Below are 163,286 nucleotides of genomic sequence, written 5' to 3'. Positions count from 1 at the left end.
CGCGGTGGCGCGGGCTCCGGCCACCGTCGCGGGCGAGCCCGGACCCGATGCCGCAGCCGCACCCGCCGCGCAGCCGAGCGTCGCGGCGGCCGAGCCGGCGCAACCCGGCCCGCCCGCGGCAGAGCCCGAGGGGGCGGGGGCGCCGGGCGTGATCCTCGCAGGCCGCGAGGGGCTACGCGTGCTTCAGCGCCCCGGCCGGCCCGGCGCGCCGCCCGACGCGCTCGCGGAACTTGCCGTCGACGCGATCGGCTACGACGCGGAGGGCGCGGTGCAGCTCGCCGGCCAGGGCGGGCCCGGCACAGATTTCGTGCGCGTCTATCTGGACAATCGCCCGGTCACGAGCGTTCCCGTCGCGCCGGACGGCAACTGGCAGACGGAATTGCCCGAGATCGACACCGGCGTCTACACCATGCGGATCGATGCGCTGGACGCCGAAGGCGAGGTCACGGCCCGGATCGAGACGCCCTTCGAGCGGATCGCGCCCGACGCGCTCGCCGCGGCGGCGGCGGAGGCGGAGTCCGAGGGGCGCGCGCTCGTCACCGTCCAGCGCGGCAACACGCTCTGGGGCATTTCGCGGCGCAACTACGGACGGGGCATCCTCTATGTGCGCATCTTCGAGGCCAACCGGGACCGCATCCGCGATCCCGATCTGATCTATCCGGGGCAGGTCTTCACCATTCCGCAGTGAGCGCGGCACTGGCCCTTAGCGGGCATCCGGTCTAGGTGTGCCCGACCGGAGACAGCGCATGCCAGCCGACAGCACCGCAGACCGCGACACGCCCGCCGTCGAGACGCCCGCCGAAGAGGCGCGGCGCGAGCGGCGCACCGGCTGGAAAGTGATCCGCCGCGTCGCGCCCTATCTCTGGCCCGAGGGCGAGAGCTGGGCGAAGCGGCGCGTGGTAGGCGCCCTCGTCGCGCTGCTCGCGGCGAAGCTGGTCGCGGTGGGCACGCCCATGATCTACAAGCGGGCGGTCGATGCGCTGTCGGGCGAGGGGGTGCCGGACCTCGCGCTCGGGGCGGTGGGCCTGACGGTCGCCTACGGCATGGCGCGGCTGATGTCGAACGGCTTCCAGCAGTTGCGCGACGCGGTCTTCGCGGGGGTGGGCCAGCGCGCGCTCCGGCGCATCGCGCTCGAGACCTTCACCCATATCCACCGCCTGTCGCTGCGCTACCACGTCACGCGCCGCACCGGCGGGCTCTCGCGGATCATCGAGCGGGGGGTGAAGGGCGTCGATTTCCTGCTGCGGTTCCTGCTCTTCTCGGTGGGGCCGCTGATCCTGGAACTGGCGCTGATCGCGGGCGTGCTCTTCGTGATGTTCGACGCCTGGTATCTGGTCGTCGTCGCCGCCACGATCGCGCTCTACGTCTGGTTCACCTTCAAGGTGACCGAATGGCGGGTGCGCCTGCGGCGCGAGATGAACGACCAGGACACCGACGCCAACCAGAAGGCGATCGATTCGCTTCTGAACTACGAGACGGTGAAATACTTCGGCGCCGAGGGGCGGGAGGCCGCGCGCTACGACCGCGCGATGGCGGGCTACGAGACCGCGGCGCTCAAGACCGCCTATTCGCTCGCCTTCCTCAACTTCGGACAGACCTTCCTGATCACCGGGGGGCTGGTCATCGTCATGGTCATGGCCGCGGTGGGCGTCCAGAACGGCGCGCTGACCGTGGGCGATTTCGTGATGGTCAACGCCTACATGATCCAGATCACCATGCCGCTGGGTTTTCTGGGCACCGTCTACCGCGAGATCCGGCAGAGCCTCGTGGACATGGGCGAGATGTTCGAGCTTCTCGACCAGCCGCGCGAGGTGGCCGACCGGCCCGGCGCGCCCGCGCTCAAGGTGTCGGGCGGCGCGGTGGCCTTCGACCGGGTCGTCTTCGGTTACGATCCGGCGCGGCCGATCCTGCACGGTATCTCGCTCGCGGTCGGCGCGGGCGAGAAGGTCGCGCTGGTCGGGCCCTCGGGCTCGGGCAAGTCCACCATCGGGCGGCTGCTCTTCCGCTTCTACGACGTGAGCGAGGGCGCGATCCGCATCGACGGGCAGGACATCCGCGATGTCGCGCAGGACACGCTGCACGCCGCGATCGGGGTCGTGCCGCAGGACACGGTCCTCTTCAATGACACGATCCGCTACAATATTGCCTACGGACGCGAGGAAGCGACGGAGGACGAGATCGTGGCGGCGGCGAAGGCGGCGCAGATCCACGACTTCATCGCGGCGCTGCCGGAGGGCTACGACACCACCGTTGGCGAGCGGGGCCTGAAGCTCTCGGGCGGGGAAAAGCAGCGCGTGGGCATCGCCCGCACGCTGCTCAAGGATCCGCCAATCCTGCTGCTGGACGAGGCGACCTCGGCGCTCGACACCGAGACCGAGGCGGAGATCCAGGGCGCGCTGCGGCGCGCGGGGCAGGGGCGCACGGTGCTCACCATCGCGCACCGGCTCTCGACCGTGGCGGATGCGGATCGTATCGTGGTGCTTGAGGCGGGCCGCGTCGTCGAGGAGGGCACCCATGCCGCCCTTCTGGCGCGGCAGGGGCGCTACGCGCAACTCTGGGCACGGCAGCAGGCCGAGCATGCCGCGTGACGGGCTGACGATGGGTGCGCCCGGCGGCGCGGTGCCCTTGCGGCTCATGGTGCTGGGCGCGCTCTTCGTGGCCGAACTCGTCGCGCTGGTGCTCATCTTCCAGATTGATGCGCCGCTCGAATGCCGCCAGACCGAGGCGGAGGCGGCCTGTCGCGCGCTGCGCGGCTCCGTGCTGCGCGCGCTGTGTCTTGCCGTGGCGATCGGGCTCTATCTGTCGGCGCGCCGTGCAGCGCGGGTGCGCTTCGTGGCGATGACGGCGGCGCGCACGACGCGCCTGCCGTGGGCGCTGCTGCATGCGGCGGGGCTTGCCGCTGCCTTCCTGCCGATGCTGCTGACGCCGGCAGAGGCGCTCAACGCGCGCTTTGCCGATCTGTTGCCGCTGCTGGCGGGCGGCGCGCTGGCGATAACGCTTGGTGCGCTGGGCCTTCTGGCGGCGCCGCGGGACTGGACGGCGTGGGTCCGCGCAGAGCCCAGGGGTCTGCTGGCCCTGGTCTTCGCGGCCTTGCTGCTGCCCGATCTTGCGCGTTGGCTCGAGCCGATCTGGTACTGGAACACGCTCGCGCAGATCACCTTCGTCGGGGTCTTTCTGACGCTGTCGGCCGTCTCGGAGGCGGTCGAGGTCTATCCCGAGGCGGCCATCATCCGGACAGACGGCTTCAACGTGAACATCGCGCCGCAATGCTCCGGCGTGGAGGGGTTCGTGCTGATGGCCGCGTTCCTGGCGCTTTATGCGGCGCTCTTCCGGGGCACGCTGCGCATGGGCCGCTTCTGGCTTGCCGTGCTGCCGGCGGCATTGCTGGCGAGCTGGCTCTTCAACGTCCTGCGCATCGCGGGGCTGATCCTGATCGGCGCGCATGTCTCGCCCGAGCTTGCGCTCAACGGGTTTCACAGCTTCGCGGGCTGGCTGTCGTTCACCGTGCTGGCGATCCTCGTGCTGGTCGCTGTCAACCGCATCCCCTGGCTACAGCGCGAGCGCGCGGAGGCGGCGCAGGCCGGTCCGTCGCTCAGCCACGATCCCACGGCGGCGCTCATCCTGCCCTTCGTCGCCTTCATGCTGTCCTCGCTCGCGGTGCAGGCGTTCTTCGTCGCACCTGCCTTGGGCTTTCCGCTTCAGGCGGCGGCGATGCTGGGGGCGCTGCTGTGGCTCTGGCGTCCGCTGCCCGCGCTCCTGCAAGGCCGGCCCGACGCGCTGAGCTGGTCCGCCGGTCTGCTGGTCGGGGTGGGCTGGGTGGCAAGCGCGCCTGCCCCGGCGGCGCCCGAACCTGCACTTCTCGCGCTGGCCCCTGCGGCGGCCGCGCTCTGGGTTGCGGTGCGGCTGGTGGGCACCGTGATCCTGGTACCGGTGGTCGAAGAGCTCTTTTTCCGTGGCTATGTGCTGTCGCGGCTGGATCGCGGCGGCCTGGCCTGGCGTGCGCTGGCGGTCGTGGTCTCGACCGCAGGCTTCGCCGCGCTGCACGATCGCTGGCTGGTTGCCGCCCTGGCGGGACTTGTGTTTGCCGTCGTCTACCTGCGGCGGGGGCGGTTGAGCGATGCCGTCGCGGCCCATGTGGCGGCGAATGCCCTCGTGGCGGCGGCCGCGGCCTGGCGCGGCGACTGGAGCCTGATATGAGCTGCGTGCCTGCCACCGGGCAGGTGCAAAAAGGCCGCCCGAAGGCGGCCCTGGATACGCGGGAAGACCCGTGATCTTACCCGCGCCGACGGCGATGCAGTTCCCAGCTCAGCGCCATCAGAGCCAGCACGGCGGCAATGGCGAGCGCGCCGCTCGAGGCGTCGATTTCAGGCACCGCAGCCGCTGTCCGCGTGCCACCACCCGACCCGCTCTGATAGCTGTTGAAAAGGTTGGCCCAGAAGGAGGACCACCAGCCGCCACCGTGGTAGGATTGCGCCATGGCCGGCAGCGTGCCGGCCAGATAGGCGGCAAAGGCGCCCGTCGTGATGTTGCGAAGCCTCGACATGCCAATACCCCCGAACTCGACACGCGCACTCTACGCCCCGGAGCAGGATCGGGCAACGGTTGCGACGGCATCGGGACGAAAAAGCGGCCGCTTGTTCGGCCGTAGCGGCTATTCGACAAGCCGTTGGGGCTTTGTTGCCCTTGCTGCGACAATCCGGGGGCCGGCCTGGTGCCTTTGGCCTATCCGGTGCGAATCAGGCGTATCAGAACCAGGACGACCACGGCCCCCAGGGTCGCCTGCAGCACCGTCAGGATCACCCCGCCGCCGGCGCCGAACCCCAGCACCGGCAGCATGACGCCGGCGAGGAAGGCGCCCGCGACGCCCACGGCCATGTTGCCGATCAGGCCCAACCCGCCGCCCCGCACAAGTTTCGCGGCGAGCCAGCCGGCCACGAGGCCGGTGAGCAGCATCGCGAGCACGCTTTCGAAGGCCATGGCGTCTCCCTGTTATTCGGCCGCGCGGAGCGGCTTGGCCGGCGGCGCGAGGTCGGGCGCGGCGGGCGCGCCGTCCACGACCGGGCCGTCGCCCTCGTCCCACAGGATCGTGGGCGCCTTCACCCGGCGCGCGGCGCGGCGCAGCGCCCAGTCGCGGGCCACCCGGCTCGACCGGCCGGCGCCGGCCCAGGCCAGCAGCCGCGCGATCCAGCGCGCGTATTCCGTCACCCAGACGCGCGCAGCCAGCATCGCCGGCGTGAAGAGAAGCGTGAGCACCGTGGCCACGCCCAGGCCGAAGACGACCGCCGTCGCCAGCTGCTTCCACCAGAGCGCCGTGGGGCTGTCGATCGAGTAGCCCCCGCCGATGAAGTCGAGGCTGAGGCCCAGCATCATCGGCGTCAGGCCGGCCATGGTGGTGATCGTCGTCAGCAGCACCGGGCGGATGCGGTCCTCGGCCGTGCGCACGATGGCCTCGATCCGGGGCATGTAGCGGGCGTATTCCTGATAGGTGTCGATCAGCACGATGTTGTTGTTCACGACGATGCCCGCCAGGGCCACGATGCCGGTCCCTGTCATGATGATCGAGAAGGGCTGGTCCATGACCAGCATGCCGATCAGCACGCCCGTGGTCGAGAGCACCACGGCCAGCAGCACGAGCACCGCGTTGTAGACGCTGTTGAACTGCGCCAGCAGGATGATGAACATCAGCCCCAGCGCACCGGCGAAGGCCTTCATGAGGAACTGGCCCGATTCCTCCTGTTCCTCCTGATCGCCGGTCCATTCCCAGTCGATGCCGGCGGGCAGGGGGCTTTCGGCCTCGAGCCACTGCGTCAGCGTCTCGATGCGCTCGTTCGCGGTGACGGGCGCGGTCGAGGCGCCCTCCCAGGCGGTGCCCGGCGCGGCCGAGGCGATCCGCTCTTCGGCCTGCGCGGCGGGCATCACGCCCAGTTCGGCGCCGTCGGGCGCGGTGACCGCCACCAGGCCCGAGGCGACGTCGGCCTTGACGTCGAGATGGCGGGTCTGATCCACGCGGCTGATCTCGGCCAGCTTCTCGACCGGCTCGCGCGTTATGAAGTTGGCCAGCGGCACGAGCCCGTCCTCGGTGCGCACACGCAGCGTGTCGAGCGTCGAGAGCAGGCGGTCCTCCTCTGGCAGCCGCACGCGGATCTCGATCTCCTCGTCTGAGCTGGGCACGCGCATCGTGTCGAGCAGGATGCCGCGGGTGACGAGCTGGACCATCGCGCCCACGGTGGCCACGTCGGCGCCGAAGCGACCGGCCTTTTCCACATCCACGTCGATCTGCCAGTCGATGCCGGGCAGGGGGCGGGTGTCCTCGATCAGCCGCAGCCCCGGCAGCGAGTCGTATTTCGCGCGCACGATGCCGGTGGCCTCGACCAGTGTGTCGAGATCGTCGCCCTTGAGGCGCAGATGCACGGGCTTGGCGTCCGCGGGGCCCTGGCTCGCCTCGAGGATCTCGGTTTCCATCCCCGGCAGTTCCGCCAGCTGCTCGGCGAGATCCGCCAGCACCGCGTTGCCGTCGAGCGAGGGGTCGAAGCGGCGCTCTTCCCAGGGGATGGTCTCGAACTGGATCTGGCCGACGGTGTCCTTGGGCGCTTCGGCGCCGCCGGTGTTGGAGTTGAGCCCGCCCTCTCCGGCGAAGGAGAAGGCCGACTGCACGCCCGGATGCGCGAGCACGATCGCCTCGGCGCGGCGCACCAGCGCGTCCTTCTCCGCCAGGCTCAGGTTGCCCCGCGCCTTCACGTAGACGATCGCCTGCTCCGGCTCGGTCTCGACGAAGAAGTCCACGCCGTTGTTGTTCTCGCCGTAGAACATGAAGACGCTGGCGACCACGAAGCCGACGCCGGCGATGGTGGCGAGCGGCATCACCGGGTTGCCGGCGACGAGCCCGATGATCCGGCCGAAGAGCGTGCGCCGGCGGCCGGCGCGGATTCGCTGCGGGCGCATCTCGATCCGTGCAGCGGAGAGCGTGATGGAAGAGGCCGCCGCCGCGGCGAGGAACAGCGCGACCCCGGGCAGCGATCCGGCGAGACCCGGCAGCGGCGGCGTGCCGCCGAAGAGATAGCCCGGGTTGAGCACCTGCATCGCGCCGAGGAAGAGGCCATAGAGCGCCACCGGCACCAGCATCGCGCGCACGATCCACGGCAGGCCCGCCCGCAGCGCGTCCGAGGCGTTGGCGAAGAGACGGCTCACCCGCCCCGTGACCCCGCCCATCACCGGCAGGTAGATCAGCGCCACGACCAGCGAGGCCGAGAGCACGAAGATCAGCGTGACGGGCAGCATCCCCATGAACTCGCCCGGCACGCCCGGCCAGAAGAGCATCGGCAGGAAGGCGCAAAGCGTCGTCGCCGTCGAGCTCACGATGGGCCAGAACATGCGCTTGGCCGCCTCGACATAGGCGCGCATCGGGCCCGAGCCCTCGCGGATGCGCTTGTCGGCGTATTCGACGACCACGATCGCGCCATCGACCAGCATCCCCACCGCAAGGATCAGGCCGAACATCACGATGTTCGAGATCGTCACCCCCATCACGGCGAGGAAGGCGAAGCACAGAAGGAAGGAGGTCGGGATCGCGAAGCCCACCAGCAGCGCGGCGCGGGTGCCGAGGCTCGCCAGAACGACGATCATCACCAGCGCCACCGCGGTCAGCACCGAGCCTTCGAGCTGGCTGACCATCGAGGCCACGATCCGGCTCTGGTCGTTGGACGTGCCCATCTGCACGGCCGCGCGCAGCTCCGGCGGCCAGTCCGCGCGGGCGGCGGCGACGACCTGCTTCACCTCGTCGGCGGTGTCGATCAGGTTGAATCCCTTGCGCTTGACGACCTGCAGCGCAACCGTCGGCTCGCCGTTGAAGCGTGCCGTGCCCTCGCGGTCCTGGAAGGTGAGGTTGATCGTGGCCAGATCGCCCAGCGTCACAACCCGGTCGCCGTTGGTCTTGACCGGCAGGTCGTAGACGTCGCGCGGCTCGTCGAAGGAGGAGGGGATCTTCACCGAGAAGGCGCCCTGCTCGGTCTCGACCTCGCCGGCCGCGATGAGCTGGTTGTTGTTCTGCACGACGCTGATCAACTCGTCGGCGGTGACGTTGTAGGCCTCGAGACGGAGGGGGTCGATCACGACCTCGAGCATCTCGTCCCGCTCGCCGGCGAGCCCCGCCTCGAGCACCGAATCGAGCCCCTCGATCTCGTCCTGCAGATCGCGCGCCACCCGGAACATCGTGCGCTCCGGCACGGGGCCGGTCAGGTTCACGATGACGATGGGGAACTCCGAGAAGTTGATCTCGTTGATCGAGTACTTCTCGTAGCCTTCGGGAAACTGCGCCTCGGCGGTGTTCATCGCGTCGCGCACGTCGGCGATGGTCTGCGACTTGTCCCAGCCGAACTCGAACTCGAGCGCGACGCCCGCGTAGCCCTCGGCCGCCGTGCCGCTCATCGTCTTGAGGCCGTCGAGATCGGAGAGCTCCGTCTCCATCGGCTTGACCAGCAGCTTCTCGGAGTCCTCTGCCGAAATGCCGGGGAACTGCACGGAGACGAAAAGCGCCGGGATCTCGATGTCGGGCTCGCCCTCCTTGGGCAGGGCGACATAGGCGAAGCCCCCCGCGAGCAGCGAGAGTGCGATGAAGGCCAGCACCATGCGGGCGCGGCTGGCGGCCCAGTCCACCATGCCGGTCATTGCGTGGCCTCCCGCCAGGTGACCTCGACCGGCACGCCGTCGGTGACGTATTCCTGCCCCAGAACGATCACCGCCGCCTCGTCGGGCAGCCCCTCCACCCAGACGCCGTTGATCGTGTCCCTGAGCAGCGTGACGGGCACGAAGCGCGCGGCGTTCTCCTGCGTCACCGTGCGGACGCCGAGCGTGCCGTCGTCGTCGAGCGTGAGCGCAGATTGCGGCAGAAGATGCGCCATGGCGCCGTCGGCCTCGACCAGGATCTCGGCGGTCTGCCCGTCGCGCACGGAAAGATCGGGGTTGGGCACGGTGATCTCGACCCGGAAGGTGCGCGTCGTGGGATCGGCCGAGCGTGACAGGAAAGTGACCTCGCCGGTCAGCTCGCGCCCCGTGACCAGCCGTGCGCCGGCGCGGGCGCCCACCTCGATGCGGTCCACCTCGGTTTCGGGGACGAAGCCCACGATCCTGATCGGATCGAGCCCGATCAGCGTGGCGCAGAGCCCGCCCGGCTGCAGCAGGCTGCCAAGCTCGGCGGTGTCGGATTCCAGCAGGCCCGCGAACGGGGCCGCGATCTCGAGCCGCGCCATCTCGGTCTCGGCCGAGTCGACGGCGGCTTCGGCGCTCTGAATGTTGGCCTTGACGGTTTCGAGCTGGCTACGCGCAGATTCGACGCCCGCCTCGGCCGAGCGCACCGCGGCGCGCGTGGCGGCGACCCGCGTCTCGGAGGCGAAACCGTCCTCCGAGAGCCGCGCGGCGGCGTTGGCGTTGAGCCGCGCTTCCTCGAGCCGGGCCTCGGCCTCGGCCAGGCGCGCGCGCGCCTCGGGCACGCGCGCCCGCGCCTCGGCCAGCCGCGCCTGCGCCTCGCTGAGGGTGGCCTCGCGCGCGCCGGGATCGAGCCGGCAGAGCACCTCGCCGGCCTCGACCAGCGCGCCCTTGCGTCGCGGCTCCGAGATCACGAGGCCCGAGGTCTCGGCCCGCAGATCGACCTCGCGCGCGGCTTCGGTCTCGCCCCGCAGCTGAATGGCGCTGTCGATCTCGCGCGCCACCGACTGCATCGCGACGACGCCCACGGGCTCGGCGCCCTGCACCTGCGCGGTCGGAGCGGTCTCGGCGGACAGGGGCGCGGCCTGCGTTGTCGCTGCGGAATCTTCCGGCGCCCCTGCGTCCGCGCCATCCGGTTCTGGCGCGAGCGGGTTCAGCTCCGCGAGCGTGACCGTCTCGCCCTGCGCGAAGCGCAGCAGCGCGTCGCGCTCGAGCACGACGAGATAGAGCGTCGCCATCACCAGAAGCGCGGTCAGGACGGGGATCAAACGCATCTCGGGCCTTTCGTGCGTCGCCCGGGGCCTGTGGCGTCGGGCGGCTCGCCGTGACATAGCGAGACGGGAACTCTTGACAAACTGCCGACCTTCTACGCTGAACCGACCGGTTCAGATTAGTTGTATCGACGCAACGCCGCAAGCTTCGCCCGGCGCCTGCGGGCGTGACAGGCGCGCATTGCCCGGATGCGCGCCGCCGCGCCCTTGGCACCGCCCGGCCCAGCGTATATGACATGCCAAACCGCAGGCAGGGGGCGGCGTGACCGAGCGCGACAGTTTTCTCGAAGAAGTGGCCGAGGAAGTCCGGCGCGACCGCATGTTCGCGCTCATGCGGCGCTATGGCTGGATCGCGGTGCTGGTCGTGCTTCTGATCGTGGGCGGCGCGGCCTGGAACGAGTGGCGCAAGGCGCAGGCGACCGAGCGGGCGCGCGCCACGGGCGACGCCATCCTCGGCGCGCTGCAGCAGTCGCCTGATGCCCGGGCCGAGGCGCTCGCCGCCATCGCGCCCGACGCGCCGGGCGCGTCGGCCGCCGTGACGATGCTGCGCGCCGGCGCGCTGGCCGAGGGTGGCGAGAGCGCCGCCGCGGCGGAGGCGCTGGAAGGCATCGGCGGCCCGGACAGCGATCTCGCCCCCGTCTACGGGCAGATCGCGGCCTTCAAGGCGCTGTTGCAGCAGGGCGACGCGGTGCCGGCCGAAGAACGGCGGCAGGGGTTCTCGGCGCTGGCCGGGACGGGCGGCGCGATGCGCCTGCTGGCGGAGGAGCAGATCGCCTTGATCGACATCGAGACGGGCGACAAGGAGGCGGCGCTGGAGCGGCTGGAGACGATCCGCGCCGATTCCGCCGCCACACCGGGCTTGCGCCGCCGCGCCGCGCAGTTGATTGTTGCGCTCGGAGGCGAGCCGCGGCCCATGGCCGACGGCTGAGGCACGGCGACGGAGTGGCGCAGGGCATGATGGCAGGCGCGGGCATGACACGGCTGGCCAGGCGCGGCGCCGCGGCGCTGGGGCTTCCCCTGATCCTTCTGCTGCTCGCAGCCTGCGCCGAGCGCGAGGTGATCCTTCCGGGCGAGCGGCTGCACCTGCGCGAGGTGCTCCGCGGGCCCACCGCCGAGCCCGACCCCTGGGAGGCCGAGCGCCCGAACCGCGCCGCGCCCATCGCGCTGCCGGCGGCGCAGGTCAACGCCGGCTGGACGCACGGCATCGGCACGCCCCGCTACCGGCCCGCGCATCCTGCGCTTTCCCATCCGCTCGAGCCGGTCTGGAGCGCCGACATCGGCGAGGGCGACAGCCGTCGCCAGCGCCTGACCACCGATCCCATCGTCGCCGACGGGCGCATCTTCACCATCGACGCGGCGTCGCGGCTGACGGCGACCTCTCTCGCGGGCGAGACGCTCTGGACGCTGAACCTCGTGCCGGCCCGCGACCGCGCGGGCGAGGCGATCGGCGGCGGTCTGGCCGCAGGCGGCGGGCTGCTCTTCGCCACCACCGGTTACGGTCGGCTCCTGGCGATCGACCCCGAGACCGGCGCGGTGCGCTGGGATCAGAAGCTCGACGCCACCGGGACCGGCGACCCGACCTACCGCGACGGGCTGGTGTATCTCGTCGCCGGCGACACGACCGCCTGGGCGATCGAGGCCGAGACCGGGCGCATCCGCTGGCGCAACGACGGGGTGGCGGACGTGCGCAATGTGGCGGGCGGGCCGGCGCCCGCCTTCGCCGCCGGGTTGGTCGTTTTCGCCTTCGGCTCCGGGGAGTTGCAGGGCGTGTTCCCCGACGGCGGCCTCGCGCGCTGGAGCGCGCTGGTCGCGGGGCGGCGCGAGGGCACCGCGCTGTCGCTCGTCGACGACATCACCGGCGGCCCCGTGATCGCGGACGGGCGCGTCTTCGCCGCGAACAACGCGGGCCGGCTCGCCGCGCTGGACCTGCAGAGCGGCGAGCGGATCTGGACGGCCGAGCAGGGCGCGTTCGACCTGATCTGGCCGGCCGGCGATTCGCTCTTTCTGGTGAACGATCGCAACGAACTGCTGCGCCTCGACGCCTCCGACGGCAGCCGCATCTGGGGCGTCGAGCTGCCCCGCTACACACGCGACCGGCCCCGCCGCCGGGCGGAAATCTTCCCGCAGTTCGGGCCCGTGCTCGCCGGCGGACGGCTGATCGTCGCGGGCGGCGACGAGGTGCTGCGCGTCTTCGACCCCGAAAGCGGCGCGCTGGTGCAGAGCCTCGCCCTGCCCGGGGGCGCGACGGCGACTCCTGTCGTGGCGGGCGGCACGCTCTACGTCGTGACAAAGCGCGGGCAACTGCACGCTTTTCGCTGACGCGCGGATGCGTTAAGCGGGCGGTCTGCGCCAGAGGAGCCTCGCGGCCATGAGTTTCCGCCTCGCCATCGTGGGGCGCCCCAACGTGGGCAAATCCACCCTTTTCAACCGGCTGGTGGGCCGGCGGCTCGCCCTCGTGGACGACCGGCCGGGCGTCACGCGCGACCTGCGCGAGGGCGAGGCGCGGCTGGGGCCGCTGCGCTTCACCGTCATCGACACCGCCGGCCTCGAGGAGGCCACGGACGAGAGCCTGCCGGGCCGGATGCGCCGGCTCACCGAACGTGCCGTGGCCGAGGCGGACGCCTGCCTTTTCCTGATCGACGCGCGCGCGGGCGTCACGGCCACCGACGAGGTCTTCGCCGATATCCTGCGGCGCCGGGGCGGTCACGTCATCCTGGGCGCGAACAAGGCCGAGGGGCAGGCCGGCGCGGCGGGGCTCGCCGAGGCCTGGGGCCTCGGTCTGGGCGAACCGATCCCGCTCTCGGCCGAGCATGGCGAGGGGATGGCCGACCTGGCCGCGGTGCTGGCGCCGCTCGTCGAGGGCAAGGCGGGGGAAGAGGCCGAAGAGGCGCCGCAGACCGACGTGGATGTGGACGAAGAGGGCGAGACCGCCGAAGGCCCGCGCGTGCCCACGCGCGCCAGGCCGCTGCAGCTCGCCGTGGTGGGCCGGCCCAACGCGGGCAAGTCCACGCTCGTCAACCGCATCCTCGGCGAGGAGCGGCTGCTCACCGGGCCGGAGGCCGGGATCACCCGCGACGCCATCTCTGTGAAGACCGACTGGGACGGGCTGCCGGTGCGGATCTTCGACACCGCGGGGATGCGCAAGAAGGCGCGGGTGACCGACAAGCTCGAGAAGCTCTCGGTGGCCGACGCCCTGCGCGCGGTGCGCTTCGCCGAGGTGGTCGTCGTGCTGCTCGATGCGGCGACCCCCTTCGAGACGCAGGATCTGCGCATCGCCGATCTGGCCGAGCGCGAGGGGCGTGCGGTCGTGGTCGCGGTCAACAAGTGGGACATGGATCCCGAGAAACAGGCGAAGCTGCGCGCGCTGCGCGAGAGTTTCGAGACGCTTCTGCCGCAGCTGCGCGGCGCGCCGCTGGTCGCGGTCTCGGCGCGCACGGGCAAGGGGCTCGACCGCCTGCGCGAGGCGGTGGTGCAGGCGCATGACGTCTGGAACCGGCGCATTCCCACCGCGCGGCTCAACCGCTGGCTCGCCGAGATGGTCGCCGCGCATCCGCCGCCCGCGCCGGGCGGGCACCGCATCCGACTGCGCTACATGACGCAGGCGAAGACGCGGCCGCCGGGTTTCGTGGTGATGTGCTCGCATCCCGACAAGCTGCCGGAGGCCTACAGGCGCTATCTCGTCAACGGGCTGCGCGCGGATTTCGACATGCCCGGCACGCCGATCCGGCTCTGGCTGCGTTCGCAGTCGGAACAGAACCCCTACAAGGGCCGGAAGAAGGCCCAGCCCTCGCGCCTGCGCAAGCATCTGGGCTGACCGGCGCCCTGCGGGTCGCGCCCGGGGCCGACCCCGGGTGCGGAAGGCTGGCGCCTCAGCGGTCCATGACCAGCACGCGGCCGAAGGGCGGCGGCGCGAGCGGGGCATGCGGGGTGGCCCAGACGACGGGCGTTCCGGGGCGCGGCGGGAAGACCCCGTCGAGATCGGTCAGCACGACCGTGATTGCGGGACGCAGCGCCTCGGCCTGCGTGAGCACCTCGACGAAACTCGTGCCGCCGCCGCGCCGGAGCGGGCGGGCGCGGAGCGCGGCCGCGATGCCCGTCGGGGGCAGCAGCCTGGTTTCCTGAACCGTCTCGTCGAAGGCGAGCAGATGCGTCTCCGCGCCGGTGCGTCCGGCCAGGCCCGCGAGTTCGGCGGCGAAGAGCGTGAGCATGTCGTCCTCCACTGACCCCGAGGTGTCGAGGCCCACCGCGATGCGTGGTCGCGCGCCGTCGCGCGCGAGCGCGGGCTCGAAGCCGGGCGTCGGGCTGCCGGCCGCGCGGGCCTGCGCCTCGCGCGCGATCCAGCGGCGGGCGGGGCGTGCCGGCGCGTGCTGCGGGCGGTGGCCGAGCGCGCGCGCGACGAGCCCGCGAAGCTGCCGCTCCCAGGGCACGTGCGGTGCCGGAAGGTCGCCCAGCGCCCCGGCGAGCCGGCCGATGCCGCGGCCCGCCTGCCGCCCGGCCTCCAGCGCGCGCGACAGATGCCCCTGCCAGTCGGCCGCCTCGGGATCCTCGCCGCCGCGGTCGGCGTCGGGCGCGAGGTCGGGCGCGAAGGCCTTCGCGCGGGCGTAGCTCTCGGTCTCGCCGCCGCCCTGCGCCTCGCGCGCGCCGAGCGCGAGATAGAGCCGCTCCACGTCCCAGTCGGCCAGCGCGGTCGCCGCGGCTTCGGCCGGCTCGCCCAGCAGGGCCAGCAGATCGCTCAGACGGACGGCCGGCCGCGGCAAGGCGTGCTCGGCGGCGAGCAGCGCCTCGTTGACGATCACGTCGGCCGCGAGGTTGAAGCGCCGCGCGTCGAAGCGCGCGCCTTCGCGCTCCTGCATCGCGGCCATCCGGGGCGTGTGGCGGAAGGCCACATGCAGGATGTGATGCCCCGCGAGCCCCACCTGTTCGGGCAGGGGCCGCAGGGCGAAGCCCGCGTCGTAGTAGATCGTCGCGCCGTCCGAGCGCATGGGCGCCCCGTCGCGATGCGCGATCCAGAGCGCCAGCGCGGCGAGCGCCGGGTCTGCCTCGCCGAGATGCGCGAGAGCCTGCCCGGCGCGCTCGGAATGCACCGTCATTCGAGACCCGCCGCCTTGCGTTCCTCGGCGTAGGCGGCATAGGCGCGCGAGCGCAGGAAGGCGTCCTGCGTGCCCTCTTCGAGCGCCTTGCGGATCAGCATCTCGAAGCCGAAAGTGGTGAGTTCGGCCAAGGGCAGCCCGGCGAAGCGCGGGTCGCGGCCGAGCTCGCGGATGCCCGCCATGACCTCGATCGCCGCCTCCATGGTCTCGCCGTCCGCGGCGCCGACGAGCCCGTAGATCAGCGCGTTCAGCCCGTGCAGCGTCTCGGGGTAGAGGTCGCGGCGCGCACGCGGGGAGGCGGCGAGGATTTCGGCCACCTGGACCTGCGCGGCGACGTCGTCGGCGACGAGCGCGAATTCCGCGGCCGCCGCCTCGCCCACGGTGCCGGCGATCATCGCCTGCCGGATCCGCCGGTCGGGAACCGCGCGCATGATGTCGCTCACCCGCTCCCAGCTCCGCGGGGTGCAGGCGATCAGCGTGCCGTCGCGCAGGCTGCGCTCGGTGGTGTCGAGCAGATCGGGCCGCCCGCGCAGGAAGGCCGTCACGGCCGGGTCGATCCCGCGCCGCGGCGCGTAGTTGGCCAGCCAGTCCTCGGCGCTCGCGCGCACGGCCAGATGCACGAGCCGGTCCGAGAGCGCGGTGCCCATGTCGTAGGCCACCGCCCCGTCCTCCACCGTGTTGCCCGCGGCCACGATGAAGACCGAGCGCGGCAGCCGGTGCCGGCCCACCCTGCGTTCCTGCAGCAGCCCGTAGACCGTCGGCTGCAGATGCGGCGGCGCTGCGGTAAGTTCGTCCAGGAAGAGCACCGATGGCGTCTCGGGATCCTCGGGCAGATCCTCGGGACGATACCAGACGGTCCGCTGCGCGGCGTGATCGTAGTAGGGCAGGCCGCGCAGATCCTGCGGCTCGATCGTGGTCAGCCGCAGATCGAAGAGCCGCGCGCCGATCCGCTCGGCGAGCTCCTGCACGACCTGCGTCTTGCCGACGCCGGGGCGGCCGTGAAGCATCCAGCTCGTCGTGAGGCCGCGCTCGGTCTGTGCGCGCCAGCCGGCGAAGAGCACCTCGGCCGCCTCGCCCGCCGAGAGCTGGCGCGCGTTGACGCTCATTGCGCGTGCTCCGCCGCGGGCGCCCGCTCCATCAGCGCCGCGAGGCGCGCATGCGCCGAGACGCCCCGCGCCTCGAGCGCCACGTCGCGCAGGAAGACATCCTCGCGCAGGTTGATCCGCAGCAGCTCGCGCTCGGTCAGCGCGCCGCCGAAGAGCTCGTCGCGGATCAGGCGTTGCTCATCGGCGTCGAGCGGCAGCAGCTGCGGATCGGGCCCGTCGAGCTGGACCGACACGAGGGTGAGCGGCGGCACGCGGGCGAGCTCCGACTGTTCGATCACAAGGTGCAGCCGGTGCTCGGACAGCTCCTTGCGGGCGGCAAGACGCGTGAGGATCGACCGCGCGCGGAAGCGCAGCGTATCGAGCCCGCGGGCGGCCGCATCCTCGTCGATCAGGTCCGCGCGGCCGTCTTTCGAGACGCGCAGCATCTTCATCTCCACGAGCCCCACGAGCAGCACCATCAGGATCGGCGCCTGGGCGATGGGGAAGGCGAGGCGCGGCCAGATCAGCATGGCGACGACGAAGGGCGCGAGCGCCACGAGATAGCGCAGGATCTGCACGTCGAACACGATGCGCGCCCAGGTGGCGAAGCCCGCGCGCCGCGGCAGCACCGCGACGCGCCGGAACATCTTCTTGGGCACCTGCCGCGTCTCGAGCGCGGCGGGGTTCAGCACGGTGTTGGGCGCGACGACGATCATGCCGGGCAAGCTAGGGCGGTTCCGCGCGGGGGTCGAGTGGGTGCGCTCATCGGCCCTTGCGGGCCTCTTCGCCGGGCTCCCCGTGGCGAGGAGCGCCCGGTTCGGGCGCGGCCGGGCGGCGGTCTGCGCATTTCCATCCGGGCCTCGCGGCGCTATGCAGGGGCGGGCGAGCGAAGGAGGGACGGATGACCCAGAGGGCGGATATCGCGGTGATCGGCGGCGGCATCGCGGGCGCGTCGGTCGCGGCGGAACTGGCGGGCGAGGCGCGCGTCCTGCTGATCGAGCGCGAGACGCGGCCGGGCTATCACACCACGGGCCGCTCCGCCGCGCTCTACACCTGCACCTACGGCCCGCCGGGCGTGCGGGCGCTGTCGCGCGCCTCGGGGCCCGCCTTCCGCGACTGGACGGGGCCGGCCGGCGCGCCGCTTCTGCGGCGGCGCGGCGTGCTCTTCATCGCCCGCGAGGATCAGCGCGCGGCCCTTGCCGCGCTGCAGGCCGAGATGGGCGGTGCGCTGGCAAGCGCCCGGATCCCCGAGGCACGCGCGAAGATGCCGCTCCTGCGCGCGGACTATGCCGCCGCCGCGCTCTGGGACGCGGAAGCGAGCGACATCGACGTGGACGCGCTGCATCAGCGTTACCTGCGCGCGCTGAAGGCGGCGGGCGGCGAGCTGCTGACCGACGCCGAGGTGCGGGAGGTCACGCGCGCCGGCGGCGTCTGGCGTGTCGGGACCAAGCAGGGCACCATCGAGGCGCCTGTGCTCGTCAACGCCGCGGGCGCCTGGGCCGACGCGCTGGCGCAGATGGCCGGCATCGCGCCGGTCGGTCTCACGCCCAAGCGGCGCACCGCAGCGCTCATCGATGCGCCTGACGGACCGGCCGGCGAGGACTGGCCGATGGTCGTGGACGCCGAGGAACAGTTCTACGTGAAGCCCGACGCCGGCAAGCTGCTGATCTCGCCGGCCGATGCGACGCCCACCGTGCCCTGCGACGCCCAGCCGGAGGAGCTCGACGTCGCCATCGCGGTGGACCGGATCGAGCGCGCCTTCGAGATTTCCGTCCGCCGGATCGACCACAAGTGGGCCGGACTCCGGAGCTTCGTGGCCGATGGCGAGCCCGTGGCGGGTTTCGCACCCGACGCCGAGGGCTTCTTCTGGCTTGCGGGGCAGGGCGGCTACGGCATCCAGACCGCGCCGGCCCTGGGGCAGCTGGCCGCGGCGCGCGCGCTGGGGCGCGAGGTGCCGGCGCCGCTGGTCGCCGCGGGGGTGGATCCGGCGGTCTTCGCGCCGGACCGCCCGGCGCTCGCGGCCTGAGCAGGAGGGGTCGATGCGCGTGCTGAACGCCCGGGACGTGGCGGCGCTCCTGCCGATGGCCGAGGCGATCGACGTCGTGGAGGCGGCGATGCGGCGCGTGTCCAGCGGCGGCGCCGAGATGCCCCTGCGCCAGGTCGTGCCGGTGGGCGAGGGCAGGATCATGGGCGTCATGCCGGGTGCGCTCGATGTGCCAGCCGCCTACGGGGTCAAGATCGTCTCGATCTTTGCCGACAACCCGGCGCGGGGGCTCTCCTCGCACCGGGGCGCGGTCGCGCTCTTCGAGGCGGAGACCGGCGGCTGCGTCGCGATGATCGAGGCCGGGCTCCTGACCGCGATCCGGACCGCGGCAGCGAGCGCCGTGGCCAGCCGCGCGCTTGCGCGTCCGGGGGCGGAACGGCTCGTGCTGATCGGCCACGGCGAGCAGGCCGAGCACCACCTCGCCGCGATGCGCGCCGTCCGGCCGGTGACCCGCGTCACGGTGATCGGCCGCGACGCCGCCCGCGCGGCGGCCTTCGCGGAGCGGATGCGCGTGCATCACCCCGCTCTCGTCATCGAAAGCGGCACGGACGCCGAGGCCGCGCTGCGCGCGGCGGATCTCGTGTGCACGGTGACGAATTCCTCGACGCCGGTGCTGCATGGCGACTGGCTGCAGCCCGGACAGCATGTGAACGCCGTGGGGGCCTCGGTTCCGACCAAGCGCGAGCTGGACGATACGGCGGTGCTGCGCAGCGCGGTCTTCTGCGACTTCCGCGCCTCCTTTTTCGCGCAGGCGGGCGAAATCGTGGACATGACGGCGGCGGGCCGCATCGGGCCGGAGCATCTGCACGCCGAGATCGGCGAGGTGCTGTCGGGCGCGGCCGAGGGGCGTCGCGGCGACGCGGACATCACGCTATATCGCTCGCTGGGGGTGGCGGCGCAGGACCTCGCTGTCGCGCATCACGTCTGGCGGCGGGCCGTCGCAGACGGCCGCGGGATCGAGGCGCCCTTCTGACTCTCAGCCCATCCCGCGGGAGAAATGGCGCCAGTCGCCCCGCGTCGCCTCCTCGGTGAAGCCGGCCCGGGCCAGCACGCGCGCCGAGGCGGCATTGTCGCGATGGACGCGGGCCGTCAGACGGTCAAGGCGGGCGTGGCGCGCGCGGGTCTCCGCGACGAAGCGGGGCACCACGTGCCCCGCATGCCCCTTGCCCCAATGCGCGCGCCCGAACCAGTAGCTGAGCTCCGCTTCGCGGCCGTCGGCGGAAAACTCCAGCCGGACCTGGCCGATGACCTCACCATCGTGTTCGACCGCCAGGACCTCGTGGTGCGCGCCGCCGTTGGCGAGCGCGATCAGCGCCGCCGCGTCCTCTTCCGTCAGCGCGCCGCTGAAGGACTCCGGCAGATGGCGCCAGACCTCGGCATCTCCGAGCAGCTCCGCGAGCCGCGCCGCCTCCGTCGCGCGCCAGGGCCGCAGGCGGTGATCGCCGAGCGGGAGCCCGGCCATGCCGCCGAACCCCCGCACCGGCTGCGCCGAACGACCGTGAGTGATGGTGCCGGCCTGTGGCATGGCGGGCGGCAGATAAAGATCGTCCTCGGCATCCGCGGGCACCCAGCCGCCCTGTGCGGGATCGAAGGCCACCGCCGCGCCCGATCGCCGAAGCCGCTGCAGCTCCGCCGCGCCGAGCGGCCCCTGCGATCGCGGATGTGCCGGATCCGGCGATGCGCCATGCGCCGCGTCGAGCGCGTTCTCTGTGGAAAAATCGAAGGTCATGGTTACCCACCCAGCTCAATATTCAAAAATTTGCAGCCACTCGACCTGAAATCAATCCTATCAGGGCTGCAATCATGATAGGAATTACCTATCAGATTCTCGCCAGGCCGCCGATCCGCATGACCCGCCAGCCGACGCTCCAGCAATTGCGTTATTTCGTGGCACTCGCCGATACCGGCCACTTCCGCAAGGCTGCCGAGCGCATGGAGGTCACGCAGCCCTCGCTGAGTCAGCAGATCGGCAACCTCGAGACGTGCCTGCAACAGCACCTCGTCGAGCGAGGGCGGCGCGTCGTGCTGACCCCGGCGGGGCGAGAGGTTCTGCGCCGGGCACGCAGCATCATCGCCGAGACCGAGGCGATGGTCGCGGCCTGCCATCGCGCCGAGGCGGGCATTTCCGGCACCGTGCGGCTGGGCGTTTCGCCGACGCTCGGTCCCTATTTCATGCCGCGGCTGGTGCGCCGCCTGCGCGAGCACTTCCCCGATCTGCGGCTGGTGATCCGCGAGGCGCCGCCGCGGGCGCTCATCGGCGAGCTGCTCGAGGGCATGCACGACGTGACGCTGACCCAGACGCCGGTGCCCACGACCGATGCGGTGGTGACGCAACTCTTTCGCGAGCCGCTTTTCGCGGTGATGGCGCATGATCATCCGCTCGGCGGCGGCGGGCCGATCGAGATCGCGGCGCTTGCGGGGCAGGATGTCCTGACCCTGGGGCCGGACTATGCGCTGCATGCCCAGATCGCCGAGCTCTGCGCCCGCGCCGGCGCGCGGTTGCGTCAGGACTACGAAGGCACCAGCCTCGACGCGCTGCGCCAGATGGCGGCCATGCGCATGGGCATGACGATCCTGCCCGCGCTCTACGTCGCCTCCGAGGTCGATTCGCCGGATGCGGACGTGGCGGTGCGCCCTTTCCGGGGCGGACGGCTGACGCGCATGGTCGGCATGGTCTGGCGGCGCTCGGCAGGGCGGAGCACCGGCTTCGAGCGGTTCGCCGAGATCGCGCGCGACGTGGCGCGCACCGACCACCGCGGGCTGCTGCAGGTGATCGGCTGAGGGGGCCTCACGGATTGCACGCCGGGCATTGCCCCGGATCGGCGATCGCGCGCGCCTCGTCCTGCGCCGCCTCTTCGCCGCAGGCGGCGCAGCCCCAGACCATCCCCCCGCGCGCCAGCGTCTCCCCGCCGCACCAGGCGCAGGGCAGGGGCGGCCCGGGCCGCGCGACGCCCCAGCCCGGCGCGCCGCAGCTTGGACAGGCGCGGGCGAGCCGCGTCGCGAAGCGTTCCGCAAGCTGCGCGATGGCGGCCATGCGCGTGGGGTTCATGTGCGCGCGCATGTCGGTCTCGACGACGGCGAGGCCGTCCGGCGAGGCCGCGGCGGCCGCCTCGACGGCGCGCGCCAGCGGCGCGCGGGCGCGCAGGCCCTTGCGCTGGCTGCCGCCGCCGCGGTTCGGACGCACGACAACGCCCTGTTGGGGAAACCCGATCCGCGCAAGGAAGGGCTCGAGCGCGGCGAGGCCCGCCGCCTCGACCTGGTCGTAGACCGGGCGCCGCGCCTCCATCGTCTCGCGCAGCACGAGGCCGCGCGCCTCGTCCACCAGCACGAGCGTCTCCACGCCGCTGGCGAGAAAGGGGATCTGCGGGTGTGGGCCGTAGGCGCCTTCGCTGGCGAGCCCGAGGTCGCTGCCTGCGGCGCGCATCGCGAGCCGCGCCTTCGCTTCGGCGGCCTCGTGCAGCGTGCCCGCGCGGGGCACCTCCCCGGTGAAGGTGCCGAGCGCGTCGGTATCGACGCCGGTCGCGCGGCGCACCTCGAGGCCGGCGAGCCGTGCGAGCGGCGGCGCGATCGCGGCCTCCTTGCCGTGCATGGTGGCGAGACGCGCGACGCGCCCGGCCCAGAGACCGGGCGCTCCCTCGCTCATCCGACCGCCTTGAGGCGTGGCTTCGCCTCGGTCGCGGCGACCGGCTCCCACTCCAGATCGCCCGCGTAGCGCCAGGCGAGCTGGCCCGCCTCGTCCAGCGCGAAGAGGTGCAGCCAGCGGTTGTCGAAGAGCGCGCGCACGCCCTCGTGCTTTTCCAGGATCGCCGACATCGCCTCGCGCGGGGCCTCGATGCAGACCGACAGGCGCAGCGGCTCGTGCTGGAAATCCTCGCCGTCGTGCACCGACTGCCACGGCAGCCCCGCGCGCAGCAGCCCGCCATTGCCCTCGACCACGCCGATGCCGCCGGTGACGTTGTGCAGAAGCTTGTTGCCCCCGCCCCAGAGGTCGGGCGTCACGGTCGAGCCGTAATATTGCAGGCTGATCCAGCTCGCCACCACGACGGGCGCGGTCATGATGAGCTCGAGCACCGGGAAGCCCTCGTCCTGCTTCCAGTCGTAGTCGTGCAGGAAGGCGCGGCCCGAGAGATCCTTGCCGAGCGTCCGGGCCCGCGGCGCCGCGATGAAGGCACGGCAACCCGCGAGCGCCCATTCGGGGCGCACCTCCGCCCAGTCGCGCGAGCGCGGCTCGACCTCCGCCGCGCTGCCCGCCCGCGGCAGACGCAGCGCCCGCTCGCCGCGGGTGAGCTTGCCCGCCTGCGCGAGCCAGTCCTTCGCCTGCCTCAGATCCTCGCCGTGCGCCGAGGCGTCCACATCCGCGGTGTAGAGCTTCACCGCGTCTGTGGTGGTGTCGTGCAGCGCGCCGAGGAAGAGCGTGTCGGCGGGAATCTCGATGCCCCGCGCGGCGACGCCCGCGCGCACCTCGGGGTCGTTCAGGAGGCCGGCCAGCAGGCGCGCGTTCACCTCGCCGGAGTAGCCGCCGCAGGCGCCGCAGTGGTAGGCGGAAGCGTGCGGGTTGTTGGTCACGTTGGCGCCGTGGCCCGCGAGGATCACCAGCCGCGCGAAGTTTTCGGTGAGCGACATGGCGCGCAGCACCGTCTCGGCCGCGCCGATCCGGGCCTCCAGGTCCAGCGCCGGGTCGAGCCGCGGCGCGGGGCCGTCGGGCAGCTCGGCCGGCTCCAGCCCCAGCGCGTCGCGCACCAGCTTGCCGGCATAGACCGGCCCCATCGCCTCGACGAAGGCGAAGGAGGAGACGGCCGCGAGCTTGAACCGGCCCCAGGCGCGGCTGGCCCGCGCGGCGAAGCGCGCCTGCCTGTCCTCTTCCGCCATATCCGGCGTGCCCGACACCGAGCCCACGCCGGGATTGAGCAGAACCGGCAGCCGCAGTTCCTCAACGTCGGAGGCGAAGCCGCGATGCTTCGTCGCCACGCCGAAGAAGCCGGCGAAGCCCAGCGTCTCGATTCCCCGGTCGAGCGACTCGAGCGCGCGGCGGAACACCTCGGAGCGCACGTCGATGCAGAACGCCGCCTGAAGCGCCGGCCGCTCCGCGCCCCGCTCGGGGGCCTCGGCGGCGAACATGGCCGCGATCTCGCGCTGAGCGCCGCGCTCGGCGGCTTCCTGCAGGATCTCGTCCACGACGAGGTCGGCGGTGGGCTCGACCGGGGCCGCGTGCGACCGGCGCACCCGCTCCCAGCGGTCGATGATATCCTCCTCGTACTGGGCGAGCAGCGCCTCCTCCCAGATCAGGCGGATGGCCAGCATCTCGGCCATGATCGGATCCGTGCCGCCGCCGAGCTCCACCTGCCAGAGCCGGTAGCGCGCGTATTGCGCCCAGCCGCCCATGCTGATCAGAAGCCGGTGGAAGTAGGTCTCGAGCATCGCGGGCGCCAGACCCAGCCGCTCCGCCGCCCGCGCGATCACGCCCTCGGCCGTCTCGGGCGCGTCGAAGACATGCGCGGCGAACCCCCTGAGCCCGTGGATTTCCGGGATCAGGTCGTGCGTCGCCATCGCCCGCCATTCCGCGTAGGGCCCGCGGCGCTTCGGCGCCTTCCAGAGCGCCTGACCCTCGTCGAAATAGGCGGCCGCCCAGTGGCTGATCCGGTCGGCGATCAGGCCTTCCCAGTCGATGCCCGAGTGATCCGCCGCCATCTCGGCGATGGTGGGCAGCGCATGCGGGCGCCGCTCGGGCTGGGCGGCGGCCTCCCTGAGCGCCGCGAGGCTCTTGGGCCGCGCGGCATGCGGGCAGGCCTCGAGCGCGGCGGCGAGGTCGTCGTCGGTGATCCGCCCGTCGGCGAGGCGGGCCTGATACCAGCTCCGCGGCATGGTCACGCCCACGCCCGCGACCCGCGCCAGCCGCGCCCCGGTGGTGGCGAGCCGCTCGCCGGTCTGGCCGAGATAGGGGTTCACCGCAACCGAGGAGGCCAGCGGCCAGACCGGCGGGATCGCGCGGCCGGCGGCGTCGGCGGCCTGCATCAGCGTGTCGTTCTCGACGAGAAGCCTGGTTTCGGTCATGTCCTGCATCGTTTCGCTCCCTGTTCCTGCCTCAGTTCGACCGCCGCAGCGCCCAGCCGCCGAGGATGCGGTCCATCACCGCGTTCGCGTAAAGCCCGTTCGACAGATGCACCCGCAGGCCCGCCGCCGCCGGGTGATAGGCCCAGAGCGGGAACATCGCCTGCGCGACGGCGACCGCGCCGAAGGAGATCACCGCCAGCACGATGAGCGCCCATTCCAGCGGCCCGGGCGCGGGCGTGGCGGGCAAGGTGCCGGCCATGGCTGCTTCTGCGCCGCGCTGCAGCGCGAAATAGGCGATCGAGGCCGCGACCGAGTAGAGCGCGGTCCGCTGGGTGAGCACCTTGGGCGCCTGGTCCGCCAGGCCCTGGGCCAGCAGGTAGGCCACGCCGAAGATCAGGATGGCGCCCAGCGCGATCGCCTGCGGGGACTTCGACTCGAAGCCGAAGCCTGCGCCCACGACCCCGTAGATCGCCAGCGCCGCGACGAAGGCCTTGAGCACCGCCGCGCCGTTCGGGATCGCCACCGGGCCGGGCCGCCGGATCGCGGCCACGCCGTCGACGGCCTGCCCCGAGGCAAGGAACGCATGTGCCTTGTAGAGCGAATGCGCCACGATGTGCAGCAGCGCCAGCGGGAAGAGCGCGAGCCCGCATTGCAGGATCATGAAGCCCATCTGCGCGACCGTGGACCAGGCGAGCGAGGTCTTGACCGCCGGCTGCGTCAGCATGACGAGCCCGCCGAAGACCGCCGTGAAGCCGCCGATCATGACCAGCACCGCCAGCACACCGGGCGCCAGAAGCAGCACGTCGGCGAAGCGGATCAGCAGGAAGCCGCCCGCGTTGATGACGCCCGCGTGCAGCAGCGCCGAGACCGGCGTGGGCGTCTCCATAACCTCGGTGAGCCAGCCGTGCGTCGGGAACTGCGCCGACTTCAGCAGCGCGGCAAGCGCCAGGAAGCCCGCGGCCCAGAGCGCCGCCTCCGGCGTCACGCCGATGCGTGCCGCGGCCAGGATCTCGCCGATCTCGGCCGTGCCATAGCCGTTGTAGAGCAGCACGGCGGCGGTGATCAGCGCCGCCTCGCCCAGCCGCGAGGTGACGAACTTCTTCTTCGCCGCGCGCTGCGCCTGCACCCGCTCGGGGTAGAAGAGGAGCAGCCGCTGCAGAAAGACCGAGGTGGCGATGAAGGCCACCACGAAAAGCGCCAGATGCCCCGCCTGCACGAACACGAGGACCGACGCCAGCGTCAGCGCCATCCATCCGGTGAAGGCGCCCTGCCGGTCCTCGCCGTCGAGGTAGGTGCGCGTGTAGCGCAGGACCACCCAGCCCACGAAGCTGACCAGCAGCAGCATGATGACGCTGAGCAGGTCGAGCCGGACCATGAGGCCGATGACCTCGCCCGTGCCGGGGCCGTTGGCGGCCAGCACGAGGCCCGAGACCACGGCGACCGCGACAGCGACCAGCGCCGCGCCCTCGGCGATCTGCGGCACCCATTCCGGACGGCGGCCGGAATTCAGAAAGCCGGCGGCCGCGGCCGCGATCAGCGCCAGCGGCGCCAGAAGGGACAGGGTGTAGATATCCATCTGCGCGTTTCCCTCGCTCTCGTCACAATGGTGCAGAGCGAGGTAATGCGGTGGCACAGGAAAGAAAAATTCATTGTATGCGTGTAACCGTTCTCTGTTATGGAACGGTCATGGCGCAGCTCAACTACAACCACCTCCGCTATTTCTGGGCCGTGGCGCATGACGGCAATCTGACCCGCACGGCCGAGCGGCTGAACCTGTCGCAATCCGCGCTGTCGACGCAGATCCGCAAGCTCGAGCAGCAGCTTGGCCACCCGCTCTTCGAGCGCCGCGGCCGGCAGCTCGTGCTGACCGAGGCGGGCCGGATCGCGCTCGACCATGCCGATACGATCTTCTCTGCGGGCGAAGAGCTGCTCGACACGCTCAAGGCGCAGGGGCGGACCCGCCGTGCGCTGCGGGTGGGCGCGCTGGCGACGCTGTCGCGCAACTTCACGCTGGCCTTCCTGCGCCCGCTGCTCGGGCGCGCGGATGTCGAGATCATCCTGCACTCGGGCGGGCCGGCGGAGCTGATGCAGGCGCTGGAACAGCTCAACCTGGACGTGGTGCTGTTGAACCGGGCCGCGGCGCGCGACGCGGTCACGCCCTTCGTCTCGCACAAGCTCGACGAACAGGGCGTCAGCCTCGTCGGCACGCCGGCGCGGCTGGGGCAGGGCGGGGCGCTCGAGGATCTGCTGGTGCAGCAGCCGGTGATCCTGCCCACCAGCGACAGCGGCGTGCGCACGGGCTTCGATGCGCTCTGCGACCGGCTCGGCCTGCGCCCGCAGATCGCGGCGGAGGTGGACGACATGGCGATGATGCGCCTGCTGGCGCGCGCGGACGCGGGACTCGCCGTGCTGCCCCCGATCGTCGTGACCGACGAGCTCGCGCAGGGCGTACTCGTCGAGGCGCAGCGCCTGCCCGGCATCGTCGAGAGCTTCTATGCCGTGACGCTGGAGCGGCGCTTTCCCAATCCGCTGCTGCGCGCGCTCGTGCATGGTGCGGCGTTGCCGGCCTAGGCCTCGCCGTCGCTCACCCAGCCGGGGGGGCGGCGGCCGAAGAAGCTTTCCAGCCCGTCCCGGCCCTCGGCGCTGTCGAGTTGATCGGCGAAGACCTGCGCGGCCATGTCGAGCTGCTCGTCCGGGAAGAGCCCCGGCAGATCCATCAGCAGCCGCTTGGTGGCCGACACGGCGCCCGGCGCACAGAGCCGCGCCTGCGCCCTGAGCCCGGCGAGTTCGCCGTCCAGGGCGTCCGGGCCATCCACGACCACATCCGCGAGGCCGGCGGCCTGCGCCTCTTCGGAGGTCAGGCTGTCGCCCAGCAGAAGCAGCCGCCGCGCCACGCGGCAGCCGAGCCGCGTCATGACCACGGGCGCGATCTGTGCCGGCACCAGCCCCATCCTCGTCTCGGAGAAGCAGAACCTCGCGCCGCGCTCGGCGACGACGACATCGCCCGCGGCGACAAGGCCGCAGCCCCCGGCGACCGCCTCGCCCTCGACCGCCATCACCGTGAGCTGGGGCAGCGTCGCCACCCGCCGCAAGAGCGCGCCGGTCGCGCGGCTCGCGCGGATGAGCGACTCGCGTTCGACCTCGCCGTTGGCGGCGGCGCGCAGCATGGAAAGATCGCCACCGGCGGAGAAGATGCCGCCGCGCCCGCGGAAGACGACGCCGCGGATGTCCGGCCGCAGCGCGAGCGTCTCGCAGACACGCGCGAGATCGGCGACGCGCTGCGAGGAAAGCGGATTTCGAAGCGACGGCTCGTTGAGCCAGACGAACAGCCAGCCGTCCTCCAGTTCGAGGTCGAGCGTCGAGGTGGCCGGCAGGGTGCGGCTCGCGCGTGTCGCGTCGCGTGAAGCGTAGACCATCGCGTTCTTCCTGTCCCTCGCCGCGCGGGGGAAACCCCGGCCGTGACGCGGACTCCTCGACCGCGGTGCGCGCCGGGCAGCCGCGCGACCTCTCCAATTCGAAGCAGTTAGTTCGCCCGTGCCGCCCGACCAGTGTGCGATTGCACGCCGTGCGTCAGGCGCCGCGGCCTCCGCCGGCGCGGCGGGCCAGATCCCAGGCGAGTTCCGACAGCGGGACCGCCAGCGCGCCGGTCTCGGCGGCGCGCGGATCGGCCGCCGTGCCCGCCTCGGCGCGTTTGGCGATTCCCTGCAGGATCGCGGCGATGCGAAAGAGGCTGAAGGCGAGGTAGAACTCCCAGGCCTCGGGCCAGTCCTGCCCGGTGCGTTCCAGGTAGCGCGCGACGTAGGCGCGCTCGTCCGGAATGCCGAGCGCCGCGAAATCGACCCCCGCGAGGCCGCGGAAGAGATCGGGCGAGACCCGCCAGGACAGCGCGTGATAGGCGAAATCCGCCATCGGATCGCCCAGCGTCGAAAGCTCCCAGTCGAGCACCGCGACGATGCGCGGCTCGGTCGGGTGGATCATCAGGTTGTCGAGCCGGAAATCGCCGTGAATGATGCCCACCTTGCGCTCGTCGGGCAGATGCTCGGGCAGCCAGGCGATCAGGTTCTCCATCGCCGGATTGGGGGCCGTCTCGGAGGCGCGGTACTGCTTCGTCCAGCGCGCGACCTGCCGGGCCATGTAGGCGCCGTGCTTGCCGAAGTCGTCGAGCCCGACGTCCGCAGGCCGCAGGCTGTGCAGCCGCGCGATCACCCGGTTCATGTCGTCGAAGATCGCCGCGCGCTCCTCGCGCGACATGTCCGGCAGCCGCTGGTCGAAGAAGATCCGTCCGGGGACATGCTCCATGACGAAGAAAGTCCGGCCCATCACCTCGGGATCCTCGCAGAGCGCGCGCATCTCCGGCACCGGCACGCCCGAACCTGCGAGCGCGCCCATCACGCGAAACTCGCGATCCACCGCATGCGCCGAGGGCAGCAGCGCGCCGCGCGGCTTGGCGCGCAGGACATAGGCGCGTTCGGGCGTGTCCACGCGCCAGGTCGGATTCGATTGCCCGCCCGAAAAGCGCGTCAGCGTCATCGGCCCGGCGAAGCCCGGCACATGCGCGGCGAGCCAGCGCTCCAGCCGCGCCGGATCCGGCGGGTCTGTCGCGGCGTTCTGCGCCGGTCGGCTGTCTTCGGTCATTGCGCCGTCCTCCCCGCAGGGACAGGAGCCGCGGCGCGGCGCGCTGTCAAGCCGGGTCGGGCGGTGACGCGCGGTAGCGCGTGCCCGGGGCAGGCGGGCGCTCGCGCGGACCGGCGAAGCACTGCGCATGCGCCATCCATTGCGTGGCCACGGGCCCCGTGACGCGCAGCGCGGTATCCGCGACGTTGCGGGTCTGCGTCACCACCCGGCAGAAATCGACCGCGCTCCCTTCGATCCTGTCGGGACAGTCGGGCGCACCATGGGTCCACAGGGTGCCAGAAGGCGCGACCAGCTCCAGCCGCGGCAGATGCGGCGGCGTGCCCAGCCCCTGCACCTCGAAGCACCATCCCAAGGTCGCCACGCCCAGATGCACGATGTTGGCAAGGCGATCGCTTTCCTCGCGCTCGCGCCCCAGCATGTCCCAGATCGCCTGACCGTGGGCCCAGGTCTCCATCTGGCGCGCGGTCATCGCCGAGCGCGCCGACATCTCCGGCCCGATCCAGGGCAGGCGGCGGCGGGGATCGACCTCGGCCCAACGGCGGGCCATCTCGGCGGCGTAGGCGGCCCAGGCCGCGCGCAGCACCGGACCCCGCTCGCGCACCTCCTGCGCTTCGTGGAGGCGTCCGCGCCCGGACTCGAGCGCGCGGCGCAGCGGTTCGGTCTCGGAGGCGAATCGCTCGGGATCGGTGAGCGCGAGATCCTGCGCGCGGTTCCAGAAATGCAGGTGAACGAGAATGTCCTCGGGCGTCCAGCCCTTGAACTGCGTGGGCCGCTGCCAGTCGCCGGGCGCCATCGCGTCGAGAAGCGCGTCGAGTGCAGCGGACTCGGCGCCGAAATCCTCGGCCTGCTGCATGGACTGTCCTCTTCTCTGCCGGGAGCGTCAGACTGACAGGCTTCGCGCCCGCCCTCAAGCCGGCCGTCTTGCGCCTGCCGACGTTCCCGCGCAGGCTCTGCGACGGGAGGGACACCGCATGCTCGAGGGCATCCGCATCGTCGAGGTCGAGGCGCTGGGGCCGGCGCCCTTCGCGGGCATGATGCTCGCCGATCTGGGCGCGGAGGTGATCGTCGTTCACCGCCGCGTGCCGGCCGGCACGCCGGGCATGGGCGAGCGCAGCCTTCTGGACCGGGGCAAGCGCTCGATCGCGCTCGACCTCAAGGATCCGCAGGACTTGGCCGTGCTCGAGGCGCTGGTCGCGCGCGCCGACGGTCTGATCGAGGGCTTCCGGCCCGGCGTGATGGAGCGGCTGGGCATGGGGCCGGAGGCGGCGCATGCGCTCAACCCGGCGCTTGTCTACGGCCGCATGACCGGCTGGGGGCAGGAGGGGCCGCGCGCGACGCAGGCCGGCCACGACCTGAACTACATCGGGCTCTCGGGCGCGCTGTGGTATGCGTCTCCGCCGGGCACCCCGCCGCTCACGCCGCCCACGCTGGTGGGGGACATCGGCGGTGGCGCGCTCTACCTCGTCGCCGGCATGCTGGCGGGACTGCTGAAGGCGCGCGCGAGCGGAGGCGGCAGCGTGGTGGACGCGGCCATCGTGGACGGCTCGGCGCACATGATGGCCCTGCTGATGTCGATGGCGCCGCAGGGGGCGGTGTCGATGACGCGCGGGCGCAGCCTGCTCGACGGGCCGCACTGGTGCCGCACCTATGTCTGCGCCTGCGGCGGCTTCGTCACCGTCCAGTGCCTCGAGCGCAAGTTCTACGACGCGTTTCTCGACCGCATGGGGCTTGCCGACGATGCGGATTTCGCCGATCAGTTCGACGCGGACCGCTGGCCGCGCCTGGTCGCGCGCCTCGCCGGCCTCTTCGCGCAGAAGAGCCGCGATGACTGGGCGGCGCATTTCGAGGGCTCCGAGGCCTGCGTGGCCCCCGTGCTCGACCCCGAAGAGGCCGCGCGCGACCCGCATCTGACAGCGCGCGGCACCTGGGTCCGCGCGGAGAGCGGGTTGCAGCCCGCGCCCGCGCCGCGCTTCGATGGGCATGCGGCCCCGCTCCGCCCGGCCCCCGCCCGCGGCGAGCACGGCGCGGAGATCCGCGCCTGGCTGCGCGAGACTGCATGAGCTCCCCTCGGCCGCAACCCGAGGCCGGAAAGGCGCAGCCTGACGCTCTCGTCACGCTTGACCGGCTCTTCGCCGCGCGCTGGTCCTGCCGCGCCTTCCGCGACGCGCCGATTCCGGAGGAGACGGTCGCCCGCATCGTCGCGACGGCGCAGCGGGTGGCTTCGTGGAACAACACCCAGCCCTGGCAGCTGATCGTCACCCGCAAGCCGGAGACCGACCGCCTGCGCGCCGCGCTGCATGCCCACGCGCAGCAAGCCGCCCCGGAGCCGGACATCGCCTTTCCCACCGCCTACGAAGGGATCTACAGAGAGCGCCGCTCGGTCTGCGGCTGGCAGCTCTACGGCGCGCTGGGGATCGAGCGGGGCGACCGCGCGGCCTCGGCCCGCCAGATGCTGGAGAACTTCCGCTTCTTCGGCGCGCCGCACGTGGCGATCGTGACGAGTCCGCGCGCGCTCGGTACCTACGGCGTGCTGGACTGCGGCGCCTTCGTCACCGGCTTCATGACCGCGGCGCAGGCGGCGGGCGTGGCCAGCATCGCGCAGGCCGCGCTGGCCACGCAGGCGCCCTTCCTGCGCGACTGGTTCGCCATCCCCGAGGACCGGCTGGTGGTCTGCGGCATCGCCTTCGGGCTGGCCGATGCCGACCACCCCGCCAATGCCTACCGCACCGAGCGCGCCGCGCCGGAGGAGGTCATCGACTGGCGCGGGTGAGGGCGGGAGCTTTGACGGAAAGAGACGCGGCGGGCCGGGCGGGCGAGGGGACAGGCGCATCACGCCCGTCCCGCCGCGAAGCGCCCGCCGCCAGGGATCTGGGGATGCTGGGGCGGCGGGCGAAACTGCGTCAGGTCTCGCGCGCGGGCGGCGCCACGAGCGACTGGACCGTGTAGACGAGGATCGCGGCCCCGACGGCGCCTGCGGCGGCCACGCCCAGCAACACGATCACGTCGATCGGCCCGCCCATGTCGCCGAGACCCGAATCGGTCACCGCGAAGACGAAGATCACCGCCGCCACCGCGCCCACCGGCATGGCGAGCTGCGCGAGCAGGAACTTGCGCCAGCTCACCGAATGGTCGCGGATCAGGACGTAGACGTAGAGAAGGGTGACCGCCACCGCGGCGACCACCATGCCCCAGAACAGCCAGCGTCCGAACATCTCTTCGAACACGGCGATCAGTGTGGTGAAGGTCAGCTCTTCCATGGTCTCCTCCTCAGGCCATGCCGCGCAGCATGGCGTTGTAGGTGGCCTTGAGCGCCACTTCCTTCATCAGCCAGCTGATCCAGAGCTCCTGGAGTGGCGCGATGACGCCGGGAAAGCTCGGCACGAGATCGTTGTTGTAGTCGAACTCGATCAGCATCGCCCGGCCCACGCGGGTGATGAGCGGGCAGGAGGTGTAGCCGTTGTAGGAGGCGTCGGTGGTGTCGCCCGCGATCTGCGCGACAAGATGTTCCTCGACCACCGGCACCTGCCACTTGACGCTGGCCGCGGTCTTGCCCTTGGGCACGCCGGCCACGTCGCCGGCGGCGAAGACCTCGGGGTAGCGACGGTGGCGCAGGGTGTGCTGGTCCACCTCGACCCAGCCCTGGTCCACCCACCTGTCCGCCCAGGACAGGCCCGACTGGCGCACCACCTCCGGCGCCCGCATCGGCGGGATCACGTTGGTGAAGTCGAAGGGGATCTCGGTCGCGCCCTCGGGCGTGTCGAAGGTCAGCACCTTGCGGCCCGGATCCAGGGATTTGAGCACGTGGTCGTAGTGCACGTCGAAGCCGCGCTCGTCGTAGAGCATCCGCACCTTCTCGTTGACGATCGGCACGGCGAAGAGGCTGCCCGAATGCGCGGCGTAGGTGATCTTCGTCGCCCCGCGCGTGCCCTTGCGGCGGGCGTAGTCGTCGGTGAGGAAGGTGTACTTGAGCGGCGCGCCCGCGCATTTCATCTCGGTCGCCGGGCGGAAGAAGACGGCCTCGCCGCCTTCGTCGGTGAAGCGGTCCATCGCCGCCCAGGTCTTCGCCGCATAGTCGGGTCCGGCATAAACCGCGCCGATGCCGTTCTCGCCCACCATGTCGAGCGAGAATCCCTCGACCGCGTCCCAGTCGAGCACGAGGCCCGGCGCCACGACGAGATAGTCGTAGCTCAGCGTCTCGCCCCCGGCGAGACCCACGGTCTTCGCCTCCGGATCGATCTCGGCGGCGTATTCTGGCTTCAGCTCCACGCCGTCGGGCAGCCACTCGGTGGTGGTGCTCACCGAGTAGTCGGCGGGCTTCAGCCCGGCAGCGATCAGGGTGAAGCCGGGCTGATACCAGTGCTGGGCGCGTCCGTCCACGATGGTGATCCGCGCGCCTTCGAGCCGCGCGGCCAGCCGGTTGGCCAGCGCCGTGCCGGCGGCGCCGGCGCCCAGGATCACGATATGGGCGTTCGTGCGCAGCTGCGCGCGCGCCGGGCCGCCCTGGCCGGCCAGCGCCAGCGCGCCCGCCCCGGCCGCCAGGCCCAGAAAGGCGCGGCGGCTGGCGGTGAAATCTCGGGAATCGGTCATGCGTGTCCTCCGCGTCATATGGCGGATATGGAATACGTCAGCATGCCGTGGCGTTGATGCAGATCAAAAAGAGATCTCGACGGGGTATCATTTTCGGGGACGGCCGCTCATCGGCCCGTCGCCGGGCCTCTTCGCGAGACGCGCCCGCAAGGCCGCACCGAGCGGGCGGGCCGGTCAGGCCGGCGCGCGCATCCGTCCCGCCGCCTCGACCACCAGCGGGTCGAGATCGGCGTGGCCTGCCTGCACGAGGTCCAGCAGTTGCCGTCGCATCCGCGGCTCCCAGAAGTCGTTCAGATGCTTGGCCACCAGCGCGGCACGGTCCTCTGCAGGCTGCGCGCGGAAGAAGGTGGCGATCTGGTTGGCCATGCGGGCGAGCTTCTCAGGCGACATGCGGGGGCCTTTCCACGATGCGGTGCGGGTGGGCGGCGATCTCGAAGGCGCCGTCGCGCGCGCGGGCGACGAGGGTCATCCCCGCCGCCTCGGCGAGGCGCACGGCCGCGGCGGTGGGCGCGGAGACGGCGACCACCGCGGGCGCGCCCATGGCGGCGGCCTTCTGCACCATCTCGACCGAGATCCGCGAGGTCAGGACCACCGCGCCGCGCCGCGCGTCCGCCCCGCCGCGCGCGAGCGCGCCGGCGAGCTTGTCGAGCGCGTTGTGGCGGCCCACGTCCTCGCGCGCCGCGACGAGACCTTCGCCCGGCACCCAGAGCCCGGCGCCGTGCACCGCGCGCGTGGCGTCGTGCAGCGGCTGCGCGGCGCGCAGCGCCTCCGTCGCCGCCGGAATCTCGGACCGGGGCAGGGCGAGCGGCGCGGTCACCTGCGCGGCCGGGCGCGCCGCTTGCTCCAGGCTGTCGATCCCGCAGAGCCCGCAGCCCACCGGCCCCGCCATCGCGCGGCGCCGCGCGGCGAGCGCCTCGGCGCGGTCCTCGGCGAGCCACATGCGGCACTCGATCCCCTGCGGGTGCTCGACCACCTCCAGCTCGGCGATGTCGGAAAGGGCGCGCGCGATCCCCTCGGTCAGGGTGAAGCCCGCCGCGAAATCCTCCAGATCGGCGGGCGTGGCCATCATCACCGCCTGGGTCGTGCCGTTGTAGACGAGCGCGACCGCCGCCTCCTCGGCCAGCGGCCGGGGCGCGGGCGCCCCCGCACGCGCCACGGGGGAGAGCCGCGGCGCCCCCATCACTCCGCCGCCGGCAGGATGCGCCGCGCGCGCCCGGCCTGCTCGGCGTAGTCGCGCTGCCACTCGGTCGGCCCGTTCGAGGGCGCGACCTGCACCGCCGTCACCTTGTATTCCGGGCAGTTCGTGGCCCAGTCGGAATAGTCGGTCGTCACCACGTTAGCCTGCGTGTCCGGGTGGTGGAAGGTGGTGTAGACCACCCCCGGCGCGACGCGGTCCGTGAGATGCGCGCGGAGCGACGTCTCCCCCTTGCGGGAGGCGATCTTGACCCAGTCGCCCTCGCGCACGCCGCGCACCTCGGCGTCGTGCGGGTGGATCTCCAGCACGTCCTCCTGGTGCCAGACGGTGTTGGCGGTGCGCCGGGTCTGCGCGCCCACGTTGTACTGCGACAGGATCCGCCCCGTCGTCAGCAGGAGGGGGAAGCGCGGGCCGGTCCGCTCCTCGGTGGCCACGTATTCGGTGACCATGAAGCGCCCCTTGCCGTTGGCGAAGCTCTCTGCATGCATCACGGGCGAGCCCTCGGGCCGCGCCGCGTTGCAGGGCCACTGGACCGAGCCCTTCTCCTCCAGAAGCGCATAGGTCACGCCCGCGAAGCTCGGCGTCGTCGCGGCGATCTCCTCCATGATCTCGGACGGGTGGGTGTAGTCCCAGTCCGCGCCCATGGCGTTCGCCAGCAGCAGCGTCACCTCCCAGTCGGCATAGCCGTTCTTCGGCGCCATGACCCGGCGCACGCGGTTGATGCGCCGCTCGGCGTTGGTGAAGGTGCCGTCCTTCTCGAGGAAGGTGGAGCCGGGCAGGAAGACATGCGCGTAATTCGCCGTCTCGTTCAGGAAGAGGTCGTGCACGATCACGCAGTCCATCGCGGCGAGACCGGCGGCCACGTGCCGCGTGTCCGGGTCGGACTGCAGGATATCCTCGCCCTGGATGTAGATGCCCTTGAACTCGCCCGAAACGGCCGCATCCAGCATGTTGGGGATCCTGAGCCCCGGCTCCGCGTCGATCTTCGCCCCCCAGATCTTCTCGAAGACCTCGCGCGCGGCGTCGTCCGAGACGTGGCGATACCCCGGGAGCTCATGCGGGAAGCTGCCCATGTCGCAGCTGCCTTGCACGTTGTTCTGACCCCTGAGCGGGTTCACCCCCACGCCGGGCCGGCCGATGTTGCCGGTGGCCATGGCGAGGTTGGCGATCGCCATGACGGTGGTCGAGCCCTGGCTGTGCTCCGTCACGCCGAGCCCGTAGTAGATCGCCCCGTTGCCGCCGGTGGCGTAGAGCCGGGCCGCCGCGCGCAGCTCCGCCGCGGGCACGCCGGTGAGCGCCTCGGTCGCCTCGGGCGAGTTCCTCTCCTCCGCGACGAAGGCGGCCCAGTCCTCGAAAGCCTCCGTGTCGCAACGGCTTGCGACGAACTCCTCGTCCACAAGCCCCTCGGTCACGATGACATGCGCCATCGCGGTCAGGACCGCGACATTGGTGCCGGGGCGCAGCGGCAGGTGATGCGCCGCCTCCACATGCGGCGTGCGCACGAGGTCGATCCGCCGCGGGTCGATCACGATCAGCTTCGCGCCCTGGCGCAGCCGCTTCTTCAGCCGCGAACCGAAGACCGGGTGCCCGTCCGTCGGGTTCGCGCCGATCACCACCACGACGTCCGAGGCCTCGACCGAATCGAAATCCTGCGTGCCGGCGGAGGTGCCGAAGGTGGTCTTGAGCCCGTAGCCCGTGGGCGAATGGCAGACCCGCGCGCAGGTGTCGGTGTTGTTGTTGCCGAAGACCGCGCGGATCATCTTCTGGACGAGGTAGGTCTCCTCGTTGGTGCAGCGCGACGAGGTGATGCCGCCGATGGCCTGCCGCCCGTGCGTCTCCTGAATGGACCGCAGCCGCCCGGCGGCGAAACCGACCGCCTCCTCCCAGCTGACCTCGCGCCAGGGCTGGTCGATGCTCTCGCGGATCATCGGGTTCAGGATGCGGTCCGGGTGCTCCGCGTAGCCGTAGGCGAAGCGCCCCTTGACGCAGCTATGCCCCCGGTTCGCCTTGCCGTGCTTCCAGGGCACCATCCGCACCAGCCGGTCGCCATTGAGCTGCGCCTCGAAGGAGCAGCCGACGCCGCAATAGGCGCAGGTCGTCACCACCTTGCGATCCGGCGTGCCGAGCTCAACAGTGCTCTTCTCCTGCAGCGTGGCGGTGGGGCAGGCCTGCACGCAGGCGCCGCAGCTCACGCATTCGGAGGTCAGGAAGTCGTCGCCCGCCATGCCGGCCGAGACGCGGCTGTCGAAGCCGCGGCCCTCGATCGTCAGCGCGAAGGTGCCCTGCACCTCCTCGCAGGCGCGCACGCAGCGCGAACAGACGATGCACTTCGAGGGATCGTAGGTGAAATAGGGGTTCGACTCGTCCTTCGGCAGGTAGCGCGCGTTCGCCTCGCCGCCCGCCCGCGCGAAGACGTGGTTCTCGCCCTCGTAGCCGTAGCGCACGTCCCGCAGGCCCACCATGCCGGCCATGTCCTGCAGCTCGCAGTCGCCGTTCGCCGCGCAGGTCAGGCAGTCGAGCGGATGGTCGGAGATGTAGAGCTCCATCACCCCGCGGCGCAGCTTCGCGACCTTGTCGGTCTGCGTGTGCACCACCATGCCGTCGGCCACCGGCGTCGTGCAGGAGGCGGGCGTGCCGCGCCGCCCCTCGATCTCCACCACGCAGAGCCGGCAGGAGCCGAAGGCCTCCAGGCTGTCGGTCGCGCAGAGCTTCGGCACCTGGATGCCCGCCTCCGCCGCCGCGCGCATGACGGAGGTGCCCTCCGGCACCGTCACCGCAATGCCGTCCACGGTGAGCGTCACCGGCGCGCCCGTCTTCGCCGGCGTGCCCTTGTCCGCATCGTCCCAGGGAATGACGAAATCCTTCATCTCAAGGCTCCCGGTCAGTCGCGTGTGCAAGGCGCTTGCAAGCGCCTTGCCCACGCGATTTGAAAATCGCGTCGCCACGCCGCGCTCGCGCGGCGTGGCCAAGGACCTTCCAAGGTCCTTGCACGGCACCGCGCCTCATTCCGCCGCCTCCCGCGCCATCCCGAACTCCTCGGGGAAGTGGCGCAGCGCGCTCATCACGGGATAGGGCGTGAAGCCGCCCAGCGCGCAGAGCGAGCCCGCGCTCATCGTCTCGCAGAGATCCTCCAGAAGCCCCAAGGCTGCCGCGTCGCCCTGACGGACGCGGTCCAGAGTCTCGACGCCGCGCACCGCGCCGATCCGGCAGGGGGTGCATTTCCCGCAGCTCTCCACTGCGCAGAATTCCATGGCGAAGCGCGCCATTTCCAGCATGTCGGCGCTGTCGTCGAAAACCACGAGGCCCGCGTGACCGATGAGCCCGCCTTGCCCGTCGAATTCCTCGTAGCCGAAGGGCGTGTCGAACTGCGCCGGATGCATGTAGGCGCCCAGCGGCCCGCCCACCTGCACGGCCTTCACCGGGCGGCCCGAGGCGGTGCCGCCCGCGATCTCCTCGACGATCCGGCCCAGCGGCATCCCGAAGGCGGTCTCGAAGAGCCCGCCGCGCGCGACGTTGCCCGCGATCTGCAGCGGGATGGTCCCTTTCGAGCGGCCCAGACCGAAATCGGCGTAGAAGCGCGCGCCTTTCTCGAAGATCACAGGCACGGTGGCCAGGCTGATGACGTTGTTGACCACCGTTGGCCGCCCGAAGAGCCCCTCGATCGCCGGCAGCGGCGGCTTGGCGCGCACGATCCCGCGCCTGCCCTCGAGACTGTTGAGCAGCGAGGTCTCCTCGCCGCAGACATAGGCGCCCGCGCCCACGCGGATCTCCATGTCGAAGGCCCGGCCCGAGCCCAGCACGTCCGCGCCCAGCACGCCGGCGTCACGGGCGAGGCGCACCGCCGCCTCCATCACCTCGATGGCGTCGGGGTATTCGGAGCGAAGGTAGACGTAGCCCTTCGTCGCGCCCACGCCGAGCCCCGCGATCGTCATGCCCTCGATCAGGGTGAAGGGGTCGCCCTCCATCAGCATCCGGTCGGCGAAGGTGCCCGAGTCGCCCTCGTCGGCGTTGCAGACGATGTATTTCTGCGGCGCCTCGGCCTTCAGCACGGTGGTCCACTTGATGCCGGTGGGAAAGCCCGCGCCGCCGCGGCCGCGCAGCCCGCTCTCGGTCACTTCCTCCACGATCTGCGCAGGCGTCATGCCGAGCGCGCGGCGCAGCCCGGCAAGCCCGCCATGCGCCTCGTAGTCGGCAAGGCTCAGAGGGTCGATCAAACCGCAGCGCGCGAAGGTCAGCCGCGTCTGCCGCTTCATCCAGTCGAGCGCCTCGACAGGCCCCAGCGCCTTCGGGTGCGCGGCGGCCCCCTCGAAGAGCGCGGGCACATCGCCGGGCGTCATCGGGCCGACCCCGTGGCGCACGCCGTCGATCTCGACCTCCGCCAGCGGCTCCAGCCAGATCATGCCGCGCGTGCCCGTGCGGATCAGCTCCAGCGCCACGCCGCGGCGCGCGGCTTCCGCCAGAAGCGCCTCTGCCACGGCTTCGGCGCCCAGCGCCTTCGCGGCGGCGTCGCGGGGAAGATAGACCCTCACAGCCCACGCTCCTTCAGCATCGCGTCGAGCCGGTCGGCGTCGAGCCGGCCGACGAGCGTATCGCCCACCATCGCCGCCGGCCCGCAGGCGCAAAGGCCCAGGCAATAGACCGGCTCCAGCGTCACCGCGCCGTCGGCGGCGGTCTCGCCCATTGCCACGCCGCAGCGCGCTTCCGCGGCAGCGGCCAGCGCATCCGCGCCCGTGGCCTTGCATGCCTCGGAGCGGCAGAGCTTGACCACGACACGGCCGGCCGGTTCGTCGCGGAAGTCGTGATAGAAGCTGACGACGCCGTGCACTTCGGCGCGGGTCAGGTTCAGCCGGTCGGCGATGCGCGGGATGACCTCGGCGGGCACGCAGCCGAAGGCGGCCTGCACGTCGTGCAGAATTGGCAGCAGCGGCCCCTCGCGCCCCTCGTGCGCGTCGAGGATCGCCTCCAGCCGGGCGAGCCGTGGGTTCGCGGCAGTGTCGAGGGCCATCTGGCTGCTCCGCTTGAACTTTCGCCCCCGCGATGCCGCTTGACGGCCTGCGGTTCAATGCCGCAGCTTCGTGACTTGATAGAAGTTCTCTATCAATGGTCGCAAATTCGGTCAGGCGTGCCGCAAATGCACGCTGCGCCGTGCAGGCCCGGAGGCCGGATGATCGACAAGCTCGAGATGTTCATCGCGCTCGCCCATACCCGGCACTTCGGCCGCGCGGCCGAGGAGTGCGGGGTGACGCAGCCCACGCTCTCGGCGGGAATCAAGCAGCTCGAGGAGCAGCTGGGCGTGATGCTCGTCTGGCGCGGCACCCGCTATCAGGGGCTGACGCCCGAAGGGCAGCGGGTGCTGGACTGGGCGCGCCGGATCGTGGCCGACACCCGCGCCATGCGCGAGGAGATGCGCACGGCGCGACAGGGGCTGTCCGGGGTTCTGCGGCTCGCGGTCATCCCCACCGCGCTCAGCACCGTGACGGCGTTGACCACGCCATTCCGAGCCCGTCATCCCGATATCCGCTTCCGCATCTTCTCGCGCAGCTCGGCCGAGATCCTCGCCATGCTGGAGGATCTCGAGGCGGATGCCGGCGTCACCTATCTCGACAGCGAGCCGCTGGGGCGCGTGCGCGCGGCGCCGCTCTACCGGGAACGCTACATGGCGCTCGCCCCGGCGGGCGGCGCGCTGGCCGGGCGGGAAAGCCTGGGCTGGGCGGAGCTTTCGGCGCTGCCGCTCGCGCTGCTGACGCCGGACATGCAGAATCGTCGCCTGGTCAGCCAGCACATGGCCGAGGCCGGGGCGGAGGCGGATCCGGTGCTCGAGGCCAATTCGGTCATCACGCTCGTCACGCATGTGACCGAGGGCGGTCTGGCCACGGTGCTGCCCAGCAGGCTCGCCGAGCTTTTCGGCCGGATGGGCGGGCTCGATGCGGTGCCTCTGGTCGCGCCGGAGGCGGAGCATCTGATCGGGCTGGTGGCGCCCGAGCGCGACCCTGCGACCCCCGCGGTGGCGGCGCTCATGCGCGAGGCGCAGCGCCTCGCGGAGGCCGAGGTCTGACCCCCTCGTGCAGAAATGCCGGCGCAGGCTCCGCCCGCGCCGGCGCCGGCCGTCAGCGCGTCTTGCAGGTGTTGATGCCGAAGAGCGAATAGACACCGCAGGTGCCGAGCAGACCGGTGACGAGCGGGATGATCCCGATCAGGTAGAGCCAGCGCCAGGCGGATGCGTCGTTCAGGAAGAAGCCTGCGAGCAGGGCGAGGCCCACGACGACCCGCAGGACGCGGTCGATGGTGCCGACGTTTTTCGTGAACATGTCTCTCTCCGTGTCAGGTTCGGGCCTTGTGCCCTCGGCGAATACATGCGCGAGGCGGTATGCGAGGGCCTTGACCTCGCGCAAATGCGGCCCTCACGTCCGCGTGATGGATCACCCCCGCCGGCGCCGCTCGAAGCGCGGCAGCATGGCCGAGAAATCCCGCCCCGCGCCGTCCTCGCGTTCCACGAACTGCTCGTAGAGGCGCATCGCCGCCGCGCCGATCGGCGTATCGGCATCCGCCGCCTCGGCCGCCTGCATCGCGAGCCGCAGATCCTTGAGCATGAGGTCGGCGGCGAAGCCGGGCGCGTAGTCGTTGTCCGCGGGCGAGGTCGGCCCCACGCCGGGCGCGGGACAATAGGTGTTCATCGACCAGCTCGACCCGGAGGAGGTGGAGACCACGTCGAACATCGCCTGGCGGTCGAGCCCCAGCTTGTCGGCGAGCGCGAAGGCCTCGCAGGTGACGATCATCGTCGCGCCGAGGATCATGTTGTTGCAGATCTTGGCCGCCTGCCCGTTGCCCGAGGGGCCGCAGTGCACGGCCTTCTTCCCCATCACGTCGAAAAGCGGTTTCGCCGTCTCGAAGCCCGCTTCGTCGCCGCCCACCATGAAGGTGAGCGTGCCGGCCTCGGCGCCGCCCACGCCGCCCGACACCGGCGCGTCGAGCGCCGAGAGGCCGGCCGCCTGCGCCTGTTCCGCCACCGCGCGGGCGCTCGCCACGTCCACCGTCGAGCAGTCGAGAAAGACGGCGCCGCGCGCCATCGCGGGCACGATCTCGTCGGCCACCTGACGGAGGATCTCGCCGTTGGGCAGCATGGTGATGACGACCTCGGCGCCGCGGGCGGCCTCGGCCGCGCTGGCGGCCGGCGCGACGCCCTCGACCGTGACCCCGGCCGTGTCGAAGCCCGTGACGTCATGACCGGCCGCCACCAGGTTCGCCGCCATCGGCGCGCCCATGTTGCCCAGGCCGATGAAACCGATCTTCATGTCGCTGCCTCCTCCCCGAATGTCAGCGCCTGCGCGTCGAGCGGCGCGAGCATTGCCGCTACGTCCTCTTCCGCGAGGTTGTCCAGTTCATGCGACCAGCGCGGGGCCCGATCCTTGTCGATGATCGCCGCGCGAATGCCTTCCAGGAAATCGCCCCGCTCCATCGCGCGATAGGTGAAGCGGTATTCCTGCGCCAGCGCGTCGCGGATCGTGGCCTCGGGGCGAAGGCGATGAAGCATCTCGACCGTGCAGCCCATCGAAAGCGGCGCGTTGCGGGACATGATCTCCAGCGTCTCGCGCGCGAAATCGGATTCCGCGGCGCGCAGGCTGCGCAGGATGTCGCCCAGCGTCTCGCCGCCGAAATGCGTGTCGATCTCGGCCTGCTGGTCCGCCAGCGGGCTCTCGGGTGCAGCTTCGCAGGCGCGGTCCACCGCCTCGCAGTCGCCGGACAGGCAAAGCTCGGCCTTCAGCGCGTCCCAGTCCGCCTCGGGCAGATAGTGATCGGCGAAGCCCGCGCGGATCGCGTCGCCCGGTCCCATCCGGGCGCCCGTGGTGCCCAGATATTCGCCCAGCCGCCCCGGCGCCCGCGACAGGAGCAGCGAGCCGCCAACGTCCGGCACCAGCCCGATGCCGCATTCGGGCATCGCGATCTTCGAGCTTTCGCCCACGATCCGGTGCGAGCCGTGGCAGCCCACGCCCACGCCGCCACCCATCGTGAAGCCCTGCAGGAAACTGACGACCGGCTTGGGAAACTCGTAGAGCCGCGCGTTCATGCGGTATTCGTCGGCCCAGAAGCGGCGGCCGTAGTCGTAATCGCCCTCGGTTCCGGTGCGATACATCTCGGCGATGTCGCCGCCGGCGCAGAAGGCGCGCTCGCCCGCGCCGTCGATCAGCACCAGCGCCACCTCGGCGTCGCCCGCCCAGTCCTTCAGCGCCGCGTCGATCTTCAGGCACATCTCCCAGGTCAGCGCGTTGAGCGCCTTGGGCCGGTTCAGGGTGATGCGGCCTGCGCGCCCCTCCGTGCGGATCAGGATCTCGTCACTCACCCGCGGGCCTCCAGCAACTGGCGTGACACGATCAGGCGCATGATCTCGTTGGTGCCTTCGAGGATCTGGTGCACGCGCAGGTCGCGCACGATCTTCTCGATGCCGTAGTCGGCGAGGTAGCCGTAGCCGCCGTGCAGCTGCAGGCAGTCGTTCGCCACCTCGAAGGCCGCGTCGGTGACGTAGAGCTTGGCCATCGCGCAGAACTTCGTGGCGTCCGGCGCCTTGCGGTCGAGCTTCCACGCCGCCTGCCGCAGGAAGGTGCGGGCGGACTGCAGCTTCACCTCCATCTCGGCCAGCTTGAACTGCAGCGCCTGGAACTGATCGAGCGTCTTGCCGAAGGCGGTGCGCTCACCCGTATAGGCGAGCGCCGCGTCGAGCGCCGCCTGCGCGCCGCCGAGCGCGCTTGCCGCGATGTTGAGCCGCCCGCCGTCGAGCCCCGCCATCGCGTAGGCGAAGCCGCGTCCCTCCTCGCCCATCAGGTTGTCGTGCGGGATGCGGCAGTCGTCGAACTGCACCTGTGCCGTGGGCTGCGAGCGCCAGCCCATCTTGTCCTCGAGCCCGCCGAAGCTGAGCCCCGGCGTGCCGTCCTCCACGATCACGGTCGAGATGCCGCCGGGCCCGGCGCCGCCCGTGCGGCACATCACGACGTAGACGTCCGAGTAGGAGCCGCCGGAGATGAAGGCCTTGGTGCCGTTGAGCACGTAGCCCTCGTTGGTGCGCTCCGCGCGGGTCTTGAGCGCGGCGGCGTCGGAGCCCGAGCCGGGCTCTGTCAGGCAGTAGGAGAAGACCTTTTCCATCGAACAGAGCGGCGGCAGCCAGCGCGCCCTCGTCTCCTCCGAGCCGAAGGTGTCGATCATGCCGCCGCACATGTTATGGATCGACAGGAACGAGCCCACCGAGGGGCAGGCCATCGCCAGCGCCTCGAAAACGAGCGTGGCGTCGAGCCGGGTGAGGCCCGAACCGCCATGCTCTTCGCTCACGTAGATGCCGGCGAGCCCGAGCTCGGCCACCTTCGGCCAGAGATCCTTGGGGATCGTGCCCTGCGCCTCCCAGTCGCGCGCGTGGGGCGCGATATGTTCCTGCCCGAAGGCATGCGCCATGTCGAAGATGGCCTGCTGCTCCTCGCTCAAGCCGAAATCCATCGCGATCGCCTCCTCCTCCTGGGCCGGGGGTCTAGTTGCCCTTTCTTGCAGGACTTTTGCAAGGCTCAGAGATCGGCGTGAAATTCCTCGATCAGATGGGCCACGACGGCGCGCATCTGCGCGTCCCCGTCGGCGCCCGCCGCGCGCGCGGCCTCGGCCGCGGCGCGCTGCCGGCTCGCGGAGGTGCCGTGAGCCAGAATGTCGCGCAGGTTCTCCAGCTCCGCGAGGCAGCCCAGGGCGGCCGCGTCCTCCTCGACCAGATCGATCAGTTCCTCCAGAAGCTGCGAAAACGGCTTGATCGCGCCCGCGCCGAAGTCGATCAGCCCCGCCTCGATGCCGTAGCGCTGCGCGCGCCATCGGTTCTCCTCGATCAGGAAAGGCTCGTAGATGCGCCAGCGCTGGTTGAGCCGCCGCAGCCGCCAGAGCATCCGGGTGACAGCCTGCACCACGGCGGCGAGCGAGAGCGTGTGCTCGAGCCGCGGCTGCACGTCCATGATGCGCGCCTCGAGCGTCGGGAAGCGGACCGAGGGGCGCAGGTCCCACCAGATCTTGCTCGCGTCCTCGATGATCCCGAGCTCGGTGAGCACGCCGACCGAGCGGGCGTAGTCCTCCCATGCGGCGAACTGCGGCGGCAGGCCCGTGCGCGGCAGATTGTCGAAGACCGTCAGGCGATAGGACGCCAGGCCGGTGTCCTCGCCCTGCCAGAAGGGCGAGGAGGTCGACAGCGCCAGGACATGCGGCAGGAAATAGGACAGCTGCCGCATCAGGTCGATGCGCAGCGCATCGTCCTCGCCCAGGCCCACATGGACATGCATGCCGCAGATCAGCATGCGCCGCGCGACCCCCGCGAGGTCGCGGTCGAGGGCATTGTAGCGGTCCTTGTCGGTGTGGTGCTGCGCCTTCCAGTCGGCGAAGGGATGGCACGAGACGGCGATCACCGAAAGTCCGTGCCGCCCCGCGATCTCGGCCACCGTCGCGCGCAGCCGCCGCAGATCGTCCCGCGCCGCGCGGACATCGGGGCAGACCCGCGTGCCCACCTCGATCTGGCACTGAAGGAACTCGGGGCTGACCTGCTCGCCGAGCACTTCGGCGCATTCGTCCACCAGCCCCTCCGGCGCCTCGGCGAGCGCCATGCTGTCGGACCGCACGAGCAGGTATTCCTCCTCGATGCCGAGGCTGAAGGGCGGGTCGGACATGGGCGTTCCTCCGTCTTGCCGGCCGCAGTTGAGCGCGAACGGGACGGTCGGGCAAGCGGATGCGTCACGCGGTCTGGAGGATCTCCGCGAAGCGCCGTTCGCGCAGGCCCAGCACCTCGAGCGCCTCGACCTCGCTTTCGACGACCACGGGCACCACCGAGGGGATTTCCGACCAGCTTCGCCTGACCATCTCGGCCATGCGCCGGCTCACGGCGCCGGGTGCGTGATAGACGATCATGGTCTGCACGCCCCCGGGCAGGAAGGCCTCGGCCTTGCGCGCCTGCAGGCCGAGAAGCTTCGGGAAATCGGCCTCGATTCCGGTCACGCCCGCCAGATCGACGAGCTGCTTCTGGCCGGGCGCGAAGTCGGGGTGGGCCATGTAGCGGGCGAAGAGCTCGGCGCTCTCGGCGATGCGGGCGAAGCCCTCGTAGCGGACATAGACGAGGCCGCGCACGGGCAGGATCTGGAAGGACACCGGCATGGGGCAGGTCGCGGGCGCCCGGGACCGCGCGGCGGCGGCGCCCGGGCGAACCGCTCAGTCCATCGCCTTGAAGTGGAACTCGCCGCCTTCCTTCAGGCCCGAGGGCCAGCGCGCCGTGACCGTCTTGGTGCGCGTGTAGAAGCGGAAGGCGTCGGGCCCGTGCTGGTTGAGGTCGCCGAAGGCGGATTTCTTCCAGCCGCCGAAGGTGTGGTAGGCAAGCGGCACGGGGATCGGCACGTTGATGCCCACCATGCCGATATTGACGCGAGAGGCGAAATCGCGCGCGGCATCGCCGTCGCGGGTGAAGATCGCTGTGCCGTTGCCGTATTCGTGGTCCATGGCGAGGCCAAGCGCCTCTTCGTAGCTGCCCGCGCGCACGGTGGAGAGCACGGGGCCGAAGATCTCCTCGCGGTAGATGTCCATGTCGGGCGTCACGCGGTCGAAGAGGTGCGGGCCCACAAAGAAGCCGCTCTCGTAGCCCTGAAGCTGAAAGTCGCGGCCGTCGACGACCAACTCGGCGCCCTGATCGACGCCGGACTGGACGAGCCCGAGGATCTTCTCCTTGGCTGCGGCCGTCACGACGGGGCCGTAGTCCACGTCGTCGCCGGCGGTGTAGGGGCCGACCTTCAGCTTCTCGATCCGCGGCACCAGCTTCTCGATCAGCCGGTCGGCGGTCTCGTCGCCCACGGGGACGGCCACCGACACGGCCATGCAGCGTTCGCCGGCGGCCCCGTAGCCCGCGCCCACAAGCGCGTCGGCGGCCTGATCCATGTCGGCGTCGGGCATCACGATCATGTGGTTCTTCGCCCCGCCGAAGCACTGCACGCGCTTGCCGTTCGCGCAGCCGCGCGAATAGATGTATTCCGCGATCGGCGTGGAGCCGACGAAGCCGATGGCCATGATCTCGGGGTGGTCGAGGATGGCGTCCACCGCTTCCTTGTCGCCGTTGACGACCTGGAGGATGCCCGCAGGGAGGCCCGCCTCTTCCATCAGTTCGGCGAGCATCAGCGGCACCGACGGGTCGCGCTCGGACGGCTTGAGGATGAAGGCGTTGCCGCAGGCGATGGCGGGCGCGAACTTCCACATCGGGATCATCGCGGGGAAGTTGAAGGGCGTGATGCCCGCCACCACGCCCAGCGGCTGGCGCATCGAGTACATGTCGATGCCGGGGCCGGCGCTGTCGGTGAACTCGCCCTTCAGGAGATGCGGCGCGCCGATGCAGAACTCGACCACCTCGAGCCCGCGCTGGATGTCGCCCTTGGCGTCGGGGATCGTCTTGCCGTGCTCGCGGGAGAGCGCCTCGGCCAGCTTGTCCATGTCGCGGTTGAGCAGCCGCACGAACTCCATCAGCACGCGGGCGCGGCGCTGCGGGTTGGTGGCGGCCCAGCCGCGCTGCGCCTCGGCCGCGATCTTCACCGCCTCGTCGAGCTCGTCGGCAGAGGCCAGCGGCGCGCGCGCCTGCACCTCGCCGGTCGCGGGGTTGTAGACATCGGCGAAGCGGCCCGAGCGTCCCGCCACACGCTTGCCGCCGATCCAGTGGGCGAGTTCTTCTGTCATGGTCGTCCCTCCATCCTCCGGTCCGGCGCGACCATAACCGCCCCGCAGACGAGGCGACAGGGGGCTCGGCGCGAAATCGCGCGCCGGCGCAACTTCCTTGACAGGGCGGGGGCGAAGGGAGGACGGTTGACGCAAAGGCAGATCCGAAAACCGCCACGGGAGCCCGCCATGCAGGTCCAGCAGATCCTCAAGCTCAAGGGCGACACTGGCGTCGTGACGGTCTCGCCCGGGAACACGGTGGCCGAGGCGGCGACGCTGCTCGCGGAGCGGCGCATCGGGTCGGTGGTCGTGTCCTCCGACGCGCGATACCCCGAAGGCATCCTGTCGGAACGCGACATCGTCGGCGCGCTCGCGCAGCAGGGCGAGGACTGCCTCCTGCGCCGTGTCGAGGAGCTGATGACCCGCGCGGTGCAGACCTGCGCGCTGCAGGACACCGCGGATCATGTCCTCGCCCGGATGACCGAGGGCCGCTTCCGGCACATGCCGGTGCTGCAGGACGGCGAGATGGTCGGGATCGTGACCATCGGCGACGTGGTCAAGGCGCGGCTCACGGAGCTCTCGATGGAGAAGGACGCGCTCGAGGGCATGATCATGGGCTACTGACGGCGCGCGTCGCCGGGACGTGGCTCCGTCGCCGAGGCGATCGCGACGCCTCGCGGAGCTTTCCCGCGATCCTACATCCCGGACCGCCTGACGCGCGGACAGCTGCCCCGCGCGCCTTCGGCTTGCATTCCGCGCCGCGCTGCGTTTGGGTCCGCGCGACCTTGAACCGGGGGCAGGGAGGCGAGGCAGATGCGTATCGGGCTGTATCCGGGAACCTTCGACCCGATCACCTATGGCCATGTGGACATCATCCGGCGCGCGGCGCAGCTCGTCGACCGGCTGGTGATCGGCGTCGCGATCAACCGCGACAAGGGACCGCTCTTCTCGCTGGAGGAGCGCGTGGCGATGATCGAGGCGGAATGCGTGGCGCTCTCGGACGAGACCGGCACCGAGATCGTCGCCCATCCCTTCGAGAACCTGCTGATCGATTGCGCGCACGAGGTCGGCGCGACCCTCATCATCCGCGGCCTGCGCGCCGTGAGTGACTTCGAATACGAGTTCCAGATGGTCGGCATGAACCGCGCGCTTGACGACACGGTGGAGACCGTCTTCCTGATGGCCGAGGCGCGGCACCAGGCGATCGCCTCGAAGCTCGTCAAGGAGATCGCGCGGCTGAAGGGCGACACCTCGAAATTCGTGCCGCCCGCCGTCGACCGCGCGCTCCGCGCCCGTTTCGGCGGCTGAGCGAAATGGGTGTCCGATCCCGCGGTCGGCGCTGACGGCGGGTGCACCGGAGGGGGGCTGTCTGCCCCCCTCGCGCGTGCCGCGCTCACCCCCCGAGGATATTTCGATCCAAGAAGAAGGACCGATGGGGGCGGTCGGGGCAGTCGCGCGGACCACTCAGCGCCAGAAGGCCAGCCACTCGACGAGCGCGTAGAACCGGCGCATCAGGAAGATGAAACCTTCGCCGTTCCACCAGACCTGATCGGCGACAATCGCGGCCAGGATCGCGAGCGCCAGCCAGAGCGCGATGCGGTTGGTCATGGGCGCGCCTCCGCGCGAGGGCTAGTGCGCGAGCTGTCCCATCACCGCGGCGACATCCGCCATGCGCGCCGAGAAGCCCCACTCGTTGTCGTACCAGGCGAGCACGCGCACCGTGCGGCCGCCGACGACCTTGGTCTGTTCGGGGGCGAAGATCGAGGAGGCGGTGGTGTGGTTGAAGTCGATCGAGACCTTGGGCTCGGGATCGTAGCTGAGCACCGCGCCCATGTGGCCCGCGGCCGCCTCGCGCACGATCTCGTTGATCTCGTCCTCGGTCACGTCCCGGCCGGCCTCGAATGTCAGGTCCACGGCCGAGACATTGGGCGTGGGCACGCGCATCGCCGAGCCGTCGAGCCGGCCCTTGAGGTCCGGCAGCACCTCGCCGATCGCCCGGGCCGCGCCGGTGGAGGTGGGGATCATCGCCATCGCCGCGGCGCGCGCGCGGTAGAGATCGTTGTGCCGCCGGTCGAGCGTCGGCTGGTCGCCGGTGTAGCTATGGATCGTGGTCATGATGCCGCGCTCGATGCCGACGCCCTCGTGCAGCACCTTGGCGAGCGGCGCGAGGCAGTTCGTGGTGCAGGAGCCGTTCGAGATCATGCGCTCGCTCTCAAGCAGGTCGCGGTGGTTCACGCCGAAGACCACGGTGCGGTCCACGTTCTTCGCCGGCGCCGAGATCAGCACCTTCCTGGCGCCGCGGTCGAGATGCACGCCGGCCTTCGCGCCGTCGTTGAACTTGCCGGTGCATTCGAGCACCACGTCCACGCCCTCCCAGTCGAGCTCGGCGGGATCGTAGGTGGAGAAGACCTTCATCGGGCCGCGGCCGATGTCCATGGTGTCGCCCGCGACCTTCACTTCGCCGCCGAAGCGGCCGTGCACGCTGTCGTAGCGCAGCAGATGCGCGTTGGTCTCGATCGGCCCGGTGGCGTTGATCTTGACGACCTGGACGTCGTTGCGCGCGGCCTCGGCGATATGGGCCAGGGTGCAGCGGCCGATGCGGCCGAATCCGTTGATTCCGAGCGTGACGGTCATGGGGGCGGTCTCCTGCGCTGCGCTTGGGCGTCCGTATAGTCGTGCGGGGCGGCCGGGGCAAAGGGATTGGGCCTTCACCGGCAGGATGTTAGCGATAAAAGGCGCAAGGCGGAGCTGGTTGCGCTAACGCGGCGGGCCGGGCTGGCCCGATGCCGGCCCTCGCGCTAGCGTGACGGCGCAGGCGGAGCGGGAGGAAGATTGCATGGCAGGCGGGCTTCTGGCGCTGCTCGACGACGTCGCGGCGCTGACCAAGGTGGCGGCGACCTCGCTCGACGACGTGATGGGGCAGGCGGCCAAGGCGGGTTCGAAGGCCGCCGGCGCCGTGATCGACGACGCCGCGGTGACGCCGAAATACATGCAGGGTTTCCATCCCTCGCGCGAGCTGCCGATCGTCTGGCGGATCACCAAGGGATCGCTCCGCAACAAGCTGCTGATCCTGCTGCCGCTGGCGCTCGCGCTTTCGGCCTTCGCACCCTGGGCGATCGCGCCGCTGCTGATGCTGGGCGGCGCCTATCTCTGCTTCGAGGGGGCCGAGAAGATCGCGCATCTGGTGGCACCCGAGAAGGCCGAGCATGCCGCGAAGACGCATGAGACGATGGACCCGGCGCATCTGGAGGAGCAGAAGGCGAAGGGCGCGATCAAGACCGACTTCATCCTCTCGGCCGAGATCATGACCATCGCGCTCGCCGCGATCCCGGAGAGCAACTTCTGGATGGAGGCCGCCACGCTCGCGGTGATCGCCGTGGCGATCACGGTTCTGGTTTACGGCGCCGTCGCGCTGATCGTGAAGGCCGACGACGCCGGGCTCGCCATGGCGACGCACGGGCGGCTGGGGCTCACGCGGGCGGTGGGCCGGGCGGTGGTGAAGGGGATGCCGGGCTTTCTGAAAGGGCTCACGCTGGTGGGCACGGCGGCCATGCTCTGGGTCGGCGGATCGATCATCCTGCACGGGCTCGAGGTGATGGGGCTGGGCTGGCCCGCCAATGCGATCCATGCCGTGGCGGCGGCGGTGGCGCATGTCTTCCCTGCGGGGGTGCACGGCGCCGCGGAATGGGGGATCACGGCGCTGATCGACGGCGCGCTGGGGCTCGGCCTGGGGCTGCTGCTGATCCCGGTCGTGGCGCGGGTGATCGAGCCTGCAGCGGGGCTCTTCCGGCGCGGCGACGCAGGCTGAACGGGGCTGTGCGGACGAGGCCAAGGGCCTTGCAAGGCCCTTGGCCGCCCGCGCGCGCGGGCGGGAAGGCGCTTCCAAGCGCCTTCCCCGGCGCTCAGAGCAGCGCCTTGACCCGCTCGGCCACAGCCGCCCCGGTGAAGCCGAACGTCTCGAAGAGCACCTCGGCCGGGGCCGATGCGCCGAAGCGGTCCATGCCGACGAAATCCGCCTTGGCCTCGCGGCCGCGCTCGCCCAGCAGCCAGCGGTCCCAGCCCTGCCGCACGCCCGCCTCGACGCCGACGCGCACCGCGCCGCCGGGCAGCACGCGGCGGCGGTAGCTTTCGTCCTGTTCGGCGAAGAGCTCCATGCAGGGCATCGAGACGACGCGCGTGCCGACCCCCTCGGCCTCGAGCCGTTCCTTCGCGGCGAGCGCCACATGCACCTCGGAGCCGCTGGCGATCACGATCGCCTGCCGCTTGGCCTCTGCCTCTGCCAGCACATAGGCGCCGCGTGCGACGAGGTTCTGCGCGGAATGCTTCAGCCGCACTGCCGGCACGCCCTGCCGCGTCAGCGCGAGCACCGAGGGACGGTCGCCCTGGGTGAGCGCCAGTTCCCAGGCTTCGGCCGTCTCGATCAGGTCGGCGGGGCGGAAGAGCAGGGTGTTGGGCGTGGCGCGGTGGATCGCCAGATGCTCGACCGGCTGGTGCGTGGGGCCGTCCTCGCCCAGCCCGATCGAGTCGTGCGTCATCACGAAGACCACGGGCTGCTGCATCAGGGCGGCGAGCCGGATGGCGGGCCGGGCGTAGTCGGTGAAGGCCATGAAGGTGCCGCCGTAGGGGCGCATCCCGCCGTGCAGCGCCATGCCGTTCATCGCCGCGGCCATCGCGTGCTCGCGGATGCCGTAGTGCAGGTAGCGGCCGCTCCGGTCGTCGGCGGTGAAGACGCCCAGATCGCCGGTGCGCGTATTGTTCGACCCCGTGAGGTCCGCCGAGCCCCCGAAGGTCTCCGGCAGAATCGGGTTCACCGCCGCGAGCACCGTCTCGGAGGCCTTGCGGGTGGCCATCTTCTCGGGCGCTTCGGCGGCGGCTTTCTTCAGCTTGCGGATCGCGCCGCCGAGCTTCTTCGGCGCCTCGCCGGCGATGCGGCGGTCGAATTCCTCGCGCTTGCCCTTGCCGAGCGCGGCGAGGCGGCTCTCCCACGCGGCACGGGCCTCCGCGCCGCGGCGGCCGACCTGCTCCCACCAGTCCTTGACGTCGGCAGGCACCTCGAAGGGGCCGTGCTCCCAGCCGTAGGCGGCCTTGGTGTCGGCGACGAGTTGCGGGTCCGTCAGCGCGCCGTGGCCCTTCGCGGTGTCCTGCGCGGCCGATCCCAGCGCGATGTGGGTCTTGCAGGCGATCATCGAGGGCAGGGGGCTTTCCTTCGCCGCGCGGATCGCGGCGTCGATCGCCTCGGGGTCGTGGCCGTCCACGGTCTGCACGTGCCAACCCGAGGCGGCGAAGCGCGCCATCTGATCGGTCCGGTCGGCGAGCGACACGGGGCCGTCGATCGTGATGCCGTTGTCATCGAAGAAGACGACGAGCTTGGACAGTTTCAGATGCCCCGCCAGCGTCAGCGCCTCCTGGCTCACGCCCTCCATCAGGCAGCCGTCGCCGGCGATGACCCAGGTGTGGTGATCCACGATCTTCGGCCCGAAGCGCGCGCGCAGCGATTCCTCGGCGATGGCGAAGCCCACGGCGTTGGCGAAGCCCTGGCCCAGCGGGCCGGTCGTGGTCTCGATCCCCTGGGCAAGGAAGTTCTCCGGGTGCCCGGCCGTCTTCGAGCCCAGCTGGCGGAAGTTGCGGATCTCGTCCAGCGTGATCTCGGCCGAGCCGGTCAGATAGAGCAGCGCATAGAGCAGCATCGAGCCGTGCCCCGCCGACAGGATGAAGCGGTCGCGGTCGGGCCAGTCGGGCGCCGCGGCGTCGAACTTCATGTGCCGCGAGGCCAGCACCGTGGCCACGTCGGCCATGCCCATCGGCATGCCGGAATGGCCGGAGTTGGCGGCGGCGACGGCGTCGAGCGTCAGCGCGCGGATGGCGGCGGCGCGGCGCCAATGGTCGGGATGGGCGGAGCGAAGGGCGGCGATGTCCACGTGCGTGGTCCTCGATCTGGGGCGGCTGGCGCTTCTCTATCAGCGCGGTGAGCAAGATCAAGCGCGCCGGGTAAGCCCTTGAGCGGCAAGGGGGCGCATTTTCCCGGCGCCTCGGCTACACTGACGTGTGCCGGAGGCGTGCGCGATTCGGCACGCGCCGGTTGGGGAACACGAGGGCCTGCGCGGGGACGCAAGGAGGGCGCAGAGATGTCCGAGATCGAGCAGTTCGAGCAACGGATCGCCGCGGCGATGGAGCGGATCGGCCATGCGGTGGATCGCCTGTCGGAGCAGGCGACCGCCCCGCCGCCCGAGCCCGAGGCCGATCCCGAGGAGCTGGCTGCGCTGCGCACCCAGCTCGAGGAGGAGCGCGTCGCCAATGCCCAGCTCGAGGCGCGCGTGCAGGCGATCCGCGAGCGCCAGGAAACGCGCGTCGCCGCGCTTCAGGCGCAGGCCGAGGATCAGAGCGCCGCGCTGGCCCGGCTCGACGCCGAACTTCAGCGCCTGCGCCGCGTGAACCAGCAGCTGCGCGAGAACAATGTCGCGCTCCGCCGCGCCAACGAGCAGGGCGTTGGCGAGCCGGAGCTGATCGACGCCTCGATGCAGGCCGAACTCGAGGCGCTGCGCGCTGCGCGCGACGCCGAAGCGGCCGAGGTCGGCGCGATCCTGGCCGTGCTGGGCCCGCTGGCCGAGCAGGCGCTCGCCGAGCCGCCGGCCGCCTCTGACGAGACCACGGAACAGGAGGCCGGCTGATGCCCAATGTCGAGATCGAGATCGGAGGCCGCGTCTTCGAGGTCGCCTGCCAGGAGGGCGAGGAGCATTACCTGCACAGCGCCGCGCAGATGCTCGACACCGAGGCGCGCACCCTGGTCGATCAGATCGGCCGGCTTCCCGAGGCGCGGATGCTGCTCATGGCCGGCCTGATGCTCGCGGACAAGACCGCCGGGGTCGAGGACCGCCTGCGCGAGGCCGAGGAGAAGCTCGCGGCGCAGGAGGCGCGGATCGCCGAGCTCGAGGCGCAGCCTGCCGCGGCGCCCGAACGGATCGAGGTGCCGGTGATCCCCGAGACCGTGACAGAGGCGCTGTCCGAACTGGCTGCGCGCGCCGAGGCACTCGCCCAGTCGGCCGAAGAGCGCGCCGAGGCCGCAGCAGAGCCGTCTTCCGCGTCCTAGCCCGCCGCGGTGGCCGGGAGGGCGCTCCCGGACAGGCAGCCGCGGAGAGTCACCAGTTCAGGGAACAGACGCAGCAACTCCTGGCGCCGCGGGTTGGCGGGGTCGGCCATCGCAGTGTCGCGCATCACCGCCCCGTCGATCCGGCAGCCATTGAGGCGCATTGCGCCCGGGCGGTCGAGGATCGCATGCACGTAGAGCACGTCGCAGGGCGCGATCTGCTCGACGCCGGGGAGGAAGGTGAGCTGCACGGCCGCGACCGGCAGCTCCGCTGCGCCGAACCAGGCGCGGGCGCGGCGGTCGGAGTAGACAACGCGGTGCTCCGGCGACAGCAGCAGGTCACGCTCCGGCCCGGCCGCGCCGAGCGCGCCCCGCCGGATCAGCACGGGCGCAAGCTCAGGCACGGCCGCGAGCCGGGACGCCGTCATCCGGCGACGGCCGAGCCAGAGCACTCGCGCCGCCTCGCCGTGCGTCATGGCCAGCGTCGCGCCCGGGCGCAGGCTCTGGAGCGTGACCGGGCCGGCCGCGCCGTCGAGCAGGGCGTGGATCGGCGGCAGGCCGGCGCCGGACTCGGCCGGATCGCTTGGAAGGGGCAGGGCGACGGGCATCGATTCTTTCCCTTTTCTCGTCCTTGGTGCGCGGCGCGGCGCGCCGGCTTGAGTGGCGTGCCGCAGGCCGGCCGGATCGCGTGGCCGGCCTGCGGCGATATCGGCTCGGGCGCTAGCCCCCGCGGACGCCAAGCCTGGGCGGCGGGCGCCTGACGCGCCGCCCTTCGTGTGCCCGCGCCTGGCGCGGGCCTCGCTGCATCTGATGACGCGCGGGCCGGAATGTCGGAAACCGGCTCGCGCCCCGGCGCTCACTCGGAGAGCAGTCGCGCTTCGTGCTTCTTGAGCGTGCGCCGCGCGGCCTGGAAGCCGCCCGCGACGGTTCCCTCGCTCTTGAGCTCGGGGAAGAGGTCCAGGATCTCGGCGCGCTGCGCGTTGCCGATGCCCTTCAGGCTGTGGTCCCCCGGCTGGAAGCTCTCGGTCCAGGCACCGTTCGAAAGCACCACCTCGTGCCGCTCGAACATGAAGTGCAGGTAGGTCACGCCGAGGCTGGCCACCTCGTCCACACCGGCGAGCCCGGTGAGATGCTTCGCGGCGACCAGAACCTCGCTCTCGTCGAAATAGAGCGCGGTCTTGTCGTTGGCCACGAGCACACGGTGGTTCGGGCTGACGAGCAGATCCTGCTCGGGCAGGCCGTTGCCGAGCGCGCCGGCCTGTATCAGGATCGGGCGCATGTGCGGCTTCCGCGCGAGTTGATGCCCGGTCAGCGACGTCGCGCCGGTCCAGGCGATCTCCTGAATGCCGTTGTCGCGGGTGATGACCCGGTCGCCGGGCTCCAGGTCTTCCACGAGCCGCTCCCCGCGCGGGGTGGCGATGACCGTCCCGGGCGTGAAGCAGATGATCCCCTCGATGTTGGTGAAGGTCGCCGTGCCGGTCACGTTGTCGTCGGCGTCGAGAAACTCGATCGTGCCGTCGCGGCCGTCGCCTTCGGCGTCGGGCACGAGATCGGTCAGGCGGAACGGGCCCACCTCGCGCAGGTCGAGCGTGTCGAAGTCGTCGCCCCCGCCGCCGCCGGCGATCACGTCGCCCGCGTCGGCGCCGATGAAGACATCGCGGTCGTCGCCGCCCGACAGCATGTCGGCGCCGTCGCCGCCGGTGAGGGTGTCGTCGCCGGCGCCGCCCTCGATCGTGTCGGCACCAGCGCCGCCCTCGGCCGAATCGTCGTCGATGCCGAGATCGATCACGTCGTCGCCGGCGCCGCCGAACACCGTGTCGTCGTCGTCGCCGGTGGTCACCGTGTCGTTGCCGGCGCCGCCCTCGACGTAGTCGCGGTCGTTCTCTGGCACCGGGTCGGTCGCGTCAGGCTCATTCGGGAAGAGCGCGCCGGAGACCTCGCCGCGGGTGTCGATGAAATCGTCGCCATCGCCGCCGAGCGCAGTGTCGGAGCCGTGCGCCCCGATGATCGAGTCGTGGCCCGCGCCGCCGAGGATCGAGTCGTCGTCGATGCCGCCGTCGAGCGTGTCGTTGCCCGTGCCGCCGAGGATCGTGTCGGCGTCGTCGCCCGTCTCGACGTAATCGTTGCAGTTGCCGGCGTCGACCAGGTCGCGGCCGTCCTCGGTGTTGGGGTCGCTCAGGATGCCCGGAAAGCCGGTCAGCGGCAGGTTCGGGTCGTCACCCACATAGTCCGAGAAGGTGTCGGTGCCGGCGATGATCGTGTCGTTGCCGCCTCCGCCGCCGATCGTGTCGGCGCCCTGCAGATCGGTGATCGAGTCGTTGCCCGCGCCGCCCTCGACGCTGTCGTCGTCGATGCCACCCTCGATCGTGTCATTGCCGGCTCCGCCGTAGATCGTGTCGCGGTCGTCGCCGGTCGAGATGACGTCGTCGCCATCCTCGCCCTCGACCAGGTCGCGGTCGTCTTCGGGGTCGGGATCCGTGGGCGTGCCGGGAAAGATCTCCCGGTCGATGAGGCCAAGGCCGCCGCCCTCGGCGTTGCCCGTGGAGATGTCGTCGCCGCCGTCGCCGCCGTGGACGGTGTCGGATCCTTCGCCGGCCATCACGGTATCGTCTCCGCCGCCGGCCTTGACGATGTCGTCGTCGGGACCGTTGCCGGGGAAGATGTTGTCGCCCGCGTCGATCCGGTCGCCCTCGGGATCGCCGTCGTAGCCCAGGTCGATAAGGTCGTCGCTGCCGGTCCCCTCGACGATGCCGTCGAGCCCGTCGGCGGGGATCGTCTCGAAATGGATGTCGCTGACGAAGACGCGCTGCGGGGCGGCGTCGCCGTTGTTGTAGTCGATCTTGAAGCCGGCGACCGGGCCTTCGATCTCGACCAGGGCCGAGGCCGCGGCATCCGACGGCGAGAGGTCGTCGCCTGTGCCTTCGAGCGTGCCGTAGCTTTCGTCAACCGCAGAGCCCGGCGTGATCGTGACCGGCAACTGTTTGCCCTCGGCGTCGAAGGCCACCACGCGGATGTGGTCGAGGTGGTTCCCCGCCGTGCCGCCGGGGATGTCGGCACCGGCTCCGGTGTCGATATCGGTAAGGCGGAACGAGACGTTCTGCACGACATCCGCGTAGGCGGAATCGGTCGAGGAGAAGGTGATCCACGTCCGTGACGTGTCCTCGATCGAGGTCGCGCCGCCGATGCCGAAGAGTTTGAGCCCGAGGTCGTCGCTGAACTCTTCGCCTGGCGCGACGTAAAGATCCTCGGTTGCGGAGATGGCGCGCGCGCCTTCGTCTTCCGCGATGAAATCGACGTTAACGTCTATGCCGCTGACGTTGAATGTCTGGCTGGAGCCAAGTTCCGTCCCAACGGGGCCCAGCTGGCTCCAGTTCAAACTGAGTTTCGGCATTTTCACACCCCTTCCACGAAGCCGGGTTCCGGATGCGTCCGGAGACCCAGCGAGCCGGGTGATCCCGACCCGCTACCCTTCCACTGCCAGATCCGCGATAGACAGAGCGGGGCCGTGCCACGACTGCCGCCGTGACATGCCGGAACGCGATGGCGCGTGGCACCTGTTCCTGTCGTGCTCTGCATCCTCGGATGCGTGGCGCTTATTTGGTGGCCGCCCCCGTGGCCAGCAGATCGCCCCCCAGTCGGGCACCCAATGTGTAGACCGAAGGCCGCGCCGCGAAAAAGCAAAAAAATGGCGAAATCTGGTCGCGCTATGGTTGAACGGGCGCTGAGCGTGGCGGCGCTGCGCCGCCATTGTTTCCCAGATTTGGAGGTGAAGCCCGGCGAAGCCCACAAAAGAGCGGTGCATTCCGGGACAGGCTCACCGAACCTGCTCCGCCAGGCAGGCGGATTGTTGGGCAACGGGAAACGAGCCGCGCTGCCGCAATTCGGGCGGAATTGCGGCACAAATCGAGCGCTGCACGGCAAAGGGCTGTGCCAGCGGTTCGCGATCCGCGATCAATCCCTGCGTATGGAGAGGATTGGCGCCAAGCCGTGGAAGGTGCGACTCGAATCGGACGGGCGACGCCGGCGCCGCGGACCCGGCCGGGCGGCGCCGGATGATCAGGCGCTCGCGCGCGAGCGCAGCCCGTGCTCGGAGGCCCCGGTCGGCACGAGGGCGCGCATCACGTCGTTCATGTCGAGCACGCCCAGCTTGCGGCCGTCCTGCTGGACGAGGAAGCTGCAGCTCGTGTCCCCGCCGGACTTCGAGATCACCTCTTCCAGCGTCTCCTCCGGGCCGATCTCTCCGGTCACGCCGCCGCGCGCCTCGCCTTCGGCGCGCATCACGGAACGCACCCGCAGAACGCGTGCGCGATTGATGTCCGAGATGAAGTCCACGATGTAGTCGTCGGCCGGCTCGAGCAGGATCCTCTGCGGCTCGTCCTGCTGCACGACGTAGCCGTCCTTGAGGATCACGAGGTGATCGGCGAGCTTCAGCGCCTCGTCGAGGTCGTGGCTGATGAAGACGACGGTCTTCGACAGCTCTTCCTGCAGCTCGAGCAGAAGATCCTGCATGTCGGTCCGGATCAGCGGATCGAGCGCCGAGAAGGCCTCGTCCATCAGCATGATCGGCGCGTTCGAGGCCAGCGCCCGGGCGAGCCCCACGCGCTGCTGCATGCCGCCCGAGAGCTGATGCGGATACTGCTCCTCGCTGCCGCCCAGGCCCACGCGGTCGAGCCAGCGCGCCGCCTCCTGCTCGTAGTCGGCACGAGACTCGCCGCGGACGGTGAGCGCGAGCGCGGTGTTCTCGCGCACGGTGCGGTGCGGCAGCAGCGCGAAGTTCTGGAAGACCATCGACATCCGGTTGCGGCGCAGGTGGCGCAGCTGCCGCTCGTCGTAGTCGAGGATGTTCTCGCCATCCACGCGCACCTCGCCCGCGGTCGGGTCGATCAGCCGGTTGAGATGGCGGATCAGCGTCGACTTGCCGGATCCGGAGAGCCCCATCATCACCGTGATGTCGCCCTCCTTAACGTCCACGTTGATGTCGCTGAGGCCCAGGACGTGCTGATGCGTCTCCATCAGCTCCGACTTGCCCATGCCCGCGTGGACATGCTCGAGCATCGCCTCCGGGTGCGGCCCGAAGATCTTGTAGAGGTGGCGAATCTCGATCTTGGTGGTCTTGCTGTCACGATCGTTGCGCATCGGGGCCTCCTCACGCCTTGTGCGTGGCGTTGATCCGGGCGAGCGACGCCTTCGTCACCCGGTCGAGAATGACGGCCAGCAGCACGATGCCGAGGCCCGCGACAAGACCCACGCCCAGCTCGAGATTGCGGATGCCGCGCAGCACCAGGACGCCCAGGCCGGGGGCCGAGACGAGGCTGGCGATCACCACCATGGCGAGGCTCATCATGATCGTCTGGTTCACGCCGGCCATGATGTTGGGCAGCGCGAGCGGGATCTGCACGCCGAAGAGCTTCTGCCGGTCGGTCATGCCGAAGGCGTCGGCCGCCTCGATCACGTTCTTGTCCACCATCCGGATGCCGAGGTTGGTCAGCCGGATCACCGGCACGATGGCATAGAGGATGATCGCGATGCCGTAGAGCTTGGGCTCGGTCACCGAGAACAGGAAGATCAGCGGGATCAGATAGACGAAGGGCGGCAGCGTCTGCAGCATGTCCAGAATGGGGATCGTCGCGTTCTGCATGGTGTCCGAGCGCGACATCCCGATGCCGATTGGCACGCCGAAGAGCACGCAGATGAAAGCGCAGACGAAGATGATCGCCAGGGTCTGCATCGCGTAGTCATAGTGGTCGATGAAGGCGAGCCCCAGGATGCAGGCCGCCACGAAGGCCAGCAGCCCCCAGGACCGCGACACCGCCCAGGTGATCGCCAGCAAAAGCGGGATCACGATCCACCACGGCGTGTTCAGGATACCGTAAAGCGCCGCGTCGAGCGCCCATGACAGCGGCTGCGTGATCGGGTCGAGCACGACCGACAGCGTGTCCTTGATGTCGAGGAAGCCTTCCTCGAGCCCGAGCGTCAGCTCGCGCGACTGCGGAAAGGCCGGGCAGGCGTCGTTGAGCGCGTCCATCGACGGGAAGGGCAGTTCCCAGATGTCCACCGCCTGCTCGCCCGTCTCGCCGCGCGACTGCGCGGCCAGATCCGAAAGCGACGTCGGCGCGGAGCCGCCGGACGCGCCGCACCACTGCTCGAGGCCGAGCGTGCTGAAGAGCCAGTCATATGTCGCCATGATCGTCCTCTCCCGGCCACGCGCGGCGGCCGTCCTCGCCTAGGTGTTGAACGGAAAGTCATGAAATGGCGGGGCCCGTGCCCCAGGCCCCGCCGGATGCGCGCTGCGCGCAGGTCAGCCCTGGTCGAGCAGGTTGGCGAGGTTGGCGCGCGCCTCCTCGTTCAGCCAGCCGGACCAGACGTCCTGATAGTTCTGCAGGAAGTAGGCCGCGACCTCGTCGGCCGAGGCGTTGTTCTCGTCCTGCCAGGCGAGCAGGCTGCTCATCGTGCTCGTCTCGAAGCTCATGTTCGAGAAGAACTCGGTCACCTCGGGGTTGTTCTCCGCGAAGTCGGTCGTCACCGAGGTCAGGATCGGCGCCGAGGGGAAGTCCGACACGCCCGGGTTCTCGGTGTCCGGGTTCTGGTTGCGGCCGTGGATCTCTTCATCGACCTCGCCCAGATCGACCCGCGTCATGTCGTATTTGCCCATCGGCACGGTCGGCCCCCAGTAGTAGCCGAACCAGGGCTCTTCATCCTCGAAGGCCGAGCCCATCGAGCTGGCGAGGGTCTCGCCCGAGCCGTGGTCGAACACCTCGATGCCGGCCTCCTCGAGGTCCAGCGCCTCGACGAGGTTGTCGGAGACGACGCGGCAGCCCCAGCCGTCGGGGCAGTTGTTGAAGCGCCCGCCCACGAGCTCGGGGTTCTCCATGATGCCCTCGATCGTCGTGAGCTCTGGATGCTCCTCGGCGAGATAGGTGGGAATCCACCAGCCCTCGACGCCGCCGGGCTCCAGCACGTTGTTCACACGCTTCATCGTGCCGCCCTCTTCGAGCTTGCGATAGGCGTCGCCGGCCGAGTTGAGCCACAGGTTGGTGACGACATCCGGCTCGCCGTTCTCCGAAACGGAGGTGACGGCCGGGATCGTGTCGGACGGCACCAGCGCCACGTCGCAGCCGTAACCCTGCTCGAGCAGGAACTGCGCGATCTCGGTGGTGACGTTGGCGGCCGCCCAGTTCATCTGGGCGATGGAGACTTCGCCGCAGTCCTGCTGCGCCTGCGCGGCGGCCGGCATCGCCAGGCCCGCGACCGCGGCCAGCTTGCAAAGACGTTTCATCGAGTGACCTCGCTTTCATTCACTTGCGTGAGTTTCCGGGGCCTCATCGCGACGCGCCGTCGGGCGCGTTCAGCACATCCTGGCGCGAGCCCTTTCGCGGGCTTCGGCGCACACACCCCGGCCAGCCGGAGATGTCGGTTTCCGGCCAGCAGCGTCGCGAACGTGCTATCAATTCGCTCGGAAATCAACCGCCGAACCGAAGAATCTCGACCTGCGCGCCAATGTCGCGGCCCCTTGCGGAGGGCGCGCGACGCCGCGCAGAGCCGGCAGGCGGCCTCGATTCGCCCGCACCGGAGCAGCAGACCGGCGGCACTGCACATGGTAATTCGCACACGCGCGGGGCCGGCCGCGTCCGGTCCGTGTCCGTCTCGCTCGCCGCCGGAAAAGCATGCACCGCGTCTGCCCGACCTCCGGGCGCGTGGCAGGCCCGGGGGACGTCGATAAGCGCAGGGACGACCCGAGCCGATGCATGCCTGGTGCCCAAGGCGAGACTCGAACTCGCACGGCCAAAGGCCGGGGGATTTTGAATCCCCTGCGTCTACCATTCCGCCACTTGGGCACGCGTTCAGCACTACCTGCCTGCGTCTGTGGCGTCCAGTGGGTGGGTGGTTGACCGGAGCGCGGCCGCGTGGTCTTTCGCCGGCGGCGGCTGCGGGCGGGTGAGGATGATACGGGCGCTGTACGACTGGACGCTCAGCATGGCGGAGCATCCGCGAGCGCTTTGGGTGCTCGCGGTCGTGTCCTTCGCGGAAAGCTCGGTCTTTCCGATTCCGCCGGACGTGCTGATGATCCCGATGATCCTGGCGGCGCCGCAGCGCGCCTGGGCGATCGCGGGGGTGGCGCTGATCTCGTCGGTGCTTGGCGGGCTCGCGGGTTATGCCATCGGCGCCTTCGCCTACGAGTCGGTGGGCCGGCCCGTGCTCGAGGCGCTCGGCAAGGACGAGGCGATGGCCGCCTTCAACGAGACCTTCAACGGCGTGGGGTTCTGGGCGGTGCTGGCCGCGGGCGTCACGCCCTTTCCCTACAAGGTCATCACCATCATGTCCGGATGGACGGGGCTGAACCTCGCCACCTTCCTCGTCACCTCGGTGCTGGCGCGGGGCCTGCGCTTTTTCGTCGTGGCGGCGCTGTTGCGCGCCTATGGCGCACCGATCCGTGATTTCATCGAGCGCCGTCTGGGCCTTATGTTCGCGCTGTTCGTGGGTCTCCTGCTCGGGGGCTTCGCCGTTCTGAGGGTTCTGTGACGCGCAATCGGCTCATCCTGATCGCCGCCGGCGGCTCCGCGCTGCTGCTCGCGGCCGCCTTCGCCTTCCAGCATCTGGGCGGGCTCGCGCCCTGTGCGCTGTGCCTGTGGCAGCGCTGGCCGCATGCCGCGGCGGTGGCGCTCGGCGGGCTGGGGCTCATGCTGCCCGGTGCGGTGCTGCCGCTCTTCGGGGCGGTCGCGGCCGGTGCCTCGGGGGGCTTGGGCGTCTATCACGTGGGCGTCGAGCAGGGCTGGTGGCAGGGGCCCGCGACCTGTTCGGGCAGCGGAGACATCGGCGCGCTCTCGGTCGAGGAACTGGCCGCACGGATCATGGCCGCGCCGGTCGTGCGCTGCGACGAGATCGCCTGGAGCTTCGGGGGGCTGAGCATGGCGGGCTGGAATGCCGTGCTTTCCTTCGCGCTGGCCGCCGTCTGGATCGCCGCCGCCGCGCGCGCCTACCGTGCCTGAGCGGGCGGCGGCCGCTCCCTTGCGCGCCGCGCGGGGCGAGATTAAGTCTCGACCGACACGGACGATGGAGAGCCTTGCCCATGCCGATGCAGGCGCAGGAGATCGAGGAGCTGATCCGCGCGGCCTTTCCCGAGGCGCGGATCACCATCACCGATCTCGCCGGAGACGGTAACCACTACGCCGCCGAGGTGATCGACGAGAGTTTTCGCGGCAAGAACCGGGTGCAGCAACAACGCGCCGTCTATGCCGCGCTCAAGGAAAAGATGGCCGGCTCGCACGGCGATCTTCATGCATTGGCGCTGACCACCAAGGCGCCCGATTGAGGTTTCATGCTGGAATGGCTGCCATGGATCATACTCGCAGCGTTCGGTTCGGTCTTCGTCTTCGCGGGTGTGCACGAGTATCGGCGTCGCCGCGACCTGGACGAGCCGGAGGATCCGCGCGCGGCCTTCGAGTTCAACGAGGACGCGCCGAGCTACGAGGAACCGCCGGCGTCTGAGCCGGACGAGAGCGAGACGGCGCCGGACCAGGCCGCCGACGAGGACACGGATGACACGGGCGAGGGGCCCCACGACAGCGAGAGGCGAGAACCGGAGATGAGCGACACCAAGACCCGGATCGACGAACTGGTGAAGTCCAACGACGTGGTGCTCTACATGAAGGGCACGAAATCCATGCCGCAGTGCGGCTTCTCCAGCCGCGTGGCCGGCGTGCTGAACTACATGGGCGTGGAGTTCACCGACGTGAACGTGCTCGCCGACGAGGACATCCGGCAGGGCATCAAGGACTACTCCGACTGGCCGACCATCCCGCAGCTCTACGTGAAGGGCGAGTTCGTGGGCGGCTGCGACATCATCACCGAGATGACGCTCTCGGGCGAGCTCGACCAGCTCTTCGACGAGAAGGGCGTGACCTACGACAAGCAGGCCGCCGAGAAGATCCGCGAGGCGAACGCCTGAGCCTCAGGCCGACGCTCTGCGCCAGCGCGCCCAATCCTCGGGCGTGTCGAGGTCGATCAGCGCGCGACGGCCGGGCAGGGCGAGCCGCCTGATCCGGTCGGGATGGGCGGCCAGGACGTCTCGGGCGCCCCGGTCCCCCTTCACCTTCGCGACTTCGTCAAGAAGGTCCGCGGGAAAGATCACCGGATGGCCCGGCGTGCCATCCTCAGCCGTCGCCTGCCAGATCGCGGGCTCGGCGCGGAAGGCGTCGATCAGGGCGCGCATGTCGGGTGCGTCGATCTCGGGCATGTCGGCGGGCAGGATCATCACGCCGTCGAGCTGCGTCGGCATGGCGGCAAGCCCGGCGCGCAGCGAGGCGGCCATGCCCTCTGCGGCGTCCGGCACATCGACCCAATCGACGTCCAGGCCCGCGATCGTCCGGTGACGCGGGCCGTCCTTCCCCGGCAGCGCGACGCAGACCACCGGGGTGGCCTCGCGCGCCCGGGCCGCGATCAAGGACAGCAGCGGAAAGCCCAGCACCGGCTCGAGCAGCTTGTCGCGCCCGCCCATGCGGGAGGATGCGCCCGCGGCGGGAATCAGGATCCCCACGTCCGGCATTGTCTCGCTCCCCGGTTCGCGCTCGGCCGGCGCTGCGTCGTGCGCAGCGCCTTCCCGGCGGGAGAATGTCGCAACCCGATGGTTCCGGCAAGGCTGCGGGGCTTCAGCCCCGCAGGCGGGCGCCGTCAGGGTCGAAGAGCGGTGTCTCGAGCATGCGTGCGGGCCGCATCTCGCCCAGGATCTCGATCTCGACCTCGAGACCCGGCTGCGCCGCCTCCGCAGGGATCAGTCCCAGAGCGACCGCCGTGTCGGCATGGTGCGAATAGCCGCCCGAGGTGCAGAACCCCTTGACCTCGCCCCCGATCCAGATCGGCTCGTAGGCGTGCACATCGGCATCCAGCGCATCCACCTCGAAGGGCCGGAGCGTGCGTGCGGCGCCGTTCCTGCGTTCCCGCTCGGCAGCTTCGCGCCCGACGAAATCGACGTTCTTCTTCCACGAGATGAAACGGTCGAGGCCCGTCTCCGCCGCGGTGTAGTCGGGCGAGTATTCCGCCCCCCAGGAGCCGAAGAAACGATCGAGCCGCAGCGACATCATCGCGCGCATGCCGAAGGGCTTCATGCCGTGCGGGCGTCCCGCCTCCCACAGCGTCGTCCAGAGCGCGCGCTGCACCATCGGGTCGCAGAAGATCTCGTAGCCCAGATCGCCGGTGTAGCTGACCCGCTGCACGAGACAGTCCGCCATGCCCAGAGTCAGATGCCGCACATCCAGAAACCGCATGTCGGAAATGTCGCTGCGCGTGACCGACTGCAGAACCTCGCGCGCCTTGGGCCCCGCGATCTGGAAGCCGGTGACGCGGTCAGAGACGTTCTCGACCGTCACGCCCTCTTCCATGTTTTGCAGGAACCAGCGCATGTGGAAGGCCTGCGCGCCGTAGCTCGCCGTCAGCTGGAAGGTCTCTTCGTCTATGCAGGAGACGGTGAAATCGCCCCAGAGCCGGCCCTTGGGCGAGAGCATCGGCGTGAGCGCGAGCCGCCCCGGCGCGGGGATGCGACCGGCCATGATCCGGTCGAGCCAGGCGCGCGCCTTCGGCCCCGCCACGCGGTACTTGCCGAAGTTGTGCGTTTCGTTGATGCCGACGGCGCCGCGCACCGCCTGCACCTCGCGCCGCGTCGCCTCCCAGGCGTTCGAGCGGCGGAAGCTCGGCGTCTCGAACCGCGGCTCGTCGCCTGTCGCGAAGTAGTTGACGACCTCCAGCCCGTACTGGTGCCCCCAGACGGCGCCCATCGCGTCGAAGACGTCGTACATCGGCGTCTGCCGGAAGGGCCGCGCGGCGGGCAGCTCCTCGTTCGGGTAGGCGACGGAGAAGCGCTTCTGATAGTTCTCGACGACCTTGGGCCGCGTGTAGCCCGGCGTGATCCAGTCGCCGTAGCGCGCGACGTCCATGGCGAAGGTGTCGCGCTCGCATTCGCCCTCGACCATCCACTGCGCGAGCATGAGCCCCACGCCGCCGCCCTGCGAAAACCCCGCCATGACGCCCACGGCGGCCCAGTAGTTGCGCACGCCGGGCACCGGCCCGACGAGCGGGTTGCCGTCGGGGGCGAAGGTGAAGGGGCCGTGGATCACGCTCTTGACCCCGGCGCGCTCCAGCACCGGGAAGCGGCGGTAGGCGAATTCGATGCTGTCGGAGATCTTGTCGAGATCGTCGGGCAGAAGCTCGTGCCCGAAGTCCCACGGCGTGCCGTCCACCGCCCAGGGCTTCGCGCGCTGCTCGTAGAAGCCGATGCAGAGCCCGCGGCCCTCCTGGCGCAGATAGCTCTCGCCCGCCGGGTCCATGACATGCGGATGCTCGCGGTCGCGCTCGTAGATCTCGGGCACCTCGTCGGTGACGACGTACTGGTGCTCCATCGGGTGGAGCGGGAAGTAGATCCCCGCCATCTCCCCCACCTCGCGCGCCCAGAGCCCGGCGGCGTTGACCACGTGCTCGGCGTGGATCGTGCCCTTGTCGGTCACCACGTCCCAGGTGCCGTCGGCGCGCTGGTTGGTCTCGCGCACCATGCAGTGGGTGACCACCTCCGCCCCCGCCATCCGGGCGGCCTTGGCGTAGGCGTGGGTGGTGCCCGAGGGGTCGAGATGCCCGTCAAGCGGGTCGTAGAGCCCGCCCACGATCCCCTCGGTGTTGGTGATGGGCGCGATCTGCCGGATCTCCTCCGGCCCGACGATGTGGGTGTCGAGCCCCATGTAGCGGTGCTTCGCCCGCTCGGCGAGCAGCATGTCGAAGCGGTCCCGGTCCTCGGCGAGCGTCACGCCGCCCACGTGATGCAGCCCGCAGGAGAGGCCCGTGAGCTCCTCGAGCTCCTTGTAGAGCCGGATCGTGTAGCCCTGCAGCGCCGCCATGTTGGTGTCGCCGTTGAGCGTGTGAAAGCCCCCCGCCGCGTGCCAGGTCGAGCCGGAGGTGAGCTCGGAGCGCTCGATCAGCATCACGTCGCTCCAGCCGAGCCTGGTCAGGTGATAGAGCACGCTCGCGCCGACGACGCCGCCGCCGATCACCGCGACACGGGTGGTGGTCCTCATGAGATCCCTCCGACAGGTTTCCGTGGCACACTCGGGTGCGGGGCAGCGTCTGACAAGTCCCCAGGCGACACTCCATGTCGCTCCCGGATCCGGCCGGGGCCGGTGCGCTGGCCCCGTCGCGCGCCGGCGCGCGCGACTCCCCCGGGATACTTGCGCCAAGAAGAAGGAGCCGGCACCGCCTCCCCTTGCTTCTCCTTGTGTCAAATATCCCGGGGAGCGCGAGGGGCAGCGCCCCTCGCCCGCACGAAGTGCCAGAGGACGTGCGGCCGCAAGGCCGCGCCGCAGGATCGCTCAGAGCGGCCGGATCTTCAGACGGGTGATCCGGTTGTCCTTGCGTCCCGCGACCTCGAAGCGGAAGCCGTGGAAGGAAAAGACCTGGCCCACCGTGGGGATGGTCTGCGCCTCGTGGATCACAAGGCCGGCCACGGTGTTGGCCTCCTCGTCGGGCAGGTTCCAGTCGGTGGCGCGGTTGAGGTCGCGGATCGTCATGGCGCCGTCGACCAGGAACTGCCCGTCCTCGGCCTTGCGGATCGGATGATCGGCATCGGGGTCGAACTCGTCGGTGATTTCGCCCACGATCTCCTCGAGGATGTCCTCGAGCGTGATCAGCCCCTCGAGCGAGCCGTATTCGTCCACCACCAGCGCGAAATGCGTGCGGCGGCGCAGGAACTGGCGCATCTGCTCGTCGAGCGTCGTGGTGTCGGGGATGAAGTAGGGTTCCATCGCCACTTCGGAGAGATCGAACTCGGCCAGCACTTGCGCGAGCGTCACCTCGCGCTCGGTGGCCTCCATCCGGCGATAGAGCGCGCGCAGCAGATCCTTGGCGTGGATCACGCCGACGATGTTCTCGGGGTCGCCCTGAAAGACCGGCAGGCGGGTGTGGCTGCTTTCCAGGCACTGGCGCAGGATCTCGGCCGGTTCCGCGTCCGCGTCGATCATCTCGATGCGCGAGCGGTGCAGCATGATCTCTTCCACCGTGCGTTCGGAAAGATCGAGCGCGCCGAGGATGCGGTCGCGGTCCTCCTTCTCGACCGCGCCTTCGGCGTGGCCCAGCTGCAGCGCGCCCACGATCTCCTCGCGCACGGCGAGGATGTGGCTGTCGGGGTCCGTGCGCACGCCGAAGAGTCGCAGCACGCCGCGCACGAAGAGCCGCACGGCGGAGACGATGGGCGAGAACACCTGCACCACCACGCGGATGACCGGCGCGACGAGCGAGGCCGCGGTCTCGGCGTTGGTGATCGCGTAGGTCTTGGGCAGCACCTCGGCGAAGATCAGCACCAGCAGCGTCATCACCAGCGTGGCGAGCGCAACGCCCGACTCGCCGAAGAGCTGGGTGAAGAGCGCCGTGGCGAGCGACGCGGCGAGGATGTTGACCAGGTTGTTGCCCAGCAGCACGGAGCCGATCAGCCGCTCGTTGTCCTCGGTGATCTTCAGCGCCAGCGCCGCGCCCTTCGAGCCCTTGTCGGCCTGCGAGCGCAGCTTGCCGCGCGAGGCGGCGGTGAGCGCCGTCTCCGAGCCCGAGAAGAAGCCGGAGAGCACCAGCAACAAAAGGATCGATCCGGCGATCAGCCAGGGGGCGCCGTCGACTGCGGTTTGCGAGGGGTCCATGAAGGGGTCCGTGTTTGTCCGAAACGAAAGGGTTATGGGAAGCGCAGGCGCGCCGATCAAGTCTCGCGGGCGAGCGGGTGGTGCGCGTGCACCAGCGCGCGCAGCCGCTCTTCGAGCACATGCGTGTAGATTTCCGTGGTCGAGAGGTCGGCATGGCCGAGCAGGGTCTGGATCGCGCGCAGATCCGCGCCGCCCTCGAGCAGATGGGTGGCGAAGGCGTGGCGCAGCGTGTGGGGCGACACCCGCGCCGGGTCGATCCCGGCGGTGGCGGCCAGTTCCTTGACGATGCCCCAGAAGCGGTGACGCGTCAGATGCCCCGCCTTGCCCCGCGAGGGAAAGAGAAAGCGCGACGGCGGCCGGCGCGCGGCGCGCGCGGCCGTCTCCTCGGCCGCGTCGCGGATCGGCAGCCAGTCGGCCAGCGCGGCGCGGGCCGGCGGCGAGAGCGGCACCATGCGTTCACGCCCTCCCTTGCCGCGCACGAGCAGCATGCGCGGATCGCCCCGCGCAGCCTCGACCGGCAGCGCCACCAGTTCGCTCACGCGCATGCCGGTGGCATAGAGAAGCTGCATCAGGCAATGCGTGCGCGCGCGCTCGGCCGCATCGCGGCCATGCGCCTCGGCCGCGGCGAGCAGCGCGTCCACCTCCGCATGGGCGAGGGTGCCGGGCAGCGTGCGCGGCTTGCCCGGGCCGCGCAGCGGCGCTGCCGGGTCGTCGTCGCGCCAGCCCTCGGAAAAGGCGAAGCGATAGAGCTGCCGGATGGCCGAAAGCCGACGCGCGCGGGTCGCCTGCGCCAGCCCGTCCGCCTCGCAATCGGCGAGATAACCCTCGATCTCCGCGCGGCCGGCCGCAGCGAGCGTCTTGCCGCTACGTTCCAGCCAGCCGGCGAAATGGGCGAGGTCGCGGCCGTAGCCCAGGCGCGTGTTCTCCGCGGCGCCGGCCTCGGCCGCCTGCGCCTCGAGAAAGGCCGAGATCCAGCGCGCGTCCGTCATCGCCCCCGGCCCAGCAGCATCGCCTCTATGCCCGCCCGGCGCGCCGTGTCCTCCAGCCCCACGGTGCGGAAGGTGGCGAGCGCGGCCGCGAGATCGGGCAGATCGCCCGCCCGCCCCGAGGCATAGAGCTCCATCCCCCGCAGGATCGCCTCGCCCAGCCGGTCCGCCTCGATCATGCGGGCGAGCTCGGGCGGGGGCGCGGCGGCGAAGCCCTCGGCGATGGCCTCGGCGCGTGCGTCCGGCGCCTCGGCCCGGCCCGGCGTGCCCGCAGCGAGCGCGGCGAGAAAACGCGCCTGCGGCGTTTCCGCGGGCAGCTCCCGTGCGAGACGCTCGTAGTCGGGCGACAGCAGCGCCGCCTCGAAGGCGATCTCGCCGGCCTTGCCGTCGAGCCCGAGCGCGGCCAGTTCGGCGCCGAAGAGCCGCGCGAGCGGCACCTCCAGCCCGGCCGCCCGCATCAGCGGCCAGACCTCGACGAGGGCGCGGCCCGGAGCACCCGCATCGCCACGCGCGAGCGCGGCATCGAGTCGCTGAACGGCCGCCACCCTGTCCCAGACGCCGCCCGAAGCGGCCGGCGCGCGCTGCGTGTAGATGCCCAGCAGGCGGTTTTCCGAGATCGCGCCGTGACGCGCCAGCCGCTCGGCGGCTTCGATCTCGGCCCGCCAGCCCGCGTCGCCGCCGAGCGCCGTGACCGCGAAGCGAAGGGGCAGCGCGGAGGTCGGCAGCGGCGCGCCGATGGCCTCGCGCAGCCTGAACTCCAGCGCCGTGGGATCGCGCGAAGGGGCGAGTTCGGGGCCGCTGGCGGCCTCCGGGTCGAGAAAGCGCGCGAGCAGATCGCCCACGGGCTCCTCGATCGCGCCGATCGCGCGCGCCGTGTCCAGAACCATGGCCGCCTCGGCCCAGTTGCCCGCGCGCGCGAGGCAGAACACGCGCGGCCCGAGCCGCTCCGAAAGATGCATGTCCGCCCGCATCGCGGTGCAGGCCTCGCTCGTGTCGCCCAGAAGCAGCGACAGGTCGAACCAGCGCGCGAAGAGCGCGGGCGTCTCGGGTCCCGCGCGGGCGATCAGCGCCTCCGCAGGCTCGACCGCGCCGAGTTCGGCCAGCTTGTCGAGGCGGGCCTGCAACAGGCGCGCCTCTCGCCCAGCGTCGGCTGGCGGCAGCGCCTCGGCCAGAAGCAGCGAGTAGAGCAGCGCCTGCATCGCCGGCTGTCCCTCCACGCGCTGCGCCGCGACGCGGCGCGCGAGCTCTGCCGCGCGGCTTTCCTGCCAGAGCGTCTGCGGGAAGCCCGTGACGGAGGGGGGCAACAGCCCCACGGCGTCGGCCATCGGCCCGGTCTCCAGCGGGCGCACGCTCACTTCCGGCACGTCGGCGGTGTTGGCCACGGGCGGCTCGGCCGGGTCCGGCCGAAGCGGGACCGCGCCCGCCGCCTGCCGTTCGAGCCACTCGATCGCCGAGAGCGGCGCGCCTCCGTCCTCCTGCCCGGGCAGGGGCCCTGCGAGCAGCGCCGCGATCAGCGCCGTCGCGGCGATCGGGGCGCGCCTATTCCACATCGATCTGCACCGGCGTGCGGACCTCCTCGCTCGGAGCGGAGAAATCGGCGCCGAAGTAGGGCCCGACATAGGCGTAGATCACCAGCGCGACCGCTCCCAGCACCGCCAGATAGAACAGCCACTTGAGAATACGCCACATCGCTGCCCCGCTGCCCGTTCCGCCTCTTTTCCCAAGCTTATATATGGCCTTTGCCGCGAGTTCACGTCATTCAGGCGCTGCGATCGACATTTTGGGCGAAGGACGGCCGAGACGGGCGCGCATGGGCTGGCATCTGAAGAAGACGGTGGCGATGGTGGGCATGATGGGCGCGGGCAAGACCGCGGTCGGCCGCGCCGTGGCACAGCGTCTCGGTGTGCCCTTCCTCGATTCGGACGCCGAGATCGAGGCGGCGGCCAATCTGACCGTGGCCGAGATCTTCGCGCGCGACGGCGAGGCCTTCTTCCGCGCCAAGGAGAGCCAGGTGCTTCGGCGGCTGCTGGCCGGTCGGCCCTGTGTGCTCTCCACCGGCGGCGGCGTCTTCCTGTCCGAGGCGAACCGCGCGGCGATCCGGGCGCGCGGTGTGGCGGTCTGGCTCAGGGTGGACGCCGAGGTGCTCTGGGCACGGGTTCGCCACAAGGACACGCGCCCGCTGTTGCGCACGCCCGATCCGAGGGCCACGCTCGAGCGGTTGCTGGCCGAGCGCGCGCCGGCCTATGCGCAGGCCGATCTGATCGTGGAGGCAGGGCCCGCCTGCTCCATCGAGGAGACCACCGAGCGGGTGATCGCCGCGTTGCTGACGCGGCCCGATGTGCTGGAGGCGCGATGACGGTCGAGACGTTGCGGGTGGAGCTTGGCGCGCGGAGCTACGACATACGCATCGGCGCGGGTCTTCTGGCGCAGGCGGGCCGGGAGGTGGCGCCGCTGCTCGCCCGTCCGCGCGTCTGGGTCGTGGCGGACGCCGCGGTGGCGGCGCTGCACTGGGACACGCTCGAGGCGGGGCTCGGCGCGGCGGGCATCGCCGCGCGACGCCTGGACCTGCCGCCGGGGGAGGGCACCAAGAGCTGGGAGCAGCTGCGCGAGGTGGTCGAATGGCTGCTGGCCGAGCGGGTCGAGCGGCGCGACATGATCCTCGCGCTCGGCGGCGGGGTGATTGGCGATCTGGCGGGCTTCGCCGCGGCGATCCTGCGCCGCGGCGTGCGCTTCGTGCAGCTGCCCACCACGCTGCTTGCGCAGGTGGACAGTTCGGTGGGCGGCAAGACCGGGATCAACACCGCCCACGGCAAGAACCTCGTCGGCGCCTTCCACCAGCCGAGCCTGGTGCTGGCCGACATCGCGGCGCTCGAGACGCTGCCGCGGCGCGACCTGCTGGCGGGCTATGCCGAGGTTGCGAAATACGGGCTTCTGGGCGACGAGCGCTTCTTCGCCTGGCTCGAGCGCAACGGACCCGGGATCGCCGCGGGCGACACGGCCGCGCGCATCGAGGCGGTGCGCCGGTCCTGCGCGATGAAGGCCGCGATCGTGGCGCGCGACGAGACCGAGACCGGAGAGCGCGCGCTGCTCAATCTGGGCCACACCTTCGGCCATGCGCTGGAGGCGGCGACCGGCTATTCCGAGCGCTTGCTGCACGGCGAGGGCGTCTCGGCCGGCTGTGTCCTGGCCTTCGAGCTGTCCGCGCGGCTGGGGCTCTGCGCGCAGGAGGCGCCGTCGCGGGTGCGCGCGCATTTCCGCGAGATGGGGATGGTCACGGATCTCGCCGACATCCCCGGTCCGCTGCCGGACGCGGAGGGGCTCCTGGCGCTGATGGCGCAGGACAAGAAGGTGGTGGACGGGCGGCTGCGCTTCATCCTCGCACGCGGGGTGGGGCAGGCCTTCGTCTCCGACGAGGTTCCCGCCGCGCCGCTGCGCGCGCTGCTCGAGGACGCGCTGGCCGCGCGCTAGAGCATGTTGCGGCGGGTCGGATTCACCTGCCCGTCGCGTCCGCGACGGGCACGCGCCCGCCCGCCCCCAAGGCGGGCGCGTTCCGCGCCCACCCGGGCGGTCGCGCGCCCGTCGTCGAAGTGTTTCCGTTTGAACGCAACACGCCCTAGCGGCCGCGCCGCCCGTTGAGCACCATGAGCTCGCCGAGGTTCTCGCGGGTGATGTAGCCGATCAGATGGCCGCCCTCGCGGACCACGGCGACCGCCGAGGCGTTCTGCCGATACATCGCGTCGAAAACCGTCTCGAGCCCGGTGGCGAGGCTCACCGAGGGGATGTCCGTCTCCATCGCTTCGGCGACGCGGCGGGTGTTGTTGCCCTCGGCGCTCTCGCGGAAGATCGCGTTGCGCGTGAGCACGCCGAGCAGGCGACCCTCCGCGTCGAGCACCGGGAATTCCCCCTGCGTCGTGCGGATGAGGGCCTGGCCGGCGGCCCCGATGGTGTCTTCGGGCGAGAGGCTGTCGAAGGTGGTGATCATGGCGTCGCGCGCGCGCATCCGGCGGGCGAGTTCGCGCATCGCCACGTCGTTGGACTCCGCCCCGGCGGCGATGAAGACGAAGAAGGCGATGAGCAGAAGCACCGGGTTGCCGCCGACGAGGCCCAGCAACCCCAGCGCGAAGGCCAGCACCTGACCCGCCGCCGCCGCGATCTGGGTGGCGCGCAGCCGGTCGGTGACGAGCGACAGCGCGGCGCGGAACACCCGCCCGCCGTCCATCGGGAAGGCGGGAAGCAGGTTGAAGACGGCGAGAAAGAGGTTCACCGCCGCCAGGCGGGCGAGAAAGCTGGTCTCGGGATCGGCGAGGTTCTCGAGCGAGGCGGCCCAGGTTTGGGCGCCGAGGATCAGCACCAGCGCGGCCCAGATCACGACGTTCACGGCCGGCCCGGCGAGCGCGACCAGGATCTCCTGCCGGGGCTTCTCCGGCATCGATTCGAGACGGGCGAGACCGCCGATCGGCAAGAGCGTGATGTCGGGGGTCTTGATGCCGTAGCGCCGGGCGGTGAGCGCGTGCCCGAACTCATGCGCGACGACGCAGGCGAAGAGCGCGGCGACGAAGAGCACGTTCTCGGCCGCCGCGGGCACGCCGCCCTCGAGATAGGCCACGAGCCCCACCCAGAGCAGCAGCAGGAAGAAGGTGGCATGCACCCGGAGTTCGGAGCCGAAGAGCCGGCCGATGGAGAAGGACCACGTCATGCAGGTGATCTAGGGGCTGCGTCCGGAAAGGGGAAGGCCGCGCAGCGGCGACCGACGCGCCTGTGCCATCCGCCGCAGGGGGGCGTCTGCCCCCTCGCGCGTGCCGCGCGCTCACCCCCCCCCCGAGGGTATTTCGGGCAAGAGGAAGCACGGGATGGCTCCGCCGCCGCGGTCGCGCGCGCATGAGGTGTGCCGTGCGATCTCCCGATGCGGGGCGCCGGCATCGGCATCGGGGCGCCGGACGCGCTGGGGGCTCTGCGTCCGGCCCGGCCGGCCCCTCCCGCTAGAACGGGATCTCGTCGTCGTAATCGCGCGCGCCGCCGCCGCCGCCGCCGAAGCCGCCGTCGTCGGGCGGGCCGGAGCGCCCGCCGCCGTAGCCCCCGCCGCCGCCGGCGTAATCGCCGCCGCCCCCGCCGCCACCGCGGCTGTCGAGCATCGTAAGCTCGGACCGGTAGGGCCGCAGCGCCACCTCGGTGGTGTAGCGGTCCTGTCCGGACTGGTCCTGCCACTTGCGGGTCTCGAGCTGGCCCTCGAGATAGACCTTGGAGCCCTTGCGCAGATATTGCTCGGCCACGCGCACCAGCGGCTCGGCGTAGATCTCGACCCGATGCCATTCGGTCTTTTCGCGGCGCTCGCCGGTGTTGCGATCCCGCCAGGTTTCCGAGGTGGCGACGCGCAGGCTGCAGACCTTGCCGCCGTTGGGAAAGCTGCGCACCTCCGGGTCGGCGCCCAGATTGCCGATCAGGATGACCTTGTTCACCGAGCCTGCCATGCGTCCCTCCGTCGTCCGTCGCGCCCCGTTACATCACCGCAGCGTGGTTAAGGAAAGCCAAAAACACGCGGCTGGCCTGCGCGCCCGTGCGCGGCTATAGTCCTGCCAGCCCAGGCAACGGGACGGGACGGATGAAGGGACTTCTCGCCACGCTGGCTGCAGCCGCGCTGGCCGCGCCGGCCGCAGCGCCGGCCGACGTTCTGTCGTCGAAGAGCCGCGCGCATCTTTTTCGCTCGCAGACCGAGGTGCTGGACAGCCGCGCGGCGCAGCAATACCGCAACTCGGTGCGTCTGCAGCCGCCCCGCGCCGAGGTGCCGACGAAATGGGGCAACGCTCCGGATTTCGACGGCCGCTACCGGGGCGAGTGGCTGGCGGTCGCCAAGGCGGCGGCGCGCCGGCACGGCGTGCCCGAGAACATCTTTCTGCGGCTCGTGCAGCAGGAATCGGGCTGGAACCCGAGGGCCGTTTCGCACAAGGGGGCGCGGGGACTGGCGCAGCTGATGCCGGGCACCGCGCGGCTGCTGGGCGTCGACGCCGACGATCCGCGGCAGAATCTCGACGGCGGCGCGCGCTATCTGGCGCAGCAGTATCGCGCCTTCCGCGACTGGCGCCTGGCGCTGGCGGCCTACAACGCCGGCCCCGAGGCGGTGCGCAGGCATGGCGGCGTGCCGCCCTACGACGAGACGCAGGCCTATGTGCGCGTGATCCTGGGGCGCTGAGGCGAGGCACGCCCGCCTCGCCGCGGCGCGCCCCTACTCGGCGGCGACCTTGATCACCGGCTCCATGCTGTCGAAGTCTTCGCGGCTGAGGTGGCATTTCGCCTGGTGACCGGAGGCCAGCGTCACCATCGGCGGCACCTCGGTCTCGCACTTGTTGCCGGGCACCTTCGCCTTCCAGCGGCAGCGCGTCTGGAAGGGGCAGCCGGAGGGCGGGTTCATCGCCGAGGGGATCTCGCCCTCGAGCACGATGCGCTTCTTCTCGACGTGGGTGTCGGCGATCGGCACGGCCGAGAGCAGCGCCTCGGTGTAGGGATGGTAGGGGGGCGCGAAGACCTGCTCCGTGTCGCCCATCTCGACCACATGGCCGAGATACATCACCATGACCCGGTCGGCGAGGTAGCGCACCAGCGACAGGTCGTGGGCGATGACGATCAGCGTGGTCTTGTGCTCGTGCTGGATCTCCATCAGCAGGTCGGTGACGGCGGCCTGCACGCTGACGTCCAGCGCCGAGACCGGCTCGTCGGCGACCACGATACGCGCGTCGCCCGCGAAGGCGCGGGCGATGCCCACGCGCTGCTTCTGGCCGCCGGAGAGCTGGCGCGGCATGCGGTCGGCGAACTCCCGCGGCAGCTTCACCAGATCGAGCAGCTGCAGCATCCGCTCGCGCCGGTCGGCCTCGCTCTTGCCGACGCCGAAGATCTCCAGCGCGCGCATGATCTGGCGGCCCACGGTCATCGACGGGTTGAGCGTGTCGAACGGATTCTGGAAGACCATCTGCACCGAGGAGATTGTCCGCGTGTCACGCTCCTCGATCGGGACGTCCTGAATCTCGCGGTTGTCGAGCAGGATCTTTCCGTCGGTCGCCGTCTCCAGCCCCATCAGCACCTTCGCGAAGGTCGACTTTCCGCAGCCGGATTCGCCGACGATCGCCAGCGTCTCGGATTCATGCGCCTCGAAGGAGAGCGTCTCGTTGGCCTTGACCACCTTCGTGTCGCCGCCGCCGAAGAGCTTGTTGGCCGCGACCTCGTAGTACTTCTTGAGTTCGTCCATCTTCAGCACGGTCTGGCCCGGCTCGGTCTTGGCCCTGTGCTCCTCGGGGATGAGCGGCTTGTCCCAGTCTATCTCGTTCCAGCGCAGGCAGCGCGTTTCGTGACTGCCGGACTCGTCGACGTTCTCCATGAAGATATGGCCCTGATCGCAACGGCCGGCCTCGAAATAGTCGCAGCGCGGGCCGAAGTTGCAGCCCGGGGGGCGCTCGTGGGGCAGGGGGAAGTTGCCCGGGATCGCCCTGAGCGGGCGCTCGGTCTTGTCCGCGCCGGGCAGCGGGATCGAGCGGAAGAGCGCCTGCGTGTAGGGATGACGCATCTTGTTGAAGACGGTGTCGATGTCGCCGCGTTCGACCGCCTCGCCCGAATACATCACGCAGATGCGGTCGCAGGTCTCGAGAACGAGGCCGAGGTTGTGGCTGATGAACAGCATCGAGGTGCCGTATTTCTGGCCCAGATCCTTGACCAGATCGACGACCGCGGCCTCGACGGTCACGTCGAGCGCGGTGGTGGGCTCGTCGAGAATGAGCAGCGAGGGCTTCGACATCAGCGCCATGGCGATCACGATTCGCTGCTGCTGGCCGCCCGAGAGCTGATGGGGGTAGCTCTTCATGATGCGCTCCGGGTCGGGCAGCTTCACGTCCGAGACGACCTCGAGGGCGCGCGCCCAGGCCTCCTTTTCCGAGATGCCCTCGTGGATCATCGGCACCTCGATCAGCTGCTTGCCGATCTTCATCGCCGGGTTCAGCGAGGCCATCGGCTCCTGGTAGATCATCGCGATCTCGTGGCCGCGGATGTCGCGCAGCTCGTCGTCCGTCAACTGGCTCAGGTCACGGCCCTTGTACTTGATCGTGCCGCCGACGATCCGGCCGTTCACGCCCAGATCCTGCATCACGCCGAGGGCCACGGTGGACTTGCCGCAGCCCGACTCGCCCACGAGGCCCACCGCCTCGCCCGGCTGGACGGTGACGGAGAAGTCCATCACCGCCGGGATCTCGCGCAGCCGGGTGAAGAAGGAGATCGAGAGCTTGTCGATCTCCAGGATCGGGCCGTCATAGTCCCATTTCGCCATGTGCCTCTCCCTCGTCGGAGCGTGGTCTTGTTGCGGCGCGCTCCTCGCTCCCTCCGGTCGCTCGTCGCGAGAAGCGGCCGAAGGGCGCGCCGAGCGGCGCCGGGATCAGTCGCGCAAGGATTCCTCCCTCAGACCGTCGGCCAGCAGGTTCAGCCCCAGCACGAGGCTGAGCAGCGACAGCGCCGGCGGCAGGGCGGGGTGGAGGTAGATCGACAGGAGCTTTCGCCCCTCGTTGATCGTCGAGCCCCAGTCAGGGCTCTCCGGCGGCAGGCCCAGGCCGAAGAACCCGAGAGTGCCCAGAAGGATGGTGGTGTAGCCGATGCGCAGGCAGAAATCGACGATCAGCGGGCCGCGCGCGTTGGGCAGGATCTCCCACAGCATGATGTACCACACGCCCTCGCCGCGGGTCTGCGCGGCGGCGACGTAGTCGCGCGTCTTGATGTCCATCGTCAGGCCCCGGACGATGCGGAACACCGTGGGCGAGTTCACGAACATCACCGCCACGAAGACCACGAGGATTCCCCCGGGGATGTCGAAGAGATCGAGTCCCGAGAGCGCCGCGGGCAGGAAGTCGATCTTGGTGCCCGACTGATGGACGAGCGACAGATAGAGCCAGCCCAGCACCACGAGCACCACGGCGAGCACAGGCGTGCGGAAGCCGGGCTGCGTGTAGTAGCGCGAGTTGATCATCACCGAGACGAAGATGATCGGGAAGAGGAAGAGCACCGCGGCCATGTAGACCGGGATGCCCGTCTCGACGATCTCGGGCGTGACCAGAAGGTAGAAGAGCAGGATCACCGGGAAGGCGAGGATCAGGTTGGCCAGGAAGGACAGGAAGGTGTCCAGCCGCCCGCCGTAGAAACCCGCCGGCAGGCCCAGCGTGATCCCCACCATGAAGGCGAAGAGCGTGGCGAAGGGGGCGATCTTCATCACCTCCCAGGCGCCCTCGACCATGCGCGAGAAGACGTCGCGCGCCAGGTTGTCGCCGCCCAAAAGGTAATAGGGATAGTAGCCGTCTTCCGCGGCGTTCGGCACGACGCTGCCGGGCGGCTCGTTCTTCAGCCCCGAGATCTGGTTGAGCGGGTCGTGGGTGACGATCAAGTCCAGCGGCCCGCCGAAGATCGCGGCGAAGACCCAGAACATCACGATGGCGAAGCCCACCATGCCGATCCCGGAGTCGAAGAGCTTGCCGTAGAGGCCGAGCCGGCGCTTGAACCAGATCGACAGCGCGAAGGTGACGAGCAGCGCGATCCAGACCGGCGCGAAGCGGCCCGCGACGGTGCCGATGATCCCCTTGGTCCGCGGGTCCGGGATCGCCATGCCGGCCACGATGTAGGCCAGGCAGCAGGCCAGAAAGAGCAGGATGGCGTATTTCATCGCCATCATCGAGTAGTCGAGCGGCGAGCGGCTGACGAGCACGGCCTGGCCGTTCTCGTAGGCGATCTCGCCCGATTTCGCGCCGGCGAGCGATAGCCCCCAGTTGGCGACCAGCGCCAGCAGGAAGAGCGCCACGGCGGCCATCATCAGCGGGGTGAGAACGGGGCCGAGCGCGCCGGTCCAGGTCAATGGTTCCATGATCCTGCCCTCCTGCTCAGGTGACGCTGATGCGCGGGTTGAGATAGACGTAGCCGATGTCGGAAATCAGCTGCGTCACCAGCACGACGATCACCGAGACGACCGAGACCGCGAGCAGAAGCTCGATGTCGTTGTTGCCCGCCGCCTGCACCAGCGTCCAGCCGAAGCCCTTGTAGTTGAAGAGCGTCTCGACGATCACGACGCCGTTCAGCAGCCAGGGGAACTGCAGCATGATCACCGTGAAGGGTGCGATCAGCGCGTTCCGGAGCGCATGCTTCATCACGATGTTGGGGAAACTCACGCCCTTGAGCCGTGCGGTGCGGATGTATTGCGCGGTCATCACCTCCGCCATCGAGGCCCGCGTCATCCGGGCGATGTAGCCCATGCCGTAAAGCGCGATGGTGAGCACGGGCAGGAAGAAGTTCTCGAAGTTGGGGTTCTCCATCGCCGCGGTCGCGGTGCCCTTGAACCATCGCAGACCCACGGCGGAGGAGGCGAAGACCGCGATCAGGATGACGCCTGAGACGTATTCCGGCGTCGCCGTCGTGGTGATCGCGAAGGTCGAGAGCGTCCGGTCCGTGCGCGACCCCTCGCGCATGCCCGCGAGAACACCAAGCAGCAGCGCCGAGGGCACCATGAGGAGCATGACCCAGAACATGAGGTATCCCGTGAGGCCCAGCCGCGTCCCGATGATCGAGGCCACGGAGTCGCGGAAGACGGTGGAATAGCCCCAGTCGCCTTGCAGGATGCCGCAGAAGCGCGGCGCCTCGGCCGCCTCGGCTGCCGGCACGGCGCCGTCGAGGCAGCGCCCGGTCACCACGGTCTGCCCGTCCTGCTGGAATTCGCGCGTCCAGCCCGGCGCCACGCCCAGCCACTGCGCGTATTTCACCGGCATGGGCTGCAGATAGCCGCGATTGTCGAGCCACTGCGTGACCTCGGCGTCGGTCATCCGCATGTTGCCTTGCGTCTTCGCGAGCTTCTCCAGGTTCGGGTAGAGGTTCGTCAGGAAGAAGACGATGAAGGTCAGACAGAGCGCGGTGAGGATCATCACCCCCAGCCGCCTCAGAAAGAACAGTCCCATGCGCGCCCCTGTCGGTCATGCGGCGGCGGGCTCTTCGCCGGCCCGTCCGCCCCGGTTGTTCTGTTTGGTGCGGCGGGGCGCGGCTCTTCGCGCCCCGCCGGTCCCGGATCTTAGGCCGCCAGACCCAGCTTGTAGGCGTGGATCTCGAAGGTCGGGTGCATGTCGGCGCCCACGACCTGATCGGTGTAGTGGCGGTAGATCGAGCGCCAGTAGGGCTGGATGATCACGCCGTCGTCGCGCAGAAGCTGCTCGATCTCGGCCATCACCTCGCGGCGCTGGTCGGCGTCGGCGATCGAGAGCGCCTCGGCCAGCTTGGAGTCGAACTCGGGGTTGGCGTAGCCGCATTCGTTCCAGGCCTCGCCCGAGCGATAGGCCAGCGCGAGCACCTGCACGCCGAGCGGGCGCATGTTCCAGTTGGTCGAGCTGAACGGGAACTTCGTCCAGTCGTTCCAGAAGGTCGAGCCCGGCAGCACCGTGCGGCGCACGTTCATGCCCGCGTCCCGCAGCTGGGCTGCCACCGCGTCGGTCGTGTTCTTGCGCCAGTCGTCGTCGATCGACACGAGCTCGTGCTCGTAGTCGGCCATGCCGGCCTCTTCCATCAGCGCCATCGCGCCCTCGGGGTCGTAGGGCGCGGGGCCGATGTCGGCGTATTCGGGGTGGATCGGGCAGACGTGGTGGTTTTCCGCAACGGTACCGAGGCCCGAATACCCCAGCTCGAGGCAGACCGAGTTGTCCACGGCCATCGCCAGCGCGCGGCGCACGCGGGCGTCCTCGTAGGGGCGCATGCCCTCGACCTCGGCCACCTGGTTGGGCCGGATCACGATGGTGTTCGCGGTCACCGCCTCGGACTTGGTCCAGCCGATCGCGTCGAGGATCTCGATGAACTCGCCCACGGATTCGTAGAGCATGTCCACTTCCTCGGACTCGGCCGCGGCCAGCCACGAGGCCGGGTCGGTGCCGAAGTCGATGTATTCGATCCGGTCGAGATGCGGGCCGCCGTAGACCTCGGTGCCCCACCAGCTGTGGTCGGGGTTGCGCACCAGAACCGAGCGGATGCCCACCTCGTGGCTCTCGGGCAGGTAGGGGCCGGTGCCGATCGGCACGTCCACGGGGTTCTCGCCATTGTAGCTGGGATGGACGACGGCGGCCGGGTAATCGGCGAAGCCGGCGATGAGCGTGATATCCGGCACCGAGGGCCGCAGGATGAGTTCGTGATCGCCCGTGACCTCGATCGCGCCCTCGCGCGCCAGGCCGGTCTCGTCATCGATGAGCGAGGCCACACGCGCGGCCATGGAGTTGGCCTCGACGTCGCGCTCGCACCAGCGGCGGATGTTGTGGGCCACGTCCTCGGCGGTGAAGGCGTCGCCGTTGTTCCAGGTCACGCCCTGGCGCACCTGCAGGCGATATTCGGTGGCGTCCTCGTTGATCTCCCAGCTCTCCAGCAGCATGGGCTTGAAGGAGCCGTCGGCCTGATACTCCACCAGATAGTCCAGCCAGCCGCGGTAGATGTTGGCGATCTGCGACCAGTCGGCCGTGCGCGGATCCTTCAGTGCGCGCACTTCCATCTGTACGCGCAGCGTGCCGCCGTCGCGCGCGCCTTCGGTCGCGCGGGCCGGCTGCGCGAGGCCGCCCAGCGCATAGGCGCCCGCCGCCGTCACGCCGAGGCTCGTCGCGCGCGCCAGAAATTCGCGCCGGCTGAGCTTGCCCTCGCGGAATTCGCGCGCGTACATCCGCGCGGCCGGATGCACGGGCTTTCCGTTGATTGTCGGGTGGGTCATCACACTCTCCCCTGTTGCCCTTCTGCGAAACCCGCAGGCAGTGGCTGGCCCGCGGGTTGGGTCGGCCGTCGCAACGGCCTCTGCCGATCTATTCGGCACGCTTTACGGCGCTGCGTCAATGACTGCTTTCGGCGCAGCGGCTCACAAAAGCGACATGGGGAAAGAAAAAAAACGACATCCGCGGCGAATGCAAGCGCCGCCGCGGATCAGCTGCCGGTGGCGGCCCGGCGCGGCGCGCGGGGCGTGCGGCCCCCGTGATGGTCGAGATACCGCTCGAAGTAGCTCGGGCTCGCGAAGCCCAGGCGCTCGGCCGCGTCGCTGGCGGTGATGCCCGGACGCGCCAGCATCGTCCGCGCCTCGTGCAGGACGCGTTCGGTCAGGATCTCGGCGGCGCTGCGCCCGGCGACGTCGCGGCAGGCGCGGTCGAGTTCGGCCATCGGCACGCCAAGGTCCTCGGCGTAATCTCCCGGCAGCCGGTCCGAGCGGAAGCCGGCCGCGACCCGACGGCAGTAATCCTGCACCATCGCCTCCGCCGCAGTGACACGGCGCGCCCGGCCGGCGGGGCCGTCGATCTGCCGGCGCAGCCAGACCGAGGCGAGCGCGGCGTGCGCCGCCTGAGCCTCGGCCATCAGCGACTGCCCGCGGCTCTGTTCGCGCTGCATCGCCTCGAGGATGCCGGTGATCTCGGCCTGCGCCATGTTGTCGCGAAGCCGGAGGTGATGCGGCTCGCCCGGATAGGCCAGCGGCAGCGAGGTCGGCACCTCGAGCGCGAGGCCGAAGCCCTGCGCCCCGATCTCGTAGGCGAAGAGCGTGCCCGCCGGAATGAACAGCGCGTTGTGCACCGATACGCCGCGCCGCACGCCCTCGACGGTGACGCGCCCCTGGCCCTTCGTGGTCCAGATGAGCAGGTGCTGCGCCCTGTCGTGCAGCAGCGACAACTGCCATGCCCCGCGCGGCGCGAGCTGCGCGAGCGTCAGGCAGCGCGCCGAGGCGCGGTGTTCGGTGAGCGATCTGATGAAGCTCATGCGTCGCGCGACTCCTCTCGTCCCCATCGTCTGCATCGCACCTCGACCCCGGGTTTGCCAACCCGGGTTTCCCCGCACCGGCATGATCCGGCGCATGCCCGGGCCTGCCTTGCCGCCGCATTCGGCAGGCTCACAGATCGCGTGCGTCCACGCCTGTCCAATCGCGCATGCGCGCGCGAAACCATGTCCGCTGCCGCTTGGCGAAGCGCCGCGTGGCCGCGACGGCGCGCGCGCGCGCCTCGGCGAGCGTCATTTCGCCGCGCAGATGCGCGGCGAGCTCCGGGGCCCCGATCGCCTTGGCCGCGGGCAGGTCTGGGCGCCAGTCCGGCAGAAGCGCGCGCACCTCGTCGAGCGCGCCGCCCGCAAGCATGGCGTCGAAGCGCCGCTCGATCCGCGCCGCCAGCCAGTCGCGCGGCGCATCGACCCGAAGCGGGACGGCTTCGCCGAGGGGCAGCAGGGGCGGCCCCGTCTCGGCCTGCCACCGCGCGAGCCCGCGGCCGGTCGCGCGCAGCACCTCCCAGGCGCGGAGGACGCGCGCCGGGTTCGCCTGATCTATGCGCGCGGCGGTCTCCGCGTCGAGCTCGGCAAGCAGATGTGCAATTCCGTGTTCGTCCCGCCGCGCGCGCGCTTCGGCGCGGATGTCGTCCGGCACGGGCGGAATCTCGGCCAGGCCTTCGGTGAGCGCCGAGAAATAGAGCCCCGTGCCGCCGGTGACGATCAGCCGCGCCCCCGAGCGCAGGAGCGGCGCGAGGTCGCGCAGCCATTGGCCGACGGAGTAATCGGCGCCTGCGTCCAGAAAGCCGTAGAGCGCGTGCGGCGCGCGCGCCTCCTCCTCGGCGGAAGGGCGCGCGCTCAGCACGCGCCAGCAGCGATAGACCTGGATCGCGTCGGCGTTGACGATCACGCCGCCCTGTCTTTCCGCCAGCGCGAGCGCGAGCGCGGACTTGCCGCTCGCTGTCGGACCGGCGATCAGAACATGGCGATCGGCTGGAAGATTTATCATTGCCAAGGGCTTGTGGGCCAAACTTCGCCTTGCAGGGGGAAGGCCGCGCCGGCGCATTGAACCCGCCGGGCTTTTCGGACATGTTGCGCGCGATCGTAAGGCTGCCCCGGAGCGCGCGCAACATGGCCCCCACGCCCCCCAAGACAACCTACCGGCGCGTGATGCTCAAGCTCTCCGGCGAGGCGCTGATGGGGCCGCAGGCCTACGGGCTGCACCCGCCCACGGTGGCGCGGATCGCGCGCGAGGTCGCCTCGGTGCACGAGATGGGGGTCGAGATCTGCATGGTGATCGGCGGCGGCAACATCTTCCGCGGCCTGCAGGGCGCGGCGCAGGGGATGGAGCGCACGACCGCCGATTACATGGGGATGCTGGCCACCGTGATGAACGCGCTGGCGATGCAGTCGGCGCTGGAGAGCCTCGGCGTCTTCACCCGGGTGATCAGCGCGATCCCGATGGACCAGATCTGCGAGCCCTACATTCGCCGCCGCGCCGTTCGGCATCTCGAAAAGAAGCGGGTCTGCATCTTCGCGGCCGGCACCGGCAATCCCTATTTCACCACAGACACCGCGGCCACGCTGCGCGCCAACGAGATGGCCTGCGAGGCGATCTTCAAGGGCACCAAGGTGGACGGCGTCTATGATTCCGATCCGCTGACCAATCCGGAGGCGGCGCGATACGACCGCATCAGCTACGACCAGGTGCTCGCCGACCACCTGAAGGTGATGGACGCCTCGGCGATCGCTCTGGCGCGGGACAACAACCTGCCGATCATCGTCTTTTCGCTGGACGAGCCCGGCGGTTTCCGCGGCATCCTCGCCGGGGAAGGCACCTATACAATGGTGCATGGCTGACGATAGAGTGGCGCGAATTCGGCGCCCGAGGGAAAGAGCAGACCGATGGCAGACGAAGAGATCGAGATCGACACCGACGACCTTGAACGGCGGATGCAGGGCGCGATGAACTCGCTCAAGAGCGAACTGGCGAGCCTGCGGACGGGGCGGGCCTCGTCCTCGATGCTGGATCCTGTCACGGTCGAGGCCTACGGCCAGCGCGTGCCGGTCAACCAGGTGGGCACGATCAACGTGCCCGAGCCGAGGATGCTGACCGTCAACGTCTGGGACAAGAGCCTCGTCGGCAAGGTCGAGAAGGCCATCCGGGAAAGCGGGCTGGGGATCAACCCGCAGCTCAACGGCACGATCATCATGCTGCCGATCCCCGAGCTCAACGAGGAGCGCCGCCGCGAGCTGGGCAAGGTCGCCGCGCAATACGCCGAGAGCGCCCGGGTGGCGATCCGCAACGTGCGCCGGGATGGCATGGACCAGATCAAGAAGGCCAAGGCGCAGGGCATGTCCGAGGACGACCAGAAACTCTGGGAAGAGGAGGTGCAGGCGCTGACCGACCGCTTCATCAAGGCCGTGGATCAGGCGCTGGAATCGAAGCAGACCGAAATCATGCAGGTCTGAGCGGATGGCCGAGGACGCCACCGACAGCATCGCCGCGCGCGGGCCGCGCCACGTGGCGATCATCATGGACGGCAACGGACGCTGGGCGACCATGCGGGGCCGGCCGCGGCTTTTCGGCCACCACGCCGGGGCGCGGCGGGTGCGCGAGATCGTCGAGTCCTGCCCCGAATACGGGGTGAAGTATCTCACCGTCTTCGCCTTCTCGACAGAGAACTGGAAACGGACGCAGGCCGAAGTCGCCGGTCTGATGAACCTCTTTCGCGGCTATATCCGGCGCGAGGCGCGGGCGCTTCTGGCCAACAACGTGCGCGTGCGCTTCATCGGCGACCGGGTGCGGCTCGACGAGAAGCTGATCGCGCTGATGGACGAGCTCGAGGCGATGACCGAGGGCTGCAGCGGCACCAATCTCACCGTGGCGCTCAACTACGGCGGCCGCGACGAGGTGGCCCGCGCCACCCAGCGGCTGGCCGAGGACGTGGCGCGCGGCCGCCTGCGCCCGGAGGAGGTGAACGAGGAGACGCTGCCGCGCTATCTCGACACCTGGGTGCTGCCGGACCCGGATCTGGTGATCCGCACCAGCGGCGAGGCGCGGATCTCGAACTTCCTGCTCTGGCAGTCGGCCTATGCCGAATACGAGTTCGTTGACACGCTCTGGCCCGATTTCACCCGCGCCGAGTTCGGCCGCCTGCTGCACAGCTATTCGCGCCGCGACCGGCGGTTCGGCGCCGTCAGGACGGCCGCGGGCGGGGCGGCGGCGCGCTAGGCGGATGGGCGCCGGCGGGTCGAAATGGGATGATCTCTCGGTCCGCATGGCCACGGGCGCAGGGCTGGTGGCGGCCGGCGCCGCCGGCATCTGGGCGGGCGGCCACGTCTTTCACGCGCTCGTCGCCCTGATCTGCGGGCTCATGGTCTGGGAACTCGTGGGAATGCTCATGCCGGGCTGGCGCGGGCGGATCGGCCTGGGCGCTCTGGCGGGCGGCGCGGTCATGGCGGCGATCTACCTGCCGGCCGGGCTCGCGCTGCCGCTGCTGCTCGCGCCGGCGATCCTGGGCTTCGGCCTGATCGCGCGGGAACGCGCGCTTTACATGGGCTACACGGTCCTGGTGGTGCTGGCGGGCTTCGGCATGATGGCGCTGAGGGACGATTTCGGCGTGATCTGGATGCTCTGGCTGGTCGCGGTGGTGGTGGCGAGCGACGTGGCGGGCTATTTTGCGGGCAGGATGATCGGCGGTCCGAAATTCTGGCCCCGCGTGAGCCCGAAGAAGACCTGGTCGGGCACTGTCGCGGGATGGCTCGGCGGCGCGGCCGTGGGGGCGGGCGTGGCCGCCGTCACGGAGGCGGGCGCGGGGCTGGTCGGCGTCTCGGTTGCCGTGGCGATGGCCGCGCAGATGGGCGACATCGCCGAGAGCGCGATCAAGCGGCATGTGGGCGTCAAGGACAGCTCTGCGCTGCTGCCCGGGCATGGCGGGCTGCTCGACCGCTTCGACGGGATGCTGGGGGCCTCGGTCTTCGTGCTCATCGCGGGACAGGTCGTGGATTTTCCGCCGGGGGTCGCGACATGAAACGGGTCTCGATCCTGGGCGCGACGGGCTCGATCGGGCAGAACACGCTGGATCTCGTCCGGCGGGCGCCCGAGGGCGCGTTCGAGGTGGTGGCGCTGACCGGCGGCCGCAATGTGGCGCAGCTCGCCGCGGACGCGCGTGAGGCGCGCGCGCAGGTCGCGGTCACGGCGCACGAGGAATGCCTGCCGGCGCTGCGCGCGGCGCTGGATGGCTCGGGCGTCGAGGCGGCCGCGGGGCAGGGGGCTCTCGCCGAGGCAGCGGCGCGGCCCGCCGACTGGGTGATGTCGGCCATCGTCGGCGCCGCGGGCCTCGCGCCAGGGCTCGCCGCGCTCGAACAGGGCGCCACGCTCGCGCTCGCCAACAAGGAGAGCATGGTCTGCGCCGGGCCGCTGGTGATCGAGACCGCGCGCCGCCACGGCGGAACGGTCCTGCCGGTGGACAGCGAGCACAGCGCGATCTTCCAGGGCCTCGTCGGCGAGGACCGCGAGGCCGTCGAGCGCATTGTCATCACCGCGAGCGGCGGGGCCTTCCGTGACTGGCCGCTGGAGCGGCTCGCGCAGGCCACGCTGGCCGAGGCCTCGACCCATCCAAACTGGGCGATGGGCCAGCGCATCACCATCGACAGCGCCTCGATGTTCAACAAGGCGCTCGAGGTGATCGAGACGCGCGAATTCTTCGGCCTCGACCCGGAGCGGATCGAGGTCCTGGTGCATCCCGAATCCCTCGTGCATGCGCTGGTGGGCTTCGCCGACGGCGCGCTCATGGCCCACGTCGGGCCGCCCGACATGCGGCACGCCATCGGCTACGCGCTCAACTGGCCCGAGCGCAGGCCGCTGCCGGTGGAGCGGCTGGATCTCGCACGGATCGGTCAGCTCACCTTTCGTGCGCCGGACGACCGGCGCTATCCCGCGCTGCGCCTCGCGCGGGAGGTGATGGCGCAGGGCGGTCTTTCGGGGGCCGCCTTCAACGCCGCCAAGGAGGTGGCGCTCGACGGCTTCATCGCGGGGCGGATCGGGTTTCTTCAGATGGCCGAGGTGGTCGAGGAGACGCTTACCCGTCTTTGGTCAGAGCCGGGTCGCATTGATGCCCCTTTCACCCTAGATAACGTGCTGTCACTGGACGCCTTCGCCCGCGGCGCCGCGGGGCAGGTCATCACGGAACGAGCAGCCTGAGGAGCCAATCGTGGACGCGCTGACCCTGATCCCGCAGTTCGGCGGGCTGATCTGGACCCTTGTCGCCTTCATCGTCGCGCTGTCGATCATCGTCGCCATCCATGAATACGGCCACTACATCGTCGGCCGCTGGACGGGCATCGAGGCGGAGGTCTTCTCGCTGGGATTCGGGCCGGTGATCTGGTCGCGGATGGACCGGCACGGCACCCGCTGGCAGATCGCCGCGCTGCCGCTGGGCGGCTACGTCAAGTTCAGGGGCGACGCCAACGCCGCCAGCGGCACGGACCCGGAGGCGCTCGCCCGGATGTCGCCCGAGGAGCAGCGCCACACCATGGCGGGCGCGCCGCTCTGGGCCCGCACGCTGACGGTGGCGGCCGGTCCCGTGTTCAACTTCGTGCTTTCGGTCCTGATCTTCGCCGCGGTGATCTTCGCGCGCGGCGAGGTGGCCGAACCGCTTGCGGTGGGCGAGTTGCGCGACGTCCCCGTGGTCAACGAACTGCAGGAGGGCGACCGGATCCTGCGCATCGCCGGAACCGCGCCGCCCGATTTCGACCGGTCGGATGCCTTTTCCGCCTTCTCCGAGGCGCTGCCGCGCGCGCCGCAGCTGCCCTATCTGGTCGAGCGGGACGGGCGCGAGGTCGAGGTGACGGGGCCCTATCCCTATCCGCCGATCGTCACGCAGGTCATGCCGCAGTCGGCCGCGATCGCGGCGGGGCTGAAGCGCGGCGACGTCATCACCGCCGTGAACGGGCAGGAGATCGCGGCCTTCGAGGAGTTGAGGGAGATCGTCGAAGGCTCCGACGGCGCGCGGCTCGATCTGACGGTCTGGCGCGACGGCGAGACCGTGGCGCTTACCCTGGAGCCGCGCCGCACCGACGAGCCGCAGCCCGGCGGGGGCTTCGAGACCCACTGGCGCATCGGCATCATCGGCGGTCTGGTCTTCGAGCCGGCCAAGCAGATGGTCGGGCCTCTCGAGGCCGCCTGGGCGGGGATCGCGCAGGTGTTCACCGTGATCCAGGGCTCGCTCTCGGGCCTTTGGCACATGATCACGGGCGCGATCAGCTCCTGCAACCTGTCGGGCCCCATAGGGATCGCGGAGACTTCTGGCGCGATGGCGAGCCAGGGCGCGATGAGCTTCATCTGGTTCATCGCCGTGCTCTCGACGGCGGTCGGTCTGCTCAACCTCTTCCCGATTCCGATCCTCGACGGCGGGCATTTGGTCTTCTACGCCTACGAGGCCGTCTCGGGGCGGCCGCCGTCGGACCGGGCGCTTCAGGTGCTCATGGGGGCCGGGCTCGCGATGATCCTGGGGCTGATGGCCTTCGCGCTGACCAACGATCTCTTCTGCCCGTAATCGCCGCCCGGGCGCCCCAATGCTGCCGCATTCCGGGCCGATGATGCGGAAAACCCTTTCCTGGCGACGAAGTACGGGCGAACCAAGATGCAGACCATCGACCAGACGCGCGACGGCCGCGAGGGGCTGTGGTTGCTGCTCTCGCTGAATCTCGACTGGCTGATCTATCCGGCGGCGATCCTTTTCGGACTGGGGCTCGGGGCCTTTCTGGCGTTGCTCTGACGCACTGCTTTCGCGACACGCGGCGCGCGGCGCGCGACGCGCTTTGACAACCCACCACGTTCCCGATACCACCGATTTGCGAGGGATTTCGGAACGGGTTGCCACGATGAATGTGCGTTGGGGGGACGGCGCCGGTCCTGCAAGAGGGCGCGCAGGGTCAGGGGCCGCGAGATTGTTCGCATTGTTCGTGGCGCTCGCGGCGGTCCTCTGGATCGCGCCGGCCGAAGCCCAGAGCTACCGCTTCACCTCCGTCTCGGTCGAAGGCAACCAGCGCATCCAGCCCGGCACCATCCTGAGCTACGCCGGCATCGCCCGCGGCGAGACGGTCTCGGCCGCCGAACTCAACCAGGCCTACCGCCGCATCCTCGACAGCGGCCTCTTCGAGACCGTCGAGATCGAGCCGCAGGGCGCGCGCCTGGTGATCCGGGTGGCGGAATACCCGACGATCAACCGCATCTCCTTCGAAGGCAACCGCCGCATCGACGACGAGCAGCTCGCCGGGATCGTCGACTCCCAGCCGCGCCGCATCTTCAATCCGTCCCAGGCCGAGCGCGACGTGGCCACGATCATCGAGGCCTACGAGTCCGACGGCCGCATCGCCGCCCGCGTCACGCCGCGAGTCATCGAGCGCAGCGAGAACCGCGTGGACCTCGTCTTCGAGATCTTCGAGGGTGACGTCGTCGAGATCGAACGCATCGGCTTCGTGGGCAACGAGGCCTTCTCCGACCGGCGCCTGCGCCGGGTGCTGGAGACCAAGCAGGCCGGCATTCTGCGCGCCTTCATCCGCTCGGACACGCTGATCGCCGACCGCATCGAGCTCGACCGCCAGCTGCTGCGCGACTTCTACCAGTCGCGCGGCTACGTCGATTTCCGCATCACAGGCGTGAACGCCGAGCTCACGCAGGAGCGCGACGCATATTTCGTGACCTTCAACGTGCAGGAAGGTCAGCAGTTCGCCTTCGGCCGCCTCAGCGTATCGAGCGACCTGCCGGGCGTGGACGTGCCGGCGTTCCAGGCGGCGATCCGGTCGCGGCCCGGACAGACCTATTCGCCCGCCCGCGTCGACAACGACATCGCCCGGCTCGAGCGGCTGGCGATCGAGCGGGGGCTGGATTTCGTGCGCGTCGAACCCGAAGTGACCCGCAACGATCGCGCGCTCACGCTCGACATCGACTACAAGCTGGTGCGCGGGCCGCGCATTTTCGTCGAGCGGATCGACATCGAGGGCAACACCGCGACGCTCGACCGGGTGATCCGCAGGCAGTTCCGGGTGGCCGAGGGCGACCCGTTCAATCCGCGCGAGATCCGCGAGAGCGCCGAGCGCATCCGCGCCCTGGGCCTCTTCGCCTCGGCCGATGTCGAGGCGCGCGAGGGCTCCAGCGAAGAGCAGGTCATCGTCGATGTGGACGTCGAGGAGCAGCCGACCGGCAGCCTCACCTTCGGCGGCACCTATTCCACCTCGGGCGGGCTGGGCGCGATCGTGCGCTTCCAGGAGCGCAACTTCCTCGGGCGGGGACAGCGCCTCGCGCTGGAGATCTCGACCGGCGTGGACAACCGCGTCTATCGGCTGGGCTTCACCGAGCCCGCCTTCCTGGGCCGCGATCTCACCTTCGATTTCGACCTGGCCTACCGCGAGACGGACAACCTTCTGGCAAGCTACGACACCGCGATCGGCCGCATCCGGCCGTCCTTCGAGTTTCCGATCGCCGCGAACGCCCGGCTGGCGCTCCGCTACACGGCCGAGGTCAGCGAACTCTACGGGCTTTCCTCCGATGCGGGACAGCTCGTGCAGGCCGAAGCCGCGCGCGGTCAGGAATGGAACAGTTCGCTGGGCTACACGATCAGCTACGACACGCGCCGCACCGGGCTCGATCCGAACGCCGGCGTCCTGCTGGAGTTCGGGCAGGATTTCGGCGGCGTCGGCGGCGCCAACACCTTCATCAAGAGCACGGCGCGTGCCGTGGCGCAGACGCGGGTCTGGAACGAGGAGGTGACGCTGCGCGCCACCGTCGAGGGCGGCGTGCTGAATTACTCGAGCGGCAGCAGCCGCGTGACGGACCGCTTCTTCATGGGGCCGGGGGTGATGCGCGGCTTCAGCCTCGACGGCATCGGCCCGCGCGAGCGCAATACCGCCGCCGACGTGAACGACGCGCTCGGCGGCAACATGTTCGCCGTCGCCCGCTTCGAAGCCGAGTTCCCGCTGGGCCTGCCGGAGGAATACGGCATCTCGGGCGGCGTCTATTACGACATCGGGTCGCTCTGGGGGCTGGACCAGACGAACGCGGACGTCATCTACGAGGATTTCTCGCTGCGCCAGACGGTCGGCCTGTCGCTCTTCTGGGACACGCCCATCGGTCCGTTGCGCTTCAACTTCTCCGAGCCGGTCGCCAAGCGGCCGCATGACGAGACGCAGGCCTTCGATCTGACCATCTCGACGCAGTTCTGAGCGCGGCGATGCGCGCGGGCCTCGCGACAGGACTTGCCGGGCTTCTGGCCGCGGCGCTTCTGTTCGTCTTGCCGGCCCTGGCGCAGCAGACGGAGGAGTCGGGCGGCTTCGTCACGGGCACGCTTCAGAGTCCGATCCTCACCGTCGATTCCGAGCGCATGTTCAGCGCGTCGGCCTTCGGCCGGAAGGTGGCCGAGGAAATCGAACGCCGCGGCGCGGAACTCGCGGCCGAGAACCGCCGCATCGAGGCAGAGCTGGCCGAGGAGGAGCGCGCGCTCACCGAGCGTCGCGCCGAGATGGAGCCCGACGCCTTCCGCGCTGCGGCCGACGCCTTCGACGAGCGGGTGATGCGCATCCGCCGTGAGCAGGACGCGAAGGCGCGCGCGCTCGCGCAGCGCGGCGAACAGGCGCGGCGGCGCTTTTTCGAGGCCGCGCGGCCGGTCCTCGAGCAGATGATGGTCGAGGCGGGCGCGGCGGTGATCGTCGAGCAGAGGTCCGTCTTCATGAGCCTCGAGGTCATCGACATCACCGAGGAGGCGATCGAGCGGCTCGACGCGACGATCGACCCGAATATCCCCGCGCCCGAGGACGCCCCGCCGCCCGAGGCGGCGGACACGCCCTGACCGCCTTGCCCCGCCCGGCGGGGCTTGCTAGCAGAGCCCGACATCGCCAGGAGCGTGCGCCCCATGACCGAGCTTCTCACCGCCGACATCCAGCTCATCCAGCGCATCCTGCCGCATCGCTATCCCTTTCTGCTCGTGGATCGGGTGGAGCGGATCGACGGCACGCGTTCGGCGACCGGCATCAAGAACGTCACGATGAACGAGCCTCATTTCCAGGGACATTTCCCGGGTCAGCCGATCATGCCCGGCGTGACGATCATCGAGGCCATGGCGCAGACGGCCGCGGTAATGGTCGGGGTGTCGATGGGCCTCGAAGACCGGCGGATGCTGATCTACTTCATGGGGATCGACAAGGCGAAGTTCCGCCGCAAGGTCGTGCCCGGCGACGTGCTGGAGATGCGGCTCGAGACGCTGCGGGGCAAGCCGGGCGGCAAGGTCTGGAAGTTCGCCGGACAGGCGACCGTCGGCGGCGATCTCGCCGCCGAAGCCGAGTTCAGCGCAATGATGGATCTCGGCGCGGAGGCGGCGGCGTGACCGCAGAGGTCCACCCCACGGCTCTGGTCGAGGAGGGCGCGCGGCTGGGAGAGGGCTGCGTGATCGGCCCTTTCTGCCATGTCGGGCCGGAGGTCGAGCTTGCGCCGGAGGTCGAGCTCAAGAGCCATGTCGTCGTCACCGGCAAGACCCGGATCGGTGCGGAGACAGTCGTCTTTCCCTTCGCCGTCATCGGAGAGATCCCGCAGGATCTGAAGTATCGCGGCGAAAAGACCCGCCTGGAGATCGGCGCGCGCAACCGCATCCGCGAGCATGTCACGATGAACTGCGGCACCGAGGGCGGGGGCGGCGTGACGCGGGTGGGGGATGACGGTCTCTTCATGGCCGGCTGCCACGTGGCCCACGACGTGCAGATCGGCGACCGCGTGATCCTGGTCAACAACGCCGCCCTCGCCGGTCATTGCGTGCTCGAGGACGAGGTGATCGTCGGCGGCCTGTCCGGCGTGCATCAATGGGTGCGGATCGGGCGCGGCGCGATCATCGGCGCGGTGACGATGGTCACCAACGATGTCATTCCCTACGGCCTCGTGCAGGCGCCGCGCGGCGTGCTGGACGGGCTGAACCTCGTGGGCCTGAAGCGGCGCGGCGTCCCGCGCGAGGACATCACCGCCCTGCGCGCTGCCTTCCAGATGCTCGCCCAGGGCGAGGGCGCCTTTCAGGACCGTGCGCGCCGCCTCGGCGAGGAGACGCAGAGCGCCTATGTCCGCGAGATCGTGGACTTCGTGCTCGCCGGCAGCGACCGCTCCTTCCTGACGCCGGGCTGAGCGTCATGCTTGCGCTGATCGCGGGCGAGGGGGCTTTGCCGGCAGCCGTGGCCGCGGCCCAGACCCGCGCGCCGCTGATCTGCGCGCTGCGCGGGCATGTGCCCGAGGGTCTGACCCCCGACATCACCTTCCGGCTCGAGACGCTGGGCGGGCTCATGGAGATGCTGCGTGCGCAGGGCGTGACCGAGGTCTGCCTCTGCGGCGCGATCGGGCGGCCCGCGATCGACCTCGGCGCGATCGACGATCTGACCTGGCCGATGGTGCCGCGCATGCGCGAGGCCCTGCAGCGCGGCGACGACGGGGCGCTGCGCGTCGCGCTCGAGCTGTTCGAGGGCGAGGGCTTCGGCATCGTCGCCGCACATGAGGCCGCGCCTTCGCTGCTGCCGCCCGCGGGCGTGCTGACCGAGGCGCAGCCGCGGCCCGACACCGCGGCGGAGGCCGATCTGGGCGCACAGGTCGTGGCCGAGATGGGCGCGGCCGACCAGGGGCAGGCCTGCGTGATCCGCGGCGCCCGGGTGGTCGCGCGCGAGCAGGCGGACGGCACCGACGCCATGCTCGCCCGGCTCGCGCCGCCGCGGGGCGGCGCGCCGGCGCAGGGGGCGGGCGACCCCTTCAGCTGGGCGGCCGACATGATGGGGGACATGCTGGGCGGTGCCGCGGACTGGCTGTCGGGACAGGAGGCCGAGGCCGAGGCGCGCGCCGGCATCCTCTACAAGGCGCCCAAGCCCGATCAGGACCGCCGGGCGGATCTGCCCACCATCGGCCCGCGCACGGTGCCCGCTGTCGCGGCGGCCGGGCTTGCGGGCATCGTCGTCTCGGCGGGCGGCGTGATCGTGCTCGACCGGGCGGCGACGGTCGCCGCCTGCGATCGTGCGGGGCTGTTTCTCTGGGTGCGGGGCTGATGCGCGTCTTCGTCACCGCCGGAGAGGCCTCCGGCGACCGGCTCGGCGCGGCGCTCATGCGCGGGCTGCAGGAGCTGTCGCCCGATGTGACCTTCGAGGGCGTCGGCGGCTCCGAAATGCGTACTGCGGGGCTGCAGAGCCTGTTTCCGATGGAGGAAATCTCCATCATGGGCATCGTCGAGATCCTGTCGCGCTATCGCGCGCTCAAGCGGCGCATCGCGCAGACCGCGGAGGCGGTGATCGCCGCGCGGCCGGACGTGCTGATCACGATCGACCTGCCCGAGTTCAGCCTGCGCGTGGCGAAGCTGGTCAAGGCGCGGTCGAACATCCGGGTCGTCCACTACGTGGCGCCCACCGTCTGGGCGTGGCGGCCGAAGCGCGCCGTGCGGATGGCCGCGCATGTCGATCAGGTGCTCGCGCTGCTGCCCTTCGAGCCGCCCTACATGGAAGCCGCCGGGATGCGCTGCGACTTCGTGGGTCATCCCGTCGTGACCGAACCCCAGGCGACGCCCGCCGAGGCGGAGGCGTTTCGCGCCGCGCACGGCCTGGAGGGCGCGCCGCTGGCGCTGGTCCTGCCGGGATCGCGGACGAGCGAGGTCAAGCGCCTCGCCCCGGTCTTCGGCATCGCGCTCCGGCATCTTGCCGCGGCCCGACCCGACCTGCGCGTGGTGGTGCCGGCCGCGGGCGGCGTCGCCGATCTGGTGGCCGGCGCGGTCGCGGACTGGCCGCTCGCACCGGTCCTGCTGGACCCGCGCGAGGCCGGGCACGCGGCCACCAAGCGCGCGGCCTTCGCTGCCGCCGATATCGCGCTGGCTGCGTCGGGGACCGTGTCGCTCGAGCTCGCCGCGGCGGGCACGCCGATGGTCATCGCCTACGACATGGGCTTTCCCTCGCAGCAGATCATCGGCCGTATGCTGCGCATCGACACGGTGACGCTGGTCAACCTGGTCTCGGAGACGCGCGTCGTGCCGGAATTCATCGGCCCCGATTGCCAGCCGTCGGGCATCGCCGCCGCTCTGGAGAGGGTGCTCGAGAACCCGGCGCCGCAGAAGGCGGCCATGGAGCTTACCATGGAGCGGCTCGGCAGAAGCGGGCCCCCGCCCGGCCTGCGCGCGGCGCGCGCAGTGCTCGAGGGGCTGGGCCGCGGCTGACCAGCCAGCAGGCCGGGTCGGCGCCCGGTCCTGAAGCCGTCTCAGTTCTGCAGGACCGAGACCTTGTCGTATCCTGCAGTGAAGCCGGAGAGCGACAGGTCCAGCGTGACGGTCTGATCCGGCGCCGCGAAGGGCACGATGCTCAGCCGGGCGACCGCGCCGCGCTTGAACGCCTCCACGTCAGATGCCGTCAGGCCGATGCGCGCGTAGCAGCCCACCGGGTTGCAGAAGGAGAAGGGATAGAGCTTGCCCTGTCCGCCATCGACAGCGATTCGGAGCTGCTCGGTCAGCAGCGTCTCGAGCGGGACGATCACCGTGGCGCCGGCCTCGGCGCGTCCGCCCTCGGGCAGGCGGAAGATGCTCACCTCGGCGACCGGATTGCCCTCCTGATCGTTCAGGAGCTGGTAGAGCGTGCAGGGGTCTTCCTCCTGATCGGTGCGGATGCACTGAAGCTCCCAGTCGCCCACCTCTTCCTGAACGTAGGTCGAGCCCATGTCGGTCGTGCCGAGGCTCAGATCCTCGCCTGGCGCAGCCTCCGTGGTCTCCTCCGCCGCCGGCTGGTCGGTGTCCTGCGCGGCCAGCGGAGCGGCCAGGGCGGTCAGGGCGGCGAGTGTCAGAAGTTGGAGTTTGCGATGCATGAAGATGGTGTCCCGGTTGCCGTTGCGCTCTGGGCCGCCGCATAGCATGCGGCGCGGCGGGAGTCAGGCGGAAAGCGTGGCGCGAAGGCGGGAGCGGGCCACAGAAAAAGGGGGCCAGGGCCCCCTTTTCAGTCGTTCGTGTCACTCCCCGTCGGACCGGCCGACTTAGTCATTGGGGTGACGCTACGCAGTTTGCACTCAGCGGTCAACAGCCAATCCTTTGGCGCATGGCAGGACGGGTGGGTGCCGCGCCGCCGCAAAAAAAGGGCCGCGCCCGGGGAGGCGCGGCAAGTCCGACAGGGAGGAAGTCCGCCCGGGTGCGGAGGGATCGCGCCCCGAACGGATTTCAGAGTGGCATGAAATGGTTAACCGAGTATTCTCGCCTTCGGGCGAGGTGCGGGGAGGACGCCGGGTGGACAGTGCGATTTTCGTGGGGGGAGGCGGCCCCGGGCACGCAGAGCCGCAGTGGCTTCGGCTCGATTACGCCAACCGGCATGGACTCGTGGCCGGCGCCACGGGGACGGGCAAGACCGTCACGCTTCAGATCCTGGCCGAGGGCTTCTCGGCCGGCGGCGTGCCGGTGGTGCTCGCCGACGTGAAGGGTGATCTCGCGGGCCTGTCACAGTCCGGCAGCGCCGAGGCGCCCCTGCATGGGGCCTTCATGGAGCGCGCCGGCCGGATCGGTTTCGACGACTACACCTACGACCGCTTTCCGGTGCTCTTCTGGGATGTCTTCGGCGCGCAGGGCCATCCGGTGCGCACCACGGTGGCCGAGATGGGGCCGCTGCTGCTGTCGCGGCTGATGGAGCTTTCCGAGGCGCAGGAGGGCGTGCTCAACATCGCCTTTCGCGTGGCGGACGAGCAGGGACTCGCGCTGCTGGATCTCAAGGATCTGCAGGCGCTGCTGACCTTCGTGGGCGAAGAGCGCAAGGCGCTCTCGCTGCGCTACGGCAATGTCTCGACCGCGTCGGTGGGCGCGATCCAGCGGCGGCTTCTTGTGCTGGAAACCCAGGGCGGCGCGGCGATGTTCGGTGAACCGGCGCTGGAGCTGGGCGACCTAATGACGCTGGACGAGGCCGGCCGGGGCCGCATCTCGATTCTCGCCGCGGACCGGCTGATGGCCGCGCCGCGGCTCTACGCGACCGTGCTGCTCTGGCTGCTCTCGGAGCTCTTCGAGGAACTGCCCGAGGTGGGCGATCCGGAGAAGCCGCGGCTGGTGTTCTTCTTCGACGAGGCGCATCTGCTCTTCGACGGGGCGCCGCGCGCGCTGATCGAGAAGGTCGAACAGGTGGCGCGCCTGATCCGTTCGAAGGGCGTCGGCGTCTATTTCGTCAGCCAGAACCCCGACGACATCCCCGAGGATGTGCTGGGCCAGCTCGGCAACAGGGTGCAGCACGCGCTGCGCGCCTTCACCGCGCGCGACCGCCGCGCGCTGAGGATGGCGGCGGACACCTACCGCGAGAATCCCGCCTTCGACACCGCCACGGCGATCCGCGAGGTGGGCGTGGGCGAGGCGGTCACTTCCTTTCTCGAACGCAAGGGCGCCCCGGGCATGGTCCAGCGCACGCTGATCCGCCCGCCGTCCTCGCGGCTGGGCACCATCACCGACGCGGAGCGCGCAGCGGCGATCGCCGCGTCGCCGCTTGCGGGGAAATACGAGGCGGCGGTGGACCGCACCTCGGCCTACGAGGCGCTGACGGCGCGGGCCGAAGAGGCCGCGCGGGAGGCCGAGGCGGCAGAGGCCGCCGCGGAAGAGGCCGGGCCCGAGACCCGCGAATACACCGCCGCGCGGCGCTACACCGGCAGCCGCGTGGGCCGCTCGACCGCGAGGCCCGTGCGCCGCGACCCGATCGACACGGTTGGGGAGGCGCTGGGGCATGCGCTGGTGCAGGAGCTCAAGGGCACGACCGGCCGGCGGCTCGTGCGCGGGCTCTTCGGCGGGCTCTTCAGGGGGCGGTGATGCGCCGCCTGTGCCGCAGCCAGAGTTCCGCCAGCGCGAGATAGGGCAGGTAGAAGGCGAAGATCTGCACCCGGTCGAAGGCCCCGGTGAAGTCCTCGGCGCTCCACAACCCGCCCGTCGCCATGTACCAGAGCCCGTAGTGCAGCCGGTAGAGGAACGAGCCGATCGCCAGCACGAAGAGGCGGATCGCCCAGTCGCGGTGCGCGGCCACGCGGCCCGCGCGCCCGTGCCGCAGCGTCTGCATCGCGCAGAGGACAAGCAGCGCGCCGTAGAGGCCGAAACCCAGGTCCATGAGCGGCCCGCCCACCGTTTTGCGCAGCGCGATGTAGCCCAGCCCGCCCGCCCCCGCGATCAGGCTCCCGGCGACGGCCGCGTGACCCGCGGCGCGGTGCAGGCCCGGCCAGCGTCGGCGGATCGGCCCGATCAGTTGCACGGGCGCGACCACGGTGATGACCGCCCCCGCGGCCATATGGGCGAAGATCGTGACGTTGGCGAGCGGGCGGTCCGCCTCGAAGAGATGCGTGCGCTCGGAGAGATCCGCGAAGAGGCCCCGTGCGCCCAGCTGCGCCGAATGCCAGGCGAAGGGCAGGGCGGCGAGCAGCAGCACCATCAGCAGCGCGAGCCGCCAGACCGGGTCGCGCCGCGGCGCGGGTGGAGCGGGGCGCGTCGCCTCTGTCATGCGCCAAGGCTTGCGCGGGCGGCCATCCCGGTCCAGAGGGCAGGGCGCCGCAGCCCTAGCGCTCGGGCAGCAACCCCCGCGGCGCGAAGCGCAGCATGACCAGCATGATGACACCCATGGTGAGCAGCCGCATGTGCGCCACGCTGCCCATGAGATGTTCGCGCACCGGGCTGTCCTCGGCAAGGCCCGAGGTGAGCAGCGTCATCACCCCCTGTCCGATGGGCTCGACCTGCACCCAGAGCCACCAGACGAGGAAGCCGCCCAGCACGGCGCCGAGGTTGTTGCCCGATCCGCCAACGATCACCATCACCCAGATCAGGAAGGTGAAGCGCAGCGGCTGGTAGCTGGCCGGCGTCAGCTGGCCGTCCAGGGTCGTCATCATCGCCCCGGCGAGTCCCAGGAGCGCCGAGCCCAGGATGAAGACCTGCAGATGCCGGCCGGTCACGTCCTTGCCCATCGCCTCCGCCGCGGTTTCGTTGTCGCGGATCGCGCGCATCATCCGGCCCCAGGGCGAGTTGAGCGCGAGCTGTGCGGCGATGAGGATGAGGATGAGAACGACCGTGAAGAAGGCGGAATAGCCCAGCTTGACGGTGATCGAGGAAGCGGTCACCGGATCCAGGCCAAGATTCGTCACCCGCTCGACGAAGGCGGGGTCCTGCTGAAGGTCGACCTCGTAGGGCACAGGACGCGGCAGGCCGATCACGTTCTTGACCCCGCGCGAGAGCCAGTCCTCGTTCTTCAGGATCGCGATCACGATCTCGGCGATGCCGAGCGTCGCGATCGCGAGGTAGTCCGAGCGCAGGCCCAGCGCCACCTTGCCGATCACCCAGGCCGCCCCCGCGGCCAGCAGCCCGCCCACGGGCCAGGCCAGCACGATGGGCAGACCCAATCCGCCCAGATAGCCCGTCGCGGCGGGATTGACCGATTCCACCGCCTCCTTCGCCGGGTCGAAGAGACCGCGATAGACGAAGAAGCCCACCACCACCACGGCGAAGACCGTGAAGGCGCGGAGCTGGCCGGGCTGCATCCGCTTGTAGAGAAAGACGGCGAGGGCGATCACCCCGGCGCCCACCAGCAGCGCGCCGATCAGGCGCGGCCCCCCCGCGGCCCAGGCTTCGCCGACCGGCGGCATGGAGACGAGCACGGCAGCCAGTCCGCCGAGCGCCACGAAGCCCATGACGCCCACGTTGAAGAGCCCGGCGAAGCCCCACTGCATGTTGACGCCGAGCGCCATGATGGCGCTGACGAGGCCCATGTTGAGGATCACCAGCGCGGTGTTCCAGCTCTGCACGAAGCCGGTGCCGACGATCAGCACCGCCACGAGCGCGAAGAGCAGGAGGGTGCGCCCCGTGCCGGCGCCGGCATTGTCGGATCTGCGCTCGCTCATACCGCCTTCCCCCTGAAGAGACCCGTGGGCCGGATCAGAAGCACGATCACCAGGATCACGAAGCTCACCGCGAACTTGTAGTCCACCGCCAGAAGCTGCACGAGCCCGTCAGGCTCGAGGTTCTCGGGCAGCAGGTAGCCCAGCACCTTCTTCCAGGCATAGGTGATCGTCACCTCCGAGAAGGCGATGATGAAGCCCCCGGCGATGGCGCCCACCGGGCTGCCGAGCCCGCCCACGATGGCCGAGGCGAAGATCGGCAGCAGAAGCTGGAAGTAGGTGAAGGGCTTGAAGCTCTTGTCGAGGCCGTAGAGCGTGCCCGCCACGGTGGCGAGCGCCGCGACGATCAGCCAGGTCACCAGAACGACGCGCTCGGGGTTGATGCCCGAAAGCAGCGCCAGATCCTCGTTGTCCGAATAGGCGCGCATCGACTTGCCCGTGCGCGTGCGGTTCAGGAACCAGAACAGAAGCGCGACGACCACGATGGCGGTGACGAGGGTGATCGCCTGGCTGGTGCGGATCGCGAGCCCTTCCTGAAGTCCGGTCATGGCGCGGAAATCGAGCGCCGAGATCAGAAAGCGCGTCCCGTCCCCGAAACTCTGATCGTCCGGCCCGATGACGAAGCGGGTCAGGCCGTTGTAGACGAACATCACGCCCATCGAGACGATGACGAGGATCACCGGCTTCACCCGCTGCGCCCGGTAGAAGCGATAGACCACCCGATCCGTCGCCAGCACCAGCGCGGCGCAGAGCGCGATGCCCACCGGCAGCGCCAGCAGCGCGGTGGGCAGCGGCCCCAGGCTCACCCCCAGCCCCTGCAGCCACCAGGTGAAGAGGATCACCCCCATGGTGCCGAAGGCCATGGTGTCGCCATGCGCGAAGTTGGAAAACCGGAGGATCCCGTAGATCAGCGTGACGCCCAGCGCGCCGAGGGCGAGCTGGCTGCCGTAGGCCACGGCGGGAATGATGACGAAGTTCGAGAGCGCGACGATCGCGTTCAGGAGATCCATGCGTCAATCTCTCCGGTCAGGGGCGAGGCTCATCGCGCGGCCTCGCAGGTGCCGTGATAGGTGATCGCCATGCCGGCCGCGGGCAGGTGGACGGTGTAGCGCGTCTCGCCCGCAGGGCCCATGACGGTCAGCAGATGCGTCGCGCGCTCGCCGACTGCCAGGAAATAGGTGGCGCCCGACGGCGTGAAGCTCACCGCGCCCGCGACGTCGCCCGAGGAATCCGACAGGGTTGCGCCGTCGGCGCCGCCCGACAGCGTGAGCGAATAGTCCGTCTCGGCGCAGGCCTCGGCCTCCACGCATTCCAGCGAAAAGGCGCAGGCGGCCTCGAGCGCGGCGGCGGGCGCTGCGGGCAGGGCCGCGAGGAGGGCGAGCGCCGATCTCATCCGCCGAGAAAGCTCTGCCGCACTTCGGGGTCGGCCAGAAGCTCCTGCCCGGTGCCCGTATAGGCGTTCGCGCCCTGCACCATGACGTAGCCCACGTCGGCGATCTCGAGCGCCTGGCGCGCGTTCTGCTCGACCATGAGAATCGAGATGCCGGTGCGCGCCACCTCGATGATGCGGTCGAAGAGCTCGTCCATCACGATTGGGCTGACACCCGCGGTGGGTTCGTCCAGCATGAGCACCGTGGGCTCGGTCATCAGCGCGCGGCCTACCGCGACCTGCTGGCGCTGCCCGCCCGAGAGTTCGCCCGCGGGCTGGCGGCGCTTCTCCTTGAGGATGGGGAACAGGTCGTAGACCTGCGCCATGGTTGCGGAAGGGTCGTCACGCCGGATGAAGGCCCCCATCTCCAGGTTCTCCTCCACGGTCATGGAGGTGAAGATGTTGGCGTTCTGCGGCACGAAGCCCATGCCCTTGCGCACCCGCGCCTGTGGGGTGAGCTGGGTGATGTCCTCGCCATCCAGCCGGACCGAGCCTGTGTGGATGTCGAGCATCCCGAAGATCGCCTTCATCGCCGTGGACTTGCCCGCGCCGTTGGGGCCCACGATCACGGCGATCTGGCCCTTCTCCACCGCGATGGTGCAGTCGTGCAGGATGTCGGCGCCGCGGCCGTAGCCGCCGGTCATGCCGTCGCCGATCAGGAAGGCGTCCCGCGTGTGGACGGGTTTCGCACGGCGGTTGTCGGCGGCGCGCAGCTCGCCGACCTTGCCGTCCTTGGTGATCGTGCGGTCCTTGTTGCCGCGGTCGTCATAGAGCTTGCCGCTCATGCGTCCGCCTCCGCCTTGGCCTTGTTCTTCAGGCCGGTGCCCAGATAGGCCTCGATCACGCGCTCGTCGGCCTTGATCTCGTCGAGGGTGCCTTCGGCCAGCACCTTCCCTTCCGCCATGCAGATCACGGGGTCGCAGATGCGGCCGATGAAATCCATGTCGTGCTCGATCACCACGAAGGTATAGCCGCGTTCCTCGTTGAGCCGCACGATGGCGTCGGCGATGGTGTTGAGCAGCGTGCGGTTCACGCCCGCGCCCACCTCGTCGAGAAACACGATCTTGGCGTCCACCATCATGGTGCGGCCGAGTTCGAGAAGTTTCTTCTGCCCGCCGGAGAGGTTGCCGGCCTTTTCCTCGGCCAGGTGATCGACGGTGAGGAACTTCAGCACGTCATGGGCGCGCTCGGTCAGTTCGGCCTCCTGCCGGCGGATGCGGCCGCGGGCAAACCAGGTGTTCCAGAGCGACTCGCCCGCCTGGCCGGAGGGCACCATCATCAGGTTTTCCAGCACGGTCATCGAGTGGAACTCGTGCGCGATCTGGAAGGTGCGCAGCAGGCCCTTGTGGAAAAGCTCGTGCGGGGCCAGGCCTGTGATGTCCTCGCCCGCCATGGTGACGCGCCCGGACGTCGGCGGAAGAACGCCCGCGATCACGTTGAAAAGCGTCGTCTTTCCGGCGCCATTGGGTCCGATCAGACCGGTGATCGAGCCCGGCCGGATCGACAGCGTCGCGCCGTCGACGGCGTGAAAGCCGCCGAAATGCTTGTGCAGGTTCTCCACCTCGATCAAGCGCCACCCCCCGCCGCGTGATCCGCGGTCTTGGTGTTGGAAAAACAGCCCGGGGGCGTCCCCGGGCTGTCCGATCCTTCTTGCGTCAGCCCCTCAGCGGAACTGCACCGTCTCGTAATCGCCGTCGGTGACGTTGTATTCGCGGTAGGTGCCGGCGGCTTCGCCCGGGCCGATCAGCTCGACGTTCGAGGCGCCGACGTAGTCGACCTCGCCGCCCTCCGCGAGGATCTCGAGCGCGCGGCCCAGCTCGCCCGGCAGGATCTCTTCGCCCGGGGCGTTGGCCACGTCCATCAGGTTGTCGGCCACGGCCTGCGAGGTCGCCTCGCCGCCCGCCATCATGGCGAGCGCGATCAGCGCCGCGGCGTCGTAGCTCTCCCGCGTGAAGGAGCTTTCGCCGTTCACGCCGGCGGCCGCGGTGATCTCGCTGAAGGCCTCGGTGCCCTCGCCCTGGCTCCACGGGACCGCGCCGAAGGAGCCCTCCATGAACTGGCCCAGATCGGCCAGCAGCGCGTCGCCATACATCCCGTCGCCCATGACGAAGGTATCGAAGGCGCCGGTGTCGAGCGAGGACTGGATGATGCCCTTGCCGCCCTGGTCGGAGTAGCCGAAGACCGCCAGCGCTTCGCCGCCGGCCGAGGCCAGTGCGCCCACTTCCGCCGAGTAGTCGGCCTTGCCGTCCTCATGCGGGGCCGAGAGCGTCACCGTGCCGCCCATCTCCTCGTAGGAGGCCTGGAAGCTGTCGGCGAGGCCCTTGCCGTAGTCGTTGTTGGTGTAGGTGACGGCCACTTCCTCGATGTCGCGATCCATCAGGATGTTGGCGATCACCGCGCCCTGCCGCGCGTCCGAGGGCGCGGTGCGGAAGAACAGTCCGTTGTCCTCGGCCGTCGAGAGCGCCGGCGAGGTCGCCGAGGGCGAGACCATCGGGATGCCATTGGGCACAGCCACGTTCGACAGGATCGCGCCGGTCACGCCGGAACAGTCCGCACCCATGATGGCGACGATGCCCTCGTCGGTGATCAGCCGCTCGGCCGCGGCGGTGGCGGCGGCGCTGTCGATGCAGGTCGAGTCGGCGCGGACCGGGACCAGCGTGTGCCCCTCGAGGAAATTGCCGCTTTCGTTGACTTCCTGCAGCGCGAGTTCGGCGCTTTCCGCCATCATCGGGGTGAGCGACTCGATCGGGCCGGTGAAGCCCAGGATGATGCCGATCGGCACGTCTTCGGCAGCGGCCGCGCCCGCCACGATGCTCGCAGCGGAGGCCAGCAGAAGCTTTTTCATGTCTCTACTCCCTTGTTGGACGCATGTCCCGCGCGACCTTAGAAAAAACGGTCGTGAAAGAAAAGCGTGATCCGTCGCCGCCTCCGGCGCATTGCCGTCAGGTCAGCGCGTGACTGGAAGCCGCCCGCGGCATGCCTATCTTTCACGCTGAATTGACGGAGGCAGCGATGCGCAGACTTCTTTTCGCCGCGGCGCTCGTGGCGCTCGCGGCGGGGCCGGGGCAGGCGGCCGAGCCCGCCGGCCGGATCGAGACGCAGGCCGGCCCGGCCGAAGTGACGATGATCGCCGACGGCTTCCGCGTGCCCTGGGCGCTCGACTTCCTGCCCGAGGGCGGGCTGCTGGTGACCGAGCGCGGCGGCGCGCTCTGGCGCGTCGCGCCCGACGGCACGCGGGAGCAGATCGGCGGCCTGCCCGACATCGCCGCCTGGGGGCAGGGCGGGCTGCTCGACGTGATGCTGCCGCGCGATTTCGCCGAGAGCCGCGAGGTCTTCCTGACCTACTCCACGCCCATGGGCCTGTTCGGACGGCAGAGCGGCACCGCGGTGGCGGTCGGACGTCTGGCCGAGGGCGCCCTGACCCTCACCGACCTGCGCGTGCTCTTCGAGATGGAGCCGGGCAGCACCGAGGGCCGGCATTACGGCTCGCGCCTCGTCGAGGCGCCGGACGGCACGATCCTTTTCTCCATCGGCGACCGTGGCGACCGGCCCGAGGCGCAGAACCTCGCCACCCACATCGGCGCGGTGCTCAGGATCGCGCGCGACGGCTCGGTGCCCGAGGACAACCCCTTCACGAATGTGGCCGGCGCGCAGCCGGAGATATGGTCCTACGGGCACCGCAATCCGCAGGGAATGGCCCTGGATCTCGAGGGGCGTCTCTGGGCGCACGAGCACGGCGCGCGCGGCGGGGACGAGATCAACCTGATCGAACCCGGCGTGAACTATGGCTGGCCGGTGATCTCCTACGGCACGCACTACTCGGGCGCGCCGATCGGCGAGGGCACGGCGAAGCCCGGCATGGCGCAGCCGGCGTTCTACTGGGATCCGTCGATCGCGCCCTCGGGCATGGTCTTCTATTCCGGCGCGCTCTGGCCGGAATGGCGCGGCCAGATCTTCGCCGGCTCGCTCAATTCCGACTTCATCGCGCGTCTTGGCGGAGAGCCGCTCGAAGAGCTCGAGCGCATCCGCGGCCCGCAGACAGGCCGCATCCGCGATGTCATGGAAGGCCCGGACGGCGCGCTGTGGTTCTTGTCGGAAACCGACGGGGCCGTCTACCGCATGGCACCCGCAGCCGACGGCTGACCCACCGTAGGGTGCGTGCTCAGCACGCACCCTACGCGCCGCACGTACCTCGTGACGGGCACCGTCTCACGCGCTTCAGACCGACAGCCGCGCCGCGTGGCTGCCGCGCTCGCGATAGGGTGTCGTGTTGTAATGCGCCCGGTAGCATTTCGAGAAATGCGACGGGCTCGCGAAGCCGCAGGCGAGCGCCACGTTGATCACGCTCATGTCGGTCTGCATCAGCAGGTTGCGCGCCTTCTGCAGCCTCAGTTCCATGTAGTAGCGCTTGGGGCTGCGGTTCAGGTAACGGCGAAAGAGCCGCTCGAGCTGGCGCGTGGACATGCCCACGTCCTTGGCCAGAAGCGAGGGGCTGATCGGCTCCTCGATGTTGGCCTCCATCATCTGGATCACGCGGCTGAGCTTGGGATGGCGCACCCCTATGCGCGTGGGGATCGACAGCCGCGGGCTGTCCTGATCGGTGCGGATGGTGGAATAGATGAGCTGGTCGGCCACGGCGTTGGCAAGCTCCTCGCCGTGGTCGTTGGCGATGATCTTCAGCATCAGGTCGATCGAGGCGGTCCCGCCCGCCGTGGTCATCCGGTTGCCGTCGATCACGAAGATCGACTTGGTGAGCGTGACCTCGTCGAACTCCTCGGCGAAGCTGTCCTGGTTCTCCCAGTGGATGGTGGCGCGCTTGCCGTCCAGAAGCCCCGCCGCGGCCAGCGTGTAGCTGGCGGTGCACAGGCCGCCCACGGCGAGGCCCTTGCGCGCCTCGCGCCGGAGCCAGTTGAGCAGCCGCTTGGTCGTGGCCTGCCGCACGTCGAGGCCGCCGCAGACCATCACGGTCTCCTCGCGGGACAGCTCCATGAGGTCGCCGTCGAGACGGAAGGTGATGCCGGCCGAACTCGTGACCTCCTCGCCCCCTTCGCCGAGCAGCCGCCAGCTGTAGAGCGTGCGCTTCGACATCCGGTTGGCGATCCGCAGGCAGTCCACCGCCGAAGCCATGCAGTGCAGCGAGAAGTTCTCGAGCGGGACGAAGACGAACTGCCGGGGCCGCAGGGGCACGGTGTCGAGCTGGACGGTCTGGCGGGGCGTTTGCAGAGCCATCTGGTTGTGCAGTCCTTTCACCGGCGGCGCGATCGCATGCCATGTGCGACATGTGGTGTCGCTGCCGCCCGACTGCCAGAGGACAGACTCTGCCTTTCGCCGTCAAGAGGTCTCGGATGACGCCCGTTCAGTTCAGCGCGAGCAGATAGGCCGCGATCGCCTCGCGGTCGGCCGCCTCGAGTTGCGCGAGATTGGTGATGACATCGGCCATCGAGCCGCCGGCGGAGTCGTAGTCCGGAGTGAAGCCGGACTCCAGATACCAGGCGATGTCCGAGGCGCTCCAGCCGAGCGCGTCGTGCGTGATCGCGGGGATCCGTCCCTCGCCCGAGGGGTTCGGCGCGCCTTCCATCCAGCGTTCGGGATCGAGCCCGCCGAAGCGGTCGCGCGGCGTGTGGCATTCGGCGCAATGCGCGAGCGCCTCGACGAGGTAGCGGCCGCGCTCGAGCTGCGCGGTGCCCGCGTGGGTCATCACGAAGGCGTCGTCGACATAGAGCCGCTTCCAGATCCCGATGCCGCGCCGCAGATTGTAGGGAAAGCTCACGTCATGCGCCGCGCTCTCGACATCCGCGGCCGGCAGCGTCTGCAGGAAGGCCCACAGATCGGCCACGTCCTGCATCTCCATCTTCGCGTAGGAGGTGTAGGGAAAGGCGGGGTAGTAGTGCCGCCCGTCCGGCGACACGCCGCGCATCATCGCGTCGGCGAACTGCGCGAGCGTCCATCCGCCGATGCCGTGCTCGGGGTCGGGCGATATGTTGGGCGCCACGAAGGTGCCGAACTCGGAGTCGAGCCTGTGGCCGCCGGCCAGCACGCGCCGTTCCTCGCCCTCGGCGTCCTCCGGGGCGTGGCAGGAGGCGCAGCCGCCGGCGAGAAAGATGCGCTCGCCCCGCCCTGGGTCGCCCTCCAGCCCGGCGGTGGCATCCGCCGGCAGCCGCGCGGGCGCGCTCAGGAACCAGCCCGCCGCCGCGAGAACGGCGGCGAGCGCGACGATGACCAGGAAAAACCGGCGCATCGCGCCGGATCAGCTTTCCGGCTCGCGATACTCGTCGTGGCAGGCCTTGCAGGCCCCGCCCACGTTCTGCAGCGCCGCGCCCACGGCCTCGCGCCCGTCGGACGCGGCCGCCTGCATCTCCATCGCGGCGGCGTGGACGTCCTCCCACTTGGACTGGAAGTCGTCCATGTTGTCCCAGATGGCAGGCTTGGCGCGCGTGCCGTCGATGCTGAAGGAGTCGCTGCCCTCGGGCCAGTGGAGCGACTGTTCGATGCTGGTGACGGCGACGAGGTTGTCGGCGGCGGTCTGCGCGCGCTCGGCGTCGTAGTCGATCTTGCCCTGCGCCATGCCGCCGAGCACCCCGAGGTTCAGCGCCATGATGCGGAACTGTCCCTTCCGCGCCTGCAGCTGCGCCGCGAAGTCGTCCTGCGCCATCGCGGCGGGCGCGACGAGCGCGAGCGCGGCCGCGACGGTAACGGTTTTCGCCTTGAGCATCATCTGTCGTCTCCCCTGATAGGACGTACGTGACGGAACCTAGCGTGCCGCAGCGTCACAACAAATGCATAACAGAGATTCCGCACAGGCGCCCGCAATCTGCGCACATCAGGGCATCATGGGCACGCCGCGCGGACGCGGATTGACCTCCATCCACTCAGGCGTGCCGAGCCAGGCCTCGAGCCCCACGATGATCGCGGCCAGCACCAGCACCACGCCGACGGTCCAGCGGAACGCCTTCGACGGCGGGTGCCGCGCCCAGCGATACATCCGCAGGAACCATTGCATCGGCAGCATCAGACGAACCTGACCTTTCCGATGTAGGGGAGGTTCCGGTTGTGCTGCGCGTAGTCGATCCCGTAGCCCACCACGAACTCGTCCGGGATCTCGAAGCCCGTCCAGTCGGCGTGAATCTCGACCTCGCGCCGCGTCGGCTTGTCCAGAAGCGCGATGGAGCGCAGCCTGCGTGGCCGTCGCGCCCGCAGCAGCGTCATGACGTGCGCGAGGGTGTGGCCCGTGTCCACGATGTCCTCGACCACGAGCACGTCGCGCCCCTCGATCTCGCCGCGCAGATCCTTGAGGATGCGCACCTCGCGCGAGCTCTCCATCGCGTTGCCGTAGGACGAGGCCTCGAGAAAGTCCACTTCCACGGGCAGATCGAGCTCGCGCACGAGATCGGCGATGAACACGAATGAGCCGCGCAGAAGCCCCACGACCACCAGCTTGTCGGTGCCCGCGAACTCCCCGGCGATCTCGTGCGCGAGCGCCTCGATGCGCGCCGCGATCGACTTGGCCGAGATCATCTCGTCGATGACATATGGACGCTCCGCCATTCCGTCCCCCTTGAATTCGCCGCCGGAGCATACGACATGGGCGGCCACTGTCACGCAAGGAACGCCCGCGCGCCCATGCCTTCGCATTCCGAAACCAGGACGCTGCCTTACACGCCGCAGCAGATGTACGATCTGGTCGCGGACGTCGGGCGCTACCCCGAGTTCCTGCCCTGGACGGCGGCGGCGCGGGTGCGCTCGCGGTCGCCCCTCACCGGGGCCGGCGGCGAGCACGGCGAACTCATGGAGGCCGACCTCGTCATCTCCTTCAAGGTCTTCCGCGAGCGATTCGGCAGCCGGGTCGAGCTCTGGCCCGTCGAGAAGGTCATCAAGACCGAATATCTCGAGGGCCCGTTCCGGCACATGCACTCCGAGTGGCGCTTCGAGGAGGCCGAGGGCGGCTGCCGCGTGAAGTTCGACGTGGATTTCGAGTTCAAGAACCGGATCCTGCAGCGCGCCGCGGGGCTGTTCTTCTACGAGGCGATGCAGCGCATCGTACGGGCCTTCGAAGCGCGCGCCGCCGATCTCTACGGCGGCGGCTCGCCGGCCGCAGCGTCGAGCAGCGACATGGCGTGATCCACCGCCGCGCGGCGCACGTTCTCGCGCCCCAGCGGCCCGAACTCGCGCGTCTCGCTGCGCGTCGGACTCCCCGACATGGCCAGCCCGAAACAGACCCGCCCCTCCGGCTTGGTCTCGCTCCCGCCGGGCCCCGCGATGCCGGTGATGGCCAGGGCCACCTGGGCCTCGGACCGCTCCAGCGCCCCTTCGGCCATTTCGCGCGCGACGGGCTCCGAGACCGCGCCGTTCTGCTCCAGCGTCTCGCCCGAGACGCCGAGAAGCTCCTGCTTGGAGCGGTTGGTGTAGGTGACGAAGCCGCGGTCGTAGATCTTCGATGACCCCGGTGCCTCGGTAATGCGCGCCGCGAGCAGGCCCGCCGTGCAGCTTTCGGCGGTGACGATCTTCAGCTTCGCGTCGCGGAAGCGGATCAGCAGCAGGTCAGGCTTGGTCATCGCGGGCTCCTTCAGCGCATGAGCCACAGGTGAAACAGGGCGGCGAGCAGGACGGTTCCCGCCGCCGCGAGCGCGCCCGCGATCAGATCGTCGAGCATGACGCCCGTGGCGCCGCGACGCCGGTCGGCCCAGCCCACCGGGCCGAGCTTCAGAATATCGAAAAGACGGAACAGCACAAATGCCGCGATCCAGCCGGGCCAGAGCGCGAGCACCGGCGCGCCGGACATCATCGCGCCCGCCGAAACCGGCCAGAGCGCGAGCCACTGCCCGGCGAGTTCGTCCACGACGATCTCGCCGGGATCCTTCTCGGCCGCGCCGGCCGTCTCGCGCGCCACGGCCCACCAGCCGAGCGCCGTGACCGCCAGAGTGGCGACCGCCACGGCGGGAAAGCCGCCCAGGACGTGCAGCGCCCAGAGTAGCGGTAGGGCGGCCGCAGAGGCCCAGGTGCCCGGACCGGGACGCAGGTAGCCCAGCCCGAACAGCGTGGCGATGGCGCGTGTGAGCGTCATGGCGAGATCAGCGTCGCCGTCGCGAGCGCGGCGATCCCCTCTTCGCGGCCGGTGAATCCGAGCCGCTCGCTCGTCGTGGCCTTCACGCTCACGCGGTCGGGCTCGATGCCCAGCTCCACGGCAAGTTCGGCTTGCATCGCAGAAACATGGGGGCCGATCTTCGGGCGCTCGCAGATCAGGGTGACGTCGGCGCCCGACAGCCTGTAGCCCCGCGCACGCACACGTTCGGCGGCGTGGCGCAGGAAGAGGCGGCTGTCGGCGCCCTTCCATTGCGGGTCGGACGGAGGGAAATGCCGGCCGATGTCGCCCTCGGCGAGCGCGCCATAGAGCGCGTCGGTCAGCGCATGCATGCCCACATCGGCGTCGGAGTGGCCGCGCAGCCCGCGGTCGTGCGGCAGGCGCAGGCCACACAGGATCACGTGATCGCCCGGACCGAAGGCGTGCACGTCGAAGCCATTGCCTGTCCTGACGTCCATTCTGCCTCGCAAGTAATTCTCGGCGCGTGAAAAATCTTCCGCGCGGGTGATCTTCAGGTTGGCCTCGTCGCCGGGCACGATCGCCACGTCGATGCCGGCTGCGCGCGCCACCTCGACGTCATCGGCCGCCCCGCCCGGGTGCGCCCTGTGCGCCGCCAGGATCGCCGCGAGCCTGAACCCCTGCGGCGTCTGCGCGCGGAAGAGGCCCGCGCGCGGCTCGATGCCCGTCACCCGGCCTTCCGCGCCGCGCCAGAGCGCGTCGGTCAGGGGCAGGGCGGGCGCCGCGCCGTCATGCGTTTCGAGCGCGTCGAGCACCGCCTCGATCAGGGCCGACGTCACGCAGGGGCGGGCCACGTCATGGATGAGCACATGGCTCACGCCCGCGCCCTCCAGCGCCTCGAGCCCGGCGCGCACCGACTCGGCCCGCGTCGCGCCGCCGGCCACCCAGGGCAGCCCGGCCGGCACCTCGCCCGCATCGGCAGGGTGGATCACGAGGCGCACGGCGCCGATGCGCGGATGCCTTGCGAAAGCGTCAACGGTCCAGTCCGCGACCCGCCGGCCGGCCAGCGCGCGCCACTGCTTCGGCTGGCCGCCCCCGGCGCGAAGGCCGCGGCCCGCGGCGACGATGAGGGCGGCTGTGTGCATCGGCATCCCGTTTCGGCTCGCTTTTGTCTATCGTCCCGGGGCGGAGAGGCAAGCCCCCGCCGGGCTGCCCAAGAATTAGGCAGACGCGGGCGAGATCGGCGCGATGAAGCCGTGGGAACTTGCCGCAATCCTCCGCGACCCTTAGCTGTAAGCGCGTGCACAAGGATTAGGCAGTTGAGCATTCACCTCGGCGACAGGCTTCTCGACCCCCCGGTGTTCCTCGCGCCCATGGCGGGAATCACCGACAGGCCGTTCCGCGATCTCGTGGCCCGCTTCGGGGCGGGGCTCGTCGTCTCCGAGATGGTGGCGAGTCAGGAAATGGTGCAGGCCAAGCCGGGCGTCCGCGAGCGGGCGGAGCTGGGGCTCGGCCTCGCGAACACCTCGGTGCAGCTCGCCGGGCGCGACCCGAAGTGGATGGCCGAGGCGGCGCGCATGGCCGAGGCCAACGGCGCGCCGATTCTCGACATCAACATGGGCTGCCCGGCCAAGAAGGTGGTGGGCGGCATGTCGGGTTCGGCGCTCATGCGCGAACCCGATCACGCGCTGCGGCTGATCGAGGCGGTGGTGGGCGCGGTCTCGGTCCCCGTGACGCTCAAGACGCGGCTGGGCTGGGACGAGGACGCGCTCAACGCGCCCGAGATCGCGCGCCGGGCGGAAGCGGCGGGCGTGGCAATGATCACCATCCACGGGCGCACCCGCTGCCAGTTCTACAAGGGCCGCGCCGACTGGCGCGCGATCCGCCGCGTGGTGGAGGCGGTGCGCGTGCCCGTGATCGCCAACGGCGACATCACGACGCCGGAGCAGGCGCGCGCGGCGCTTGACGCCTCGGGCGCGGCCGGCGTGATGGTGGGGCGCGGCGCGCAGGGCGCGCCGTGGCGCGTGGCCGAGATCGCCGCGGATCTTGCCGGCGCTCCGGCGCCGGAAGTTCCGGTGGGTCATGCGTTTTGCGACATGGTGGCAGCGCATTACGAGGCATCGCTCACCTTCCACGGCACGGAGATCGGCGCCCGTGTCGTGCGCAAGCATCTCGGCTGGTACATGGACCGGGCCGGCACCCCGGCGGAACTGCGGCGCCGGATCCTGACGGGCACGCCCGCCGAGGTGCTGCGCGATCTGCCCGATGCGCTCGCCGCCAGCACCCGGGCCGCGGCATGATCGACGAGGCGGCGATCTGGGGCGCCCTGCCGGTGCCCGGTCTGGTTCTCGACGGCGGCGACCGCATCGCCAGCGTGAATTCCGCGGGCGAGAGCTTCTTCAACGCCTCCGCCCGCGCGCTCCTCGGCCAGCCGGTCTGGGATCGTCTCTACGTCGACGCCCCGATGGAAGAGAGCTTCCGCCGCGCGCGGGAGAACGGCACGCCGCTCTTCGTCAACGACGTGGACGTGGGCACCGGCGACCGCCCTCCGGTGCAATGCAATCTGCAGATTGCACCGCTGGGGGAGCCGGAGGGCGCGATGATCCTGGTCATATCGCCCCGCGAGCTCGCCGGGCGCCTGACCAAGAGCCATTCGGTCAAATCGGCGGCGAAGTCGGCGATCGGCATGGCCGAAATGCTCGCGCACGAGATCAAGAATCCGCTGGCCGGCATCACCGGGGCGGCCCAGCTGTTGTCGATGAACCTCGGCGGCGAGGATCTGGAATTCACGGACCTTATCGTCGCCGAGACGCGGCGCATCCTGAAGCTGCTCGAGCAGGTCGAGCAGTTCGGCAACACCAAGCCGCCGGCGATGCAGCCCGTCAACATCCACGACGTGCTCGACCGCGCGCGGCGATCGGCGCTTCTGGGCTTCGGGGCGCACATGACGATCGTGGAGGACTACGACCCGTCGCTGCCGCTCGCGCACGGCGATCCCGACCAGTTGCTCCAGGTGGTGCTCAACCTTCTGAAGAACGCCTCGGAAGTGGCGGATCCCAAAGGCGGCAAGATCCGCCTGCACACCTACTACGAGCACAGCTTCCGGCTGCGGCGCGCAGACGGCGATGGGCAGTCGCTGCCCCTGCAGGTCGAGGTGATCGACGACGGCCCGGGGCTGCCCGCCGATCTGGAGGGCGACATCTTCGATCCCTTCGTCTCGGGGCGCGAGAACGGCACCGGCCTGGGCCTCGCGCTCGTGTCCAAGATCGTCTCGGATCACGGGGGGTGGATCTCGGTCTCCTCCGTTCCGGGCCGCACCGTGTTCCGCATTTCGTTGCCCCGCGCGCCGCGCGAACCGAGGGAGACAAGCTGATGGACGGCACCGTTCTCGTCGCCGACGACGATCGCACGATCCGCACCGTGCTGACCCAGGCGCTCACGCGCGCGGGCTGCAAGGTGCATGCGACCTCTTCGCTGACCACGCTCATGCGCTGGGTGAGCGAGGGGAAGGGCGACGTGGTGATCTCGGACGTGATGATGCCCGACGGCAACGGGCTCGAGATGCTGCCCAAGATCGCGCAGGACCGCCCCGGCCTGCCGGTCATCGTGATCAGCGCGCAGAACACGATCATGACCGCGATCCAGGCCGCCGAGGCCGAGGCCTACGACTATCTGCCCAAGCCCTTCGATCTGCCCGACCTGATGAAGCGCACGGCCAAGGCGCTGGAAAACCGGCGCCGCGCACCCTCGATGCCGGTGGACGAGCCGGCCGCGACGGAGGACGGCGACCTGCCGCTGGTGGGCCGCACGCCCGCGATGCAGGCGCTCTACCGCCTGGTCGCCAAGGTGATGAACGCCGATCTGGCGGTTCTCATCACCGGCGAGTCGGGCACCGGCAAGTCGCTGATCGCGCGCACGATCCACGATTTCTCCGACCGCCGCACGCTGCCCTTCGTCAGCGTCACCGGCGCCGATCTGCGCGAGCTGGAGGGGCCGCAGCGGGTCCTCGCCCGCGTGAAGGGGGGGACGCTGCTGATCGACGAGATCGGCGACATCGAGGACGAGGTGCAGGCGCGAATCGTCCGGATGATCGACTCGCCGGGCGACCATGTGCCGCGATTCATGGCCACCAGCCAGGGCGACCTGTCGCGCGCGATGGAAGAGGGGCGCGTGCGCCGCGACCTCTATTATCGTCTGACGGGCGCCACGATCCATGTGCCCAGCCTGCGCGAGCGGGTCGAGGACATCGCGCTGCTGACCGAGCATTTCCTCGCCCGGGCCGAGCGCGACGGGCTTGCGCGGCGGCGGCTGTCGAAGGACGCAGAGGAACTCTTCCGCGTCTACAGCTGGCCCGGCAACGTCCGGCAGCTCGAAAACGCGGTGCGGCGGCTTGTGCTGACCTCGCGCGCCGACGAGATCAGCCGCGCAGAGGTCGAGCAGGTGCTGGGCGACCAGCCCGAAACCGAACCCGTGCTGCGCGGCCGCGGCGGCGAGAGCGAGAAGCTCTCGGCCTCCGTCGCGCGGCACCTGCGGCGCTATTTCGACCTTCACGGCTCGGCGCTGCCGCCGCCCGGCCTCTACCAGCGAATCCTGCGCGAGGTCGAAGCCCCGCTCATCGAGATCGCGCTGGAAGCGACGGGCGGGAATCAGGCGAAATGCGCCGATCTGCTTGGGATAAACCGGAATACGCTGCGCAAGAAGATCAACGACCTCGAGATTCGCGTGACACGCCGCCGCAAATTGATGTAAAAGGGCAACAGACCCGTGGCGGGCGTGCGGCGGACAGGCAGCCGCGCCGGAACGCGCCACAAGATTTGGCGGTAGGGGCGCGTAAGGCGCTCAACAGGGGCGAGGGCAGAACGTGGCCTTGCGGGCACAGCGTCTTTCCTGGGAGCGGCTGAGCCGTCTCCGGCGGCAGCGCCGGATCCAGAATGTCGCCACGCTGGGCCTGGTGCTGCTGGGGCCGGTGCTGGCGCTTGCCACCTTCCTCGTTCTCGGCCCGCTCGACCAGGGCGCCGGGGCGCTCAGCCTGCGGCTCGTCCTGCTGGCGGATCTCGTCTACGTGCTGGCCGTGGCGGCGCTGGTCTTCCAGCGCGTCGCCCGGATGATCGCGGCGCGCCGGGCGCGCTCTGCGGGCTCGCGGCTGCACCTTCGGCTGACCTTCGTCTTCGCGGTCATGGCGCTTCTACCGGCCGTCACGGTCGCCGTCTTCGCCGGCCTCACCGTCAACATCGGCCTCGAGGGCTGGTTCTCGGACCGGGTGCGGAGCGTCGTGGGATCGAGCCTGGCTGCCGCCGAAGCCTACGAGGAGGAGCATCGACAGGATCTCGCCACCGACGCCCGCGCGCTCGCCGAGTTCCTCGAGGCCGGGGCGCGCGCCAGCTTCCTGATGAGCGACGGCGAGCTGCGCGTGCTGCTGGGGCAGGGGCAGGGCCAGATCCAGCGCGGCCTGCGCGAGGCCTATGTCATCGACGGCACCGGCGAGATCCGCGCGCGCGGCGAGCGCTCCTATCTCTTCGATTTCGAACGTCCCCCGCAGGAGGCCTTCGCCACGGCGCGCGCCGAGGGGCTGGCGATCGTCGAGGACTGGGACAACAACGAGTTCCGCGCGCTGGTGCCGCTGGGCGGCTTCGCGGACCGCTGGCTCTATGTCAGCCGCGAGGTGGACGGCGAGCTGCTCAGCCTGCTGGACGAGACGCAGGAAACCGTGCGCCTCTATCAGCAACTCGAGAACGAACGCGGCCGCGTCCTCTTCGAGTTCGGGCTGCTCTATCTCGGCTTCGCGGTGATCCTGATCCTCGCGGCGGTCTGGCTCGGGCTGTGGTTCGCCGAGCGTCTCTCGCGCCCGGTCGGCCGGCTCACCGCCGCCGCGCAGCGCGTGGGCACCGGCGATCTGGACGTGCAGGTGCCCGAGGAGGACGGCGACGACGAGATATCGATGCTCGGTCGCTACTTCAACCAGATGACCCGGCAGCTCAACGCACAGCGCGAGACCCTGCTGGAGAACACCCGGCAGATCGAGCGGCGGCGCAGGCTCTTCGACTCGGTGCTGTCTTCGGTCACCTCCGGCGTCGTCGGCCTCGACGCCGCGGGGCGCGTGACCTTCGTCAACCGCTCGGCCGAGCGCCTGCTCGGCCTCGGCGAGGATCGCCGCTCGCTGCCCATCGGGCTCGCGGTGCCGGAATTCGGCCCGGTGTTCGAGCGCGTGCGCTCCGGGCGCGCGGCGGTCGCGCAGGACGAGGTGAAGGTGATCCGCGACGGCCGGATGGAAAACCTTCTGGTGCGCATCGCCCCCCGGGGCCGCGACGGCGACGGGCTCGAGGGCTACGTCGTGGCCTTCGACGACGTGACCGACCTCGTCGCCGCGCAGCGCATGGCGGCCTGGGGCGACGTCGCGCGCCGCATCGCGCACGAGATCAAGAACCCGCTTACCCCCATCCAGCTCTCGGCCGAGCGGATCCGGCGCAAGTTCGGGCGCAAGCTCGACGCAGAGGAGGCCGCGCAGCTCGACGGCATGACCGAGCGGATCGTGCGGCAGACCGACGACCTGCGCCGCATCGTGGACGAATTCTCGCGCTTCGCGCGCATGCCCGAGCCCGACCGCAAGCCCGAGGATCTGGCCGATCTGCTGCGCGGCGCCGTGCTGATGCAGGAGGCCGGCCAGCCCGACGTGCGCTTCGAGTCGCAGATCCCGGATCATCCCGTGCCGGCGGAACTCGACGCGACGATGATCGGTCAGGCGCTCACCAACCTGCTGAAGAACGCGGGCGAGGCGATCGAGAGCCTGAAGGAACGCGGCGCGCCGGAAGATCACGCGGCGATGATCCGCGTGACCCTCGAGGTGGCGCCGGGCGAAGCCGTCATCCGCATCGCTGACACCGGCATCGGCCTGCCGGAGGATCGCGCGCGGCTGTTCGAGCCTTACGTCACCACGCGCGAGAAGGGCACCGGCCTCGGCCTGCCCATCGTGAAGAAGATCATCGAGGAACACGGCGGCAGCCTGGCGCTCGAGGACGCGCCGGTCTTCGACGGCCAGAGCCGGGCCGGCGCGATGGCCGTCGTCCGGCTGCCGCTGCCGGCGCGCGCGGCGAACGACATTGAAAGCAAAGAGATAACGGGGGGCGCATGAGCGACATTCTCATCGTGGACGACGAGCGGGACATCCGCGAGCTGATCGGGGACATCCTCGAGGACGAAGGCTTTTCCGTCCGGCTCGCGGGCAATTCGGAAGAGGCGATGGCGGCCATCAACGCCGAGCCGCCCGGGCTGCTGATCCTGGACATCTGGCTCAAGGACAGCCGGATGGACGGCATCGACATCCTCAAGACGGTTAAGCGCGACAACCCGGACGTTCCGGTGGTCATCATCTCCGGCCATGGCAACATCGAGATCGCGGTCGCGGCGATCAAGCAGGGCGCCTACGACTTCATCGAGAAGCCCTTCAACATCGACCAGCTGCTCGTGGTGATCCGCCGCGCGATGGAGACCTCGCGCCTGCGCCGCGAGAACCAGGCGCTGAAGCGGCGGGATGCGCGCGCCGCGCAGATGATCGGCGACAGCGCGGCCTTCCGCGCGCTGATGTCACAGCTCGACAAGGTGACGAAATCGAACGCGCGGGTGATGCTGACGGGACCGGCGGGCTGCGGCAAGGAGGTCGCGGCGCGCTATGTGCACGCCCGCTCGACGCGCGCGCAGGGACCCTTCGTCACGGTCAATTGCGCCGCCATCGCGCCCGAGCGCATGGAGGAGGTGCTCTTCGGCCGCGAGACGCCCGAGCGCGGGGTCGAACCCGGCCTGCTCGAGGAAGCGCATGGCGGTGTGGTCTATTTCGACGAGGTGGCCGACATGCCGCCCGGCACGCAGTCGAAGATCCTGCGCGTGCTCGTGGACCAGACCTTTCAGCGGGCCGGCGGCGGCGACAAGGTGCGGGTGGACGTGCGGGTGATTTCCTCGACCAACCGCGATCTCGAGGCCGAGATCGCCGCCGGCCGCTTCCGGCAGGAACTCTATCACCGGCTCAACGTGGTGCCGGTGCGCGTGCCCTCGCTGGAGGAGCGGCGCGACGACATCCCGCTGCTCGCCCGTCATTTCATCGCCGAGGCGAACGGCGCGCAGGGCCTGCCGCTGCGCGAGATCAGCGACGAGGCGGTGGCGCTCATGCAGACCATGCTCTGGCCCGGCAACGTCCGCCAGCTGCGCAACCTGATCGAGCGGGTGCTGATCCTGGGCGACGGTGCGGGCCCGATCGAGGCGCGGGAGCTGCCGCAGGAGCCGCAGCCGCAGGCCGGCGACGGCCGGGTGGTCCTGTCCGGCGAGGTGGCGACGATGCCCCTGCGCGAAGCCCGCGAAGCCTTCGAGCGCGAATATCTGCTGACGCAGATCAACCGTTTCGGCGGCAACATCTCGCGCACCGCGAATTTCGTCGGCATGGAGCGCAGCGCGCTGCACCGCAAGCTCAAGTCGCTGGGCGTGGTGACCGGCAAGAACGGCGGGCGCAACGGCGGCGAGGAGGAGGAGCCGGCCGCGGCCGTCAGCCGGGCGGGCTAGGGGCCGCACGCCGCGCGTCCGGGCGCCGCCGCCGGAGGCCGCTGGCGCGGCGTGCCTCCGGCCGGGGTATCGTCAAGCGGAAAATACATTCATTTCGTTGGGGTGCGCGCGACGCCATCCATGCCCATCCGCGCCTGGATCCTCGTCCACCATGAGTCCCGCTTGCCGGCTGATGGAAAGCCTGCAGAAGTCCTGTTGGGCGTGGTCGCGGGCAGGATCGTCCGCGGATGATGAAGAGGCCTGCGTCAGGCGCTGCGCCGATCCACGAGCGCGGGGTTGATCCGGGCCAGCTCCTTCGCCACCAGGTCGGCGAAGCCCCAGATGGGGCCGGCGTACATCGGCCCGTCGGTGAGCGAGATCACGGTGTAGCCGTCGGGCGCCACCACGTCCTTGCCGAAGGCGCCGACCATGCCGCCGCCGCCGGGCACGTTCCCGACCACGACATCCCGCCCCTGTTGTCCTCGATCGACCCGGCAAGCGTGTTCAGGATCGGCGCCCGTTTCGCCGCCTCGGCGGCGTCGACCAGCGCTGCGTCGCCGCCGTTGAGCCGCATCGCGTTGACGACGCGCGGGGCCAGTTCCATCTACGGCGCTGAATGGGCGAGCACCGGCATCCCGCGCTGCGAGAACATGACATTGTCGTTGAGCTCCCGCGACAGCCATTGGTAAAGCTTGACCGACAGGTCGTAGAGCGCCGCGCTTTCGGGATGGAATTGGTTTGACCGGATCGCCGTGGTGTTGCGTCCGGTGTTGCCCCGCGCCGATCCAGCCCTTCTCCAGCACCGCGACCCGGCGCAATCCGCGCCGCCTGGCCAGGTAGGAGGCCGTGGCAAGGCCATGTCCGCCGCCGCCCACGATCTCGTAGCCTGCCTGCGGGGTGGCGTCCGCCAGGCGGGGCGCCACCCGGTGTGGCCCCTGATCCCTTCGGCGAATACGCGTCAGTCCGAGTATGTGGTGTCCAAGCCCTGCCGTCCCGTCTGGCCTGATCGTGAAGGGCCGCGCCGCAAACATGTACACCACTGAGCCAGATTGCAGCTTTCAAGGGACTGCGCGCATGGTCGCGAAGGGATCCGACGCCGCCCCGCGCCGCGTGCGTGGCGCGCAAGGAACCACACGCGACGACTGGATCGCGGCCGCGATGGACCTGCTGGTCGCGCACGGCACCGAGAAGGTGAAGGTCGCGCCGCTGGCCGAGAAGCTGGGCTGCGCGCGCTCGTCACGCGCAGGGACCTGCTCCGCCTGAAAGCCGGAGCGAGTCTTTCGCGCCAGGCGGCCAGGTCATGACTCGCCGCCGGCGGTCGGCGACCGAAGGCCGTTCTGGTCCGGATCGGGTTCCGACACGTCCGCAACCGATCCCGCCGGCCTGCTCGGCCGGGCATCGGCCCGCGTGTCGCGCCCAGATGATGCCGGGCCTTGCCGGAGTATGGCGCAAGATGTGACCATCGGGGCCCTGACACCAGGGGGGAGCACATAGAGATGGGACTTCTCAACGCGCTGCGAAGCGCCTTCGTCGACGACGAGAACATCAAGGAAGTACTGCAGGCTGCCGACGAGAGAGCGAAGCAGGCCCATAAGCTGGCTGTGGCGGGGGACGTCATCTCGAGCTCGGCCAGCAAGCAGCTCAAGGAGGCCGCCGACGGCATCGCGGCGGTCAAGTCGAAGATCTCGACGGTCAAGGACGTCCGGGACAAGATGGATGCATTCTTCCGGCTCAAGGACGCCGTGGAAGTGCTGGAAGGTTGGCCGCACAAGGGCGTATCGGACGAGGCGGCCGCAGCTGCCTTCGACGAGATGTTCGGCGCGGCCGCCGTCTTCGCCGAGAGCCTGCCTCCACCGATCGACCAGTACGCCAAGATCCTCAAGCAGGTGAAGGTCGCGAGTTTCTTCCAGAACATGCAGCGTCTCGGCGCCAGTCGGGTGGGCGGCAATGCGTCGACCCCGACCGGCCGCCAGATGCAGAAGGTCAACGAGATTCTGGAGCGGCAGAGCCGGGGAGAGTACTGAGGCAGAAGCGCCCGTCCCTGGCTGATACCGGGCGGGCGGCGGCCATTGCCGTGACTCGGCAAGGGAAACTGACCCCGCGGGGGCCGGACTTCGGTAACTGGGTCGTCCCGATCAGGCTCATTTGGCCGCGAGATTTCACCCGCAGAGGAGCGGATGGGTCGAGACGATCATCCCTTGTCGCCGGTCCCGGGTCTGCCATCGTCCGAGATCACCCCGGGTGCATGCTTCTATTCGTGGTCGACGCGGTGGCCGCCAACATGATGCCGGTTCAATGCAATTCCGAGGTGCCCATCTCATTGGCGTGTTCCGTCTCAGAGGCGACACTCCGTCCCACGGGCATCATCGGAACCGCGTCCCCGGGGAGACCTCGAAGGCCTGCCGTCAGGCGGGCGCAAGGCGGTGACCCGTTTCCTCAGACCACGTTCGCAGCGGGACCATCGGCAGGGGAGTCGGACTCCTCGACCCGCATGCGATGCCGGATGACACGACAAACAGTTGTCTACTGGGCTGGGGGCGAAGTGCGCGACGTATCGCGTATTTCGTTCAGCTTGCCGAGGATTCTCTTTTGGGCGTCGTCGCTCCGGAACAGGCCGAGCAGGACGCCGAAATGGTCCCGGTCCCACGTCAGGACATTGCCGGGCGGCACGCCCCAGGCGTCGAGGAGGCCGCGGCCCAGCGCGTAGGGCGTGTAGCGGTCGCGCCGCCCGAGAAGCGCGACGACATTCTCGGGCGGGATCCCGGGCGACGCCGGCGGATCGAGCAGAGGGCGCAACTTCCGTAGCCGTTCCGCCGTCCAGCCCGCTGCGCGGACGGCCGCGTCCACGCCGAGCGCGCGTGTGATCTCGCTGCCGAGCACCACCTCGTCGATATGGGCGGACGTCGCGCCGAGGAACGCCATGTCGGGCCGCATCGCCTCCGGCCATGCCGCGCATCGGCCCGCGACGTGCTGCGACACGATCCCGCCGAGGCTCACGCCGCCCACGCCCAGGGCGCTCGCCCCTGTCCGCCGCGCCCAGCCGATCAGTGCGGCTGTCTCCTGCGCCTGCGCCGCGTAGAGCCGGAAGAGGCCGACCGGCGCGGTCGCCAGATAGGGCTCGCCGCTGAAGCGGTCGGGCAAGGCGCGGCGTCCGTGCCAGGGCGACTCGACGAGGATGACGCGGCAGCCGCGCGCCGCGAGCGGCCGGGCGATATAGTCCTCTTCCGGCCAGTAGCGGATGCGGTCGTAGGCCATGCCGAGGCCGCTCGCGTAAATGAAGGCCGGCGCGGTCTCCGCGCCCTCGGCCGGCTCGAAGACGCGCGCATGGACCGTGTCGGCCATGAGCGGCGACGGCGAGCGGAAGCGCAGGAGGTATTCCGGGCCCGCGGGTCCGGGGACCGCGCGGGACCGCTGAAATTCCGGCAGCTCCTCGGGCGCGGCGAAGAGCGCGTCGGGCGCCTCGATCGTCTCGGACCAGCGCGTGAAACTGTCCTCGGGATGGGGAATGTCGCAGGCGACCGGCGCGATGTCCGCGCGCTTGGCGAGAAACCCGAGCGTCCTGCCGGGCGTGACGCAGCGCTCCGAGGCCGCGCGGCGGCGCATCTCGAGGTCGACCAGCGCGTCCGTTGGCAGGTCCTCGCCGCTCCAGAAGGCGCCCTCCCACGCCTTCAGGATCGCGGCATGGGCGTGCCAGTCACGGACATAGCGGGCGAACGCCTTTGCCACGCGCCTGCGGAGCTGCGGCGAGCGCGCGCCGTGCAGGCCGAGCTTCTCCAGCAGCGTCTCGGCGTCGCCGCCCTCGGCCACCGTCGCCTCCGCCACCGCGCCGATCCGGGCGAGGCGCATCTCGCGCGGGAGCGATCGGCCCTTGATCCGCTCGAAGGCGCGGGTGTCGAGCAGCGCGCCGAGGGGCGAGGTGATGAGCCGGTGCGCGAAAGGCGTCTCGAGTCTGCGGTTTCGTCCCATCTCTTCGCGAAGCTCCGTGATCTGCGCGGAACAGGCGAACCAGGCGGCCGCTGGCCGCGCGGCGATCGATACAGGTTCGCTCCCGCCTCTTGAACCCCTCGCTGCGATGCCTTCATTGAAAGCGACCCGCCACCAACTCGCGCCTGCGCTCGGACCCATGTCCCGAATTGGATTGATCGGCCTGGTCGTTCTTCTCTGCGCTGCGGGCGCCGTGGCGTGGAAGATGCTGCCCGCCCGAACGAGCCCGATCGACGGCCCCGATCCCGTCGCGGAACTGGTTCCCGCGGAGATCGGCGGCATGACCCAGTGGCTCCTGATCCGCGGCGCGGACCGCAGCGCACCGATCCTGCTCTGGCTCCATGGCGGGCCGGGCTCGGCGCAGATGCCGATCCGGTCGGCGACGGAGGCCCTCGAACGCCATTTCGTCGTCGTGCATTGGGACCAGCGCGGCGCGGGCAAGTCCAACCCGCCGGACTTCGACCCCGCGACGATGACGCTGGACCGCTTCCTCGCCGACGCGCGGGAGGTCACCGCGCTCCTGCGCGAACGCGTGGGCGACCAGCCGCTGATCGTCCTCGGCCATTCATGGGGCACCATGCTCGGCGCGCGTCTCGTGGCGCGCTGGCCGGAGGATTACGCGGGTTACGTCGCCGTGGGCCAGCAGGTCGATACGCTGCGCGGCGTGGAGCTCGCGCTCGACTGGCTCCGCGAGGCCGCGCCTGACTCCGAACTCGCCGCCATGGCGCCCGAAGCCTTCCGCGACCACGGGCTCTATGTCCGGCTCATGCAGGCGCTGGAGGCGCATGGCGGGGGCATGAACGTCTCGCTCGCCTCGATGCTGCCGCGCGCGCTCGCGGCTCCGGAATACCGTCTGCCGGACTACATCCGCTGGTTCGACGGCGCGAACCGCGGCAGCGGGCCGATGTGGGCGGATTACCGGGCGCGCGACCTGATCGGGGAGGTGCCGCGGATGCCGGTGCCCATGCTGGTCGTCGCCGGGGCCCGCGACATGAACACCCCGGTCCCGCTGGTGCGGGACTGGATGGACAGCGTCGAGGCGCCGGAGGGCAAGCGGCTGGTGATCTTCGCGGAGTCGGGCCACGCGCCCTTCCTCACCGAAACCGGACGCTTCGTGGAGACCGTGGTCGCTTTCGGTGAAGAGGTGACGGCGGAGGAATAGCGCGGGTTCCGGTCGGAAGATCGCGCGCGGCGGTTGCAGATGTTGGGCGCCGGGACCGCACCTGCATCGGAGCGTTGCGCCGGTTTCTCGGCAGAGCCCAGGCGGCGCGGCGCGGGCAACGGGTGCTCCGCCAGCGCCTGCCTCACTCCTGTGCCCCCGAAAGCCGGTCGCCCCGGACGAGGAAACGTCCGTCGATGCGCAGCGCGAGCGGCGCCCCGGAGATGGGCGGCGCGCCTTCCCGCGCCGGGCGTTGAGCATGGATATGCAGATGCGGCTCGGTCGAGGCGCCGGAATTGCCGACCTCGCCCAGCCTGTCCCCGACCGCCACCGCGTCGCCGGCGGCGACCGTCACGCTGCCCTGCCGCATGTGGGCGAGGACGATCTCCGCCGTGCCGCAGCGCAGGATCACGTGGTTGCCGAGCCGGTTGACCGGATCCTCGTTCGGCACCTCGAAATCTGGCCTCGCGCCCTCGGCCGCGACGACCCGGCCCGCACAGGGCGCCCGCAGCTCCGCGCCGAAGATCGCGTAGGCCGCGGGATCGGCGGGCCGCCACCCGGAGGCACGCAGGCCCCACGGACCGAGCCCGAAGAAGTCCACCGCATAGGACTGCCCGCGCCACGGCCGAAAGCGCGCGACCTCGGGATCTAGCGTCCGAAGATGCCCGTTCATCAGGCGGTTCGATCCGCCGTGCCCGACGAGATAGTCGCCGGGACCGAACGGATTGGCGATATCGACGACCTCGACCGGAGGCAGGCTCCGTGCGGCGATGGCCCGCGCACCGTACCAGGCGCCGGCGATCAGCAGGGCCGACGACAGGGCCAGCCCCGCCCACCCCCAGGCACCCTCCGGCAACAGGCGCGCTCCCGCGCGCACGATGCGCGGGGTCCACAACCCAACGACGATCAGCCACAGCGCACCGTAGACCCAGGGCAGCCACCAGACCGGAACCGCCCATTGCGAGACGCGCGCGAGGGCATACAGGAAGGACGCGACGCCGGCCGCCTGAAACACGAAGCCGGCGAGGCTGCCTGCGGGATAGACGGCGATCCAGGCAAGCAAAGTTAACGGCAGAGCAACCTGAACAAGCAGGACGAGCAGGGTCATGTCGGCCTGTTTCCTGAAACTGGAGCCGTCACGCAACTGTCCTGGTCCAATCGATGCCCCGCGAACGGAAGCCGGCGCCCCCTTTCCCGCAGGTGCACGAACTGCCGGTCGAACACTGCTGGCCGCCGCCCGCGCCGGTTCCGGGAGTGGCGTCACGACCGGGCCTCCAAAGCGCGCTGCCGCGCGACGTCGGCCACGTGGCGGCTCAGATCGAGGCCGGGATTCCCGAGTGCGTCGACGTCGACCCATCGTGCCTCGAGCGCATCGTCGCCTGCAACCGGCTTGCCATTCGTCCATTTGCAAAGAACGGCGATCAGGACGACATGCAGGTTGAAACGGCCCTCCAATGGCCGCTCTCGGACACGCCCATCCCGGCGCGGACCGTCTTCCCGCGGTAGAAGGTGGCTTCCGTCATCCCCGTTTCAGCACAGATCGACCCACAGGATCGATTGCGTTACAGTTCATTTCGGGCGGATCTCGCCGACGCTCGTGCCGGCCTCTGCCTGCCCCAGCGCGAACGTGGTCTGCGCGTCGGTGAATCGTTTCTTCGGCATCGGGGCACTGCTCCCGCTTCCGAAGTATGCCCGAAAATCCGCACCCGGAACGGGCCGGTTTCAGGGGTCAAGACCACCGCCGCGCGGGCCGGCTCAGGGAAGCAGCTTCTGCACGTACCCGGGCAGCGCGAAGGCGGCCTGGTGCACCTCGGGCGTGTAGTAGTCCGTCGCGATGCCCGCCGCCTCGAACCGGCCGCGCAGCACGTCGAGCGGCGTTTCGCGCGCCGGGCCGTCGGTGCCCCAGCCGAAAGCCATCGGCCCGCCGGCATAAGTCGGCACCGTCGCGAGATAGCAGGCAGCGTCGGCGAAGAGCGACCGGAAGGCGCGCATGGTGTTCGTCAGTTCCGCGCCCTGCAGGAAGGGCACGCCGTTCTGCGTCACCAGGATGCCGTCTGGGGCGAGCCGCCGCTTGGCGTGGCCGTAGAAGCTGTCGGTGAAAAGCACCTCTCCGGGGCCCACGGGATCGGTGGAATCGACGATGATCACGTCGAAAGCCGCGCCGTCGCGCCGCATGAACTCCGCCCCGTCGGCGATCACCAGCTCGAGGCGCGGGTCGTCGAAGGCGCCCGCCGAGATGCCGGGCAGGTAGTCCTTCGCGAATTCCACGACGCCGGCGTCGATCTCGACCATGGTGACGCGCTCGATGCCGGCGTGACGGAGCGCCTCGCGCGCCATGCCGCCGTCGCCGCCGCCCACGATCAGCACGCGGCGCGCCGACCCATGCGCCAGGATCGGCACATGGGTCAGCATCTCGTGGTAGATGAAGTTGTCGGCCTCCGTGACCTGCACCACGTCGTCCAGCGTCATCACGCGCCCGAAGGTCGGATTCTCGAACACCTTCAGGCGCTGATGCGCCGTCTCGCTGTCGTAGAGCATCCGCTCCACGCGCAGGGCCTGGGCGAAGTCGCGGTGGAGCCGCTCGCGCACCCAGTCGCTCATGCCGCGATGCCTGCGTCGGCGACCACGTCCTCGCCGCGGCGCAGCTCCTTCACGCGCACATCGGCGGTCGAGAACGCGTGCCGCAGCACGTCGACCGCGCGCCAGGGCTGCGCGTCGCCGCACATGAAGACGTCGAAGGCGCCGTAGCCGATCTCGGGCCAGGTGTGCACGCTGATGTGGCTCTCGGCCAGCACCGCCACGCCGCTCACGCCCTGCGGGCTGAACTTGTGCGTGTGGATGTGCAGCAGCGTCGCCCCGCAGCGGTCCACGCAGTCGCGGAAGGCCTGCTGGATGCGCGCCTCGTCGTCGAGGCCGTGGCCGTCCACCACCTCGATGATGAGATGCGTGCCGGCGAAGACGGCCCCATCGCGGCGGATGAAGTGATCGTCGCGGTCCGCGTCGAAGATGTCGCGCGCGTCGGTGTCGGTGTCGGTGTCGCGCGGCGCATGCGTGCCGCGGGCGGTGTCTTCCTCTTGGGCGCCTGTCTCCAGACCGATCCCCAGTTGGAAGAGAGTGGCGTCCTTCATAACGCTCCCCCTTCTAGCCAGCAGATTGAATCCGGCCGGTGCCTTAGCGCCCCCCCGGAAGACATCCGAAGTTGGGATCGGCCCCGATTTCCGTGAGGCGCACCTATGGGGGCGGACCGAGTCGCGCAAGGGGTGATTTCGCATGTGCAGCGGAAATTTTCGCAAAAGGCGTATTGATTTGCGTCAAGGCATCGACGCCCTTGCCGCGCGAGAGAGGCGGCGCATGCACCAGGGAGCCAAACCTATGCAGGACACCGTGGCCGAGACCGGGCAGACGGACCGGCTGGAGAACTTCCCCATCAGCTTCTTCGCGATGGTCATGGGGCTCATGGGCCTCAGCCTCGCGCTGCACGCGGGCAGCGTGCCATGGCCCGGCCTCGCACGGGCTTCGGAGGCGGTGCTGTGGATCGCGGTCGCGGTCTTCGCCGGGATCGCGGCGCTCTACGCGCTCAAGGCGCTGCGCCACCCCGGCGCGGTGGCCTGGGAGTGGAACCATCCCGTGCGGATCGCCTTCTTTCCCGCGGTCTCGATCTCGCTGCTTCTGATCGCCACGGGGCTCATAGCGTCCAAGCCGGCTGCGGCGCATGTCGTCTGGTGGGTGGGCGTGGCCGGGCAGGCCGTGCTTACGCTTGCGGTCGTCTCAGGCTGGATCGGGCACCGCAGCTTCCAGGTGGGGCATCTGACGCCCGCGTGGTTCATCCCGGCGGTCGGCAACGTGATCGTGCCCGTGGCGGGCGTGCCGCTGGGGCACCCGGAGGTCTCGTGGCTGTTCTTCTCCGCTGGGCTGATCTTCTGGGTGATCCTGCTCACGCTGGTGTTCAACCGGCTGGTGTTTCACGATCCGGTGCCCGCGCGGCTCTTTCCGACGCTGGTCATCCTGATCGCGCCGCCGGCGGTGGCCTATCTGGCCTGGGTGCAGCTCATCGGCGGGCTCGATCCCTTCGCGCGGGTGATGCTGAACGCGGCCTATGTCTTCGCCGCGCTGGTGGCGATCCAGGCGCCGCAGCTTTTCAGGCTGCCCTTCGCGCTGAGTTTCTGGGCGCTGTCCTTCCCGATCGCCGCGCTTGCCATCGCCTCGTTCCGGCACGGGGCGCTCGCCGACTCGCCCGCGCATGTCCGGATCGGGACGGCCGCGCTGGCGCTGCTGGCGGCCGTCGTCGTCGGCCTGCTCTGGCGGACGGCCCGGGCGGCGCTGCGCGGCGAGATCTGCCGGCCGGAGTGACGGGAGGCTGGGGTACCTGAATACCTTTATTGCAAGGTGCTGACTTTGCGCCATTAATCCGCGCGCCCCTGCCTTGACTGCGCGCGCCGCATGCGTATAACAGCGCAATCCCGACCGCGGGGCGCAGGCCTCGCGGGAGCGCGACATACGAGCAAGGACACCCCCGGATGAAGACCTATTCAGCGACCCCGGCGGATATCGAGAAGAAGTGGATCGTGATCGACGCCGAAGGCGTCGTGCTCGGCCGCCTCGCCTCGATCGTCGCCACCCGGCTGCGCGGCAAGCACAAGCCGGGCTTCACCCCGCACATGGACTGCGGCGACAACGTGATCGTCGTCAACGCCGACAAGGTGCAGCTCACGGGGCGCAAGCGCGCCGAGAAGCATTACTGGCACACGGGCTACCCCGGCGGCATCAAGTCCCGCACCAAGGACGAGATCCTGACCGGCGCGCACCCCGAGCGGGTGGTGATGCAGGCCGTGAAGCGGATGCTGCCCGGCAACCGGCTGGCGCGCCAGCAGATGACCAATCTGCGCGTCTATGCCGGCGCCGAGCACCCGCACGAGGCGCAGCAGCCCGAAGTGCTGGACGTCAAGGCGATGAATTCCAAGAACACCCGGATGGCGAAGTGATGGCGGAAGAGATCAAATCCCTCGAGGGCCTCGAGCAGGTGGCCGAAATGCCGCCCGCAGAGGAAACGGCCGTGACCCGCGAGCCGGTGCGCGACGAGTTCGGGCGCTCCTATGCGACCGGCCGGCGCAAGGACGCCGTGGCCCGCGTCTGGATCAAGCCCGGCTCCGGCAAGGTCGAGGTCAACGGCAAGCCGATCAACGTGTATTTCGCCCGTCCCGTGCTGCAGATGATCCTCCGCCAGCCCTTCCAGGTGGCGGGCGTCGAGGATCAGTTCGACGTGATGTGCACCGTGAAGGGCGGCGGTCTGTCGGGACAGGCCGGCGCGGTCAAGCACGGCATCTCCCGCGCGCTGCAGTACTACGACCCGACGCTGCGCCCTTCGCTCAAGGCCGCGGGCTTCCTCACCCGCGACAGCCGCGTCGTCGAGCGCAAGAAGTACGGCAAGCGCAAGGCGCGCCGCAGCTTCCAGTTCTCCAAGCGCTGAGGCTCGCGCCTCCGAGGTTGCAAGGCCACCCTTCGGGGTGGCCTTCTGCATTCTCGGGAAGTCGAAGATGCGCCTTGCCGCGGTTGCGGCCCTGGCGCTGGTCGGTCCGGTCGCCGCGCCGCGGGAAAGGAAGGGCCAGCACGGGCGCCGGTCACGGGCGCGCCACGTCCGGCGCGCGACCCGGTGCCGCGAGAACCCGCATGAACGGTCCGGTCAGCCCGGCATAGGTGTCCCACGCCCGGGAATACTTCGGCACATCGTCATGCAGATCCTGGACGCGCGAACCATAGTAGATGTCGCAGTCCACCGGTGGCCGGGCGAGACCTTCGGCTGTCCGCGCAGGAACGATTGCGAAGATCCCGTAGAGATGCGCGATCACCGGATCGCCGCAGGCCCCGCACAGTCCGCGCAGCAATGGCGAGGCACGGATGGTGCGGATCCAGCGGATGCGATGCGGATCAACGGGCCATGCCTGACCGCGTCGAAAGACCAGCCCATCGCCAAAGGCCGCCTTGTAGACGGCCTGACACTTCGTGCAATGACAGCGAAAGCGCACACGCGGCTGGACGGAAACGACGGCTCCCGCGTGCCCGCAACCGCATGTCGTCTGCACGTCACCCATACGGCAGGATGGAGTCCGCGGTTGCGTCCTGTCAATGAAGCGGCGCAGACGCCCCATGACGGGCTATACTATCCGGCAGGGGTCGAGCACTGGGATTGCGAGATCGTCGGCATGGACGGCGGCGCCCTCGCCGTCCCGGGCGGCCGCTTCGAGGGGGTCGAGAACAGCGGCACCCTCGCCAACCCGGTGAACCTCCGCGACATGCAGGCCACGCTCTGCGACGCCGCCTGCACGGGGGAGGGCGTGGTCTCGCAGGAGCGGTTCATGCTGATGCAGGCGGCGCAGGGCGGGATCTGGGTGATCCTCGGCGGATGGGCGACACGGCTGGTGCGCTGCCCGGCGGGCTAACCCGCTGCCTCCAGAAGCGCCGCGTGCGGCCAGAGGCGCCGCGCCTCGGGCAGTCGCGCGACGGTCGCCGCGTAGTCCTCGGCGAACCAGGCGGCGGCCTCTTCCGCCAGACCGTCCGGCAGGGCCGAAGGTGCGCCGGCCGCGTTGACCCGCTGCGACCCGGCCTCCGGGCGCGCCGGGATGCCGAGCCATCGGCTGAGATCCGCGATGCTCTCGGGGCGAAAGAGCGACTCGTAGAGACAGACGCGCCGCCGCTCTGGCGGGAAGGTGCGCTCCAGCGCCGCGAGGCTCATTGCGTAGCGCGGCGTGTTGGGCGGCGCATTGCCGGCGACGTAGCGGTCCCGGAAGACCTCCACGTCACTTCGGCCCTCGGGGAGCCGCCCCTTGCGCCGCTCCATCCGCAGGCCCGACCAGGCGCGCTCGACCGGGTCGCGCAGCAGCAGCACGGCCCGGACCTCGATCCCGCGCGAGGCGAACTCCCGGTCGATCCGCGACAGCATCTCCGCCGGAAGACGGTTGTAGCCAGGCGAAACGTCGCCGGTCAGCGTGATGCCCGGCCGTGCCAGAAGGCGCTCGAAGTAGGCGAAATAGCGCGCGGGGTCGTCCTGCAACCGCCAGCGGAAGACATCCGCCGGCACCGGCAGCCCGAGTGCCCCGGCCAGCGCGGCGCGCAGGCGCATCGCCGCGCCCGGTCGCGGCACCCGAAAGCGCGCGTTCTCGGGCAGATGCAGCGCGTCCCAGACCTGATACTCGCCAAGCCTGCCCATATCCGCGCAGGGCGCCGCGTGGACGTATTCCCGAAGCCAGGTGGTGCCGCATTTCGGCGCACCGATGCAAAGTAGGAAGCGCTTGTCGTCCGCCATCGGGCCTCCGGCTCAGTCGTCGGGCGGGATCAGGCCCAGCCCGCGCAGATAGATACCTATCCCGGTCTCGAGCAGATCCTCGGGCGGGAAGGGCGACTGCGTGCCCGGCGAATTGCGCGCGAAAAGCTCGACGACCCCGTGGCTCATCGCCCAGACATGCGCCGAGAACATCGCCGGCGGCGGGCGCTTCTCGGGCGGGATGTGCCGCGACAGCTCCTCGGCCGCGCGCTGCAGCACGCCCCAGGCGCGGGCGGCCGCGGCGGCGAGCTCGGGCGTGCGCTGGATCGAGATGCCGCTCTCGAACATGGCGATGTAATGGCCCGGATACCTCCGCGCGAAGGCGAGATAGGCCCGCCCGGTCGCCTCGAAGGCGGCGAGGGCAGAGGGCTGACCCGTCTCGTAGGCGTGCTGCATCACGTCGGCGAAGATTTCGTAGCCCTGCCGCGCGCCTTCGGCGATCAGGTCCTCGCGCCCCTCGAAATGGCGGTAGACCGCTGCGGGGGTCACGCCCGCCTGCTTCGCCGCCTCAGACAGGGTGAAGCCCTGCGGCCCGCGCTCCTCGATCAGCCTGAGCGCGGCCTCGACAAGCTCCTGCCGGAGGTTTCCGTGGTGGTAGCCGCGCTTAGCCATCGCGCCAAAGCTCCGGTCCGCCGAGAATCGCCGGATCGGATGCGCCGATCGCGCGGTCGTCCTTGCGCGCGTAGTCGAGCCGGGACAACACCGCGCGGATCGCCTCGAGCCGGGCGCGGCGCTTGTCGTCGGAGCGGATGACGCACCAGGGCGCATGCGCGCTGTGGCTGCGCGTGAGCGTCTCGCGGATGGCGTCGGTGTAGGCCTCCCAGCGCTTGAGCCCTTCGACGTCGATCCAGGACACTTTCCACTGCTTGAGCGGGTCGCGCTCCCGCGCGAGGACGCGGCGCAGCTGTTCGGCGCGCGAGACGTTGAGCCACAGCTTGATGAGCACGACGCCGTCGTCCACCAGCATCTTCTCGAAATCGGGCACCTGGTGGAAGAAATGCTCGCGCTGCGCGGGCGTGCAGAAGTCGAAGACATGCTCGACGACCCCGCGATTGTACCAGGAGCGATCGAAAAGCACGATTTCGCCCGCGGCGGGAAGCTGTTCGACGTAGCGCTGGAAATACCACTCGGTCGCCTCGCGGTCCGAGGGCTTGGGCAGCGCCACCAGCCGCGCGACCCGCGGGTTCATGTTGGCGCGGAAGCGCTTGATCGTGCCGCCCTTTCCGGCCGCGTCGCGGCCTTCGAAGATGACGGCCACGCGCGCGCCTTCCTCCTTCGCCCAGCGCTGGAGCTTGGCGAGCTCGATCTGCAGCGCCTCGAGCTGCGTCTTGTAGCTGCGCTTGCCGAGCCGCTCGGTATAGGGGAAATGGGCGCCGATCAGGTCGTTCTTTTCCGCCGTCTCGATGGCCTGACGGACCGCCTGCGGCGTCTCGGAGGTGTAGTAGGCGCTGATCGCGCCGTCGAAGGGCAGGGGGGGCATCGCTGCGTCCTTTTCGCCCGATAATGGTGACCCGCCGCGCTCAGCGCAATCCGGCCCTTGCCGCCGCCCGGTCCACCGCGGCGGCCACCGCGCCCTCGCGGGCATGGTGCGGCATGTGGCCGATCCCCTCCAGCACGGTGAGCCGCGCGCCGGGGATCTGCCCGGCCAGCGGCTCGGAATGGATCGACAGGCCGACCGTGGTATCCGCGTCGCCGTGCAGGATCTCGGTCGGCACGGCGATCTCGCCGTAGCGGGAGTGCAGCGCGCGGATCTCGGCGTTGATCGAGGCGCGCTGTAGCGCGTTCTCGCGCAGAGTGGCCCGCCGCAGCGTGAGGCCGGGCGCGAAATGCGCTCCATAGCCCTGCGGCACCTGCTGCGGCGCGAAGACCTCGGCCACCGCGTTTTCGACCACCCGATCCGGCACCCATGCGGTGATGAGCGTCACGGCCACGGGCCCCAGCCAGGGATGCGAGGTGAGCTTGTAGTAGAGCGAGAGGGGGCTGTCCCAGGGGTTCGAGGCCGCGGCCAGCGGGACCAGCGCCGCGACCCGCTCCGGGTGGTGCACCGCCCAGGCGAGCGCCACCGCGCCCCCGTAGCTGTGGCCGAGCAGGATGGGGCGCTCGGCGCCCAGTTGCGCCGCGGCCTCCGACAGAAGGCCGGCCTGCTCGGCGATCGAGGCGCCGCCGTCGCCCAGCCGCGGCGTGTAGCCGAGGCCCGGACGGTCCAGCGCGATCACCCGGTAGCTGCGCGCCAGGCGTTGCGCGAGCGAGAAGGTGAAGTCGCGCAGATTGGCGCTCGCCCCGTGGATAAGCACCACCGGCGGGCCCTCTCCGGCCTCCCAGACGTGCACCGGGTGGCCGCCCACCTCCAGGATGCGTCCCGAGGGCGGCCAGTGCCGCTCGACACGGGCCTCGTGCGCCCGCGCGCGCCAGAGCGTCACCGCCGCGAAGAGCGCGAGCGCCGCGCAGACCCAGAGAAGCGCCTTAAGTGCCAATGGCGTCGATCTCGAAGGGCGTGGACTGATAGATCTCGTTGATCCAGTTCCCGTAGAGAAGATGCGCGTGGCTGCGCCACCGGTTCGAGGGCGGGCGCGCGGGGTCGTCCTCGGGGAAGTAGTTCACCGGGATCTGTACCGAGATGCGGTCGCCCACGTCGCGGTCGTACTCCTGCTTGAGCGTGTCGCGGTCGTATTCGAGATGGTTGAAGATGTAGAGCGCCCGGTGCGCGGGATCCTCGACCAGGCAGGGGCCGACCTCGTCCGAGCCGATCAGGGTGACGAGGCCCGGCGCCGCGTCGATCTCCTCCTGCCGCATCTCGGTCCAGCGGCTGACGGGGATGAGCAGGTCGTCGGAGAAGCCGCGCAGGTAGGGCGAGGCGGGGGCGAGGTTGCGGTGCCGGTAGCAGCCGAAGGCCTTCTTCTCCAGCAAGTGCTTCTCGACCCCGTGGAAGTGGTGGATCATCGCCATGCCGCCCCAGCAGACGCCGAAGGTCGAGTGGACATGGCTCTGGGTCCAGTCGAAGACGCGGCGCAGCTCGTCCCAGTAGGTGACCTCCTCGAAGGGCAAGTGCTCGATCGGTGCGCCGGTGATGATCAGCCCGTCGAGCTTCTCGCCGCTCGCCTCGACTTCGGCGAAGGGGCGGTAGAAGCTCTCCATGTGCTCGGCCGCGGTGTTGCGCGTGCGGTGCTCGGTCATGCGGATGAGCACGAGCTCGATCTGCAGGGGCGTGGCCCCGATCAGCCGGGCGAACTGGTTCTCGGTCTGGATCTTCTTGGGCATCAGGTTGAGCAGCCCGATGCGCAGCGGGCGGATGTCCTGCCGCGCCGCGGCGTCCTCGGACATGACCATGACGCCCTCGCGCGTGAGCACGTGAAAGGCAGGCAGGTCCGAGGGCAGCTTGATCGGCATGGCGTCCGTCCGGTCGTTGGGGAGCGACCCGGATACTGCTATTGTGCGCGGCGCTCAAGGGCGCGGGCGACCAGCGCCTCGAAGCCCGCGGCGTCCTGCACCCCGGCCACCTCGTCCGCCTGCAGCGTGACGCCGCGTTCGGCGATCGCCGCATAGCGCGGCCGGCGGTGGGCGAGCGCCTTGGCGTAGGTCCAGCGCACGAAGGCGTCCGGGTCCACCGCATCCTCGGCGAGGCCGGTCTCTTTCAGGTATTCCGCCCAGCGCGCGCGCAGGAAGTCGGGCTGGTAGTACATCGGCTTCGGCGCCCGGTCGAAGCGGCGGATCAGCTCCTCGGTATGCGCCTCGGTCCCCTCGATCCAGACCAGCAGCACGCAGGACTCGAGCAGACCGAGCAGCGGATCCCCGGGGTCGCCCGGATCGACCACCTCGCAGAACGAGCCGCTGGAATCGCACACGAAATTCGGGTAGCCGTAGATCCCCTCGGCCCGCGCGATGAAATGCGGCGTGTCCTGCATGGCCGCGATCTCCGCGGCGCGGTGCTGTTCCTGCCGGCGCAGGTATTCGTCGAAGGGCAGGCCGCCCTTCGCGGGGTCGCCCGGCTTGCCGAGATACATCGACAGCGGCGCGAGGTTGTGAAAGCGGATCTTCGACTCGATCGCGATCGAGTCCGACATCAGCAGGTCGCGCAGGAAGGGCAGCTTCATCGCCTCGCGCTTGAACAGATCGGCGATGTGCTCGCCCATGTAACGGGTGCCGATGCGGTAATCGACGGAGTAGTGAAACCAGTCGCCGTGTTCGCGCAGCAGACTCGCGATGCGCGTCTTGCCGAGCCCGGACATGCCGAAGAGCAGCACGCGCTTCTGCGCCGCGCCCAGCCAGTCCTCCGCCGATCCGTAGAGCATCGCCGCCTCCTAAGCACCTTCCGCGCCCTTCCTAGCCGCCCGCGCGCCGCGCGGCCAGAGGGGCGGGCAAGGGCCTTGGAAGGCCCTTGCAAGCGGTTTCGAAACCGCTTGCAAGGCGCTTTCTCGAAGCGCCTTGGGCGCGCGCTCAGGGCAGCGCGCGCCGCACCCGGGTCTCGGCCCAGATGTTGAGGTAGTTGGCGCCGAAGATGACCGCCGCGCCGGCCAGCACCGCCCATTGCAGCGGCTCCGCGTAGAGGACCATGCCCACCGCCGTGATGACCGGCAGGCGTGCGAAGTCCATCGGCATGACCACCGCCGCCGGCGCGAGCGCCAGCGCGTTGGTCAGGCAGAAATGCGCGGCGAGCCCGGCGATGCCGACCACCACGAGCCAGCCCGCGGCCCAGAGCGGCGGCACGGTGACGTCCAGGTCCGCCGCCGCGGTGATCAGGCCGAAGACCGCCTGCATCACCGTCATCCAGAACAGGATGCAGGTGATCGTCTCGGTCCGCGTGAGCCGCCGGGTGAAGACCGCCGAAAAGGCGAAGCCCAGCGCCGCGCCCGCGGCGGCGATCTGGCCCACCGAGAGCGGCGCGGCGCCCGGCTGCGCCACGATCAGGATGCCGAGAAAGCCGAGCGTCGCCGAGACCATGCGCATCACCGTCAGCCGCTCGCCCAGGATCAGCGGCGAGAGCAGCACCACCCAGAGCGGCGAGGTGAACTCGAAGGCCACGAGCTGCGCCAGCGGGATGAGCGGGATGGCGAAGAACCAAAGGTTCTGCCCCGTGAAATGCGCAACGTTGCGCGCCGTGTGCAGCCCGATGCGCCGTGCGTTGATCTGGCCCAGCGTGCCGGCCCAGCCGCCGATCGCCACGACGAGCGCGATGCCCACGAGGCTGCGGTAGAACATGATCTCGAAGGTGTCCAGCGTCCCGCCCAGCTGCCGGCCGGCGATCGCCATCGAGGTGAAGGAGGCGACCGTACCCACCATCCAGAGCGTGGCCTTGAGCGTGGGGCTCATGTCAGGCGGCCGGTCGGCATCAGGCGCGCGGGCGCCGGGCGGAAAAGAACACGGCAGCGCCCGGCGCGCCGGGCAGACGGGCGGCCGCGCGCGGAGGCGGGCCATCCTGCGCTCGGCCGCCGCGAGGGACGCCCGCGTGACGAGGGGCAGCGCCGCGCATGCGCTATTCCCACTCGATGGTGCCGGGCGGCTTCGAGGTGATGTCGTAGGTCACCCGGTTGATGCCGCGCACCTCGTTGATAATCCGCGTCGCCGTCTCGGTCAGGAAATCGTGGCTGAAGGGATAGACGTCCGCCGTCATGCCGTCGACGCTGGTCACCGCGCGCAGCGCGCAGGCGTAGTCGTAGGTGCGTCCGTCGCCCATCACGCCGACGGTGCGCACCGGCAGCAGCGCCGCGAAGGCCTGCCAGATCTCGTCGTAGAGCCCGTGGCGGCGGATCTGGTCGATATAGACCGCGTCGGCCCGGCGCAGGATCGCGAGCTTGTCGCGCGTGATCTCGCCGGGGCAGCGGATGGCGAGGCCGGGGCCGGGGAAGGGGTGGCGCCCGATGAAGCGTTCGGGGAGGCCCAGTTCGCGCCCCAGCTCCCGCACCTCGTCCTTGAAGAGCTCGCGCAGCGGCTCAACCAGCTTCAGTCCCATCTTCTCGGGCAGGCCACCGACGTTGTGGTGGCTCTTGATCGTCACCGAGGGCCCGCCGGAGAAGCTGACCGATTCGATCACGTCCGGGTAAAGCGTGCCCTGGGCCAGGAACGCCGCCCCCTCGATGCGGCCCGCATGCTCCTGGAAGACGTCGATGAAGAGCCGCCCGATGGTCTTGCGCTTCTCCTCGGGGTCGGGGACGCCCTCGAGCGCGTCGAGGAAGCGATCCTGCTCCTCGGCGTGGATGAGCGGGATGTTGTAGTGGTCGCGGAACATGCCCGTGACTTCCTCGGCCTCGCCCTCGCGCAGGAGGCCGTGGTCGACGAAGACGCAGGTGAGCTGGTCGCCGATCGCCTCGTGGATCAGCACGGCCGCGACCGAGCTGTCCACGCCGCCCGAGAGACCGCAGATCACCTTCGCGTCGCCCACCTGCTCGCGGATCATCCGGATCGCCTCGTCGCGGTAGGCGCCCATGGTCCAGTCGCCGGTGAAGCCGGCGATCTTCAGGAAGTTGGCGTAGAGCTGCCGCCCGTTGGGCGTGTGGTGCACCTCCGGGTGGAACTGCACGGCGTAGAAGTGCCGCGCCGGGTCGGCGGTGATGGCGAAGGGCGCGCCGGGGCTCGTGCCGAAGACCTCGAAGCCGGGGGCCAGCGCGGCCACGTGGTCGCCGTGACTCATCCAGACCTGCTCGGGGCCTTCCGCGAACCAGCCCTCCAGCAGGTCGAGCGGCTTGCCGGTGGCGTTGACCATCGCGCGGCCGAACTCCGCCGTGCCCTCGCCGCGCTCGACCCGGCCGCCCAGCATCGCCATCATCACCTGCTGGCCGTAGCAGATCCCCAGCACCGGCACGCCGAGCTCGAAGACCGCCTGCGGCGGGCGCGGGCTGCCCGCGTCCGGAACCGAGGCCGGCCCGCCCGAGAGGATCACCGCCTTCGGCGCGAAATCGCGCAGGAAGGCTTCGGTGACGTTCTGGAAGGGGTGGATCTCGCAATAGGTGTCAAGCTCGCGCAGGCGGCGCGCGATGAGCTGGGTGACCTGGCTGCCGAAATCGACGATCAGCAGGCGGTCGTGCTGCGTGGCGTGGTCCATGGGCTGTTCCGTAAGGCGCGCGGGCGGCGGGCGCAAGCGCGGGGAGGACCCGCGGGCAAAGGGGGGCTGTCTGCCCCCCTCGGCGGCTGCCGCCGCCTCACCCCCCGAGGATATTTCGCCCAAGAAGAAGGAGCGGGAGGACCGCGCGGGTCATGTCGCTTTCGGACGAGGATGGCCGCAAATCGTCGCAGAAGCCGCGCGGCGGCGCGTTAGACAGCTTCGCACCGGAACCAGACAGCGCGAGGTGCGAGATGGGCGAAGCGGCGGGCCGCAGGCGGGCACGGACGGGCGGCGGCGCGGCGCGGCGTGCCGAGCGCACGGCGCATCGCGTCGAGACGGCGCGCTTCATCGAGCGCAACATCCCCGTCTTCGACATTCTCAACGCCGAGGCGCTGGAGATCATCGAGGCCAACGCGGAGACGGTGCTCGAGGAGATCGGCGTCAATTTCGTGCAGAACCCGGCCGCGCTGGAGCGCTGGCGGGCGGCCGGCGCGGACGTGCAGGGCGAGCGGGTGCGCATTCCCCGCGGGCTGGCGCGGCAGCTTTGCGCGCAGGCCCCTGCGCGCTTCACGCAGCTGGCGCGGAACCCGGAGAAGTCGGTCGAGATCGGCGGCGATACGATGGTCTGCGCGCCGGTCTACGGGCCGCCCTTCGTGCGCTCGGCCGCAGGCGGGCGGCGCTACGCCACGATGGAGGATTTCCGCAACTTCGTGAAGCTCGGCTACATGTCGAAGTGGCTGCATCACTCGGGCGGCACGGTCTGCGAGCCCACCGACATCCCCGTGAACAAGCGCCATCTCGACATGCTGCTGGCGCATGTCACGCTCTCGGACAAGCCCTTCATGGGCTCGGTGACCGAGCCCTCGCGCGCCGAGGACTGCGTGCGGATGTGCGAGATCCTGTTCGGCGCCGAGACCGTTCAGGCGAACACCGTGATGACCTCGCTCGTCAACGTCAACTCGCCGCTCACCTTCGACGACGTGATGATGGGCGCGCTCGAGGTCTATGCCGCGGCGGGCCAGGCCTGCATCGTCTCGCCCTTCGTGGTGGGCGGCGCGATGGCGCCCGTCTCGGTCGCCGGCACGCTCACGCAGGTGCTGGCCGAGGTGATGGCCGGCGTGGCCTATGCCCAGCTCGTCCGCGCGGGCGCGCCGGTGATCTTCGGCGCCTTCGTCACCTCGATCGACATGAACTCGGGCGCGCCCACCTTCGGCACGCCGGAGGCGAGCCAGATCCTCTATGGCGCAGGTCAGCTCGCGCGGCGGATGAATCTGCCCTTCCGCTCGGGCGGCGCGCTCTGCGGCTCCAAGCTCCCCGACGCGCAGGCGGCCTACGAGACGGCCAACACGCTCAACGCTGCGTTGCTCGGGGGCGTGAACTTCATGCTGCATTCCTGCGGCTGGCTGGAGGGCGGGCTGGTCGCCTCGATGGAGAAGTTCGTGATGGACGCCGATCAGCTGGGCGCGCTGCACAAGATGGCGGCGGGCGTGCCCACCGACCTCAAGGCGCAGGCGATGGACGCCATCCGCGAGGTCGGCCCCAGCGGCCACTACCTCGGCTGCGCGCACACGCAGGAGTTCTTCAAGTCGGCCTTCTGGCGCAGCGATCTGCTCGACTACAAGCCGTTCGAGACCTGGGACGAGGAGGGCGCGCGCGACACGCAGACGCTCGCGGCGGCGCGCGTCGAGAAACTGCTGGCGCAATATGAGGCGCCGCCGCTCGACCCCGCCGTGGCGGAAGAGCTCGAGGCCTATGTCGCGCAGCGCAAGGCCGAGATGCCCGACGCCTTCTCCTGAACGCCCGGCGCGCCCGCGCGCAGCAGCCGCGCCTCGGCCATCAGCGCGATCAGCACCTCGACGTGGCGCGCGGCCGACCAGGCGGCGTCGTCCGCCCGCCGGCGCGCGTCGAGCTCCGCCTCCATCTCCATGAGCCTGAGCGCCGCTGCCCCGTGTGGCGGCGGCGCCTCCTGGCCCAGCAGCCGCGGCAGATGCTGTTCGCGGCGATAGTCGGCCTGGCCGTGCCGCGCCGCGCGGATGAGCAACGCGGGACGGCGCAGCGCAGCGAGGCGGGTCTGGAGATCCTGCATGGTCGTCTGTCCCCGGTCTGGTGGGTGCCTGTGCAGGGGCAGCCTCTCACAACCTGAGCCTGTGTTGCGTTCCGCCGCGAGCGGCGCGCGCAGGGCTGACAGTTGTTTATCATTTGGAAACAAGAATGAACGAGCGCGCAGATTGTTTACATTTGGGTAACAACTTCGCGCATAGGTTGTGGACAACTCTGTGGATAGGCCGGCCCGACCAGGCGGGCGCGCCCAGGGGAGGGGCAATGGGGAAGCATGAGCTCTGCGCCGTCGCGGCAGGCATGCCCGACTGGCTGCCGACCGCTGTGCGGCATTACGTCCAGCATACCGAGGCGGGACTGACGATACGCCAGCTCGCGCGCGTGGCGGGCTGTCATGCCTCGACGGTGATGCGTCAGATCCGCCGGATGGAGGCGCGCCGCGACGACCCGCTGGTGGACGCGGCGTTGCGGCGGCTGAGCCGGCGCGAGGGCGCGGCGCTGCCGGAGCGTCTCGACCCGGAGGCGCTGCGCGTGCTGCGCCGGCTGTCCGAACCGGGGGCGGTGCTGGCGGTCGCGGACGGCATGCAGAAAGCCGTGGTCGTGCGCGAGACCGGCGCGGGCACCCAGGTGCGCACGGCGGTGCTGGACGCCGCGATGGCCCAGGCGATGGCGCTCAAGGACTGGATCGCCTGCCGGAAGACGGGCCGCGTGGCGCAATATGCCATCACCGGCGCGGGCCGCGCGGCGCTGGCCCGGCAGGCTGCGCCGCCGGTCGGGATGGCCGAGGCGGCGGCACCCTTCGAGGATGCGCCCGCCCGGCCGCGCACGCCGCGCTACGGTCCGGCCGAGGCGCCGATTCAGGCGCTTGCGCGGCGGCGCGACGGGCAGGGGCGTCCCTTCCTCTCGGACGCGCTGGTCGCCGCCGGCGAGCGGCTGCGCGAGGACTTCGAGCTCGCACAGCTCGACGGGCGGCAGGGGCAGGACTGGTCGCGTTTCCTGACCGGCGGCGTCGCGGGCGGTTGGCCGGGCGACGGGGCCGTGAGCGGGCCCGGCGCGGCCCGCGCGCGCCTCGCCGCCGCACTGGCGGATCTCGGGCCGGGGCTGGGCGACGTGGCCTTGCGGTGCTGCTGCTACCTGGAGGGGCTGGAGACCGCCGAGAAGCGCATGGGCTGGTCGGCGCGCTCGGGCAAGATCGTGCTGCGCATCGCGCTGCAGCGGCTGCGGCGTCACTACGACGAAACGCTGGGGCCGGGGGGGCCGCTGATCGGGTGACGCCGCGGGGCGCGGGTCCGGGCCATGGCAGGACGCGGGCCGCCGCCTTCTCCCGTCGCTCGGGCATAGCCTTGCCTTGCAGCGGGCGGTGGAAATGATAGTCTAATCTTATGAATTTCACGCTTCGCCAGCTCGCCTATTTCAAGGCGCTCGCCGAGCATCGCAATTTCGGGCGCGCCGCCGAGGCGGTGCATGTCAGTCAGCCCGCGCTGTCGGTGCAGATCCGCGAACTCGAGCGCACCCTGGGCGCGCCGCTGGTCGAGCGCCAGACGCGGGAACTGGTGCTCACGCCCTTCGGCCGGGTGATCCTCGCCCATGCGCAGCGCGTGCTCTCCGCGGTCGAGGGGCTGGCGCTGGCGGCGCGTTGGCGCGACGGCCTCGGCGGGCAGCTGCGCCTCGGCGTGATCCCGACGATCGCGCCCTATATCCTGCCCGAGGCGCTGGCGCGGCTGCGCGCCCGCGACATCGCGCTCGACGTGCAGGTGCAGGAGGGCAAGACCGCGCAACTGCTCGAGGCGCTGAGGACCGGCGCGCTGGACGTGGCGGTGATGGCGCTGCCGGCGGAAGCGGAGGGGATGGAGGCGCATCCGCTCTTCGAGGACCGCTTCCTGCTCGCCGGGAGCCGCGCGCGTCTCGCGGCGCTGGACGACGGCGCGGGCTTGCGGCCGGAGGGCCTCGGTGACGGGCAACTGCTGCTGCTCGAGGACGGCCACTGCCTGACCGACCAGGCGCTCGAGCTCTGCGGCCGCTCGCGAGGGCATGCGCAGATCAACATGGGGGCGTCTTCGCTGGCCACGCTCTGCCGGCTGGTGGGCGCGGGCTTCGGGCTGACGCTGATCCCCGAGCTCGCGGCCGAGGCCGAATGCCGCGCGGTGCCGGAGATGGAGCTGCGCCGCTTCTCCGCGCCGGAGCCGGCGCGCACCGTCGGGCTCGTGCAGCGGCGCGGCAGCCTCGACCCGGAGGCGACCGGCGAACTCGCCGCGCTGCTGTCGGAGGCCGGGCGGGCGGCGCTTGTCGCGGCACACGGACGGATCGCGCCGAATCGCGCGGCGTGACGCCGATCCATCCGCCTGGATCGGGTGCGCTGCCCGCCGCGTCATGGCGTCATGGCGGAGATGCACGCGGAGCCCGTGACGGCCCTGGTCCCGCGTGCTAGATGAAAGGTCGAGCACGACAGGAGCCCTGCAGCCCATGCGCGATCTCAGCGACCCCACCCTCCGCCACCCGGAAAAGGCCCACCGGCCCGACACGCCACGCCTGCGCAAGCCCGACTGGATCCGGGTCAAGGCCCCGGCGAGCCCTGGCTACAAGGCCACCCGCGACGTGGTGCGTGAACATCGGCTCACCACCGTCTGCGAGGAGGCGGGCTGCCCCAACGTGGGCGAGTGCTGGGCGCAGGGACACGCCACCATGATGATCATGGGCGAGATCTGCACCCGCGGCTGCACCTTCTGCAACGTGGCCACCGGCCGGCCCGACGCGCTGGACGTCTTCGAGCCCGGGCGCGTCGCGGATGCGGTGCAGAAGCTCGGCCTCAATCACGTGGTGATCACGAGCGTGGACCGCGACGACCTCGAGGACGGCGGCGCCGCGCATTTCGCGCAGACCATCCGCGCCATCCGCCATCGCGCGCCGGGAACCACCATCGAGATCCTGACGCCGGACTTCCTGCGCTGCGGCCCCGAGGCGCTGGAGACCGTGGTCGCGGCGAAGCCGGATGTCTTCAACCACAACCTCGAGACGGTGCCGGCCCTCTACACCGAGGTGCGGCCGGGTGCGCGCTACTTCCACTCGCTGCGCCTGCTCCAGCGGGTCAAGGAGCTGGATCCGGCGATCTTCACCAAGTCCGGCCTGATGGTGGGGCTGGGCGAGACCCGGCCGCAGGTGCTGCAGGTGATGGACGACATGCGCTCGGCCGACGTCGATTTCCTTACCATCGGGCAATACCTTCAGCCGACGTCCAAGCACCACGCGGTGGACCGCTACGTCACCCCCGAGGAATTCGCCGCCTACGAGAAGGCCGCCTGGGGCAAGGGGTTCCTCATGGTCTCGGCCACGCCGCTCACGCGGTCGAGCTACCATGCCGGCGAGGATTTCGAGCGTCTGCGCGAGAACCGGCACCGCGCGCTCGCGGGCGGCTGAGGCGCGCGCTGCGGCCGCCGCGCGCGCGGCGCGCGGCGGCGAGATGGGTATTTGAGGACCATTGAAAGAGTGGCCGTCGGGGCTGCGCCGCGGGCGCGGAGCCCTGACGGGGCGCGCACGCCTTGGCGTGGGTGACCCGAAGCGTCGGCGGCGCAGGGCCGCGCGATGGGCAATTCCCTTCTGGAAACGCGCGCTGCCCCGCGGTAAGCAGGAAGTCCGAGCCGCAGGAGAGTGACGATGACGGAGTGGGTAAAGTCGGGCTGGCGGACGAAGCCGCGGGTGCAGATGCCGGACTGGCCGGATGCAGAGGCCTTGACGGCCGCCGAGGCGCAGCTCGCCAAGTATCCGCCGCTCGTCTTCGCGGGCGAGGCGCGCCGGCTCAAGCAGCATCTGGGCGAGGCCGCGCGGGGCGAGGCCTTTCTGCTGCAGGGCGGCGACTGCGCGGAGAGCTTCGACCAGTTCAGCGCCGACACCATCCGCGACACCTTCAAGGTAATGCTGCAGATGGCGGTGGTGCTGACCTATGCCGCCAAGGTGCCCGTCGTGAAAGTGGGGCGCATGGCGGGCCAGTTCGCCAAGCCGCGCTCGTCCCCGGTCGAGGTGATGGACGGGGTGGAGCTGCCCGCCTATCGCGGCGACATCATCAACGACCTGGCCTTCACGCCGGAGGCGCGTCTGCCCGACCCGCGGCGCATGCTGCAGGCCTACACCCAGGCCGCCGCCACGCTGAACCTGCTGCGCGCCTTCTCGACGGGCGGCTATGCCGACGTGCATCAGGTGCACCAGTGGACGCTGGGCTTCACCGAGGGCGAGAAGGCCGCGCGCTACCGCGCGATGGCGTCGCGGATTTCCGACACGCTCGATTTCATCAAGGCGGCCGGCGTGACCGGCGATCAGGCGCATTCCCTGCAGACGGTTGAGTTCTACACCAGCCACGAGGCGCTGCTGCTGGAATACGAGGAGGCGCTCTGCCGGCAGGATTCGACCTCCGGCAAGTGGCTGGCGGGCTCGGGGCACATGATCTGGATCGGCGACCGCACGCGCCAGCCCGACGGCGCGCATGTCGAATTCGCGCGCGGCGTGCTGAATCCCATCGGCCTCAAGTGCGGGCCGAGCATGGAAGTGGACGACCTCAAGCGCCTCCTCGCGCTCCTCAACCCCGAGAACGAGGCCGGGCGGCTCACGCTGATCGCGCGCTTCGGCGCGGGCAAGGCGGGCGAGCACCTGCCGAAGCTCATCCGCGCGGTCGAGGAGGAGGGCGCCGAGGTGCTCTGGGTCTGCGACCCGATGCACGGCAACACCATCAAGTCCGACAGCGGCTACAAGACACGGCCCTTCGATGCGGTGCTGCGCGAGGTGCGCGAGTTCTTCGCCGTCCACGCGGCCGAGGGCACGATCCCCGGCGGCGTGCATTTCGAGATGACGGGACAGGACGTGACCGAATGCACCGGCGGGGTGCGCGCGGTGACCGAGGCCGACCTGCATTCGCGCTATCACACCGCCTGCGACCCGCGGCTGAACGCGAGCCAGGCGCTGGAACTCGCCTTCCTCGTCTCGGAGGAGCTCACGCAGCTGCGCGACCCGGCCCGGAGCACCAGGGCCGTCTGAGGCCCCGCTCAGTCGTCCGTGTTCGAGACGACCACCCGCAGATGCGGGGCCTTGTGCGCGCGGCGATCGGCGACGTCGAAGGGGCGCGCGGGCTCCGCGAAGCCCTGCGCGGCGGGGGCGGGCGCCTTCTCGGCGACTCCGGGGAGCGGCCGCAGGTGGGTCTCGAGGATCGAGAGCCGCCGCGGCGTGCGGCCGATCCGCCCCTCGGTCTCCAGGCAGCCCAGCGCGCGGCTGATCTCGCCCGCATCGCTGCGCAGGGGCAGCAGAAGAAGCCGCCCCTCCAGCGCGTGCCGCCCCAGACCCGCGGGCGCAGAGAGGGCGAGTTCGGCCACCGCAGGGCGCTCCAGAACCTCCCGGAGCGCCTCGCCGAGCGCGTCGCGGCTCTGCGCCTCGAAGAGCACGGAGAGCGGCATGCCGCGCACCTCGGCGCCCGCGAGGTCGCAAAGATGCCGCCCCGCGATGCGCAGACGGCCGTGGCGCGGCGAGATGCGCTCGAGGATGAAGGCGTATTCCAGCGCGTCCTCGATGCCGCGCGGGTCCACGTCGCCGCGTGCAGGCACCGACCCGCCGTCGCGCAGCGCCTCCCAGTAACTTTCCACCAGTCTTTGGGCGCGGAATCGCCGCGCCTCCCTGAACCGCGCCATCTGGATCACCTTTCCGATGGACTGCCTCTGTGCGTTGCGCTCCCCTGCACCAGCCCGCTCCGGCATGGCCTCGCCTCCGTTCCGGACGCCCCCAGACCTCGGAGCGCGGCTTGCAGGCCGCGCCTCAAGGTTTCTTTCACAATGGTTACCCGCGGATTAATTTCGCAGGCTTCGCACCGAATTGAAAAGGAATTCGGAAGGTCTGGTTAACCGCGAGGGGTTGCCCCGGCGGCTTCGGATGGCATAGCTGGCCCGGTCGGGAGAGGGAGGGATCTGGTGATCCGGTCGATGACGGCGTTCGCCGCCGGGAAGGGCGCGGCGCACGGGCAGGCCTGGAGCTGGGACTTGCGGGCGGTGAACGGGCGCGGTCTCGACCTGAGGCTGCGCCTGCCCGAGGGCATCGAGGGGCTGGAAGCGGCCCTGCGCGCCCGGCTGCAGGAGGTGGCGAGCCGCGGCAGCCTCACGCTCAACCTGCGCCTCGAGCGCAGGGCGGAGGCCGAGGCGGTCGATCTCGACGCCGGCCGCCTCGACGCGGTCCTGCGCGCCGTCGGCGCGGTGCAGGCGCGCGCGGCGGCGCAGGGCCTCGATCTCGCGCCGGTGCGCGCCACCGACCTGATGGCGATGCGCGGCGTGCTGACCGAGGGCGGCGGCACGGCGGATGCGGCCGCGCTGCGCGCGGCGCTGATCGCGGATTTCGAGCCGCTGCTCGAGGACTTCCTCGCCATGCGGGCATCCGAAGGCCGGACGCTCGACGCGGCGATCCGGCGCGAGATCGACCTCGTCGAGCGGCTGACGGGCGAGGCCGCCGCTGCGGCCGGGGACCGCGAGGCGGCGGCGGCCGAGGCGCTGCGGGCGGCGCTCGCGCGGCTGCGCGGCGCCGCGGAGATCGACGAGACGCGCATCGCGCAGGAGCTCGCGCTGATCGCGGTGAAGTCGGACGTGACCGAGGAACTCGACCGGCTCGCCGCGCATGTCGAAGCGGCGCGGGCGCTGCTCGACGCGGGCGGGCCCGTCGGCCGCAAGCTCGACTTCCTCAGCCAGGAGTTCAACCGCGAGGCCAACACGCTCTGCTCGAAGTCCGGCGACACGGCGCTCACGCGGATCGGGCTGGAGATCAAGGCGGCGGTGGACCGGATGCGCGAGCAGGTTCAGAACGTGGAGTGAGCGACATGGCGACGCGGCGCGGCCTTCTGATCATCCTCTCCTCGCCCTCGGGCGCGGGCAAGTCCACGCTGGCGCGGCGCCTGCGCGACTGGGATCCCTCGATCGTGTTTTCGGTCTCCGCCACGACGCGGCCGCCGCGCGCGGGCGAGGTGGACGGCCAGGATTACCGCTTCATGGATGAGGGCGCGTTCAAGGCCCAGGTGGCGCAGGGCGAGATGCTCGAGCACGCGCATGTCTTCGGCCATTTCTACGGCTCGCCCCGCGCGCCCGTCGAGGCGGCGATCGACGCGGGCCGCGACGTGCTCTTCGACATCGACTGGCAGGGCGCGCAGCAGATCCGCAACTCGGCGCTCGGCGTGCATACGCTGTCGATCTTCCTGCTGCCGCCCTCGATCCGCGAGTTGCGGCGCCGGCTCGAGACGCGCGCCAAGGACGCGCCCGAGACGATCGCCAAGCGGATGCAGCGCAGCTGGGACGAGATCAGCCACTGGGACGGCTACGACTTCGTGCTCGTCAACGACGATCTCGACGCGACCGAGGAGAAGCTGCGCGTGATCGTGACCGCCACCCGCCTGCGCCGGCTCCAGCAGCCGGGGCTGACCGAACATGTCCGGCGCCTGCAGGCCGAATTCGAGGAGACGACATGACGCTCTACGCACTGGACGGCATCGCCCCCGAGATCGCCGAGGACACCTGGGTCGCCCCCGACGCCAACCTGATCGGCCGCGTGATCCTGGAAGAGGGCGCCTCGGTCTGGTTCGGCTGCACGCTGCGGGGCGACAACGAGCCGATCACCGTGGGCGCGGGCAGCAACCTGCAGGAGAACTGCGTCGCCCACACCGACATGGGCTATCCGCTGGTGATCGGGCCGGGCTGCACCATCGGGCACAAGGTCATGCTGCACGGCTGCACGATCGGGGAGAACGCGCTGATCGGCATGGGCGCCATCGTGCTCAACGGGGCCAGGATCGGCAGGAACTGCCTGATCGGGGCGGGTGCGCTGATCACCGAAGGCAAGGAGATCCCCGACGGCAGCCTGGTGATGGGCGCGCCGGGCAAGGTGGTGCGGGCGCTGGACGACGCGGCCATCGAGGGGCTGCGGTGGTCCGCGCGGCATTACCAGGAGAACATGCGGCGTTATCGGGCGGGCCTGACGGCGGTGTGAAGGGCGCGCAGGGCAGGGGGGCTGTCTGCCCCCCTCGGCGGCTTTCGCCGCCTCACCCCCCGAGGATATTTCGATCCAAGAAGAAGGACCGGGCGGGCCCGGGCAGGTGTGGGATGGCGGAACAGAGACCGGGGCTGATGCGGCCGTTTCCGGTGACCACGGGGGTGAGCGCGCCGGTGGCGGCGCCGATCCAGCCCTCGGTGGTCTATGCGGCACAGACGCCGGATGCGCTCGACGCGCAGTACGAGGGACGCGCGGAGGGTCACACCTATGCGCGGGAGGGGCATCCGAACGCCGCGGCGCTGGCCGCGCGGATCGCAGCGATGGAGGGCTGCGACGCCGGGATCGTCACCGGCTCGGGCATGGCCGCCGTGGCGGCGGCGCTGATGGGTCTTCTGAAGGCGGGCGACCATGTGGTGGGCAGCGACCAGCTTTACGGGCGGTCGCTGCGGATGCTGCGGGAGGAGCTGCCGCGGATCGGCGTCGAGGTCAGCCTCGCCGACGCCACCCGCGCGGAGGCGCTGGCCGCGGCGCTCCGGCCCGAGACGCGGATGATCCTGATCGAGACCGTGTCGAACCCGATGCTGCGGGTCGCCGATCTGGAGGGGATCGCGGCGCGGGCGCGCGGCGTGTTGCTGGCGGTGGACAACACTTTCACCACGCCGCGCGCGCTCCGGCCCTTCGAACATGGCGCGGACATAGTGATCCATTCGGTGACGAAGCTGCTCGCGGGGCATGCCGACGCCACGCTGGGCTGGGTGGGGGCGCGCGATGCGGGCCTGGCGGAGCGAATGGAGAGCTTCGCCGTGACGCTGGGACTCACGGCCAGTCCCTTCGACTGCTGGCTGGCCGAGCGCGGGCTTCTCACCTTCGAGCTGCGCTATGACCGGGCGGAGGCCACCGCGGCGGCGCTTTCCGACCGCATCGAGGGGATGCCCGGCGTGACCCGCGTGCTCTATCCGGGGCGTGCGGATCATCCCGACGGCCTGCGCGCCGCGGCGCTGCTCGCGGGGCGGTTCTGCAACATGGTGACCTTCGAGATCGCCGGCGGGCGCGCCGCGGCCAACGCCTTCGCGCGCGCGGCCGGCGACGCCGGGCTGCCGATGGCGCCCACGCTGGGCGACGCGGGCAGCACCCTGTCGCACCCGGCGAGCTCGTCGCACCGCGGCCTCACGCCAGAGGGGCGCGCGGCTTTGGGGATCTCGGAGGGCACCTTCCGTCTGTCGGTGGGGCTGGAGGCGCCCGAGGCGCTCGCCGGGGCCCTGCTGCGGGGCGCGGAGGCCGCGGCGGCGGCGTGAGGCCGCTTTACAAGCGCTCCGGGCTCTGAAATCTAACGGCGCCGTAGCCTGGGCCTTCGGCCCGACGGAGGGCGGCGCGCCGCCGCCGAGGACCGCATGTCGCAGCCTGTCGTCGCTTCGCTTCTTGCCGCGCTGCCGATGCCGGCCGTGGCGATCGGCGCGAACGAGCGGATCGAGGCGGCCAATCCGGCCGCCACGCGTCTTCTGGGCGCGGGGCTCGAGGGGCGGCATTTCATCACGGCCCTGCGCCAGCCCGCGCTGCTCGACGCGATCGAGGCCAGCCTGCGGGACGGGGGGACGCGGCAGGCGGAGTTCCTGACGAACGATCGCGGGCAGGACGTGGCCTTTCGCGTGACGGTGGCGCCCGCGCTCCTGCGCGAGGGGGCGATGCAGGGGCGCGGCGTGCTGGTCTGCTTCGAGGACGTGACCCCGGTGGAGAAGGCGGGGCGGATGCGCCGCGACTTCGTCGCCAACGTCAGCCACGAGCTGCGCACGCCGCTCACGGCGCTGATGGGCTTCATCGAGACGCTCAAGGGCCCGGCGCGGCAGGATCCCGAGGCGCAGGCCCGGTTCCTCGCGATCATGGAGGCCGAGGCAGGGCGGATGAACCGACTGGTGGGCGATCTGCTGTCGCTGAGCCGGGTGGAGGCGGACGAGCGGGTTCGTCCCTCGGAGCGTGTGGCCCTGGGCAGTCTGCTGCGTTCGACGCTGAACGGGCTGGCGCCGCTGGCCGCCGAGGCGGGGGTGGATCTGCGCGACGAGCTGCCGGAGGGGCAGGAGGGGCCCGAGGTGCCGGGCGACGCGGACCAGTTGCGGCAGGTCTTCACCAACCTGATCGAGAACGCGATCAAGTACGGCGGGCGGGGCTGCACGGTGCGGCTGTCGATGCAGCCGCCGGCCTACGAGCCGCGGTTGCGCGCGACGGGGGTCTGCGTGCGCGTGGCCGACACGGGGCCGGGGATCGCAGAGATCCACCTGCCTCGGCTGACGGAGCGGTTCTATCGCGTGGACAGCCACCGCTCGCGCGAGATGGGGGGCACGGGCCTGGGGCTCGCCATCGTCAAGCACATCGTCAACCGGCATCGCGGGCGGCTGCGAATCGACAGCACGCCGGGCGAGGGCACCACCTTCAGCGTGATTCTGCCCGTGGACTGAGGCCCGGCGCGACTGGTCGCGGCGTCTTACGTCGCGAGAGCCTGCGCGGAATCGTTGAGAATCCCGGGCTGTCATGAAACTGTTACATCACTGTCACAAAAGCATTGCCGGGGCCGCATAGGCGGCAGGCGGAGATCGCAGCTGCCGCGATCCGAAACCGAACCTGGGAGTATTCCATGACCTTCGTGAAACTGTCCGCCTCCGCGCTGGCGATCGCCGCCGTTTCGGCCTCTGCCGCCGCCGCGCGCGACAACGTGCAGATCGCCGGTTCCTCGACCGTGCTGCCCTATGCCTCGATCGTGGCGGAGGCCTTCGGCGAGAACTTCGAATACCCGACCCCGGTCGTCGAATCGGGCGGCTCCTCGGCCGGTCTCAAGCGCTTCTGCGAGGGCGTGGGCGAGAACACCATCGACATCGCCAACGCCAGCCGCGCCATCCGCGAGGGCGAGATCGAGACCTGCGCCGAGAACGGCGTGACCGACATCATCGAGGTTCGCATCGGCTATGACGGCATCGTCTTCGCCAGCCAGATCGACGGCCCGGCCTTCAACGCCTTCGAACCCGCCGACTGGTACCGCGCCATGGCCGCCGAAATGCCGATGGACGGCGAGATGGTCGAGAACCCGAACGACACCTGGGCCGACGTGAACGCCGATCTGCCGGACGTCGAGATCGCGGCCTACATCCCGGGCACCAAGCACGGCACGCGCGAGGTCTTCGAGGAGAAGGTCCTGCTGCAGGGCTGCGAGGACACCGGCGCGATGGCCGCCATGGAAGAGATGGGCATGGATGAGGACGCCATCGAGGACGCCTGCATGGCGGTGCGCGCCGACGGCAAGGCCGTGGACATCGACGGCGACTACACCGAGACGCTCGCGCGCATCGACGCCAACCCCGAGGGCATCGGCGTCTTCGGCCTCGCGTTCTACGAGAACAACACCGACAAGCTGAAGGTCGCCACCATGGGCGGCGTCGAGCCCACCGTGGACACCATCGCCAGCGGCGAATACCCCGTGTCGCGCCCGCTCTTCTTCTACATTAAGAAGGCGCATATCGGCGTGATCCCGGGGCTCAAGGACTATGCGCAGTTCTTCGTCTCGGACGAGATCGCCGGCCCCTACGGCCCGCTCGCGCAGTACGGCCTCGTGTCGGACCCGGAACTGGGCGCCACCCAGGAGAAGGTCGCCAACGAAGTGACCATGGGCGAGAGCATGTAATCGCCTGAGCGGGGGCGGCCGCAGCGCCGCCCCCCATCCCGCGCCCGGGCGCGGCCAAGACCCGGGACCGGATTGGACGGAGCGATCATGGACGTCTTCTGGCTTGTCCTGACGGTGCTGGGGCTCGCGGTCCTGGGCTACTGGCTCGGCCGGACGCGCGCGTTGCGCAGCGTCGCAGGCGACAGCCGCTACCTGCACTCGCTGCCCAGCTACTACGGCACGAACGTCGCGCTGATGACCCTCGTGCCCGCCTTTTTCGTCATGATCGCCTGGCTGCTGATCCAGCCGCTGATCATCAACGACACGGTCGCCGACATGATCCCCGAGCGCGCGGCGCAGGGGGCGGGCGAGCTCAGCCTCGTGATGAGCGACGTGCGCCGCGTGGCCGCGGGCCTCGACGCCGCGGTGGAGCAGGGCGCGCTGACCGAGGAAGAGGCGGCTTCGATCCGCGCCGAGTTCACGGATATCCGCGCGCGCCTGGGCGAGATCGGCGTGGCGCTGGGGCAGGAGGTCAGCGCCTCGACGCTGCGCGCGGCGCAGGTCTATCGCTCGATGACAGCGAGCGGCAGTTTCTGGATGTCGGTCGTGGTCCTGCTGCTCGCGGGCGGAGGCTTCGCCACGGCGCTGATGCGCACCGACAAGGACTTCCGCGCGCGCAACGTGGTGGAAAGCGGTGTCCTGGCGATCCTCTTTCTCGCCGCGTCCATCGCGATCCTGACGACGCTGGGGATCGTGCTGTCGCTGATCTTCAACACGGTGGAGTTCTTCCGGCTCTATCCGATCGACGACTTCTTCTTCGGCCTCACCTGGAGCCCCAGCTTCGGCGGCGGCTCCGAGCTGGGCGTGATCCCGCTTCTGTGGGGCACCTTCTACATCTCGCTGATCGCGCTGGCGGTGGCGGTGCCCATCGGGCTCTTCTCGGCGGTCTATCTGTCGGAGTACGCGCCCAAGCCGGTGCGCGCCTTCGCCAAGCCTCTGCTGGAGGTGCTCGCCGGCATCCCGACCATCGTCTACGGTCTCTTCGCCCTGCTGACGGTCGGGCCCTTCCTGCAATCGGTCTTCGGCGACGACACGGTGGGCTGGATGCAGTCGGCCAGCTCGGTGATGACCGCGGGGCTGGTCATGGGCATCATGCTGATCCCCTTCGTCAGCTCGCTCTCCGACGACATCATCAACGCGGTGCCGCAGGCGATGCGCGACGGCTCTTACGGGCTGGGCGCCACGCAGTCCGAGACTGTGCGCCAGGTGATCCTGCCCGCCGCGCTGCCGGGCATCGTGGGGGCGATCCTGCTCGCCGCCTCGCGGGCCATCGGCGAGACCATGATCGTGGTCTTCGGGGCAGGGGCGGCGGCGCGGCTCTCGCTCAACCCGTTCGAGGCGATGACGACCGTCACCGCGAAGATCGTGAGCCAGCTCACCGGCGACGCGGACTTCTCTTCGCCCGAGGTGCTGGTGGCCTTCGCGCTGGGAATGACGCTCTTCGTCATCACGCTCTGCCTGAACGTGCTCGCCCTCTACATCGTGCGCAAATACCGGGAGCAGTACGAATGACCGACGCAACGGCCCCCGCCCCCGCGGCGCCCGCCGCCGGCGGCAAGCGCCGCTCGCTGCTCGAGGTCGACGAGCGCACGCGCCGCCGCAACGCGGCCGAGGCGCGCTTCCGCCTCTACGGGATCGTCGCGATCAGCGTGGGCCTGCTGTTCCTTCTGCTGCTGCTGGGCTCGATCCTCTTCAACGGGTTGAGCGCCTTCCAGCAGACCTTCGTGCAGGTGCCCGTCTATCTCGACCCCGAGCGGCTGGACCCCGAGGGCAACCGCGATCCCGAGGAGATGCGCGGCGTCACCACCTTCGGCTACAAGCCGCTGCTCAACGAGGCCGTTTACGAGAAGGTGCAGTCCCTCGGGATCGAGACGCCGCTGCCCGAACCCGCGATGGCCCCGCTGCTTTCGGACGGGGCGGCGACGACGGTGCGCAGCTTCGTGCTCGAGAACCCCGACCGCCTGGGCGAGACGGTCGAGTTCGACCTTCTGGCGAGCAGCCGGGTGGACGGCTACTTCAAGGGCCGCGTGACGCGCGACAGCATCGCGCGCGACCGCTTCATCGACGCGGCGCACCTCGACCTCGCCGACGCGATGAACGAGGCGGGCACGATGGGCAAGCAGTTCAACCTGTCCTTCATCACCGGCACGGACGCCTCGGACAACCGGCCCGAGCAGGCGGGGATGGGGGTGAGCATGATCGGCAGCTTCTTCATGATGCTCGTGGTGCTGATCCTCGCGCTGCCGATCGGGGTGGCCGCCTCGATCTACCTCGAGGAGTTCGCGCCGCAGAACCGGATCACGGACTTCATCGAGGTCAACATCTCGAACCTGGCCGCGGTGCCCTCGATCGTCTTCGGCATCCTGGGGCTCGCCGTCTTCATCCAGTTCATGCACCTGCCGCAGTCGGCGCCGCTGGTGGGGGGGCTCGTGCTGACCCTGATGACGCTGCCCACGATCATCATCTCGACGCGGGCCTCGCTCAAGGCGGTGCCGCCCTCGATCCGCGACGCGGCGCTTGGGGTCGGGGCCTCCAAGATGCAGTCGGTGTTCCATCACGTCCTGCCGCTCGCGATGCCGGGGATTCTCACCGGCACGATCATCGGCCTCGCGCAGGCTCTGGGCGAGACCGCGCCGCTCCTGCTGATCGGCATGGTGGGATTCATCGCCTCGAACTATCCCGACGGGGTTGCAGCGGGCTTTCTGGACCCCAACTCGGCGATGCCCGCGCAGATCTACGAATGGGCCAAGCGCGCGGACCCGGCCTTCTACGAGCGGGCCTGGGGCGGGATCATCGTGCTGCTGGCGTTCCTCATGACCATGAACATCATCGCCATCATTCTTCGCCGCCGCTTTGAGCGCCGCTGGTAAGGAGCTAGACAGATGTACGACGCCCCAACCGCAGCGGAGCAAGCCTTGCAGCAGCACGACATCAAGATCTCGTCCCGCAACGTGCAGGTCTATTACGGCGACACGCACGCCATAAAAGACGTGGACGTGGACATCGAAGACAAGACGGTGACCGCCTTTATCGGCCCCTCGGGCTGCGGCAAGTCCACCTTCCTGCGATGCCTCAACCGGATGAACGACACCATCGACGTCGCCCGCGTCGAGGGCGAGATCCTGCTCGATGGCGAGAACATCTACGACAAGAAGGTGGATCCGGTGCAGCTGCGCGCCCGGGTCGGCATGGTCTTCCAGAAGCCCAACCCCTTCCCGAAGTCGATCTACGACAATGTCGCCTACGGGCCGAGAATTCACGGCATGGCCAAGAACAGGGCGGATCTCGACGAGATCGTCGAGCGCGCGCTGCGCCGCGCCGCGCTCTGGGACGAGGTCAAGGACCGGATGAGCGCGCCCGGCACCGGGCTTTCGGGCGGGCAGCAGCAGCGGCTGTGCATCGCGCGCGCCGTGGCCACCGAGCCCGAGGTGCTTCTGATGGACGAGCCGGCCTCGGCCCTCGATCCCATCGCGACGAGCCAGATCGAGGAGCTCATCGACGAGCTGCGGCGCAACTATGCCGTGGTGATCGTGACCCACTCGATGCAGCAGGCCGCGCGCGTCAGCCAGAAGACCGCCTTTTTCCACCTCGGCAACCTGGTGGAATACGACGACACCTCGAAGATCTTCACCAACCCCGAAGATCCGAGGACCGAAAGCTACATCACCGGCCGGATCGGATGACCAGCGACATGCAAGAATCCCCCCACATCCTCTCGGTCTACGACCGGGATCTCGAGGCCATTCAGGCACGCATCATGAAGATGGGCGGTCTGGTCGAATCCGCGATCCAGAAGTCGGCCAGTTCGCTCGAGATGCGCGACGAGGCCCTGGCCGAAGAGGTGCGCCAGGGCGACATCGTCATCGACGATCTCGAGGAGCAGATCAACGAGGAGACGGCGCGCCTGATCGCGCTGCGCGCGCCCACGGCGGTCGATCTGCGCATGATCCTGTCGGTGATGAAGATCGCCGGCAACCTCGAGCGGATCGGCGACCTGTCCAAGAACATGGCCAAGCGCACCGGTGTGCTGATCCAGATGCAGACCATCCCCGGCGCGCCCGCCGCGCTGCGGCGCATGGCGCGCGAGGTCGAGCTGATGCTCAAGGACGCGCTCGACGCCTACATTCAGCGCGACGAACGCCTGGCGCAGGACGTGATCCAGCGCGACGCGGACGTGGACCAGATGTACAACGCCACCTTCCGCGAGTTCCTCACCTTCATGATGGAGGATCCGCGCAACATCACGGCCTGCATGCATCTGCATTTCATCGCCAAGAACATCGAGCGCATGGGCGATCACGTCACCTCGATCGCCGAGCAGGTCATCTTCCTCGTCAGCGGCGAAACCCCGCGCGAGCAGCGACCCAAGGCCGACAAGACCTCGCTCGACCCGAAGCTTTCTCCCGATGTCGACGAGGCCGGAGACTGAGATCATGGCGGCCGATCAGCCTGTCGTTCTGGTGGTCGAGGACGAGCACGCGCAGCGCGAGGTGCTCGCCTACAATCTCGAGGCGGAAGGCTTCCGCGTCGCCCATGCCGTCAACGGCGAAGAGGCCCTGCTGCTGGTCGACGAGGAGGCGCCCGATCTGGTCGTGCTCGACTGGATGCTGCCCAATGTCTCCGGCATCGAGGTCTGCCGGCAGATCAAGTCGCGGCCCGAGACGCGCGGCGTGCCGATCATCATGCTCTCGGCGCGTACCGAGGAGGTTGACCGCGTCCGCGGGCTCGAGACGGGGGCGGACGACTACGTCGTGAAGCCCTATTCGGTGGTCGAACTGATGGCGCGCGTGCGGGCGCAGCTCCGCCGAACCCGGCCCGCAGCGGTCGGCCAGCAACTGGTCTACGAGGACATTCTGCTCGACTCCGAGACTCATAAGGTCTTTCGCGCGGAACAGCCGCTCAAGCTCGGCCCGACCGAATTCCGTCTGCTGGCCACCTTCATGGAGAAGCCGGGCCGCGTCTGGACGCGCGAACAGTTGCTCGACCGGGTCTGGGGGCGGGACATCTATGTGGATACCCGCACGGTCGACGTGCATATCGGGCGGCTGCGCAAGGCGCTGTGCCAGCACGGGGGGAGCGACCCTTTGCGCACCGTGCGCGGCGCGGGTTACGCGCTCGGCTGAAATGCTCTTGAATCAGCGCGTTATGCCGCACTTCTGACGTCGGACTCTTGCACGCATCGAGCCCTTGCAGCGTCCACCATTGGAGTGCTCTGATGCCCTGCGGACAGCGGCCGGAGGGCGCGGTGACGAACCTGTGGGAAAGCAGCGCGGTCGAGCGCTTCTCGGCGCCGCCGCTCGAGGACGACATATCGGCCGATCTCGCGGTCATCGGGGGCGGATACACGGGACTCTCCGCCGCGCTGCACGCCGCGGAAGGTGGGGCGCGGGTCGTGCTTCTGGAAGCCGAGCGCATCGGCGCCGGCGGGTCGGGCCGCAACGTCGGGCTGGTCAACGCCGGCCTCTGGCTGCCGCCCGAGGATATCGTCGCCGCGCTCGGCGAGACGGAGGGCAGGGCGCTGAACGCGGCGCTGGGGCAGGGGCCGGATCGGGTCTTCGAGCTTGTCGAACGGCACGGCATCGCCTGCGAACCGACGCGCGCCGGAACGCTGCACTGCGCGCATGCCCCCGCCGCCATGGCCGACCTGCGCCGGCGCCACGACCAGGGGCGTGCGGCAGGCGCGCCGGTCACGCTGCTCGACGCATCGGAGGCCCAGGCCCGGACGGGCAGCGCCGCCGTGCACGGCGCGCTGCATGACGCGCGGGCGGGCACGATCCAGCCGCTGGCTTATGCGCGGGGTCTGGCCCGAGCGGCGGCCGAGGCCGGCGCGCGCCTTCACGAAGGTGCGCAAGTCACCGAAACCGAATACGAAAACGGCATCTGGCGGCTTGTCACGGGATCGGGTGGCCGGGTCCGGGCGCGGCATCTTCTCTTCGCCACGAACGGCTATCATCGCCCGCCGCGCGGCGGCGCGCTGCCGCGGGTGGCGACGCTGCACTTCTTCCAGCTCGCCACCGAGCCGCTGCCCGAGGATCGGATCGCGGAGATTCTGCCCGCAGGCGAAGGCGCATGGGATACGGGGACCGTGATGACCGCCTTCCGCCGGGATGCGGCCGGCCGCCTGATCCTGGGCGGCATGGGGCGGCCCGAGGGCCTGGCGCGTCGCCTGCACCTTGGCTGGGCGCGGCGCAAACTGGCTGCGCTTTTTCCGGCGCTCGCGGGTGTGTCCTTCGCGCATGAATGGACCGGCCGCATCGCCGTTACAGACGATCACGCGCCGAAGGTGCTGCGGACCGGCCGGAACGCGCTCGCCGTCTTCGGCTACTCGGGCCGCGGGATCGCGCCGGGCACGGTGCTCGGGCGCGCGGCGGCCGAGGCGCTGCTCGAGGACCGACCCGATGCGCTGCCGCTGGCGCCGCGCGATGCCTATGCAGACCGGACGCCGGGTCTGCGCAGCGCGATCTACGATGCGGGGGCGGCGGCCTGGCATCTCTTGGCGGCGCGCTGAAGGCTCGGTCACCGAAGTCCATAAGTCGCATAATCAATATTATGTTAAATATGGATGTGCCCGGCGGCGGTCGGAGCCACCGGCAAATGCCGTCGGCTGCGTGGGACTTCTGCCGCAGCCTTGGCCCGCCGCCCGCTTCGGGCGGTCGCGTGCTGGACAGATCGTGCAGACCGTGGCTAAGCAGCAGTTCAGCAAATCCGGAGCCTGCATGCCGCGCGTCCTGATCCTCAACGGTCCGAACCTCAACCGCCTCGGGCAGCGGGAGCCGGATGTCTATGGTCGCGTCACGCTGGCCGAGATCGAGCGGATGTGCCGCGCGCACGGCGCGACGCACGGCATCGAGATCGACACGCTGCAGAGCAACCACGAAGGCGCGCTGATCGACGCGATTCACGGCGCGGCGGAGACCGCCGACGGGATCCTGCTCAACGCCGGCGCCTACACGCATACGTCGGTTGCCCTGCATGACGCGATCGCCTCGGTGCCGTTGCCGGTGATCGAGGTGCACCTGTCGAACGTCCACGCGCGCGAAGCCTTCCGCCACCACTCCTGCATCGCGCCGGCGGTGCTGGGACAGATCGCGGGTTTCGGCGCGGCGAGCTACCTTCTCGCGCTCGATGCGCTGCGCCTGCACTGGGAGTCGCAAAGCGCATGAGCGACATGCTGCGTGATTATCTCACCGCGCTCGTCGAGGCGAAGAGCGTCGAGGAGCTCTGGGCGATGCATTGCGCGAAGATGGCCGACTACGGCTTCGACCGGCTTCTCTACGGTTTCACCTACTACCGCAGCCGCGAATCACTCGGCGATCCGGCGGATTTCGTTCTACTTACGAATCACGACCGGGCCTATACGGACGTCTTCATCGGCGAAGGGCTCTATTTCGACGCGCCGATGGTGCATTGGGCGCTGGAGAACGAGGGAGCGTGCAGCTGGTCGATCCTGTCCGAGATGCAGGCGCGCGGGGCGCTGACGGCCGCCGCGCGCCGCGTGATGGAATTCAATCGCTCGATGGGCATCACCGCCGGTTACACGGTCAGTTTCAGGGCCGCCAGCTGGCGCTCGAAAGGCGCGATCGCGCTGACCGCCCGGGCGGGCGTGAGCCAGCAGGACGTCGACCAGATCTGGGCCGAGCATGGCGCCGATCTCGCCCTGATGAACGACATCGCGCACCTCAAAATCCTGACCCTTCCCAAGAGCTTCGCGGGCCGCAAGCTGACCCTGCGTCAACGGGAGGTCCTGGGCTGGGCCGGCGAGGGCAAGCACGTCCAGGACATCGCCAAGATCCTCGGCCTGACCCCCGCGACGGTCGAAAAGCACCTGCGGCTGGCGCGCGAGGCCCTGGATGCCGACACGACCGCACAGGCCGTGCTCAAGGCCGCCTTCCAGAACCAGGTCTTCGTCCTTGGCGCCTGACGCCGGCGGCCTCGGAAGCGGCTGGCGGACCACAGAGAATCAGAGAGTTTTAACCGCAAGGTAAGGATTTCCCGACTTCCGTCAGGGCAACATTCGTGCTTGAATATACGAGTTCCGTGAGTGGTGGCTGATGTTTTCCAGCCGGGAACGTGAAGGGGGCCGCATCTCCGTGATTTCGGGGCGCTGCGGTTCCCGCCCCGGGGGCCCTCGGGGGAAGTCCTCTCCGTCGCACGGAGGCGACTTCGAGACAAGGATCGGTCCCGCCTCATCCCCAAAATTGGGACCGGTCTTGGAAACGGTGCCGCTTCCCGGCGGCACCGTTTCGCTTTTCACGGCCCCCGCCGGGCGGCGGACGGCGGGTCCGTCCGAGCCGCCCCTCAGAGCGACGAAGGACCGCGCCTCGGCGGCGCGGTCCCCGATGGGTGCGGCGGGGTGGCCTGTCAGCCCTGGGCGGCCTTGGCCACCTCCGCGGCGAAGTCCTCCGCCTCGCGCTCGATCCCCTCGCCCACGGCCATGCGGACATAGGCCACGACCTCGGCGCCCGCCTCTTCGGCGGCCTGGGCCACGGTCTTGTCGGGATCGACCACGAAGGCCTGCCCCAGGAGCGTGACCTCGCCGAGGAATTTCTTCATCCGGCCCTCGATCATCTTCTCGATGACCTGCTCCGGCTTGCCCGATTCGCGCGCCTGCTCGGTCAGCACGTTGCGCTCGCGCTCGAGCAGCGCCGGGTCGAGCTCGGCCTCGTTGAGCGCCTGCGGCGAGGCCGCGGCGATATGCATCGCGACTTTCCTGCCGAAGGCCTCGTCGCCGCCCTTCATCGCCACGAGCACGCCGATCTGGCCCATGCCCGGCGCGGCCGCGTTGTGAACGTAGGAGGCCACGACCGGCCCCTCCACCTTCGCCATGCGGCGCAGGGTCATGTTCTCGCCGATGGTGGCGATCTTGTCGGTCAGGGTATCGGCCACCGACTTGCCGCCGAGATCCGCGGCGCTGAGCGCCTCGAGATCATCCGCCTCCATCGCCTTGTCCGCGACCTGCGAGACGAAGTCCTGGAATTCGGCGTTCTTGGCGACGAAATCCGTCTCGGAGTTGACCTCGACCGCGACGCCCTTGCCGTCCGCGACCTTGACCGCGACGAGGCCCTCGGCCGCCGTGCGGCCCGACTTCTTCGCGGCCTTGGCGAGACCCTTGGTCCGCAGCCAGTCGATGGCCGCCTGCATATCGCCGTCGGTCTCGGTCAGCGCCTTCTTGGCATCCATCATGCCGGCGCCGGTCATTTCACGCAGCTCCTTCACCTGCTTTGCGGTGATTGCCATCTCGGGCTCTCCTTCGAATGGTGCGGCAGCGGCCTAGCCGCGCCGCGTATCAGTGATGTGTCAGGCGCGCGGGCG

The 163,286-nt window shown here is 70.3% G+C and carries 157 protein-coding genes, 1 tRNA gene and 1 pseudogene; 74 read left to right on the top strand and 85 right to left on the bottom strand.

Going from position 1 to position 163,286, the window contains the following annotated elements:
* The 3 genes from DRV85_RS11000 to xrtE all read left to right on the top strand — a co-directional run.
* Nucleotides 1-688, top strand: a 688-nt coding sequence (locus tag DRV85_RS11000; protein ID WP_113289520.1) for a LysM peptidoglycan-binding domain-containing protein, incomplete at its 5' end; no start/stop codon positions are given.
* A gap of 58 nt (nt 689-746) precedes the next feature.
* Nucleotides 747-2,588, top strand: a complete 1,842-nt coding sequence (locus tag DRV85_RS10995; RefSeq protein ID WP_113289496.1) for an ABCB family ABC transporter ATP-binding protein/permease — start codon at nt 747-749, stop codon at nt 2,586-2,588.
* The gene (gene xrtE / locus DRV85_RS10990) at nt 2,578-4,197 is read left to right on the top strand and encodes an exosortase E/protease, VPEID-CTERM system (protein ID WP_233495476.1); all 1,620 of its coding nucleotides are present in this window, start codon (nt 2,578-2,580) and stop codon (nt 4,195-4,197) included. The genes DRV85_RS10995 and xrtE overlap by 11 nt, the downstream gene beginning before the upstream one ends.
* A 76-nt stretch (nt 4,198-4,273) precedes the next feature.
* Here the strand turns inward: xrtE and DRV85_RS10985 are convergent, their stop codons facing one another.
* The 4 genes from DRV85_RS10985 to DRV85_RS10970 form a co-directional block, all read right to left on the bottom strand.
* A complete protein-coding gene (locus tag DRV85_RS10985) occupies nt 4,274-4,543 on the bottom strand; it encodes a VPEID-CTERM sorting domain-containing protein (protein ID WP_113289495.1) in 270 nt (89 codons plus the stop codon).
* A gap of 179 nt (nt 4,544-4,722) precedes the next feature.
* A complete protein-coding gene (locus DRV85_RS10980; RefSeq protein WP_113289494.1) occupies nt 4,723-4,977 on the bottom strand; it encodes a GlsB/YeaQ/YmgE family stress response membrane protein in 255 nt (84 codons plus the stop codon).
* A 12-nt stretch (nt 4,978-4,989) separates the two neighbouring features.
* Nucleotides 4,990-8,664 (bottom strand): efflux RND transporter permease subunit, encoded by a 3,675-nt coding sequence (locus DRV85_RS10975; RefSeq protein WP_113289493.1) that lies wholly within the window; start codon nt 8,662-8,664, stop codon nt 4,990-4,992.
* A complete protein-coding gene (locus DRV85_RS10970) occupies nt 8,661-9,974 on the bottom strand; it encodes an efflux RND transporter periplasmic adaptor subunit (protein ID WP_113289492.1) in 1,314 nt (437 codons plus the stop codon). Before DRV85_RS10970 ends, DRV85_RS10975 begins: the two co-directional genes overlap by 4 nt.
* Before the next feature lie 259 nt (nt 9,975-10,233).
* On the opposite strand from DRV85_RS10970, the gene DRV85_RS10965 reads away from it, so the two are divergent.
* The 3 genes from DRV85_RS10965 to der are packed head-to-tail and all read left to right on the top strand — an operon-like array spanning nt 10,234 to nt 13,785.
* Nucleotides 10,234-10,899: a hypothetical protein gene (locus DRV85_RS10965; protein ID WP_113289491.1), complete on the top strand. Its 666-nt coding sequence runs from the start codon at nt 10,234-10,236 to the stop codon at nt 10,897-10,899.
* Between the two features lie 44 nt (nt 10,900-10,943).
* Entirely contained in the window at nt 10,944-12,290 is a 1,347-nt protein-coding gene (locus tag DRV85_RS10960; protein WP_113289518.1) for a PQQ-like beta-propeller repeat protein, read from the top strand.
* Between the two features lie 49 nt (nt 12,291-12,339).
* Nucleotides 12,340-13,785, top strand: a complete 1,446-nt coding sequence (gene der / locus DRV85_RS10955; RefSeq protein WP_113289490.1) for a ribosome biogenesis GTPase Der — start codon at nt 12,340-12,342, stop codon at nt 13,783-13,785.
* Nucleotides 13,786-13,840: 55 nt separating this feature from the next.
* Here the strand turns inward: der and DRV85_RS10950 are convergent, their stop codons facing one another.
* The 3 genes from DRV85_RS10950 to DRV85_RS10940 are packed head-to-tail and all read right to left on the bottom strand — an operon-like array spanning nt 13,841 to nt 16,862.
* Complete coding sequence (locus DRV85_RS10950) at nt 13,841-15,061, bottom strand: vWA domain-containing protein (protein WP_113289489.1); 1,221 nt, start codon at nt 15,059-15,061, stop codon at nt 13,841-13,843.
* A complete protein-coding gene (locus tag DRV85_RS10945; protein ID WP_113289488.1) occupies nt 15,058-16,167 on the bottom strand; it encodes an AAA family ATPase in 1,110 nt (369 codons plus the stop codon). The genes DRV85_RS10950 and DRV85_RS10945 overlap by 4 nt, the downstream gene beginning before the upstream one ends.
* Nucleotides 16,164-16,862, bottom strand: coding sequence for a hypothetical protein (locus DRV85_RS10940; RefSeq protein ID WP_113289487.1), 699 nt, complete (start codon nt 16,860-16,862; stop codon nt 16,164-16,166). The genes DRV85_RS10945 and DRV85_RS10940 overlap by 4 nt, the downstream gene beginning before the upstream one ends.
* Nucleotides 16,863-17,047: 185 nt before the next feature.
* Here DRV85_RS10940 and DRV85_RS10935 point away from each other — a divergent pair, with 185 nt between their 5' ends.
* Nucleotides 17,048-18,172, top strand: coding sequence for an NAD(P)/FAD-dependent oxidoreductase (locus DRV85_RS10935; RefSeq protein ID WP_113289486.1), 1,125 nt, complete (start codon nt 17,048-17,050; stop codon nt 18,170-18,172).
* 13 nt (nt 18,173-18,185) lie between these two features.
* Nucleotides 18,186-19,163, top strand: a complete 978-nt coding sequence (locus tag DRV85_RS10930) for an ornithine cyclodeaminase family protein (RefSeq protein WP_113289485.1) — start codon at nt 18,186-18,188, stop codon at nt 19,161-19,163.
* A gap of 3 nt (nt 19,164-19,166) precedes the next feature.
* Here DRV85_RS10930 and DRV85_RS10925 read toward each other — a convergent pair whose 3' ends face one another.
* Nucleotides 19,167-19,919 carry a GNAT family N-acetyltransferase gene (locus tag DRV85_RS10925; protein ID WP_113289484.1) on the bottom strand — a complete coding sequence of 251 codons (753 nt, stop codon included), beginning with the start codon at nt 19,917-19,919 and terminating at the stop codon, nt 19,167-19,169.
* A gap of 119 nt (nt 19,920-20,038) precedes the next feature.
* Between DRV85_RS10925 and DRV85_RS10920 the strand changes: the two genes are divergently transcribed.
* A complete protein-coding gene (locus tag DRV85_RS10920) occupies nt 20,039-20,971 on the top strand; it encodes a hydrogen peroxide-inducible genes activator (RefSeq protein ID WP_113289517.1) in 933 nt (310 codons plus the stop codon).
* 7 nt (nt 20,972-20,978) lie between these two features.
* On the opposite strand, the gene DRV85_RS10915 is transcribed toward DRV85_RS10920, so the two are convergent.
* Genes DRV85_RS10915 through DRV85_RS10905 form a run of 3 tightly spaced genes read right to left on the bottom strand, consistent with a single transcriptional unit; the run spans nt 20,979 to nt 25,817 of the window.
* Nucleotides 20,979-21,833 carry a DUF6671 family protein gene (locus DRV85_RS10915; RefSeq protein ID WP_113289483.1) on the bottom strand — a complete coding sequence of 285 codons (855 nt, stop codon included), beginning with the start codon at nt 21,831-21,833 and terminating at the stop codon, nt 20,979-20,981.
* Nucleotides 21,830-24,241 carry a YbcC family protein gene (locus DRV85_RS10910; protein WP_113289516.1) on the bottom strand — a complete coding sequence of 804 codons (2,412 nt, stop codon included), beginning with the start codon at nt 24,239-24,241 and terminating at the stop codon, nt 21,830-21,832. The genes DRV85_RS10915 and DRV85_RS10910 overlap by 4 nt, the downstream gene beginning before the upstream one ends.
* A 31-nt stretch (nt 24,242-24,272) precedes the next feature.
* Complete coding sequence (locus DRV85_RS10905; protein ID WP_113289482.1) at nt 24,273-25,817, bottom strand: proton-conducting transporter transmembrane domain-containing protein; 1,545 nt, start codon at nt 25,815-25,817, stop codon at nt 24,273-24,275.
* Nucleotides 25,818-25,927: 110 nt separating this feature from the next.
* Between DRV85_RS10905 and DRV85_RS10900 the strand changes: the two genes are divergently transcribed.
* Nucleotides 25,928-26,812 carry a LysR family transcriptional regulator gene (locus tag DRV85_RS10900; protein WP_113289481.1) on the top strand — a complete coding sequence of 295 codons (885 nt, stop codon included), beginning with the start codon at nt 25,928-25,930 and terminating at the stop codon, nt 26,810-26,812.
* Here the strand turns inward: DRV85_RS10900 and DRV85_RS10895 are convergent.
* The 3 genes from DRV85_RS10895 to DRV85_RS10885 all read right to left on the bottom strand — a co-directional run bounded on the left by DRV85_RS10895 (nt 26,809) and on the right by DRV85_RS10885 (nt 29,729).
* Nucleotides 26,809-27,657 (bottom strand): enoyl-CoA hydratase/isomerase family protein, encoded by an 849-nt coding sequence (locus tag DRV85_RS10895; protein WP_113289480.1) that lies wholly within the window; start codon nt 27,655-27,657, stop codon nt 26,809-26,811. The genes DRV85_RS10900 and DRV85_RS10895 overlap by 4 nt on opposite strands.
* Nucleotides 27,658-27,811: 154 nt before the next feature.
* Complete coding sequence (locus DRV85_RS10890; protein WP_113289479.1) at nt 27,812-28,876, bottom strand: phosphotransferase; 1,065 nt, start codon at nt 28,874-28,876, stop codon at nt 27,812-27,814.
* A 46-nt stretch (nt 28,877-28,922) separates the two neighbouring features.
* Entirely contained in the window at nt 28,923-29,729 is an 807-nt protein-coding gene (locus DRV85_RS10885; protein ID WP_113289478.1) for a TIGR03084 family metal-binding protein, read from the bottom strand.
* Between the two features lie 118 nt (nt 29,730-29,847).
* On the opposite strand from DRV85_RS10885, the gene DRV85_RS10880 reads away from it, so the two are divergent.
* The gene (locus DRV85_RS10880; protein WP_113289477.1) at nt 29,848-30,936 is read left to right on the top strand and encodes a CaiB/BaiF CoA transferase family protein; all 1,089 of its coding nucleotides are present in this window, start codon (nt 29,848-29,850) and stop codon (nt 30,934-30,936) included.
* Nucleotides 30,933-31,646 (top strand): nitroreductase, encoded by a 714-nt coding sequence (locus tag DRV85_RS10875; RefSeq protein ID WP_113289476.1) that lies wholly within the window; start codon nt 30,933-30,935, stop codon nt 31,644-31,646. Before DRV85_RS10880 ends, DRV85_RS10875 begins: the two co-directional genes overlap by 4 nt.
* 130 nt (nt 31,647-31,776) lie before the next feature.
* On the opposite strand, the gene DRV85_RS10870 is transcribed toward DRV85_RS10875, so the two are convergent.
* The 7 genes from DRV85_RS10870 to DRV85_RS10840 form a co-directional block, all read right to left on the bottom strand.
* Entirely contained in the window at nt 31,777-32,133 is a 357-nt protein-coding gene (locus tag DRV85_RS10870; RefSeq protein WP_113289475.1) for a DUF5368 domain-containing protein, read from the bottom strand.
* A gap of 10 nt (nt 32,134-32,143) precedes the next feature.
* Nucleotides 32,144-33,463 carry an NAD(P)/FAD-dependent oxidoreductase gene (locus DRV85_RS10865; protein WP_113289474.1) on the bottom strand — a complete coding sequence of 440 codons (1,320 nt, stop codon included), beginning with the start codon at nt 33,461-33,463 and terminating at the stop codon, nt 32,144-32,146.
* A gap of 174 nt (nt 33,464-33,637) precedes the next feature.
* Nucleotides 33,638-33,853, bottom strand: a complete 216-nt coding sequence (locus DRV85_RS10860; RefSeq protein ID WP_113289473.1) for a formate dehydrogenase subunit delta — start codon at nt 33,851-33,853, stop codon at nt 33,638-33,640.
* On the bottom strand, nt 33,843-34,643 hold the full coding sequence (gene fdhD, locus DRV85_RS10855; RefSeq protein WP_113289472.1) for a formate dehydrogenase accessory sulfurtransferase FdhD: 801 nt from the start codon (nt 34,641-34,643) through the stop codon (nt 33,843-33,845). Before fdhD ends, DRV85_RS10860 begins: the two co-directional genes overlap by 11 nt.
* Nucleotides 34,643-37,525, bottom strand: a complete 2,883-nt coding sequence (gene fdhF / locus DRV85_RS10850) for a formate dehydrogenase subunit alpha (protein WP_113289471.1) — start codon at nt 37,523-37,525, stop codon at nt 34,643-34,645. Before fdhF ends, fdhD begins: the two co-directional genes overlap by 1 nt.
* Before the next feature lie 135 nt (nt 37,526-37,660).
* Complete coding sequence (locus tag DRV85_RS10845) at nt 37,661-39,187, bottom strand: NADH-ubiquinone oxidoreductase-F iron-sulfur binding region domain-containing protein (RefSeq protein ID WP_113289470.1); 1,527 nt, start codon at nt 39,185-39,187, stop codon at nt 37,661-37,663.
* Entirely contained in the window at nt 39,184-39,663 is a 480-nt protein-coding gene (locus tag DRV85_RS10840; RefSeq protein ID WP_113289469.1) for a formate dehydrogenase subunit gamma, read from the bottom strand. Before DRV85_RS10840 ends, DRV85_RS10845 begins: the two co-directional genes overlap by 4 nt.
* 159 nt (nt 39,664-39,822) lie before the next feature.
* On the opposite strand from DRV85_RS10840, the gene DRV85_RS10835 reads away from it, so the two are divergent.
* Complete coding sequence (locus tag DRV85_RS10835) at nt 39,823-40,713, top strand: LysR family transcriptional regulator (protein ID WP_113289468.1); 891 nt, start codon at nt 39,823-39,825, stop codon at nt 40,711-40,713.
* Between the two features lie 52 nt (nt 40,714-40,765).
* Here the strand turns inward: DRV85_RS10835 and DRV85_RS10830 are convergent, their stop codons facing one another.
* From DRV85_RS10830 to DRV85_RS10800, 7 genes are all read right to left on the bottom strand, one after another.
* The gene (locus DRV85_RS10830; protein ID WP_113289467.1) at nt 40,766-40,966 is read right to left on the bottom strand and encodes a YgaP family membrane protein; all 201 of its coding nucleotides are present in this window, start codon (nt 40,964-40,966) and stop codon (nt 40,766-40,768) included.
* 111 nt (nt 40,967-41,077) lie between these two features.
* On the bottom strand, nt 41,078-41,950 hold the full coding sequence (gene mmsB, locus DRV85_RS10825) for a 3-hydroxyisobutyrate dehydrogenase (RefSeq protein ID WP_113289466.1): 873 nt from the start codon (nt 41,948-41,950) through the stop codon (nt 41,078-41,080).
* A complete protein-coding gene (locus DRV85_RS10820) occupies nt 41,947-42,996 on the bottom strand; it encodes an enoyl-CoA hydratase/isomerase family protein (RefSeq protein WP_113289465.1) in 1,050 nt (349 codons plus the stop codon). Before DRV85_RS10820 ends, mmsB begins: the two co-directional genes overlap by 4 nt.
* Nucleotides 42,993-44,138, bottom strand: a complete 1,146-nt coding sequence (locus DRV85_RS10815) for an acyl-CoA dehydrogenase family protein (RefSeq protein WP_113289464.1) — start codon at nt 44,136-44,138, stop codon at nt 42,993-42,995. The genes DRV85_RS10820 and DRV85_RS10815 overlap by 4 nt, the downstream gene beginning before the upstream one ends.
* Before the next feature lie 65 nt (nt 44,139-44,203).
* Nucleotides 44,204-45,334, bottom strand: a complete 1,131-nt coding sequence (locus DRV85_RS10810; protein WP_113289463.1) for a carboxylate-amine ligase — start codon at nt 45,332-45,334, stop codon at nt 44,204-44,206.
* Nucleotides 45,335-45,398: 64 nt separating this feature from the next.
* The gene (locus DRV85_RS10805; RefSeq protein ID WP_113289462.1) at nt 45,399-45,815 is read right to left on the bottom strand and encodes a hypothetical protein; all 417 of its coding nucleotides are present in this window, start codon (nt 45,813-45,815) and stop codon (nt 45,399-45,401) included.
* A gap of 54 nt (nt 45,816-45,869) precedes the next feature.
* Nucleotides 45,870-47,372: a CoA-acylating methylmalonate-semialdehyde dehydrogenase gene (locus DRV85_RS10800; protein WP_113289461.1), complete on the bottom strand. Its 1,503-nt coding sequence runs from the start codon at nt 47,370-47,372 to the stop codon at nt 45,870-45,872.
* Nucleotides 47,373-47,540: 168 nt separating this feature from the next.
* Here DRV85_RS10800 and DRV85_RS10795 point away from each other — a divergent pair, with 168 nt between their 5' ends.
* The gene (locus DRV85_RS10795; protein ID WP_113289460.1) at nt 47,541-47,975 is read left to right on the top strand and encodes a CBS domain-containing protein; all 435 of its coding nucleotides are present in this window, start codon (nt 47,541-47,543) and stop codon (nt 47,973-47,975) included.
* A gap of 189 nt (nt 47,976-48,164) precedes the next feature.
* Nucleotides 48,165-48,659 carry a pantetheine-phosphate adenylyltransferase gene (coaD, locus tag DRV85_RS10790; RefSeq protein ID WP_113289459.1) on the top strand — a complete coding sequence of 165 codons (495 nt, stop codon included), beginning with the start codon at nt 48,165-48,167 and terminating at the stop codon, nt 48,657-48,659.
* Nucleotides 48,660-48,815: 156 nt separating this feature from the next.
* On the opposite strand, the gene DRV85_RS10785 is transcribed toward coaD, so the two are convergent.
* On the bottom strand, nt 48,816-48,959 hold the full coding sequence (locus tag DRV85_RS10785) for a glyceraldehyde-3-phosphate dehydrogenase (protein ID WP_113289458.1): 144 nt from the start codon (nt 48,957-48,959) through the stop codon (nt 48,816-48,818).
* A gap of 21 nt (nt 48,960-48,980) precedes the next feature.
* Entirely contained in the window at nt 48,981-49,985 is a 1,005-nt protein-coding gene (gene gap, locus DRV85_RS10780) for a type I glyceraldehyde-3-phosphate dehydrogenase (protein ID WP_113289457.1), read from the bottom strand.
* A gap of 202 nt (nt 49,986-50,187) precedes the next feature.
* On the opposite strand from gap, the gene DRV85_RS10775 reads away from it, so the two are divergent.
* Nucleotides 50,188-51,159, top strand: a complete 972-nt coding sequence (locus tag DRV85_RS10775; RefSeq protein ID WP_113289456.1) for a DUF808 domain-containing protein — start codon at nt 50,188-50,190, stop codon at nt 51,157-51,159.
* A 94-nt stretch (nt 51,160-51,253) separates the two neighbouring features.
* Here the strand turns inward: DRV85_RS10775 and tkt are convergent, their stop codons facing one another.
* Nucleotides 51,254-53,269 carry a transketolase gene (gene tkt, locus DRV85_RS10770; RefSeq protein WP_113289455.1) on the bottom strand — a complete coding sequence of 672 codons (2,016 nt, stop codon included), beginning with the start codon at nt 53,267-53,269 and terminating at the stop codon, nt 51,254-51,256.
* A gap of 207 nt (nt 53,270-53,476) precedes the next feature.
* Between tkt and DRV85_RS10765 the strand changes: the two genes are divergently transcribed.
* Nucleotides 53,477-54,019, top strand: a complete 543-nt coding sequence (locus DRV85_RS10765; protein ID WP_113289454.1) for a hypothetical protein — start codon at nt 53,477-53,479, stop codon at nt 54,017-54,019.
* Nucleotides 54,019-54,438: a cell division protein ZapA gene (locus DRV85_RS10760; protein WP_113289453.1), complete on the top strand. Its 420-nt coding sequence runs from the start codon at nt 54,019-54,021 to the stop codon at nt 54,436-54,438. The genes DRV85_RS10765 and DRV85_RS10760 overlap by 1 nt, the downstream gene beginning before the upstream one ends.
* Here DRV85_RS10760 and DRV85_RS10755 read toward each other — a convergent pair.
* The 6 genes from DRV85_RS10755 to DRV85_RS10730 form a co-directional block, all read right to left on the bottom strand.
* Nucleotides 54,435-55,043 (bottom strand): Hint domain-containing protein, encoded by a 609-nt coding sequence (locus DRV85_RS10755; protein ID WP_113289452.1) that lies wholly within the window; start codon nt 55,041-55,043, stop codon nt 54,435-54,437. The two genes, DRV85_RS10760 and DRV85_RS10755, sit on opposite strands and share 4 nt — an antisense overlap.
* A 248-nt stretch (nt 55,044-55,291) precedes the next feature.
* Entirely contained in the window at nt 55,292-57,826 is a 2,535-nt protein-coding gene (locus DRV85_RS10750) for a Hint domain-containing protein (protein ID WP_113289451.1), read from the bottom strand.
* Nucleotides 57,827-58,491: 665 nt separating this feature from the next.
* The gene (locus tag DRV85_RS10745) at nt 58,492-59,571 is read right to left on the bottom strand and encodes a quaternary amine ABC transporter ATP-binding protein (RefSeq protein WP_113289450.1); all 1,080 of its coding nucleotides are present in this window, start codon (nt 59,569-59,571) and stop codon (nt 58,492-58,494) included.
* 10 nt (nt 59,572-59,581) lie between these two features.
* Nucleotides 59,582-60,619, bottom strand: a complete 1,038-nt coding sequence (locus DRV85_RS10740) for an ABC transporter permease (RefSeq protein WP_113289449.1) — start codon at nt 60,617-60,619, stop codon at nt 59,582-59,584.
* Nucleotides 60,620-60,733: 114 nt separating this feature from the next.
* Nucleotides 60,734-61,711 (bottom strand): ABC transporter substrate-binding protein, encoded by a 978-nt coding sequence (locus DRV85_RS10735; protein WP_113289448.1) that lies wholly within the window; start codon nt 61,709-61,711, stop codon nt 60,734-60,736.
* 474 nt (nt 61,712-62,185) lie between these two features.
* Nucleotides 62,186-62,270, bottom strand: a tRNA-Leu gene (locus tag DRV85_RS10730).
* 106 nt (nt 62,271-62,376) lie between these two features.
* On the opposite strand from DRV85_RS10730, the gene DRV85_RS10725 reads away from it, so the two are divergent.
* From DRV85_RS10725 to grxD, 4 genes are all read left to right on the top strand, one after another.
* Complete coding sequence (locus DRV85_RS10725; protein ID WP_113289447.1) at nt 62,377-62,955, top strand: YqaA family protein; 579 nt, start codon at nt 62,377-62,379, stop codon at nt 62,953-62,955.
* Nucleotides 62,952-63,422, top strand: coding sequence for a disulfide bond formation protein B (locus DRV85_RS10720; protein ID WP_113289446.1), 471 nt, complete (start codon nt 62,952-62,954; stop codon nt 63,420-63,422). The genes DRV85_RS10725 and DRV85_RS10720 overlap by 4 nt, the downstream gene beginning before the upstream one ends.
* An 80-nt stretch (nt 63,423-63,502) precedes the next feature.
* Nucleotides 63,503-63,745, top strand: coding sequence for a BolA/IbaG family iron-sulfur metabolism protein (locus DRV85_RS10715; RefSeq protein WP_113289445.1), 243 nt, complete (start codon nt 63,503-63,505; stop codon nt 63,743-63,745).
* Between the two features lie 273 nt (nt 63,746-64,018).
* A complete protein-coding gene (grxD, locus tag DRV85_RS10710; protein WP_113289515.1) occupies nt 64,019-64,381 on the top strand; it encodes a Grx4 family monothiol glutaredoxin in 363 nt (120 codons plus the stop codon).
* A gap of 3 nt (nt 64,382-64,384) precedes the next feature.
* Here the strand turns inward: grxD and DRV85_RS10705 are convergent, their stop codons facing one another.
* The 6 genes from DRV85_RS10705 to DRV85_RS19385 form a co-directional block, all read right to left on the bottom strand.
* Nucleotides 64,385-64,978 carry a nucleotidyltransferase family protein gene (locus tag DRV85_RS10705; RefSeq protein WP_113289444.1) on the bottom strand — a complete coding sequence of 198 codons (594 nt, stop codon included), beginning with the start codon at nt 64,976-64,978 and terminating at the stop codon, nt 64,385-64,387.
* Between the two features lie 103 nt (nt 64,979-65,081).
* Entirely contained in the window at nt 65,082-67,490 is a 2,409-nt protein-coding gene (locus DRV85_RS10700; protein ID WP_113289443.1) for a GcvT family protein, read from the bottom strand.
* Nucleotides 67,491-67,781: 291 nt separating this feature from the next.
* Nucleotides 67,782-69,098, bottom strand: a complete 1,317-nt coding sequence (locus DRV85_RS10695; protein WP_113289442.1) for an HlyC/CorC family transporter — start codon at nt 69,096-69,098, stop codon at nt 67,782-67,784.
* A gap of 56 nt (nt 69,099-69,154) precedes the next feature.
* Entirely contained in the window at nt 69,155-70,087 is a 933-nt protein-coding gene (locus DRV85_RS10690; RefSeq protein WP_113289441.1) for a tyrosine recombinase, read from the bottom strand.
* Nucleotides 70,084-71,634, bottom strand: coding sequence for a hypothetical protein (locus DRV85_RS10685; protein WP_233495475.1), 1,551 nt, complete (start codon nt 71,632-71,634; stop codon nt 70,084-70,086). Before DRV85_RS10685 ends, DRV85_RS10690 begins: the two co-directional genes overlap by 4 nt.
* The gene (locus DRV85_RS19385; RefSeq protein WP_199525899.1) at nt 71,624-71,773 is read right to left on the bottom strand and encodes a hypothetical protein; all 150 of its coding nucleotides are present in this window, start codon (nt 71,771-71,773) and stop codon (nt 71,624-71,626) included. Before DRV85_RS19385 ends, DRV85_RS10685 begins: the two co-directional genes overlap by 11 nt.
* Before the next feature lie 121 nt (nt 71,774-71,894).
* Between DRV85_RS19385 and DRV85_RS10680 the strand changes: the two genes are divergently transcribed.
* Both DRV85_RS10680 and aroB read left to right on the top strand, forming a co-directional pair.
* Nucleotides 71,895-72,440 (top strand): shikimate kinase, encoded by a 546-nt coding sequence (locus tag DRV85_RS10680; RefSeq protein ID WP_113289440.1) that lies wholly within the window; start codon nt 71,895-71,897, stop codon nt 72,438-72,440.
* Nucleotides 72,437-73,552, top strand: a complete 1,116-nt coding sequence (gene aroB, locus DRV85_RS10675; RefSeq protein ID WP_113289439.1) for a 3-dehydroquinate synthase — start codon at nt 72,437-72,439, stop codon at nt 73,550-73,552. The genes DRV85_RS10680 and aroB overlap by 4 nt, the downstream gene beginning before the upstream one ends.
* Nucleotides 73,553-73,697: 145 nt before the next feature.
* Here the strand turns inward: aroB and DRV85_RS10670 are convergent, their stop codons facing one another.
* Nucleotides 73,698-74,780 carry a site-2 protease family protein gene (locus tag DRV85_RS10670; protein ID WP_113289438.1) on the bottom strand — a complete coding sequence of 361 codons (1,083 nt, stop codon included), beginning with the start codon at nt 74,778-74,780 and terminating at the stop codon, nt 73,698-73,700.
* Between the two features lie 283 nt (nt 74,781-75,063).
* Nucleotides 75,064-75,552 carry a single-stranded DNA-binding protein gene (gene ssb / locus DRV85_RS10665; RefSeq protein WP_113289437.1) on the bottom strand — a complete coding sequence of 163 codons (489 nt, stop codon included), beginning with the start codon at nt 75,550-75,552 and terminating at the stop codon, nt 75,064-75,066.
* Between the two features lie 131 nt (nt 75,553-75,683).
* Between ssb and DRV85_RS10660 the strand changes: the two genes are divergently transcribed.
* On the top strand, nt 75,684-76,271 hold the full coding sequence (locus DRV85_RS10660; RefSeq protein WP_113289436.1) for a lytic transglycosylase domain-containing protein: 588 nt from the start codon (nt 75,684-75,686) through the stop codon (nt 76,269-76,271).
* Between the two features lie 33 nt (nt 76,272-76,304).
* Here DRV85_RS10660 and DRV85_RS10655 read toward each other — a convergent pair whose 3' ends face one another.
* The 6 genes from DRV85_RS10655 to miaA form a co-directional block, all read right to left on the bottom strand.
* Nucleotides 76,305-78,389 (bottom strand): dipeptide ABC transporter ATP-binding protein, encoded by a 2,085-nt coding sequence (locus DRV85_RS10655; RefSeq protein WP_113289435.1) that lies wholly within the window; start codon nt 78,387-78,389, stop codon nt 76,305-76,307.
* 105 nt (nt 78,390-78,494) lie between these two features.
* Nucleotides 78,495-79,964: an ABC transporter permease gene (locus DRV85_RS10650; RefSeq protein WP_113289434.1), complete on the bottom strand. Its 1,470-nt coding sequence runs from the start codon at nt 79,962-79,964 to the stop codon at nt 78,495-78,497.
* 16 nt (nt 79,965-79,980) lie between these two features.
* Nucleotides 79,981-81,045, bottom strand: coding sequence for an ABC transporter permease (locus tag DRV85_RS10645; RefSeq protein ID WP_113289433.1), 1,065 nt, complete (start codon nt 81,043-81,045; stop codon nt 79,981-79,983).
* A 110-nt stretch (nt 81,046-81,155) separates the two neighbouring features.
* Complete coding sequence (locus DRV85_RS10640) at nt 81,156-82,823, bottom strand: ABC transporter substrate-binding protein (RefSeq protein WP_113289432.1); 1,668 nt, start codon at nt 82,821-82,823, stop codon at nt 81,156-81,158.
* Between the two features lie 206 nt (nt 82,824-83,029).
* On the bottom strand, nt 83,030-83,848 hold the full coding sequence (locus tag DRV85_RS10635; protein WP_113289431.1) for an AraC family transcriptional regulator: 819 nt from the start codon (nt 83,846-83,848) through the stop codon (nt 83,030-83,032).
* A 130-nt stretch (nt 83,849-83,978) separates the two neighbouring features.
* Complete coding sequence (miaA, locus tag DRV85_RS10630; RefSeq protein ID WP_233495474.1) at nt 83,979-84,851, bottom strand: tRNA (adenosine(37)-N6)-dimethylallyltransferase MiaA; 873 nt, start codon at nt 84,849-84,851, stop codon at nt 83,979-83,981.
* Nucleotides 84,852-84,973: 122 nt separating this feature from the next.
* On the opposite strand from miaA, the gene pyrH reads away from it, so the two are divergent.
* The 13 genes from pyrH to lpxB all read left to right on the top strand — a co-directional run bounded on the left by pyrH (nt 84,974) and on the right by lpxB (nt 97,062).
* Nucleotides 84,974-85,702: a UMP kinase gene (gene pyrH, locus DRV85_RS10625; protein ID WP_113289513.1), complete on the top strand. Its 729-nt coding sequence runs from the start codon at nt 84,974-84,976 to the stop codon at nt 85,700-85,702.
* Nucleotides 85,703-85,747: 45 nt separating this feature from the next.
* Nucleotides 85,748-86,314 (top strand): ribosome recycling factor, encoded by a 567-nt coding sequence (frr, locus tag DRV85_RS10620; RefSeq protein ID WP_113289429.1) that lies wholly within the window; start codon nt 85,748-85,750, stop codon nt 86,312-86,314.
* Nucleotides 86,315-86,318: 4 nt separating this feature from the next.
* On the top strand, nt 86,319-87,077 hold the full coding sequence (locus DRV85_RS10615; RefSeq protein WP_113289428.1) for an isoprenyl transferase: 759 nt from the start codon (nt 86,319-86,321) through the stop codon (nt 87,075-87,077).
* 4 nt (nt 87,078-87,081) lie between these two features.
* Nucleotides 87,082-87,876, top strand: coding sequence for a phosphatidate cytidylyltransferase (locus DRV85_RS10610; protein WP_113289427.1), 795 nt, complete (start codon nt 87,082-87,084; stop codon nt 87,874-87,876).
* Complete coding sequence (gene dxr / locus DRV85_RS10605) at nt 87,873-89,048, top strand: 1-deoxy-D-xylulose-5-phosphate reductoisomerase (RefSeq protein WP_113289426.1); 1,176 nt, start codon at nt 87,873-87,875, stop codon at nt 89,046-89,048. The genes DRV85_RS10610 and dxr overlap by 4 nt, the downstream gene beginning before the upstream one ends.
* 10 nt (nt 89,049-89,058) lie before the next feature.
* Entirely contained in the window at nt 89,059-90,402 is a 1,344-nt protein-coding gene (gene rseP / locus DRV85_RS10600) for an RIP metalloprotease RseP (protein WP_113289425.1), read from the top strand.
* 87 nt (nt 90,403-90,489) lie between these two features.
* Nucleotides 90,490-90,624 (top strand): hypothetical protein, encoded by a 135-nt coding sequence (locus DRV85_RS19705; RefSeq protein WP_275401719.1) that lies wholly within the window; start codon nt 90,490-90,492, stop codon nt 90,622-90,624.
* A 106-nt stretch (nt 90,625-90,730) separates the two neighbouring features.
* Complete coding sequence (gene bamA, locus DRV85_RS10595; RefSeq protein WP_113289424.1) at nt 90,731-93,070, top strand: outer membrane protein assembly factor BamA; 2,340 nt, start codon at nt 90,731-90,733, stop codon at nt 93,068-93,070.
* An 8-nt stretch (nt 93,071-93,078) separates the two neighbouring features.
* Nucleotides 93,079-93,693, top strand: coding sequence for an OmpH/Skp family outer membrane protein (locus DRV85_RS10590; RefSeq protein ID WP_113289423.1), 615 nt, complete (start codon nt 93,079-93,081; stop codon nt 93,691-93,693).
* 63 nt (nt 93,694-93,756) lie between these two features.
* On the top strand, nt 93,757-94,227 hold the full coding sequence (gene fabZ / locus DRV85_RS10585) for a 3-hydroxyacyl-ACP dehydratase FabZ (protein ID WP_113289422.1): 471 nt from the start codon (nt 93,757-93,759) through the stop codon (nt 94,225-94,227).
* A complete protein-coding gene (lpxA, locus tag DRV85_RS10580) occupies nt 94,224-95,009 on the top strand; it encodes an acyl-ACP--UDP-N-acetylglucosamine O-acyltransferase (protein WP_113289421.1) in 786 nt (261 codons plus the stop codon). Before fabZ ends, lpxA begins: the two co-directional genes overlap by 4 nt.
* 5 nt (nt 95,010-95,014) lie before the next feature.
* On the top strand, nt 95,015-95,911 hold the full coding sequence (locus tag DRV85_RS10575; protein ID WP_113289420.1) for an LpxI family protein: 897 nt from the start codon (nt 95,015-95,017) through the stop codon (nt 95,909-95,911).
* Nucleotides 95,911-97,062 carry a lipid-A-disaccharide synthase gene (gene lpxB / locus DRV85_RS10570; RefSeq protein ID WP_113289419.1) on the top strand — a complete coding sequence of 384 codons (1,152 nt, stop codon included), beginning with the start codon at nt 95,911-95,913 and terminating at the stop codon, nt 97,060-97,062. The genes DRV85_RS10575 and lpxB overlap by 1 nt, the downstream gene beginning before the upstream one ends.
* A 41-nt stretch (nt 97,063-97,103) precedes the next feature.
* On the opposite strand, the gene DRV85_RS10565 is transcribed toward lpxB, so the two are convergent.
* The gene (locus DRV85_RS10565; RefSeq protein ID WP_113289512.1) at nt 97,104-97,700 is read right to left on the bottom strand and encodes an invasion associated locus B family protein; all 597 of its coding nucleotides are present in this window, start codon (nt 97,698-97,700) and stop codon (nt 97,104-97,106) included.
* 412 nt (nt 97,701-98,112) lie between these two features.
* Here DRV85_RS10565 and DRV85_RS10560 point away from each other — a divergent pair, with 412 nt between their 5' ends.
* Nucleotides 98,113-99,660 (top strand): helicase HerA-like domain-containing protein, encoded by a 1,548-nt coding sequence (locus tag DRV85_RS10560; RefSeq protein ID WP_113289418.1) that lies wholly within the window; start codon nt 98,113-98,115, stop codon nt 99,658-99,660.
* Here DRV85_RS10560 and DRV85_RS10555 read toward each other — a convergent pair.
* From DRV85_RS10555 to DRV85_RS10525, 7 genes are all read right to left on the bottom strand, one after another.
* On the bottom strand, nt 99,647-100,339 hold the full coding sequence (locus DRV85_RS10555) for a DUF2306 domain-containing protein (protein WP_113289417.1): 693 nt from the start codon (nt 100,337-100,339) through the stop codon (nt 99,647-99,649). The two genes, DRV85_RS10560 and DRV85_RS10555, sit on opposite strands and share 14 nt — an antisense overlap.
* A gap of 55 nt (nt 100,340-100,394) precedes the next feature.
* Nucleotides 100,395-101,726: a branched-chain amino acid ABC transporter permease gene (locus DRV85_RS10550; RefSeq protein WP_113289416.1), complete on the bottom strand. Its 1,332-nt coding sequence runs from the start codon at nt 101,724-101,726 to the stop codon at nt 100,395-100,397.
* The gene (locus DRV85_RS10545) at nt 101,723-102,733 is read right to left on the bottom strand and encodes a branched-chain amino acid ABC transporter permease (protein WP_113289415.1); all 1,011 of its coding nucleotides are present in this window, start codon (nt 102,731-102,733) and stop codon (nt 101,723-101,725) included. Before DRV85_RS10545 ends, DRV85_RS10550 begins: the two co-directional genes overlap by 4 nt.
* Nucleotides 102,734-102,762: 29 nt before the next feature.
* A complete protein-coding gene (locus DRV85_RS10540; RefSeq protein ID WP_113289414.1) occupies nt 102,763-103,116 on the bottom strand; it encodes a hypothetical protein in 354 nt (117 codons plus the stop codon).
* Complete coding sequence (locus tag DRV85_RS10535; RefSeq protein ID WP_113289413.1) at nt 103,113-103,937, bottom strand: ABC transporter ATP-binding protein; 825 nt, start codon at nt 103,935-103,937, stop codon at nt 103,113-103,115. Before DRV85_RS10535 ends, DRV85_RS10540 begins: the two co-directional genes overlap by 4 nt.
* Complete coding sequence (locus tag DRV85_RS10530) at nt 103,934-104,722, bottom strand: ABC transporter ATP-binding protein (protein WP_113289412.1); 789 nt, start codon at nt 104,720-104,722, stop codon at nt 103,934-103,936. Before DRV85_RS10530 ends, DRV85_RS10535 begins: the two co-directional genes overlap by 4 nt.
* A 93-nt stretch (nt 104,723-104,815) precedes the next feature.
* The gene (locus DRV85_RS10525; RefSeq protein WP_113289411.1) at nt 104,816-105,997 is read right to left on the bottom strand and encodes an ABC transporter substrate-binding protein; all 1,182 of its coding nucleotides are present in this window, start codon (nt 105,995-105,997) and stop codon (nt 104,816-104,818) included.
* A 167-nt stretch (nt 105,998-106,164) separates the two neighbouring features.
* Here DRV85_RS10525 and DRV85_RS10520 point away from each other — a divergent pair, with 167 nt between their 5' ends.
* Nucleotides 106,165-107,295, top strand: a complete 1,131-nt coding sequence (locus tag DRV85_RS10520; RefSeq protein WP_113289410.1) for a PQQ-dependent sugar dehydrogenase — start codon at nt 106,165-106,167, stop codon at nt 107,293-107,295.
* A 75-nt stretch (nt 107,296-107,370) separates the two neighbouring features.
* Here DRV85_RS10520 and DRV85_RS10515 read toward each other — a convergent pair whose 3' ends face one another.
* From DRV85_RS10515 to hpt, 5 genes are all read right to left on the bottom strand, one after another.
* Nucleotides 107,371-108,381 carry a GlxA family transcriptional regulator gene (locus DRV85_RS10515; protein ID WP_113289409.1) on the bottom strand — a complete coding sequence of 337 codons (1,011 nt, stop codon included), beginning with the start codon at nt 108,379-108,381 and terminating at the stop codon, nt 107,371-107,373.
* A 127-nt stretch (nt 108,382-108,508) separates the two neighbouring features.
* Nucleotides 108,509-109,390, bottom strand: coding sequence for a c-type cytochrome (locus DRV85_RS10510; protein ID WP_113289408.1), 882 nt, complete (start codon nt 109,388-109,390; stop codon nt 108,509-108,511).
* A 9-nt stretch (nt 109,391-109,399) separates the two neighbouring features.
* Nucleotides 109,400-109,867: a c-type cytochrome gene (locus DRV85_RS10505; RefSeq protein WP_233495472.1), complete on the bottom strand. Its 468-nt coding sequence runs from the start codon at nt 109,865-109,867 to the stop codon at nt 109,400-109,402.
* A gap of 105 nt (nt 109,868-109,972) precedes the next feature.
* Nucleotides 109,973-110,161 (bottom strand): hypothetical protein, encoded by a 189-nt coding sequence (locus tag DRV85_RS10500; protein ID WP_113289407.1) that lies wholly within the window; start codon nt 110,159-110,161, stop codon nt 109,973-109,975.
* Nucleotides 110,161-110,697, bottom strand: a complete 537-nt coding sequence (gene hpt, locus DRV85_RS10495; protein ID WP_113289406.1) for a hypoxanthine phosphoribosyltransferase — start codon at nt 110,695-110,697, stop codon at nt 110,161-110,163. The genes DRV85_RS10500 and hpt overlap by 1 nt, the downstream gene beginning before the upstream one ends.
* Before the next feature lie 75 nt (nt 110,698-110,772).
* On the opposite strand from hpt, the gene DRV85_RS10490 reads away from it, so the two are divergent.
* Complete coding sequence (locus DRV85_RS10490; protein ID WP_113289405.1) at nt 110,773-111,270, top strand: type II toxin-antitoxin system RatA family toxin; 498 nt, start codon at nt 110,773-110,775, stop codon at nt 111,268-111,270.
* Here the strand turns inward: DRV85_RS10490 and DRV85_RS10485 are convergent.
* Genes DRV85_RS10485 through DRV85_RS10475 form a run of 3 tightly spaced genes read right to left on the bottom strand, consistent with a single transcriptional unit; the run spans nt 111,222 to nt 113,334 of the window.
* On the bottom strand, nt 111,222-111,704 hold the full coding sequence (locus DRV85_RS10485; protein ID WP_113289404.1) for a CinA family protein: 483 nt from the start codon (nt 111,702-111,704) through the stop codon (nt 111,222-111,224). The two genes, DRV85_RS10490 and DRV85_RS10485, sit on opposite strands and share 49 nt — an antisense overlap.
* Nucleotides 111,705-111,715: 11 nt before the next feature.
* Nucleotides 111,716-112,213: a phosphatidylglycerophosphatase A family protein gene (locus DRV85_RS10480; protein ID WP_113289403.1), complete on the bottom strand. Its 498-nt coding sequence runs from the start codon at nt 112,211-112,213 to the stop codon at nt 111,716-111,718.
* Entirely contained in the window at nt 112,210-113,334 is a 1,125-nt protein-coding gene (locus tag DRV85_RS10475; RefSeq protein ID WP_113289510.1) for a bifunctional 2-C-methyl-D-erythritol 4-phosphate cytidylyltransferase/2-C-methyl-D-erythritol 2,4-cyclodiphosphate synthase, read from the bottom strand. The genes DRV85_RS10480 and DRV85_RS10475 overlap by 4 nt, the downstream gene beginning before the upstream one ends.
* 174 nt (nt 113,335-113,508) lie before the next feature.
* Between DRV85_RS10475 and dusB the strand changes: the two genes are divergently transcribed.
* The 5 genes from dusB (at nt 113,509) to ntrX (ending at nt 120,736) form a co-directional block, all read left to right on the top strand.
* Entirely contained in the window at nt 113,509-114,489 is a 981-nt protein-coding gene (gene dusB, locus DRV85_RS10470) for a tRNA dihydrouridine synthase DusB (protein ID WP_113289402.1), read from the top strand.
* Entirely contained in the window at nt 114,486-115,562 is a 1,077-nt protein-coding gene (locus DRV85_RS10465; RefSeq protein WP_113289401.1) for a two-component system sensor histidine kinase NtrB, read from the top strand. The genes dusB and DRV85_RS10465 overlap by 4 nt, the downstream gene beginning before the upstream one ends.
* Nucleotides 115,562-116,938, top strand: a complete 1,377-nt coding sequence (locus tag DRV85_RS10460) for a response regulator (protein WP_113289400.1) — start codon at nt 115,562-115,564, stop codon at nt 116,936-116,938. Before DRV85_RS10465 ends, DRV85_RS10460 begins: the two co-directional genes overlap by 1 nt.
* A gap of 112 nt (nt 116,939-117,050) precedes the next feature.
* Nucleotides 117,051-119,318: a sensor histidine kinase gene (locus DRV85_RS10455; protein ID WP_420820915.1), complete on the top strand. Its 2,268-nt coding sequence runs from the start codon at nt 117,051-117,053 to the stop codon at nt 119,316-119,318.
* A complete protein-coding gene (gene ntrX / locus DRV85_RS10450) occupies nt 119,315-120,736 on the top strand; it encodes a nitrogen assimilation response regulator NtrX (protein ID WP_113289399.1) in 1,422 nt (473 codons plus the stop codon). The genes DRV85_RS10455 and ntrX overlap by 4 nt, the downstream gene beginning before the upstream one ends.
* Before the next feature lie 245 nt (nt 120,737-120,981).
* Here the strand turns inward: ntrX and DRV85_RS19525 are convergent, their stop codons facing one another.
* Complete coding sequence (locus tag DRV85_RS19525; protein WP_233495470.1) at nt 120,982-121,176, bottom strand: hypothetical protein; 195 nt, start codon at nt 121,174-121,176, stop codon at nt 120,982-120,984.
* A gap of 15 nt (nt 121,177-121,191) precedes the next feature.
* Between DRV85_RS19525 and DRV85_RS19520 the strand changes: the two genes are divergently transcribed.
* Complete coding sequence (locus tag DRV85_RS19520) at nt 121,192-121,404, top strand: hypothetical protein (RefSeq protein ID WP_233495469.1); 213 nt, start codon at nt 121,192-121,194, stop codon at nt 121,402-121,404.
* A 69-nt stretch (nt 121,405-121,473) separates the two neighbouring features.
* On the opposite strand, the pseudogene DRV85_RS19790 reads toward DRV85_RS19520, so the two are convergent.
* Nucleotides 121,474-121,746 (bottom strand): annotated as a pseudogene (locus tag DRV85_RS19790) (FAD-dependent oxidoreductase); the annotation flags it as partial.
* 43 nt (nt 121,747-121,789) lie between these two features.
* On the opposite strand from DRV85_RS19790, the gene DRV85_RS10440 reads away from it, so the two are divergent.
* Both DRV85_RS10440 and DRV85_RS10435 read left to right on the top strand, forming a co-directional pair.
* Complete coding sequence (locus DRV85_RS10440; RefSeq protein ID WP_113289398.1) at nt 121,790-121,978, top strand: hypothetical protein; 189 nt, start codon at nt 121,790-121,792, stop codon at nt 121,976-121,978.
* A 233-nt stretch (nt 121,979-122,211) separates the two neighbouring features.
* Nucleotides 122,212-122,739 (top strand): hypothetical protein, encoded by a 528-nt coding sequence (locus DRV85_RS10435; RefSeq protein WP_113289397.1) that lies wholly within the window; start codon nt 122,212-122,214, stop codon nt 122,737-122,739.
* A gap of 499 nt (nt 122,740-123,238) precedes the next feature.
* Here DRV85_RS10435 and DRV85_RS10430 read toward each other — a convergent pair whose 3' ends face one another.
* Entirely contained in the window at nt 123,239-124,681 is a 1,443-nt protein-coding gene (locus DRV85_RS10430; RefSeq protein WP_147238829.1) for an alpha/beta hydrolase family protein, read from the bottom strand.
* A 223-nt stretch (nt 124,682-124,904) separates the two neighbouring features.
* Here DRV85_RS10430 and DRV85_RS10425 point away from each other — a divergent pair, with 223 nt between their 5' ends.
* Complete coding sequence (locus tag DRV85_RS10425) at nt 124,905-125,861, top strand: alpha/beta fold hydrolase (protein WP_158540144.1); 957 nt, start codon at nt 124,905-124,907, stop codon at nt 125,859-125,861.
* A gap of 142 nt (nt 125,862-126,003) precedes the next feature.
* On the opposite strand, the gene DRV85_RS10420 is transcribed toward DRV85_RS10425, so the two are convergent.
* Nucleotides 126,004-126,966 carry a M23 family metallopeptidase gene (locus tag DRV85_RS10420; RefSeq protein ID WP_158540143.1) on the bottom strand — a complete coding sequence of 321 codons (963 nt, stop codon included), beginning with the start codon at nt 126,964-126,966 and terminating at the stop codon, nt 126,004-126,006.
* Between the two features lie 92 nt (nt 126,967-127,058).
* Between DRV85_RS10420 and DRV85_RS19515 the strand changes: the two genes are divergently transcribed.
* On the top strand, nt 127,059-127,364 hold the full coding sequence (locus DRV85_RS19515) for a hypothetical protein (protein WP_233495468.1): 306 nt from the start codon (nt 127,059-127,061) through the stop codon (nt 127,362-127,364).
* 249 nt (nt 127,365-127,613) lie between these two features.
* Here the strand turns inward: DRV85_RS19515 and speE are convergent, their stop codons facing one another.
* Both speE and speD read right to left on the bottom strand, forming a co-directional pair.
* Nucleotides 127,614-128,459 carry a polyamine aminopropyltransferase gene (gene speE, locus DRV85_RS10415; RefSeq protein WP_113289393.1) on the bottom strand — a complete coding sequence of 282 codons (846 nt, stop codon included), beginning with the start codon at nt 128,457-128,459 and terminating at the stop codon, nt 127,614-127,616.
* Nucleotides 128,456-128,986: an adenosylmethionine decarboxylase gene (gene speD, locus DRV85_RS10410; RefSeq protein ID WP_113289392.1), complete on the bottom strand. Its 531-nt coding sequence runs from the start codon at nt 128,984-128,986 to the stop codon at nt 128,456-128,458. The genes speE and speD overlap by 4 nt, the downstream gene beginning before the upstream one ends.
* A gap of 244 nt (nt 128,987-129,230) precedes the next feature.
* Between speD and DRV85_RS10405 the strand changes: the two genes are divergently transcribed.
* The 3 genes from DRV85_RS10405 to rpsI all read left to right on the top strand — a co-directional run bounded on the left by DRV85_RS10405 (nt 129,231) and on the right by rpsI (nt 131,325).
* Nucleotides 129,231-130,208, top strand: a complete 978-nt coding sequence (locus DRV85_RS10405) for an SLAC1 anion channel family protein (protein ID WP_113289391.1) — start codon at nt 129,231-129,233, stop codon at nt 130,206-130,208.
* Between the two features lie 167 nt (nt 130,209-130,375).
* Entirely contained in the window at nt 130,376-130,840 is a 465-nt protein-coding gene (gene rplM / locus DRV85_RS10400; RefSeq protein WP_113289390.1) for a 50S ribosomal protein L13, read from the top strand.
* Entirely contained in the window at nt 130,840-131,325 is a 486-nt protein-coding gene (gene rpsI / locus DRV85_RS10395; RefSeq protein WP_113289389.1) for a 30S ribosomal protein S9, read from the top strand. The genes rplM and rpsI overlap by 1 nt, the downstream gene beginning before the upstream one ends.
* 151 nt (nt 131,326-131,476) lie before the next feature.
* Here the strand turns inward: rpsI and DRV85_RS18990 are convergent, their stop codons facing one another.
* A complete protein-coding gene (locus DRV85_RS18990) occupies nt 131,477-131,947 on the bottom strand; it encodes a GFA family protein (RefSeq protein WP_147238827.1) in 471 nt (156 codons plus the stop codon).
* A gap of 21 nt (nt 131,948-131,968) precedes the next feature.
* On the opposite strand from DRV85_RS18990, the gene DRV85_RS10385 reads away from it, so the two are divergent.
* On the top strand, nt 131,969-132,295 hold the full coding sequence (locus DRV85_RS10385; protein WP_147238826.1) for a hypothetical protein: 327 nt from the start codon (nt 131,969-131,971) through the stop codon (nt 132,293-132,295).
* Here DRV85_RS10385 and DRV85_RS10380 read toward each other — a convergent pair.
* From DRV85_RS10380 to guaA, 8 genes are all read right to left on the bottom strand, one after another.
* Nucleotides 132,292-133,158, bottom strand: a complete 867-nt coding sequence (locus tag DRV85_RS10380; RefSeq protein ID WP_113289386.1) for a sulfotransferase family protein — start codon at nt 133,156-133,158, stop codon at nt 132,292-132,294. The two genes, DRV85_RS10385 and DRV85_RS10380, sit on opposite strands and share 4 nt — an antisense overlap.
* Before the next feature lie 12 nt (nt 133,159-133,170).
* A complete protein-coding gene (locus tag DRV85_RS10375; RefSeq protein WP_113289385.1) occupies nt 133,171-133,788 on the bottom strand; it encodes a TetR/AcrR family transcriptional regulator in 618 nt (205 codons plus the stop codon).
* Nucleotides 133,781-134,656: a polyphosphate kinase 2 gene (ppk2, locus tag DRV85_RS10370; RefSeq protein WP_113289384.1), complete on the bottom strand. Its 876-nt coding sequence runs from the start codon at nt 134,654-134,656 to the stop codon at nt 133,781-133,783. The genes DRV85_RS10375 and ppk2 overlap by 8 nt, the downstream gene beginning before the upstream one ends.
* A gap of 40 nt (nt 134,657-134,696) precedes the next feature.
* On the bottom strand, nt 134,697-135,650 hold the full coding sequence (locus DRV85_RS10365; RefSeq protein ID WP_113289383.1) for an alpha/beta fold hydrolase: 954 nt from the start codon (nt 135,648-135,650) through the stop codon (nt 134,697-134,699).
* Complete coding sequence (locus DRV85_RS10360; RefSeq protein ID WP_113289382.1) at nt 135,640-136,563, bottom strand: homoserine O-succinyltransferase; 924 nt, start codon at nt 136,561-136,563, stop codon at nt 135,640-135,642. The genes DRV85_RS10365 and DRV85_RS10360 overlap by 11 nt, the downstream gene beginning before the upstream one ends.
* Before the next feature lie 38 nt (nt 136,564-136,601).
* Nucleotides 136,602-137,465 carry an ATPase gene (locus DRV85_RS10355; protein ID WP_113289381.1) on the bottom strand — a complete coding sequence of 288 codons (864 nt, stop codon included), beginning with the start codon at nt 137,463-137,465 and terminating at the stop codon, nt 136,602-136,604.
* 145 nt (nt 137,466-137,610) lie between these two features.
* Complete coding sequence (locus DRV85_RS10350) at nt 137,611-138,483, bottom strand: DMT family transporter (RefSeq protein WP_113289380.1); 873 nt, start codon at nt 138,481-138,483, stop codon at nt 137,611-137,613.
* A gap of 163 nt (nt 138,484-138,646) precedes the next feature.
* Entirely contained in the window at nt 138,647-140,212 is a 1,566-nt protein-coding gene (gene guaA, locus DRV85_RS10345; RefSeq protein WP_113289379.1) for a glutamine-hydrolyzing GMP synthase, read from the bottom strand.
* A gap of 251 nt (nt 140,213-140,463) precedes the next feature.
* On the opposite strand from guaA, the gene DRV85_RS10340 reads away from it, so the two are divergent.
* A complete protein-coding gene (locus tag DRV85_RS10340; RefSeq protein ID WP_113289508.1) occupies nt 140,464-142,008 on the top strand; it encodes a trimethylamine methyltransferase family protein in 1,545 nt (514 codons plus the stop codon).
* Here DRV85_RS10340 and DRV85_RS10335 read toward each other — a convergent pair.
* Nucleotides 141,963-142,298, bottom strand: coding sequence for a DUF6477 family protein (locus DRV85_RS10335; protein ID WP_113289378.1), 336 nt, complete (start codon nt 142,296-142,298; stop codon nt 141,963-141,965). The genes DRV85_RS10340 and DRV85_RS10335 overlap by 46 nt on opposite strands.
* Nucleotides 142,299-142,534: 236 nt before the next feature.
* Between DRV85_RS10335 and DRV85_RS10330 the strand changes: the two genes are divergently transcribed.
* The 4 genes from DRV85_RS10330 to DRV85_RS10315 all read left to right on the top strand — a co-directional run bounded on the left by DRV85_RS10330 (nt 142,535) and on the right by DRV85_RS10315 (nt 147,292).
* The gene (locus DRV85_RS10330; protein WP_113289377.1) at nt 142,535-143,542 is read left to right on the top strand and encodes a DUF6456 domain-containing protein; all 1,008 of its coding nucleotides are present in this window, start codon (nt 142,535-142,537) and stop codon (nt 143,540-143,542) included.
* A gap of 110 nt (nt 143,543-143,652) precedes the next feature.
* Nucleotides 143,653-144,597, top strand: coding sequence for a hydrogen peroxide-inducible genes activator (locus DRV85_RS10325; RefSeq protein ID WP_113289376.1), 945 nt, complete (start codon nt 143,653-143,655; stop codon nt 144,595-144,597).
* 136 nt (nt 144,598-144,733) lie between these two features.
* Nucleotides 144,734-145,684, top strand: coding sequence for a lipoyl synthase (gene lipA / locus DRV85_RS10320; protein ID WP_113289375.1), 951 nt, complete (start codon nt 144,734-144,736; stop codon nt 145,682-145,684).
* A gap of 237 nt (nt 145,685-145,921) precedes the next feature.
* The gene (locus DRV85_RS10315) at nt 145,922-147,292 is read left to right on the top strand and encodes a class II 3-deoxy-7-phosphoheptulonate synthase (RefSeq protein WP_113289374.1); all 1,371 of its coding nucleotides are present in this window, start codon (nt 145,922-145,924) and stop codon (nt 147,290-147,292) included.
* Between the two features lie 8 nt (nt 147,293-147,300).
* On the opposite strand, the gene DRV85_RS10310 is transcribed toward DRV85_RS10315, so the two are convergent.
* Nucleotides 147,301-147,936 carry a PAS domain-containing protein gene (locus DRV85_RS10310; RefSeq protein ID WP_233495467.1) on the bottom strand — a complete coding sequence of 212 codons (636 nt, stop codon included), beginning with the start codon at nt 147,934-147,936 and terminating at the stop codon, nt 147,301-147,303.
* 276 nt (nt 147,937-148,212) lie between these two features.
* Between DRV85_RS10310 and DRV85_RS10305 the strand changes: the two genes are divergently transcribed.
* The 14 genes from DRV85_RS10305 (at nt 148,213) to DRV85_RS10240 (ending at nt 161,895) form a co-directional block, all read left to right on the top strand.
* A complete protein-coding gene (locus tag DRV85_RS10305; protein ID WP_113289372.1) occupies nt 148,213-149,100 on the top strand; it encodes a YicC/YloC family endoribonuclease in 888 nt (295 codons plus the stop codon).
* A gap of 5 nt (nt 149,101-149,105) precedes the next feature.
* Entirely contained in the window at nt 149,106-149,747 is a 642-nt protein-coding gene (gmk, locus tag DRV85_RS10300) for a guanylate kinase (RefSeq protein ID WP_113289371.1), read from the top strand.
* Nucleotides 149,744-150,265 (top strand): gamma carbonic anhydrase family protein, encoded by a 522-nt coding sequence (locus DRV85_RS10295; protein WP_113289370.1) that lies wholly within the window; start codon nt 149,744-149,746, stop codon nt 150,263-150,265. The genes gmk and DRV85_RS10295 overlap by 4 nt, the downstream gene beginning before the upstream one ends.
* Nucleotides 150,266-150,378: 113 nt before the next feature.
* On the top strand, nt 150,379-151,563 hold the full coding sequence (locus tag DRV85_RS10290; RefSeq protein ID WP_113289369.1) for a trans-sulfuration enzyme family protein: 1,185 nt from the start codon (nt 150,379-150,381) through the stop codon (nt 151,561-151,563).
* Nucleotides 151,564-151,659: 96 nt separating this feature from the next.
* Nucleotides 151,660-152,718, top strand: a complete 1,059-nt coding sequence (locus DRV85_RS10285; RefSeq protein WP_113289368.1) for an ATP-binding protein — start codon at nt 151,660-151,662, stop codon at nt 152,716-152,718.
* Nucleotides 152,719-152,894: 176 nt separating this feature from the next.
* Nucleotides 152,895-153,935, top strand: a complete 1,041-nt coding sequence (locus tag DRV85_RS10280; protein ID WP_113289367.1) for a substrate-binding domain-containing protein — start codon at nt 152,895-152,897, stop codon at nt 153,933-153,935.
* An 87-nt stretch (nt 153,936-154,022) separates the two neighbouring features.
* The gene (pstC, locus tag DRV85_RS10275) at nt 154,023-155,486 is read left to right on the top strand and encodes a phosphate ABC transporter permease subunit PstC (RefSeq protein WP_113289366.1); all 1,464 of its coding nucleotides are present in this window, start codon (nt 154,023-154,025) and stop codon (nt 155,484-155,486) included.
* Nucleotides 155,483-156,844, top strand: coding sequence for a phosphate ABC transporter permease PstA (gene pstA / locus DRV85_RS10270; RefSeq protein WP_113289365.1), 1,362 nt, complete (start codon nt 155,483-155,485; stop codon nt 156,842-156,844). The genes pstC and pstA overlap by 4 nt, the downstream gene beginning before the upstream one ends.
* A gap of 12 nt (nt 156,845-156,856) precedes the next feature.
* Complete coding sequence (gene pstB, locus DRV85_RS10265; RefSeq protein ID WP_113289364.1) at nt 156,857-157,657, top strand: phosphate ABC transporter ATP-binding protein PstB; 801 nt, start codon at nt 156,857-156,859, stop codon at nt 157,655-157,657.
* Between the two features lie 8 nt (nt 157,658-157,665).
* A complete protein-coding gene (gene phoU, locus DRV85_RS10260; RefSeq protein ID WP_113289507.1) occupies nt 157,666-158,403 on the top strand; it encodes a phosphate signaling complex protein PhoU in 738 nt (245 codons plus the stop codon).
* 4 nt (nt 158,404-158,407) lie between these two features.
* Nucleotides 158,408-159,097, top strand: coding sequence for a phosphate regulon transcriptional regulator PhoB (phoB, locus tag DRV85_RS10255; RefSeq protein WP_113289506.1), 690 nt, complete (start codon nt 158,408-158,410; stop codon nt 159,095-159,097).
* Nucleotides 159,098-159,189: 92 nt separating this feature from the next.
* Nucleotides 159,190-160,482, top strand: coding sequence for an NAD(P)/FAD-dependent oxidoreductase (locus DRV85_RS10250; RefSeq protein WP_113289363.1), 1,293 nt, complete (start codon nt 159,190-159,192; stop codon nt 160,480-160,482).
* A 208-nt stretch (nt 160,483-160,690) separates the two neighbouring features.
* Nucleotides 160,691-161,137 carry a type II 3-dehydroquinate dehydratase gene (gene aroQ, locus DRV85_RS10245; protein ID WP_113289362.1) on the top strand — a complete coding sequence of 149 codons (447 nt, stop codon included), beginning with the start codon at nt 160,691-160,693 and terminating at the stop codon, nt 161,135-161,137.
* Nucleotides 161,134-161,895, top strand: coding sequence for a LuxR family transcriptional regulator (locus DRV85_RS10240; RefSeq protein WP_233495466.1), 762 nt, complete (start codon nt 161,134-161,136; stop codon nt 161,893-161,895). Before aroQ ends, DRV85_RS10240 begins: the two co-directional genes overlap by 4 nt.
* A 440-nt stretch (nt 161,896-162,335) precedes the next feature.
* Here the strand turns inward: DRV85_RS10240 and tsf are convergent, their stop codons facing one another.
* Nucleotides 162,336-163,211: a translation elongation factor Ts gene (gene tsf, locus DRV85_RS10235; RefSeq protein WP_113289360.1), complete on the bottom strand. Its 876-nt coding sequence runs from the start codon at nt 163,209-163,211 to the stop codon at nt 162,336-162,338.
* Nucleotides 163,212-163,286 lie beyond the last annotated feature (75 nt).

The sequence above is a fragment of the Rhodosalinus halophilus genome, assembly GCF_003298775.1.
Taxonomy (GTDB): Bacteria; Pseudomonadota; Alphaproteobacteria; order Rhodobacterales; family Rhodobacteraceae; genus Rhodosalinus; species Rhodosalinus halophilus.
This window is presented reverse-complemented; position numbering and strand designations above follow the sequence as displayed.

What these genes read in the sequence shown, in the direction of transcription:
- rplM (WP_113289390.1), top strand. Translation starts at nt 130,376, where the DNA reads ATGAAGACCTATTCAGCGACCCCGGCGGATATCGAGAAGAAGTGGATC.
- DRV85_RS10685 (WP_233495475.1), bottom strand. Translation starts at nt 71,634, where the DNA reads ATGTGGAATAGGCGCGCCCCGATCGCCGCGACGGCGCTGATCGCGGCG.
- tsf (WP_113289360.1), bottom strand. Translation starts at nt 163,211, where the DNA reads ATGGCAATCACCGCAAAGCAGGTGAAGGAGCTGCGTGAAATGACCGGC.
- DRV85_RS10700 (WP_113289443.1), bottom strand. Translation starts at nt 67,490, where the DNA reads ATGAGGACCACCACCCGTGTCGCGGTGATCGGCGGCGGCGTCGTCGGC.
- DRV85_RS10420 (WP_158540143.1), bottom strand. Translation starts at nt 126,966, where the DNA reads ATGACCCTGCTCGTCCTGCTTGTTCAGGTTGCTCTGCCGTTAACTTTG.
- DRV85_RS10355 (WP_113289381.1), bottom strand. Translation starts at nt 137,465, where the DNA reads ATGCTCTACGGATCGGCGGAGGACTGGCTGGGCGCGGCGCAGAAGCGC.
- DRV85_RS10960 (WP_113289518.1), top strand. Translation starts at nt 10,944, where the DNA reads ATGACACGGCTGGCCAGGCGCGGCGCCGCGGCGCTGGGGCTTCCCCTG.
- pyrH (WP_113289513.1), top strand. Translation starts at nt 84,974, where the DNA reads ATGGCCCCCACGCCCCCCAAGACAACCTACCGGCGCGTGATGCTCAAG.
- dxr (WP_113289426.1), top strand. Translation starts at nt 87,873, where the DNA reads ATGAAACGGGTCTCGATCCTGGGCGCGACGGGCTCGATCGGGCAGAAC.
- DRV85_RS10930 (WP_113289485.1), top strand. Translation starts at nt 18,186, where the DNA reads ATGCGCGTGCTGAACGCCCGGGACGTGGCGGCGCTCCTGCCGATGGCC.
- DRV85_RS10520 (WP_113289410.1), top strand. Translation starts at nt 106,165, where the DNA reads ATGCGCAGACTTCTTTTCGCCGCGGCGCTCGTGGCGCTCGCGGCGGGG.
- coaD (WP_113289459.1), top strand. Translation starts at nt 48,165, where the DNA reads ATGCGTATCGGGCTGTATCCGGGAACCTTCGACCCGATCACCTATGGC.
- DRV85_RS10895 (WP_113289480.1), bottom strand. Translation starts at nt 27,657, where the DNA reads ATGGTCTACGCTTCACGCGACGCGACACGCGCGAGCCGCACCCTGCCG.
- DRV85_RS10810 (WP_113289463.1), bottom strand. Translation starts at nt 45,334, where the DNA reads ATGTCCGACCCGCCCTTCAGCCTCGGCATCGAGGAGGAATACCTGCTC.
- DRV85_RS10875 (WP_113289476.1), top strand. Translation starts at nt 30,933, where the DNA reads ATGAGCTCCCCTCGGCCGCAACCCGAGGCCGGAAAGGCGCAGCCTGAC.
- xrtE (WP_233495476.1), top strand. Translation starts at nt 2,578, where the DNA reads ATGCCGCGTGACGGGCTGACGATGGGTGCGCCCGGCGGCGCGGTGCCC.
- DRV85_RS10425 (WP_158540144.1), top strand. Translation starts at nt 124,905, where the DNA reads ATGCTGCCCGCCCGAACGAGCCCGATCGACGGCCCCGATCCCGTCGCG.
- DRV85_RS10310 (WP_233495467.1), bottom strand. Translation starts at nt 147,936, where the DNA reads ATGGCGCGGTTCAGGGAGGCGCGGCGATTCCGCGCCCAAAGACTGGTG.
- DRV85_RS10295 (WP_113289370.1), top strand. Translation starts at nt 149,744, where the DNA reads ATGACGCTCTACGCACTGGACGGCATCGCCCCCGAGATCGCCGAGGAC.
- DRV85_RS10795 (WP_113289460.1), top strand. Translation starts at nt 47,541, where the DNA reads ATGCAGGTCCAGCAGATCCTCAAGCTCAAGGGCGACACTGGCGTCGTG.
- aroQ (WP_113289362.1), top strand. Translation starts at nt 160,691, where the DNA reads ATGCCGCGCGTCCTGATCCTCAACGGTCCGAACCTCAACCGCCTCGGG.
- lpxB (WP_113289419.1), top strand. Translation starts at nt 95,911, where the DNA reads ATGCGCGTCTTCGTCACCGCCGGAGAGGCCTCCGGCGACCGGCTCGGC.
- DRV85_RS10575 (WP_113289420.1), top strand. Translation starts at nt 95,015, where the DNA reads ATGCTTGCGCTGATCGCGGGCGAGGGGGCTTTGCCGGCAGCCGTGGCC.
- fabZ (WP_113289422.1), top strand. Translation starts at nt 93,757, where the DNA reads ATGACCGAGCTTCTCACCGCCGACATCCAGCTCATCCAGCGCATCCTG.
- DRV85_RS10645 (WP_113289433.1), bottom strand. Translation starts at nt 81,045, where the DNA reads ATGGGACTGTTCTTTCTGAGGCGGCTGGGGGTGATGATCCTCACCGCG.
- DRV85_RS10325 (WP_113289376.1), top strand. Translation starts at nt 143,653, where the DNA reads ATGAATTTCACGCTTCGCCAGCTCGCCTATTTCAAGGCGCTCGCCGAG.
- DRV85_RS10500 (WP_113289407.1), bottom strand. Translation starts at nt 110,161, where the DNA reads ATGCTGCCGATGCAATGGTTCCTGCGGATGTATCGCTGGGCGCGGCAC.
- DRV85_RS10740 (WP_113289449.1), bottom strand. Translation starts at nt 60,619, where the DNA reads ATGGCGACATATGACTGGCTCTTCAGCACGCTCGGCCTCGAGCAGTGG.
- DRV85_RS10315 (WP_113289374.1), top strand. Translation starts at nt 145,922, where the DNA reads ATGACGGAGTGGGTAAAGTCGGGCTGGCGGACGAAGCCGCGGGTGCAG.
- der (WP_113289490.1), top strand. Translation starts at nt 12,340, where the DNA reads ATGAGTTTCCGCCTCGCCATCGTGGGGCGCCCCAACGTGGGCAAATCC.
- DRV85_RS10970 (WP_113289492.1), bottom strand. Translation starts at nt 9,974, where the DNA reads ATGCGTTTGATCCCCGTCCTGACCGCGCTTCTGGTGATGGCGACGCTC.
- DRV85_RS10945 (WP_113289488.1), bottom strand. Translation starts at nt 16,167, where the DNA reads ATGAGCGTCAACGCGCGCCAGCTCTCGGCGGGCGAGGCGGCCGAGGTG.
- DRV85_RS10330 (WP_113289377.1), top strand. Translation starts at nt 142,535, where the DNA reads ATGGGGAAGCATGAGCTCTGCGCCGTCGCGGCAGGCATGCCCGACTGG.
- DRV85_RS19385 (WP_199525899.1), bottom strand. Translation starts at nt 71,773, where the DNA reads ATGTGGCGTATTCTCAAGTGGCTGTTCTATCTGGCGGTGCTGGGAGCG.
- DRV85_RS10440 (WP_113289398.1), top strand. Translation starts at nt 121,790, where the DNA reads ATGGTCGCGAAGGGATCCGACGCCGCCCCGCGCCGCGTGCGTGGCGCG.
- hpt (WP_113289406.1), bottom strand. Translation starts at nt 110,697, where the DNA reads ATGGCGGAGCGTCCATATGTCATCGACGAGATGATCTCGGCCAAGTCG.
- DRV85_RS10890 (WP_113289479.1), bottom strand. Translation starts at nt 28,876, where the DNA reads ATGACCGAAGACAGCCGACCGGCGCAGAACGCCGCGACAGACCCGCCG.
- DRV85_RS10550 (WP_113289416.1), bottom strand. Translation starts at nt 101,726, where the DNA reads ATGAGCGAGCGCAGATCCGACAATGCCGGCGCCGGCACGGGGCGCACC.
- DRV85_RS10610 (WP_113289427.1), top strand. Translation starts at nt 87,082, where the DNA reads ATGGGCGCCGGCGGGTCGAAATGGGATGATCTCTCGGTCCGCATGGCC.
- DRV85_RS10985 (WP_113289495.1), bottom strand. Translation starts at nt 4,543, where the DNA reads ATGTCGAGGCTTCGCAACATCACGACGGGCGCCTTTGCCGCCTATCTG.
- DRV85_RS10380 (WP_113289386.1), bottom strand. Translation starts at nt 133,158, where the DNA reads ATGGCGGACGACAAGCGCTTCCTACTTTGCATCGGTGCGCCGAAATGC.
- speE (WP_113289393.1), bottom strand. Translation starts at nt 128,459, where the DNA reads ATGAGCGACTGGGTGCGCGAGCGGCTCCACCGCGACTTCGCCCAGGCC.
- fdhD (WP_113289472.1), bottom strand. Translation starts at nt 34,643, where the DNA reads ATGGGGGCGCCGCGGCTCTCCCCCGTGGCGCGTGCGGGGGCGCCCGCG.
- DRV85_RS18990 (WP_147238827.1), bottom strand. Translation starts at nt 131,947, where the DNA reads ATGGGTGACGTGCAGACGACATGCGGTTGCGGGCACGCGGGAGCCGTC.
- DRV85_RS10490 (WP_113289405.1), top strand. Translation starts at nt 110,773, where the DNA reads ATGCCTTCGCATTCCGAAACCAGGACGCTGCCTTACACGCCGCAGCAG.
- DRV85_RS10515 (WP_113289409.1), bottom strand. Translation starts at nt 108,381, where the DNA reads ATGGCTCTGCAAACGCCCCGCCAGACCGTCCAGCTCGACACCGTGCCC.
- DRV85_RS10465 (WP_113289401.1), top strand. Translation starts at nt 114,486, where the DNA reads ATGATCGACGAGGCGGCGATCTGGGGCGCCCTGCCGGTGCCCGGTCTG.
- DRV85_RS10925 (WP_113289484.1), bottom strand. Translation starts at nt 19,919, where the DNA reads ATGACCTTCGATTTTTCCACAGAGAACGCGCTCGACGCGGCGCATGGC.
- pstC (WP_113289366.1), top strand. Translation starts at nt 154,023, where the DNA reads ATGGACGTCTTCTGGCTTGTCCTGACGGTGCTGGGGCTCGCGGTCCTG.
- DRV85_RS10280 (WP_113289367.1), top strand. Translation starts at nt 152,895, where the DNA reads ATGACCTTCGTGAAACTGTCCGCCTCCGCGCTGGCGATCGCCGCCGTT.
- ssb (WP_113289437.1), bottom strand. Translation starts at nt 75,552, where the DNA reads ATGGCAGGCTCGGTGAACAAGGTCATCCTGATCGGCAATCTGGGCGCC.
- DRV85_RS10660 (WP_113289436.1), top strand. Translation starts at nt 75,684, where the DNA reads ATGAAGGGACTTCTCGCCACGCTGGCTGCAGCCGCGCTGGCCGCGCCG.
- phoB (WP_113289506.1), top strand. Translation starts at nt 158,408, where the DNA reads ATGGCGGCCGATCAGCCTGTCGTTCTGGTGGTCGAGGACGAGCACGCG.
- DRV85_RS10690 (WP_113289441.1), bottom strand. Translation starts at nt 70,087, where the DNA reads ATGACGGACGCGCGCTGGATCTCGGCCTTTCTCGAGGCGCAGGCGGCC.
- DRV85_RS10670 (WP_113289438.1), bottom strand. Translation starts at nt 74,780, where the DNA reads ATGACGTGGTCCTTCTCCATCGGCCGGCTCTTCGGCTCCGAACTCCGG.
- DRV85_RS10775 (WP_113289456.1), top strand. Translation starts at nt 50,188, where the DNA reads ATGGCAGGCGGGCTTCTGGCGCTGCTCGACGACGTCGCGGCGCTGACC.
- DRV85_RS10705 (WP_113289444.1), bottom strand. Translation starts at nt 64,978, where the DNA reads ATGCCGGACGTGGGGATCCTGATTCCCGCCGCGGGCGCATCCTCCCGC.
- DRV85_RS10765 (WP_113289454.1), top strand. Translation starts at nt 53,477, where the DNA reads ATGTCCGAGATCGAGCAGTTCGAGCAACGGATCGCCGCGGCGATGGAG.
- pstB (WP_113289364.1), top strand. Translation starts at nt 156,857, where the DNA reads ATGTACGACGCCCCAACCGCAGCGGAGCAAGCCTTGCAGCAGCACGAC.
- fdhF (WP_113289471.1), bottom strand. Translation starts at nt 37,525, where the DNA reads ATGAAGGATTTCGTCATTCCCTGGGACGATGCGGACAAGGGCACGCCG.
- DRV85_RS10800 (WP_113289461.1), bottom strand. Translation starts at nt 47,372, where the DNA reads ATGACAGAAGAACTCGCCCACTGGATCGGCGGCAAGCGTGTGGCGGGA.
- DRV85_RS10980 (WP_113289494.1), bottom strand. Translation starts at nt 4,977, where the DNA reads ATGGCCTTCGAAAGCGTGCTCGCGATGCTGCTCACCGGCCTCGTGGCC.
- DRV85_RS10590 (WP_113289423.1), top strand. Translation starts at nt 93,079, where the DNA reads ATGCGCGCGGGCCTCGCGACAGGACTTGCCGGGCTTCTGGCCGCGGCG.
- DRV85_RS10805 (WP_113289462.1), bottom strand. Translation starts at nt 45,815, where the DNA reads ATGCCGGTGTCCTTCCAGATCCTGCCCGTGCGCGGCCTCGTCTATGTC.
- DRV85_RS10335 (WP_113289378.1), bottom strand. Translation starts at nt 142,298, where the DNA reads ATGCAGGATCTCCAGACCCGCCTCGCTGCGCTGCGCCGTCCCGCGTTG.
- DRV85_RS10915 (WP_113289483.1), bottom strand. Translation starts at nt 21,833, where the DNA reads ATGAGCGAGGGAGCGCCCGGTCTCTGGGCCGGGCGCGTCGCGCGTCTC.
- DRV85_RS10485 (WP_113289404.1), bottom strand. Translation starts at nt 111,704, where the DNA reads ATGACCAAGCCTGACCTGCTGCTGATCCGCTTCCGCGACGCGAAGCTG.
- DRV85_RS10715 (WP_113289445.1), top strand. Translation starts at nt 63,503, where the DNA reads ATGCCGATGCAGGCGCAGGAGATCGAGGAGCTGATCCGCGCGGCCTTT.
- gmk (WP_113289371.1), top strand. Translation starts at nt 149,106, where the DNA reads ATGGCGACGCGGCGCGGCCTTCTGATCATCCTCTCCTCGCCCTCGGGC.
- DRV85_RS10735 (WP_113289448.1), bottom strand. Translation starts at nt 61,711, where the DNA reads ATGAAACGTCTTTGCAAGCTGGCCGCGGTCGCGGGCCTGGCGATGCCG.
- DRV85_RS10615 (WP_113289428.1), top strand. Translation starts at nt 86,319, where the DNA reads ATGGCCGAGGACGCCACCGACAGCATCGCCGCGCGCGGGCCGCGCCAC.
- DRV85_RS10695 (WP_113289442.1), bottom strand. Translation starts at nt 69,098, where the DNA reads ATGGACCCCTCGCAAACCGCAGTCGACGGCGCCCCCTGGCTGATCGCC.
- phoU (WP_113289507.1), top strand. Translation starts at nt 157,666, where the DNA reads ATGCAAGAATCCCCCCACATCCTCTCGGTCTACGACCGGGATCTCGAG.
- ntrX (WP_113289399.1), top strand. Translation starts at nt 119,315, where the DNA reads ATGAGCGACATTCTCATCGTGGACGACGAGCGGGACATCCGCGAGCTG.
- rpsI (WP_113289389.1), top strand. Translation starts at nt 130,840, where the DNA reads ATGGCGGAAGAGATCAAATCCCTCGAGGGCCTCGAGCAGGTGGCCGAA.
- miaA (WP_233495474.1), bottom strand. Translation starts at nt 84,851, where the DNA reads ATGATAAATCTTCCAGCCGATCGCCATGTTCTGATCGCCGGTCCGACA.
- DRV85_RS10885 (WP_113289478.1), bottom strand. Translation starts at nt 29,729, where the DNA reads ATGCAGCAGGCCGAGGATTTCGGCGCCGAGTCCGCTGCACTCGACGCG.
- DRV85_RS10680 (WP_113289440.1), top strand. Translation starts at nt 71,895, where the DNA reads ATGGGCTGGCATCTGAAGAAGACGGTGGCGATGGTGGGCATGATGGGC.
- DRV85_RS10435 (WP_113289397.1), top strand. Translation starts at nt 122,212, where the DNA reads ATGGGACTTCTCAACGCGCTGCGAAGCGCCTTCGTCGACGACGAGAAC.
- DRV85_RS10290 (WP_113289369.1), top strand. Translation starts at nt 150,379, where the DNA reads ATGGCGGAACAGAGACCGGGGCTGATGCGGCCGTTTCCGGTGACCACG.
- mmsB (WP_113289466.1), bottom strand. Translation starts at nt 41,950, where the DNA reads ATGAAGATCGGTTTCATCGGCCTGGGCAACATGGGCGCGCCGATGGCG.
- DRV85_RS10940 (WP_113289487.1), bottom strand. Translation starts at nt 16,862, where the DNA reads ATGATCGTCGTCGCGCCCAACACCGTGCTGAACCCCGCCGCGCTCGAG.
- DRV85_RS10910 (WP_113289516.1), bottom strand. Translation starts at nt 24,241, where the DNA reads ATGACCGAAACCAGGCTTCTCGTCGAGAACGACACGCTGATGCAGGCC.
- DRV85_RS10240 (WP_233495466.1), top strand. Translation starts at nt 161,134, where the DNA reads ATGAGCGACATGCTGCGTGATTATCTCACCGCGCTCGTCGAGGCGAAG.
- DRV85_RS10430 (WP_147238829.1), bottom strand. Translation starts at nt 124,681, where the DNA reads ATGGGACGAAACCGCAGACTCGAGACGCCTTTCGCGCACCGGCTCATC.
- DRV85_RS10880 (WP_113289477.1), top strand. Translation starts at nt 29,848, where the DNA reads ATGCTCGAGGGCATCCGCATCGTCGAGGTCGAGGCGCTGGGGCCGGCG.
- DRV85_RS10920 (WP_113289517.1), top strand. Translation starts at nt 20,039, where the DNA reads ATGACCCGCCAGCCGACGCTCCAGCAATTGCGTTATTTCGTGGCACTC.
- DRV85_RS10905 (WP_113289482.1), bottom strand. Translation starts at nt 25,817, where the DNA reads ATGGATATCTACACCCTGTCCCTTCTGGCGCCGCTGGCGCTGATCGCG.
- gap (WP_113289457.1), bottom strand. Translation starts at nt 49,985, where the DNA reads ATGACCGTCACGCTCGGAATCAACGGATTCGGCCGCATCGGCCGCTGC.
- DRV85_RS10860 (WP_113289473.1), bottom strand. Translation starts at nt 33,853, where the DNA reads ATGTCGCCTGAGAAGCTCGCCCGCATGGCCAACCAGATCGCCACCTTC.
- DRV85_RS10555 (WP_113289417.1), bottom strand. Translation starts at nt 100,339, where the DNA reads ATGACAGAGGCGACGCGCCCCGCTCCACCCGCGCCGCGGCGCGACCCG.
- frr (WP_113289429.1), top strand. Translation starts at nt 85,748, where the DNA reads ATGGCAGACGAAGAGATCGAGATCGACACCGACGACCTTGAACGGCGG.
- DRV85_RS10565 (WP_113289512.1), bottom strand. Translation starts at nt 97,700, where the DNA reads ATGCATCGCAAACTCCAACTTCTGACACTCGCCGCCCTGACCGCCCTG.
- DRV85_RS10760 (WP_113289453.1), top strand. Translation starts at nt 54,019, where the DNA reads ATGCCCAATGTCGAGATCGAGATCGGAGGCCGCGTCTTCGAGGTCGCC.
- DRV85_RS10350 (WP_113289380.1), bottom strand. Translation starts at nt 138,483, where the DNA reads ATGAGCCCCACGCTCAAGGCCACGCTCTGGATGGTGGGTACGGTCGCC.
- DRV85_RS10815 (WP_113289464.1), bottom strand. Translation starts at nt 44,138, where the DNA reads ATGGATTTCGGCTTGAGCGAGGAGCAGCAGGCCATCTTCGACATGGCG.
- DRV85_RS10950 (WP_113289489.1), bottom strand. Translation starts at nt 15,061, where the DNA reads ATGACGGTGCATTCCGAGCGCGCCGGGCAGGCTCTCGCGCATCTCGGC.
- DRV85_RS10830 (WP_113289467.1), bottom strand. Translation starts at nt 40,966, where the DNA reads ATGTTCACGAAAAACGTCGGCACCATCGACCGCGTCCTGCGGGTCGTC.
- DRV85_RS10650 (WP_113289434.1), bottom strand. Translation starts at nt 79,964, where the DNA reads ATGGAACCATTGACCTGGACCGGCGCGCTCGGCCCCGTTCTCACCCCG.
- DRV85_RS10285 (WP_113289368.1), top strand. Translation starts at nt 151,660, where the DNA reads ATGTCGCAGCCTGTCGTCGCTTCGCTTCTTGCCGCGCTGCCGATGCCG.
- DRV85_RS10460 (WP_113289400.1), top strand. Translation starts at nt 115,562, where the DNA reads ATGGACGGCACCGTTCTCGTCGCCGACGACGATCGCACGATCCGCACC.
- DRV85_RS10750 (WP_113289451.1), bottom strand. Translation starts at nt 57,826, where the DNA reads ATGCCGAAACTCAGTTTGAACTGGAGCCAGCTGGGCCCCGTTGGGACG.
- DRV85_RS10835 (WP_113289468.1), top strand. Translation starts at nt 39,823, where the DNA reads ATGATCGACAAGCTCGAGATGTTCATCGCGCTCGCCCATACCCGGCAC.
- DRV85_RS10865 (WP_113289474.1), bottom strand. Translation starts at nt 33,463, where the DNA reads ATGACCGATTCCCGAGATTTCACCGCCAGCCGCCGCGCCTTTCTGGGC.
- DRV85_RS10405 (WP_113289391.1), top strand. Translation starts at nt 129,231, where the DNA reads ATGCAGGACACCGTGGCCGAGACCGGGCAGACGGACCGGCTGGAGAAC.
- speD (WP_113289392.1), bottom strand. Translation starts at nt 128,986, where the DNA reads ATGAAGGACGCCACTCTCTTCCAACTGGGGATCGGTCTGGAGACAGGC.
- DRV85_RS10540 (WP_113289414.1), bottom strand. Translation starts at nt 103,116, where the DNA reads ATGAGATCGGCGCTCGCCCTCCTCGCGGCCCTGCCCGCAGCGCCCGCC.
- grxD (WP_113289515.1), top strand. Translation starts at nt 64,019, where the DNA reads ATGAGCGACACCAAGACCCGGATCGACGAACTGGTGAAGTCCAACGAC.
- lipA (WP_113289375.1), top strand. Translation starts at nt 144,734, where the DNA reads ATGCGCGATCTCAGCGACCCCACCCTCCGCCACCCGGAAAAGGCCCAC.
- DRV85_RS10505 (WP_233495472.1), bottom strand. Translation starts at nt 109,867, where the DNA reads ATGATGCTCAAGGCGAAAACCGTTACCGTCGCGGCCGCGCTCGCGCTC.
- DRV85_RS10900 (WP_113289481.1), top strand. Translation starts at nt 25,928, where the DNA reads ATGGCGCAGCTCAACTACAACCACCTCCGCTATTTCTGGGCCGTGGCG.
- DRV85_RS10475 (WP_113289510.1), bottom strand. Translation starts at nt 113,334, where the DNA reads ATGCACACAGCCGCCCTCATCGTCGCCGCGGGCCGCGGCCTTCGCGCC.
- DRV85_RS10755 (WP_113289452.1), bottom strand. Translation starts at nt 55,043, where the DNA reads ATGCCCGTCGCCCTGCCCCTTCCAAGCGATCCGGCCGAGTCCGGCGCC.
- DRV85_RS10535 (WP_113289413.1), bottom strand. Translation starts at nt 103,937, where the DNA reads ATGAGCGGCAAGCTCTATGACGACCGCGGCAACAAGGACCGCACGATC.
- DRV85_RS10525 (WP_113289411.1), bottom strand. Translation starts at nt 105,997, where the DNA reads ATGAAAAAGCTTCTGCTGGCCTCCGCTGCGAGCATCGTGGCGGGCGCG.
- pstA (WP_113289365.1), top strand. Translation starts at nt 155,483, where the DNA reads ATGACCGACGCAACGGCCCCCGCCCCCGCGGCGCCCGCCGCCGGCGGC.
- DRV85_RS10545 (WP_113289415.1), bottom strand. Translation starts at nt 102,733, where the DNA reads ATGGATCTCCTGAACGCGATCGTCGCGCTCTCGAACTTCGTCATCATT.
- DRV85_RS10840 (WP_113289469.1), bottom strand. Translation starts at nt 39,663, where the DNA reads ATGGCCCTCGACACTGCCGCGAACCCACGGCTCGCCCGGCTGGAGGCG.
- DRV85_RS10250 (WP_113289363.1), top strand. Translation starts at nt 159,190, where the DNA reads ATGCCCTGCGGACAGCGGCCGGAGGGCGCGGTGACGAACCTGTGGGAA.
- DRV85_RS10725 (WP_113289447.1), top strand. Translation starts at nt 62,377, where the DNA reads ATGATACGGGCGCTGTACGACTGGACGCTCAGCATGGCGGAGCATCCG.
- DRV85_RS10640 (WP_113289432.1), bottom strand. Translation starts at nt 82,823, where the DNA reads ATGACCCACCCGACAATCAACGGAAAGCCCGTGCATCCGGCCGCGCGG.
- guaA (WP_113289379.1), bottom strand. Translation starts at nt 140,212, where the DNA reads ATGGACCACGCCACGCAGCACGACCGCCTGCTGATCGTCGATTTCGGC.
- aroB (WP_113289439.1), top strand. Translation starts at nt 72,437, where the DNA reads ATGACGGTCGAGACGTTGCGGGTGGAGCTTGGCGCGCGGAGCTACGAC.
- DRV85_RS10785 (WP_113289458.1), bottom strand. Translation starts at nt 48,959, where the DNA reads ATGACCAACCGCATCGCGCTCTGGCTGGCGCTCGCGATCCTGGCCGCG.
- ppk2 (WP_113289384.1), bottom strand. Translation starts at nt 134,656, where the DNA reads ATGCCCCCCCTGCCCTTCGACGGCGCGATCAGCGCCTACTACACCTCC.
- DRV85_RS10510 (WP_113289408.1), bottom strand. Translation starts at nt 109,390, where the DNA reads ATGCGCCGGTTTTTCCTGGTCATCGTCGCGCTCGCCGCCGTTCTCGCG.
- DRV85_RS10655 (WP_113289435.1), bottom strand. Translation starts at nt 78,389, where the DNA reads ATGGCGAAATGGGACTATGACGGCCCGATCCTGGAGATCGACAAGCTC.
- DRV85_RS10995 (WP_113289496.1), top strand. Translation starts at nt 747, where the DNA reads ATGCCAGCCGACAGCACCGCAGACCGCGACACGCCCGCCGTCGAGACG.
- DRV85_RS10375 (WP_113289385.1), bottom strand. Translation starts at nt 133,788, where the DNA reads ATGGCTAAGCGCGGCTACCACCACGGAAACCTCCGGCAGGAGCTTGTC.
- DRV85_RS10480 (WP_113289403.1), bottom strand. Translation starts at nt 112,213, where the DNA reads ATGACGCTCACACGCGCCATCGCCACGCTGTTCGGGCTGGGCTACCTG.
- DRV85_RS10745 (WP_113289450.1), bottom strand. Translation starts at nt 59,571, where the DNA reads ATGCGCAACGATCGTGACAGCAAGACCACCAAGATCGAGATTCGCCAC.
- DRV85_RS10360 (WP_113289382.1), bottom strand. Translation starts at nt 136,563, where the DNA reads ATGCCGATCAAGCTGCCCTCGGACCTGCCTGCCTTTCACGTGCTCACG.
- DRV85_RS10935 (WP_113289486.1), top strand. Translation starts at nt 17,048, where the DNA reads ATGACCCAGAGGGCGGATATCGCGGTGATCGGCGGCGGCATCGCGGGC.
- DRV85_RS10975 (WP_113289493.1), bottom strand. Translation starts at nt 8,664, where the DNA reads ATGACCGGCATGGTGGACTGGGCCGCCAGCCGCGCCCGCATGGTGCTG.
- bamA (WP_113289424.1), top strand. Translation starts at nt 90,731, where the DNA reads ATGAATGTGCGTTGGGGGGACGGCGCCGGTCCTGCAAGAGGGCGCGCA.
- DRV85_RS10340 (WP_113289508.1), top strand. Translation starts at nt 140,464, where the DNA reads ATGGGCGAAGCGGCGGGCCGCAGGCGGGCACGGACGGGCGGCGGCGCG.
- DRV85_RS10870 (WP_113289475.1), bottom strand. Translation starts at nt 32,133, where the DNA reads ATGGAAGAGCTGACCTTCACCACACTGATCGCCGTGTTCGAAGAGATG.
- DRV85_RS19705 (WP_275401719.1), top strand. Translation starts at nt 90,490, where the DNA reads ATGCAGACCATCGACCAGACGCGCGACGGCCGCGAGGGGCTGTGGTTG.
- DRV85_RS10635 (WP_113289431.1), bottom strand. Translation starts at nt 83,848, where the DNA reads ATGAGCTTCATCAGATCGCTCACCGAACACCGCGCCTCGGCGCGCTGC.